This window comes from Insolitispirillum peregrinum (assembly GCF_900156605.1).
Lineage (GTDB): Bacteria > Pseudomonadota > Alphaproteobacteria > Rhodospirillales > Rhodospirillaceae > Insolitispirillum > Insolitispirillum peregrinum.
Genome location: NZ_FTOA01000003.1, coordinates 343,841 through 574,526, shown reverse-complemented (window position 1 = coordinate 574,526; position 230,686 = coordinate 343,841). Strand labels below are relative to the sequence as shown.

The window sequence follows — 230,686 nt, the reverse complement described above, 5'->3', positions numbered from 1 at the left end:
CATGACCGCCCGCATCATGGCGCTGTACCCGAACAATGTCGGCGCCGCCGCCGCCGCCCTGACCTCGGCCTGCTTTGGCTGCGGCGCGGTGTCGAGCTTTCTGGTCAGCCTGTTGAACGACGGCACCCCGACCGCGATGGTGGTGGTGGTCTGCCTGTGCTGTGCCATTGCCGTGCTCGGCCTGACCCCGGTCTTTCGCCGCACTAGCGAGCAGCTGTAACGCCCTTGGAGCATTGTGCGAAAAGTGGGAACCGGTTTTCGCAACAACAATGCGACAGAACAAAAGGTTAGAGCAGCGTGCCTGCGTCCTCTTCAACGCACGCTGCTCTAAAAAAAAGACGCTGGTGGTTTTGCAACCACCAGCGTTAGAGGAACTGACGATCAAGGGGAGACCGTCAGGAGGGGTTCGGAATGTGCGTCGCAGTCTGCGACAGACCGCGACGCAAAAGGAGACTCGAGAAAGACAAATACGCCTTAATAGGTGTAGAACATCTTCTGGATGGCCTTGGTGTCGCTGGTCTTGGTCAGGGCCAGCATCAGCAGGATGCGGGCTTTCTGCGGGTTCAGGGTGTCGCTGGCCACGAAGTCCAGTTCGTCATCGTTGGCTTCGCCGTTGCGGGCCAGAATGCCGTTGCCAACGCGCGAGCTGCGCACGATCACCACGCCGTCCTTGCGGGCATCAATCAGGCCCGGCTTCATGGCGTTCGACAGGCTGCCATCGCCCACACCAGCGTGGATGATGCCCTTGGCACCGGCCTTCACGAAGGCATCCAGCGCAATGCGGTTGTTGTTGGCATAGCCATAAACGATGTCAACCTGCGGCAGGCTGTCGAGCTTGCTGACGTCGAACTCGCTTTCGGTGGTGTGCTTGCGCACCGGCTGGCGGTAGAAGTGCGGCAGGCCACCCTGCATGTAGCCCAGCATGCCCAGTTCCGGGGTGCGGAAGGTGTCAGCGGTCGAGGTGTTGGTCTTGGTGACGTCACGGCCTGCGTTGATCTGGTCGTTCAGCGCAACCAGCACGCCCTTGCCGACCGCATCCTTGCTGCCCGCCAAGCTGACAGCGTTATAGAGGTTGATCGGGCCGTCGGCGCTGATGGCGGTCGCCGGACGCATGGCGCCGACGATCACCACCGGCTTGGCGCTGTGAACGGTCAGATCGAGGAAATAGGCGGTTTCTTCGATGGTATCGGTGCCGTGGGTGATGACGATGCCATCGACATCCGGCTTGGCCAGCAGTTCGTTAACCCGCTTCGACAGCTTCAGCCAATGGTCATTGGTCATGTTTTCGCTGGCGATCTGGAACACCTGCTCGCCCTTGACGTTGGCGACCTTCTTCAGTTCCGGCACCGCTTCGATCAGCTGCTCAACACCAATCTTGGCAGCGGTATAGCCGACGGTGGTGGTGCTGGTGGCACCGGTCCCGGCAATGGTGCCACCGGTGGCCAGGATCATCACGTTCGGAAGTTTTTCATCGGCAAAGCTGGGGGACGAGGCCAGCAGCCCAACAGAGCAGGCGGCAGCGAACAGCGGCGTGGTCAGCCAACGGGCGGAAATAAACGACATGCAACTTCCTCTCAGAACGAAGCGTTTGATGAAACCCGGCCCGACAGAGCGGGAGGGATGCATGTCTATCAGCAAAACGCATGCCAGATATTCATCTTACACATAACGCGAGGAAATCCGCCATTTTCTGCTTACTTTTTAGCCTCAGACCATAAAATGACATTCGGAAAACCGGATATTTGAGCGTCTTTTCATCCGGTTTTCCGAACAAAATCCGACGCTCCTTATATGAAAAGACCCCGGCTCCAACGGAAACCGGGGTCTTTTTATCGCAGTGCAGCAGTGCGGCTTGCGGGCACCCCGCTTATTGTGCCGCAGACGAGGGCCCCAGATACTTGAACCAGTCCGCCGTCGCATCGGCAATGCTGTCGGTGGTCCATACCGGGGCATCCCGCCAGGCATCAATGTGCTGCATCATGATCGCCACTCCTTGCTCAAAGGATACCTGCGGCGTCCAGCCCAGTTCGCTGACAATGCGGCGGGTATCGGCCATGGTGCAATCGGGTTCGCCCGGACGCTTGGGGATGTAAACCACCTCGGGCGGATTGAGCAGCTCGACCAGCCGGTTGACGCTGACCGGCGCGCCGGTGCCGACGTTATACACCCGCCCCGGTGTGCCCTTGTCGGCAGCGGTCAAAAAGGCCCGCACCACATCGGTGACAAAGGTAAAGTCGCGGGTCTGGGTACCGTCGCCGACCACCGTCAACGGCTTGCCTGCCAGCAATTGTGCCAGAAACACCCCGAACACCGCGCCATAGGTCCCCGAGGTGCGCGCCCGAGGGCCATAGACGTTGAACAGGCGCAGGCTGCACACCGGCATGCCGTACAATTGCGCCCAGTGCAGGACCAGTTGCTCGCCGAGGTATTTGGTCAGCGCATAGGGATAGCGGGTATCAATCGGCTGGGTTTCCGGCGTCGGCCAGCTTTCCGGAATGCCGTAGCAGGACGACGAGGCGGTATAGAGGAATTTCTTCACCTCTGCCGCACGGGCCGCTTCCAGCACCGCAAAGGTGCCATCGACGTTGGCGCGGAAATACTGCTCGGCGTTCTGGATCGACGGCACAATGTCGGCCATCGCCGCCATGTGGAACACCCGCTCGGCCCCGGCAATCAGCTCCATCATCGCCGGTTTGTCGGCAACATCGGCCCGGTGAAAGGTGACCGCCGGGTTGTCCTTGTGCTGCGCCAGATTGGACAGCTTGCCCACCGCCAGATTGTCAATCACCCGCACCTGACGGCCGCTGTGTACCAGCGCATCCACGATATGGCTGCCGATGAACCCGGCCCCACCTGTGACAACATCCACTCCGGACCGCATGGTCTGTGCTCCCGTTCTACCACGCGGGGCGCATGTGGCACCCCGCCAGACTGTTGTAATACTTCACAGGACACGACAGTTGGAAAACAAGAGCGGGCTACCGCCCGAACCCGTTTGGGTGCGATGCCCCCAAACCCCCATTCTTTCTTTCACTATCAAAGGAATGGGGTCCGGGGCCTCAAGGCCCCGGCGAGGTTTGGAGCAGCGCTCCATGATCCTGTTTTCTGTTTGTCGTGTCCTGTCATAACACTTAACCCGCCGCCGCCAGGATCGACCGGGTGATGCCGTCCGGGTCCAGCCCGGCCAGCTCCAGCAACTGCTCCTGCGAGCCATAGGCGGTCGGGAAGGCATCGGGCAGCGACAGGCGCAGCACCGGCCCCACCGGCATCAACGGCCCCGCCGTCGGCGCATGCAGCGTTTCCAGCACTGCCGAATGCAGGCCACCATGCGGGCAATGCTCTTCGACCGTCACCAGCAGGTCAGAGCCTGCCGCCAGATCGCGGATGGCCTGTTCGTCCAGCGGCTTCAGCGTTGCCAGATGCAGCACCGCCACATCCAGCCCCTGCCCGGTCAGCGCGGCAACGGTTTGCAGGCAGCGATGGGTCATCACCCCGGTGGAGATGATCCCCACCCGCCGCCGGGCGTCGGACGTCCCGGCAAAGGCTTTCTTCAGCGATGCCTTGCCGATGGCAAAGGTCTCGTCAGCGCCAAAGATCACCGGATCACCGCCCTTGCCCAGCCGGATGTACACCGGCCCCGGCACGCTGGCGGTGGCCTTGACCGCCGCAATCATCTCTTTGGCGTCCGACGGGGCCAGAATGGTGATGTTGGGCAAGGCCCGCAGGATACCGATGTCTTCCAGCGCCAGATGGGTCGAGCCGAGGGGAGCATAAACCACCCCGCCGCCGTTGGCGATCAGCCGCACCGGCAGGTTCTGCAGGCACAGGTCCACCGCAATCTGTTCAAAACAGCGGCGGGTCAGAAAGGTGGCAATGGTGTTGACGAACGGGACCAGCCCTTCCATCGCCATCCCCGCCGCCATGCCGACCAGATTCTGCTCGGCAATGCCTTCCATGAAAAAGCGCTCCGGCAGGGTCTCTTTCATCCCGGCCAGCGTTCCGGCCCCCAGATCAGAGCCGATGAACACCACCCGCTCGTCCTGTTGAGCCAGCAGATAGGCCGTATTCAGTGCTGCCTTGCGCATTATTCCGCCTCCAGAGCAGCATACAGGGCCTGGATTTCATCCGGGTTGAGCCGCGACTTGTGGTGCCATTCGGGGGAAAACTCCGCCCACGGAATGCCTTTGCCCTTCACCGTGTGACAGATCAGCGCCAGCGGCTTGCCGTTGCGCGGGGCGGTCAGGGCGGCGGTCATCGCCTCGACATCGTGGCCGTTGATTTGCACCGTTTCAAAGCCAAACGCCTGCCACTTGTCGGCCAGCGGCTCCAGTGGCTGCACGTCATCGGTCAGGCCATAGGATTGCAGCTTGTTGTAATCGACCACCGCCACCAGCCGTTCCAGCCGGTGCTTGCCGATCGCCATCGCCGCTTCCCACACCGAGCCTTCGTTGATCTCGCCGTCGCCCATCACCACGAACACCGAATGGCTTTGTCCGCGCAGGCGGGCGGCCAGCGCCATCCCCAGACCAATCGACAGGCCATGGCCCAGTGCGCCGGTCGAAGCCTCGACCCCCGGCAGCTTGCCACGTTCGGGGTGGCCGCCCAGCCGGGAGTCCCGGCGGCAAAAGGTCTCGATTTCCGCATCGGGGAAATAACCGTGGTCGGCCAACAGGGCGTACAGGGCCAGACAGCCATGGCCCTTGGACAGGATGATCCGGTCCCGCTCCGGCCAGTCGGGGTTTTTCGGGTCATGACGGGCAACGTGGTCATACAGGCTGCGCATGATTTCAATCAGCGACATCGACGGACCGATATGCCCACGCTCGCCACCGTCGAGGGCGCGGATCACCAGACGGCGCAAGGCCCGGCTGCGCTGGTCCAGCGGCTGGGCCAGACTGGCCTCGGCCCAGCGGTTGGCCATCGACGGAGTGGAAAGACGGGGCGGCGGCAGGGCGGTGCTCATCCGGCTGGCTCCCAGGCAGAGATCAAGGATTGCGCCGTCTCCAGTTGCTGAAGGCGGCGTGTTTCAAGGGCCTCGGGCGATTGACCCAAAGCTCCGGCAAACTGCCTGCGGGAAACATCCCGCGGCAAGAACTCGTTCAGGGCAATCAACGCCCAGCGCAGGGCAAACAGCGGCCCCAGATCGGCCAGCCGGGCGGGGAAGTCCTCGTCCCGCTGGCGGTAAAACTCCAGACAGCCATGCAGCCATGCCGACCGCTCGGCGGCGGACAGGGCATGGCCCGGATGCAGGGCGGTTTCCGCCACCAGCTTCACCGGATCATCCCAGCCAAAGTATTCAAAATCAAGGAACACCAGCCGCCCATCCGGGTGGCGCAAGGCATTGTGCAGCCCGAAATCAGCCGGAGACAGGGTTTGCAGCGCACGCGGCAAAGGCTGGTCTGTGGTCAGGCGTGGTTGCAGCCGACGGCAGGCATCCTGTACCGCCGGGTCCATCTGGTCATGCAAAAAGGCCTGCAACGCCGGATGCGCCACCGGACGCAATCGCTCCAGCCGCTGCTGCACCTGTGCCAGCACGCTGGCCGCATCGCTACAGGCCTCGGCCGCAGCCCCCAGCGCCTGCGCCTGTGGCTGGCCGTGCGACACCTGCCACAGCGTCTGCACAAAGGCCAGCATCGCCGCAACATCCCCGGAACGGCGGTCGGTCAAAGCCGGGACGCCCTCCATCCGTTCGAGCAGGCAACAGCGCTCGCCACTGCCCAGCAGGCGCGGCGTCGCCCCGGCCAGCGCCGGGACCGTCTGGCAGAACTCCAGCGCCGCCCGCTCGGCTTCAAACGAGTCCGTTTGGCGTTCGGGGCGATGAGGATAGACCTTCAGCAACACCTCGCCAGTGGGACCGGAAAACGGCAGCAAGCGGTTGTTGCGGCCACCACCCACCGGTGTGGACCAACTCAGGGGTTTACCGCAGACCTCGTGCAAACGGGCCAGCGGCAGAGTGCCAAACACGGTATCGGTCACCTGCTCCCAGCGGGCGCAGCGCACCGCCGCCCGCTGACTGACCGGGGCCGGACCGGGAGCGAAATGCACCGCCAACACCTCAGGCGGAAAGGCCGGGTCATCCAGCACCGTCGCCAGATCATCGACGAACACCGTGCAGCCCAGCGCCCGAATCAGGGCAATCTTGTCGGCCCGCGTGTCGGTAAAATGTACCTGTTCCCGCTCGACCAGCCCGCACAGATCAGGCTGGGCGGCCAGCCAGCGACGGGCGGCATCGCGCAGGTTGGGACCATCGGGGCTGATGTGGGTATGGCGGCTTTTGTGGCTGATGATCACCAGCGGAATTCCGGCCGCCTGCGCCGCCTGCACAAAGGCAGCGGCTCCGGCAAACAGTGGGGCCTCGTCGATCACCTCGCCGTAGACTCGCGTTTGCAGGTGTTGCCAATCAATGTCGCCCTGACCATGGGCCTGAATGTGCGCCCGCACCGCTGCCTTGCCCGCCGTCACCCCAGCCGGAAACAGCCCCATCCTGACCGCCTCGGTGCAGAACAAGGTCTCGTAATCAATCAGGGTGTTGTCCAGGTCAAGGCCGATCAGCGGCGGCGGGGTCATCCGCATTGCCGGGGGCTACATCAGCCGGGCATTGCCGGGGGCTCCGACCTGCTCGTAAAATCCGGGAGTCCAGCGCTGATCCTGTTGCAACCGTTCAAACATGGCGGTGGTCTCGGCGATCAGGCGATCCGGCGTGTCATAGGACAGAATGATCTTTTCGTACTCATGGGCCCCCGGTCGCGGGTGACTGAGCGGGAAGCCCTGGAACAGGGCATCAACCGGGCGACCGGCAGACAGATGGTGCATGTAGTTGAACACCATGAACCGCCCGTCCCTCAGGCACATGGTGACTTCCGACGGGCCACCGACGGTCATCAGGTTAAAGGTCGCCTGATCATAGAACGCCGCCCGCAACGACAGTTGCACCACCGCTTCGTTGCACAGCACCACGTTCGGCCCGGTCAGCGGCGCAGGCTCGTACAGGGCGTTGAAATCCGGCAGCAGGATGAAACAGATCGGCGCATCGGCAAAGTGATCGACCAGCGCCTGCCAGGCGGCCACGTTGGAATTGCGCTCGCTGTCCTTGCCCCAGTCGCGCAGCGTAACGGTCACCGGAATACGCGGGTAGCAGTGGGCCAGCATCCACTTGCGCGCCAGATAGATCATTTCGTTCGGCGGCTGCAACACATAGGGCTGCCGCCCGTCGCGTGCCCATTGCGAGGCTGGCAGCAGCATGTGGCTGGCCGCCCGGTCAAGCACATTCAATTCATGCGGCAGGGTGACGTCGTAATAGCCGGGATGGAGCTGGTAACTGTCGCCACAGGCGGCAAGAAACGCCTGCAACTGCTGGCGATTGTTGAAATGAAAGGTCGAGCCGAGGCTGGGCAGCAGGCGGGCGGCCTCGAAAAGCAGGTTGCACATGCGGTGGCGAAAGCTTTCGCTGGTGACATAGGCATGGCGGTCCGGGCTGGGGTCTTGCTGGTGCGCCATGATACACAGGTCGATAGCCTCCAGCCCCAACGCCTGTCGCCGGCCCTCGGCACCGCAGAGGAAGCCGAGAAAGTCAAAGGAAAACGGCATGTCGGCGGTATCATAGATCGCCAGCAGCCGCTTGCCGGGGGCATCGGCCAGTTGCCGTTCGACCTTGGCCTGTAACGCCTCGCGGTGGTGGGCTTGCCCCCAACGGTTGTTCTGGCCGATAAACAGCTTCAACGGCACCTGTCGGGCCGGGCTGTCTGGTGCCCGTTCAGCGGCATACCCATCATCGACCTCGATGACCTCAGGCGACACCTCCACCGGCCACGTCAGTGTGCGCTCTCCATCACGATAAACAATGGACACGCTGGTTTGCGTGGTCGGACAGGGGAACGGCGAAACAATCGCCGTCCAGCCCGGCGTCGGAGACATCGGGATGCCCGCCTTCCGTTTGTCTTCGACCAGCTGCGGGCGCAGCTCGTTCACCCGACAGGAGGCAATCCCGGCACCATCAATGACAATCCCCAGTGTTACCGGTTCGAGATCAGCAACCCCGGTAACATTTCCCGACAACACCAGCGTTTGCGTGTGCGGCACGTAGGCCAGCAATTCACAGCCGATCTGCAACCCGGTCGGCTCCGGCGGTTCACGATCTGCCAGATCATCGGTAGATAGGACGATCCGGTCCCACGGCGCACCCTGCAGCATGAAATCAATCACCAGGTCCTGCCCGGACGGCAGGGCCCGGGACGAAAGGGCAATCGTGAAACCAACCTTGCGGTCCGGGTCACCCGCCAGAGCCGCCGCAAAGCGGTGCGGCTGATGCGACAGGCTGCGATAAAGCACCTCCTGCCCCACAGGCAGCGACAGCCGGATCTCCAGCTGATCATGATCAGCCACCGCAATCCCGGACAACAAAATCACACCATCATTACTGGTGATGGTTTCAATTTCGACAAGCTGCCCGTTCTGACCACACGCCATTAGTTCATTATTCCTGTCAGTTGGAAAGAAGAGCCGGAGCCGCAAGATGATGCGCTGTGTCGCGAACCCGCGGATGATACCCCGGCTCCAACAGGCAATCAAAGGTCAAATCCGACCGCTTGATGTAACGGCACCGCCCGCATTCAATGCACACTGCCGTTGTGCCCTCGTCGCCCGCCAGCGCCTTGTGCAGCAGATCGGGATCGGCAATCAGCGCCTGCGCCATCCCGATCAGTGCCACCGGCTGGGCAGCGAGAATTTCCTCGCCCTGCAACAGGGTGCGCACCCCGCCTTGCGCCACCACCGGCCGCGACGTCAACCCGGCCAGATATCCGGCCCAGCGCCAGTAATCACCGCGTCGCATCGCCGGGTATTTCAGACGCGCCGTTTCATAAATCCCCGCCGACACCACGTAATAGGCTCCGCCGTCGCCACCACTGGCCTGCTCGATCACTCCCACCACCGCCTTCATGTCCGCAGGCAGCAAGCCACCGGCGATGAAATCACAGGCCGACAACCGCGCTCCCACCCGGCGGAAACAGCCGGGAGAGCGGGTTTCGGCCTTGTCGCGGATGGCGCACAGAAAGCGCAGGCGATTGTCCGGCGAGCCGCCATAATGATCCTGCCGACGGTTGAAAAAGGGCGACAGGAACTGGTGGATCAGATAGCCGTGAGCAATATGCAGTTCGACAAAATCAAAGCCCAGCGCCAACGCCCTGACGATGGCCTCGGCGAACTCGTCCTCGATGCGGGCGATCGCTGACAGGCTCAGTTCTTCGGCCAGAATGCCGATGTCCGGGCAGGTATAGGGTGACGGCCCGACCACCGGCTGACCGGAATGGGCGGTGTTGCCCTGCGCCCCGACATGGAACACCTGCAACGACACCAGCGCTCCGCAGGCTTTCACCGCGCTGGCCAACTGCCGCAGCCCGTCATCCAGCGCGGGCGGGCCGATTTTCAGCCCGTGTTCGGTCGAGCCGCCTTCCGGTGATACCGAGGTTGCGCCAATGGTCACCAGCCCGGCGCCGGAGCGGGCCATACTGGTGTAAAAATGGAGGATTTCATCATTCACCGCCCCGCTGGGGTCGGCCAGATTGACCGAGACCGGCGAGCAGACCAGCCGGTTGCGCAGCGGCCCGGCGACGGTTGCCAGCGGGCGGGTGATCCGGTGATAACTCATCCCTGCCCCCCGGTTCCCAGCACATTGACCGCCGACATCCAGGTTTGCAGTTGCAGGGTTTCCGGCTGTTCACCGGGGTCAAGGAAGGCCAGCAGGGCCTGCATGTCCTGATCCAGTTGCCCGATCAGCGGCGCAATCTCGTCCTCGGCAACGAACGGATGGGTCGGGTCGGCCAGCAAGGCGGTAAAGGCCGTGACATAGCGCTGTGACAGCGCCGCTTCCCGCGCCCGCAGCGCCTGCTGGAACCGGTCGAAACGCTCGCCCGCCCGCTGGCGATAGGACTGGTGCGCCGGGTTCAGCAGACGGCTTTCAAGGTTGATGGCGTCATACATCCGGTTGTTCAGCCGGGCATAGACCCCGCTGGCCCGTTTCAGCTCATCGAAACGCTCGGCCAGCACCGCCACAGCCGGATCGGCAGAGCGATAGGGCACCCAGCCGACGTGGGCATCATCCTCATCAGCCAGCCCGCGCTCAATCAACTGGTCGTGCATCCGGCTGCCCCAGAACACCAGCACCCGGTTGGTCAGGTTGAGGAAGTCCCAGCCGCGCCCGATCGCCCCCAGAAAGGCAATTTTCTCGTGCAGCATGGCCATGGTGGTGGTCGGGCCGAACATCATGTAGCCCAGGATGGTGGCAAACTGGCCATTCTGTTCCAGCCGCCTGACCGACGCCTGCGCGGTTTCACGGTCGGCAATCTTGTGAAAGAAGGCCAGTTCCTCGTTGCTGCCGGACTCAATGCCGATCACCAGAACATCAACCCCGGCGGACTTCAACAGGACAAGGTCGTCATCGCTCAGCTTTTGCACCGTTTCGGCGCGCAGGTGCATCTTGATCGACACCTGAACCTGTTGCTTGACCAGCATCCGGCAGAACAGCCGCAGATCGTCAATCCCGCGCCGCCCGGGGTCTTCAAAGCTGCTGTCCATCAGGTTGATGAAGAAATAGCCCGCCTGAGACAGCGCGTTGATGTGCTGGACAAAACCGCTGATCCCGGCTCCGTCCCATGGCCGCTCGCCTGCCGCCACCCGGTTGGCCTGGCTCTCGATGCAATAGGTACACGGCGCCAGACAGCCCCGTCCACGCTGGACCCGGATGCCACGTTTTTGTTCGGCTGCCGAGCGGGACAGTGACGGCGGACGCGGCAGGCTGTCCATGGTGAAATAGGCTCCACGCGGCGCGGATTCTGCGGACGAGTGACGATGAAGAACCAGCCCGCTCGGTTGCCCCAGCACTAGCGACAGCAGGCTGTGTTCGGCAAAACCAATCAGCACTGCGTCCACCGTCGCCACCTGATCGAGCAGCTTTTGCGCAATCACCGGCGCACGCGGCCCGCCTATCAGCTTTTCGTGCTGATGCTGGTCCGAGGTATGCACCACCAGCGTTGCGTGCGGGAAAGCGCTGCGCAGGACCTGACACAACTCCCCCAGCAGCGGCCACAGGGCAATCATCGGGTTCAGCACCACCCATTGCGGCGGCGTATCGCTCGCGTCGGGGCTGCGGGTGATTTGCCACTCCTGCCCGTCGCTGCCGTGAGCAATGGCGTGATCAACCCGGCAGCCCGCCGCCTGACAGGACGCCATCAACTGGCGCTGACCGACCGGCTGTTCAATCCGTTCAAAACGGTTGGCTTGCAGCACCGGGTAGACGAACAGCAGCGTCTGGGCCGCCAGATGGTCGCGCTCGGCCCCGCTCAGGCCATCGAGAAAGGCCGTGAAGTCCAGATAGGTGATGGTGGCTTGGGCAGACAGGCTCATGGTACAGCCTCCTGTGCCAGACATGACAGGATACGGGGGATGATGGCGGACAGGTCATGGCGCGGCATGCAGCCGTCCATGGACAGGTCTCCGCTCGGGGACCACGAACAGCGCGGCGCGTTGCAGGGCCGCTGCGGGCAGTGGTCCACAGGCGACAGCAGGTGGCACAGCGGGTCGTCCAGCGCCTCGTCGTACAGCGTTGGCCCGGCCAGAATCACGGTTGGACGGCGGTACAGCAAACCGAGGTGACAGCCCAGCCCGACACAGGACACCATCACCCGCGCCGACGCGCACCATGCCATGTACCCGGCCAGTCCATCATCCTGTTCAGGCTGACGGGTCACCCGCAGACCACGTTGCGTCAACGCCTGTTCCAGCGCATCCCACAGCGCGGGCGGTAGGGTCTTGAGCTGCCAGTCCGCCGGAACCCGCCAGTTCAGTGCCACGTCAAACCCGGGCAACGGAACCGCCGCCGGTGGCACGGCGGGCAGCAAGACTGTCTCTGTAAGGCCCAAGGCGGCCAGCAGAGCCTGTGGCAAGGATTGGGTGCGCTGTTTCAGGGTTTCCCCGGCGGGCAACAGCGCCTCCAGCGTCAGCACCCGCCCTGTGATCCCCGGTGGCAGAGGAGCAAGGCTGAGATACAAAACCTGGCGGGGCAGTCCGTCGGCAGCCTCCTCAACGGGGGCGACCGTGAACGCCTCCCCCCACGGGGCACACAGCGGCATCCGCTCCGGCGGCACAAAGCAACGCACCGGCGAGGCTGCCGAGGCCACTCCAGCCCGCACCAGCAGGTCGAGGGCGCGGATCACGTCGCCCAGCGGCAGGTCGGCTCCGATCAGGCAGGCGAGTGGCTGGTTCATCCACCCTCCTCAAGCCGGGCGGCTTCGCTCATCAGCAACGGTAGCCAGTCGGCATAGGGGGTCAACGCCACCGGGGCCAGATCACGCACCAGCCGCGCCGGATCAAGACGGACATTGCGCGGATAGGGAGAAAGGATGTTCGGATTGTCGCGGTCGATGCCCTCGCCAACCCAGCGGATTTCGGGCGGAGTATCCATGCCCGCCAGCAGCATGGCAACATAGTCCCCCAACCGGATCGGCGGCAGGGCGACGTTATAGGCATCGGCCAGCCCGGTCCGGCCCTGCTCGACAAACCGCCGCAGCAGCCCGCAAACCACCCGCCCCATGTCCCCCGCCCACACCTGTTGATAGCTGTGGTCGGGCGTACCGCGCAGATACAGCGGTCGTCCGGCCCGTGCCGCCTGCCACAGGGCGCGCGGGATCAGCGACGACTTGCCGGAAAAGTCATCCTCGCCCGCCACGTTGTGCAGGCGCAGGATCAGCGAGGGCAGCGTCTTGCTGTGACTGAGGATGTCTTCGCACTGGCGCTTGTTCTGACCATAGACGATTTCACCATCGCCATAGATCGCTTCCATCCCCTCGGCGTGGACACTGCGCTCCCATTGCTCTTCACGCAAGGAAACGCCACTGAGGGTGGCGTTGAGGTAGCTCATCACCGTCGAGGTGAACAGCAGCAGGTCACAGGCGCCAGCGAACACCGTTTCCATCATCCGCGCACCATCGGGATGGTACAGGATGTTGTCCACCACCATCCGCGGGCGATAGCGGTCGCGGATGTCGGCCAGCAGCGCCGCATCATTGCGGTCGCCGTGCAGGCAAATCAGGTTGGGGTGCTGCGGCGGATGGTCCTGATCGCGCAGCCCGCGCGTCAGCCGCACCACCCGTGCCCCGCTGGCCAACAGCTCGGAGAGGATGGTCCGCCCGAAAAAGCGGCTGCCACCCAGCAGCAGAATCGTTGTGCCGTCGAGGAAAAGAGAGGGGCTGCCCATCGCCTGCATTCCTTGGATTCCCCGTTACACCGCAAAGATCGGGATGAAAATCTGCCGTGGCCGCAGATCGCGCAGGCGGTTCATGATCGGGCGCACCCCGTCCAGCGCCAGAATCACCACCCCGGCCTCGGCCAGATCGACCGAACCGGGGGCAGCAATCGGCACCGCCGGGCGCGGATAGCTGAGGCCGTGGCGGTCGGCGCTATCGTCCAGAATAGCGGTCAGGCAGGACAGGTCCGAGGCCAGATGATAGGCCACCGACGGCACCATCTGCCCGGCACCATAGCCATACAGCGGGCCGTCAAAGTCGTTCAGCACATCCATGAAATCAGCCATCCGCCGCTGAAAGGCGCCGAAACGCTGCGCCACCTGTGCGGTGGTGAACGCCGGAACCAGCTGCGGGCGCGGCTGGGCGATCCCGGCAGGCAGGGGCGCGCCACCGGGCTTGCGGGCGACGATCAGCAGGCTGCCGCCCCAGTTGTGGCGGTCATAGGCATGGGTGACGTACTCGGCGCCGATGGCCTCGAAAAAGGCCAGGAAGCTCGACAGGCCAAAGTAATGGACGTGCTGGTGGAACACCTGATCAAAGCGCCCCTTGCGGACCATCGCGTCACTGTCGGGGACTTCGATCACCAGCAGGGCACCGGGAGCGGCACTGTCCAGCAGACGGGCAAACTGCTGCTGCGGAAAGGTGATGTGCTCCAGATTGTGGGTCGAGAAGATGACATCCGGGGCCGCTGGCAGGTCGGCAGCGAAATCGACGTTTTCGATAAAGTTGCCGATGATGCTCAGCCCGTCCGGCAGATCGGCAGGCAGCGGCGTATCCAGCCACACCGGATCAATCCCCACCGCCTGCTTCGCCCGGCTGGCCGCCACCCGCAGCATGGTCAGGTCGTTGCAGCCGATTTCCAGCAGGCAGCCGGCCTTGCGTCCGTCCAGCAGGCGGTCCAGCCAGTTCATCAGAAAGGCACTGGCCCCGCTGGTGGCATGGCAGTTGGCCGAGCGGTTGGCATAGCCCTGACCGTACAGCCGCGAGGGCGGCACGCGGGTCACCAGTTGCATGTGACCGCAGGCGGGGCAGAGGTCCACCGCCTGATCGAACAGGTCATCGTCGCGGGCCGGGGTGCCATGCGGGACGAAAATGCCGGTCAGCGGAAAGGCCGGCAAATCGAACGCCCGTTGCAGGCCGCTGGCGCCACAGGCGCCGCAAGGGTGGGAAGAGGCGACAGTCATCGTGCTAACTCCTGCAAGGCGGTTCGGTCGGTGGCAATCCAGTCATCCAGAGCATCCTCCCACCGACGCAGCGGCGGGCGGCGCAGCGACACCATCGCCGTGCGCAGCGGCTTGGGGGCCAGCGCCGGGAAGTCGGCGTCCTTGCCCGCGCCGATCTCCTGCGACAACCCCAACCGGTCACGCAGGCGGCAAATCAGTCCGTGGTAGCTGGTCTGCCCGGCATTGCACAGGTGATACAGCCCCGGCGTCCCCTGCCCGAGCGTCTCCAGCAAGGCTCCGGCGGCATCAAGGGCATAGGTCGGGCTGTCGATCTTGTCGGCGGCGACCGTCGGGCTTTTGCCCTGCAACAGCATCACCGCCATCTTGTCAACAAAGCCCAGCGCCTGATTGCGCCGACGGCCAAACAGGGTCGGAAAGCGCACCACATAGCCCCGAGGATGCAGGGCCAGCGTCATCTGCTCCCCGGCCAGCTTGGACGCAGCATAGGCCGAAGTCGCCCGTGGCGGGCTGGTTTCGTCATAGGGCTGGTCGGAACAGCCATCAAACACCGCATGGCTGCTGGTAAAGACAAACGCCGACCCGACATCGCGCGAGGCGGTCAGCAGCCAGTGGGTCTTGACCGCGTGCATCAGGAACGCCGTCTCCGGGTGTTGTTCGCACGGATTGATGCCCACCAGTGCGGTGCAGTCAACCACCACATTGGCGCGCGTGTCGCGCACGCAATCCTGAAGCTGGCGCTGGTTGGTCACATCGACCTGTTCCCGCCCGGGGGCGGTCAGACGAACCCCGGCCTGCGCGCACACATCATCCAGGGCTGTGCCAACACAGCCCGTTCCACCAAAAAGCAAAATATGCATTGCCGGTCCTTTGGCAAACGCCTACGAGGCAGCGATCAGACAAAATTCCTGTGCGGCGGTGTCTGGGCGATGCCCCACAGGAAATTATTGATATAATGCTGTCTGCAGTTGCTTTCACAATCGTGATTGACGTTCACCCGGCGGATTTTTTCCTGTACCTGCCAATAGCGTTCGCTTTCGACGATCTCGCGGAACGACTGCTCGACCACGTTGCCCATCAGGAACTCGTCGGCACGGTTATCGAACCAGTGCCCACAGGGGAACACCCGCCCGTCGCCACTGACCCCCAGAATGAACTGGGTGCCATAGCAGACATCATAGTCTTTCCAGCCGGCATTATTCAGCTTTTGCCATTTGATCGACACGGTGTAGCTGTCGGTCGAATAACTTTCGGCTTCGCGCAGGGTCGATTCCATCGAACGGTATTCGCTCTGCGGTGCATCCAGCCGCCCGTCATAGGTATCCGAACAGGCCTTGACCACCAGATAGTCAACGCCCAGCTCACGGCCCAGCCTGGCCAACGGGACAATGTCGTCCACGTTGTCGCGGGTGACCACCATTTGCAGGCCGATGGTGCACTGATGACCATGGCTCTGCTTGCGGGCCACCATTGCTTCGACGTTTTTCAGCACGCGGTGGAACTGGGGAACGTTGTGGATGCGCTGGAACGACTCTTCAGTCGCCGCCGAGATGTTGATCCGGCACCAGGTCAGCCCGGTCAGCAGCGAATCCAGACGGTCGTGGTCGATGCGGATGCCGTTGGTGGCCAGCGACAGGTCAAGGTCGATCTCGCGGCCATAGTCCAGCAGGTCATAGAGGTCGGGATGGAGGGTGTTTTCGCCCTCGCCGATCAGGGCAATCGAGCGGACACCAACCTCTTTCGCCTCGCGGAAGGTGCGCATTACAGCTTCGCGCGGCATGTTGGTTTTGCCCTTGCGGTCCGTCCCATAGCCCGAACGGCCCTGAATCACGCCATAACAATAGTTGCAGGCCATGTTGCAGCCGGACGAAATCCCCATATCCAGATGCAGCGGCGCAATGCGCTCGCCCTTCTGCCAGGCCGACACCCGGTCAAGGTGCCACATCAGCTTGTGGCCATCCATGTTGAACTTGTCGTGTACCCCGGTTGACACCGGCCCGTCCGGGCGGTCGGCAGTGAACGAAACCACGTTCGAGCCTGCGGGATTGAGGGCTTGCAAGGTCTGTTCAACCTGCGCCCGCACACCATCAAAGCGGCGACGCTGATCCACCGGTACATCCAGTACCAGCGTGATTGTCGTCCCACGGACCGACAGATGTTTCACCAGGTCACGCGCAAAGCTCTCTCCCGCCACCGGGGGGAGGTCAGTTAGCGCCCGCTCGATTTGCTCTTTTCTGAGCAGCATGTCCGACATAGGTTTCTCCAGTCGCTGCGGAAGGGGGGACACCCACGCCAATCATACCGTCAGAGTGTTATTAAAACGTATACAACTTAAAAGAGTAATAGTAGAAATGAATGTAAACAAACAACCTCAAGCAGTCAAAAGCGCAGACACAGTGACTGCAGGCGGCCCAAAAAGCCACACTGGTACAGGCGAGAGCATTGTGCGAAAAGTGGGAACCGGTTTTCGCAAAAACAATGCGGCACACCAAAAGGTTAGACCAGCATGCCTGCGTCAGATTTAACGCACGCCGGTCGAGTGAAAAACATATGTGCCATGTCGGTATTTTCGTGGTACCCGCCGAAGGTACCCGCTTGCCATCAGGGGCAAGGATGGTAGCGGAGGAGGGACTCGAACCCCCGACACGCGGATTATGATTCCGCTGCTCTAACCAGCTGAGCTACTCCGCCACACGGCGCTGAGAGCAGTGAGCGCAAAAGTGGTTCCGGTTTTGCGTGTTATCACTGCGACATGCCTAAAGCCCAGACCAGCGCGCTTGCGTCATATTTAACGCGCGCTGCTCTGGGTGTGGGGTGATACAAAAGTTTACGGTGGGGGTCAAGGGCTTTTTCGGCAAGGGGCGCAGGGTGATCGGCGGGGAGTCCTTGACAGCGGCGGGGAAAGGGCCGACCTTTTTAGGGTGCAGTGCAACATAAGGATTTCCTCCATGTCGCCGCTCCTTTCCGATGAGGCCCCGCCCCCGCCGCGCTGGCGGCGCTGGCTGGGCAAACTCTTCGGTCCTCGCCCGTCGGCACCCCCACCGCTCGCCGTGCTGCTGCCTCCGCCCGAGGCAGCCTTGCCACCGACTGCGCCTGTGCTGCTTCCTCTTCCACCGGTCGCGTTTGTGCCGCCCGCCGTCGAGGCTCCCGCGCCGTCTCCGCCCACTCGTCCGGCACGGCCTGCCCGGCCTCGCCCCCAAACCCGCCCCCAGCCGCGACCGCAGCCCCGTCCCCGCAACCCCGCACCGCTGCGGCAGCAGGAAGATCTGCCGCTGGCCCTCGCCCTGCAAGGCGGCGGTGCTCACGGGGCTTTTACCTGGGGGGTGCTTGATCGCCTGCTGGAAGACCCGGCCCTGCGCTTTGACTCACTGTCAGGCACCTCCGCCGGGGCAATGAATGCGGTGATCGTCGCCTATGGGCTGATTGACGGCGGGCGGCCACAGGCCCGCGCCCTGCTGGCGGCTTTCTGGCAAAAGATCGCGCAGGCCGGGGCCTTGACGCCCTTTCGGCGCAGCTGGATTGATCGGCTGGACGGCGGCTGGAGCCTCGACAATTCGCCGTGGCTGGCGCTGATGGATGTCGCCCGCCAGTTCGTGTCCCCCTATCAGACCAACCCGTTGGGGCTGAACCCGCTGCGGGAAACGCTCCTGTCACTGGTGGACTTTGATGCCCTGCGTCAGCAGGATCAGATCAAGCTCCACATTGCCGCCACCAATGTGCATACCGGCACCGCCAGCGTCTTTTCCACCCCGGAGATTGACGTTCAGCACGTGATGGCCTCGGCGTGCCTGCCGTTCCTGTTTCAGGCGGTGGAGATTGATGGCATCCCGCACTGGGACGGCGGCTATGTCAGCAACCCGCCGCTCTCGCCCCTGATCCGGCACAGCAATACCCGTGACCTGCTGCTGGTGCCGATCAACCCGCCCCGGCGTGACGGCACGCCGCGCACCGCCCGCGACATCTTTAACCGGCTGAACGAGATCACCTTTAACGCCAGCCTGCAGCATGAACTGCACAGCCTGCAACAGATCAACAGCCTGATTGACGGCGGTCTGCTGAAAGAAGGCCCCTATCGCCGGATGCGGCTGCACCGCATTGATGCCGATGCCGAGTTCCATCAGCTCTCGGCCTCGTCGAAGATCAACACCGAGTGGGAGTTTCTCTGTTACCTGCACGATCTGGGCTATCAGAGCGCCGAGGGCTGGCTGGCCGCCCACCGGGCCGATCTCGGTCGGCAGGACAGCTTGCAGGCCGCCCGTCTGGCATAACCAAATGCGAAAGGGCCGCTCTGGATATCCAGAGCGGCCCTTTGCAAAACCGGGGATCAACCCGCGACTTAACGCGAGTAGAATTCGACCACCAGGTTCGGTTCCATCTGAACCGGGTACGGCACGTCGGCCAGCTTCGGGATACGCACAAAGCGGCCCTTCAGCTCCTTGTGATCGACTTCGATGTAATCGGGCACATCGCGTTCGTTCAGCGACACGGCTTCCAGAACGATCGCCAGCTGCTTCGAACGCTCACGGACGGAGACTTCGTCGCCTTCCTTGACGATGTAGGAAGCAATGTTGACGCGCTTGCCGTTCACCAGCACGTGGCCGTGGTTGATGAACTGACGCGAGGCGAACACGGTCGGCACCAGCTTCATGCGGTACAGGACGGCGTCCAGACGACGCTCCAGCAGGCCGATCAGGTTCTCGGAGGTGTCACCCTTGCAACGAGACGCTTCATCGAAGTACTTGCGGAACTGCTTTTCCGAGATGTTGCCGTAGTAGCCCTTCAGCTTCTGCTTGGCGCGGAGCTGGGTGCCGAAATCGGACGGCTTCTTGCGGCGCTGACCATGCTGGCCCGGACCATATTCACGCTTGTTGATCGGGGACTTGGCACGGCCCCACAGGTTGACGCCCAAACGGCGGTCAATTTTGTACTTCGCTGCAATGCGCTTCGACATAGGAGTAACCCTTATCTGTCTGTTGTTTGTGTCCCGATAGTCCGGCCCCTTCTGCCGGGCAGAAAGGCGGCGGGGTCGAGGTCGCACTCTGGCACCCCTACCCACATTCTCGGAAATGAGAGGGCGCACTATAGCCGGGAAACGCGGGTTGTCAACCGCAACGAACAGGCCCATTGTTCGGGTTTCACTGATATTGCCAACGAGCCTGCCATGTCCGCTGCCTCCTTGCCGATCCTCGCCGCCCAGCCCGCCCTGCATCTGGCCGGATTGCCCCATGACGGCCCGCTGGAGGCGCTGTGCGACGAAACCTTGCCGCGCGTCACCACCTTTGCCGCCCTGCAAGGACTGTGGCGTCCGTCGCTGACCGCCAGCGACAGCGGCAAAGTGGTGGTGGTCCGTGATGAGAGCGGCGCCCTGTTCTGCGGCATTGCCGTCCGCGATGGTGTTACCGTCAATCCTCCCCTGTCGGCCCTGTCGCTGCCAGCGCAGGACGGGATCACCCAGCAGGGCAACGGCCCGTGGCAGGCGGCCAGCGCCACCCTCGCCCGTATGAGGATCGCCGCGTCGCACCCCTTGCAACCCGGCTGGCGGTGTACCTTTCACACCAATCCCCGCTCGACCCCACCGGAAGAGTGGCTGTATGAGCTGTGCATCCCGGTCGCCCTGTAATCCCCCGCTAAGGCTCCTCCCCCATGGATCTGCACTTCGGAACCCTTGGCCTGTACGTGCTGAGCGTCATCACCATGATCGCCATTCCCGGCCCGGTCGCCATCCTGACCACCGGTGCCGGGCTGGCTGGCGGTCCATGGCAGGCATTGCGAACCATTTTCGGCACCAACATCGCCTCACTGGTGCTGATTCTGGCCTCGGCACTGGTCATCAAGGGGCTTTTTGCCATCAACGAAACGGCCTTCAGCCTGCTGAAGCTGGCCGGAGCCTGCTATATCGGGATGACCGGCTGGGGTATCCTGCGCTCGGCACGGACCGAAAACGGGATGGTGTTTGCCCCGCGCGTCGGAGGCTTCACCAAGGGGTTCGTGATGGCGATTTCCAACCCCAAGGACATCATCTTTTTCGCGTCGTTCTTTCCGCAGTTTCTCGGCGTCACTCCGAATACCAACCACAGTCTGGCCATCCTGACCGGTGCATGGGTACTGCTGGATTTCGCCACCCTGATGCTGATCTATCTGGTGATCAGCAAGGCCCTCAAGCCGTCGGCCCATCAAACCATGCTGAGAATTTCCGGTATTCTGCTGCTGTTGATTGCTGCAGGCGGCATGACTTTTGCCGGTCTGGATTTGTCCCGCCTGCTGATACCATAAGCCTGCACCTGACAAAAAAGCGTCACGCACAGTATTAAGACGTGCTAATATCTTGCGCTTTTTCACCTGACAGGCAGGGACACACCGCGCATGACATCGCTGCCCATCGAGGCCGTGCAACGGCGGGTTCTGCTGTTTGCCCTGCTGTCCCTGTTGCTGACCGGTCTGCTGGTATCCGTGGCAGGGTTCTTGCCGCTGGCAAGCGCCCTGCAAGACAATGCCCGCCAGTCCCTGCACCACCTGCACACCCTGCACAGCGCCAGCATCCGCCACTATAAGGACTCGCTGCACGACCTCAGCCGTCAGGTCAGCAGCCGGTCGGCCATCCGGCAGGCCCTGCTGGACCATCAGCAAGGCCGCAGCAGCCTTGCCGAGTTGCGGGCCTTTACCACTCCGCGTCTGCAGGATGCCCTCAGTTCCAGTTCCAGCCTGCTCGCTCTGGTCCGCCTGACGGCACAAGGGGATATCGTCAGTGTTCTGGGCGATACCCCAACCATCTCCGCCGATCTGGCTCCGGCCCACATCCTGCCGATCGGGCAGGCGATGACTCAAACAACCCTGTTGATGCCATTGTACGGCAATGGACCGATGAATTTTCTGTCCATTTCCCGCATTCTGGCCCCAACCGGCGATGTCATCGGCTATGACCTGCTGGTTTTTGACAGCCGCCCGCTGGCAGCCCTGTTGCATCAGGATGATGCCAGCACACTGGGCCTGAGCATGTATCTGGCCATCCCGGCCCATGACGGCGGCCAGCGCTGGTTCCAGGTAGACCAGCACCTGTTGCAGCCGCTCGATTCCCTGCCCTTTCCCGCCCCATCCTCCAGCGTCTGGGTCGAAAGCAGCCTTGACCAGCAGACTCTGGCCAGTGGCCCGGTGGCGCCGCGTCTTGATGATCAGGGGTGGCAGATGGTGATTGCTGCCGACAATCACATTCTGTACGGCGACCTGACCCAATCCCTGACCCGGGTGGCCCTGGCGATGGTCGCCATTCTGCTGGTCGGCGGCGTGTTGCTGGTCCTTTTACTGCGCCCGCTGCACGGCCATCTGGTCATCCATACCCGTGATCTGGAAGACAAGGTCCAGTCACTGGAGGCACTGAAGCACGAGCTGGAACAGGAACGAGGTCGCCTGCACGCCTCGAATCAGGACCTCGAACAGTTTGCCTATGCCGCCTCGCACGATCTGCAACAGCCGTTGCGGATGATCGCCGGCTTTATTGACCTGCTGCGGCGGCGCTACCGCGCCCTCTTGCCAACCGACGGGCAGGAGTTCCTCGATTTTGCCGTCGATGGCGCCACCCGCATGCAGCACATGATTGCCGACCTGCTGGAATATTCCCGCGTGGGCCGACTGGAACAGGCCATGCGCCCGACAGCGTTACGCGACAGCGTGCAGGCGGCCTGCGATAACCTGTCCCTGCGCATTGCCGAAAGCCGGGCGGATATTACCGTTCAGGACCTGCCCACCGTGGTGGTTGAAAACAGCCAGATGGTACGGGTATTCCAGAACCTGATTGATAACGCCATCAAATACGGGCCGGTGGACAAGCCCGCCAAAATCACCATCAGCGGCCATCACGAACAGGATCACTGGGTGATCAGCGTCGCCGACAATGGCATCGGCATCGAACCGGCCATGCAGAAGAACGCCTTTCGCCTGTTCCAGCGCCTGCACACCAACAGCACCGCCGAAGGCACCGGGATGGGTCTGGCGATGTGCGCCAAAATCATTACCCACCACGGCGGCACGATCCGGCTGGACAGCACGCCCGACGTCGGGACGACGATTTCTTTTACCCTGCCGGACAACACCACCATGCCGCCAGAGCCAACGCCGTCCCTCAACGCCTGCAAAGGGCCTCAGTCTTCCTGAACCCGGCCATCGAGAATTTCGACGGTATAGCCGGCGGCCCGCAAGGCGGCGATCAGTTCGCGCAGGCGGCGGGCATCCATCGTTTCCACCGCGACCTCCAGACTGGTTTCCTTGGCAGGCAGGGTGCTGAACACCCGCTGGTGGGCCACATCAACAATGTTGCCGCCTGCCTTGGCAATCAGCGCCGTAATGCGCGCCAAAGCCCCCGGCTGATCGGGAATGCGGACCTGCAGGCGGGCCAGACGTCCCCCGCGCACCAGATCCCGCAGGATCACACTGGCCAGCAAGCGCTGGTCAATGTTGCCGCCCGACAGCACCAGTCCGACCGAACGACCGGCAAACCGCTGCGGATCACTCAGAACCGCCGCCAGAGCCGCCGCCCCGGCACCTTCGACCACCGTCTTTTCAATCGACAGCAGGGTGACGATCGCCCGCTCCAGATGGTCTTCGTCCACCAGCACGATGTCATCAACCCGCTGGCGGACCACCTCGCGCGTCAGCTTGCCCGCCTGCTTGACCGCGATGCCTTCGGCAATGGTCGCGCCGCCGACCATCAGCGCATCATCATCCCCACGCAGGGCGCAGGGCATCGACGGATACAGGGCCGTCTGGACTCCGATCACTTCGGTCTGCGGCGACAGGGCCTTGATGGCCGTTGCCATGCCGGAAATCAGCCCGCCACCGCCAATCGGCACCACCACCACATCCAGCGGCCACGGAGTGTCTTCCAGCATCTCCAGCGCCGCCGTCCCCTGCCCGGCGATCACCAGAGGATCGTCATAGGGATGGACAAAGGTCAGCCCCTGTTCTGCCCCCACCGCCAGCGCATGGGCAAAGGATTCCGCCAGACTGTCACCTTCCAGCAGGACGGTGGCCCCGAAATGCTCGGTGTGCTCGACCTTCACGAACGGCGTGCCGCGCGGCATCACGATGGTTGCCGGAATCCCCAGCCGCTGGGCATGATACGCCACCCCTTGCGCATGGTTCCCGGCGCTCATGGCGATCACCCCGGCCTTTTGCGCCTCGGGCGGCAGGCACAGCAGACGGTTGAGCGCCCCGCGTTCCTTGAACGAGGCGGTAAATTGCAGGTTCTCGAACTTCAGGGCGACCCGCGCACCGACCAGTTGTCCCAGCGTCACCGATTCGACCGTCGGTGAGCGGGAAATGGCCCCCTTGATCCGCTCGGCCGCAGCGGTGACGTCTTCCAGGGTCGGCAAGGGCGGGATGGTCGCAACACTCATGATTTCTTTCACCTTACGGTCATGCGGCGTCAGGACGCGGCGGCAGGCAGCGGGGACGTTGTGCAGGAGCAGACACAGCTCCTTTTGTACCATTCGACAGGCTTTATCCTCTGTGGCATTGTGGGTATTCGCGGGAGACAGTTTCCTTTGCACAATGCCCCATCACAGAGGGCAAAAGGGGACGAGCCTGCCACAGGGAGCACACCTGAACAAACGAAGATAACACCATGGGAAGCCTGGGGAGGGCAACGTCCATGTACTTCACGAGCTGGGACGCGGAACGGATCGCCGCCTGGAAATCCCGGATTGCGGGCAAGACCGCAACCAAAGAGGGATTACGCGCCGAAATCTTCCACTATTTTGCCCGCCAGGGCCACCACGACCCCGATAGGGTCTTACACTGCTGGTCCGACATCGCCACCACCCAGGATTCGCTCGGTCGCTGGATGGCGTGGCTGGAAACACCCGGAACAGCCTCCTGACCCTCCCGTTTCCGGATTCCCGCCCCCCGTCCATCCGCCGGGGGACGGGGATGCCGTATCCGGGGACAGGGAGGCCCGGATACAGCCCTACCCTCCCTCCCTGACGTGAAAAGCGTCAGCATCAGCCATCCATCATGCTGGCACGCGGTGTGGCAGGCATGAGGAGTCCTGCCGCTTTTCCCGGACTACACCCTCGACCACCTCAAGGGGAAAGGGCTCATGCGGCATGCCTCCGCAGCCTTTCCCCTCTTTTTTCCGCCAGAATCATGACAGACCGCCTCTTTCGTCCAATCGACATTGGCAGTACCATGCGGTCATGACCCAACCGACCTCGACACCCCTTGCCAATACGCCCGCTCGCCCGACCGTCCTGTGGTTGCAGGCGGGCAGTTGCGGCGGCTGTTCGATGGCCGCACTGGGGGCCGAAGACAAGGGGCTGGCGGCCATTCTCGACGATTTCGGCCTCGACCTGTTGTGGCATCCCGGCCTGTCCGAAAGCACCGGCGACACCTGCCTCGCCCTGCTCGATGCCATCCTTGCCAGACGCCAGCCGCTCGACATCCTGTGTATTGAAGGCGCCCTGATGATGGGCCACGACGGCAGCGGCGCCATCCACCGCTTTGCCGGTCTGGGCCTGCCGGTCATTGAGCTGGCGCGCCAGTTGAGCGCGGTCGCCCGCCATGTGGTCGCCATCGGCTCCTGCGCCGCCTTTGGCGGCATTCCCGCCGCCAACAGTGCCAGCACCGGGGCGACGGGCCTGCACTATCACGGCAGTCACCGGGGAGCTGGCCTGCTGCCGTCATCGTGGCATGACCCGTCCGGCCTGCCGGTGATCAATGTCGTCGGCTGCGCCCCGCATCCGGGCTGGATCAGCGAAACCCTGGCCTCGCTGGCGTTGGGTGATCTGGGTCGGCAGGATCTGGATGATTTTGGCCGCCCGCGCTTTTTTGCCGACCATCTGGCCCATCATGGCTGTGGTCGCAATGAATTCTACGAGTTCAAGGCCAGTGCGCAGGCCATCCATCAACGCGGCTGCCTGATGGAAAACCTCGGCTGCAAGGCAACGCAGGCGGTCGGGGATTGCTCCTTGCGCCAGTGGAACGGCGGCGGATCATGCACCAATGCCGGAACCCCCTGCATCGCCTGCACCATGCCCGGCTTTGAAGACCCCGTTGCCCCGTTTCAGGAAACCGCCAAAGTCGCCGGCATTCCGGTTGGCCTGCCGGTGGACATGCCCAAGGCGTGGTTTCTGGCGCTGGCGGCGCTGTCAAAGTCGGCCACCCCGGAACGGGTTCGCCAGAATGCCACCAGCCACCACATCACCATCCCTCCGGCCCGTCCCCCGGCCCGTCGGCATGAAGACTGAGGCGCAACAACCATGAGCACACGTCTGGTGATCGGCCCCTTCAACCGGGTTGAAGGGGATCTTGAGGTTCGCCTGACTCTTGACAACCAGCAGGTCAGCCGGGCCGAAGTGGTCTCCCCCCTCTATCGCGGCTTTGAACAGATCCTGCTGGGCCGGGCACCGCTCGATGCCCTGACCATTGCCCCGCGCGTCTGCGGCATCTGTTCGGTTTCACAGTCCATCGCCGCTGCCGCCGCCCTGCGACAGGCCGCCGACATTACCCCGCCTGCCAATGGCATCCACGCCCTGAACCTGTTACAGGCGGCGGAAAACCTTGCCGACCACCTGACCCACAGCTTTGTGTTTTTCCTCCCTGACTTCGCTCAGGACTTTTACCGCTCCCATCGCTGGCACGACTTTGCCGTTGCCGCCTACAAGGCCAATCAGGGGCGCCGCAGTGCCGCCATGATCCGCCTGCGCGCCCGTATTCTGCACCTGATCGGCCAACTGGCAGGCAAATGGCCGCACTCGCTGGCCATTCAGCCGGGCGGCACCACCAGCACCGCCGACACTGGCAGCAAGGTCCGCCTGCTGTCGATCCTCAGCGATGTTCGGCGCGGGCTGGAAGAGCAGGTCTTTTCTGCCCCGCTGGAACAGATTCAGGCCCTGTCCACCCCGGATGCCCTGGCGGCCTATCAAGCCGCCGATGCCCCCGAAAGCTGCGACTTCCGCTTTTTCCTGCACCTCTGCACCGCGCTGAACCTGTCAGGGTTGGGGGCCTGCACCGCTCCGCCCTTATCCTTCGGGGCCTACGCCGACCCGGATGGAACCCGCCTGTTTCCCGCCGGGCAAGGCTTTCCGCCGACCTCGATCGCCCTGTTCTCGCTGACCGAAGATCTGGGGTCGAGCTGGATGGATGGCCCCCCGCAGCCGCCATGGGAAAGCCACAACCGCCCCAATCCACACAAGGACAACGCCTATAGCTGGAGCAAAGCTCCCCGGCTGGCAGGCAAGCCCCATCAGACTGGCGCGTGGGCACGGCAGGTCATCGCCGGGCATCCGTTGCTGCGGGCGCAAGGATGGAGCCAAGGGTCCAGCGTCGCCAGCCGGGTGATGGCCCGCTTTCTGGAAATGGCCGCACTGATTCCGGCCATGGAACAATGGGCGCGTGCCATCCGCCCGCATCAGGCCTTTTACACCGATGCTCCCCTCCCCTCTGATGCGGTTGGCATCGGCCTGACCGAAGCCGCCCGTGGTGCCCTCGGGCACTGGCTGGCCATCCGGCAAAACCGCCTGACCCAATACCAGATCATCGCCCCCACCACCTGGAACTTTTCCCCCCGCGATCAGGCGGGCGTCCCCGGTCCGCTGGAACAGGCCCTGCACGGGCTGGCGCTGCCCGCAGACGTCACCCCCTCCCGCGCGCTGGCGGTCCAGCACATCGTGCGCAGCTTTGATCCCTGCATGGCTTGCACGGTCCATTAGAGCATCCTAAAGTTGACCGTCTACGGTCAATCACTCGGAAAATGCGGCACGAGCAGGGTGCGTTAAATCGGACGTCACAGGACATGACGATTCTGGCTGAAAGATGGGCTACCGCCCATACCCGTTTGGGTGCGATGCCCCCAAACCCCCATTTTTTTCTTTCAATATCAAATCAATGGGGTCCGGGGCCTCAAGGCCCCGGCGAGGTGTGGAGCAGCGCTCCATGACCTTGCTTTTTAGTTTGCCGCATTGTTTTTGCGAAAACCGGTTCCCACTTTTCGCACAATGCTCTAGAGTGCCCGTCCGCCAGATGGCCGGATGGTCGCTTTGCCCCGTACGGGGTCGAGAGGAAAGTCCGGGCTCCACGGAAACACGGTGCCGGATAACGTCCGGCGGGGGCGACCCTAGGGAAAGTGCCACAGAAAGCAAACCGCCAGGCCTGCGGGACTGGTAAGGGTGAAAGGGTGCGGTAAGAGCGCACCGCGACCTTGGCAACAAGGGCGGCACGGTAAACCCCACCGGGAGCAAAACCAAATAGGGACGGCACGCTTTCGCAAGAAAGCAGGCAGGTTTTCGGGCTGCCGTCCGGGTCGGTTGCTAGAGGCGTTCGGTAACGGGCGTCCCAGATGAATGACCATCCAGCGTCCATTTACGGATGGATGCGGACAGAACCCGGCTTACAGGCCATCTGGCGGCTTGTTCCTCCCAACCATTCGTTAGCATATGCACCCTTGCGGCTGTTACGCCACACGACATAGGCCATTTGGCCTATTTTTTATGTGTAAGAGCAGAGACAACAGCCCTTTTCATTAAATGACCAAGCTCAGAAACCACTTTAACTCACAAGATATCAAAAGAAAATAATGCACGTTTTATTCAAAAAACACCCATTAATTCTAAATTATACACACAATATATTATATATTTCCTAAAATAATCATAGAATATATATTATTCCGCAGTATAAAATGAAATATAGACAGAAAAAACAAATACCAATAAAAAACTTATTACTTTTTAAGCGTCCCCACCCCTCAGAACACTACCCACGCGATACTTTCCCCGAAAAAACACACCCACAGAAATCCATCTCCCCAGCACCGATCCCCCCACACCCCATAGAGCGCAGCTTGACATTTCCGGCATTCCCAAAGGGATATTCGCCATCACACAAGCAATTTCCCCCCTGACTATGACAGCCATCACATGCCGAGATAATTACCATAAATCAAAGGCTTATAATGTGCCCCTTTTTCATATACCCCCTGTTTCATCAACATATCCATCGCGCGATTCCCCTCTGCTTTTCCAAATGCGCAACACAGGAATCGCTCACCATTTCCCGATAGAATCGGCCCCGCCCCTCTGGGGGTTAGCACACGAAAAGAGACGAAAAAAGACAATCACTCTCTTGCCAGAAAAATGAACAAAAGAAGAACAAACTTAAGGTAAAATCTTGCGTCTTACCGTAAAATTCATCAAAATCAATTCAGTAATATCAAAAACCTCATCTATTGCAAAAACAGGAGCATTTTCTTGTCAATGCGGGACTTTCCCAAGTAATTCCGCAGAGGTGTCATTGACACCCATCTGTTCCCATGCGATACCATGTTTTCCCATCAAGGACCGTTGCGCGCGCCCGAAAGGCACTAGGGCGCGCAGAGACCAGACCAGGAGAAAAATCACCGGTTGGTTGCACCACGGGACAAGACGGGACCCCATCCGGGGACAGGTGCAGCGCGGCACCCTGCCATCAGGGTGCCAACGGAACGGAAGGCCGGAAAGCGATGCCGCTTTTCCTAGGCAACCATAACAACAAGGTCGACCGGAAAGGGCGCGTGTCCGTTCCGGCGTCGTTCCGCAAGCATCTGTCCTCCGATGATGGCTGTGGCTTTGTCGCGATCCCGTCGTTTCCCGACCCGGATCAACCCGACGATCCTCCCTATCTGGAAGGAATGGGCTATGGCCAGCTCCACGCCATGCAGGAGGCCGTCGCCGCCAGCTATGGCATCTATAGTGAAGAGTACCAGTCGTTTACCGAGCTGACGTTCGGCATGGCCAACGAACTCGCCTGTGATGCTGACGGGCGCGTCGTTCTCCCCCAGGCCCTGCTGGACCACGCTGACATCAGCGATAGCGCCGTGTTCTGGGGGCTGGGGAGCAAATTCCTGATCCTGTCCCCCCGGAATCACCAGAAAAAGCTTGCTGCTACCTTGCGCCGCACCGGCGGTCGCAAACCGAATGTGCTGGTCCGCCCCACCCTGTCCAAAACCGGAGACCAGCCATGACCCACCAGCCCTCCTACAGTCATATCCCGGTGATGCTGACGGAATCCGTCGCCGCCCTGATTCCGCCGTCAGCCCCCGATGGCGACGGGCTGGTGATCGTCGATGGTACCTTTGGTGGCGGCGGCTATACCCGCGCCCTGTTGCAGGCCATGCCGAAAGTGCAAATCATCGGCATTGACCGCGACCCGCAGGCCATTCCCCGCGCCGAAGCCGTGAAGGCCGACTTCCCCGACCGCTTCCGCTTTATTGCCGGACGCTTTGGCGACCTCGACCGTCTGCTGGCCGAACATGATGTCCCGTTCGTTGACGGCGTGGTGCTGGATGTCGGCGTTTCGTCGTTCCAGATCGATCAGGCCGACCGCGGGTTTTCGTTCATGCGCCAGGGGCCGCTGGACATGCGGATGGAACTGGCTGGACGCAGCGCCGCCGACGTGGTCAACGAAACCGAAGAAACCGAGCTGGCCAACATCATCTATCAGTATGGCGATGAACGGCAGTCACGGCGCATTGCCCGCGCCATCTGTGCCGACCGCCAGAGCGTTGGCCCCTTTACCACCACCGCTGATCTGGCCAACCTGATCCGCCGGGTGGTGCGCAAAAGCCCCAAAGACCTGATTGATCCGGCCACCCGCACCTTTCAGGCCCTGCGCATTTACGTCAACGACGAAATCGGTGAACTGCAACGCTGTCTCGAGGCGGCGGAACGGGTTCTGCGCCCGGGTGGCCGTCTGGTCGTTGTCAGCTTCCATTCCCTCGAAGACCGGGAAGTGAAGGCCTTCCTCAAGGATCGCGCCGACGACCGCAGCGGCGGTTCGCGCCTGCTGCCCGGAGAAGTGGCCGGTCCGGCCCCCACCTTTGCCCTGCTGACCCGCAAGGCCGTTGCCGCCAGCACCGACGAGGCCCGCCACAACCCGCGCGCCCGCTCGGCGAAACTGCGGGCTGCCGAGCGGCTTGAGACGCCTCCGCGTGATGGCAAGGAGGCATAATGGTTCGAGGCATGACCATTCTGTGGGCCGTTCTGGCCCTGCTCGCCGGAATCAGTCTGTTCCTGCTGAAGCATGACGTGCAGACCAAGGAAGACCAGCTGGCGCGCCTCAATCGCAAGATCAAGGCCGACCAGACGGCGATCCACGTCCTGCAGGCAGAATGGACGTTCCTCAACAATCCCGACCGCCTGCGCGATCTGGCCGCCCGTCATTTGCCTGACCTGCGCCCGATGACCTCTGATCAGGTGCTGCCGATGGATGCCATCCCGATGCGCGGCAGCGCGTCACCGGGCCGCACGGTGCTCAGTCAGAGCAGCCGGGCACCGGCGTCCTTGCCCGCCCCGGAATACGTCAGCGCAAGGCCGCAACGATGATTGGTTTCCGCTTTTCCAAGAAAGAGCGGTTCCTTTATCCCGGTCAGGAACTCCGCCCGCACACCCGCGGTCGCCGCAAGGCCCCCGATGTGATGGTCGACGAGCCGACCCGCCTCGCGCTGGAGGTCGGCCGTACCCGCATGATGGTCGCCGCCAGCCTGTTTGCCATGGTTTATCTGGCCATCGGCATTCGCCTGTTTGACCTGATGGTGCTGAAAAGCACCGACCGTCGCCCCCCGGTCAGCCAGTCGGCAACGGTGCCGCTGGATACCAAGCGGGCCGAGATCGTTGACCGTAACGGGCTGGTGCTGGCCACCAACCTGCCGACAGTCAACCTGTACGCTGATTCCACCAAAATCCTGAACGCCGAAGAGGCAACAACCAAGCTGTTGGCCCTGATGCCCGACCTGAACCGGGAAGAGGTGCTGAGCAAGCTGATGTCAGGACGGCGGTTCATTTACCTTGAACGCAATCTCAGTCCCCGCTTGCAGGCGGCGATCAATGCGCAGGGTATCCCCGGCATCTATTTCGAGGACAGCGAACGGCGGATCTATCCGCACGGCCACATGGTATCGCATGTGCTGGGGGCAACCGACCCGGACAACGGCGGCATCGCCGGGATTGAACGATCGTTTGATCAACGGCTGAAGGATGACCAGCAACCGTTGCGCCTGTCCCTTGACCTGCGGGTGCAGGCGGTGGTGCGCGATACCCTGCTGGCCGCCATCACCGACTTTCAGGCGGTCGGCGGCGTTGGTCTGGTGATGGATGCCAACAATGGCCAGGTGATAGCGCTGGTGTCGCTACCCGACTATGATCCGGCTGAATTCGGCAATTCCCCGGCGGACTCCCAGTTCAACCGCGCCACACTGGGCGTTTACGAAATGGGCTCGAGCTTCAAGCTGCTGAACACCGCCATGGCGCTGGATTCCGGCCAGATCCGGGTGGCCGACATGTTCGACACCTCGCGCCCGCTGAAGATTTCGCGCTTTACCATCAGCGATGACCACCCGATCCCCCGCCCGCAAAACGTGGCTGAAATTCTGGTGCATTCGTCGAACATTGGTTCGGCCCGCATGGCGATGGCGCTGGGCAGCGAACACCAGCGCGAGTTTCTCGGCCGGATGGGCATGCTGAGTCCCCCGCCGATCGAGTTGCCGGAAATCAGTCCGCCGCTGATCCCGGCGCAATGGCGTGAAATCGCCATGATGACCATTTCGTACGGCCACGGCATTGCTGTCACCTCGGTCAATCTGGCAACGGCGGTGTCGGCGCTGGTCAATGGCGGCAGGCTGTACAAACCGACCCTGCTGCTCGATACCCCGCAGGACCCCAAACAGGTGATCACCCCGCAAACCTCGATGCTGATGCGCTATCTGATGCGGCTGGTGGTCAGCGAAGGCACCGGGAAAAAGGCCGATGTCCCCGGCTATCTGATCGGTGGCAAGACCGGTTCGGCGGAAAAAGTGTCGCAGCATGGCGGCTATGACACCCATAACCTGCGCACCACCTTTGCCGCCGCCTTTCCGCTGGATGACCCGCGCTATGTGGTGCTGACCGTGCTCGACGAGCCCAAGGGCCTGAAGAGCACCTATGGCTTTGCCACCGCAGGCTGGAACGCCGCCCCGACCACCGGCAAGATCATCTCGCAGATCGCTCCGTTGCTGGGGGTGTTCCCCCGTCTGGATGCGATGCAGCCCTATGCCCCCTTGAATAATGTCGATCTGAAGAATATCACCCAATCCATTGCCTTTATCACTGGGGGAGCCCGTGCGCCTGCTCGCTGACCTGATTGCCCCGTTCGTCGCCTCCGGCGAGCTTCGTGTGCTGCACGGCTCGCCCGAGGCCACGACCATCACCGGGATGACCGCCGACAGCCGCGCCGTTCAGCGCGGCTTTCTGTTCATCGCCATCCCCGGCACCAAAAGCGATGGCCGCAGCTTTGTTCCTGCCGCCCTGAGCGCCGGAGCAACCGCCCTGCTGGTGCCCGACGATGATCAGCCGCTGGACTGCGCCTGCCCCGAAGACGTGGTTGTCCTTGCCACTCCGTCGGTCCGGCTGGCCCTGTCGCGGCTGGCGGCGGCTTTTTTCCCCGCCCAGCCTGCGACCATCACCGCCGTCACCGGCACCAATGGCAAGACCTCGACCGCCTGCTTTACCCGCGCCCTGTGGGAGCATCTGGGACACAGCGCGGGCAGCCTTGGCACGCTGGGGCTGGCCTCGCGCGCGCTCAGCATCGGCGGCAGCCACACCACGCCGGACCCGGTGCACCTGCACGGCATCCTCAGCGACGTTGCCGCGGCCGGTGTGACGCATCTGTGCATGGAAGCCTCCAGCCACGGTCTGGACCAGTTCCGACTGGATGGCGTGCGGCTGACCGCTGCCGCCTTTACCAACCTGACCCGCGACCATCTGGATTACCACCTGACACTGGACGCCTATCTGGCCGCCAAGACCCGCCTGTTTACCGAAGTCCTGCCAGTCGGCGGCAGCGCTGTCCTCAACGCCGACATCCCCGAGTTCGCCGCCCTGAAGGCCGCCACCGAAGCCGCCGGGCGGCGGGTGATCGGCTATGGCACGCAGGCAGAGGAAATCCGCCTGCTGGAGCGCACCCCGACCCCGCACGGGCAGCAGTTGCACCTGCGGGTGTTCGGCAGCGATTACCGCCTGACCCTGCCGCTGGCCGGAGCCTTTCAGGCTGCCAACGCGCTGGCCGCTCTGGGGCTGGTGATTGCCAGCGGCGCGCCGGTGGCCGCTGCGGTGGCGGCGCTGGAGCATCTGCCCGGCGTCCCCGGTCGGCTGGAACAGGTGGGCAGCCACAACGGCGCCAGCGTGTTTGTTGACTACGCCCACACCCCCGACGCGCTGGAGGTGGTGCTGACCGCCCTGCGCCCCCACGCCCGCAACCGGCTGGTGGTGGTGTTCGGCTGCGGCGGTGACCGCGACCGTGGCAAACGGCCGGTGATGGGAGAGATTGCCGCCCGTTTGGCAGACGAGGTGATCGTCACCGATGACAATCCGCGCAGTGAAGTCCCCTCGGCCATCCGCGCCGAGGTGATGGCCGGATGCCCCTTTGCCCGCGAAATCGGCGACCGCCATCAGGCGATTGCCACCGCCGTTGCCGATCTGCAGCCCGGCGACGTGCTGCTGATCGCCGGTAAGGGCCATGAAAGCGGCCAGACCGTCGCCGGAGTGGTGACGCCGTTCGATGACCGCATCGAAGCCCGCAAGGCGATCATCGCCCTGTCACCGCTATGGACGGCCAGCGAGATTGCCGCCGCTACCAACGGCCAGTGTGCGGGCGAGTTCGTCTGCCATGGCGTGTCGATTGACAGCCGGACGGTGGCCGCTGGCGACCTGTTCATTGCCATTGCCGGTCCAAGCCACGACGGCCATGACTGGGTGGCCGCTGCGCTGGCCGCCGGAGCCGCCGGGGCGGTGGTTCACCGTCCGATTGACGGGGTGGACCCGGCCCGGCTGGTGCTGGTGACCGACACTTTTACCGCCTTGCAGGACCTAGGCCGTGCTGGCCGCGACCGCTTTGGCGGGCGGGTGGTCGGGGTGACCGGCAGCGTCGGCAAGACCTCGACCAAGGAAATGCTGGCCCGCGTGCTGTCGGCCATCGCCCCCACCCATGCGGCGGTCGGCAGTTTCAACAATCACTGGGGCGTTCCGTTGACCCTCGCCCGCCTGCCGCGCCAGATGGCCTATGCGGTGATCGAGATGGGGATGAACCACCCCGACGAAATCCGCCCGCTGACCACCATCGCCCGCCCGCATGTGGCGGTGATCACCACCATTGCCTCGGCCCACATCGAGCATCTCGGCTCGCTGGAGGCCATCGCCGAGGCCAAGGCCGAGATTTTCGACGGGGTCTGCCAGCCCGGCGGGGTGGTGGTTCTGCCCACCGATGCCCCCTGTGCCGACCGGCTGGTCGAGCGTGCCGGTCAGCATCAATTGATCATCCGTCGCTTTGGCTGTGCGGACAATGCCGATATCCGCCTTGGCGATGCCACAATTTGTCATGACCATACCGCCGTTTTGGCCTTGATTGACGGTCGTGAGGTGCATTATTCCATTGGCGCAGCCGGGCGCCACTGGGCGATGAACAGTCTGGCGGTGCTGGCTGCCGTTCAGGCCGTGTGCGCCCCGGCGCTCTCTTTTTCGGACATTTTCCCCACCGTGGCCCAATCCCTTGCCGGGATGCAGCCGCCGAAAGGCCGTGGGCAACGCCATACCGTCCCGCTGGCGGCAGGCGGCGCTCCGCTGGTGGTGATCGACGAAGCCTATAACGCCAACCCGGACTCACTGGCCGCCGCGCTGGCCGCCTTGGGGGCCTCGGGGGGGGCATCGGGGGGGACCTCGCAAGGGACGACACAGGGACGGCGGATTGTGGTGGTCGGCGACATGCTGGAACTGGGCCCCGCTGGCCCGGCCCTGCATGCCGGGATGGCGCCCGCCGTTCTGGCCGCCGGGGCCGATCTGGTGTTTACCGCCGGGCCACTGTCTGAACAATTGTTCAACGCAGTGCCCGCCGCCGTACGCGGGCAGCATGCCGCCACCAGTGCCGATCTGGCACCGCTGGTGGCCGCCGCCGTCCGGCCCGGCGATGTGGTGATGGTCAAGGGCTCGGCTGGCAGCCGGATGGGGCTGGTGGTCGCCGCCCTGCTGGCTTTGGCAGCATAAGGCAGGCGTCATGCCTGTTCCGGTCCGGCGGTCCCCGTACCGCAGGGCCACCCGTTTCAACGCAGACAGCCGCCGTCAGGTCAACGGCGGCTAACAGGGATTTCCGGTTCGATGCTTTATTACCTGTCACAACTCTCCGGCGACGTCAGTGTGCTGAACGTGTTCCGCTATCTGACCTTTCGCAGTGGCGGGGCCGCTCTGACGGCGTTGCTGGTGGCGTTCATCTTTGGGCCGGGGATCATCCGCTGGCTGAAGAAAAAACAGCGTGAAGGCCAGCCGATCCGCGAAGATGGTCCGGAATCCCATCTGCTGACCAAAAAAGGCACCCCCACCATGGGCGGGATGATGATCCTGCTGGCAATCGGGACTGCCACCTTGCTGTGGGCCGACCTCGACAACCCCTACGTCTGGGCGGTGCTGCTGGTCACGCTGGGCTATGGCGGGCTGGGGATGATCGACGATCTGAAAAAGGTCACCAAGCGCAACACCAAGGGCGTTTCCGGCAAGGCCAAGCTGCTGGTGCAGTTCGGTATCGCCGGGCTGGCTACCTACTGGATCGTCATTGCCACCGACCCGTCGATTGACACCGGCCTGACCGTGCCGTTTTTCAAGAACATCATGTGGAACCTCGGCTGGTTCTACATCCCGTTCGGCGCGGTGGTGATGGTGGGGGCGTCGAACGCCGTCAACCTGACCGATGGCCTTGACGGGCTGGCCACCGTGCCGGTGATGATCGCCGCCGCCGTCTATGGCCTGATCTCCTATCTGGTCGGCAACGCCGTCTATTCCAGCTATCTGGGCATTCACTATGTGCCGGGCAGCGGCGAACTGTCGATCCTGTGCGCCGCCATCATCGGGGCCGGGCTTGGCTTCCTGTGGTTCAATGCTCCGCCGGCGATGGTGTTCATGGGTGATACCGGCTCGCTGGCGCTGGGCGGTGCCCTGGGGGCCATTTCGGTGATCACCAAGCATGAAATCGTGCTGGTGATCGTCGGCGGCCTGTTCGTGCTGGAAACCCTGTCGGTGATCATTCAGGTCACCAGCTTCAAGCTGACCGGCAAACGGGTGTTCCGCATGGCACCGATCCACCATCACTTCGAGAAAAAAGGCTGGCATGAGAGTACAGTGGTGATCCGGTTCTGGATCATTGCCACCATTCTGGCCATCATTGGCCTGTCAACGCTGAAACTTCGCTAGCGTCCGCCTGCGGCACCCCCGCAGACAGACGCCATACCTTTTGTTTTTGTTTGTCGTTGCGGGACAGGCGGTTTCCCCGTTTCCCGAACGAACTTCAAGGCGGGCCCCATCATGATTCCCACCCTCCGTTACGCCCTTCGCAAACTGGCCATTGTCGGCCTTGGAAAATCGGGCCTCAGCGCCGCGCGTGCGCTCAGCGCCGACGGAGCGAAAGTTCTGGTGTGGGATGACAACCCCGACGCCCGGCAAAAGGCCGCCGAGGCCGGATACACCGTGGTCGAGCCGAACGAAAACAGCTGGAGCGATGTTGACCGGGTGATCTGGAGCCCCGGCATCCCCCACACCCACCCCAAAGCGCACCCGCTGGCCCAACTGGCCGCCCGTCTGGGCAAGCCGATGGTGTGCGATGTGGATTTGCTGTGCGATGCCAACACGCAACCGTTCTATGTCGGCATCACCGGCACCAATGGCAAATCAACCACCACCGCCCTGATCACCCACATCCTGAAAAGCGCCGGTCAACAGGCCGAAGCCGCTGGCAACATCGGCATTCCGGCCCTGGACAGCCCGACGCTGGGGATGACCGGAACCTATGTGCTGGAACTGTCGTCGTACCAGCTGGAGCTGGTGCCGTCGCTGCGACTGGATGTGGCGGTGTGGACCAACATCACCCCCGATCATCTGGACCGTCACGGCGGCATGGACGGCTATGTCACCGCCAAGCGGCGCCTGTTCCAGAACCAGAAGTATCCCTCCCATGCGGTGATCGGGGTCGATGACGATTACAGCGCCCGCATCTGTGCCGAGCTGATCCGGCAGGGCGGGTCGCAGGTCATTCCGGTATCGGTCACCCGTGCGGTGGAGAATGGCGTCTATGTCAAGGACGGCATGCTGATTGATGCCACCGGCCGCCGCCCGCAGGAAATCTGCGACCTGCGCGAAATGAAGACCCTGCCCGGGGCGCACAACTGGCAGAACGCCGCGCTGGCCTATGCTGCCAGCCGCTGCCGGGGTGTTTCGCTACCGCGCATCCTCGACGCCCTGCGCAGCTTCCCCGGCCTGCCGCACCGCCAGCAACTGGTGGCGGTGATCGAGGATGTTGCCTTCATCAACGACAGCAAGGCCACCAACGCCGATGCGGCATCCAAGGCGCTGGGCTGCTACACCGATGTTCTGTGGATCGCAGGCGGCAAGGCCAAGGAAGGCGGCATTGCCTCGCTGGCCCCGCTGTTCCCGCGCATCAAGCATGCCTTCCTGATCGGGGAATCCGCCAATGACTTCGCAGCAGTCCTGAAGGCCGCCAATGTGCCCTGCACCATCAGCGGCACGCTGGAAAACGCCGTCGAACAGGCCGACGAAATGGCCGACCACGGTGACACCGTCCTGCTGTCGCCGGCCTGCGCCAGCTTTGACCAGTTCCGCAGCTTTGAACATCGCGGCGAGGTGTTCATGGACATCGTACACGAGCTGGAAGAAGACGACGACGGCGAAGACGGTTCCGCGGCCTGACCTCTGCCCGGACGGTACTTGCCCGCGCAGGAGGGACCATGAGCAACCTGACCTTTGCCCGCACCGACACCAGCATCCTTGGGCGCTGGTGGTGGACGGTTGACCGCTGGCTGCTGGCAACGGTCTTTTTGCTGGTGATCGTCGGCATGATCCTGCTGATGGCTGCCGGGCCTGCCGCTGCCGACCGCATCCATGCCGACCCGTTCATGTTTGTGCGCAAGCAGTTCTTCACCATGCCGTTTGCCCTCGCCCTGATGCTGGGGGTGTCGATGCTGTCGCCGCTGGCCGTCCGCAAGGTCGGCCTGATCGGCTTTGCCATCACCTTGCTTCTGCTGGTGGTGGCTCCGGCACTGGGGTCGGAAATCAAGGGCTCGACCCGCTGGCTGTACATCGGCGGCGTCTCCATCCAGCCGTCGGAATTTGCCAAACCCTGCTTTGCGGTGGTCAGTGGCTGGGTGTTTTCCGCCCGCCATACCTCGCCGGGGTTCCCTGGTTACCGCATCGCCGTGGTGCTGTGGTTGACGCTGGTCGGCCTGCTGATCATCCAGCCCGACCTGGGGCAGAGCATGCTGGTCACCGCCATGTGGGCCGCCCAGTTTTTTCTGGCCGGGCTGCACCTGTTCTGGGTCGCCCTGCTGGTTGCCATCACCCTGTGCGGGGCTGTCGGGGCCTATTTCATCCTGCCGCACGTGCAAAAGCGCGTGGACAGCTTTCTGAACCCGGAAGGGGCCGATACCTACCAGATCCAGAAAGCCATGCAGGCATTCCGCGATGGCGGCCTGTTCGGACGCGGCCCCGGCGAAGGCACGGTCAAGGCTGCCCTGCCCGACAGCCACACCGATTTCATCTTTGCCGTCGCGGGCGAGGAGTTCGGCATGCTGGTCTGCCTGCTGGTGGTCGGCCTGTTTGCCTTTCTGGTCATTCGCGGCATGTCGCGGGTGATGGAGGAAAACAACCTGTTCGTGATCATTGCGACCGGCGGCCTGCTGGTGCAGTTTGGTACGCAGGCGATGGTCAACATGGCGTCGAGCCTGCACCTGATGCCGACCAAGGGAATGACCCTGCCGTTCATCAGCTATGGTGGCTCGTCGATCATGGGGCTGGGCCTTGGCATGGGCTTTATTTTGGCACTGACGCGCAAACGATGGTCGTCAGCGATTGGGGAGACGTCATAAATGGCCACCAGCACCGCAGCCCCGAACACGGCGAAGCCGCTGATTGTGCTGACCGCCGGTGGCACTGGTGGCCACGTCTTCCCGGCGGAAAGCCTGGCTGCCGAGCTGCAAGCCCGTGGCTACCGGCTGGCGTTCATCACCGATGCGCGCGGCAAGGGCTATAGCGGCGTGCTGGGCAGTCTCGACACCCACCATGTGACCGCCGCCCAGATGCTCGGGCGCGGCCTGCTGGGCAAGATTGCCGGAGCACTGCGCCTGCTGCGCGGAACCATCGAGGCCCGTGCCATCCTGCGCCGCCTGTCACCGGCGGTGGTGGTCGGCTTTGGCGGCTATGCCTCGGTGCCTGCGGTGGCCGCTGCCGGGCAACTGGCAATTCCGACCCTGCTGCACGAACAGAACGCGGTGCTGGGTCGTGCCAACCGCCTGTTCTCGGCCAAAGCTACCCGCATCGCCACCAGCTTTGATCAGGTGCGCTTTCTGCCTGCCGCCACCACCGATGCTCCGCAGCAGGTGATCAAGACCGGCATGCCGGTACGCGCTGCCATCCGGGCGGCAGCCGAGACCCCGTATCCATCGCTCGACGCTGATGCCCCGCTCGAGATCCTGATTCTGGGTGGCAGTCAGGGGGCGCGTGTCCTCAGTGACGTGCTGCCCGCCGCCTTCAAGGCCCTGCCCGCCGCCCTGCAAGCCCGTCTGCGCATCAGCCAGCAGGCCCGCCCGGAAGACCTGGAGCGGGTGCGGGCCAGCTATGCCGACAGTGGCCTGAGCGTCGATGTACAATCGTTCTTTGATGACGTTCCGGCCCGGCTGGCCCGTGCGGCGCTGGTGATTGGCCGGGCGGGCTCGTCGACGGTGGCCGAATGCGCGGTGATTGGCCGTCCAGCGCTGTTCGTCCCGCTGCCGTCCGCCGCCGACGATCACCAGACCGCCAACGCCCAGGCGATGGAAGCCAGTGGCGGCGCGTGGATGATCCCGCAAAGCCGGTTCAGTGCGGAAACGGTTGCAGACCAGCTGGCCGGTTTGTTAAGCCAACCGGCAACGCTGGAGGCTGCTGCGGCCGCCGCCAAAGCCTTTGCCCTTCCCGATGCGGCATCCCGCCTTGCCGATGCCGTCGAGACCCTTTTGCGTCAGGAGACACGCCCGTGAGGACCATTCCGCTCGATATCGGCACCATCCACTTTGTGGGGATCGGCGGCATTGGCATGTCCGGCATCGCCGAGATTCTCCATTCGATGGGCTATGCGGTGCAGGGATCGGACGTGTCCGACAGCGCCAACGTCAACCGCCTGCGCGCGCAGGGGATCACCGTCCACATCGGCCACAGCGCCGACAATCTGGGCGATGCCAAGGTGGTGGTGGTGTCGTCGGCCATCCACAGCGGCAACCCGGAAGTCGATGAAGCCCGCGCCCGCCTGATCCCGGTGGTCCGCCGGGCCGAAATGCTGGCCGAGCTGGTGCGCCTGAAGTGGGCGGTGGCCGTTGGGGGCACCCATGGCAAGACCACCACCACCTCGCTGGTCGCCGCCCTGCTGACCGCCGCCGACATGGACCCGATGGTGATCAACGGCGGCATCATCAACGCCTATGGCACCAATGCCCGTCTGGGACAGGGTGACTGGATGGTGGTCGAGGCCGACGAGTCCGACGGCACCTTCATGAAGCTGCCGGCCACCGCCTGCATCGTCACCAACATCGACCCCGAGCACATGGAATTTTACGGCTCGTTCGACAAGGTGCGCGACGCCTTTCAGACCTTTGTGCAGAACATCCCGTTTTATGGCTTTGCCTGCCTGTGCATCGACCACCCGGAAGTGCAGAATCTGGTCGCCCGCGTCACCGACCGCCGGATCGTCACCTACGGATTCAACCCGCAAGCCGAAGTGCGGGCGGTCAATGTCGAGATCGGGGTTGATGGCGCCCGCTTCGACGTTGAAATTCAGGGCCGCTATGGCGAGGAAAGCCGGGTGATTGCCAACATCGTCCTGCCGATGTTTGGCGAACACAACGTCCAGAACGCGCTGGCCACCATTGCCGTTGCCACCCGCCTGAAGCTGTCCGACGAGGTGATCCGCACCGCGCTGGCGGGCTTCTCGGGGGTCAAGCGGCGCTTTACCAAAACCGGCGAAGTCGATGGCATCACCGTCATTGATGACTATGGTCATCACCCGGTGGAAATCGCCGCCGTGCTGCGAGCGGCCCGTCATGCCAGCAAGGGCCGGGTGGTGGCGGTGGTTCAGCCGCACCGCTACAGCCGTCTGCACGACCTGTTTGAAAGCTTCTGCACCTGCTTCAACGATGCCGACCATGTGGTGGTGGCCGATGTTTATGCTGCCGGTGAAGCGCCGATCGAGGGCATCAACCGCGATGCGCTGATTGATGGCCTGCGCCGCCACGGGCACCGTTCGGTGACTGCCCTGTCCTCGCCCGCCGAGCTGGCGGCGGTGGTCAATGGTCTGGCTGAACCGGGCGATCTGGTGGTCTGTCTGGGGGCGGGAAACATCACCGCCTGGGCCAATGGCCTGCCGGAACAACTGTCCGCCTTGCGCCTGCCGGTGGGAGCCTGAGCATGACCACCCCCGCCATCAGCCCGCTGCAGGACCGCCTGCCCGCCGTGCGCGGGCGGTTGAGCATCGGCTATGATCTGGCCAAGGTGACCTGGTTTCAGGTTGGCGGTCCGGCAGAAGTGCTGTTCAAGCCCGCCGACGCCGACGATCTGGCGCAGTTTCTGGCCGGATGCCCGACCGATGTGCCGGTGACGGTGATCGGTGTCGGGTCGAACCTGCTGGTGCGGGATGGTGGCATCGCCGGGGTGGTGGTGCGCATGGGGCGGGGCTTTACCGACATCATCGTCAATCCCGACCATACGGTCAGCGTCGGAGCGGCCGCTCTGGACCTGAACGTGGCACAGGTTGCCGCCGATGCCGCCCTCGGCGGTCTGGAATTCCTCAGCGGCATTCCCGGCACCATCGGCGGTGCCCTGCGGATGAATGCCGGAGCCTATGGCCGCGAACTGTGCGACGTGCTGGTGTCGGCCACCGTCGTTGACCGGCAGGGGCAGGTTCACCAGTTGACCCCGGACCAGATGGACCTCAGCTATCGCCACTGCGGTCTGCCCGATGACTGGATTTTCACCGGAGCCGTCCTGCGGGCGGCCCCCGGCGATGCCAGCGCCATCAACGCCCGCATGGCCGACATCAAGGCCGCCCGTGAAGACAGCCAGCCGGTCCGCGCCCGCACCGGCGGATCAACCTTTGCCAACCCCGACGGCTGCCGCGCCTGGGAAGTGATTGATGCCGCCGGATGCCGGGGGCTGACCATCGGTGGCGCGCAGGTTTCGGAAAAGCACTGCAATTTCCTGCTCAATACCGGCTCGGCCACTGCCGCCGATCTGGAAACCCTGGGGGAGGAAGTCCGTCGCCGGGTTCTGGCCCACAGCGGCATCACCCTGCGGTGGGAAATCCGCCGCATCGGCACCCCCCTGACCTCCCCGTCCTCCAGCAAAGAGCAAACTCCATGACCGCCGCCTCGTTCAGCACCGTCAGCGCCTCTGCCCCGCACAACGAGGCCGCCAAAGCTCTGGTCGCCGACGCCAAGGCTCACCGCCGCCGCCGCAAGGTTGCGGTCCTGCTGGGCGGGCTGTCTGCCGAGCGGGAAGTCTCGCTCAATTCCGGTGCCAACGCCGTGCAGGCGCTGGAACAGGCAGGCTATGCCGTCAAGGCCATCGACGTGTCGCGCGACATCCCGACGCTGGTCCGTGACCTGCAGAAAATCGGCCCCGATGCGGTGTTTAACGCCCTGCATGGCCGCTATGGCGAAGACGGCTGCATGCAGGGCATCCTGAACATTCTGGGCCTTCCCTACACCCACTCCGGCCTGTTGGCCTCGGGGCTGGCGATGGACAAGCCGTCAGCCCGCCGCCTGTTTGCCGAACACGGCCTGCGGGTGGCCGAGGGCAAGGTGGTGACGCGGGAAGAAATCATGGTCGCCGACCCGATGCGCCGCCCCTATGTGGTCAAGCCGCTGAACGAAGGGTCTTCCGTCGGCGTTGCCATCGTGCGCGAAAGCGACAACGCCCGCTATTTCGCCAACAGCGAATGGCCCTATGGCGATCAGGTGCTGGTGGAATCCTACATCCCGGGCCGTGAATTCACCGTGGCAGTGATGGACGGGCATGCGCTGGGGGTGACGGAAATCCACACCGACCGCACGTTCTATGATTACGACGCCAAGTATGCCGCCGGAGGCTCGGTCCATACCCTGCCAGCGCAGATTGACCCCGAGCTGTATACCGCCTGTCAGCGCGTCGCCATTCAGGCCCACCAGACGCTGGGATGCCGGGGCATCAGCCGGGCCGATCTGCGTTTTGACGGCAAGGACATCTATCTTCTGGAAGTGAACACCCAGCCGGGCATGACCCGCACCTCGCTGGTGCCGGAACAGGCCGACCTGGCGGGTATCCCGTTCCCTGACCTGTGCACCTGGCTGGTGGAGACGGCGGAATGCGATACCTAGGAGACCGTCTGACCGACATCATCCACCATGCCTTCAGTCCCGCCCTGCTGCGGGACAAGGCCCCGTTGATTCTGGCCGCCATCGCGGTCGGCTCCATCGGGTCGCTGGTGACGGCGGTCGCACGCTCTCCCGAGGCAATGGCCAAGGTTGACCCGCTGTGGCAAACCCTGCATCAGCGGGTCATCGACTACAGCGCGCAAGCCGGTCTGCTGTTGTTTGACATCACCGTCAGTGGCCGCCATTACACCCAGAGCGAAGACGTCCTTGAGGCGGTCAGGATCACCCAGGGCCAGCCGATGCTGGCGATGGACCCCGAAGCCATCCGCCAGCGGCTGGAAAGCCTGCCGTGGATCAAGCACGCCTCGGTCGAACGACTGTTTCCACACGAAATTCGCGTGACCCTGATCGAACGCACCCCGATTGCCCTGTGGCAATCTCCCAATGGAAGCTATCATCTGGTTGACCCTGACGGGGTGGTGATCGAAGGCGGCTATTCGCGCTTTTCCCACCTGCCGGTGGTGGTCGGCGATGGAGCCCCCGAGGCCGCCAGCGACCTGCTGGCGATGCTGAACACCCAGCCGGAACTGGCCCCGCGCATCAAGGCTGCGGTCCGCTTTGGGGCCCGCCGCTGGGACCTGTGGATTGACGGCTTTGATCCTGATGGCGTGCAGGTCCGTTTGCCGGAGTTGCAGGCCGAAGAGTCGCTCGCCCGCCTTGCACAGCTGGAGCGGGAGCAGCATATCCTGGGGCGGGATGTTTCGGTGATTGATCTGCGGCTGGAGGACCGGCTGATTGTGCGCAAGATCACTGACCCGACACCTGAAAACACCGATGAAGGCAGCCCCGGGAAAAACACTGTGCCCGGCAAGGACAAAAGCCAGGCCAGACCTATTGATCCAGCCAGGCCCAAAACAAATGACCCCAAGGCAAACGATCCGGGAAAGAGCACGGAAAAGGATGCCCGGCAACCACAACCATCCCCAGCCAAAAGCCCGGCAACAGGAAATCCCGACGCGAAAAACGGAATTCACTTGCGTGGCCCTGCTCAAGATGCATAACACCTGTTGCTTAATTTTTTCCAAAGCGCCACAACTCGTTCCCTGATACCTTTTCCTCATCCTTTCACCCGTTTGTCTACAAGGAGACTTTATCGGTGGCTCGGGGCAACCGCAAAAACGAACCCATCGCCGCGCTGGATGTCGGGACCACCAAGGTGGCCTGTTTCATCGCCAAGCTCGACGACGATGAGGTTCTGCGCGTGATGGGGGTCGGCCATAACCGCTCCCGTGGCGTGCGCGGGGGCCAGGTGGTCGATATGGCCGCCTTGCAGGCATCGATTGCCGAAGCGGTCGACAACGCCGAAAAGATGGCCGACATGCGGATCGAGGGTGTGATCGTCAACGTTTCCGGCCCGTCACTGCTGTCGCGCAACATGGAAGCCGAAGTGGCGATTCCCCACAATCACCCGGTCCGCATCCCCGATGTCCGCCGGGTGCTGGATCAAGGGCGCCAGTTGCACGGCCATGCCTCGCACGGCTCGCAGCGGGGGGCGTCGTCAGGCAGCAACCATAACCATGGCTCCGACACCGAAATCGTACATTGCCTCCCAACCAGCTATACCATTGATGGTGGCGATGGTATTGTTGATCCCCGGGGCATGTTCGGTGAACGGCTGGGGGTCCGCTTGCACATGGTTTCGGCCGCCCTGGGGCCATTGCGCAATCTGGCAACCGTGATTGAACGCTGCCACCTTGATATCTCGGATCGCGTTGCGACTCCGTATGCGTCGGCGCTGGCCTGTACCGTCGATGACGAAAAAGAGATGGGGGTGACCGTCATTGACATGGGGGGCGGCACCACATCGGTATCAAATTTCGTCGAAGGTCACCCGGTTTATGCCGATAGTATCGCTATTGGTGGCCAACATGTGACAAACGACATAGCCAAAGGGCTATCGACTCCGGTTATATCTGCCGAGCGTCTGAAAACAGTCTGGGGCAGTGTCCTGCCCAGCTCCAAGGACGCCAACGAATTGCTCCGCGTCCATCTGGTAGGAGAAGACGAAGAGGAAACGGGAGGCCACGAAGTTCCACGATCGGAACTGGTTCGCATCATCCGCCCGCGACTGGAAGAAACCTTCGAGCTGGTCCGCGCCCGTCTGACCGAGGCGCGCATGCTCCACACCACCGGCCGCCGCGTGGTGTTGACCGGGGGAGCCAGTCAGCTGCAGGGCGTGCGCGAAATGGCCGAACTGATCCTCGACAAACAGGTTCGTCTGGGGCGCCCCCGGCGAATCAAGGGGTTACCCGAGGCGGTCAGCGGACCCGCCTTTGCCACCTGCGCCGGGCTGTTGCGCTATGCCACGCAGGATCACGTTGTCACCGGGCTTACCCAGCGCGATGGGGAAGCCGAAGAGGATACAGAACGCCCGAATGGGGCATTTGCCCGGGTTGGCGTCTGGTTAAAGGAGCTTTTGGGATGAATAGCCCGTTCAACGAACAGCTCCATGGGAAAGAAGAAGTCTTGCAGCAAACGCAACAATACAATGATATGCTGACAGACCACTACGGCGAGGCCGCTTATAATGACGATCACAAGATCGCAGTGGCCGCGCAGGATACAGAAGACAGTTACATGCAGCAAACGCGGTCCAACGAATTCGATCAATCGGAGGCACACGAAATGATCAACCTGAATGTCCCGCAGCCTGACGAGCCGCAACTCAAGCCCTGCATCACCGTGATCGGGGTTGGCGGCGCAGGCGGCAATGCCGTCAACAACATGATTGCCGACAACCTGCAAGGCGTCGATTTCGTCGTCGCCAACACCGATGCGCAGGCCCTGTCCTTTGCCCGTACCGATCGCCGCATCCAGCTGGGGGCCACCACCACCCAGGGTCTGGGGGCCGGTGCCAAGCCCGACGTCGGGCGTGCGGCTGCCGAAGAATCGGTCGAATCGATTGCCGAACAGATCCAGGGCGCCAACATGGTGTTCATCACCGCCGGTATGGGCGGTGGCACCGGAACCGGCGCAGCCCCGATCATCGCCCGCACCGCGCGCGAAATGGGCATCCTGACCGTTGGCGTGGTGACCAAGCCGTTCCAGTTCGAAGGTGCCCACCGCATGCGGTTGGCCGAAGCCGGGATAGAGGAACTGTCGCAGTTCGTCGATACCCTGATCATCATCCCGAACCAGAACCTGTTCCGCGTCGCCAACGAAAAGACCACCTTTGCCGATGCCTTCCGCATGGCTGACAACGTTCTGAATGCTGGCGTGCGGTCGATCACCGACCTGATGATCATGCCCGGCCTGATCAACCTCGACTTTGCCGACGTGCGCACCGTGATGTCCGACATGGGTCGGGCGATGATGGGTACCGGCGAAGCCGATGGCGAACGTCGTGCGCTGGAAGCTGCCGAAGCCGCCATTGCCAACCCGCTGCTGGAAGATACCTGCATGAAGGGGGCCAAGGGCGTTCTGATCAACATCACCGGCGGCCCGGACATCACCCTGTTCGAAGTCGACGAAGCGGCCAACCGCATCCGCGACGAAGTGGAAGGCGAAGCCCACATCATTTTCGGGTCGTGCTTCGATCCCGACATGCAGGGCAAGATGCGCGTTTCCGTGGTTGCCACCGGCATCACCGCCGGGGCTGCCGTTGCGGCCCGCCCGACCACCTCCAGTGGCGTCATGGGCCACGATCCGATGCAGCAGATGGCCCGTCCGGTGCAGCAGCCGATCACCGCGCCCCGTCCGAATCAACCGCCGATCGCCGCCCCGCGCCCGGCTTATGCCCCCCAGGGGCCGGCAGTTCAGCAACGCCCTAATCCGGCTGCTGGCCATCAGCAGCCGGTCCACCAGCAGCCCATCAGCCAACCCGGCGTTCAGCAATCCCTGCCGCAGCAGGCCCCGGCCCAGCCGGTAGCCCCGGCTCCGCAGCAGGCCACCGGCCACCATTACGTGCCGCAGGTTCCGGCGCAGACCTATGCCCCGCAACAGGCAGCCTACCCGGCCCAGTCGCCGATGCAGGCCCCGACCCAGTCGGCCCCGATGCAGCCGCCCATGCAGCGCCCGCAGCAAGGCTATGACATGCCTGACCCGCGCAAGGCCTCGGATGCCTTCATCCCGGCGGCTCCGGTTGGTCGTACCGATGGCGGAATGGCGGCCGGTGTTGCCACCGCCGCAGCCCCGCTGCTGGACATGCCGAGCCGCCCGAATGCCTTTGCCCAGCAGACTCCGGCCCGTCCGGAACCGCGTCCGGCGATGGCTGCCGAACAGCGGACCCCGATCACCAATACGGCCCGTCCGGAACCCCGGCAGGCTGGTGGTTTCCTGAAAGGTCTTGCTGCCAAGCTGTCTCCGTCTCGTGAGCATCACGATGCCTATGACGAACAACCGGCCCCTGTCGCGCCGCCGATGCCCTCTGCCGACCCCGGCAGCCTGAGCGTCAATCCGGCAGACCGCCCGGTTGCCCAGTCCCGCCAGGACGAAGACGCGCTGGAAATCCCGGCGTTCCTCCGTCGCCAGGCAAACTGATCAGACCTGTCTGGTCTGTGGAAACGGGGTGCCTACCGTTTTCCACAGACTGGCAGGCTGCTCTGTGCGGCTGAGGTCTTGCTGCCCTCAGCGGCACAGTCAGGGAGAGATGGCCTTGTGACGGTACATCCGTATGGACAGTCACAAAGCCGCGATTCCGTGTTACGTACCCTGTTACCACCTTTGCGGGGTGTCATCCTTTGGGGTGACACCCTCTTTTTTTCCTGTTTTGCCTGCTTCCAGAAAAGCCGACACCTTATTGCAAACAGTGACGTTTCAGACCTGCCAACCCCGTAACAATCAGTAACAATCATTGATTTGGCCCCTGCCCCGTTCCTTGCTACCACTGTAGCTGTGGAAAGGCAGACAGCATCTGTCCTCCGCTTAGGCTGAAAAGCAGCCGTTCGCAAAGACTTTGGATAGGCAGAGGTCGGATCATGGTGTATCACAGCCCCGTTTCTTCCCTGACGGACAGTGCATCCAGCGCCGATGTCCTGCCCCTGTCCTTCGCGGCCTCCCCGGTCAGCCAGCCCAGCAAAGTGATGATGCGCAAGACCCTTAAAAACCCCATTTCCTGCTCCGGGATCGGCCTGCACTGCGGGCAAAAGGTTTCGATGACCCTGAACCCGGCCAGTGCGGGAACCGGCGTGGTGTTTCGGCGGACTGATCCTGCCGGACAGGGTGCGGTGATCCCCGCCGACTGGTCGCGGGCGCGCATTTCCCAGTTGTGCACCACCCTTGCCGACGAGGCGACCGGCGCAACGGTCGGGACGGTCGAACACCTGCTGGCCGCGCTGGCCGCGATGGGGATCGACGACATCCTGATCGACATCAACGGCCCGGAAGTCCCGGCGATGGACGGTTCTTCGGCTCCGTTCGTGTTCCTGATCGAATGTGCCGGTACCGTGACCCTTGACGCCCCGCGTCAGGCATGGAAAGTGCTGAAGCCGGTGGTGGTCGAGCACAACGGCAGCCGCGCCTCGCTGATCCCCGGCAAGGGTCTGGTGGTTGATTTTGAAATCGACTTTGCCGCCGAAGCCATTGGACGTCAGTCCTGCACCATCGTCGTCACCCCGGCCAGCTTCAAGGACAGTGTGATGCGTGCCCGGACCTTTGGTCTGGTCGATGACCTGCCGAAGATGCGGGCTCTGGGCCTGGGGCTGGGGGGATCGCTGGACAATGCGGTGGTGGTCAACGGCGCTGAAATCCTCAACGAAGGCGGCCTGCGCTACCCCGACGAATTCGTCCGTCACAAGGCTCTGGATGCCATCGGCGACCTGTCGCTGGCGGGCCTGCCGATCATCGGTCACTACAGCGGATACAAGTCGAGCCATGCCCTGAACGGGGCTCTGGTGCAGGCGCTGCTGAATGACCCCACGGCGGTTGCCCGCATCGACCTGACCGAAGATGATGCCACCGCCGGTCATCAGTTCGCCGAGCTGCTGCGGGTTTCCGCCTGAGCAGGCGAGCGTCCCCGCTTACGACGATATACTTCTTTCCAGCGACAAAACCGCTTCCCGACTGTCCCGGGAAGCGGTTTTTCGTTGCGAAACAAGGGCCGGATAGGGGACAGTGAAGAAGGAAGAATGAGGTAAGCCAATGGTTATAAGGTGTTCCGACTTCATACTTCTGTACTGTGGCCCATCAAGCCGGGCTCGGATACTGTTAGATAAACGCCGTTTGGCAGGGTATACCCCCCCTGCTGGCATCTTTGGTCCAGGACGCCAACAGATCGAAGGCATCCAAAGATCCAGAGCCCACAAGGTCCGGGCGGAAAGGCCGGTTGCCTGCTGAAGTCGGCATCCAGGGTTCGCTCAATGCTCTGGACCGGTGTGCGTTACATGTGACGCAGGCACACTGGTCTGACTCTTTGGTTTGTCGCAGTGGTTGTGCGCAAAACCGGAACCACTTTTGCGCTCACTGCTCCAGGAGGGGGTGTAAGCGATGACTGCGCAGCAGGCCACACTGCAAGCCGCCGACCGGCAGGCATTGTTTGTGGTTCAGTCGATTCATGACGTCGCCAAGTCCGTTGATCGCCGCCGCGATCAATATCGGCATAGTTCCGATGAGGACGAGCGCCGAATTCTGCGCAATCACATCATGGGGGATCTGGAACGGCTGTCCAATCTGGTGACATTGCTGGAATCCATTCCCGAACACGAGCTGCACCCTTCGACTTTCAGGTCGTTGCAGGACTGCCTCGGGCACCTGCGCGGGCGGGTTTCGGCCATTGGGGCCAACATGACCCTCGACAAAATCCGTGAATTGCGCTCCCAGGCCGAATTTTCCGCTGGCCGCCGGGAACATCCGGTGGGAAAGTCGTTCCTGCTGAAAGAAAGTTTTTTGCGCTATGTTAACCAGTTGCGCAGTCTGGTCAGCGGCCTGACGCCGGAAAATGCCGAAGACCTGATGACGTCGGCGATCAGTATCAACAACCTGATCGAAAATGACCTGCAACGGGCACCGCTGGATTCCTTTTTCAACGATCCTCCGCTGACCCCCATCGACCTCGGCCAACTGACCTTTCCTCCGCTCGCCGATGATTTGCCACACAACGCCCTCTTTTAGGGTGGGGTTGTGCGCCGTTTTGCCTTATACCAAATCCCCGATATGGTATCGGCAGGCAGAGGCACAGAATGCGCATCCTTTATGCCACTCACGGTCATAGCAGCTACATCCCCCCCCTTCCCTTGTCAGCCGAACAGGTAATCATCGGGCCGAATTACCCCGATGCCGACACCCCGGACGGGCGCCCGCTGTCGCGCCGGACCGGACAGGAATTTGACATGCGCCTGGTGCTGCGCACCTTGCCGGCCGATTTTGTCCCCGACCTGTTTGTGGCGCTGGTCGATGCATGGTTTGGCTCCGTGCCCCGCCATGTGGACAGCCTGCCCTGTCCGACGGTCTTGCTGATTGCCGATACCCACCACGGGGCAGCCCCGGTTACCGATCTGCTGCGTTATGCCCGTGAAGAGCGCTACCACCGTCTGTCGGTCACCCACGACCCCCATCATCTGCACTGGTTTGCCAAGGCCGGCCTGGAACCGGTTGCCTGCCACCTGAACCTGAATGTGCGTGACTTCGGGGTTCCCTTTGCCGAGCAGCGGCAGCCGCACATCGTCTTTGTCGGCCAGACCAGCTCCCAGCACAGCCGCCGGGGCCGGTTGTTGCAGCTGCTGATCGAGCAGGGATTACCGGTCAGCGCCGGAGCCGATGCCACCCACAACGCGGCCAAACGCTATGCCAAAGCCCAGCTGACCTTTAATTGCAGCCTGAACGGCGACCTGAACATGCGGGTGTTCGAAGCCCTGTCTGCCGGTGCCTGCCTGCTGACCGACCGGCTGGCACTGGCCAGCGGGCTGGATCAGCACTTTACCGATGGCCAGCACCTGATTACCTATGACGATGATCAGGATTTGCTCGACAAGGCACGCTATTACCTTGCCCGCCCGGATGACTGCCTTGCCATCGCCCGCGCCGGGCATGAACGCTATCAAAGCCTGTTTTCGGAATCCCGCCGTCGCCAGACATTTCTGGACTATGCGCTGGGAGACGCTCAACAGGCGCAGCAGTGCGCACAGGCTGCCCAGCAGCATGACCCGCGCAGCAATGAACGCTGCGACCCCGACACGCTGGAATTCCGCGCGGCGACCTATCAGACCATTCAGGAACTACAACGGCTCGAGTTGATCCGCGAGGTAACGTTCAGCGAACGCATCCCGCAACAGCAGCGCGCTGACTTTAGCGACCTTAACACGGTCCGGCTGTCGACCAACGCCAGTGATCCATCCCGCACCGCCCTGATTGCCACCGTTGCCGACCTGACCGAGATGGCCGCCAGCCGGACGCCCTGCCCTGCGCGGTTTCTGGTCCTTGCCAACGCCACCATGGACAGCCTGATCCCGCTCGGCATGGCGATGATGAGCCTTCGACTTCAGGATGCCAACCCGACCATCCAGCGTGATCCGTCCAGGCCCGGCTGGCGGGGTCGGGGCGGCTGGCTGTTTACCGCACCGGTTGCGGTTGATGCGGGGTAACACAGGCGGATGGCGCATCACGGTCCTCCCTGGCTGTGGACGCTGCCCGACGCCCTGCGTCCGGTAACGGCAGACACCCTGTGGCAACAGGTTGACCACCTGCTGACGGCCCTCCATCTGCAAAGCCGGATTGCGCCGTTTGTGGCCGAAAGCACTCTGGCCGGACCATACAGCAGCCTGCGGGGCACCATTGCCCTGCGCTGGCTGCCGCTGTTTGTCGCCACGGCCAGCACCATCGCCCTGCTGCTCTGTCTGTGGCGGCTGCTGGGGCTTCCGGCCATCGGCGGTGCGGCGCTGGTCTTCGCAGCCCTGGGGCTGGCCGTTGTCCTGTACCAGCACGTCCACCGTTCACTGCGCATTCACGCCACGCCGCAGGGCGTCACCCTGCACTGGCGAACCGCTTTTCTGTGCGGCAGGCAGCTTGACTGCCCGCTGGATGACTATCTGGGGATCGCCCGCTGGAGCGGCTCGGTCCAGCGGCACCTGCCGCTTTACAGCTGGACGCACCGCTGGTGGATGGTGGTGCTGGTCCATCGCCATGACCCGTCGCTCAGCGTTCCGCTGGCCGTCGCCCGCCAGTCCGCCGGGCTGCCGCATGTTCAGCATCAGGCCGCCGACCTGCTCGGGTTGCCGGTTTTGCTCGAACGCCCCGGCGGCCAGAGCTGGCAGCGGCAGCCCGCGCACACCGCCGAACTTGGTCTTCTGCAATCCCTCGGGCTGTCCCTGCCGCTGGCCCCGGTGCAACACCGCTTTCCCGCGATCCCCCTTCGCTCGGGATGGGGGGACATCCGGGATCGCTGGCTGATCCTGCTGTTCGCCTTGCCGGTCGGGGCCTTTTGGGGCGGCCCCCTCGGGCTGCTGGTGGCGGCTCTGCTGCCGATGACAGTCTGGGCACTGCATTGGCGTTACTGGCACAAACAGGATGGCTGGACCTGCGATGGTCAAACCCTCACCCTGACCATCGGCTCACTGCTGTGGCGGGACAAAACGGTTGCCATCCCGCTGGAACATATTCTGGCCATCCGTCCCGTCCCCGGCGTCATCCATCCGCCCACGGTCGAAATCGAAACCGCACGGCAAATCTGGTCCCTGCGCACCGGCACGGCCTCGCGCGGTGAGATCCAGAAAGCCATTGCCGACCTGATCACTCCGACAAAAGTCGTATGGCAACAACCGTCCCTTGCCTGATATCCCCCGGTACCGCATTGTGCGAAACGTGGGCTCCGGTTTTCGCAAGGACAATGCAGCAAAACCAGATCCTGAGGCTCGCAATAAACGGCCCGAAACAACAAAAGCCGGATAGCACAGAAACAGGGAGAGTACGTCGTGCCTCACGCTACGGAGGGTATCCGCACGGCCTTGTCGCTGTCCGATGATGCCGAGCAGATTGCAGCCGACCTGTACGCCAGCCTGTTTCAGGAAGACCTGCGGGTGGTCATCCTGTTCAGCCGGGCCGATATCGACCTGCCCCGGCTGGCCGATGCCCTGACCCGCCTGTTTGGCCCCTCGGTCCCGATCATCGGCTGCACCACCGCCGGGGAAATCACCACTGCGGGCTATCTGAGCGGCGCGGTGACCGGCGTCAGTCTGGGCGGGCCGAATTTTGTGGTGTCCGCGGTCCCGATCGGCGAACTGAAATCCTTTACCGTCAACCGTGGGCAGGATGTGGTCCGCCGGGCGGTTCAGGATATCGCCCGGCAAGACCCGGCCCTGAGCCGTCAGCGGATGTTTGCCTTCACCCTGATTGATGGCCTGTGTGGCTGCGAAGAAGCGGTGGTCAGCTCGTTGCATGCCGCGCTGGGGGAAATCCCGCTGTTTGGCGGCTCGGCGGGGGATAATTTGCGGTTCCAGCAAACGCACGTCTTGTATGAGGGAACCTTTCATCACGATCTGGGGCTGATGGTCCTGATCGCAACCCGGCTGCCATTCCGGGTGTTCAAGACCGAGCATTTCATTGCCGGAGAGCAGAAAATGGTAGTGACCGATGCCGATCCCATTTCGCGGGTGGTGCGGGAAATCAATGCCGAACCGGCGGCGCAGGAATATGCCCGCGCCATCGGCATGGACGGCATTCCGCTGACGCCGATGGTATTTGCCACCCACCCGGTGGTGGTGCGGGTCGGCGGGCAGAACTTTGTCCGCTCGATTCAAAAGGTCAACAGCGACGAAAGCCTGACCTTTTTCTGCGCCATTGACGAGGGCATCGTGCTGACCGTCGCCAAGGGAGTCGATCTGGCGGAGAACCTCGAGCAACTGTTCACCCGATTGCGCCGCGACATTGGTGCGCCCCGGCTGATTCTGGGCTTTGACTGCATTTTCCGCTCGCTGGAAATGAACGAAAACGGCCTGAAGCCACTGATCAGCAAAATGATGCAGGACAACCATGTAATCGGCTTTGCCACCTATGGCGAGCAGTACCACGCCATGCATGTCAACCAGACCTTTACCGGCGTCGCCATCGGCGATGCCTCCCACCTTGCCCGCCCTACCTGCGCTGAGGAGCCGGCATGATCTCCCCCGCCCCGTCCTCCCCTCCGCTGCCGGAAACCGCCGACCAGACCATCGCCCGGCTGGAGCGGGAAAATGCCAAGCTGCGCAAGATCAACAAGGTTCTGATGAACCGGGTCGAACGCAGCATGGATTTTCAGGGCAACGCCTTTTCCCTGTTCCAGACCGCCATCGTGCTGGAAAGCAAGGTCCGTGAGCGCACCGGAGAACTGCAACAGGCGCTGGCCGATCTGGAGGCCACCAACCACGCCCTGCATCTGGCCAAGGAAGAAGAAGAACAGGCCAAAAAGCTGCTCAGTGAAGCCATTGAAAGCATCAACGAAGGCTTTGTGCTGTGCGATGCCCACGACCGGCTGGCCCTGACCAACAGCAAATACCGCGAGCTGCTGCCCGGCATGGAACAATGGATGGTTCCCGGCACACCGTTCGTCGAACTGGTTCGGCGGGCGATGCGGGCCGGGATCATTGCCGACCCCGACAACGGGCCGGAAAGCTGGTTGCAGCGGCGGATGGCCAGCCACAGCCTGCCCGGCGAGCCGTTCGTTATCCAGTTCCGCAACGGCCAGTGGGTGCAGGTCAGCGAACGCCGCACCCGTGATGGCGGCATCGTCAGCCTGTACACCGACATCACCGAAATCAAGCTGAGCGAACGGCGGCGGCGGGAACGCGAGCTGGCGCAAAAGTCCATCCTGCTGCAAGCCACCCTCGACAACCTGTCGCAAGGGGTGGCGGTGTTTGATTCCACCAACCGGCTGGTGACCTGGAACCAGCCGTTCCTGCACATGCTGGGGGTGCCGGGCACTCTGGCCTGGGCTGGAACATCGCTGCGGCAATTCCTGATTCTGGCCGCCATGCAGGCCCAGTTCCGGGTGGACTCCCTTGGCACACTGCGGTTGCAGGATGATGACCACCGCCCGCTGGGGGCTCCGGCCTGTCTGGAATATACCACCGGCGATGGCCGCATTCTGGAAATCCGCCGCAACCACATGCCGGATGGTGGCTTCATCACCACCTACACCGACATCACCGAGCGCAAACAGTCCGAAGAAGCCCTGCGCGACAGCGAACGGCGGATGCGCCTTGTAACCGACGCCATTCCGGCGCTGATCGCCTACGTTGACAAGGAGTGCATCTATCGTTTCACCAACCGGGTGTACGAGGAATGGTTCCGTCGTCCGCTGGACGAAATCAACGGCCGCCCGATGCGCGACGTGCTGGGAGCCGAGCTGTACGACCTGCGGGCCAACTATGTCGAGCTGGCGCTGGCCGGGGAAGGCTCGGTGTTCGAGATGACCATGCCAATGGGACAGGCGGGCGTGCAGTATGCGCTGGCCACCTATGTCCCCCACATTGCCGCCGACGGCAGCGTGCCGGGCTTTTTCGCCCTGATCCAGGACATCACCGAGCGACGCAAGGCCGACGAGCAACTGCGCGAGGCCAAGGAAAGCCTTGAACGACGGGTCGAAGAACGCACCGCCGAACTGAGCACCGCCAACCTCGAACTGGCCGCCGCCAAGGGCGAGGCAGACCTCGCCAACGTCTCGAAAACCCGCTTCCTTGCCGCCGCCAGCCACGACCTGTTGCAACCGCTGAACGCAGCCCGGGTGTTCATTGCCGCCCTGTCCGAACGTCGTCTGGCCCCGCGCAATGCCAGTCTGGTGAAAAGCTCGCTGGCGGCGCTGGACTCGGTGGATGAACTGCTGACCGCCCTGCTCGATATCTCGAAGCTCGATGCGGGCGTGCTGACCGTCGAAGAAAAGGACTTCGGGCTGGCCAGCCTGATGGACTCGATGATCAATGAACATCTGATGCTGGCCCGCAGCCGAGGGCTTGATTTGCGCTCGGTTCCCTGCTCGTTGACCGTTCACAGTGACCCGCGCCTGCTGGCCCGCATCCTGCGCAATTTCATCAGCAACGCCCTGCGCTACACCCAGAGCGGGCGGATTGTCGTTGGCTGCCGCCGTCTGGGCAATACCGTCATGCTGGGCGTCTGGGACACCGGCCACGGCATCGCCGAAGACAAGCTTGACGAGATTTTCGAGGAATTTCGCCGCCTCAATACCCCGTCAGACCGGGCGGAAAAGGGCATGGGGCTGGGGCTGGCGATCGTCAAGCGCATCGCCCGCATGCTCGGCCATCCGCTGGTGGTGAAATCAACCCCCGGCAAGGGCAGCCTGTTCGGGATCGTCCTTCCCACCACCCACGCCACCCCCCTGCCGCCACCGCCGCCGGTGCCAGCCTGTGGGCAAAATGCTTCGTTGCAGGGCGCACGCATTCTGGTGGTCGAAAACGAAATCGCCATTCAGGACGCCATGCGCGCCCTGCTGGAAGGCTGGGGCTGTACGGTCCTCGCCGCCCTGTGCGAAGCCGATGCGGTGGCGGTCGTCCGCCTGCACGGAACCCCCGATGCCATTCTGGCCGACTATCATCTGGATGATGATGCCGTCGGGCTGGATGCCATTGTCGCCGTCCAGCAGGCGTGCGACCACCCTATCCCGGCGGTGGTGATCACCGCCAATCACTCGCCTGATTTGCTGGCAGAAATCCGCGAGGTCGGCTATCACTTGCTGAACAAGCCGCTTCGTCCGGCTCGCCTGCGCAGCCTGCTGGCGCACATGCTGGGACAAAGGGGCGGCACGGATTGAGCAAAAGGCGGAACGGTGCGTCTTCTTCATACCTCCGACTGGCATCTGGGTCAGGACTTCCACGGCTTCCCGCGTGAGGCAGAGCATGCCGCCTTTCTCGACTGGCTGGCCGACACACTGGTCAGTCAGCAGGTCGATGCCCTGATCGTCGCCGGTGACATCTACGACAGCCAGAACCCGCCGATCAGCGCCCAGCGCCAACTGTACCAGTTCATCGCCACCGTCCGGCAGCGGCTGCCCCGGCTGGATATCGTGCTGATCGGCGGCAACCATGACTCTGCCGGTCGTCTGGAAGCCCCCGGCCCGCTACTGGATGCCTTTGGGGTGCGAGTGGTCGGCAGCCTGCGCCGCACCGCCGACGGGCAACTGGATGCCGATGCGGTGGCGGTGCCGCTGCATAATGCCGATGGCACCGTCCGGGCGTGGTGCGCCGCTGTCCCGTTCCTGCGACAAGCCGATTTGCCGCCCTGCCCGCCGCCACAGGACGACAGCGACGACAGCCCCGATCCGCTGATCTGGGGCGTGCGACAGGTCTATGCCGACCTGTGCGCCGCCGTTGCCGCCCGCTGCACCGCCGATCAGGCGTTGATTGCCACCGGCCATTGCTACATGACCGGCAGCGAGCTGTCGGAGCTGTCCGAACGGCGCATTCTGGGCGGCAATCAGCACGCCCTGCCGGTCGATATTTTCCCGTCCTCGGTCAGCTATGCCGCCCTCGGCCATCTGCACAAGGCCCAGCGGGTCGGCGGCCGAGAGACGGTGCGCTATTCCGGCTCGCCGTTTCCGCTGTCGGTCAGCGAGCGGGCCTATCGTCATCAGGTGGTGCTGGTTGACCTGCACGGCCCGCAGAATGTCACCATCACCCCCCTGCCGGTTCCGCGTCCGGTTGACATCCTGCGCATCCCGGCCCAAGGCACCGCCCCGGTGGAACAGGTGATTGCCGCCATCCGTGCCCTGCCCCATGACAAGGAGCAAACCCCCGTCCTGCCGCGCGGCCTGTGGCCCTATCTGCATCTGGCGGTCAGCGCCAGCGGCCCGCAACCCGGCCTGCGCCGCGACGTCGAAGAGGCCCTCAGCGGCAAGGCGGTCCGGCTGGCGCGCATCGACAAGGTCGGCGAAGCCTCCGATACCGCCATCACTCCCGACAGCCTGCCCGATCTCGAACAGGTTCACCCGGAAGAGGTTTTTGCCCAGCGCTATCGCCAGAAATTTCAGAACGATCCTCCCACCGCCTATCTGGAGGCATTCCGCAGCATTCTGGAACAGGTTGAGCACGGCGGAGAGCCCGCATGAAAATCCTTGCCCTGCGCATTCGCAACCTGACCAGTCTGGCGGGGGAAATCAGCATCGACTTCGAGGCCGAGCCGCTGGCCCACGCCGGTCTGTTTGCCATCACCGGCCCGACCGGGGCCGGGAAAAGCACCCTGCTTGATGCCCTCTGTCTGGCGCTGTATGACGAGATGCCGCGCCTGCCGTCGGGGGCGGATGTCCGTTCGGCACTGCGCCATGGCACCGGCGAAGGCTTTGCCGAAGTCGAGTTCCGCGGGCGGGACGGCGGTCGCTATTGCGCCAGCTGGAAGGTTCGGCGGGCCAGAAACAAGCCGAACGGCGCGTTACAAGCACAAGAACTCTCGCTCACCGACCTGTCCAGCGGCACCGTCATTGCTGGCCGCAAGCGGGAAACCCTGCACGCCATTCAGGACAAGGTTGGACTTGATTATCAGCAGTTCCGCCGCTCGGTCCTGCTGGCACAAAACGACTTTGACGCCTTTTTGCGCGCCAAGCCGGACGAGCGCGCCAGCCTGCTGGAGCTGATGACCGGCACCCGCATCTATGGGGAAATTTCCAAAGCCACCTTTGAGCGCAACAAGGAAGAAGACATTCGCCTGACCACCCTGCGCGCCGAACTGGACCGCATCAACGCGCTGGATGATGACAGCCGGGCTGCGGTGGAGCAGGAGCTGGAGCAGCACAGCGGGCAGCTTCAGCAGTTGAGTGAAGCGGTCGAAGGGTTGCAGCGGGAAAGCCAGTGGTATCAGACCGCCCGCGATCTGGCCGAGCGGTTGCAGCAGGCCGAACAGGCACTGGTCACGGTCCAGCAACAGCAGCAGCTCGGCCAGCCGGAACGCGACCGCATCGCCGCCTGTCATCGCGCCTTGCCGCTGATCCCGCAGGTGCAGGAGGTCGAGCGCCGTCAGGCCGACAGCCGCCGCCTGCAGGATGACATCACCACCACCCGCACCGCCCACCAGCAGGCCGAACAGGCCCGCCAACAGGCGGAAACGGCATGGCAGCAGGCCCGCGAGCAGGCCAGCACCGCCACCGAATCCTTGCGGCTGGCCCAGCCGGTGCTGGAGCAGGCCAGTGTGCTGGACAGCCGCCTGAGTGATAGCCGCCACCGTCTGCAGCAGGCCATGCAGGCCGCCGCCGCCAGTGCCAGCGTGCTGATGCAACGCCACGAAGACCGGCAGGCGGTGCTGGCCCGGCGGGCTGAATGCGCCGATGATCTGGCCCGCCAGCGTGACTGGCTGGACCGGCACCACGGCCACCGTCTGCTGGCCGAACAGGCCGACCGCTGGCTGGACGAGCTGACCCGCTACAGCGCCGCCCATGACCAGCATCAGAAAGCGGAACAGGCCGAGGCCGAAGCCCTCAGCCGCTTGCACCAGCAGCAGCAGGAGCAAGCGGCCAGTGCAGACCGCCTGCAGGCTGCCGAAACCGCCGTGCGCGAGGAACAGCAGGCGGTCCAGCGGCTGGAACACCAGTTGGCCAGCCTCAACCGCCCGCAACTGGAACGGCAACGGGAGCATCTGGAGCAAACCACCCGCCTGCTGGATCAGCTCGCGGCACTGTTGGCGGCGACGGCGGCGCGGGCAGAGCAGGATGACAAATTGGCCCGGCGCGAACAGGCCCACACCGCCGAGGGTCACGCTGCCCGCCAGCAGGAACAGGACTGCACACAGACCCTTGGCAGGCTGGTCAGCCAGCTCCAGACCGCCGAACAGACCCTCCGCCGCGCCGAAGCCGCCGCCAGCGAGCAGGCCGACATCCTGCGCCAGCACCTGCACCCCGGCGAGCCGTGCCCGGTCTGCGGCGCCCGCGAGCACGCCACCGAGCAGATTCAGGCCGCCCTGCTGCCGGTGCTGGCCCCCCTGCGCGAACAGGTCGCCCACCAGCGCCAACAGCAGCAAGAGCTGATCCAGCAACAGGCCAGCGCCCGCGCCGCCCATGTCGCCGCCGATCAGCAATTGGCGGTGGTGCAGGCCGACCGGCGTGCCCTGCGCCACGAGCAGGAACAGGCCTCGGCCCAATGGCTTGAGCTGCGGCAACAGGCGGCCCCCCTGCTGCCCGCGCCGTTGCCCGCCGCGCTGTCACCGTCCTGTGATCTGTCCGCACCACAGCAGGCCAGCCAACAGGCACGGAGCGCGCTGGAGGCTGACTGGCAAAGCCTGCTGCGCTACGAAGCTGATCTACAGGCCAGCCGCCAGCGCCTGAGCACGCTTCAGGGGCATGAGCATGAGGTGCGACAGCAGCATGCCGGGATCGGACAGACGGTGATCAGCCTGCAGGCTGCGCTTGAGGCCAGCCGCCAGAACCGCCAGCAGACGGCAGAGGTCATGGCGGCCAGCCAGCAGAAACTGGCCGCCCCCTGCGCCGTCCTGCCCGGTTGGGACGATGATCTTGCCGCCCCGCAACGACTGGCCGAGCGCATCCGGCAGATCGCCGGGCAATGGCACAGTACCGTCACCGCGCGGGATACCGCCATCGAGACGCTGGCAGCACTGGATTTGTCCTGCGAACGGGCCGAGGGCGACCACAAGGCCGCACAGGCCAGCGACGCCCAGCAGCGCCAGCGGGTGGAGCAGGAACAGCAAGCCCTCCATGCCCTGCAGCAGGAACGCGCGCCGCTGTTCGAGGGCCGTCCGACCAGCGAGGTCCGGCAGGCTATGGAAGGTGCTCAGGCCAGCAGTCAGCAGCGGATGGAACAGGCACAACAAACCCTGTCTGACAGCCGGGATGCGCTGGCCGCCCTGTCTGCCCGCCTCAGCACACTGGAAACCGCCTGCCAGCAGGCCGCCGCCGATCTGACCCATGCCACCGAACAGTGCGACCGGTTGCTGAACGCCGCCGCCCTGACGCTGGCCGACATTGAGGCCGCCCACAGCGCCCGCGACAGCGGCTGGCTGGCTGCCGCCGAACAGCGGCAGCAAGACCTGCGCGATCAGGAAACCCGCACCCGCACGCTCCACGATGAACGACTGCGCGAACAGGCCGCCCATCTGGCAAGCGGCGCGCCGACGATCAGCGCCGAAGAGTTGCAGGTCTTGCTGCCCCAGCGGCAAAGCGAACGCGATCAGGCCCAAAACCAGCTTGGCCTGCTGCGCCAACGGCTGGCCGATGATGACCGCAACCGCGCCGCCAGCGCCGAAATCCGCCAGCGGATCGGTGAACAGCAACAGTGCGCCGACCTGTGGAAGGCCATGGCCGATCTGATCGGCTCGGCGGATGGCAAGAAGTTCCGCATGTTTGCCCAAGGGCTGACGCTCGACCGGCTGTTGCTGCTCGCCAACCACCATCTGGCCGACCTGACCCCGCGCTATCTGTTGCAGCGGGCCAGTGGCGACGGGCTGGATCTGGACGTGATCGACCGCGACATGGCCGACGACGTGCGCGCCGTCGCCAACCTGTCCGGCGGAGAGCGGTTTCTGGTGTCGCTGGCGCTGGCCTTGGGATTGGCCAGCATGACCGGCGCTCACAGCCTGACCGAAAGCCTGTTCATTGATGAAGGGTTCGGGGCGCTGGATGCCGAAAGTCTGGACATTGCCATCGCCGCCCTTGAAACCCTGCAAGCCTCGGGCCGCAAGGTCGGGATCATTTCGCACGTTCAGGCAATGATCGACCGCATCGGGGTGCAGGTGCGCATCAGCAAGCAGGGCGGAGGCCGCAGCATGGTCGAGGTGCAGAGGGCATAACCACCGCTCTCCTCACTTCTGTGCAGGGCGCGTATTTTGCTTGCCAAGCCGTTTTCCAGTCGCTATAAAGCGCCCCACGACAGCGGGAACGCTTCTCCCGAAAGCCTCCCACCAAAAGCTGTTGTGCCTGTGACGGAGTGTAGCTCAGCCTGGTAGAGCACCGTCTTCGGGAGGCGGGGGCCGGAGGTTCGAATCCTCTCACTCCGACCACTCAAAAACGCCCCGCGTTCTTCGGAACCGGGGCGTTTTTTGTTGTCGTTTTTCACGACAATTGGCAAGGTCAGTGCGGGCTACCGCCCGAGCCCGTTCGGGGGCCAATGCCCCCGATCCCCCATTTTTCTTTAAAAATCAAAGTAACGGGGTCCGGGGCCTCAAGGGCCCCGGCGAGGTGTGGAGCAGCGCTCCATGATCCCGGTTTCTGTTTGTCGTGTCCTGCATCCTTCTCGCAGTAATGCCCTCCACCTTACGATGCCCGCACCCGCGACACAAAGCTGCTCACTTCCTGTTGCAGGATGGCGGCATTTTGTGCCAGTTCCTGCGAAGCGGCCACCACCTGTTCCGAAGCGGCACCAGCCTCTCCGGCGGCCTGACTGACGCCTTGAATGTTGCTTGACACTTCGCCGGTCCCAGCCGCCGCCTGCTCGACGTTGCGGGCGATTTCCCGCGTGGCGGCGTTCTGCTGCTCCACCGCCGTGGCAATCGACGAGGCCACCTGATTGATGTCCTCGATGATACCGACGATTTCATCAATCGCCGCCACCGCGTGCTGGGTTTCCGACTGTACGCTGGCAATCTGGCGCGAAATTTCCTCGGTCGCCCGGCCCGTCTGGCTGGCGAGGTTTTTCACCTCATTGGCCACCACGGCAAAGCCCTTGCCCGCATCACCGGCCCGCGCCGCCTCGATGGTGGCATTCAGCGCCAGCAGGTTGGTTTGCTCGGCAATGTCGGTGATCATGTTGACCACTTCGCCAATCTGCGAGGCGCTGGTGGACAGCCCCTTCATCACCTCGTGGGTGGTGGCTGCCTTTTCCGCCGCCCGGCTGGTGATTTCACTGGAATGCTGCACCTGCCGACCAATTTCACTGATCGAGCTGGACAGTTCCTCGGCGGCCGAGGCCACCGTCTGGACGTTGGCACTGGCCTGTTCCGAGGCCACGCTCACCGCCTCGGACTGACGCTCGGTTTCTTCGGCAATCGCGGCCATCGTCTGGGCGGTGGCCTGCAGTTCGGTTGCCGCCGAGCTGACCGTTTCCACCACATGCCCGACACTGCTTTGGAACGAATCTGCCAACTGGTTCATCAGGCGGCGCTTTTCCTCGGCGGCACGCTCTTCGGCCAGATGCTGTTCGGCTTCCATCTGGCGCACCCGCTGGGCGTTTTCCTTGAACACCTCCACCGCCTGCGCCATCTCGCCAACTTCATCCTTGAAATCCAGCGCCGGAACATCGGTCTCCAGATCCCCGCCGGCCAGACTGCCCATCGCCCGCGCCATCCGGTGAATCGGGTCGGTGATGCCAAAGGCAATCACCCCGGCCATCGAGACCCCGAGCACCAGAGCGGCAATCCCCAGCATCAGGCTGTCGGACTGGTTACCCTCAATCAAGCGCGTTGCCGACACCCGTTCTTCCTGCATCCGGTCCTGGGCGACCTTCAGGGCTTCGACCGACACATCACTAAAAACCTTGGCCTGCTGCGGCATGTCGATCATCGACAGTTTGTGCAAGTCCTGTCCGCGCTGGGCAAAGGTCTTGAACGCGGTCATGTAACGATCCATCTGGCCGCTGACATCCTGCATTGCGGACAGGGATGCGCCGTTCAGCAGGGTCACCAGCGCCGCATGCCGCTCCTTGAAGACGCCATACAACCGCTCGACTTCAGCGGCCTGTTCGGCCTTCGGGGTATTGGCATAGCGATAGACGTTCAGGCGCAGGCTGAGCAGGGCCTCCTGCAGCGCCCCTGCCCGTGCCGCCACATCCATTGTGCCGTTGCTCAGGGACTGCCCCAACAGGGTGCCGATGGCGGTGGCGGCCTGCATCCCCGGCCCGACCATGTCCTGATCGAACAGCCGTTCCTTGTCTGCCCGCAGCTGTTCCAGGCTATCAAAGTTGCGCATGTAATCGGCCAGAATGCCTTGCAGGCGGCGATAGCGTTCCTTGCGGGACTCCGCACGGGTGCTTTGCAGCAGACTGTCCAGGTCACGGGTCAACTGGTCCCGCGTGGCCCGTACCGCCGTAGCGGTGGCCGGATCGCCACTATAAAGATAGCTGAGGGCAAGGCGCCGCATTTGCCCGACATTGGCATCCACCTGACCAATCAGAACCGCATTTCCGGCAACCCGGTTATAGTTCTCCAGCGACGCAACCGAAGCACTTCCCGAGCGATACGACAGAGCAACTTCTATCGCCAACAGCAGCAGCACCACCGTGAATCCCACGCCAATGCGGATGCCGATTTTAAAACGCGCCATAAACTGGATCATCGTCGTTGCCTTCCCATGGATAGGGATGCGCGGTCCATTATCCCGCAAGCCCGAACAGGGCCTCTCCCCACATCATCCCTGTATTATTTTACCGCCAGCCTGTCGCCAGTGCGGCCCTGCCCCGCTCCAGAGCAGAGGCCGCAAACAAAAGCGACAGAGCAAAAACCACATTCTCTGCGTGAAAATACAACTGATGGCCGAGCAAAGAAACACAAAACTAAGAACGACTAATTCCAAGGACTTAAGCCTCAGCCACACCCCTAATATTAGGATAAGACAAATGATTGAATATATGTGAATATTTAAACAGCAACGACATCTTGTTACACTTCTCATTTTACACAATTCATCCATAAAATATTTGTCAACTTACCAATCAGAATACAATAAATAGTTAAATAATTACGCATAAATTGGCACAAGAAGATATATTCCAAAAATACAATCAATAACTTTCAATTAATACACGAACAATAAGAGGAAATACTAACGTTATCGACAAACAAAAATAACCCCATCCTCACCGAAGATAGGGAAATGGCTGCGACAACCTCGCATCCATCAATAAAATCTTGTTGGGGAACTACTGCATCGGGTTTCAGGAATGCGCCTTGCACGCCGTCCTGTCGATATCCTTGACGGGCGGCAAAAGGCTCTCGCCCGCCGCCGTCCTGCCGCTTATTTTTTCTTTCGCATGCCCAGCATTGCAATCAACAGGTACAGCGGCATGACAGCGGTGCGCAGCCAGTTGGTCATGTCACTGTGGACATTGAACATTTCCAGCAGCAGCTCGATTCCCTCCAGCAAAGCCCCCAGAATCAGCAAGGGCAGTAAAAAGCGGATGAAAATATCGCGCAGGCCGGAAAGGACCGAACGGGCGGTAAAGCGGGACGCGGAAGCGGTCATGGCGGGACTCGGAACTGGGGATTACAGGAAACAAGGTACCCTCTGCCCGGAATCCCTCCTAATGAACTGGGCATTAAACCTGTGTAAAGTTTATGATGAAACCAGTCCCGGAAAGAATGTCGATCAAGGAGCAGACTGATGGTGATCGAGCGCGCCCGTTCGTGTTGCGTGATTGTTGATGTTCAGGAAAAGCTGTGCCCGGTGATGGATGACCCGCGCGAGGTGATCTATAACTCCAGCCGCCTGCTGCGCGGCGCGGCCCATCTGGAGGTGCCGGTGATCGTTACCGAGCAATATTCCAAAGGTATCGGCCCGACGATGGCCGATCTGCGCCCCTATTACGACACCACCGCCACCATCGAAAAAATCACCTTCTCCTGCACGGGCGAGCCGGTGTTCACTGATCGCCTGAAACAATTGGACCGCCCACAGGTGGTGGTGGCAGGAATCGAGGCCCATGTCTGCGTGCAGCAAACCTGCCTTGGCCTGCAGGCAGCGGGATATCAGGTGTTTGTGGTCGAAGACGCCTGTTCGTCGCGGCGACGCAAAGACAAGGACCTGGCACTGGCCCGCATGGCGCAGAACGGCATTGATGTGGTCAGCACGGAAATGGTGCTGTTCGAGTGGTTGGGTCGAGGCGATGATCCGCAGTTCCGCACTGTTCTCAACCAGTTGATCAAGTGATCCTCCCTTTTCTCTCTGGAGTCTTTCCCGATGAGCCTGCCCACTGTGGTTCTGGTCCCCGGCCTGTTGACCGATGACGACCTGTTTGCTGCCCAGATCAGCGGTCTGGCCGATTGCGCCACCATCATCATTGCCGACACCACGCAGGATGACAGCATCAGCGGCATGGCCCGCCGTCTGCTGGACTCGGTCGAGGGACCGTTTGCCCTCGCCGGTCTGTCGATGGGCGGCTATGTGGCGCAGGAGGTCATGCGGCAAGCCCCCCACCGCGTTACCCGGCTGGCCCTGCTCGATACCAATGCCCGCGCCGACCGCCCCGAACAGTCCGACCAGCGGCGGGCGCTGGTCGCGCAGGCACAGTCCGGCTCGATGGCACAGATTGCCGATCAGTTGCTGCCGGTACTGGTTCACCCTGACCGCCTGCACGATGACGCCCTGACACACCGGGTGCGCGCGATGGCCGAACGGGTCGGTCTGGCTGCCTTTGCCCGCCAGCAGCAAGCCATTCTCAGCCGGGTGGATGGCCGCGCCGATCTGGCCCGCATCACCGTGCCAACCCTGTGTCTGTGCGGGCGGCAGGATGCCCTGACCCCGCCAAAGGTCCATCAGGAAATGGTCGATGCCCTGCCCGCTGGCGTGCTGGTCGAGGTTGACGACTGCGGCCATCTGTCGACCATGGAACAGCCCCACGCGGTGACGGCATTATTTCGCTATTGGCTTCAGCGTTAAAGAAGGCTAGGAAAGGGGGCCTTTCGCGCAGAAAGAGTCGCCTTGTCGCTGACAAGCGGCTTTCTCTGGCAAACAGGCAGGTCGGCATCATAAGATGTTGACATTTTCCGGGGGCGTGCGTATTTTGCGCCCTCTTTCGTTTACTAAGGTTAGCCGAGGAACGACATCATGCGAGTTCGCAATTCGCTGAAGTCGGCCAAGACCCGCGACAAGGATTGCCGCGTCGTGCGTCGTAAGGGCCGCGTTTACGTGATTAACAAGAAGAACCCGCGCATGAAGGTCCGTCAGGGCTAACATTCGCCCCGCCGGTTTTGGCATTTTCGGATGACCCGTTCCGGTTGGTGTGAAGCGTGTTCAGAAAAAGCCGCCCCCGCAAGGAGGCGGCTTTTTCGTTATGCTGCGGGTAGCTCTGACGCCCCCCCTTGTTAATGCAACGCCTGATACTTCGCCTGCAATGCCTGTTGGCTTTCGCGGTGCGCCGGATCAGCCTTGATGCAATCGACCGGGCAGACACTGACGCACTGCGGCGTGTCATTGGCACCAACGCATTCGGTGCAGCGGTCGGGATCAATGCTGTACACCGGATCGCCCACCGCAATGGCCTCGTTCGGGCATTCGGTCGGGCAGGCCCCACAGGCGATACAGTCGTCTTCAATCCTCAAAGCCATTGCGGCCTCCTTTTTTTCCTGACCAGCCTGCATCGCCCTGACCGGCTGACACAGACGCTCCCGCGATTGAACGCCTGCATCCGGTGGGTCGCAATGCGATTTGTCAACCACCCATAACTCTTTCATTAAAAACGATAATTACTCATATCTACTGTCGCGTCTGGTGGTTTTTCAGTGGCCTTGGGCCGGTAAAACAGCTATACCTGATGTGCGCGACATCCCCCATGCCTGCGCGTCTTTCCCACCCATCCGCGCCATCCTGACGGGGGAAGTCCGCCCGCTGCCTGTGCCCGATCCTGCGGCAGAGGCAGAGGCGCCGCATCGTTTTCAAGGGGGAGACTCATGAGCTTTTCTTCCGTTTCCATCGCCATGACCGGCAGTGGCGGCGCTGGCGTGATGACCGCCGGGCAAATGCTGGTCGATGCCGCCGCCCGTGCCGGGTGGTACGGGCTGATGGGCCGCTCGCTCGGGCCGCAGATTCGCGGCGGAGAGTCGGCAGCACTGCTGCGCCTGTCACCACAGCCGGTGCAATCCCCCGATGACTTTTATGACCTGCTGGTGGCGGTCGATTGGGGCAACATCGAACGCTTTGCCTCGGAACTGCCGCTGCACGCCGAAACGGTGATCATCAGCGACCCGGTCCAGGGCCCGGTTCCGGCGCTGATGCTGGAACAGTCGCCGCGCGTCATTGAGGTCCCTCTGAAAGAGATCGCCCGTTCCACCCCCGGCGGTCGGGTGAACATGGTCGCCCTCGGGCTGGTGGCGGCGGCGATCGGCATTCCGGCGGCCACCATCGAACAGGTGCTGAGCACGGTTCTGGGGAAAAAGGGCCCCGAAGTCATTGCCCAGTCGCTGGCCAGCCTGCACGCGGGCATGCAGGCCGCCGAGCCTCTGGCAGGCCACCTGCGCCCGCTGGCTCCCCCCACTGCTGCCGGGCAGGACCGCTGGTCGATCACCGGCAACGAAGCCACCGGTCTGGGCGCTCTGCGCGGCGGCGTGCGGTTCTGCGCCGCCTATCCGATCACCCCGGCCACCGAAGTCCTCGAATGGCTGGCTCCCAACCTGACCCATGTCGGCGGGACGCTGGTGCAGGCCGAGGACGAGCTGGCCTCGATCAACATGTGCCTCGGCGGCTCGTTTGGCGGCGTGCCGTCGCTGACTGCCACCTCTGGCCCCGGCCTCGCCCTGATGACCGAAGGACTCGGGCTGGCGGTGGCCTCGGAAACGCCGGTGGTGGTGGTTGATGTGATGCGCGGCGGTCCGTCCACCGGCATTCCCACCAAATCCGAGCAGTCCGACCTCAACATCGCCGTCTATGGCCTGCACGGCGATGCCCCCCATATTGTCACCGCCCCGCTGTCGATTGCCGATTGCGTGTTCACCGCCCAGTGGTCGGTAATGCTGGCCGAGTCCCGCCAGTGCCCGGTGATCATGTTGTCCGATCAGGCCGCCGGGCAGTCGCGCGCCGTCCTTGACCGCCCCACCCTGCCCGACTTTCACGCCCACCGTTTGCGGGCCGAAGCGGCAGAGGGCGACTATCAGCGCTATGCCCTGACCGCCGATGGCGTCTCGCCGATGGCCATTCCCGGCACCGCAGGCACCACCTATACCGCCGATGGTCTGGAGCACAGTCCGAAAGGGACACCCTCGACGCAGGCCCGCCATCATCAGGAGCAGCTCGACAAGCGTCTGCGCAAGCTGACCGAGTTCGACTATGGCCCGGCGTGGGCCGAAATCAGCGGCCCGCCCGATGCCGACATGGCGGTGATCACCTTTGGCTCGATCACCGAACAGGTGCGCGAGGCGCTGGCCCGCGCCGCCGAAACCGGCCTGCACGCCCGCCTGATTGCCGTCCGCCTGCTGGCTCCGGCCCGCCCGGCCCGGATGGTGGCGGCCTTGCAGGGGATAGGCAAGCTGCTGGTGGTCGAACAGAACCACAGCGCCCAATTCCACAGCCTGCTGCGCGCCCAGTACGACCTGCCGCCGCTGGTCCACACCCTGCACCGCCCCGGCCCGCTGGCCCTGCGGCCACACGAAATCGTCACCGCCCTCGGCGCGCTGGCGCAGGCTGATGCCTGCGTAGCCGCCTGAGCCCGCCCGGAGAGACATCATGAACACCATCCCCTGCGATGTCACCGCCGAGCCGACCTATTCGGCCAATGACTATAAGTCCCAGATCAAGCCGGTCTGGTGCCCCGGCTGCGGTGACTATTCGGTTCTGTCGGCGCTGACCAAGGCCCTGAGCGAGTTGCAGCTCCCGCCGGAACAGGTGGCGCTGGTATCCGGCATCGGCTGTTCCTCGCGCCTGCCGGCCTATACCTCGCTCTATGGCTTCCACTCGATCCATGGCCGCGCCCTGCCGGTCGCCACCGGCCTGAAAGCCGCCCGCCCGGACCTGACCGTGCTGGTCGCCGGTGGCGATGGCGACGGCTTTTCGATTGGCGGCAACCACTTCCTGCACGCCTGCCGCCGCAACATCGACATGACCTATATCGTGATGGACAACGCGGTCTATGGCATGACCAAGGGGCAAGCCTCGCCGACCACCGCCCCCGACTGGACCGGCTCCAAGCTGACGCCTGAGGGCACCGGCATCGAAGCCATCCATCCGCTGGAAATCGCCCTGTCCGCCGGAGCCAACTTCATCGCCCGCACCTTTGCCGGACAGCCCAATCACGTTGCCCAAATGATCTGCGAAGGCATCTGCGCCCCCGGCTTTTCACTGATTCAGGTGCTCAGCCCCTGCGTGACCTTCCGCCCCGAGCAACGCGGCTACAAGGAGCAGGTCCATCAGGACTGGAGCACCCCGGTCACCGACCGCAAGGAGGCTTTCCTGCGTCTGCTGGACGATGACGGCTTTGCCACCGGCGTTCTGTACCGGGGCAACCACCGCCCGTTCCACCCGGCCCCTGATGACACCCTGAGCATCGCCGATCTGGAAAAGAGGTTCGCGCTATGATCACCACCGTCCCGGAATTTTTAGCCCACGCCATCACCCTGGAACGCGAATCCGCCGAACGCTTTGACGAGCTGGCCGACGCGCTGGAGGTTCACCACAATGGCGATGTGGTCGAGCTGTTCCGCAAGATGGCGCATTACTCGCGCCTGCATCTTGCCGAGGCTCGCGATGCCGCCAAGGGCCTGACCCTGCCGCACTATGCCCCATGGGAGTACCACTGGCCGGACGCCGAAAGCCCCGAGACGGTGGAAATCGACGAGGTGCATTACCGCATGACCCCGCACCATGCGCTGATCGCCGCCAAACAATCCGAAGAGCGCGGCCATGCCTTTTATGCCCTGATCGCCAGCACCTGCCCCAATGCCGAGGTGCAGGCGATGGCCGCCGAATTCGCCGCCGAGGAGCAGATGCACATCAGGCTGTTGCTCGACTGGTTGAAGAAATATCCGCCACCGGGCGAGCATTGGGCCGAAGACCTTGATCCACCGGTATCGGTGGATTAGCCCCGCATCCCCAGAAACAGGGCAACCACCCGCTGAACATGGCGCTCGGCCTCGGCGGGGGATGGAGCGGGGATCATCGCCATCGACACCTGTCGCTGATAGTCCCCGATCACCATTTGAATGAACACACTGGCCAGCCACGCCGGGTCCTCGGCCAGCAGATGCCCGGCCGCCTGCAAGACCCGCATGTGGTTGGTCAAAATCGCCTGCAAGGTGGCCGGACCGGAGCGATAGAACAAGCGAGCCTGTTCAGGAAAACGGGTGGCCTCGCCAATCGCCAGCCGGTGAACGGCAATCGCCCGGGGCGACAGGATACGCTCCAGCATCCGCAGGCCAAACACCGTCAGCACCTGTTGCGGGGTCTGCCCCGGATCGTCCAGTGCGGCCAATGGCCCCAGTGTGTCGCCGCAAATGGCCTCGATCGCCGCCACAAACAGCTCTTCCTTGCTGGTGAAATGGGCATAGAGGGTCTTTTTTGACGCCTTGGCCTGCTGGGCGATCATGTCCACCGTGGTCATTCCGAATCCATGCTCCAGAAAGACCTCGGCGGCGGCATCGCGCAGGCGGGCACGCTGGTCTTCCGGCTTGCGTCCGGGGCGGGGGGCGGAAGGGAAAGCCGTCATCAGATATCCTCAGGCGGAAAGATTGACAGCAGTGTAACAGCGATGACAGGATACAGAAACGAAACCGTTTAGTTTCCACATAGGCCATCTCCATGTCCGAAGTCTCCCGCATCGTCCACCGGCATGCCAAACCCGGCTGCGCCGCCACCTATGAAACCCTCGTGCGCGGGATGCTCGAGGCCTCCAGCCATTTTCCCGGCTATCTGTCAGCAGCGATCATTCCGCCGCACAGCGAAGACCAGCCGTTCCAGATTATCCAGCGTTTCGCCACCCAGGCCGACCTCGACCGCTGGCGCAGTTCGCCGGAAAGCGCCGACTGGCATCAACGGCTGGCGCCGGTGGTGGCCTCCGAGGCCGACTATCGCACCCTCAGCGGGCTGGAAGTGTGGTTTCCGGCAAAAATCACCAGCACCGGCCCGGCCCGCTGGCGGTTGGCGGTGGTCACGTGGATGGGAATTTTCCCCACCGTCGCCTTTTGCCTGTGGTACATCGCCCCCTTGCTGGCAGCACTGCCGTTCCTGCTGAAGGTCGCCATCCTGACCATCCTTGTGGTGCTGGCGATGACCTATGGCATCATGCCCCGCCTGTCGCGCTGGATGGGCTGGTGGCTGAAGCCGGTGAGGCGCAAGGTTTAGAGTAGTGAGCGTGGCTTATGTCACAGTACACGACAAACAAAAAACAGGATCATGGAGCGCTGCTCCACACCTCGCTGGGGCCAGTCGGCCCCAGACCCCATTCCTTTGATCATAAAAGAAAAAATGGGGGTTTGGGGGCATCGCACCCAAACGGGTTTGGGCGGTAGCCCATTCTTTTTCGGAAACTGTCGTGTACTGTGAGTTTATGTCCACAGTACACGACAAACAAAAACCCCCCGCTCTCTGACGAGGGCGGGGGGTTTCAGAACACGCAAAGCTTACAGCACGCGCTTGATCATCTTCTGCTTGATGTCAGCAATTGCCTTAGCGGGGTTCAGACCCTTGGGGCAAGTGTTGGTGCAGTTCATGATGGTGTGGCAGCGGTACAGCTTGAACGGGTCTTCAAGGTTGTCCAGACGCGTGCCGGTGGCTTCGTCGCGGGAGTCATTGATCCAGCGCGAGGCCTGCAGCAGGATGGCGGGGCCGAGGTAGCGGTCGCCATTCCACCAGTACGACGGGCACGAGGTCTGGCAGCAGAAGCACAGGATGCATTCCCACAGGCCGTCGAGCTTGGCGCGCTCTTCGGGGGACTGCAGGCGCTCACCCTTGCCCGGAGCCGGGGTATCAGCCTGCATCCACGGTTCGATGGAGGCATACTGGGCGTAGGGCACGGTCAGGTCGGGCACCAGGTCCTTCACCACCGGCATGTGCGGCAGCGGATAGACGGTGGCGTCGCCCTTGATGTCCTCGATCGGCTTCAGGCAGGCCAAAGTGTTCAGGCCGTCGATGTTCATCGAGCACGACCCGCAGATCCCTTCACGGCACGAGCGGCGCAGGGTCAGCGTGGAGTCGATTTCGTTTTTGATCTTCAGCAGGGCGTCCAGCACCATCGGACCGCAGTTATCGAGATCAATCTCGTAGCTGTCCAGGCGCGGGTTTTCGCCGCTGTCGGGATCATAGCGGTAAACCTTGAACACCTTGATGTTCTTTGCACCGGCCGGAGCGCGGAAGGTCTTGCCTTCCTTGACGCGGCTGTTCGGCGGCAGATTGAATTCAGCCATGGGCTTGTTCCTCTCGCTTCCGGCCTTAGTACACGCGAGCCTTCGGCTCGATGTACTCAACCTCGTCGGTCAGGGTCCAGGTGTGGACCGGACGATAGTCCAGGGTGACGTTGTACTTGTCGTCAACCCAGGCCAGGGTGTGCTTCATCCATTCCTGATCGTCACGGTTCGGGAAATCTTCGTGGGCGTGCGCGCCACGGGATTCCTTGCGGGCTTCGGCGGAAATGATGGTCGCCGAGGCGCAGGCCATCAGGTTTTCCAGCTCCAGCGCTTCCATCAGGTCGGTGTTGAACACCAGCGAACGGTCAGCGATGCGCATGTCCGGCATGTTGGCGGCAACGCCCTTCAGGGCCTCGACGCCTTCTTCCAGCGACTTGGAGGTGCGGTACACCGCAGCGTCGCGCTGCATGGTCTTCTGCATGTCCAGACGGATGTCGGCAACGGCGCGGCTGCCGTTGGCGTTGCGCACGCGGTCCAGACGCGACAGGGCCAGATCGGCATTGTCGGACGGCAGCGGCTTGTGCTGGGTGCCCGGCTTGATCAGCTCGGCAGCGCGGAGAGCGGCGGCGCGGCCAAACACCACCAGATCGAGCAGCGAGTTGGTGCCCAGACGGTTCGCACCGTGCACCGAGGTGCTGGCGCATTCACCGACGGCCATCAGACCACCACAGACGGCGTCCGGGTTGTCCTTGGTCGGACGCAGGACTTCGCCCATGTAGTTGGTCGGAATGCCGCCCATGTTGTAGTGGACGGTCGGCAGCACCGGGATCGGTTCCTTGGTGGCATCGACACCGGCGAAAATCTTCGCCGTTTCGGTGATGCCCGGCAGGCGGGCCCACAGGACGTCGGCACCCAGGTGTTCCATGTGCAGGTGGATGTGGTCGTTTTCCTTGCCGACCCCACGACCTTCGCGGATTTCCATGGTCATCGCACGCGACACGACGTCGCGCGAGGCCAGGTCCTTGGCGGTCGGAGCATAGCGTTCCATGAAACGCTCGCCCTTGGAGTTGGTCAGGTAGCCACCTTCCCCACGGGCACCTTCGGTGATCAGGCAGCCCGAACCGTAAATGCCGGTCGGGTGGAACTGCACGAATTCGTGGTCCTGCAGCGGCAGGCCGGCGCGGGCAGCCATACCGTTACCGTCGCCGGTGCAGGTGTGGGCCGAGGTGCAGGAGAAGAAGGCACGACCATAGCCGCCGGTGGCGAGCACGGTCTGGTGCGCCTGGAAGCGGTGGATCTTGCCGGTGGCCATTTCCAGCGCGATCACCCCACGGCATTCGCCGCTCTGCGGGTCCATGATCAGGTCGAGGGCAAAGAACTCGACGAAGAACTGGGCCTTGTGCTTCAGGCTCTGCTGGTACAGCGTGTGCAGGATGGCGTGGCCGGTACGGTCGGCAGCGGCGCAGGCGCGCTGGACCGGGGCTTCACCAAAGTTGCGCATGTGGCCGCCGAACGGGCGCTGATAGATCTTGCCTTCCGGGGTGCGCGAGAACGGCACGCCGAAATGTTCAAGTTCGTACACCGCCGGAATGGCTTCGCGGCACATGTATTCGATGGCATCCTGGTCGCCCAGCCAGTCCGACCCCTTGACGGTGTCGTACATGTGCCACTTCCAGTTGTCCTCGGCCATGTTGCCGAGGGCAGCGCCGATGCCGCCCTGCGCCGCCACGGTGTGCGAGCGGGTCGGGAACACCTTGGTCACGCAGGCGGTCTTCAGACCGGCGGCCACCATGCCAAAGGTGGCGCGCAGACCAGCACCGCCAGCACCGACGACAACGGCGTCGTACTGATGGTCAATGATTTCGTAAGCGGCCATAACCCTTAGCCTCCGATGGCAACAAACAGGACGCACACCACCGAATAAATACCAGCGGCAGTCGCCAGCAGCTTGGTGGCGATGATGGCGATCGGCTTCATCACGGCGCAGTGCACGTAGTCTTCGATCACCACCTGAATGCCCAGCTGGGCGTGATGGAACACGGCGACCAGCAGCAGGATCAGCAGGGTGGCATTGCCGGGCGAGGACAGCCAGGCATGCATATGCTCATAGCTGGACCCGACGTTGGCAATGATCGAGACGACAAACCAGAAGACCAGCGGTACCAGGGCAATGGCGGTAACGCGCTGTTGCCACCAGTGATGGACGCCTTCCTTGGCCGAACCGAGGCCGCGGACGCGGCCAAGCGGGGAGCGCAGGCTCATGTTCTTTCCCCCAATCAGATGGCGAGACCGAGGATCCAGGCCAGCACGGTCAGTGCCGCAGCAGCCCCCAGAACCACGATACCCGATTTCTTGATCTGTTCGATTTCAAAGCCCTGGCCGGCGTCCCAGAACAGGTGACGGATACCGTTGCACAGGTGGTAAAACAGGGCGGCGGACCAGCCGAAGATCAGCAGGTAGCCGAACCACGATCCGATGACGGATGCGGCGGTTTCGTACGCTTCTTTTCCGTGGGCGGCCGAAGCCAGCCAGTACATCAGCACGATGGTGCCGACAGCGAGCGCAACCCCGGTGATGCGATGAGAAATCGACATCGCCATGTGCAGCGTAAACTTGTAGATCTGCAGATGGGGGGACAGGGGCCTGGATTGAGATTTCATGGCGCGGGCCTCTCGACAGGATTCCACGGTCGGCCTCCCGGAGCCGAGTCATGGATTGATTCCATTTTGGCGGTGCGGCGATGGTGTATCCCGTCACACGGTTCCTGTCAATGATTCCTCCCCACTCGGCAAGGGAGATTACTCCCTACCCGGCGGTGTAGGGAGTGCAAATAATTCTCACTATCATTTATCAGCAAAATCAAGCTTCCGGCAAGCATTTTCAAAATGCCCCCCTTTCCTGCCGCCCTACCCGCCAGACAGGGCGTTTCCCCCCGTTCCGCCCGCCCGGACAGCCTCCCGAACAGTCCACACCGGCAATACCAGAGCACGCAGGGTTGCATCATCAACGGCCCGGTTCTGTCCCAATCGACAAAACGGGCCAGAGCGGGGCATGCCTCCCCCCTCTGGCCCGGATCACCCTGATTGTCTTCGACTCGGTCCGTAAAACGCCGTTCGAGTCGGATCAGCGCAACAACTTCAGCGCGCCGGTCAGCGACCGCACCCACTTGTCTGGCCCAACCAGCCCCACCCCGTCCAGCTCCTCGCTGGTCAGGTCACGCCCGGTCAGTTCCTGCTGATAGTCGGCAAAGGTATGGATGCGGCGGGCAAAGGCCGGAAACGGCACCACCGCTGCACCGTCCGGCATGTCTCCCTGACAGGCCTTGGCAATCACTGCCTGCAGGGTGGCGCTGTCGGCCTGCAGGATCGGCACCGGATATTCCGAACAGCCCAACACCATGCGGTCGGCAGAATCACGCAAAACCGTCCCGGCCAGCGCCGGAACATGGGCGGCCAGCCCGACCGACACCACCGCCGCCGTATTGACCACCGCCCCCAGCGGCAAATCCGGCCGCACCAGCACCGACACCCGCAGGCTTTCTTCTGTCTTGCTCATTTCTGCTCCCATCATCAGATCATTGGACCAGAGACAAGAGTACGCAGGACATCGCGGAAAAGGCTTTCAGACTTGCCGGGAAATGGCCCATTCTGCGGTAAACCAGACCCGAAAACAGCCGATGGCAGGAAAATGGAACCCTTGATCCTTGATGCGCAGGATTGCCGCCTGCTGCAACAGCTTCAGCAGGACAGCACCCTGACCAACCAGCAACTGGCCGAGCGGGTCGGCATGTCGGCCTCGCCGTGCTGGCGCCGGATACGGGCGCTGGAGGAACAAGGGGTGATTCAGGGCTATGGCGCCCGACTGGACCGGCGGCGGCTGGGCTGGGGGGTGCTGGCGTTCATCCGCATCAAGATCGACAGCCACAGCGACGACGAAGCCCGCGCCTTCGAGGACGCCATCCGCACCCTTGATCCAGTAATTGCCTGCTATTCAATTGCTGGCGATGCCGATTTCCTGTTGCAGGTGGTGGCCGAAAGCCTCGACACCTACACCGATTTCGCCATGACGGTGGTCCGCCGCCTGCCGCGCATCAAGGAAATGCAGACCACCTTTGTGCTGAAGGAAATCAAGCCCCTACAGGGGTTACCTCTACTAGGGAGCTGAATATAAAAGTACACAACAGAAAATCATGGAGCTCTGCTCCACACCTCGCTGGGGCCTTTAGGCCCCAGACCCCACTTATTTATTATTCAAAAAGAAAATAATACGTCAAAACTTTCGAACATGCATAAACATCACCCCTCTTTTTTTCAGAAAACAGGAAGCAGTTACTCTTTTTTCTCACCACGGACAGGAAAATTTATCAGTTCGGCGTTACTAATTCCCACCTCCCCATCTGGATTACTAACGAACGCATTCCCCTTGATACGGGGTAACACCACAAGATCAGCTTCGGTTGATGTCATGAAACCACGCGGAAGGCCACACAAGCTTTCCACATCAGAAGCCGGGAGATGGAAATCATCAAGAAGCTGCTCACGTGTCCGAACGTTCTCATCAATCAACAGACGAATTGATCGATTAAGCAGACGGGGGCTTTCTACTGTAAGCACATCATCCAATGGCTCAGACTTTCGCCAACCTCGCGCGCCATAATGTTTCCATAGGCGTTGTTCATATTCATCACTAACTATGCCAAGTGCATGGCAACGTTTTACCATAGCCCCAATAGACACTTTCCAACGCTCTTTTAGGGAAAGAAAGCTATTAAGGCTTGGAGACCAGACCTCTACACTAAAGCTCTCTGCTGGCAATAGAAAAGCCCCTGCAAATAAGAATGCCTGCCTCTCAACCTCTTTAAATGAAGCTTTATCGACCAGAGACTTTTCTTTCACATGCCGATGAAGTATCAAATGGCCAAGTTCATGTGCGGCATCAAGACGAGAGCGCACACAAGCATCCTTATCAGATGCAATCAATACATAAGGCCGTTGATCAATCTCAGACCAATGAGATAGACCATCCATAGTAGCGCTACCCACTTCTTCCTTCACAACGCAAACACCAGCATTTTCCATTACCAAAAGCATATCTGCGATTGGCCCCATGCCGAGTTTCCAACGCTTCCTACATTCTGTCGCAATAGACTCTATGTCCTCATCGCAAATCTCTCGATAGTCTGAAACGGTAGCTTGAGGCAAATCAACTTCAGGAAGATCAAGCCATTCTTGAATTTGAAGAGCGATGTCCTCCGCCCAATGCAGGCGGCTACATGTACGACGGCGCAGAGCTTGTGTAGTAATCGCCATAGATCGGAAAAACATCGGATTATCGCCGTGCTTTGGCTGAGGCTGGAGGAAAAAGCTCATGGGCAGATTTAACGCCCGCGCCAGAATGTCCAAGGCTTCCGGTTCTGGCGACTGATTGCCACCCTCCCAGCGCGAAATACTCGAGCTAGTCCGGTTAATAAGGTTGGCTAAGGCAATCTGAGACAAACCACGCGAATCCCTTGCCTCCACCAGTCGCCCCGGTTGGAACCCTGGTGTTCCGTTCCGCATTATTTCTCTCCACTACATATTAGATAGCCTAACGGCTTATTCCTGATTGGGCTTCATCTTGAGACGCGGCACAGCCACGTCTTTGAGTGTAACCGCCATTTCACCCGTCTTACGTGTGGCAGTATCTGCGTCATGATATCGAGCAAGAAGATCTGGCAAAGAGATCAAGGTCTTCCAAACTGATAGAGTTGAACTTGGAATACCAATTCCTACGAATGCCGGAACACTCTGATCTCCTCGACATGTATTAGCTGTAGTCACCAGCATCGTACACAACTGTTGATCAGGCGATGGCGGAACGCATTTGAAAAGATCGCCCTGAGTTTCGAATAGAGAAGCATTAATACTTGCCCAATTTTTGCGGAAACCTGATGCTCGCGGTGGGCCACAGTGCTTCTGGATATTGCTGCGAACAATATAAACATCACTCCCGCAGACAATGCTATAGCGCCCGCCTAAAGGTTGGGTATGAGGAGCTGTCACAGTCAACCCTGCTTCCTGAGCGGCACGGCGGAACCCAGCCTCACAGCGCGAATGCCGAAACTGTCCGAGCATATTAAGCCTCTCTGGTTCTTCTGCATGACGATTTGCCAGAGTCCATGCCTCCGCAAAACCCGCATCAATATATTCCGAGAGTACCCGAAAGAATCCCACCGGGTAGGCGTTCATGATACGAGTGATGAGGTTCACCATAAAATTTTCTCTCTACGATTTGCGTTTACCAGATATTGCCACTAAAATTTTGCGTTATCAAGCTCTCACCACTCTAATCTGCTCATCACAAAGTCACGATCTGGCCGTCACGTTCGGCCACCGGAATGTCGGTCAGCGCATCACCCCGGCATTCAAACGACAGCCCTTCGCCGGTTGCCGGACAAAAGTCCATGTAGTGGTGCTGACAGCGCAGCACCACTTGGTCGCCCTCATCGTTGAGGAACTCGTAGCCATCCCGGGCATTCAGCGGCAGGCCAAAGTGGGCGCAACGGTTGAGGTACACCCGCAGCGCCCCGTCATCCAGTCGCAGGACCAGCAGGTCAATCACCGGAACGTCGTCACCAGCGGCCACGGCGTGCGGCAGGGCGATTTTCACTGAGCGAGCCTGTCCGGCGGCCACCAAAGACGCCTCGCAAACCACGGTTCCCGACCGCAGATGCGGCAGCAAATAGAGACCATCGACCATCACGGCTTTCCTTTGCGCGGCATACCGGAACGCGGAGCACCAGAGCGCACCGGACCGGAGCGGGAGGGGCCAGAACGAGAAGGACCAGAACGCGCCGGAGCCCCCGAAGCTGAAGCCGGAGCCGGGCCGTCGCCATCCGGGCGGCGTCCCTGTCCGGCGTGGGTGGTCAGGAAGGTCTGATCCTTGTGCTTGCGCCCGGTACGCGCGCCCTCACCGCCAGATTTGCCGGTTCCCGCCGGTTGCCAGGCCGGGACCAGATGCTTTTTGCCGGGGCCGATCAGGTCACTGCGGCCCATCGCCTTCAGCGCCTCGCGCAGCAGCGGCCAGTTTTCCGCATCATGGTAGCGCAGGAAGGCCTTGTGCAGACGGCGCTGGCGCAGGCCCTTGGCGGTGGCGACCACTTCGGTCCCGGTGCGGCGGACCGGCTTCAGCGGATTGCGCTCGCCGTGATACATGGCGGTGGACAGCGACATCGGCGACGGCAGGAACGCCTGCACCTGATCGGCGCGAAAGCCGTTGCGCTTCAGCCACAGGGCGAGGTTCATCATGTCTTCGTCGCTGGTCCCCGGATGGGCGGCGATGAAGTAGGGGATCAGGTACTGTTCCTTGCCTGCCTCGCGCGAAAACCGCTCGAACATCTGCTTGAAGCGGTCATAGCTACCGATGCCCGGCTTCATCATCTTGGACAGCGGGCCTTCTTCGGTGTGCTCGGGGGCGATCTTCAGATAGCCGCCAACGTGATGAGTCACCAGTTCCTTGACATAGGTCGGGCTGCGCACCGCCAGATCATAGCGCAGACCCGAGGCCACCAGAATCTTCTTCACCCCCGGCAGCTCCCGCGCCTTGCGGTACAGCTCGACCAGCGAGTCATGGTTGGTGTTGAGGTTCTTGCAGATGTCAGGATAGACGCACGACAGGCGGCGACAGACCTTTTGCGTCTCGTCGTCCTTGCAGGCCAGCCGGTACATGTTGGCGGTCGGCCCGCCAAGGTCCGAGATCACCCCGGTAAAGCCCGGCACCTTGTCGCGAATGTCCTCGACTTCCTTCAGGATCGATTCATGCGAGCGGTTCTGGATCACCCGCCCTTCGTGCTCGGTGATCGAGCAGAACGAGCAGCCACCAAAGCAACCGCGCATGATGTTGACCGAAAAGCGGATCATTTCCCACGCCGGAATACGCGCCCCGCAATAGGACGGGTGCGGCGCCCGCGCATAGGGCAGCCCGTAAACCCAGTCCATTTCCGGGGTGGTCAACGGGATCGGCGGCGGGTTGACCCACACCTCTTTATCGCCATGGCGCTGGATCAGCGGGCGGGCGTTGCCGGGGTTGCTTTCCAGATGGATGATGCGCGAGGTGTGGCTGTAGAGGACCGGATCCTCCTTCACCTGCTCGTAGGACGGCAGACGCACCGCCGCCGGAGCCTCGCCCTCGCTGCGCGGAATGCTGACCGATTCGTCATCAATCGACGAAACATCGAGTTCCTGCCAGCCGTCGGGCAGCGCATCGCGCAGCACCACCGTCCCGCGCAGGTCGGTGATCTGGTTGACCGCCTCGCCCTTGCCGACGCGATGGACGAAATCAATCAGCGCCCGTTCGGCGTTGCCATAAAACAGGATATCAGCCTTGGCGTCCATCAGCACCGAGCGACGGACCTTTTCCGACCAGTAATCATAGTGAGCCACCCGGCGCAGTGACGCCTCGATGCCACCCAGAATGATCGGGGCATCCTTATAGGCTTCGCGGCAGCGCTGGGAATAGACGATCACCGCCCGGTCGGGGCGCTTGCCGCCTTCGTCGTTGGGCGTATAGCTGTCGTTGTGGCGCAGGCGGCGGTCCGAGGTATAGCGGTTGACCATCGAATCCATGTTGCCGCCGGTGATGCCGAAAAACAGGTTCGGCTTGCCCAGCGCCCGGAATGCCTCGGCACTGGTCCAGTCCGGCTGGGTCAGGATGCCGACGCGGAAGCCCTGTGCCTCCAGCACGCGGCCAATCACCGCCATGCCAAAGCTGGGATGGTCAACATAGGCGTCACCGGTAACGATGATGATGTCGCAGCTGTCCCAGCCCAGAGCGTCCATTTCCGCGCGCGTGGTCGGCAAAAAGGGAGCCGTCCCGAAACGGTGCGCCCAGTATTTGCGATAGGAAAAAATACTCTTCGCGGCTTCCATCAACAGCTCCGGCAAAGCGACCTCCCTGACCAGAGGGACGGCAGCAGATCAGATAAACATCCCTTGGGATAGCATCAGGTGCGGTCTGCGCTTTTTCTGTCCCGGTCTTTCCATCGGACATTCGGGCCATCAGACACACAAGACGGGGCCAATCAGACCGCACCAGTGCGGCACAGTCATAATCGTTTGGCGGGATTCGTCAACACCAACCCTTCAAGGGATATAGGGTGGGTTTGGCTGGACTCCATCCGGGTACAAAGCATGATTGCCTTTGTTTGCCAGGCGATTATAAAACATTGTCTATGGTTTGTTCACCTTTTGACTGGAACCGTGCGTGTCAGAGTCCCCTCCGCCCCTTGCCGTCGTTGTGCTGGCCCTGTCGCTGGGAGTGGGCCTGCTGATCGGGCTTGTGCGGACCGTGCGCGCCCTGCGCCTGCGCCCGTTACCGTCGTTGTCGTTGCCACGCTGGCGACGCCGCGCCCCTGCGGCCGCCGCCCGTGCGCCCCGTCCGACCACCACCAAGGCCACGCGCAAGGCCAGCCCGGAGAAGACCGGCAGTTCACCCGCCAAGCCGCGCGGGGGATTCTGGAGCGTTGCCAACCAGTTGACCTGGGTGCGGGCTGCCGCCTTCAGTTCCAAGCCGGTGATGAACAAATCGGAATATCAGGTGTTCCTGTTGATCGAACAGCTGGTGCAAAAGCGCTATCGCGGCTGTCGCCTGTTCGCCCAGACCAGTCTGGGGGAAATCCTCGGCAGCAGTGATCAGCAGGCGTTCAAGTCGATCAATTCCAAACGCATCGACATGCTGATCATGGGCACCGACGGCTATCCGGCGGTGGCGATCGAATATCAGGGCACCGGCCATTATCAAGGGGATGCCGAAATCCGCGATGCCATCAAGCGCGAAGCCCTCGAACGGGCCGGTATCCCGCTGGTCGAGATTTTTCCGCAGGACCGCACCGGCGCCATTGAGGACAAGGTGATCAAGGCGATGAAAAAGAAGCGGGGCAGAGCCGCGAATCATTGACGGGACACAGCACCGCTTCCCGCTTTTCACGCAATGCCCTATGGGAAATCATAGCCCAGAGCGCGGGCATAAGCGCGGGCAGCAATCTGAACATTCGGATCATTGAGGTTGTTCACCACCGCCCAGCAGTTGTTCCCATAGTGGACCGCGCTCTGATACCACTTATAGCCGCCGTTATAGACCAGCAAGCTGGTCGCAAGCCCGGCTGTTCCGAGGGTGGCCGGCGGGTTGGCCTGATACTGCGACAAGGTGTTCAAAGTCACCGGACCGCCGTTCGTCAGAGACAGCCTGAGATAGGCTGGTGCCGGGAACAGGCAGAACGGATTGCCGCTGGCTCCGGGAACCGGAAAGCCCGTGGTGGAGGTGTAGTAAATATCGTCGTAAAAACACTCCACGGTATAGGTACAGGCGGTGCCATGCGGCTGGGCGCGGACGTAATTGTACACCAGATCTTCGTACTCATACATCATCGGGTGATTGGTGCCCGCCGTCAGGGTGACCAGATTCTTGGCCTCATCCCCCGGCCCGCCAAGTTTGTTGCCGATCAAATGCCCCCGGTTATGGTGTTCCGGGCAGGTCCCCGACCCCCATCCCGGTGGGGTGATGCTGCTCGATGGCCCGGACCCACCGGTCATATTGCTGGGGGTCAGGGTGGCCGTGGCCCTGACAATCACCGCAGATGTAACCTGCTGGGTCAGGCCGCCATAATTGGTGGTGTGGTTCCCGGGCACATAGACAATAGGCGGTGACATGCGGCAATACTCCTGAGCGTCGGTAAGGCTCTGGCAGTCTATCGGAAGTGGTTTTTCAGAAAGAGTCCTCTTTCTGAAGTGTGGCTCATGAGAGTATTTTACAGCCGGGTTTCACAAGGGTTGTTCCCCCGCCATACCTCGCCACACCACCCGTCACGGCAACACCCGCACCCGCACTTCGGCCCGGCGGCCCTTGGCATCAATCGCCGCCAGTTGATAAAACCCCTCGCCTGCGGGCTGCCAGAACTGGCTCCCTCGCCCGACCGGTGGCGGCAAGGGGATGCCGTCGGCGGCCCACTGGATCGGAGCCTCGCCACCGCTGGCCTGCAACAGCACGCCGTCCGCCAAGCGTTCAATGGCCGCGCCATCGGGTGGAAAGATGATTTGCAGCGGCTGGCGCTTTTGCGGGCTGATCAGGGAATCCAGCTCCATCCGGGCCAGTGCGGCGGGCGGCTCGGCGGCATAGAGGGCGTTGTCCGGCTCGCTGATGGCGGGCTTTTGCCGCCGGTCCATCGGCAGGGCATCCAGCACCCGTAACGCCAGCGGAGCCGCCGTTGTCCGCCCCAGATGGCCCGGTCGCGGTGCGCCATCGGGACGGCCCACCCAGATCACCACCGTATAGTCGGGCGACATCGCCACCGTCCAGGCATCGCGGAAACCAAAGGAGGTCCCGGTCTTGAACGCCACGCTGCGCCGCCCGCCGGACAGCGAACGTTGAATTTGCCCATCCGGGGCCGGGCTGTCGGTCAGGATGGTCAGCACTGCCCGCGCCGCCGCCTGTCCAACCAGACGGCGGGCGGCAAGGGCTGGCTCGGTCACATCCGACCCCCACGCCAGCGGGCGCACCATCCCGTCATCGGCCAGATTGGCATAAATGGTTGCCATATCGACCAGCCGCACCCCGACTCCGCCCAGCGCCAGCGGCAGCCCGGCTTCGCCATCGCCGGGCAGAAACAACGGCAACCCGGCCTGCCGGGCAATGGTGGCAAAGCGCAACGGCCCCACCTTGTCCAGTGCCAGCACCGCCGGGACGTTCAGCGATTGCTGCAACGCCTCGCGCACCGTCAGCATGCCGCGAAAGTCCCGGTCAAAATTGCGCGGCTGCCAACTGCCAAAGCGGCGCGGACCGTCGTAGACCAGCGTTCCGGGGTGCAGCGACTGGTCATCAAAGGCCAGAGCATAAATCAGCGGCTTCAGGCTCGATCCCGGCGAGCGGACGGCTTGCGTCAAATCCAGCGGTCGACTCAGCCAGTCACGGCTGCCCAGATGGGCGATCACCTGCCGGTCAGCGGTGCGCACCACGACCGCCGCCACCTCCACCCCGTCTTCCCAGCCCTGGGTGGCCCGGTCGATGATTGTTTGCAGCGTGGCCTGCACTGGACGCTGAATAAAGCTTCTCAGCTCTTTTTGCTCTGGCGGCGACCGCCGTCGCAGGGCTTCGGCCAGATGAGCGGCGCTCAGCGGCATGGGGCGCTGGGTGGTCGGCAAGGGCTGGCTTCTGGCCAGCAGGGCGGCATCGAGACTGATCACCCCGCGCTCTACCGCCCGGTCCAGCACCCGGTCACGGGCGGCGCGGGCGCGCTGGGGGAAGCGGTCGGGCCGCAGGGCTTCCGGGCGCTGGGGCAAGGCGACCAGCAAGGCAGCCTCGGCGGCGGTCAGATGGTCAGGCTCCTTGCCGAACCAGCCCCAAGAAGCCGAGCGCACCCCTTCGAGCGTGCCGCCAAAGGGGGCCAGGGTCAGGTAAACCTGTAACACCCCCTCGCGGCCCAGACGGTGCTGCAATTGCAGCGCCCGCAGGCTTTCGGCCAGCTTGGCGGTCAGGGTGCGCGGCTTGGGATCGAGCAGGCGGGCGGCCTGCATGGTCAGGGTCGAGGCGCCAGAAACGACATGGCCCTGAGTCAACCGCTGACCAATCGCCCGCAAGATTGCCAGCGGATCAACGCCGGGGTGCAGGCCGAACCGCTGGTCCTCGACCGCCATCAGCATTGCCAGATACAGCGGGTCCACCTGCTGCGGGCTGGTCGGCAAACGCCAAAAGCCCTCGGTGGTCGGGAACGGGCGCAACAGGCGGCCTTCGACGTCGGTGACCACCTGCGACCGCTGCTCCCAGCGGCTGAGGTCTGGCGGCAGCAGCCGGTTGGCGACCCCGGCCACAAACCACAGCAGCAGGGCGGCGGCCAGCAATCCCGCCAGCCACCGCCCCGCCATCACCGCCAGTTGTGACAGCTTATTCGGCAATCACCACCTGTCCCATCGCACTGCGCGCCTGCACTTTCAGCACGGTCATGTGTTCGGCTGAAACGGCTGGCAAGGTAAAGCTGCCCGGCGTCACCGCCCGCACCACATAGGCAACACGGAACGACCATTGCTCCCGGACCTTTTCTTCCGGCACCATGTCCTTATACCCTTCCATGTTTTCCCGCAAATCGTACTCGGATCGTGGCAGCACCGTTACCGCCACCACCCGGTCATCACTGGCCTGCTGACTGATCAGACTGGAGGTCAGGTTCAGCCAGCCAAAGCCCGCCGTCCCGGCATCAACAATGCCTTCGACTTCAAGACCAGCGGGCAACAGGTCCTGCAGCCCATAGGAGCCGTCTTCCTGCGAGGTGGTAGAGCCGTTGATCACCACCACCGCCCGCTGATTGCGGTGCAGGGTGGTTGGGTCCAGCGGCTCGCCGGTCGGCGTAAAGAACGCCTTTTCCACATGCAGATCCATATCCTGTGCGGGCAGCGGCTCACTGGGGATGCCATCAACACTCAGGCTGTAGAAAATCGGACCATCGCCGCGATTTTCCACCGTCACCCCGGCCTGCAAGGCGGCTTCGTCCAGACGGCGGCTGGCCGGATCGCCCTTGCCAATCGCCGTTCCATCCACCTGCACATCCACCCGGCCACTGCTGCGCGCCAACTGGCTGGCGGCATACAGCATTGCCGCCTTTTCCTCGGTCGACAGATAGGCCAGCGTCCCCGTCTCCTGCTGGCCGATGTCCAGCAGGTCGGGAATGGCCGCCAGCCGGTTGCTTTGCGCCAGCGCACCAATCATGGTGTAAAGGATCGTCACCCGCGACGGCGGCACGCTGTTTTCGCCATTCGAGCCGCCATTGCTGTCATAGGACAGATAGCCGCGCAGGGTGTTGACGGCGGTGGAGTATTTCTCCTTCAGCGCCTCATAGGCCTTGCCGTCCTTTTTGCCCTGCCACGCGCCCAGCTCCTGCCGCAACTGGCTGATCTGAATCTGGAGCTGCGGAATCTGCCGGAAGTGGTTCAGGGCCAGATCGAACGAATTGTTCGCCCGTGCCTGATCCTTCAGCGCCTCGAAGGTCAGCCCCATGAACAGCAGCGCCCGGATGGAAGCAGGTTGCCGTTCGTCATGGACATAGACCGCTTCCTGCCGGTTCAGACGGCCAAAGCGGGCCAGAATGGCCATCGCGTAGGCGCGGGCGTCTTCGCTGCTGCGATCACTGGCATGGGATTGGGCAAGCAAGCCCTTCAGCAGCACATCCTGCACATTGGCCGGAACATCATAACCACGCTCGGCGGCTTGCAGCAGGAAGTCCGCGGCGTAAATGGTCATCCAGCGCTGAACGTCGTCACCGTTGCCGCCCCAGGTGGCAAAGTTCAGCGGGTCTTCGTAATAGTCCGCCGCCACCTGCATCGACAGCACCCGCTCGATCGCCTGATCAATCCGTTGCGGAATGCCGGTGTCCTGCTGGTCCAGCACCTGCCCGGCCAGGTCGTTAAAGGCCAGCAGCGGCATCGCCCGGCTGACCGTCTGTTCCAGACAGCCATAGGGGTAGCGGTCGAGCGACTTCAGCAGGGCGGGAACATCCAGTCCCAGCCAGCGCGAGGTGCTGAGGCTGGCGCTGATGGTCCCGGCCTGCAACGGCACCCCGGCGATGCCATGGATCACCTTGCGTTCGCCCGGTGCCAGTGCGCCGCGTTCCTGCTGGCTGAGCACCGCCTGCGGCGCGCGCACCTGAATCGGCCAGTCGCGGCTGATCGCAAAGCCACCCGGCCCCTGCACCGACAGGCGCACCGTGCCGATGCCCAGTGGCGAGGCTCCCGGCTGGGGATTTTGCGCTGCCCCACGAAGGGGAACGGTGTAGGTCATCCGCTGCCCGACGGCGAGAGACACGGTGCTCGTCGGCTGGCCACCGCTGATCGGGCCTTCGGCCTGTACCGTCACCTGATAGTCGCCCGCCTGTCCGGCAACATTGTGCAGCAGGACGGTGGCCGCCCCCTGATCACCGCTGCCGATAAAGCGCGGCAGGATCACGTCGGCCACCACCGGATCGCGGACGGTCATCCGCTGTTCGCTGCTGCCGACCTTGCCACGGTCATAGGCCACCGCCATCAGGCGCAGCTCACCCTGAAAGTCGGGGATTTCCAGCGGAATGTCCGCTGTTCCATCCGGTTTCAGCGCCACCAGCCCCGAGAACAGCGCCACCGAGCGGACCGGCACCGTTTCCAGTCCCTGCCCATGCCCGGCATCACCGCCCTGATCCGAACCGTCTGCCGCCTGTGGGCGGATGATCCGGCCATAGTCGTCGGTCATGTCAACGCCCAGACGGCGCTGGCGGAAATAGTGGGTCAGCGGATCGGGTGTCTTGAAATCGGTCAGTTGCAGAATGCCCTGATCAACGGCCGCCAATGTCACATAGGCGCTGTTCTGCCCGTCACTCAGGCCCTTGACCGCTACCGGGATGGTGACCGTCTGGCGGGGCGTCACCAGAGCCGGAGCGGTGATGTCCACCGTCAGCGTGCGCTGCGCGCGGTCCACCCCCAGCCAGACCACCCCCACAGCACGGACCGGCGCGTGATTGACCTCGCGCCCCAGCGGTCGATAGAACGACACCAGCGCATAGGCTCCGGCAGCCCATGACTCTTGCATGGTGATCGGCACATCCACCCCACCGGCCGGTACACTGACGGTGTGGGTTTCCTGCACCGCCTCGTTGGCGATCACAATAGTGGCTTCCCCGGCAGTGTCCGAGGCGATGTGCAGGCGGGCCTGCTCGCCCGCCCCATAACCGGTCTTGTCGCTGCTGACCGCCAACTGATCGGGGGTATCGCTGCTGTCTTCGCCGTACCAGCCGCTGGTAAAGTCACGGGTGGCACGCATCTCGCCATCGTCCTGCTGCACGTCCAGCCGGTAACGGCCCCACGGCAGGGTCTGCTTGACAGTCGCCAGCCCGTCATCGGTGCCACTGACCAGATGGCCCTGCGCCACCTCGCGTTCGCGCCGGATCTGTTTGTACGACCACGACGAGCCGCTCTTGTACCACTGCCAGTCGGTTTTCACTTCGATCAGGTGATAGGTCAGCTTTTGCTGCCCCAACGGCTTGCCCTGACCATCGACAGTCAGCACCGAAAACCCGGCCTCGGTGCCTTCACGGACCGAGAAGCCTTCAAACAACGGGCGAATACCGATGAACAGCGGGGCCGAGGCCAGCGGGACGTCAGCCCGCTTGGCGGTTGCCCGCCCGCCCGGTTCGGCAATTTCGACCTGCACCACCCCCCGCAAGGGACGGGTTGCCTTGGGGATGTCATTCAGCAGGCCGGTGGCCACCGTTTTGCCGTCCGCGTCGGTATTCTCCAGCGTCAGCGGCAGGCTGACCGCCTCCACCTGTTCGCCCTCGACGCCCCAGCGATAGCCGCGATGTTGCGGGAAAGGCCGGGGATCAACGGCCACATCCAGCGACGCCTCGCCGCCCAGCCCGGAGCCAACCGCGCCGTACAGGAAGCGGGCAAACACCGGCACCTGCACCTCGGCCCCCACGGCCACCGGCTCGGACGGCGGGGTCACGGTGACCTCCAGCCGTTGCGGTACAAAGGTATCGACTTCAAACGAGACCTTGCCCACCGCCTCACCCTTGGGGTCGCCGTAAATCTGCGCATCCCACACCCCGAGATTGGCCGACTTCGGCAAGGCCACCGTCAGCGTCACCGCGCCGTTGTCCGTCTGCTTCACCGGCCACGAGCGGTATTCCTCGCCGTTGGGACGGAACAGCTTGATGTACCAGGTGCCCTGCCCCGGCAGCAGGTTGGCACGGGCATCGCGCAACAGGGCGGTCAGGTAAACCGTTTCACCGGGGCGATAGATGCCGCGTTCGGTGTAGAGGAAGGCATCAATCGGGCCAGCCGCTTCGCGGCCTTGCACGCCCCGGTCCGACAGGTCGAACGATGACCGGCGCAGGTCGAGCAGGTTGAAATCCTCGCCCTGCCGGGCCAGCAGCATCACCGGCTCCATCCCGCCGTGCCCGCGCATCAGACCGGCGGCAAAGCTGGCCTTGCCGTCCTGATCGCTGGTGGCGGTTGCAAGAATTTCATTGTTGGCGGCCAGCAAGGTCAGTTCGACCCCGGCCTTTGGCTTGGCCGAGGCCAGACCCCGCATCATCACCACCAGACCGCTTTCGCCGCCCCGGTAAGTGGTCATCGCCAGATCAGAACTGATCACCCACTGGCCGGGCAGGCTATAGTCTTCCTCGCCCACCGGCTCGCCATTCAGGTCGATCGGCAGCACCTGCACCCAATAGGCCCCCGGCGCGCCCTTCAGCACCACATCGGGCAACGGCAGATTGGTCACTGTTCCCTGATTGCGCGGCGTGCGCAGCGGCAGGTCCTGCTGCCAGACCTTGCTGGCGGCCAGATCAAGGTCTTCTTCGACCCGATAGCGACTGATCGTTCCATCATCGAGGAACAGGGATTCCATCCGGGTCAAGGCCCGTTCACCGACGCGGTAAATGCTCATCCGCACCCGCTCGACATTGACCGAGGTGATCGGCAGGCTGCCGTTACCATCACGCGGCAGCCAGAAGCCTTTCCCCAGAATGACCTGCGGGGCGCGATCGCCCAGCGACAACGGGATCACCGTATCTTCGGCCAGCGCTTCCCCCGCCTTGTCCGGCAGGCCGGTGCGCAGGGTCATTGAATAGCTTTCGCCATAGCGCAGACCGCCAAAGCACAGCTTTTTGTCATCCACCCGCAGCGGCGTCACCGGGCCACCGCTGAAATTCAGGAACGTGGCATAGCTGTCGGCTTCGGGCTTCAGAGCGGCTGAAAAGACCAGACAGACTTCGGGATCGTTGCGACCGGTATCAACCTCATAGCGTTGATAGCGGAACACCTGCGGCACCAGCGGTACAGCAGCGGCAGAGGCGCTTTGTGTGGGGGGTGTTGTGGCCGGGGGCGGCGAAGCCGGTGCGGCAGGCGCCGATGTCACAGCAGTGGACGGCGGCGGCGGGGCTTGATCGCGGCTGGTCAGCCACCACCCGGCGATCCCCATCGCGGCAAACACGACTGTCGCCAGAAGTTTCTTCCTGCTGACCATCACCAACCCTCCCCGGAAAAATCCGCTGCGATCATACACGCAGGAGTGGGAGGGCAACAGGAGAATTCAGTAACATTTCCAGACAGTCAAGCAGACCGCCCCGGACAGTTTTGTTACCAGGTGCGCACCGGGCCAACGTCAATATGGACGAAGCCGTCACGGGGGTAATAGCCGACGCCGCCGACCTTCAGCTCCATCGCCGCACGGCGCAGACGCCCGAGTGAGACATCCGGCAGGGCAATGTCAGCGGCCATGCCACGGGTGTGATAGCTGTTGCTGGCCACGCCATCGGACATGGCGGCACGCATGGCATTGCTGGCCGGGGAACGATAGCCACAAATCAACTGGAACGGCTTTTTGCTGCCCAGCTTCTGGCTCAAGGCCCACATGGCATCGATCAGGCGGGGATCCATCCGCGTGCTTTCGTCATTGCGACGATCGCGCATCAAGCTATTCAGTTTTTGCATGGCGGCGGGGTTATAGCCACTGGCCTTGGCGTACACCACTTCCAGCATTTCGCCGGTATTGATGTTGTGCATGGCAACAACACGCTCTTTGGCCTTATAGACAGCGGCCATCGCATCACTGGGGACGGCTGCGCCGATCAGTCCGGTTGCCGTCGCAGCGGCACCAAGTCGCAGAATTCCGCGACGGCTCAGCAGGTCGTTTCCAGCATCATGCATGCGTCTGCCTCATAGCTCCTCAAAGATCGTCGAGGGAGAGAAAACACTTTTGACCCTGCGCCTGTCAACCCAAACAGACTGTGTCTGATGGGAAAAAATAACTACATACCGTCATAAAGGGACGGAACAAACCAAGACCCACCCATATCACCACCTTATGGGGTAGGGCAGAAACCTACCCATAATGAGGGCATAGCGTTCCCCGAGCGGGTGTTTCAGGCAGCCATAAAATAGCTGACAGTGGCAGCGTGATGGTGTTTATGGCAGGCGCCCTGCCCAGGCAGGCCGCGTTACCGCCGGTGCCGTGGCGACAGTGCCTTGTAAAACAGAGAGATACCCGATGGATCAGTCCTCCCGCTATGCCAACCTGTCGCTGCGTGAATCGGACCTGATCGCCGGAGGGCGGCATGTTTTGTGCGCCTATCACCTCAAGCCCAAGGCCGGGCATGGCTACCTCAGCGCCGCCGCCCACTTTGCCGCCGAAAGCTCGACCGGAACCAATGTCGAGGTCTGCACCACCGACGACTTCACCCGCGCCGTCGATGCACTGGTCTATCAGATCGACGAAGCCCGCGAGCTGGTGAAGATTGCCTTTCCGCTCGACCTGTTCGACCGCAACATCACCGATGGCAAGGCGATGGTGTCGTCGTTCCTGACGCTGGCGGTCGGCAACAATCAGGGCATGGGTGATATCGAATATGCCAAGCTGCAGGACTTTTACATTCCCCCGGCCTATCTCGCCCTGTTCGATGGCCCGGCGCTGAATATCGCCCACATGTGGACGGTGCTGGGGCGGCCCCGGCAGAACGGCGGCATGGTGGTCGGCACCATCGTCAAGCCCAAGCTGGGCCTCCGTCCGCAACCGTTCGCCGATGCCTGTTACCAGTTCTGGCTGGGCGGCGATTTCATCAAGAACGACGAGCCACAGGGCAACCAGACCTTTGCCCCGTTCCGCGAAACCCATTGCGCCGTTGCCGATGCCCTGCGCCGGGCGCAGGACAAGACCGGCGAACCGAAGCTGTTTTCCGCCAACATCACCGCCGATGATCCGTTCGAGATGCTGGCGCGCGGCGAATACGTTTTAAAGACCTTTGGCGAGAATGCCGACCATGTGGCCTTTCTGGTCGATGGCTTTGTCGCCGGACCGACGGCGGTCAGTCTGGTGCGCCGCCAGTTCCCCGGTACTTTTTTGCACTATCACCGTGCGGGCCATGGCGCGATCACCAGCCCGCAGTCGAAACGGGGCTACACCGCGTTCTGTCATCTGAAACTGTCCCGCCTGCAAGGGGCGTCGGGCATTCACACCGGCACCATGGGCTTTGGCAAGATGGAGGGCGAACGCACCGACCGCATGATCGCCTACATGCTGGAACAGCAGGCCGCCGATGGCCCCTATTTCCATCAGCCATGGGGCGGGATGCTGTCCACCACCCCGATCGTCTCGGGGGGGATGAACGCCCTGCGCCTGCCAGCCTTTTTCAGCAACCTCGGCCATGCCAACGTGATCCAGACCTCGGGCGGCGGGGTCTTCGGTCATCGCGATGGTGCCGCCGCCGGGGCCCGCTCCCTGCGGCAGGCGTGCGACGCGTGGATGGCCGGAATTGATCTGGTCAGCCATGCGATGGATCACCCGGAACTGGCCGGAGCTTTCCACAGCTTTGCCGACGATGCCGACCGCCTGTATCCCGGCTGGCGCGACCGGCTGGACCGGACTGCCGCCTGACCCATGACATGAAGCATAATATTCTGTGACAGCCCCTTCGCCCCCATTCCGCCTGCTGTCAAGTTGGGGTATGGTGCCTGTACTGCAACGCAAGAACCGCCCCGTGCGGGGCTCCTGCGGAGCAGCCTTGTACAGACCTCATTGAAATGACGGAAACAAAACCATGTCCGGTAAGGTGAACATCGCCATTCTTGGGGCCTCGGGCTACACCGGGGCTGAACTCGTGCGGATGCTGTGGACCCACCCACAGGCCCGCATTGTTGCGATGACCGCCGACCGACGCGCCGGGCAACCTATCGGCGCGGTGTTTCCGCAACTGGGCGGACTGGACCTGCCGGATCTGGTGACCATCAACGATGTGGACTGGAGCGGCGTTGATGTCTGCTTCTGCGCCCTGCCGCACGGCACCACGCAAGAAGTGATTGCCGGTCTGCCGACCCATGTCAAAGTCGTTGACCTGTCCGCCGATTTCCGTCTGGCCGACCCGGAAACCTATGCGCAGTGGTACGGCCACCCGCATCAGGCGGTCGAGCTGCAAAAGGAAGCGGTCTACGGCCTGACCGAAATCGCCCGCGCACAGGTCGCCGCCGCCCGCGTGGTCGCCAACCCCGGCTGCTATCCGACCGCCGCCCAATTGCCGCTGATCCCGCTGCTGGACCAGAAACTGGTGCAGGATCAGGACATCATCATTGATGCCAAATCCGGGGTGTCGGGTGCCGGTCGCGCCGCTAAGGAAGGCTCGCTGTTCTGCGAAGTCACCGAAGGCATCCACGCCTACAGCGTCGCCAGCCACCGCCATGCGCCGGAAATCGAACAGGGCCTCAGCCAGGCCGCCGGTCATCCGGTGATGGTCAACTTCACCCCGCACCTGATGCCGATGAGCCGGGGCATTCTGGCCTCGATCTACGTCAAGATGGCCGAGGGTGTCACTGCCGAAGACCTGCACACCGCCCTGAGCAGCCGTTATGCCGACGAGCCGTTCGTCCGCGTGCTGCCGTTCAAGACCGCTCCGCAGACCCGCCATGTGCGCGGTTCCAACTTTGTCCAGATCGGCGTGTTCCCCGACCGCGTGCCGGGCCGCGCCATCGTCCTGTCGGCGATTGACAATCTGATCAAGGGGGCCTCGGGTCAGGCCATCCAGAACATGAACGTCATGCTCGGCCTGCCGGAAACGATGGGCCTGCAAAACCTCGCCCTGTTCCCGTAAGTTCTTTTGGTTTCAGGAGGATCCTGCCATGCCGAACCCGATCATTCTCCCCTGGCGCGGTGTTGAACCAGCCATTGCAGACACCGCCTTTGTCGCGCCCGGGGCTGCGGTGATCGGTGACGTCGAAATCGGTGCAGGGTCCTCCATCTGGTTTGGCTGCGTGGTGCGCGGCGATGTGCATGAAATCCGCATCGGCGAACGCAGCAACATTCAGGATGGCACCGTCATCCATGTCAGCAAGGGCAAGTTCGGCACCTACATCGGCGACGACGTGCTGGTCGGGCATGGCTGCGTCATCCACGCCTGCACGCTGGAAAGCGGCTCGTTTGTCGGCATGGGGGCAACCGTTCTGGATGGTGCGGTGGTCGAAAGCGGCGGCATGCTGGCCGCTGGCGCCACCCTCACCCCCGGCAAACGCCTGCCGCGCGGCGAGCTGTGGGCCGGTGCCCCGGCCAAAAAGCTGCGTGACCTGAGCGAAGACGAAATGGCCGGCTTCATCCGCCAGTGCGCGGGCTATGCCGAGCTGGCCGAAGAATACAAGACACAGCTGATCATCGGCACCATGCGGTAATAGCTCTGCCGGCCTTTCCTTCTCACAGATTTCAAAGAGCCTGCCCGACCCCCTCAAGGTCAGGCAGGCTTTGTTTTTTTCACATCCCGGGAAACGCTGGCCCCTGTCGCCGAACGGCTCTATGGCCGTACGCCATTCCCTCCAGACACAAGCAATCAACAGTTGATGGAATAGACTTTATAACCATTCATCATCATCTTCCCAGTATGATAAACAGACGTTCGTACTAAAAATATCACCCTCTCCTCCTCCTGAAGCACCACCCGTGCTGCCTCCCGGAACAGGCTCCTTTTTCCCTGCCGACATTGAAAACCCCCCGTGGCAATCCCCATCAAAGGAGAGCGCCCCCTGATCGTACACATCCAGAGTGCGATCTCCCCGTGGCTCGCACTCCTCGCATGATCCTCCAGCATTCTGACTGACAAGAGGCCCCGATGACCCTCCGTCTGAAGCCCCGCCTGATCACAGCCTTCCTGCTCGTCAGCCTGCTCCCGCTGGCCATTCAATCGATCCTGATGCTCCGCGAATCTGGCAACAAAATGGAAGCGCAAGTTCTGGCGCAACTGGTTGCCGTCCGGGCCAACAAGGAAAAGCAGATTGAGCACTTCTTTCAGGAACGTCAGGGTGACATCGTAACCCTGAGCGAAGCGGTAGAGCGTCTGGATGTCCACGACACGGACTCCATCAGTCAGGATGATGAGGCATTCTTCAAAGACTATGTTAAAACAAAGAAGTATTATGATTTGTTCCTGATCAAACCGGACGGAACCATTTTCTATACGGTTGCCAAAGAAAAAGACCTCAACAGCAACATCATTTCCGGGGCCTATGCCCAAAGCAATTTTGGCGCCCTCATTCGCTCGATCCGCGACAGCAAGACCGTTGCCATGGGCGACTTTGCCACCTATGCGCCATCCAATGGCGATGCCGCGGCCTTTATCGCCGCCCCGATCCTGAACAACGGGCAAATCGAGCTGTACGTCGGCCTGCAACTGTCCATCGACAGCATCAATACCCTGATGCAACAGCGTGACGGCATGGGACAGAGCGGAGAAACCTATCTGGTCGGCCCGGACAAACTGATGCGGTCGGACAGCCTGCTCGATCCGAAAAACCACTCGGTGCTGGCCAGCTTCCGCAACCCCACCCTTGGCAGCATCGACACCGAAAGCAGCCGTCAGGCGTTGCAGGGAAACAAGGGAACCTTCACCCTGAAAGATTACACCGGCAACGAAGTCCTCTCGGCCTATGCCCCGGTTTCCATCATGGGACATCGCTGGGCGGTGATCGCTGAAATCGACACCGAGGAAGCCTTCAGTGCCATTACCACCCTGCGCACCCTGTCCCTGTTGTTAACGCTGGCCGCAGCGGCCATCACCGCCCTCATCGGCTTTTTGCTGGCCCGGTCGCTTGCAAACCCCATTCTTGCCATGACCAACACGATGGAAATCCTTGCCCATGGCAATCACCACATCACCGTGCCATCGCTGGATCGCCGCGATGAACTGGGGGAAATGGCACAGGCCGTACAGGTGTTCAAAACCAATGCCCAAGCCGTTGAACGACTGACCGCCGAACAGGAAGCGCTGAAAAGGCAGGCCGAAGAACAACGCCATGCGGCGATGATGCAACTGGCCGACGAATTTGAAAGCAGCGTACAAGGGGTGGTCAATCAGGTGGCGGCGGCCTCGACCGAAATGCAGGGAACCGCGCAAGCGATGTCTGCCGTGGCCGAGCAGACCAGCCGACAGGCCACCGCCGTGGCCGCGGCGGCGGGCGATGCCTCGGAAAACGTCCAGACCGTGGCCTCGGCCACCGAGGAACTGACGGCTTCGATCAGCGAAATCACCCGTCAGGCCGGTGAAGCCTCGACCGTCACCCGTCAGGCGGTCGGACAGGCTCAGCAGACCGATACGATCATGAAGGGTCTGGCCGTCAATACCCAGCGCATCGGTGAGGTGGTCGACCTGATTTCCGATATCGCCAATCAGACCAACCTGCTGGCCCTGAATGCCACCATCGAAGCCGCCCGGGCAGGTGACGCCGGCAAGGGCTTTGCGGTTGTCGCCAGTGCCGTGCAACAGCTTGCGACACAAACCGCCCGCGCCACCGACGAAATTCGCCAGAAAATCCACGACGTGCAGGACGCAACGGGTGAAGCCGTGCATGCCATTGAAAGAATCGTCGATACCATCCGCCACATCTCGGCCATTTCTGCGGCGATTGCCAACACGGTCGAGGAGCAAAGCCACGCCACCCACGACATCGCCCGCAGTGTTGAACAGGCGTCACAGGCGACGCAAACCGTCTCCAGCAACATCGACGGCGTAGAAGACGCCGCCGGAGAAACCGGCCACGCCGCCCATCAGGTGCTGGATGCCACCCGTGAACTGTCGCGGCAGGCCGAACACCTGCGCAGCGAAGTCAGCCATTTTATCGCCCGCGTTCGGACACGCTGACCGGCCGGAACAGGACAGCCCCAATCAGGGCTGTCCGAAAGCCCGGTCATGGCGCAGGCTGGGCACCTTGCCACGCGCCACATCAACCGCAGTCAGGTCAATATCGACCACCGACACTCCAACCTCGGTTCCGGCATCGGCAATCACTTCGCCCCACGGGGCAACGACCAGCGCATGACCATAGGTCTCGCGGTTGTTGAGATGGGTGCCGGTCTGGGCCGAGGAAATCATCCAGCAACCGGTCTCGATCGCCCGCGCCCGTTGCAGCACATGCCAATGGGCCGCGCCGGTCTGGCGGGTAAAGGCCGCCGGAGCGGTCAGGACATCCGCCCCCGCCTGAGCCAAAGTGCGGAACAGGTGCGGAAAGCGGATGTCATAGCACACCGCCAGCCCCATCCGGCACCACGGCAGATCAACCACTACCGCCTGTTCACCCGGCTGAAAAGTGGCTGATTCGCGATAGCTTTCACCGTTGCCCAGATCGACATCGAACATGTGGATCTTGTCGTAACGGGCGGCAATCCCGCCGTCACTGTCCAGCACATAGGTCCGGTTGGCCACCATGCCATTGGGCAACAACACCGCCAGCGTGCCACAATGCAGCCAGACCGACAGCTCTTCCGCCATCTGCCGGAACGCCGCCAAAGCCGGATGATCGGCTTCGGGGGCAGCCTTGGCGATGATGTTGGTCCGTCCCCATTCCATCATCGCCACGTTTTCCGGCATGAACAGCATCTGCGCGCCCTGATCACAGGCACGCCGGACCAACGTACGGGCGGTATCAATATTGGCCTGCATGTCATTCAGGGCGTTGACCTGCAGAACTCCGGCGCGGAATCCGCCGCGTGCCTGTTCAGTCATGATGATCAGCCCTGCAACAACGGGTCCAGGCCGCCAGCGGCATCAAGGGCGTACAGGTCATCACAGCCACCGATATGGCGGTCATCGATGAAAATCTGCGGCACGGTATGACGGCGGGCGCGCTTTTCCATCACATCCCGCAACTGCGGCTCGGCGGCAACGTTTATAATGTCATAGGTCACGCCCTTGCGGTCCAGCAAAGCGCGCGCCCGCTGGCAGTACGGGCAGGTGGGGGTCATGAACATTTCGATATGAGCCATATCGCTATCCTCTGTTTTGTTTTTGCTAACGATCTTTTTTTATAACGCTTCTTATCAGGAAGCCCTATCGGGAAATTAAAGTGTCATGCGTCAGAGACATGACCCTGAAATGCAGTCAGGCAGCCATCGTTGCATGGCTGCCTGACTGCATTTCACAATCACCCTCCGGGATACCCGGCAAGACTGCTTACTTCGGGGTTTCAGCCAACTGCTGCGCGGCGGGCAACGCCGGCTTCAGGCCATAGGCGGCGGCAGTCATCGCCTGCTCGCTCACATCACGCGGGCCAATGGCGGTCACCGGCAGAGCCTCGTTGCTGTAGATGATGTCCATCCCGCTGGGCGTATTGACGGTTTTGATAACGCGGTAGGCGACCAGCGGCGAACCTGCCTTGCCATCATCGGGCTGGTGATCACCGGCGCTCTCGGCCTGAGCGGCAGAGATACCGACAACGGCCAGAGAGGCAGACAACAGGGCAGCGGACAGGAAACGGCTGTACTTGGTCATGGTAGAAAGTCCTTGCATTTCATGAGGGTGCATTCCCCCTCCGCAATGGACAGGGCAATGAACCGATATTTCTTTCTTGGGGGGCAGTGCGGTGGCTTTACGAAGCCCACCATCGGCAGATGAAGTTCAGCGCCAGAGTTTAGTTCGGGTTGGCGGCCAGCTGCTGCGAAACATGCGGAGCAGCCTTCAGGCCATAATCGGCAGCATTCAGAGCCTGTTCGTTCGCATCACGCGGGCCGATGGCCGCCACCGGCAGAGTTTCCTTGCTGTAGGTGACTGCAACCCCGTTGGCGATATTGGTGGTACTGATCACCCGGTGCGCCACCAGCGGCGAGCCCATCTGACCATCATCGGGCTGGTGATCACCAGCGCTCCCGGCCTGAGCAGCAGAGGCACCGGCAACGGCCAGAGAGGCAGACAACAGGGCGGCGGACAGGAAACGGCTGTAGTTGGTCATGATAGAAAGTCCTTACATCTCAGAAGGGTGCATCACCCCTCCGCAGTGGACAGGGCCATGAACCGGTATTTTTTTTGGGGGGGGTGTTGGTGGCTTTACAAAGCCCACCATCGGTAACAGGTACTCTGCGTCAGGCTTAGTTCGGGTTTGCAGCCAACTGCGGTGCAACAGTCCGGGTCGCCTTCAGGCCATAATCCGCAGCATTCAAAGCCTGTTCGTTCGCATCACGCGGACCGATGGCCGCCACCGGCAGAGTTTCCTTGCTGTAGGTAACGGCAACGCCGTTGGCGATATTGGTGGTGCTGATCACCCGGTGCGCCACCAGCGGCGAGCCCATCTGGCCGTCATCGGGCTGATGATCACCAGCGCTCGCGGCCTGAGCGGCAGAGGCACCCACAACGGCCAGCGAGGCAGACAGCAGGGCGGCGGACAGAAGACGGCTATACTTGGTCATATCCTGAAATCCTTGATCAGGCTCCGGCAGATCAGAGAGCGAGAGCACTGGAGTTTGTTGAGCCGCGGATCGACGAGGGCGCTTGCTGTTGGCTGGTTGCGTCGGCTCGTCAGCGGCTGATGAAGCCAACTTACAAAACGATACGTTCCGTTTCAATATATTTTTTCTAAGCCATCTGTGCCATACTCTGATCCAGCCCGTTTTCGGTAATGTGCTGCGATGGCGTTCGGCCCCCAAAGGCGGTACGCTGACATCGCAGAGTTCGAAGCAGTGAGCGCAAGGTTTTCCGGTTTTGCGCTCACTGCAGCACGTCAAGGCATTAGACCTGTGTTCGTTGGATCTCACGCAGGCACAATGCTCTAAAGGAGGAGACCGTGATCCACGACACCCCCTGTCGCACTCAGGGACGCCCCCGTTGCGAGGAGACTACTAAAGCCATTCTTGCGGCGACTCGTAAACTGTTTGAGCGTTCAAATCTCCGTGACATGACCATCGAGGCCATCGCCAGGGAGGCCGGCGTCGGCAAGGCGACCATTTACCGTTGGTGGAAAACCAAGAACGAACTGGTCCTTGATGCCTGCTTCGAGGACTTGCAGCCCCGGCTGGATTACGGCACCACCGGTAGCCCGGCCTGCATCATTGCCGAGCAAGTCAAGCGCGTCGTCGAGGCCTATCGCGGCCCCAGCGGGCGGATGGTTGCCCAACTGCTGGCCGAAGCGCAGTATGACCCGGCGGTGTCAAGGTCGTTCACCGAGGCCTACCTGTCCCGGCGGTGCTGTACGCTGCACACTCTGCTCGCCCAGTGCGGCATCACCTGCGAAGCCGAACAGGATGCGGTGGCGGAACAAATTTACAGCCCGATCTTTTTCCGTCTGATCATGGGGAATGCCCCACTGGACGAAGCCTTTGCCAAAAGCGTCCAGACCTTTGTCATTCAACGCCTGAACGCCGTCCAACCGGCCAGGGCTCCCGGCTGTTGATCACGGGGCCTCGCCTCGGGGCCTGCTCTCGTCATGGTGCAACACCGCACGCGCCACCGTCAGGACGCTGACCGCCTGCGCCCCGGCATCCAGCAGGCAGCGCGTGCATTCCTCAACGGTTGCCCCGGTGGTCAACACGTCATCGACCAGCAGCACCCGCCGCCCGGCCAGCCTTTGCGGTTTCCGCACCGCAAAGGCCTGCCTGACGTTGGCGAGGCGCTGGGTTCGCGCTCCCTGATGGTGGTCAAACTCGCCCTGACTGCGAGTCCAGCGGGTGCGATAGAGCAGATCGGGCAGGTAAACCCCCGGCCCCAACCGGCGGGCCAGCAGGGCGGCCTGATTATAGCGGCGCAGGAACAGCCGCCGCCAATGCAGTGGAACAGGCACAATCAGGTCGCTGTCTTCCAGCAAATCCCGCCCACAGCGCGCCAGCCAGCGGGCCAGCACGGGAGCCAGGTCACTGCGGTCCCCATGCTTGAGGCGCAGGATCAGCGAGCGGCTGTCCTGATCATAGACAAAGACGCTGCGCGCCCGCTGATACAGCGGCGGATGGTCCAGACAGGTCGGGCAGCACCCCGCACGCTGGCCGGTCGGCAACAGCGTGCCACAGCGGTCACACAGCCCGTCGACCAGAAAGCGCACCCCCGCAAAGCAAGCGGGGCACAGACCTCCATCGCCGGACACCTCGACGCCACACATCGCGCAACGGGGGGGCAGCACCAGATCACACAGCAGCCGGGCAACGGCAGGCAGCACGGTTCGCGTCCCCTTTTCCAGCGCCCCCTGATTTACGGATGGTTTTTCCCGGGGCAAAGCTGAGATAGTCTGCAAGCCAGCCCCGTTGAGCGCAACAGGGCTTTCCAACCTGACCCTGCGGTGCCATATATCAGCCCATGTCTGACGTAATGAAGATTTTCGACCGCGCCACCGTGCGCCGTCACCGTGACCGCGCCGCACCCGGCCTGGATCACTACGGGTTCCTGTTTGCCGAAGTCGCCGAACGACTGGCAGAGCGGGTGGATGATGTTTTGCGCGATTTTCCGCTGGTCCTTGACCTCGGCAGCCACGGCGGCGACCTCGCCCGCCTGCTGCCCGGTCGCAAGGGCATCAGCACGGTGATCTCCTGCGACCTGTCCGAAGCGATGGTGGCGCAGGCCCCCGGCGCAGCGGTGGTCTGCGACGAAGAGTTCCTGCCGATTGCGCCGAACAGCGTCGATCTGGTGGTGTCGAACCTGTCGCTGCACTGGGTCAACGATTTGCCCGGGGCCCTGCTGCAAGCCCGCGCTGCCCTGAAGCCCGATGGCTTCTTTCTCGCCGCCCTGTTCGGAGGCGAGACGCTGAAGGAACTGCGCGACAGCCTCGCCGCCGCTGAAATCGAGCTGGAAGGCGGCCTCAGCCCGCGCGTCTCGCCGTTCGTTGACGTGCGCGATGCCGGAGCCCTGCTGTCCCGCGCCGGGTTCTCGATGCCGGTGGTTGACACCGAAACCATCACCGTCACCTACGAACATCCCTTAAAGCTGATGAACGATCTGCGCGGCATGGGGGAATCCAACGCCGTACATGAACGGCGCAAGGGCCTCAGCCGGCGCGAAACCCTGCTGACCGCGGTGGAAAACTACCTCGACACCCACGCCGACGACGAAGGCCGGGTGCCTGCCACCTTCCAGATTGTCTGGCTGGCCGGGTGGGCACCGCATGACAGCCAGCCGCAGCCCAAGGCTCCGGGCAGCGCCACCGTCAGTCTGGCCGACGTGCTGGGGACGCACCCGCCGTCCTGCAGTTCGTAAGCGGAGGCCGTCGGATGGACTTTTCCGCTCCCCTGCTGAAGGGCACCCTGATCAAGCGCTACAAACGCTTCCTCGCCGATGTGACGCTGGATGATGGCTCGGTGGTGACCGCCCACACCGCCAACTCCGGCTCGATGCTCGGCTGTTGCACGCCCGGCAGCGAGGTCTGGCTCAGCCCGGCCAACAACCCGGAGCGCAAGCTGAAGTTCACCTGGGAACTGGTGCGGGTTGGCGACGAGCTGGTCGGCATCAACACCAGCCACCCCAACGCGCTGGCCGCCGAAGCCATCCTCAGCGGGGCGATCCCCGAGCTGGCGGGCTATGCCACCCTGAAACGGGAAGTCAAATACGGCAAGAACAGCCGCATTGACGTGTTCCTGACCGCCCCCGACCGGCCCGACTGCTATGTCGAGGTCAAGAACACCACCCTGTTCCGCCCCGATGGCGATAACCAGCAGGTGGCGCTGTTCCCCGATGCGGTGACCGAACGCGGGACCAAGCATCTGGGCGAACTGAGCGAGATGGTGCGGGCTGGCAAGCGGGCGGTGATGCTGTACATGGTCCAGCGCAGCGCCGCCGGTCTCAGCCGCTTTGCGGTGGCCGAAGACATCGACCCCACCTATGCCGCCGCCCTGCGTGACGCGCTGGCGGTCGGTGTCGAGGCCCTGTGTTATACCTGTTCGGTCACGCCAGAGCGACTTGAGGTTGCCACTCCCCTCCCCATTCGCCTTTAATGTAGCCCTGATTTTCCAGATAACGAGTGTCCTGATGAGCCGTACCGCCCGCAACCGTGAACGCATCCCCCAGCATGGGCCGGACGGCTTTGCCGCCATGCGCAAGGCCGGGCAGGCCGCCGCCGAGCTGCTGGATTTCCTGATCCCGCATGTACAACCCGGTGTCACCACCAGCGAGATCGACGATCTGGCGGTGCAGTGGGCCAGGGAACGGGGGTTTACCCACGGCCCGTTCGGCTATCATGGCTATCCGCGCTCGCTGTGCATTTCGATCAACCATGTGGTCTGCCACGGCATCCCCGGCGACAAGAAATTCGTCGAAGGCGATATTGCCAACCTCGACGTTACCCCGATTGTCGATGGCTGGTATGGCGACAGCAGCCGGATGGTGTGCGTCGGCAAGCCCGGCGTCAAGGCCGCCAAACTGGTCGAAGTCACCTATGAGTGCCTGATGCGCGCCATCGACATCGTGCGCCCCGGCGTGCGACTGGGTGATATCGGCCACGTCATCCAGACCATTGCCGAAAGCCATCGCTATTCGGTGGTGGAAGATTTCTGCGGCCATGGCATCGGCACCATTTTCCACTGCGCCCCGACGGTGATGCACACCGGCGAAAAGGGCACCGGCGACGTGCTGGACGAAGGCATGATCTTTACCATCGAGCCGATGCTGAACGCCGGTCGCCCGGAAACCAAGATCCTGCCCGATGGCTGGACCGCCGTCACCCGTGACCGGTCGCTGTCAGCCCAGTTCGAGCACACCATTGGCGTGACCGCTGACGGCTGCGAGATTTTCACCCTGTCGCCCAAGGGCTGGCATTGCCCGCCCTATGCCGGGGTTTGATCGCACCGTGATCACCTCCCCCTTTTCCGATTGCTGACGAGACCCCCGATGAGCCTGACTGCCCGTAACGTCCAACGTATCCCCCTGCATGGCCCCGAGGGCTTTGCCGCCATGCGCAAGGCCGGGCAAGCCGGAGCAGAGCTGCTGGACTTCCTGACCCCCTACGTCAAACCCGGTGTCACCACCGGCGAAATCGACGATCTGGCGGTGCAGTGGGCGAAAGAGCGCGGCCTGACCCACGGGCCGTTCGGCTACAAGGGCTATCCGCGCTCGCTGTGCATTTCGATCAACCATGTGGTCTGCCACGGCATCCCCGGCCCGAAAAAGCTGGAAGACGGCGATATCGCCAACATCGACGTCACCCCGATTGTCGATGGCTGGTATGGCGATACCAGCCGGATGTTTCTGGTCGGCAAGCCCAGCGTCAAGGCCCAGAAGCTGGTCGAAGTGACCTATGAATGCCTGATGCGCGCCATCGACATCGTGCGCCCCGGCGTCCGGCTGGGCGATATTGGCCATGTGATCCAGACCTATGCTGAAGCCCAGCGGTTTTCGGTGGTGCGGGATTTCTGCGGCCATGGCGTCGGCACCATTTTCCACTGCCCACCCAGCGTGCTGCACTTTGGCGAGCCCAACACCGGCGACGTGCTGGATGAGGGGATGATCTTCACCATCGAGCCGATGATCAACGCCGGTCGCCCGGAAACCAAAATCCTGCAGGATGGCTGGACTGCCGTTACCCGCGACCGCTCGCTGTCGGCCCAGTTTGAACATGCCATCGGGGTGACCGCTGACGGCTGCGAAATCTTTACCCTGTCGCCCAAGGGCTGGCACTGCCCGCCCTACGACGGCGCCTGACAGCAGAAAACAGGGGGAGTGGATCATGGGGCAGGATGAACAGTGGCTGTTGGCACAACTGGATGCGCTGGCCCGTGACTTTGCCCCCACTCCGGCCGCGGAGACGGGACAGGCTCCGGCAGCAGCGCCCCGCCCTGACGAACCGGCCTCCGAAGACTCCCACTCCCCTGCCGCAAAAAAAGCCGCCGCCGACAAGCCGCACTATCACGGCCACCGCCAGCGTTTGCGGGAAAAGTTCCTCGCCGCCTCGCGCGCCGAGGCGCTCGATACCATCGCCGATTACGAGTTGCTGGAACTGCTGCTGTTTCTCGCCATCCCGCAAAAGGATGTCAAACCGCTGGCCAAGCAGTTGCTGGCCCATTTCGGCAGCCTCGGCGGCGTGCTCACCGCCCGCCCCGAAGCGCTGATGAGCTTTCCCGGCATCAAGGACGGGGTGGTGGTGGCCCTGAAAACCGTGCAGGTCGCCAGCCTGCTGATGGTGCGCGAAGAGGTGATGAACAAGCCGATCCTGTCATCGTGGAACCGGCTGCTGGATTACTGCCATGCCGCGATGGCCCATCGGGACATCGAACAGTTCCGCATCCTGTTCCTCGACAAAAAGAACTGCCTGATCGCCGATGAGCTGCAACAGCGCGGCACCGTTGACCACACCCCGGTCTATCCGCGCGAAGTGGTCAAGCGGGCGCTGGAACTGTCGGCCTGTGCGGTGATTCTGGTCCACAACCACCCGTCGGGCGACCCACAGCCCTCCCCGGCCGACATTGACATGACCCGCCGCATTGCCGAAGCCCTGCGCCACGTCGATATCAGCCTGCACGACCATCTGGTGATCGCCCGCACCGGCTATGCCTCGTTCAAGGCCGACGGGTTGTTGTAAGCCCGCTCAGCCGCCCTGATCTTCCGGCAGCACCACGATGATCTTGCCGGTATAGACCGGGTTTTTCTTGTCGTCGGCAATCACCACCACCGTCTGTCCCGGCGTGCGACCGTTGACGAACAGCATCCCCGGTTCTTCCACATGGACATCGGCGACTTCGGGGTGGGAACTCATCACCACCGCCCGCTTGAGGTCTTCGACCGGAATGCGGACGATCTGCATTTTACCGGCTTCGACTTCGATTTGCTGCACGTCATCAGGATTCGGCTTTGGCTTGCGTTTTTCCGCCTCTTCCTGCGGCAAAACGTACTCTTGCGCTGCTGCTGGCCGGTGCTGCATCGCGCTGACTGTCAGCACGCTTGCCGTAACAGCCATCAAAACCACGCTTTTCATCGCACTTCCCCGTCAATCGGACCGATAAGTGACGCTATAGCCTCTGCCGGTTGCTGACAAGGGTGACAGATTGCCCTATAAGGCCCCCAGTATTTCTTCCGACCCCCACTTAAAGACAGGACGGTATCGGCGATGATTCCGCGTTACTCACGCCCGGAAATGGCGGCCATCTGGGCGCCTGAAAACAAATTCCGCATTTGGTTTCTGATCGAGGCCCATGCCTGCGATGCGCAGGCGAAACTGGGTGTGATCCCCGCCGACGCCGCCAAGGCGGTGTGGGAGCGTGGTGACAAGCCGTACACTGCCGAGCGAATCGCCCGCATCGATGACATCGAAGCGGTGACCAAGCACGACGTGATCGCCTTTACCACCGAACTGGCCGAGCATGTCGGGGCCGAAGCCCGCTTTGTCCACCAGGGCATGACCTCGTCGGACGTTCTGGACACCTGCCTTGCCGTGCAGATGACCCAGGCCGCCGACCTGCTGCTGAAGGACATGGACGCCCTGCTGGCCGCGCTGAAGACCCGTGCGCTTGAGCACAAGTACACCGTCTGCATGGGCCGCAGCCACGGCATCCACGCCGAGCCGGTGACCATGGGCCTGAAGTTCGCCGGCTTCCACGCTGAAATGCAGCGAAACCGCGAACGCCTGCTGCGCGCCCGCGAGTCGATTGCCACCTGCGCCATCTCGGGCGCCGTCGGCACCTTTGCCAACATCGACCCGTTCGTCGAAGAATATGTTGCCGAGCAGCTCGGCCTGCAGCCCGAGCCGCTGTCGACGCAGGTCATTCCGCGCGACCGCCACGCCGAATATTTCGCCACTCTGGGCGTGATTGCCAGCTCGGTCGAACGTGCCGCCACCGAAATCCGCCACCTGCAGCGCACCGAAGTCCGCGAAGCCGAGGAGTTCTTCTCCAAGGGCCAGAAGGGCAGCTCGGCCATGCCGCACAAGCGCAACCCGGTGCTGACCGAAAACCTCACCGGTCTGGCCCGTCTGGTGCGCATGGCGGTGATCCCGGCGATGGAAAACGTCGCCCTGTGGCATGAACGCGACATCAGCCATTCGTCGGTTGAACGCATGATCGGCCCCGACGCCACCGTCACCCTCGATTTCGCCCTCGCCCGCCTGACCAACGTGATCGCCAATCTGGTGCTCTATCCCGAGGCCATCGAGCGGAACCTGAACCAGATGGGTGGTCTGGTGTTCAGCCAGCGCGTTCTGCTGGCCTTGACCCAGGCTGGCGTGTCGCGCGAAGACAGCTATCGTCTGGTCCAGCGCAACGCCATGAAGGTGTGGGGCGGCGAAGGCGACCTGCTGTCGATGCTGACCGGGGACGAAGAAGTCACCGCCCGCATTCCGCTCGACACCCTGAAAGAACTGTTCGACCTTGGCTATCACACCAAGAACGTCGATGCGATCTTCAAGCGAGTCTTTGGCGCCGACCACGCCGCCTAAGGCCTGCGGGGCGTTCCACCGTCCATGGTGTCGTCTGTGATGCCTGCGGCGCGGGAAACGTCCCAACACACTGATAGCGGGGGGATTTCTACAAACAGTCCCCCGGTTATCCCCAACTTTTCCCCATCTTGCGCGATGGGAACGCATTCGGGTATTGCGCACTCTGTGCCGGGATAGTATTTTCCGGCCCCCAACAGCGTTACCATTTCGCTTTTCAGCCACCCCGCCGTGGCAACGATGAAGCCACCCTCTGGTGGCGTGACAGGAGCAAGACAATGGCTATTTCGAAAACCGCCAAAGCCTCCCTTGGTGACAAGGGTATCTCGGGCAAGCGTATGTACAACGGCAAGGAAGTCCGTCCGGTGCTGTACGTTGGCCGTCAGGTCGGTCAGGGCAAGTACATGACCGGCATGGTCGATGGCGCTCTGGTGACCGACGCCAAGGGCCTGCCGATGCGTCTGTCGCGTATCGGTACCGCCGCCTAACACCCGACTGCTGACCACGGCGGTCCGGGACTGCCGGATCTGTGCTGTCCGCCCACGCGAGGCACAGGTCCGGCAGAACCGAGCCAGGAAAGCGATCCATCAGGCCGGATGCGTCATGCGTCCGGCCCGATGGCTTTTGCGGTCTGCGCAACAGGCATCCCTGCGGACAAGACCACGGTACACGACAGCTAAGGACGTGGAGCGCTGCTCCACACCTCGCTGGGGCCTTGAGGCTCTAGAGCATTGTGCGAAAAGTGGGAACCGGTTTTCGCAACAACAATGCGACAGAACAAAAAGTTGGAGCAGCGTGCCTGCGTCCGATTTAACGCACGCTGCTCCAGACCCCATTCCCTTGATCGTAAAAGAAAAATTGGGGCCCGGGGGAAGAGCCCCCAAATGAACGGTCGAGGCATCACCCCCAAATGAACGGTCGGGGCCTCAGGCCCAGAATGAGTCTGGGCGACAGCCCATTCTTTTCCACCAACTGTCGTGTCCTGTGCCCACTTTTGCGCCCACGGCTCGAGACATAAAAAAGGCCCCACCTCCGCGCAGGAGGCAGGGCCTGTTTTATGTCGCAGCGACAGAAACAGGCGAACTTATTCGCTGGCTTCGGTCATGATCTGCTCACGAGCCAGATCCATCATCTTGCTGATTTTGATCTGCAGGCGACCTTCGGTCATTTCAACGTCATGGTCGGCCAGATCCTTGAGGATCTTGCGGATCACGTCGTTGTCACCCGGTTCTTCCAGGTCGGCAGCGACCACCTGACGGGCATAGGCTTCGGCACCGCCGCCAGCCAGTCCCATGGTTTCCGCAGCCCACAGGCCCAGAAGTTTATTGCGACGAGCGCGCGCGCGGAACTCCAGTTCCTGATCATGCTTGAACTTGGCTTCAAAAGCCTGTTCACGGTCGTGGAAAGCATCGGCCATGGTGTGCGTCCCCAGAATACCTTATATCCCCTGAGTCAAGGTGCGGTTACCCCGCACCCAAAAGCGGCACCGTTATACCCGCTACCCGAAAGCAGGGGTATATATTTTTGCGTCAAAAGACCTCGCGCCGCAAAAAAATGTCGCCTATTCATGATAGATGTTGGCGGGACACGGGCAAAGATCAAGACCCTGCCGACAGGGAACTTCAGCGTTGGGAAAGGCTTGCCATGTGCTCGATCATCCTGCTCCGCCGTCCAACCCACCCGTGGCCGCTGCTGGTCGCGGCCAATCGTGACGAGATGCGCGACCGCCCATGGCGTCCCCCGGCCCGTCACTGGCCAGACCGGCCAGAGGTGATGGCCGGACAGGACACGCTGGCCGAAGGCAGCTGGCTGGGGGTCAATGATCATGGGGTGATGGCCGCCATCCTCAACCGCCATGGCACCCTTGGCCCCGCACCGGGCAAACGGTCGCGAGGTGAACTGGTACTGGAGGCGCTGGACCACGCCGATGCGGTCGAGGCCGCCGACGCCTTGCGCCATCTGGATGGCCGGGCCTATCGTCCATTCAACATGGTGATTGCCGATAACCGGGATGCGTGGTGGCTGAAGCACAGTGGCCGCCCGGATGGGCGAATCGAGGCTTTTCCGCTGCCTGAAGGGCTGTCGATGCTGACCGCCTTTGATGTCAACGACAGCACCCACGACCCGCGCATTGCCGCCGCCCTGCCCCGCTTTGCTTCGGCCCCGGTTCCAGACCCGGACAACGGCGACTGGCGCAGCTGGCAAATGCTGTTGGCCGACCGGACCAGCCCGACCGACGACGACCCGCGCCATGCGCTGTGCTTCATGACCGAAAAGGGTTTTGGCACCAGCTCCAGCTCGTTGATCGCCCTGCCTGCCATCGGAACTCCGGCAGAGGTCAAACCAAAGTGGCTGTTCGCTGCCGGAGCCCCGGATCAGGTGGACTATCAGCCGCTGTCATGGCGATAAAGGATCCGTTCAGTGGGCAGTCTTCAGACGCTCGGTTCCCAGAATTTCAACCAGGGCTTCGGGATGGCGTCGGCAATAGCGGGCCAGCTCGACCGGGTCGGTCACCCACAGGTCTTCGCCGTCACAAAAGACGTGGAACACCAGCGCTGGCGGCAAATCGAGAGTACTGACGGCCTGCTGGCGTTCCGGGCCATGCAGGCCACCCCCAGGCAGGACGGTATGGACAGCGACGTTACGGTTCATGGAAGCACTCCGTGTTCATGATTTTTGGAGGATTCTGGCCTGCGATCGTTGCGCAGCGACCAGTGATGACACTTTGACAATGAGCACACCGTGCGCCAAATGCAAGGGGTATTGCGCATATTGTGCGCCTTTTTTCTTGCGTCCCCCGGTAAAAGCGCGTTAGCTACAGCCACCACCGTTCCCGTCAGCACAGGAGATTCCGATGGGTGGGATCATGACCCACAAAGACTTTCGCCAGTGGCGCAAGTCCCTGAAACTGTCCCAGAAAGACGCCGCCGAAGCTCTGGGGCTGAAACGCCGGGTGGTGCAATATTATGAAAAGGGGGAACGGGACGGCGAGAAAATCGAAATCCCGAAAACCGTCCGTCTTGCCTGCTATGCGCTGGCGCAGGGAATCAGCGATTACTTCGGGACCGACCGCCCGCCGCAACTCGCTCCCCTGCCCACCAGCGACGCCGACAAACCCAAAGAGAAAAGTAAAGAGGTGAACGACTGAGCGGCTCCGCCCGCCTGCTGGGACGCCCCCGCTCACCAGAGTAAAATATAGTAATTTCAGATTATTATGGGGTCTCACTCCCGCTATTCCCGCTTGACTGACACCAGCAGTCAGGTGGCCCGGCACAGGTGCTGTGCCCGGTGCAGGGCTGATCAGCAGCAAAAGCGTACAGTTCAGGGCGCAGCCCCCATTGTTTGCGCCGTCCAGTCCTGCTATACCACGCCAGAATCAGGAACGCGGACGGTTGCGCACAGATGGTGCGGGCCGCGTTTCGTCTTTCCACCACGGTCAGGGCGGCGGTTGTCGTCAGACCGGCAGCGGGCATTGCTCCATGGCACGACGCAAGCAGATTTACGAAGGTAAGGCTAAGGTATTGTTTGAAGGCCCCGAAGCCGGGACCATCGTCCAGTACTTTAAAGATGATGCAACCGCCTTTAACGGTGGGAAAAAAGGCACCATCACTGGCAAGGGTGTGCTGAACAACCGCATCTCGGAATACCTGTTCCAGAAGCTGAACGAAATCGGCATCCCGACCCACTTCATCCGCCGCCTGAACATGCGCGAGCAGCTGGTGCGCGAAGTGGAAATCATTCCGCTGGAAGTCGTGGTTCGCAACACCGCCGCCGGTTCGCTGTCAAATCGCTTTGGTATCCCCGAAGGCACCCAGCTGCCGCGTTCGATCGTCGAGTACTACTACAAGAAAGACGAACTGAACGACCCGCTGGTGTCCGAAGAGCACATCACCGCCTTTGGCTGGGCGACCGTGCAGGAACTTGATGAACTGCTGGCGATGGCCCTGCGCATCAACGATTACCTGTCCGGCCTGTTCCTCGGCATCGGTATCCGTCTGGTGGACTTCAAGCTGGAATTCGGTCGCCTGACCCACGAAAACGGCGAAATCCAGATTGTTCTGGCTGACGAAATCAGCCCCGACAACTGCCGCCTGTGGGACCTGAAGACCAACGAAAAGATGGACAAGGACCGCTTCCGCCGCGATCTCGGCAGCGTCGAAGAGGCCTATCAGGAAGTGGCGCGCCGCCTGGGCATCCTGCCCGAAAGCGGCCCGGGTGACATGCCCGGCCCGGCGACCATGCAGTAAACCGACAGGGCGCCCCACCGTGGGCGCCCTTTGGTCCTGAGAAAACACGATTCAGTTATCCCGCCTGCCCGCAGGGCATCGTCTGCCCCTGCCAGTGCAGGTGTTTCCCCCTCACCGACACTCTTGCAAGAGGATTGGACCCGTGAAAGCCAAGGTTCACGTCACCCTCAAAAACGGCGTTCTCGACCCCCAGGGTAAGGCCATTCAGCACGCTCTCGGCTCGCTGGGCTACGAAGGCGTCAACGACGTCCGTCAGGGCAAGTTCATCGAACTCGATCTGGCCGAAACCGATCCGGCCAAGGCCAAGGCGGCGGTCGAAGCGATGTGCAAGCAGCTGCTCGCCAACACGGTGATCGAAAACTACAGCATCGAAATCATCGCCTGATTTTGGGCATTTTTCGCTGACCTGTCCTGTCCACCCCCCGCTAAAGAGTTGAGGCGTCCCCATGAAAGCCGCCGTCATCGTCTTTCCCGGCTCCAACTGCGACCGCGACGTCGCCGTCAGCCTGGAAAAGAGCATGGGCCAAAAGCCCCTGATGCTCTGGCATCGCACCACCGAGGTCCCCGCTGACCTCGACCTGATCGTCGTTCCCGGCGGTTTCTCCTATGGCGACTACCTGCGCTCGGGTGCCATGGCGGCACACTCGCCGGTGATGCAGGAAGTCAAGGAACGCGCCGCCAAAGGTGTGCGCGTGCTGGGCATCTGCAACGGCTTCCAGATCCTGACCGAAGCCGGGCTTCTGCCGGGGGCGCTGATGCGCAACCGCGACCTGAAGTTCATCTGCCGCGACGTACACCTGACCGTCGAACGCACCGACACCGATTTCACCCGTGGCTACGCCAAGGGTCAGGTGATCCGCGTTCCGGTCGCCCACCACGACGGCAACTATTTCGCTGACGACAGCCTGCTGGAACGCATCGAAGGCAATGGTCAGGTGGCGTTCCGCTATGCCTCGGCCAATGGCGAGGTCAGCGAAGCCAGCAACATCAACGGCAGCCGCAACAATATCGCCGGTGTGTTCAACGAGGCCGGGACCGTGCTGGGCATGATGCCGCACCCCGAACGCCTCGCCGATCCGCAGCTTGGCGGCATTGACGGCAAGCCCCTGTTTGACTCCTTGGTGGAGGCCCTGTGCAAATGAGCGCCATCACCCCTGAAATCGTTGCCCAGCACGGCCTGAGCGCCGACGAATACAAGCTGGTTCTGGAGATCATGGGCCGCGAGCCGAACCTGACCGAACTGGGGATTTTCTCGGTGATGTGGTCAGAGCACTGCTCGTACAAGTCCTCGAAGAAGTGGCTGAAGACCCTGCCGACCAAGGCTCCGTGGGTGATCTGCGGCCCCGGTGAAAACGCCGGTATCATTGATATCGGTGATGGTCTGGCCGCTGTCTTCAAGATGGAAAGCCACAACCACCCGTCGTTCATCGAGCCGTATCAGGGCGCAGCCACCGGTGTTGGCGGCATCCTGCGCGACGTGTTCACCATGGGTGCCCGTCCGGTCGCCAACCTGAACGCCCTGCGTTTCGGCAGCCCGGACCACCCGAAGACCCGCCATCTGGTGTCCGGTGTGGTCGCCGGGATTGGTGGCTATGGCAACTGCGTTGGCGTGCCGACCGTCGGCGGGGAAGTCAACTTCCACAGCTCGTACAACGGCAACATTCTGGTCAACGCCATGACCGTTGGCGTTGCCCGCGCCGACAACATTTTCTACTCGGCAGCCGCTGGTGTCGGCAACCCGGTGGTCTATGTCGGTTCCAAGACCGGTCGTGACGGCATCCACGGCGCCACCATGGCCTCGGCGGAGTTCAACGAGGACTCCGAGGAAAAGCGCCCGACGGTGCAGGTCGGCGACCCGTTCACCGAAAAGCTGCTGATCGAAGCCTGCATGGAGCTGATGGCCACCGATGCCATCGTCGCCATTCAGGACATGGGCGCTGCCGGTCTGACCTCCTCGTCGTTCGAAATGGCCTCCAAGGGTGGCATGGGCGTCGAGCTGGAACTGGACAAGGTTCCGATGCGCGAAGTCGGCATGACCCCCTACGAACTGATGCTGTCAGAATCGCAGGAACGCATGCTGATCGTTCTGGTCCCCGGCAAGGAAGAAATGGCCAAGGCCATTTTCGACAAGTGGGAACTGGACTTCGCCGTCATCGGCACCCTGACCGACAGTGGCCGGATGGTGCTGAAGTGGCATGGCGAAGTGGTTGGCGACCTGCCGATCGACCCGCTGGCCGCCGCCAGCCCGGAATACGACCGTCCGTGGGAACCGACCCCGGCCCTGCCGGTGCTGACCCCGGCCGATGTCGAGGAAAAGCCGTGGGGCGAAGCCCTCAGCACCCTGATTGCAAGCCCGGACATCGCGTCGCGCCGCTGGATCTATCAGCAGTACGACCACATGGTGATGGGCGACACCGCCCAGCGTCCGGGTGGTGATGCCGGTGTGGTCCGTCTGCATGGCTCGAACCGCGCTCTGGCGATGACCACCGACTGCACCCCGCGCTATGTCGCTGCCGACCCGGTCGAAGGTGGCAAGCAGGCAGTGGCCGAAGCCTATCGCAACATCTCGGCCGTTGGTGGTCTGCCGCTGGCGGTCACCGACAACATGAACTTCGGCAACCCGGAAAAGCCGCGGATCATGGGCCAGTTCGTCGGTGCCTGTCAGGGCATGGGCGAAGCCTGTATCGCCCTCGACTTCCCGGTGGTGTCCGGCAACGTGTCGCTGTACAACGAAACCGCCGGTCAGCCGATCCTGCCGACCCCGGCCATCGGGGCCGTCGGGACCATCGAAGACGTGGACACCATGGCCACCGTCGCCTTCAAGGGTCCGGGTGAAAGCATCGTCGTGCTGGGTGGCGTCGCCGGGGAACAGGGCTGGCTGGGCCAGTCGCTGTATCTGCGCGAGCTGTGTGGCCGTGAAGAAGGCGCCCCGCCGCCGGTCACTCTGGCCGTCGAGCGTGCCGCTGGCGATTTCGTCCGCGCCCAGATCCGTGCGAGCAAAATCACCGCCTGCCACGATATCGCTGACGGCGGCCTGCTGGTTGCCGTGACCGAAATGGCGATGGCCGGTGATTACGGTGCCATGCTGGCGATCGAAGGCCCGAATCTGCATGCCAGCCTGTTTGGTGAAAACCAGGGCCGTTATGTGGTGACCGTGCGCGAAAGCCTGCTGCCTGACCTGCTGGCTGCCGCCAGGGCTGCGGGCGTCGAGGCGCAGACCATCGGCACCACCGGCGGCTTCCACATCTTCCTGAACGGCGAACAGGGTCCGGCTCTGGCTGACCTGCGCGCCGGTTTTGAAGGCTGGCTGCCGAATTACATGGCTGCCGAAGCCTGATTTTTCAGGACGTGCCGACACCCCCCCGGACAGGATCGCCTCTGTCCGGGGGGTTTTGTTTTTTCACCAACCACGTACACGACAAACAGAAAACAGGATTATGGAGCGCTGCTACACACCTCGCTGGGGCCAGTCGGCCCCAGACCCCATTCCTTTGATCATAAAGGAAAAAATGGGGGTTCGGGGCCTCAGGCCCCGGATGGGGATGGGCGATAGCCCATTCTTTCTCAAAAACTGTCGTGTACTGTGGCGTCCGATTTAACGCACGCTGCCCTAGCACTCAATACTCTAGATATATTGAGTGATATGGATACGATTTAAAATAGTGTATGCCAAGGAAGCTATCCTTGGAATTACACGAAGCGGAATCATAAATGGTTATATTTCTTGGTCTTCTTTCAATTGGCCTCGCCATCGCCTGCCTCGGGATCGCCGTCTATGCTGTGTTTGCCAAAGGACGACGCCGCAAGTTTCTCCTCTTGGCCTTCGGCTTGCTCGTCGGCGCGTCTATCTCCGGCTATGCTGCTGGAACGATCGGTATCACGCAAAGGAGCACGCAGCTCGCTGAAATGAGCAACTCGGCCTGCCGCACTGACCTTGTATGCTGGGCAGGCACGGTGATTAATACAGCGGGATACTTGTGCACACCCTTTATTGAGAAGCAGGCACAGTATGGCATCAAGTGGACCGACAAAATGTCAGAGACACGCTTTGAAAGCTATGCATGGCTTGATGAAAAGCATGGGCATGTTCGCTATTATGGCGACAAGGCCATGATCATGAATGGAAAAAATGGCGATTGGGTGATTGCCAACTATTCCTGTGACTATTCTGTACTCAATAGTGCTGTCCTTGGGGTTGCACTGAGAGAAGGTCCGCTCCCTTAAACCAAACTCATCAGAGCGCAGTGATGAGGTCCGGGGCCTCAGGCCCCGGCGAGGTGTGGAGCAGCGCTCCACGATCCTGTTTACTGGATCTCCACCAGATACCCCCCATCGTCCCCTTGGGTAACGGCAATGGCCTTTCCGGTGAAGCGCTGCACGATATCGATGGCACTCAGGGTGTGCTGGCTGAGCTTGACGGTGGTAAAACGCCCCTTGCCCGCCAGAGCAAACGGCAGGATCAGTTGATCCGCCAGATAGGGACCGGCAAAAGCGGTGGAGCTCAGATAGCCGTTCATCCGCGCGGCGGCGGTCTTGCCGAGCTTTTCCGCCGATACCCCCATCTGCCCGAACGCGCTGACCATTTCCGTTCCGTGGGTATGGCGCGCCTCCAGCATCAAGGCCACCCCCGGCCCCTGATCCTCGGGCAACTGGCGTAGCGCAAAGGCGGTCTCCGGCCAGTCGGGAAGGTCTTTCTGCGCCTGCGACATCATCCGCCGTGCAATCTCGGGAACCAGACCACTGAACACCGCCTGCCCGGAGACCGCCAGCAGCTCGCCCCGGTCGAGGCAGTCCAGCGGGCGCAGCGGGGCCGGGGTGATGTCGATTTCGATCCGCCCGCCACCACGCGGATAAAAGCCATGACGGACAAGGCGGGCCGAAACCTGCGGTCCCATCCGGTTGACCAGCGGCAGAAACACCCGTTCGATGAAATCAAACGGCGGAGCCTGTATGGCGTGCGTCCCCCCTTCGAGAATCAGCCGCGACGGTGTGTCGGCCAGCACGAGGGGAAACAGGACCGTTTGCAGCACCAGCGCCGTGCTGCCCGCCGTCCCCACCGCAAAGCGGTACTCACCGCCCACCACCCGGCCGGGGTGGAAGGTGATCCCGGATGACCCGACGCTCAGCCCGTCGCACGTGCTGCCGGAGATGGCGCAGGCCGCCTCCAGCGCGGTCAGGTGCTGACGCATCAGGCCGGGCTTCGGGCGCTTGCCGCGAATGTTGCTGATCGAAAACGGGCTTCCGGTGATCAGCGACAACGCAGCCGCATTGCGGAGAATTTGCCCGCCACCTTCGCCTTCAGATCCATCAATGAGTATCATGGTCACTGTCCGTCCCCTTTGTCGTACCATATCATTTTGTGAAACTCTGCGACCATCATCCTGAAGCAGCGTGCGTTAAACCGGATGCAGGCACGCTGCTCTAATCTTTTGTTCGGTCGCATTGTTTTTGCGAAAACCGGTTCCCACTTTTCGCACAATGCTGGTTTTTTCATGCCGCATTGTTGTTGCGAAAACCGGTTCCCACTTTTCGCACAATGCTCTATCCCTTGACGCACACCACCTGCTTCAGGGTGTGGATGATCTCCACCAGATCGGCCTGAGCGGCCATCACCGCATCAATCGGCTTGTAGGCTCGGGGGGTTTCGTCAATGACGCTGGCGTCCTTGCGACAGCAAACCCCCTGGGTGTCGTGGATATGCTCGTCCAGCGTCACCAGCTTTTTGGCCTCGTTCCGCGACATCACCCGGCCTGCGCCGTGGCTGCAGCTTTCAAAGCTCTCCGGGTTGCCCAGCCCGCGGACGATGAAGCTCTTGGCACCCATCGAGCCGGGAATGATCCCCAGCGTGCCCTTGCTGGCGCGCACCGCGCCCTTGCGCGTCACCAGCACGCTTTCGCCAAAGTGGTTTTCGCGGCTGACATAGTTGTGGTGGCAGTTCACCGCCTCCATCTCAGCGTCGAACGGCTTGCTGATTTGCCCGCGCAGGGCGGCGATGATGTTGCTCATCATCACCCGGCGATTGAGGGCCGCAAAATCTTGCGCCCAGCCGACCGCCTCGACGTAATCATTGAAATGATCGGTGCCCTCGGGGAAATAGGCCAGGTCTTCGTCGGGCAGGTTGATGAACCACTTGCGCATGTCCTGCTTTGCCAGTTCGATAAAGAACGAGCCGATGGCGTGCCCCACCCCGCGCGAGCCGGAGTGCAGCATGATCCAGACGCGGGCGTCCTGATCCAGACACAGTTCGATGAAATGGTTGCCGGTCCCCAGCGTCCCCAGATGGGTCAGGTGGTTGGCCTTGTTCAGACGCGGGTACCTTTCACACAGCCGGTCAAAGCGGGCCGACAGCGTTGCCCACGCCTCGACAATCGCCGGCGGCGGTGCGCCCCATGCTCCGTCGTCGCGTTTGCCGCGCCCGACACTGCGCCCATGCGGGACGGCACGCTCGATGGCAGCGCGGATCGGCTCCAGCGAGTCCGGCAGGTCCTGCGCCATCAACGACGTGCGGGCGGCCATCATGCCACAGCCGATATCGACCCCCACCGCCGCCGGGATGACCGCTCCTTTGGTCGGGATCACCGAGCCAACCGTTGCCCCGATGCCAAGATGAACATCCGGCATGACCGCAACATGATGAAAGATAAACGGCATGCTGGCGGTGCGGAGCAGTTGGGTGCGGGCATTGTCATCCACCGGCACGCCACGGGTCCACAGTTTGACGGGAACGCCAGCATCGGCGGAAAGGGTATCGCAGGACACAGTGCTCATGGCGGCTCTCCTGTTGTGATCAGCAGGGGTGAATACCCCGGTGCCAAGGACATTGCAGGCCGGATGCCAAACGCTGCCGCCACCGAACAGAAAATAATAATACATTGATAAAATTAATTAATTTTCTAATCTGCACCAGTAAAAACCCATTCTTCACCCGAATGACCGAGAAATTTATATCGCTATTTATAAATTCATATAATCTTTCCCCATGAAGAAAATCACCGTCCTTGGCTTTCTCGGCCCCACCATTGATGCCCCCAGGCCCGGCCCGGCCCGCTGGTATGGCTGGCGGCCATCGGTGGGGATGTTCATGCATGACGATTTGCGGATCGACCGCCTTGTCATGCTTCATGGCAGTGCCCATCATGCTCTGGCCGAACAGACCTGTGATGATATCGCCTCGGTCTCGCCGGAAACGCGGATCGAGCGCCATGTGATCGACTTTGCCGACCCGTGGGATTTCGAGGAGGTCTATGGAACGCTGCTGGACTTTGCCCGCTCGCGGCCGCTCGACCCGGAAACCGAAGACGGCCTGATCCACATCACCACCGGCACGCACGTCGCACAGATTTGCCTGTTCCTGCTTACCGAGGCGCACTATCTGCCCGGCCGCCTGCTGCAAACCTATCCCAACCGGGGCAGCAGCGAGGCGGCAGGCCGGTGGAATGTCATTGATCTGGACTTGTCGCGCTATGACACCATCGCCACCCGCTTTGCCCGCGAACAAGCCGAAAGCAGCTCGTTCCTGAAGTCGGGGATTGCCACCCGCAACGCTGCCTTCAACACCATGATCGACGAAATCGAGCAGGTTGCCAGCCGCACCCGCGCGCCCATTGTGCTGATGGGACCAACCGGAGCCGGGAAAAGCCAGCTTGCCCGGCGGATTTTTGACCTGAAAAAGCTGAAACGACAGGTCAGCGGGGCTTTTGTCGAGGTCAATTGCGCCACGCTGCGCGGTGACAGCGCCATGTCGGCGCTGTTTGGTCACAAGAAAGGCGCCTTTACCGGCGCGGCAGCCGACCGCGCCGGGTTACTGCGGGCGGCGGACGGCGGGGTGCTGTTCCTTGACGAAATCGGCGAACTGGGCCTTGACGAGCAGGCGATGATCCTGCGCGCCATCGAAGACAAGCGGTTCCTGCCGGTCGGATCGGACCGCGAGGTCAACAGCGACTTTCAATTGCTGGCCGGGACCAACCGCGATCTGGCCGAGTGCGCCCGCCGGGGAACCTTCCGCGCCGACCTGTTTGCCCGGCTCACCCTGTGGACCTTCAGCCTGCCCGGTCTGGCCCGGCGCCGCGAAGACATCGCCCCCAATCTGGACTACGAGCTGGAGCGGTATGCCGCACGCGAAGGCGACCAGATCAGCTTTAACAAGGAAGCCCGCGAACACTACCTCGCCTTTGCGGAATCGCCCGCCGCCCTGTGGAGTGGCAATTTCCGCGATCTGGCCGCCAGCATCACCCGCATGGCGACCTTTTCACCACAGGGGCGCATTGATCTGGCGACGGTTGCCAATGAAATAGCCCGCCTGCAACGCCAGTGGAGTGGGTCAGCCGATGAGGGCGATGGTCTGGACAGCATTCTTGCGACCGACCAGCTCACCGCCCTTGATCCCTTTGACCGGGTGCAGTTGGCCTATGTGGTGCAGGTCTGCCAGCACAGCCGTTCGCTGTCCGAAGCAGGCCGCACGCTGTTTGCCGCCTCGCGCCAGCAGCGGGCCAGCACCAACGATGCCGACCGCTTGCGCAAATATCTCGCCCGCTTTGGGCTGGACTGGCAGGCCCTCACCCGCGCCTGACGGCAGGCTCTAAGCATACACATTGCCATCGTCTAAAGCAGTGATCACAAAACTAGCTCAGATTTTTGCGCTCAATTTTCTAAATACTTTATTTCGATTCCAGATGGAATAAGATAAAAACCGTACCACCCTAAAGTATCAATACCTCATTTCTTCAAATTATGAGAAATTTTATTATAATTCAAAACTATCCTATGCAATCTGGTAGGGCGACCCTTACCTCTCCCTGCCCTACCTTTCAATAAAACCAAAATATCATCTAATTTCTTCCCAATTAAACTTATCAACATCAAATCAGATGTTTCAGGGGAAAGACACAACTCATGAAGACCTTCTCCGGATATAATTTCATTGAACTCTACAAGATCTTTTCTTGCATTATCAAAATTTAAATCACCTAATACATTACGGACATCATGAAGAGACTTTATACCCAAGTCACAACAGATATCAAAAAGTTGCCCAGAATTCTCCGGGAAACTTGGTGTAAATTCCCCATAAAAATCACGCATCCGACTCACAAAACCATGAACATCAACAAATTCCTGCCCGAGATCACTACCATCCGCCTTTTTAATCTGATCATTCCTTTTGCGATCATGGGATTTCATGAGAGATGAAATAGAAATATCCCCTTGACGCACCAAAGCCCCAAGCTGATCTAAATGATATGCCTCATCTTTAGATAGACCTACAAATTCTGTTTTATAGCCAATGTCATGCTCTATTTCATTCCACACATGGGCCATCATTGTACATACTTGTATTTCACAACTTATGTCTCCAACATTATCATAAGTTCCAACAAGATCATCATCAATCAATGATACTTGAACATGAATAGCTCTATAATATTTTGAGTTATCATCATTTTTTTTATCTTTCACATCTATGGAAATATCTTTTTCATTCACAGGACCACGAAATACAGATTTCAACCCATCTACAATACGATTGCAATCTTCATATTGATAAGCCGATATTCTTACACCTGCCAAATCACTAATAGAATCAAATATTTCATCTATGTTAGAATAATTTCTATGTTCATCTGATGAAAAACGCCGAAGCTTTGCCTCAAATGACTTCTCCGTCTTTACCCGGAAGGTCACCTGAGCACGTATTGCATTCTGCTCACAAACATCTCCCCGACAAATTTCAGCGACTCGATCGGCAAGTTTCACATAGCGATCACGCTCCCTACGGTAGCGAGCAACTGCAGGATCAATAAGACTTGAATCAAAAGGCATAGCAATATCCTTGATGAGATAGATGGACTACAAACCCAAGAAGGCTCCGATACAATTTACTAGAAACAAAAAATTATCAACAATTCTGAATTGCACCCATCCAAAAACAATTCCGCATTGTCAAAAATCTCATTCTCGGACGTCATCCCCGGTGCCGCCCAAAGTTGCGCAACACCCATCCCAGCGGACGCAACAGCGGATAGAGGAACGCCCAACGCTCTGGCAACGGCAAGACCGCCTGATCCACCGGGTTCAGCAACGCCTGCCACAACACATGCGGGCCTTGCCGCCAGCCTCCGGCCAGATACAGCCGCCAGCGACGGGCGCGCAGTTCCCGCAGCAACCACGGCCAGCTTCCCCGTACCGGGCGGTCAAGCCAGCGGCGTCCGGCAAAGAACGCGGCGAGGAACCAGTCCAGCCTGCGCGGATCACTGTGCAGGCCCTGCCCGTCCTCGCCGTCTCCCAGCCACAGGTGCAGCAGGTCGAGGGTATGGCCGATCTGCCGTCCGGCTACCGGGGGACCGCCCAAAGACTGGCGCTGCTGTGGGTCGCGCAGCAACAGGGCAATATCGGCCAGCCAGCACAGGCGATCCCAGCCATGCCGCGCGCCGTGCTCCAGCAGATAGGGCAACAGGTCCGCCTGCCCCAGACAGGGAACACGCCCGCCAGCCAGAGCGATCTCTTCACGCCGATGCCACAGGTCGGCAAAGCTCGCCTCAGGCTGGCTCGGGTCATCACCAAGGCGTAAATGCACCTCGATCACCAACGCCCCACGCCGATAGCTGATGTCCTTGCAGTGGCTCTGCACCACCTGCGACGGTAACTCCGCATCGCCACTGTCCAGCCGCCGATACCCGGCAGAAATCAGCACCTGATGGGCCTCGGCATAGCGATCCGGCGGTACCAGCAGGTCAATGTCTCCGGCAGAACGCTGGAACGGATCACCGTACAGCTTTTGCGACAGCGGCAAGCCCTTGATCACCAAAGCCGGTATTCCGGCAGCGGTCAGCTCTCCCAGCAGCCGCAACAGCTCGCCGAGCTGTTTCAGGCCCCCCAGCGTGCCCTGTCGGACACGGGTTTGCAACACGCGCACAGCGGAGTCCGGGATGCTCCCTGCCGCGACCACAGCGGCCCCCCGCAGAACCAGCGGCTCGACCCGATGACGGGCTGCCCCGGCAACAAAGGCGTCCCAATCGCGGACCTGTTGCAGGATCTGCCCGGCGGCACGCAGCGCGTCGGGGCTGGTTGTCGGGGACACTGCCAGCCGCACACACTGGCACAGGGCCAGAAACTCCGGCTGCAGGACAGGCATTGTCATCCACACCGCCCCCGCTGCCGCAAAAGATCCAGATACAGCGCGGCAACCTCATTGGCCCGGCTTTGCCAACTGAACTGCTGCAAGACCGCCTCGCGCACGGCGGGGTCAACCCCCGACGCCACGCAGTCGGCAACACAGCGGGCCAAAGCCGCCCCCTCGCCGACCGGAAAGCGGAACGGCCAGCCGACCACATCGGCAATCGCCCGGTTTCCCTCGATATCGCTGATCGCCATCGGCACCCCGGCCAGCAGGGATTCCAGCAACACCGTCGGCAAGCCTTCGCGTTCAGAGGCCAACAGCATCACGTCACAGCCCTTCATCATCGCCGCCGTGCAGGCATCGTCCTGCCAGCCGTGGAAATGCACCCGTGCTGCAACACCCCACTGCATGGCGAGGGCTTCCAGGCGTTCGCGATCGACTCCCTGCCCGACGATGTGGAATTCGGCCTGCTCCATGCCGGGTTCGCTCAAGGCCCGGATGCCGTCATCCAGCCGCTTGACCGGGTCCAGACGTCCGACCGACAGCATCGCCGGTGCCCCCGACAACCGACGCTGCCCGGCCTGCTGCAAGCGCGCCATCAGGGCGTCGGCATCAAGGCAGTTGGGGATGATTTCCTCCCGCTGGCCACACAGGCCAATGTCCTGCATCACCTGCGACCAGCCGGAATGCAGCAAAATCACCGCATCCGCACCGCGCACGGTCCCGCGCTCGATCAACAGGTCCCAGCCGCGTTTCAGCCCCTGCTGCAGGCGGGTTCCCCCCTGATAGTAACAGTGCGGCGTAAACACCACCGGCTTGCCCAGCCAGCGGGCCAACCGCAACGCCAGCGCCGAAATGCCGGTGCGCGAGCCATGCACATGCACCACATCCGCCGTTCGGATCAGGGGCAGCAGGCGGCCAAAGCCCCCGGCATCGACCTGACCGGGATAGTCGTCCGGCACCTTGACCAGATTTTGCGCCAGAATGACCGGCTCGATATCCCCCCGCGCCAGCAGGGCACGCGACAGGCCCTCGATATGGCGGGCCACCCCGCTGGACTGCGGACGAAATTCGCAGTGAACGGTCAGGACACGGATCATGCGGCGACCTCCTGCCCGACCGTCTCGTCACTGGTCGCGCCGACCACTGGCGCGGTGTACTGCGCCATCACCCCGCCCAGCACAATCCAGAACAATCCCAGCCCCGACAGGCTGAACAGGTGGTCGGACGAAATGAAGGTGGTTACCATGCCGATGGACAAGGCCCCGCAGGCCAGAGCCAAATCGCCAGTAACCGTCGCGCTGTGCTGGCGAAAGGTCGCGATGCAGCGACGGGTGATCACCCCATACCACAGCAGGAACACCAGCGCTGCCGGAACCCCAAGCTGGTAGGTAATGGCAAAAATGGCCCCTTCCCCCCCACCGGCCAGCTCCAGCCCCAAATCAGCCGCCAAAGCGCCCGATGCTCCCAGACCGGGGCCGAACAGGATCACCTGCGGCAGATCGGTGATGTTTTTCTGCAGGGCCTCGACGTGGCCGATCGTCGAACCATCCTGTAGATTGACGGTATAGGACAACACGAACTGCAAGCCTTCGTAACTGCCCAGCAGCAGCCCGAACAGCACCGCAAAATTGCGGAACCCGGCTCCGCCCCGTCCGCTGAGAACCAGAAAAACCGGCAAGGCAATCACCAGCACCAGCATCGCCCCCCGGGTCCCGCTTTGCCACACCCCCACCATGCCCACCAGCAACACCAGCAGGGCCAGCCCAAAGGATTTGCGCTGCAAGGCGGCAAAGCCCAGCATCGCCCCCACCGCCACAAAGCTGCCCTGCGCCAGCGGAGCCGCCACCAGCCCGGCAGCCCGCCGGGCATATTCATAGCCGAAGAAGTTGAACGGTAGCACATAGTACCAGTCGAACCCGGTCACGATCCCCTTGATACCGTTCAGGTAATGTCCGTACTGCACGGTTTCGACCCAGAAATCGGTATGCCGGATATCCCACGCGCCAAACAGGGTCGAGACCATCGCCAGCCCGGCGGCGAAGACCGCATAGGCCTGTAGGCGTCCGGGCGTGCGCAGCGCCCCATAGCCTGCCGCCACCAGCATCACCGGCAGGGCCAGTTTGACCGCCGACCCGACCAGCAGCAGCATATCGACATCATCGGTTGCAATGACCCCATAGGCTGCGATGAATCCCACATACAGCACGGCCAGCGTGAACACTTTCCCCGCTCTCCAGGCATGAAAGATACCCCATAGCGCCAGCAGGACCATCAGGCCATCCCGGCTGTAGCGCAGCACGGCAATCCCCTCGCTGAGGGGATTGTGGGCATACAGCACGGCAGACAGCAGATCGGTCAGGGTCACCAGCAGGCTGTAAAGAAAGATCAGGATCAGGGACATGGCGATACGATCATGGCAAGCAGACGGCCAAGGCCGCCGGGGGAGGCAGAAAAAGAGTCAGTCAGCCAGGTCCGTTGCTGCTCTGCCCATTCGGCACGAAAGGCATCATCCTGACCGAGACGGTGGAACAATCGCACGACCTCCAGTGGCGTGTGAACCTTTAACGGCGGCTGGGCAACCCGGCGGGCCAGCTGGTTGCCATCAAAGGACCAGTCCAGCGTCACCACCCAGTGCCCCAGCGCGGCAGCCTCAAGGGCCATGGTCGAGCAATAGGCCAGCACCATTGCCGGGGCAGAGCCCCGCACCAGCCGGGCATGGGGTGGCACACTGACCGGCGCCGAACCATAGGAGCTGCGCCCCCTCTCGGCGGGATGCAGCAACACCTGTACAGGCAGACCGGTTGCCACCAGTTCAGAGACAAAGCCGGTCAAGGCAAAGGGAAGCTGGTTGCCAAAGATCACCGCCTGCTGCTGGGAAACCACCGCGATATCCTGCGGCGGCCCGGAGGGAGCCAGCCCTCCCTCTTCACCCCGTCCCAGGGCATCGACAATCACCCGCTCGGGCGGGACACCGGCCTTCAGGAAAGCCCGCCGGCACAGCTCGCTCCAGACGACCTGATAGTCGGCCCGGCAGGGGAAAAACTCATCGGTCGGAATGCCGTGTTGCAGGCAGACGGTTGGCCAGCCGCGCGACAGGCAGGCGGTGCTCATCATGTCGAAATCATTGTGCATAATCAGCACGCCGTGCAGCCCGTGCAACGTCCTGTCAATCGCTGCCTGCCACATCGACAACCGCAGGCGGGCGGCCCGCACACCGCACTTGCCGTCAGACACCCCGGCCCGCAGCCTGCCTCCCAGCGGGCGCATCAGCGGAATGTCCGCTGGAAACAGCGCATCCGGCAAACGCGGGTGCGCCAGAATGACCGGCTGCAACCCTGCCTGCCGAAGTGCCGGCAGGGCACGGGCCAGCGTCTGCCAGCCACTGGCACCGGCCAGCGTCGCCACCAGCACCGCCAGCGGCTTTTCCTGCCGGATCACCGCTCCGGCCTTCCCTTTTGCCAGCAAACGGGCATCCCGCAGGACGGCCCCCCAGCCGCGAAGGGTGGGAAACGGCTTGTGACTTTGAAAAAACAGCTCGTGGCGAACCTCGGCAGCCTCCGGGCCATGGTCGCGCAGCAGAGCCGCAACAAATGCCGCAAAGGACGACCTGTTCATGGCCAGCGTTGCTCCACCTGCCGCAGCCACAGCAGGAAACAGACCGGCCACCACAGGCGGGGGTCCGTTGGAGCACGGCGCAAGGCATCGGCCAGACGCGGCGCATTGATGAACTCATCGGCCCCCAGAGGCAGGTCGGTCAGTACATCAGACAGCGGCAATGCCCCAATGCGGAACTGCTCGGCATGACCGAGACCACGGTTTTTCGGCCCCTCGATGACTTCGGGCGGCAACAGTGACGCCATTGCCAGCCGCACCGGCTGTTTGCCTCCGCGCGGCCCGACCTTTTCGCTCATCGGCAGCCGCATCGCCAGCTCGGCAATGCGATGGTCGAGAAATGGCGAGCGGGATTCCATCCCCGCAGCCATCGCATTGCGGTCGGCATAGCGCAACACCTGCCCCAACAGCCCCCCCTGCACATCAGACAACCGCATCATCGACAGCGGTTGTCGCTGATGGTCGGCCAGACTGTGCAGGCGGGGCCGCAGATCGTTCCGGAAATCGTCCTGCAGCGCCATCACGTGCGGCCTGCGATCCATCAACAGATGCAGCATGCCGTGGGGCAGGCTCCACGCCAGACGGGCCAGTGCGCCAGCGGGGGTCAGCTCGTCATTGCCCCACAGGGCCTTTGCCCGCCGCCAGTCCCCGCCCCGCAGCGCATCCCGCAACAGGACCGGCAGATAGCGGCGGGTATAGCCTGCGAACAGTTCATCGCTGCCATCCCCGGCCAGCGCCACCGTTGCGCCAGCCTGCCGCATCGCCCGGTACAGCCGCAAGCCCGCCAGCGGACTGGGGGTTCCCACCGGCAACTCCTGCGCCCACAAAAAGCTCTCCAGATCGTCCATGGTTGGCGTTGGATCGACCCGGATTTCGTGAAAGGGCACATGCGGCGCCACCTTTTGCCAGGTGGTGCGGGCACGGGGAATTTCGTCAAAGGCTTCGCCCCCGGCCTGATAGCCATAGCCGAACAGGCCGAGAAACGTGCTGCCGCCGTTAAAGTCATGCTGGCCCAGCGCCCATGCCACCGAACCGGAATCAACCCCGCCGGACAATTGGGCAGCCACTGGAACATGGGCTCGCAAGCGCAAGGCGGTTGCCTGCATCAACAGGGCCGGAAGCTCGGCCGCCACCTGCCCGGCGGTCAGGTCCGGTTCAACATCAGGCCAATGGTGATACTGGCGATGCTCGACATGCCCGTCGGCCTGCTGAATCCAGAGCGCCCCTGCCGGGACCTGCACCACGCCATCAATCAGCGTTTTGTGGTGATGGTCGGTCAGCCCCAGCGACAGAAAATCAAAGGCCATCTCGCGGTTGATCACCACCGGCAGGTCCGCCGCCGCCACCACCGCCCGCACTTCACTGGCCAACACCAGACGGTCGTGGGCACAACAGGCATACAGCGGGCGAACCCCCAGACGGTCACGGCTGATGATCAAGCGATCCGAGGATGCTTCGTGCAGGACAAAGGCCCAGGTGCCATTGAAACGGCCCAGCGCCTGTTCTCCCCAGGCGTGCCAGGCCGCCAGCAGGACTTCGGTATCGCTGTCACTGTGGAACGGATAGCCCAACCCCTGCAATTCGGCCCGGAGTTCCGGATAATTGTACAGCGATCCGTTAAAGATGATCGTATCGCCCCACGGCGCAACCATCGGCTGGTCGCCCGTCCGTCCGGGAGCGAACAGCGCCAACCGGCGATGCCCCATCGACAAACGTCCGTTCCGGCGGGAAACCTGCCCCTCACCATCCGGTCCACGATGGGCAATACAGGCCATGGCGGTCTGGAAAGCATGGGGTGGCACATTCCCCCCGAGCTGCGATATTGCAACCAGACCGCACATGCACAGACCACCTGCTTCCGTTTGATTTGATCATACCAACTGATGAAAAATACCACCAAAGTTCTGCCTTGCAGAAACCATTGATATGATATCTTATAATACAATATCTATTCTAGGTAATTTTATTCTTGCTTTTCCCGTCAAGAATGCACAAGTATAACATGAAAACAAGAAATTAAATCCCACATGCGTTGAAATGCCTTTGGCTGGAGGGACCGTGCGCATCCTGGTTATCATCGGCACTCGCCCCGAAGCGATCAAATTATCCCCGGTCATTCACCGACTGAATGATCGTAGCGAGATAAACACCTGCATCTGCCTGACGGGACAGCATCGCGAGCTGCTTGTGCAGGGACTGGCCGATTTTCACATCACCCCCCACCACAATCTGGATGTCATGCATGACCGGCAATCGCTGAACAGCATCAGCAGCCGCATCCTTGCCGACCTGCCCCGTATCCTTGACCTGGAGCGACCGGACTGGATTCTGGTTCAGGGGGATACGACCTCTGCCATGGCCGCGGCAGTGACCGGCTTTCAGCACGGCATCAAGGTCGCCCACGTCGAGGCCGGCCTGCGAACCGGAGATCCCGAGCAGCCGTGGCCGGAAGAAATGAACCGGCGGATCATCGGACAGGTTGCCAACCTGCACTTTGCCCCCAGCCAGACCGCCCGCGACAACCTGCTGCGCGAGGGGATTCCGGCGGCCAACATTGTTGTCAGCGGCAACACCGTCATTGATGCCCTGCTGCTGGCCCGCAGCATGGAGCACAGCCAGGCTCTGGCCAACCTGCCGCCCCGTTCTTGCCAACAGCCCCTCATCGTCTGCACCCTGCACCGCCGCGAAAACCTGACCCGCAGTCGTTTGCTGCAGGTGGAACAGGCCCTGGTGGCGCTGGCCGAACGCGGCAACCAGATTGTCTTTCCGGTCCACCCCAACCCGGCCTTGACCGCCACCATCCGCCGTTTGCAGAACAGCCATCCCCATCTGCATATCCTGCGCCCGTTATCCTATGTGCCGTTCATCCAGTTGCTGGCACAGGCCACGCTGGTACTGACCGATTCCGGCGGCATTCAGGAAGAAGCCGCCTTCCTCGGCAAGCCGTTGCTGGTGATGCGCCGCTGCACCGAACGCCCGGAGGTGCTGAATGAGGGGGCGATGCTGGTTGGCACCGACAGCCACGCCATCCTCAAGGCAGCACAGACGATTCTCGATACTCCGGACCGCTTTGGCCGCCCGGCCGGTGCCTTCACCGACCTTGGTGCCGGACAGGCCTCGCACAAGATTGCCGAATACCTGTTGTCCCATCAGGCAGCGGCGGCATGACTCCGCCGCCTTCCCGCCGCCGCTGGTCTGCCAATGACGGGCTGTTTTTCCTGTTGAGCACCATCGTCCTGCTGGCACCACTGCCGCTGGGGGCAAACCGCCTGTGGTCGTGGAACCTGATGGCGGTCAGTGTCGCCGTCCTCAGTCTGTTGTGGGTGGGGCTGCGCTGGCAAGGCCGCTGCTCCCCTGGCCTGCCTGCCCACCTGTTCCGCCTGCCTGCCCTGCTGTATGTAATGGCGCTGGGCTGGGGTGGTGTGCAGTTGACCTCATGGTTCGGCAGTTCCCCGATCTGGAACGATGCCAGCACGGCACTGGCGCAACCACTCCCGGCCCCGCTGTCGGCAGATCCAGCCAAAACCATCGACGCCCTGCTGCGCCTGACAAGCTCCGCGCTGGTGTTTTTTCTGGCCGCCCAGTTGGGACGGCAGCCCCACCGCGCCGCACGCGGGATGAAAAGCCTCGCCATCGGGATCACCCTTTACGGCCTGTATGCCCTGGCCGTTTACTTCTCGGGGCAAGAGACAATCCTGTGGCTGGACAAGTGGACCTATCCCGGCGATGCCACCGGCACCTTTGTCGGGCGTGCCGCCTTTGGTGCCTTTGCCGGAATCGGAGTGGTTCTGTGTCAGGCGATGGCTCTGCGACAGGCCAGATCGCATCGTCCTGCCCTGCCCATGGCACGCTCCTTGTCTGTCCGGCGCAGTGCGCCATGGGTGTTGGCCGCTATAATCCTGTGGTGCGCGGTCCTTGTTTCCCATTCCCGGGGGGCCTTGCTGGTCACCGGCCTTGCATCCGTCACCCTGCTGCTGGCGGCAACGGTCGGGCAGATGATCCGCTGGCGGGTCACCCTGATCATGCTGGCAGCGCTGGTGGTGGGGGGGAGTGCATCCTTGCTGACCATCGGACAAGCCACCATCGCCCGCATGAGCGGAGAAGGCGACTGGCAGGGTGATCGCCCCAACCTGATGCGTCTGAGCTGGAATGCGGTGGCTGACCGCCCGTGGACCGGCCACGGGCTGGGGGCCTTTGAGCAGGCATTTTCCATCTATCGCGATGTCAGCCTGCCGCGCGATGTCATTTACGATTACGCCCATAACAGTTGGCTGGAAGTGATCGTTGATCTGGGCTGGCCTGCCGGTCTGTGTCTGTTGCTGGCCGTCTGCTGGCCAGTCGTGCGCTGTGCCATCGGCCTGCGACAGCGCCATCAGGGACAGCTGTACCCCGCAACCGCGCTGGCCATCGCCACCTTGCTGGGAAGTCAGGCCATCATTGACTTTACCATCCAGATTCCGGCCCTGACGATCCTCTGGGCCTATTGCCTCGGGATTGGCTATGGTCAGTCATGGCCCACCGCGCAGGTGACAGAAGCAGACTGACGATCATTCAGTGATGCAGCCCCCCTCTTCCGAGCTTTTTCTTGCCCGCCAGCCATAGACCTGTATCATTCTGACTGCTTGCAGACAGATCCGGTCTGTGGGGCCATATTTGGCAGAAATATTTTCTTGCTCATCGTATTAAAGGGAGTTGTTGCGTGTCGTCCGAGCTCGTCGATCCCGTCTCCCTTCCGTCGCGTACCCAGATCAGCCTCAAGTCCCTGTCTCTTGATGCCAAAGGCAATCTGGCCCGCCGTCGAATGGTCGGACCACTGGACTTTTCCTTTCAGCATCAGCAGCGCAGCTATTCTTGCCGGTTTTACGAACGCTCGGCCCGCAGTGGGCTGGTGATCCATCATCGCCTCGGCCTGTTGCCCAAAGACAAGAAAATCCGGGCCTTGATCCGCACTATCGTCCGGCAGGCCCGCAGCCAGCAGATCGGGCTGGTCATTCGCCGAACCGGCGAGATCGACCTCGAACAACGCTCCGCACCGCCCCCGCCGGTCAACGGCGTCGCACTGCTGGCCCACATCAGCCGGGATGTTCTGTTGTGCCTGCCATGGATGGTGCTGGTCGAAGACGGTCTTGCCAGCGTGCCTGTCGCGGAATAACCGTCACGACAGAACTGTGAGCGTGGTTTACAGGACAGTAAGGAGGCAAGGGCGTGAAGCGCTGCTCCACACCTCGCTGGGGCCAGTCGACCCCAGACTCCATTCCTTTGATTATAAAAGAAAAAATAGGGGTTCGGGGCCTCAGGCCCAGAGCAGGTCCGGGCGGCAGCCCGCCCTTGTTTTCAAACTGTCGTATACCGTGACCTGAGGCAGGCACGCTGGTCTAGGCTTTTGTTTTATCGCAGTGATTTTGCGCAAAAGTGGTTCCGCTTTTGCGCTCACGGCTTCAGCCCTGCGCCATCGGCACACCGATCCCAACCGTGCGCCGCTCCAGCAGGGCCTCGCGGCGGAAGCGGTACAGCTCGGCCGGGCGACCGCGACCGGTGGTTTCCTGACTGCCGGTTGGTTCGACCAGATCCATGTTGGTGATGGTGCGGCGGAAATTCTGCTTGTGCAGACAGGTTCCGAACAGGGCTTCGACCACCCGCTGCAACTGCAACAGGGTGAAGGTCGCCGGCAGCAGGTCAAACACCACCGGACGGTAAGCCAGCTTGCCGCGCAACCGCCCCAGCGCACTGGCCAGAATCCGGCGATTATCAACACTCAAGGGATGCCCCAGATGCGACGCCGCCACCATCCGCACCGGATCAGGGGCGGGAGGCAGCAGGTTGGCGGCGCGCGCCTGTTCCACCTCGTCGCGCAAAGCCTCGGGGACCAGACGGGCCTCGTACAGCAATTCATAACGGTCCAGCGAGCGCACCGGATCAAGCCCGGAGGCCGGATCGACCCCAAAGGCGGCCTCGACCCGTCCCTGCCGCCGTTGCCGGTGTTCCACATCCGGTGCCTGATCGACCCATGCCCGCAGGTGAGGACGGATCACCGTATCCATCACCGCCGGACGACCGTTGCGCCAGTCCTCCCACGGCAGAAAGCCGTACCAGTCGCGCCAGGTGGCATCTCCCGAGCCTTCCACCGGGGCTTCCTGCGTCAGCCCCAGATAGGCAACCGATACCACCCGTGGCCCGCCGAACAGTTCACGCGGGTCACGGTTCTGGCTGCCAAAGGTGTAAAGCTGTTCCAGAAAGCGCAGGCTGAGGCCGGTCTGTTCCTCCAGCCATTGCCGACAGCCATGGTCCAGCGTGCGATGGCGCAGCGGGTCAAAGGGGCCATAGGGCAAGGCTTCCGGGCTGTCACCGGCTAGAGCAGCGTGCGTTAAATCGGACGTAGGCACGCTGCTCCAACTTTTTGTTCTGTCGCATTGTTGTTGCGAAAACCGGTTTCCACTTTTCGCACAATGCTCTGGCATCACCGGCACCCCTTGCTGGGCCGGGGTGGCCAGATCATGCTGCATCCGCCGTGCCACCAGAATGCGCGGCACCTCCTCGGTGACGGCCACCACAACCGCCGTCAGGGACAGTATCGTGCTGGTCGGCGAAGGGGATGCAGACAGGGACAACGGCTATCTCCGGGAGAAAAGACAATGGGCTGCACCATACCATGAGGATGCAGCCCATCGTAAAGCAAATCCGGCCTCCGAAGCGTTACCGGAAGCTGACCGTGGCAACCGCCCACGCCACCTTTTCCTGCGACCAGACGCCGACGGCCCCCGGAGCCTCTCCGGCGCTGGCGATCACCGTTCCCTGCCCCGGCTGATCCAGCACCACCTGCCCGGCGGGGGTGGTCACATCAATTTTGCCTTCCAGCAGCAGCACATCCAGCGCCCCGGCCAGCGGGCCGCCCCACAATTGCGTGCCACGGATACCAATCGTCGCCACCGGGGTTTTGATCTCCGCGCCTGTGGTCCTGGCCGCCGACAGGGCAAAGACACCCTTCAGCAGGCTCATCACCGGCCCGCGCGGGCGGGCATCGGGGGCCACAATCAGGTCAGACACCAGCATCCCGGCATTTTCCCCCAGCGTCAGCTGGCTGCCATCGATCAGGGTGACCTGAAGCCGGGCATCGGCCCCGGTGTTCAGGGCGTCGTCCTGATAGACCTCGGCCCCAACAGCCAATGGACGCTCTTCAGCGTTATACAAGGCACTGGCGGTACCCTGAATCCGGTCCACCGTTCCCACAACCTGCCGGGCTTCGGCCTCGGCCCCCACCAGCACCATCATCGCCGTGATCGCACCAGCCAGTATTTTCCACCACATAGGCCCATCCTGTTTGCTCGGGTATCATTCTGCCCGATCATTTCACGGCAACAAAAAACCCGCCAGAAGACTCTGGCGGGTTTTTCGTCACGGTCACGCGAGCGCGACTGTCGTGTGGTCTTACAGGCCCATCTTGGCGCGCAGACGACCATCGAGTTCTTCGAGGAACTTGGTGGTGGTCATCCACGGCTGATCCGGGCCGATCAGGATCGCCAGGTCCTTGGTCATCTTGCCGTCTTCGACGGCTTCGATGCAGACGGCTTCCAGGGTTTCGGCGAACTTCACCACGTCCGGGGTATCGTCGAATTCACCACGGAACTTCAGGCCACGGGTCCAGGCAAAGATCGACGCAATCGGGTTGGTCGAGGTTTCCTTGCCCTGCTGGTGCAGGCGGTAGTGGCGGGTCACGGTGCCGTGGGCGGCTTCGGCTTCGACAGTCTTCCCGTCGGGGGTCATCAGCACCGAGGTCATCAGACCCAGTGAGCCAAAGCCCTGAGCAACGGTGTCAGACTGCACGTCGCCGTCGTAGTTCTTGCAGGCCCACACAAAGCCACCCGACCACTTCATGCAGCAGGCAACCATGTCGTCGATCAGACGGTGTTCGTAGACGATGCCACGAGCCTTGAATTCATCAGCGAATTCAGCGTCGAAGGTTTCCTGGAACACGTCCTTGAAACGACCGTCATAGGCCTTCAGGATGGTGTTCTTGGTCGACAGGTAGACCGGCCAGTTGCGCAGCAGGCCATAGTTGAAGCAGGCGCGCGCAAAACCACGGATCGATTCATCCAGGTTGTACATCCCCATCGCCACACCGGCAGACGGGAACTTGAACACTTCGTATTCGACCGGTTCACCGCCGTCATCCGGGGTGTACTTCATGGTCAGGGTGCCTTTGCCCGGCACCTTGAAGTCGGTGGCGCGGTACTGGTCACCAAAGGCATGGCGGCCGATCACGATCGGCTGGGTCCAGCCCGGCACATAGCGCGGCACGTTCTTGCAGATGATCGGCTCGCGGAACACGGTGCCGTCCAGAATGTTGCGGATGGTGCCGTTCGGCGACTTCCACATCTTCTTCAGGCTGAATTCTTCGACGCGCTGTTCATCGGGGGTAATGGTGGCGCACTTCACGCCGACGCCGAATTCCTTGATGGCGTTGGCGGCATCGATGGTGATCTGGTCATTGGTCTCGTCGCGCTTTTCGACGCTGAGATCATAGTACTTCAGATCAACATCCAGGTAGGGCAGGATCAGCTTGTCCTTGATGAAGCTCCAGATGATGCGGGTCATCTCGTCGCCATCAAGCTCCACCAGCGGCTTCGCAACTTTGATCTTGCTCATAATTTCACCCTATCTGAGTCTGACGAATACACCGTCCGGTGGGGTGCGCCCCATTGCGCCCATGCGGCCGCGGACGCAGGACCATAGTGCGCGCATGCTGCCAGTGCAAGAATGGAATGGGTGGTTTTTTCCCTGCCCAAACGGACGGGGCGCCCGCGGCACCAGCCTGCGAACGCCCCGAAAACAAAATATCCTTTATGTTGTAAAGGATTAGAACAGCGCAGACGCCGCCGGGGCCGCCTCGGCAACCACGGTGCGATTTGCGGCGGCCAGCACGTCCTCTACCCCGTCCACCACGGTAAACAGCTCCATGTTGCGTTGGCGGATGAAGCTGTGCGACAGCATCGATTCGGCAAACTGCACGAACGGCTTCCAGTACTCCTTGACGTTACACAGGATCACCGGCTTTTCGTGCAAAGACAGTTGCTTCCAGGTCAGGATCTCAAAGGTTTCATCCATCGTGCCAAATCCGCCCGGAAGGACGCAAAAAGCATCGGAGCGTTCAAACATCATCCGCTTGCGGGTGTGCATGTCCGGCACCACGATCAGCTCGGTCAGGCCCGGCAGGGCGGCTTCGACCTCGACCAGATGCTGCGGGATGATGCCGACAGCGCGGCCACCGGCTTCCAGACAGCCCGCACTGACCGCCCCCATCACACCGCTGCCCCCGGCACCGAACACCAGCTGCACATTCGCCGCCGCCATCAATCGTCCCAAGGCACGCCCGGCTTCCATGAACACCGGATCGTTCCCCTGCGAGGCACCACAAAATACACACAGGGATTGAATACTCGTCATCATAGCGTCTCCACGCGGCTCGCAGAGGCAGCACACCTGCCCCCTGTTACCGTCTGTTGTTGTTGATGAGCGGGGCAATCCCCGCCAAAGTTCCGCTGTCATATCCATATCTATGGGGAGCGGCTACCCCCCATTCCAGAGGATCAGAAATATTTAAGAAAACAAAAACAACAGCATGGCTTTTTTCCTGGAACTGTCACAACCGGAAAACCGCATTCAGCCTGCATTCATCATGATTGCATGATATATAAAAACGGTGTTCACGGTCTCGTGATCACCGTTTTTATCCCGGATATGGTTGTTATGGACGAGAACACGTCCATAGTGCAGGTGCGGTATAGGTAAGGTCGGGGAAGTCAGGCCCTGACCCTGTGGGGGAGCTTCCTCATTCAGCCTCGCCTGCTTCTGTTTCCCCATCTTCGCAAGAAGGATTCTATTGATGCGGACTTTGAAGATCGCCTTTGTTGCTGCGGCTGCCCTGCTGTCGGCAACCAGCCTGGCCCAGGCCAACGATGCGGCGGTGAAATACCGTCAGGCCAACATGGAAATCATCGGTGGCCACATGCACTCGATCGTTCCGATCCTGAAGGGTGAAGTCACCAACAAGGACGAGTTGCTGGTGCACGCCCAGGGCCTGGCCGCCGTTGCCGCGCTGACCCCGGCAGCATTCAAGGAAAAGGCCACCGGTGGCAAGTCCGAAGCCAAGGATGCCATCTGGAGCAAGTGGGCCGAGTTTGAAACCGATGCCAAGGCGATGAAGACCGAAGCCGACAAGCTGGCTCAGGTTGTTGCCTCGGGTGATACCGCCGCCATTGGCGCGCAGGTTGGCGCTCTGGGCAAGACCTGCAAGGGCTGCCACGACGACTTCAAGAAGGACTAATCCTGTAACGGACTGTCCTGCAGACAAGAAAGCCGCCGGAGACACTCTCTTCGGCGGCTTTCCTCATTGAAGCAAAAGCAGGCTTAACGCCCCTCGCGCTCGCCAAAGCTGAGGAAGGCATCAACGTCCAGAACGATCAGCAGTTCTTCCTGCAGACGCACCACCCCGGCCGAAATGCCGCGCCAGCGCGGGTCAAGGGTCGAGGGGTTCAGTTCAATGTTGCGCAACTGCAGGTTCAGCACGTTCCCCACGCTGTCGACCATCAGGCTATACAGTTCAGCCCCCTGTTCGACGGTCACGCACATGATGTTGCCCTTTTCGGTCTTTTTGCTCAGACCAAGGCGGGTACGCACGTCAATCACGGTCACGATGCGACCGCGCAGGTTGATCGATCCGGCAACTTCGGGTGGGGCCAGCGGAATCCGGGCGATTTTCTCGGGGATCAGGATGTCCTGCACGCGCTCAACCGGAATACCAAACAGTTGGCCTTCAACGTAAACGGTCACAAAGACCTGATCGGCCTGAGTGGCAACCGCACGATTGCTGACGGCGACCAGTTGACCTTGGCTTGCGGGAGTCATGTCAGCGCTATCCTCTCCAGTTTCACGTTCCCCGGCCATCCTCGCCAGGTGCTTCTCTTTAACAGTGGCTATAATGGGGCCACATTACCAGATATTCCAGCACTTTCCTGTGAGAGAAAGGATAAACGGCCCACCCTTTCCTCACGCAAACGTTTACAACTCTTCCCCTTGCTCCGGGAGCGGGTCAGGGATTGTCTCCGGGCAGACGGCAACCTCGACGCTGACCGCATGGTCGCCACCGCCGACCATCACCCCCTTGATCGGGCTGATGTCGTCAAAATCCCGTCCCCACGCAACCACGACGTGCTCGTGCAGGGCAATCTTGTTGTTGGTCGGGTCCAGATCAATCCAGCCGGTTTCAGGACTCCACAGGGACACCCAGGCATGGCTGGCATCATTGCCGATCAGGGCCGGAGCCTCGGCAGCGTCATTTTTGGCCTCGACGGTATTGCCGGTCAGCAGATAGCCCGAAACATAGCGGGCCGCCAATCCCAGCGAGCGCAAGGCGCCAATCTGGACATGGGCAAAGTCCTGACAAACCCCCCGCCGCTCGGCCATCACATGCGCCAGCGGGGTGGCGATGTCGGTGGCATCCGGGTCATAGGCAAAATCACGGAAAATCCGTCGCGTCAGATCAACGGCAGCCTCCAGAATCGGACGGCCTGCGGTAAAGCTCTGGCGGGCATAGCTTTCCAGCTCGGGCAAGAGAGGAACCATCGGGCTGGCATACAGGTAGCGGGTGGCCTCCAGCACCACCCCTTGCTCCACCCCCACCGGCAGGCTTTCCCCGTCGCGCGGGATCGGGTGCGCCAACAGGGCGGCCACCTGCTCCCACGGGAGCGTCTTGTCGGCTGCGGGAGGCTCCGGCGGGTCCACCGTGATCCGGCTTTCGCTCAGGACGGTCAGTTCTTCGTGGCTCTGATCGACCGAAAACAACGAAACCGGGTTGCCGAAGAAGTCCTTGCGCTGACGCTGACTGCTGGGGCGCGGGGTGATGGTCAGGCGGGCAAGGTGGCACACCTGCCGATCGGCCACCCGTGGCAACAGGTGGGCGGCGTGGTGCGACAGGGTCACCGGATAGCTGTAGGTGTAGCGCGTCAGATGACGCACGGTGTAGGTCACGCTCATGGTTCACCTGACACGCTTGCAAGCCCCGGCACAGCACCCCCGTCGGCCTCATCCTCATCATCGGCAGCGGTATTCTGCCGGGATGGCAGCGGGCGCAGCAAGGCGATGCGATGTGGTTGCCGCTGTTCGGCAGCATGGACAAAATAACGGCGGCTGAGGGCATCAACCAGCCGGTAGAGGTCATCACGCAAGGTGGCGGTCAGGGCGCTGAGGGTCACTCCGTCCTGACCGCGCAGCAGCACCCGGTCGAGGGAGACCGTCCGCACCGTTGCCTGCAGGGAAATCACCAGCCGGTGTTCGGCGGTGAACACCGGCGTGTTGCGGTGGGGAACCAGCGCCTCCATGTGCTCCATCAGGCGGGCAATCTGGAAGGCCAGCGAGCGCGGATTGGTTTCGTCGGCCAGCAACAGGTCCAGCGTCGGCAAAAAGCGGGGAGCGGCCAGATAGCGGCTGCGATAGGTCATCTGGCTGTCCGACACATCCAGCGCCAGTTCCAGCGCCGCCTGCAGCGGGCTGTCCACGTCCAGTTGGGTGGCATCGAGCAGGTCCAGACAGTGCAGACTGCGTTCAATGCGCCGTCCCATGTCCATGAACCGCCAGCCCGACCCGCGCGTCATGCTTTCCTGCGCCAGACCGGCCAGTGCCGACAGCGCCATGATCAGGCGGTCGAGGGCCGTTGCCGCGTCATCGGGATCAAGGCGGTGCGGCGGGCCAATCGAGGTCATGCGCCCCGGCAGGCTGATCAGGGTACGCCATGTATCATGGGACAGGTGATCCTTGACCACCGTCGCCACCCGCGACAGGTTCTGGATGGTCCCGGCCAGCGCATGCGGCATGGAGCTGTCCATGTTGACCCGCAGCAAGCGGCGCAAGGCCCGTTCATGGGTGGTGCTCAGGGCATTGGCATCCTGCGGATCGCCGGTACCGCTCAGATCCAGCGACAGCGGCAAATGCGCCATCCGCTGGAACAGGGCCAGCGCCACCGTCAGTTCGTGCGCGGCATCCGGCCCGGCCAGCACCCGGAACAGCACCGCCCGCAACAGACGGCAGGTATCTTCACAGCGTTCCAGATAGCGCCCCAGCCAGAACATGTTGTCGGCCATGCGGGACGGCAGATCGGATTTGCCCCGTTGCAACTGCGGCGAGACCGGCCGTTCAACCAGCGCATCGCCCCGCGCCAGCGGCAGGCGCGGTTCAATGCCTTGCAAGCCATCGACCACCGGCACCGCCGACGGCTGAAGGACGGCACTGTCCGCATCGGTCAAAATCCAGGTGTCCTTTGACCCGCCCCCGTGCTGCATCGACACCGACAGCTCGCGCGGGGCCGTCCCGGTGCGGGTCAGACCGCCGGGCATCACCGCATAGCTGTCGCCTTCGGCGCAGGCATAGGTACGGACCACCACCGGACAGGGCGTGATGCCTTCGGAACGCCAGAGGGGCGCGGTGGACAAGTCCACCGCCTCTTGCGCCACCCAGCCAATCGGGTTGGCGCGCAGGCGGGCAATCCACTGTTCTTTCTCTGCTGCCGACAACAAGGCTCCGCGCACCAGCGGCACCGAGGCCGAAAAGGCCGGGCGCAAGGCCAGCCGATCAAGATTCTGGACCACATATTCCAGCTCGCGCCGTTGCCCACACCACCAGGTGGCCACCGACGGCATCAGCAAATCCTGCCCCAGCATCGCCCGGCACAGGGTCGGCAGAAAGGCCATCAGCGCCGGGCTTTCGACCAGCCCGCTGCCCAGACCGTTACACAGGGCGACCGTCCGCCCATGGATCGCCTGCACCAGCCCCGGCACCCCGAGGGTCGAGTCCGAGCGCAATTCCAGCGGGTCGCAATAGGCCCCGTCGGTGCGGCGCAGAATGACATCAACCGGTTTCAGGCCATCGGTGGTCTTCAGGTTGACCCGGCCATCACGAACGGTCAGGTCTTCGCCTTCGACCAGCGTCAGGCCCAGGGTACGCGCCAGATAGGTATGCTCGAACCATGTTTCGTTGTAGGGGCCGGGGGTCAGCAGAACAATGTTTGGCTCGTCGCGGTTGAGCAGCGCCCGCCGGATCAGGGACTCGCGCAGCTTGCCAAACCACGGCGCCAGCCGGGCCACGTCGCACGAGCGGTAGAGGTCCGGCAGAACCCGCGAGATGATCGAGCGGTTTTCCAGCGCATAGCCCGCCCCGGAGGGGGCTTCGCTGCGGTCGCCGACCACCCACCACAGGCCATCGGGGGAACGGGCGATGTCGGCCCCGTACAGGTGCAGGCGCGGGCCATCATGAATGGCCCCGACCAGCGCCCGCAAAAAGGCCGGATTGGCATGGACCACCGCAGGCGGCAACAACCCCTGCCGCAACAGCCGTTGCGGCCCGTACAGGTCATCAAGGATCATGTTCAGCAGCAACGCCCGCTGACTCAGGGCCTGATCAATGTGCCGCCAGTCGTCGGCAGAAATCAGCATCGGCACCGGGTCCAGCCGCCACGGGCGTTCGGTGCCTTCGGGATCGCCGTAAACGTTATAGGTCACCCCGTTGGCCCGCAACAGGCGCTGCCCGCGGTCCCAGCGTCGGCGCATACCTGATGGGCCAATGGCGCGCAGCCCGGCACTCAGCCGTTGCCAGTGCGGGCGCGGCAGCCGGTCCGGTCCGGCCATTTCGTCGTAAATGTCCTCGGACGGCGCGTAATGCAGGGCCGGAGGATCCAACTGCTTTTTGCTCATCCCTTGCCTCGTTGCGCCACCCAGTGCGCGGCGGCACACCATGCCTGGCCAAAACTGATCGCCGGATCACCGGGGGACAAGGCCACTGGCAACAACGGCGTCAGCCCCCGCGCCTGCAAGCCTGCCACCACGGCGGACCTCAGCACGGTATTGAAAAAACATCCGCCTCCCAACGGCACCAGCGTCCCCGGCGCAGGGGCCTGCGCCATCACCCAGTCCACCAGTGCCGCCGCCAGTCCGCGATGGAACAGGGCAGCCCCTGCGGCCTGTTGCCCGACCGGCAGGGTCGAACAGGCCAGTGGGGCACCGGCAGCATCACAGCCCAGCGCCATCAGCCGATCCAGCAGAGGATCGCAGCTGAGCGAGCCATCGGCCAGCACCTGCCAAACAGGGTCAGCGAACAGACACACATCAGGGTGTGAGGCCGCCAGTTTTTCCAGCGCCATCGGAGCCTCGCCTTCAAAGGTGGCGATTGGCAGCACTCCCAACAAGCCGCAGGCCGCATCAAACAGCCGCCCGCAGGATGAGGTTGATGGACTATTGAAACCCTGCTCCATCATGCGGAGCAGCAAGGCGACTCCCTTGGGGCCTCCGCTGCCGCTGACGTCGGCAAAACGGGCAACCGCTTCGTCGGCTCGCCCCAGACGATGCAAGGCCGCCAGCGCCATCCGCCACGGCTGACGGGCAGCTACATCGCCGCCCGGCTGCGCCAGCGGAGCCAGACCGCCATGCCGCAGCCATGCGCCCGAGGACGGCGTGACCGCCAGCAGCTCGCCCCCCCAGGCGGCATTCTCCGGCCCCAGTCCGAAACCATCCAGCGCCAGCCCCAGACAGGCCGTTGCCTCCTGCCGTTGATGTTCCCCCAGCACTGCCCCCATGTGGGCAAGGTGATGCTGAATGGCGAGCGCCGGAATCCCCCGCTCTGCCGCGAAACGGGTTGCAAAGCGGGTGGAATGAAAATCAGGATGCAGATCGTGGGCAATACAGACCGGCTCGGCCCCGGTCAGGGCCAGCATTGCCTCAACGGTCTGTTCAAAGGCGGTGATTGCCGCCGGACTGTCCAGATTGCCCAGATCACGCGAAATCCACGCCTGATCCCCCCGGATGACCGTTATCGTCGCCTTGAGAAAAGCGCCGACAGCAAGCACATCGGGGAAGCTGCGCCCCAATGGCAGGCAGTGCGCAACCACCGCTGACGGATCAGGGGCCGCCGCAGACTCGGACAAGGGGGCAAACGCCCGCCGGGGAGAAAGGTATTTCATCATACAGAGATGAAAGACAGAAAACGTTTTCCCCGGCAAGCCCTCGCGGCCCTTTGCCACAAGACAAAACGATGACTCAGCCAGACGTAAACATACCCTTGTGCTGTTCGCGTAACAGGGCTTTCTGCACTTTTCCCATCGTATTACGCGGCAGGCTATCGACGAAAAACACCTTCTTCGGCACCTTGTAGTTGGCAAGGTGCTCCTTGAGGTGGGCCATGATGGCGTCTTCGCTGGCTTCGGCGGCGGTGGCCGGGTCCCGGCAGACAAAGGCCAGACCGACCTCGCCGAAATCGGGGTGCGGAATGCCGACCACCGCGCTTTCGGCCACGCCCGGCAGATCGTCGATCACCCCTTCGATTTCCTTCGGGTAAACATTATAGCCGCCGGAAATGATCAGATCCTTCGCCCGGCCAACAATATCCAGATAGCCATCGGCATCGATCAGCCCGACATCACCGGTCTTGAACCAGCCATCGACGGTGAATTCTTCGCGGGTCTTTTCCGGCATCCGCCAATAGCCCAACATTACGTTCGGCCCTTGCACCTGAATGTCGCCAACACTGCCCACCGGCAAGGCTGTCACTCCGTCTTCGCCCACCACCCGCACCGAGATGCCGGGAAACGGCATCCCCACCGACCCCGGACGGCGCTCGCCATCATAAGGATTGCCAGTGTTCATGCCGGTTTCGGTCATCCCGTAGCGTTCAAGGATGGCATGGCCGGTGCGGTCGGTGAACTGGCGGTGGGTTTCGGCCAGCAGTGGCGCCGACCCCGAGGTGAACAACCGCATGTGCGCGGCATGATCCCGACCGAAGGCCGGACTGCCCAGCAGGCGGGTGTAAAAGGTCGGAACCCCCATGAAGGTCGTCGCCTGCGGCAGCACTGCCAGAACCTCGGCCAGATCGAATTTTTCCAGCCAGATCATCCGGGCACCGGACAACAGCACGCAATGACAGGCCACAAACAGGCCATGGGCGTGGAAGATCGGCAAGGCATGCAACAGCACATCGGTCGAGGTAAAGCGCCAGCTTTCCACCAGCGCCACCCCGTTGGAGGCCAGATTGCGATGGGTCAGCATCGCCCCTTTCGGTTTGCCGGTGGTCCCCGATGTGTACAGCATGGCCGCCAGATCATCGGCATCGCAGGCCACCACCGGCGGCACCGGGCCCTCCCCCGCTGCGACCAGTACCGGCAACGACCCGTCTCCGGCGGTTCCCAGCGTCAGGGTATGCCCAACGCCATGGCGATCGGCCAGCGGCTTCAGCGTTGCTTCGTCCTGCGGGCGACAGAGGAAAATCGCCGGTTCGGCATTGCCCAGCAGATAGTCCACTTCGTCCGGACGATAGGCGGTGTTCATCGGCAGGAACACCAGCCCCGCCCGCAGGCAGGCCAGATAGACCATCAGCGCTTCGGGGCTTTTATCGACCTGCACCGCCACCCGGTCGCCCTTCACCGCCCCCAGCGCGGCAAAGCTGCGGGCATAGGCCCCGGCAAGCTGCTCTGCCTCACCATAAGCAAGGCTGCGTCCATCCGGGGTGGACAGCAGGGGCTGCGACAGGTCCGCCGGAAAGCGGCTGCGGATGAGGGCGTAAAGCGAATGCGTCATGGTCGTGATCATCCCTGTAGTTTTGACCTGTAATTTTGGCCCGTAGTTTTGGCCCGGGCGTGGCGTGGCGCAAGGCTCTGCATCTTCGGTGCCGCCCATTGTATACAATTTATAGCCTTTGTGAATAATTCTTTCCGGCTGATCGCGTCTTCCCACTGACCACACCTTAGGCCAAAGACCAAGGATTTTGCGCGCAAAGATCGTTCCCAGCCATTGCCATACCCGCAATAATCAATCATACCTGCCATTCGCAGGCGGCACTTTTTGCCGTCCCCATCCTTTCGACCCACGGTTTCCCTTGAAAGTTTGTGACAGGACAAGTATCGCTAAACGGCATCCTGACTGCCTTCTGCCACGGGCCGACAGCCTCGCAAGACCAGACTCCAGTTCCTCGGCAACATGATGGAAAGCAAGGAAACTTGCTTATAAACAGAATGGGTATCGGAAACGCAGTGCTGAAGGCGCATGCCGCCTTGACCTCCATCATGGATCTTGACCTGCTTCATGATCTGGTGGTGCCGTCCCTCCACTCGCCGCTGGTGCAACGTCGGCGCGCAGAACTGATCAGCTCTCGCGTATTTCTTGTTGCGGTGACATTTGCCATTCTGACGCCGCTGTGGATCGTCGTGGATGTGCTGTTCTTCCCCAACCCGTTGTGCTGGTATCTGGCGGCCTTGCGGGCTGCCGCTGCTGCGGCCTTTGGGGTGGTGGCATGGGGATTTCCGCGCACGACCGAGAAAATTTCTGTTGCCCTCAAGGCACTGGCTGCCCTGCTGGCGGTCCCGGTGCTGTTCTTTCTGGTCTCTGACCCGTTGATGATGGGCTACAAGTTCGACAGCCTGCAATTGGCGCTGGCAGCGGGCTATGCCTTTTTGCCCTTTGTGATGGTTGCCGGGCTGTCGGTGTTTCCGATTACCGCCATTGAAGGCGCTGCCTTCTCCGCTCCGCTGATCCTGTCGATGGTCGCCATTGTGGTCGGTGGCTTTGAATTGCTGCCGTTTTCGTCCTATCTGGGGGCGTTGTGGCTGCTGGGTCTGCTGGCAGTGGTGGCAACGCTGGCCGGGATGAGCCAGTTGCATTTCATGATGGCGCTGGTTCAGCAGGCCAGCCATGACGTGCTGACCAAGGTCTATACCCGCCGGGTCGGCGAAGAATTGCTGAACGTGCAGTTCCATCATGCCGACCGGCAGGACATTCCGATGGCTCTGGCCTTCATCGACCTCGACAGCTTTAAAAGCGTCAACGACATGTTCGGCCACGAAGAAGGCGACAAGACCCTGAAACGGGCCTGTGACGCTCTGCGCAAGGTTCTGCGCCGGGGGGACATCGTGGTGCGCTGGGGTGGCGAAGAATTCCTGATCATCATGCCGAACACCGATCCCGTCGGTGCCCGCATCGCCATCGAACGCCTGCGTGCCGAAGGTCTGGGCAACCGCCCGGATGGCCTGCCGCAGACAGCCTCCATCGGGATTGCCGAACGCCAGAGCGACAAGACCGCCTCCTGGTCCGATCTGGTCGAAAAGGCCGACCAGCGGATGTATCGTGCCAAAAAATCCGGCAAGGATCGGGTGGTGACCGTTGGCGAAGAGATGTTCCAGTAACGTCTGATGACTCCAAACATAAAAACGGCGACCCCGCATCAGGCCGCCGTTTTTTGGTGTCACAAACAAAAGGCAGGGGAGCGGATCAGAACATCCCGCCCATATCCCCCATGCCACCCATACCACCCGCCGGAGCCGCTGCCTTGGGCTGCGGGGTTTCGGCAATCATCACTTCGGTGGTGATCATCAGGCCCGCCACCGACGCCGCATCCAGCAGGGCGGTGCGCACCACCTTGGTCGGGTCAATGATGCCGGCTGCGAACAGATCGCCATAGGTGCCAGTCTGCGCATCGAAACCATAGGCGGTTTCGCTCTGCTCCAGCAGCTTGCCCGCGACCACCGTGCCGTCATGGCCCGCATTGCTGACAATCTGGCACAGCGGAGCCTTCAGCGCATGACGGACGATCGTCACCCCGACCGCCTGCGCGTCGTTGGCCACTGTCAGACCATCAAGCGCACGGGTGGCATACAGCAGGGCGGTACCGCCACCGGCCACGATCCCCTCTTCCACCGCCGCACGGGTGGCGCTGAGGGCATCGTCAACGCGGTCCTTCTTTTCCTTCACTTCCATTTCCGACATGCCGCCGACGCGGATCACCGCCACGCCGCCGGACAGCTTGGCCAGCCGTTCCTGGAAACGTTCGATTTCATAATCGGAATGGGCATTGGCAATATCGTTGCGAATCTGGTCACAACGGGCGGCAATGTCCTCTGCCGAGCCAGCACCACCAACGATGGTGGTCTTGTCCTTGTTGATCATGATCCGGTTGGCGCTGCCCAGCATGTCCAGAGTGGCGGCGTCCAGCTTGATCCCCATCTCTTCGCTGATCACCGTGCCGCCGGTCAGGATGGCAATATCCTGCAGCATGGCCTTGCGGCGATCGCCAAAGGCTGGAGCCTTGATCGCCGCCACCTTCAGCCCGCCGCGCAGCTTGTTGACCACCAGAGTCGCCAGCGCGTCACCCTGCACGTCCTCGGCAATGATCAGCAGCGGGCGACCGGACTTCAGGACGCTTTCCAGCAGCGGAATGATCGGTGCAATCGAGGTCAGCGCCTGATCGTAAATGAACAGATAGGGGTTTTCGAGGTCGATCAGCATCTTGTCCCGGTCGGTCCAGAAATGCGACGACAGATAGCCACGGTCAAAGGCCATCCCTTCGACCACCTCCAGCTCGGTGGTCAGGCCCTTGGCTTCCTCGACGGTGATCACCCCGGCATTGCCGACGGTTTCCATCGCGCGGGCGATCATGTCCCCGATTTCGCGCTCGCCATTGGCCGAGACGGTTGCCACCTGAGCAATCTCGGCATTCGACGCCACCGGACGCGAGCGCCCCTGAATGTCGGCCAGCACCGCCGCCACCGCAGCATCAATGCCGCGCTTCAGATCCATCGGATTGAGGCCCGCCGCCACCGCCTTGACGCCTTCGCGCACGATGGTCTGCGCCAGAACGGTCGAGGTGGTGGTGCCATCCCCCGCCAGATCGGCGGTCTTGGCCGCCACGTCCTTGATCATCTGCGCGCCCATGTTTTCGAACCTGCCCTCAAGTTCGATTTCCTTGGCAACCGAAACACCATCCTTGGTGATACGCGGCGCACCAAACGACTTGGCAATCAGCACATTGCGGCCCTTGGGCCCCAGCGTGACCTTTACCGCATCCGCCATCAGGTCAACGCCCTTCAGCATGCGGGCACGGGCTTCGGTAGAGAACTGGATGTCTTTTGCGGCCATTCGGACTGATCCTTGGTTTCTGACGGAAAACGTTACAGGCCTGCGGCGCAGGAGCCTTACATCTTCTATGGTTTTAGCACTCCCTGCCCCAGAGTGCCAACAGCAAACTGTGCAACACATACAGGCATGCCCATTTTGGCAGCACTCGCAGCACAGGACTGCCAACATATTGTTTTAAAAAAGATATTGAACTTTCATCGCAGAGTCACAAAATCAGACTCATGGACGACGCGGAGTTTTTTTTCGCCACAGGAGGCTGCCATGTCACTTGTCCGGCAACTGCAAAACCATCGCCTGACCACCGCCCGGATCTTTTACCACCTGCCCGATTTCCCTGCCGTTTTGCAGCAGTACATCTGGCAGGACTATGACCTGGCCCCTGACTTCCCCCACCTGAGGCGCTTTCTGGACTTCTGGCAACGCGAGCTGGAAGGGCCGCTGCATTCTGTCCATGTGATGTCGGCGTCACTGATCACCAGCAGCGAAATGAAGGTTGTGCATCGGGAGTTTGTGCTGCATTGAACATGCATAACAATTACAGATTGTTGCATTTCACACGCCCGTCACAGTCCCTGATTGTGACGGGCGTGACATTCCCATCACATCAAGTTGTTATTCCTCAATTTATCCTGAAAATGGGATTGCAAGATTCAGGTGGAATCATATAACCCTGAATCGAACTTTGTTCCATACACTACCTCAAGAGAGATCATGATGAAGAAGATCATTGCGGCCACAGCAGCGCTCGTCCTGTCGGCAACTGCGGCCCAGGCTGCTGACGAAGGTATCTATGCCCGCCTTGACAGCGGCTGGTCGTTCTCGCGCGACGCTGGCAAGGACATGGACGACGATGTCGGCAACAGCCCGATCATCGGCGCTGGCGTTGGCTATCGTTTCAACCAGTACCTGCGCACCGACCTGACCCTCGGGTACCGTGGTGGCTATGACATCAATGCCAACACCACCCAGGGCGGCACCACCTTCAACTTCAAGGGCGATGTCAGCGCCATCACCGGCATGGCCAACGTTTACGTTGATGTTGCCAAGATGGGTATGTTTACCCCCTATGTCGGCGCAGGCATCGGCTTCTCGCGCAACAAGGTCAGCGACACCGACATCACCACCACTGCTGGCGTCAACGGCTCGCTGGAAGGCGATACCACCACCTCCCTCGCCTGGCAGGTGGGTGCGGGTGTCGGCATCGACGTTGCACCGAAGTGGACCATCGACGTGGGCTACCGTTACCTCGACCTCGGCGAAGCCAAGAGCGGCAGCACCGCCACCATCGGCGGCGTGACCGTCGGTAACGCGACCGCCAAAGGCGACCTGCGCGCCCACGAACTTCAGGCTGGCGTCCGCTACGCCTTCTAAGGCATCCAGACGACAGAAAAAGAGAGGGGGAGCATTCGCTCCCCCTTTTTTTGTCTTTTTCAAATCAGCCACAAGCTCCCCTGAACCAGGGGGCGTAAAATCTGACGCCACAGTGCACGACAGTTTGGGAACAAGACCGTGGAGCGCTCTGCCATTCTTCACCAACTGTCGTGTACCGTGATCTGACGCAGACACGCTGGTCTAACTTTTTGTTCTGTCGCAGTGATTTTGCGAAAACCGGTTCCCGCTTTTGCGCTCACTGCCCTAAAACCCGGCACTGCGGAAAAGCACACTGCCAGACACTGGAAAGTCGCACCCGAGGGCTGGGGTAACGCTTGACAATCGATAGGGACCGAATTATATTGTCCCTAGATGGTCGCCGCAAAGATGCGGGTCCGTCGATTGCCCGAACCGCCAGTGACGCCCGTATGGGGTCAGCGTGGTTCATCCGGCAAGTATATGGTGGCTTGCGAAGAAGCGCCATAGGTTCCCGGATCGTTCCGAAGGCCCTGTCCCCGAAGGGAAGTGCTTTTCCAACGATAACAGATTGATACGGTCAGGTATTCTGCCCGCCGATCTCCGGCCTCCTAGGTCGCACTGGACCCCGTCCTGCCCGAATCGCAAGCCCGGCTCGCCCCTTGTTGCGCTCACCGCGCCACAAAAGGACCGACTGCCGGGTTTCTGTGTTTCTGCCGGGACAGCCCGGCAAGCCATCCGGTTGCAGCTTTTCATGGTCGCTTGGTGTCAGGGACACAAGAGGCCGTCACATCGCTCACAGGAGGATGTCATGAACGCTTTTGATCTCGCCCCGTTGTTCCGCTCTGGCGTTGGCTTTGACCGCCTGGCCCGCCTGGCCGAAACCGCCAGCCGTCTGGCCGAGCCGAACAACAGCTATCCCCCCTATAACATTGAACATCTGGGACCGACCGAAGACGGCGGCGATGCCTATAGCATCACCGTGGCCGTTGCCGGTTTTGCTCCCGAAGACATCACCGTCGAAGCCGAATCCGGCCTGTTGACCGTCAGCGGCCACAAGGCTCAGGACACCCGACAAGAGTCGGCTCGCCTGCTGCATCGGGGCATTGCCCTGCGGGATTTCGTGCGCCGCTTCCAGCTTGCCGACACGGTGACGGTGACCGGTGCCACCCTGCGCGATGGCCTGCTGACCGTTGCCCTGAAGCGCGAAGTCCCGGAACAGGCCAAACCGCGCCGGATCGACATCACCACCGGCCGCCCGGCTGCACCGATGGTGCCGCAGGTCGGCAGTGACCAGCCGGTTGCGACCGACCCGTCCCTGCCGCACGCGGCCTGACCCCTTCCCCCGTCCTGCGGGCGGCGTCTTCAGATCCAGAGCCGCCCGCAGCTTTTGTACTTGCCCGCTCGCATCGTTTTCCCAGGGGAGTCCACCATGACCTTTCACGCGCCCATCATCCCGTCAGCCGTCCCTGCCACACTGGTTGCTCCGGTGACCCCGGTCACTCGCGCTGCCGCAGGCGAGTCGATGGCCCTGCCGATGCCGGAAGATGGCCTGCGGGCGTATCTGCAAAAGATCAAGCGGATCCCGCTGCTGACGCTGGAAGAAGAACAGTTCCTGACCCGGCAGGTTGCCGCCACTCAGGATCAGGCCGCCGCCCATCGCCTGATCACCAGCCACCTGCGTCTGGTGGTCAAGATTGCCATGCACTACCGCCGCTACGGGCTGCCGCTGGCCGACCTGATTGCCGAGGGCAACGTCGGTCTGATCAAGGCGGTGAACAAGTTCGAGCCGGAAAAGGGCTTCCGTCTGGCCACCTATGCCATGTGGTGGATCAAGGCCTCGGTCAACGAATACATCCTGAACGCCTGGTCACTGGTCAAGATCGGTACCGTTTCGACGCAAAAGCGTATTTTCTATAACCTGCGCAAGCTGAAGGCCCAACTGGGAGCCTATGACGAATCGACCCTGTCCGACGAACACGCCCAGCAGATTGCCACCACGCTGGCGGTGCGCAAGGAAGACGTTCACGCGATGAATGGCCGCCTGATGGCCCGTGATGGCTCGCTGAACAGCCCGGTCGGCGAAGATGGCGATGCCGAACGCGTCGATCTGCTGGTTGATGATGCGCCGACGCAGGAAGACGCTCTGTCGGCCCGGCAGGAAAGCAACCGTTCGCAGCGGCTGGTCCGACTGGCGCTGGAAGCCCTGAACGAGCGCGAACGCTACATCATCACCCAGCGCCGCCTGATTGATGACCCGGTGACGCTGGAATCGCTGGGCGAGCACTACAGCCTGTCGCGGGAGCGCGTCCGCCAGATCGAAGCCCGCGCCATGCAAAAGCTGGAAGCCCGCCTGCGCTCGCTGGTGGAAGAAGAACAGCAACAGGCCGAACTGGTCAGCACCCAGTGGCAGCGCCGCCCGGCCAGGGCCGCCTGACATGATCGTGGCCTGTCCCCACTGTGCCGGACTGAACCGCACGCCGCCCGACCGTGACCCCCGTCAGGGGAAATGTGGCAAATGCGGTTCAGCCCTGTTTACCGGTGCGCCGGTTGCCTTGACCGCCGCCACAGCCGCCGCCCACTGGGAAAAATCAGACCTGCCGGTGCTGGTGGATTTCTGGGCGGCGTGGTGCGGCCCGTGCCGGGCGATGGCGCCGGTGCTCGATCAGGCAGCCAGCCGTCTGGAACCCCGCCTGCGCATCGCCAAGGTTGACACCGAGGCGGAACAGGCACTGGCCAGCCGGTTCAACATCCGCTCGATTCCGACGCTGGTGCTGATGCAGCGGGGTCAGGAAGTCGCCCGTGTCAGCGGGGCCATGCCGTTCCCCGCGCTGCTCGACTGGCTGCGGCAGCATGTGGACGGAATTTAGAGCGTCTCATCCGCTTCCCCCTTGACCATACCCGGAATGGCTCTGCATCGTGGTGCGACCACCCTGTGTGCAGGAGCCCCTCTCATGACCATCAGCAGACGCCAGTTGCTTGCCGGACTGGCTGCCGTTCCCCTTCTGCGCACGCTGCCCGTCCACGCCATGGCGGCATCAGCGCGGCAAACGCTGAAGGATGGCTACGCCCGTCGTCTCAAGGGGCTGTTGGCGGACGGGGCCTTGCCCTATATTGACCTCGAAAGCTCGTGCAACTCCCGGCAGGTTGACCCCGCCGCCGTTGCCGCCGCCATGGACCGGCTGAAGATCGGTATGATGGCCTTGTCGGCAGACCCCAACCCCCAGATGCTGGCTCAGCCCGAGCTGTATGACCCGCTGGCCGCCCGGCTGGTACAGGAATTCCCGCAGCATTTCATCCCGGTTGGCAACGGCGGGCAGGAACCGGCCACCACCGATCAGGCAACGCCGTTTCTGGCCGCCCAGCAGGCAGCGGCAGAGCGCCATGATATTTTGATGTTTGGCGAATACGAATTCCGCCATTACCCCTCTCCCCGGCAGGCCAGGCGCGGCGATGAAGACCGTGACAGCGCCATTGCGCTGGATGGCCCGCTGGGAGAGAGCCTGTTTGCCCTCAGCGAGAAAACCGGGCTGGCCTTTCAGATTCACTATGAAATCGAGGATGCCCTGTTGCACGCCCTGGAGCAGATGCTGGCCCGCTATCCGAAAGCAACGGTGATCTGGTGCCATCTGGCACAAATCCGCTATATCGAACGGGCCAGCCGCTATTCCCCCGCCTATGTCAACGACCTGCTCACCCGCTTTCCCAACCTGTATTTCGATACCGCCTTTGGGTCAGCCAAATCGGTCTATCCGGTCAGCGGACAACGGCAGGCGCGGGTCTGGAACGACGGTGGTAGCCTGAAAAGCGAGTGGCGCGATGTGATCGCCGCTCACCCCAGCCGCTTTGTTGCGGCGCTGGATCTGGGGCAGGATCGTCTGGACAAGATCGACACCTATGATGGTCACCTGCGCCACTTCCTCGCCGAGCTGCCCGACGGCGTTCGCCAGCAGGTGGCCTATGGCAATGCCTGGCGCCTGCTGTTTGGGGAAACGTTCGGCTAGAGCATTGTGCGAAAAGTGGGAACCGGTTTTCGCAACAACAATGCGACAGGACAAAAGGTTAGAGCAGCGTGCCTGCGTCAGATTTAACGCACGCTGCTCTAAGGTACGCCCCCCAATCAGGTGATTTCAGACGGGTGCGCATGCATTTTCATTGCATATGAAACAAATATCCATAGCATTTTCCTATGGCTTGCAGAGCAATGTTGTCTTGGTTTCGCCCGCAACGACCCGGCACAGTCAGACCCTCAAAGGGCTGAGGGGAAGAACTCCCTGACGCTGGATAAAAACGCTTTTGCAGCGTGGCATCAGGGTGTTGCAGATATCAAACCGGCATCGCGCCCTGCTGTTCATGCCCTGTTGATGAAAACAAAACATACCGGACCCTGACCAGAACAGGGTACCCCATAAAAAACACACCCGATCAGGAGGATAACACCCATGAAGAAACTCATTCTTGGCGCCCTGACTGCCGCCGCTGTCGGACTGGCCGGGCTGCCCGCCAAGGCCGAAACCTTTGTCACCGTCCTGACCGGCGGCTCGACTGGCGTTTATTATCCGCTGGGCGTGGCACTGTCGAAGGTCTATGCCGATTACGTGCCGGAGGTGCGCACCAGCGTCCAGTCAACCAAGGCCAGCGTCGAAAACCTGAACCTGTTGCAGCGGGGCCGTGGGGAAGTCGGCTTTGCGCTGGGGGATTCGGTGTCCGGGGCCTGGAATGCCGAAGAAGATGCAGGCTTTCCGCAAAAGCTCGACAAGCTGCGGGCCATTGCCGCCATTTATCCGAATTACATCCAGATCGTCGCCCGCGCCGACAGTGGCATCACCAGTCTGGCAGACCTGAAGGGCAAGCGGATTTCGGTCGGTGCCCCCAAGTCCGGGACCGAGCTGAACGCCCGCAAGATTTTTGCCGCCGCTGGCATGTCCTACAAGGATTTTGCCAAGACCGAATACCTGTCGTTCGGGGAAAGCGTCGAATTGATGAAGAACCGCCAGCTTGACGCCACCTTGCTGTCTGCGGGTCTGGGGGTGTCGGCCATCCGCGATCTGGCCTCGACCACCGCCATCACCATCGTTGAAGTTCCCAAGGAAACCGTTGCCGCCATCAACGACCCGGTGTTCATCCCGACCACCGTCCCCGCCGGGTCCTATGACGGCGTGACCAAGGATGTCCCGACCGTTGCCATCCGCAACATTCTGGTGACCCGGTCCGACCTGCCCGACGATCTGATCTATCAGATGACCAAGTCGATGTTCGACCACCGGGCCGACCTGTTGTCTGCCCATTCTGCTGCACAGGGGATCACCCTGCAGGAGGCAACCTCTGGCCTGCCGCTGCCATTGCATCCGGGGGCGGAAAAGTTCTATCGCGAAGCCGGTATCCTGAAATAACGCCATGCACGAGGCCGGGTTTTCCCGGCCTCCATTGCCTCAGGAGCCTCTGACGCATGTCCACTCCCTCTTCTGCCGCCGCCCCCGAGCCGTTCAACGATGGCGAGGGCGGGCATATCACCCTCGGTGAGCGGGTTTCGCTGGTCGGCAAACTGATCTTTTGTCTGGCCATTACCTTTTCCGCCTGGCAAATCGCCATGGCGGCCTATTCCCCCTTGCCGTCGATCGTCATGCGCTCGATGCACGTCGGATTCGTCCTGCTGCTGACCTTCATCCTGACCGCCCGCACCTTTCGCAAGACCGGCCTGCGGGCTGCCTGGGACTGGTTCCTCGGCTTGCTGGGCTTTGCTCTGGCGTTTTACCACTGGATCTTTGAACCGGATCTGATCATGCGGTCGGGGATGCCGACCGAAACAGACATCATCGTCGGCTGCCTGATGGTCGCACTGGTGTTCGAAGCCGCCCGCCGGATGATGGGCTGGGCCTTGCCCTCCATTTGCGCCGTTTTTCTCGCCTATGCCCTGTTCGGGCAATACCTGCCGTCACCGCTCAATCACCGGGGCTATGACTTTGATCAGGTGGTGGACCAGTTGTTCCTCGGCACCGAAGGTATCTTTGGCATCCCGACCTATGTGTCTGCCTCGTATATCTTCCTGTTCATCGTCTTTGGTGCCTTTCTCGAACGGGCGGGCATCATCTCGCTGTTTACCGATGTTGCCATCGGCTCGGTCGGTGGCAGCCAGGGCGGCCCGGCCAAGGTGGCGGTGGTTTCGTCGGCAATGATGGGGACGGTCAACGGCTCGGGGGTCGCCAATGTGGTCACCACCGGCCAGTTCACCATTCCCCTGATGATCCGCATGGGGTTCAAGCCAGCCTTTGCCGGGGCGGTCGAAGCCACCGCCTCGATGGGCGGGCAGATCATGCCGCCGGTGATGGGCGCGGTGGCGTTCATCATGGCCGAGACCCTGAACGTCGCCTATACCGAGATCATTCAGGCCGCCCTGATCCCGGCCCTGCTGTATTTCGGCACAGCCTTCTGGATGGTGCATCTGGAAGCGGGCCGACTGGGGCTGAAAGGCGTCCCCAAAAGCGAACTGCCCAGCGTGCGCAATGCCTTGCGTAAAGGCTGGCCACTTGCCTTGCCGCTGCTGGTGCTGATTACCCTGCTGTTTTCCGGCTATACGCCGCTGTTCGCCGGAACGGCCGGGCTTGCCTTCACCGCCATCCTGATCGCCGGGCGGCGTCTTGGTCAGGGCATTGGCCCGCTGGTGCTGCGCATCGCCTTCTGGCTGGTGATTGGCGTCCTTGCCTCCCTCGGCCACCAGACCTTTGGCATCACCGCCATCTTCAGCCTGATCGCCGTGATGGTCGTCGCGCTGATGGTGATCAAGGGTGGACGGGAAACCCTGACCGCCATGGCCGAAGCGATGGCCGAAGGCGCCCGCAATGCCTTGCCGGTGGCCGTCGCCTGCGCGCTGGTCGGGGTGATCATCGGCACCATGACCCTGACCGGGGCCGCCACCAACTTCACCCGCGTGATCGTCGAAGTCGGTGCCGACAGCCTGTTCCTGTCACTGGTGATGACCATGGTCGCCTGTCTGGTGCTGGGGATGGGGATTCCGACCATTCCCAACTACATCATCACCTCGTCGCTGGTGGGCCCGGCGCTGGAAAACCTCGGCGTACCGCTGATCGTCAGCCACATGTTCGTGTTCTATTTCGGCATCATGGCCGACCTGACGCCTCCGGTTGCGCTGGCAGCCTTTGCGGCATCGCCGATTGCCCGCGCCTCGGGCTTGCGGATTGGCATGAACTGCTTGCGGATCGCGGTGGCGGGCTTTGTGGTGCCGTTCATGGCGGTCTATACCCCGGCCCTGATGTTGCAGGATGGCGGGCCATTGGCGCAGGACATCGGCTATCCGGCCGCTGTCGCCTATGTGGTGATCAAGGCCATCCTGTCGATTGGCCTGTGGGGAGCGGCGGCCATTGGCTATCTGACCCGGCCCCTGAGCTGGCTGGAACGGCTGTGGGCGACCGCTGCCGCCATGTCACTGGTTGCCGCCCTGCCCGCCACCGATGAAATCGGCTTTGCACTGGCCGCAACGTTCATTGGCTGGCAATGGTTCCGCCAGCGGAGCCGGGCGTGAGTGCTCTGACCCTGTGCATTGGCGTCCTGGGGGGAGCGTTACACGCTCTCCCCGGCAGCACGGCAACGTTGGCCTGGCAGCATTCGGTTGAAAAGGTCCAGTGGGAAGAACAGTGGCAAGCAACCCCGGCAGGCCTGCAGGCCGGAGACGCCCGCATCCGGGGAAGCGGCGCCGGAATGGAGCCTCCGCCCGAGGCGCGGTTTCATGACGGTTGGTATGTCTATCACCCCGACCTGCCCCCGCAGAAGGAGCTGATCATACCAGACAGCACCTTTACCGCCCCGGCCACCCTGTGCGTTGCGGACCAGTGCGCCCCGTTGGCCGCATGGGCCGGGCGTCCGGCGGGCGATACCCACCCGATCCGTCTGGGTGTTTGTTCCGGCGTTCGTTAAAACAAGAGATCAATCAGGGCAGTGTCCCGGCCAGCGGCAGGTTTTCAGGCTGCGGAACAGGTGAGGCAGTCCCACCGAGGGCAACCATCACCCCGACCACCACATTGCGTCCCTGCCAATGGGCCAGACGGGCTTCGCCTTCGATATCGACCAGCTCGCCGTTGCGCCGCTGGGCGCGGTAATGATAGCGGCGTCCGTTCAGTTCCCCGCTGGCATAGCGCCGCAAGCCTTCACCCAGGCGCTCACGATCCTCGGGGATTGCCAGATCCAAGACCTGCATTTCATCGACCAGCACCTGCGGGCAATAGCCGAAAATGTCCGCACAGGCATTGTTGACGTAGGTAAAGCGATCGCCTTCGATCATGTACAGCCCGACCACGCTCTGTTCGGTCAGGACATGGTGAACCGCTTCATCCTGCTCGCGCAGCAGCGACCGCCGTTCGATGACCAGAAACAACACGCTCAATCCCCAGGCCAGATTGGCAACGATCCCGCCGATCACGGTCATCCTGACCACCGGATGCTCAAAGAAGGCCGCAGGCGACTCCCAGGTCAACACCGCCCCGATCAACGTTCCGCCCATCACCAGCATTCCCGGCAACAGGCCAATCAGGCTCAGCAGGATCGCCTTGGTGTTGCCAATTCTTTTCCTGTTGACCAACAGGGTGTGCAGGGCACCGGTCAAGGCAAACAGCATCAACAGACGCACCACCACCACCCGGGCAGACAGGCTGGGGGTGATCCACGTCAGCCACGGAAAAGCCAGCCCGTAAGCGGTCGAAATGCTGGCGGTCCCCAACATCGGGAGTGGTTTGCCAATAAACAGCGCCACCCCCCACCAGACCGCGATCAGCGAGGAAACCGCCATCGCATTGGCCAGCAGGATGCTCAATACGTCGGGCAGAATCCCCCGCCCCATCAGCAAAAGGATCGATCCGGCCCACAGGGCATGGGCAATCGCCCACACCAGAACCGCCCGGTGACGCTCGAGCAAGCCCCACACCAGCAGCGTCATCCCTGCCAGACTCAAGGAAACAATCGTCATCAGCAGCATCGCTGTCGGCACACTGATGGTCAGCATCAACGCCTGTCTCCTTATCCGGCCCGAGCCCCTGTGCACGGGACGTTCACATGCAACGCCTTGCAAATTGCAGCAGCAAAATGCAAATCAACTGAGGCGCATTCGCAAAATGCAACGCACTTTGCAAAAACACCCCCTTCTTTACGGCTAACCCTTTTTGGGATACTCCCTGCACAAACTCTGGCAAGGCATTGAAATAACATATACTTTAGTCTAATCGCATCCTATGGAGGTATCCTGAATCGGAGTCGCGCAGCATTTCTTGCTGTTCTGAACAACCGAAGCGTTCAGTTATCCAGCATCTTCCATGCCAGCCCCCCATGCGCCCATCAAACGCACGCAAACCCTTCCCAATCCCTGGCGAGTGGGGTACAACCCCTCCCCAAACACCCAGCGCATCTGCGGGTCTTTCTTCTCTTCAATGCCGGAGGTTTCATGGCCGCCTACCAGTACATCTACACCATGCGCGATCTGACCAAGGTTTACCCTGGTGGCCGCAAGGTTGTGGAAGGGGTTCATCTGTCGTTCCTGCCGGGGGCGAAGATCGGTGTGCTCGGCTACAACGGCGCCGGTAAATCGACCCTGCTGCGCATCATGGCTGGCTGGGACAAGGAATTCAGCGGTGAAGCCCGTGCCGCCGAAGGCGTCAAGGTCGGCTATCTGCCGCAGGAACCCCAGCTCGATCCGAACAAGACCGTGCTCGAGAACGTCATGGAAGGCGCGGGCGAGGTCTTTGGCCTGCGCCAGCGTTTCGATGAAGTCTCTGCCCGCTTTGCCGAAGAGCTGAGCGACGACGAGATGAACGACCTGATCGCCGAACAGGGCGACCTGCAGGAAAAGATCGACGCCTGCGACGGCTGGGATGTCGAACGCAAGGTCGAAATCGCCATGGACGCCCTGCGCTGTCCCGATGGCGATGCCGACGTGACCAAGCTGTCCGGTGGGGAACGCCGCCGCGTGGCGCTGGCCCGCCTGCTGCTGTCGCGCCCGGACATGCTGCTGCTTGACGAACCGACCAACCACCTCGACGCCGAAAGCGTGTTCTGGCTGGAACGGTTCCTCGAAGAGTACGAAGGCACCGTGGTCGCCGTTACCCACGATCGTTACTTCCTCGACAACGTCACCAGCTGGATTCTGGAACTGGACCGTGGCCGCGCCATCCCCTACGAGGGCAACTACTCGGCATGGCTGGAGCAGAAGCAGAAGCGTCTGGAACAGGAATCGCGCGAAGAAGACGCCCGTCAGCGCATCATCACCCAGGAACTCGACTGGATCCGCGCCAACCCCAAGGGCCGTCAGGCCAAGCAGAAGGCCCGTATCACCGCCTTCGAGGATCTGGTTGCCAAGTCCAACGACAAGGCCCCCGGTACCGCCCAGATCGTCATCCCGACCCCCGAGCGCCTCGGCAACGTGGTGATCGAGGCCGAAAACCTGACCAAGTCCTTTGGCGATCGCCTGCTGTTTGAAAACCTGACCTTCCGTCTGCCGCCGGGCGGCATCGTCGGCGTGATCGGCCCGAACGGTGCCGGTAAAACCACCCTGTTCAAGCTGTTGACCGGCGCGGAAACCCCCGATGCCGGCTCGATCCGCGTCGGGGAGACCGTCAGCCTCGGCTACATCGACCAGAGCCGCGATGCGCTGGACGACAACAAGACCGTGTGGGACGAAATCTCGGACGGTCAGGACGAAATCGACCTCGGCAAGCGCAAGATCCAGTCGCGCGCCTATGTCGGCTCGTTCAACTTCAAGGGTGGCGACCAGCAGAAAAAGGTCGGCCAGTTGTCCGGTGGGGAACGCAACCGCGTCCATCTGGCCAAGATGCTGAAGTCCGGCGCCAACGTCCTGCTGCTTGACGAACCGACCAACGACCTTGACGTTGACACCCTGCGTGCGCTGGAAGACGCCCTGCTCGACTTCCCGGGCTGCGCCGTGGTCATCTCCCACGATCGCTGGTTCCTCGACCGTATTGCCACCCACATCATGGCCTATGAAGGCGATTCCCACGTCGAGTGGTTCGAAGGCAACTTCCAGGACTACGAAGCCGACAAGAAGCGCCGTCTGGGGGCCGATGCCGACCAGCCGCACCGCATCAAGTACAAGCCGGTTCATCGCTAATCCGCACGGAACAATGCGACAGAACAGAAGGTTAGAGCAGCGTGCCTGCGTCAGGTCACACGACATGACAGCAGGAAAGCAAGACCGTGGAGCGCTGCTCCACACCTCGCTGGGGCCTTAAGGCCCCAGACCCCATTCCTTTGATTATAAAAGAAAAAATGGGGGTTCGGGGCCTCAGGCCCCGAGCAGGTCCGGGCGGCAGCCCGCTTTTGTTTTCAAACTGTCGGGTATTGTGGCGTCAGGTTTAACGCTCACGGCTCTAGTACTATTGGCAAGCATATGGAACTCGGGAGGCCGTCCGCAAGGGCGGCCTTCTTTTTTTGCCAGAAAAAACACGTAAAAGTAGATTTAAACAATCATAGAATGCATTACAATCTGGCAATAATGTGGCGACACCGTGATTCGTCGCCATGATTCCGCCTTATTCCTGCCAAAAACCCACTCGAAAACTCCACTATATTAAGATTCATTCTTATCTGTACACCATATATGGACTCTGCTGGCGGCAAAATCACCATCAATAGATAATGCGGTGCATTCGCATCTGCATATTGAAAGTGACTCTCATTCCTGATATCGAGCCGTAATACCTTGTTACTCAGGGGATATTTCACTGTTTGTGAATAGACGGCTTTCGCGCCGTCGACTGGTGGGGATGACGTGGAGTGATTCAGGGCTTTCGCCTTCGGCGCATCGCGCCGAAACCCTTTTTTGTTGCCTTTTTTCTGCTGGCAACCCTGCTGATCAGCGGGCTGCCGCAGGGGTTTGGCAGTGCGCCCGCCCGCGCCGAAGAGGCCGCCAGCGATGATTTCAGCGGCGGCGATGACTTCGGCCTGACCGAAGCCGACCCGGAGCTGCCAGCCAAAATCAGGAAGTGGAACGCCGACTGCCTGTCCTGCCACAGCGAGGACGGGGTGAAAAACCCGCCGCGCGCCGGGATGGACCTGAAGCTGCTGGCAACCCTGACCCAGGACGCCCACCGCTTCGAGATGGGCGACCACGGCAAGATGGCCTGCAAGGATTGCCACACCGAGGCCTATGTGCCCTATCCGCACCTGCCCAAGGCCAAAGAAAAGATCAAGGGCTGCATCGAGTGCCACCAGCAACCGGCCAAAATCATCGAGCCGGAATTCAAGGCTTCGGTCCATTTCAAGGAACTGGGGGCCAGCTTCACCTGCCTGTCGTGCCACGAAGCCCACATCATGAAAAAGGCGTCGAAAATCGGCTCGGCACACATGGCCACCGAACAGGACAACACCCAGTGCCTGACCTGCCATGGTGATGACGCCACCTACGCCAAGTGGAAACCGAAGGACAAGCGACCGGACATGGCGGTTGCCCATGACTGGCTGCCGGAACAGGACCTGCACTTTGCGCAGGTGCGCTGCATGGACTGCCACACGCCGGTTCCCGAACTGACCCTGTCGCACACCGTGCTGCCAAAGGAAAAGGCCGTCCGCGACTGCGCCGCCTGTCACAGCGACGACGGTGAACTGGGCAAGCGTCTGTACAAGAAAATGCTGCGCGACAGCGATGACGGCTGGGGCGGGTTCCGCAACGCGCCATGGCTGGGCGAAATCTATGTGATGGGGGCCAACCGCAACCAGTGGCTGGAACTGTCGGCACTGGCGCTGGTCAGCCTGACGGCGGTGGCCATCCTGCTGCGCCTGCTGTGGCGTCGCCTGCGCCGGTCGCCCCCTGCATCCACCCCACCGGCATCCCACAGGGAGGACCGCTGATGAGCACGCCTGCGTCTTTACCGCATCTGGTGGTGGTCGGAAACGGCATGGCGGCGGTTCGCCTGCTGGAACTGCTGACCAGCCAGCCAACCCGGTCCTTCCGCATCAGCGTTTTTGGCGCCGAGCCGGTGGCGGGTTATAACCGCGTCCATCTGTCGTCGCTGCTGGCCGGAGACAAAAGCCCCGAGCAAATCCATACGCACCCGGCGTCATGGTATGCCGAGCGCGGCATCACCCTGCATCAAGGCGATGCGGTGGTGCATATCCTGCCCGACCACAGCTCCCCGGACGCCCATCAGCAGGGCGGCAGCCTGCGCACCGCCAGCGGTCATACGGACCGCTGGGACCGGCTGGTGCTGGCCACCGGAGCCGATGCCATCATGCCGCCGCTGCCGGGGATCGGGCTGGGCAATGTGGTCAGTTTCCGCTCGCTGCGCGATGTCGAAGCGATGCTGGCGGCGGCACAACAGCACCGGCACGCGGTGGTGATCGGCGGCGGAGTGCTGGGGCTGGAAGCCGCCTGGGGCCTGAAGCAGCGCGGGATGGATGTCACGGTGGTGCACATGGCCGCCACCCTGATGGAACGACTGGTCGATGCCACCGCCGGCACGATGATTGCCGATCATCTGGACCGCCACGGCATCCGCTGCCTGACGGACACTCAGGCCAGCGCCCTGCACGGTGACGGCAGGGTGCAAGGGGTTGCCCTGACCTCGGGCGAGACGCTGCCCGCCGATCTGGTGGTGGTGGCGGTCGGCATCCGGCCCCATACCGCGCTGGCGGCAGACTGTGGTCTGAACGTCGGGCGCGGCGTGCTGGTGGATGGCCATCTGCGCACCTCGCACCCCGGCATTTTTGCCTTGGGCGAATGCGTCGAATTCGACGGCCAGACCTTTGGGCTGGTCCGCCCGCTGTACGACATGGCGACCGTTCTGGCCGAGGTTCTGCACGACGGTACCCCCGCCCCGTTCACAGTTGCCGCGCAGTCCACCGTGCTGAAAATCCCCTCGCTGGCGGTGTTCTGTGGCGGGGAAGCCGCCCCGGACGAAGACCACCCCGAACGCCGCCCGCTGGTCCACCACCAGCCGGACGAGGGCATTTATAAAAAGGTGGTGCTGCACGCCGGTCGGGTGCTGTCGGCGGTGCTGATCGGCGAAACCGGCAACAGCAGCCAGCTCAGCCACTGGATCGCCAGCGGCAGCGATGTCGGCCACCTGTGCGAGCGGTCGGTTCTGCACGGAGCGGTCGAGGCCACCAGCGGCGAGATGATCATCTGCCAGTGCGCCGCCCTCACCCGTGACAGCCTGCAAGCGGCCATCCGCGATCAGGGGCTGACCACCGTCCCGCAACTGACCACCGCCACCCGCGCCGGGGCCACCTGCGGGCAGTGCGTGCCGCAGTTGGCCCGCCTGCTGGACGAAACCCTCGGACGCGACAGCAGCGCCGAGATTGCCGCCCTCGAACAGCGCACCCATGCCATGCGGCGGGGCTTCACCTGGTGGCACCGGGTGCATTCAACCCTGATGAGCCTGCTGCTGCTCACCGGACTGGCGCTGCACTTCCCGCACTCGCCGTTCAATCTGGTCGGCATCGAATGGTCGGCGGACCTGCATGAATGGTCCGGGCTGGCAGTCAGTGTCGGCTTTCTGGTGTTCATCGCCCTGACCCTGATCTACCAGCGCCGCTGGTCGTGGAGCCTCGACAGCGTGGCGATGTTCGCCTTTGTCCCGTTGATCGTCGCCAGCGGGTTGGTGTTCTGGTGGCCCGAGCTGATCCCGCACCAGTTTGCCGCCGTCCGCTCCACCGCCTGGGTCGCGCTGGCGCACATGGCCTTTGCGGTGCTGGTCACCTGCTACCTGCTCCATCACCTCAGCCACGCGCCGTTTGTGTGGTGGAAAAAACGCCGGGCCATGCGCCCGCTCTCCATCCGGTCAGGTCCTGAACAGAAATCCTTTAGTCCGAACTCCCTGACTCCAGCGGGGCGTCCTGCGTTTCGCATCCGTTCGGCTTTTTTTGACAGAGGTTGTGCAAATGAACATCACTGATCTTCTCAAATACAGCGCGAGCGGCCTCCTGCTGGCAGCGGCTCCGGTCGCATTCGCCTCGCCCGCGCTGGCCATCGACTGGTCCAGCGTGCCGGGCAAGGACATCGTGATGCTCTATCCCGGACAAACGTCGTGGGAATGGAACCTGACCACCGCCGACCATTCCGCCGCCGATAAATTCAAGGCGGGCAAGAACTGCATTGCCTGCCATGCTGGCGAAGAAAAGACCCAGGGCGACCTGATGGTGTCGGGCAAAAAAGCCGAACCAACCCCGATCCCCAGCTTCCCCGGCCATGTGGTGTCGAACGTCAAGATGGCCTATGACGCCAGCGCGTTCTATATCCGCTTCCAGTTCAAGGAACCGGCCTCGCCCGATACCAGGATGGACCCCAAGGCCCCGACCAAGGTGGCGATCATCTTTAACGATGAAGCGGTCAAGGAAGGCGTGCGCGCTGGCTGCTGGGCCAGTTGCCACGAAGACAACAGCTCGATGCCCACCGCCAACGGTGCCAACCGCACCAAATACCTGATGAAGACCCGCGCCAAGCTGACCCGCGCCGGTGGCGGCGATGCCCTGAAGCCCGATGCCGATCTGGCCGAACTGAAGGCTGCCGGTTACATGCAGGAATGGTGGCAGGCCCGCCTGACCCCGCCGAACAAGGCCGAAGCCATCGGTGGCGAGATTTTTGATACCCGCGCCGAACTGCCGGGACAATTGACCTCGACCGCCAGCTATGCCGATGGCACCTGGACGGTGGTGATGCAGCGTCCGCTGGCCGCTCCGGCGCCGTGGCGTCCGCTGGTCGAAGGCAAGCCCTATACCTTTGGCATTTCGGTCCACGTCGGCCATTCCGACAAGCGGTTCCATCACACCTCGTATGAATACACCTTCGCCCTCGGGCAAGGCACCGCTGATCTCATCGCCGCCAAGCAATAGGACCTGCCATGACAGCGCGCCACGTTTTAAAGGCCACAGCCCTGTTGCTGCTGGCCTATACCCTGACCTTTGCCGTTGGAGCGTGGTTCGGCCACGCCATCGCCGCCGAGCCGTTCCCCACCGGGCAATCGTCACGCTGGGTGCGCGAGGTGGCTCCGGCGTCTCCGCTGGATGCCGACAAGCCTGCCAAGCCCGCCGATGATGCCATCACCTGGGCCGCCAGGGGCGAGCAGACCTGTATCAAGTGTCACGATACCGTCACCGATCGCACCATTATGAAGACAGCCCACGGGGTGAAGGACGACCCGACCTCGCCGATGGCCAACCATGCCTGCGAAAGCTGCCACGGCCCCAGCGACGAGCACAACAACGCCCGTCCGCCAAAGGGCGAAAAACGGCCGCCGGTCGATGTGTCGTTCAAGGAACCGCTGGCCTCGCCGGTTGACAAGCGCAACGAGGTCTGCCGGTCGTGCCATCTGGGCGAAGAACATATCAACTGGCCCGGCTCCAAGCACCAGCAGGCCGATGTCGCCTGTACCGATTGCCACACCCTGCACACCACGCAGGACCCGGTGATGGACAAGATGACCCAGCCGGAAGTCTGTTTCAGTTGCCATGCCCAGCAGCGCGGCGAAGCGCAGGCGTTCAGCCATCACCCGATCAAGGAAGGCAAGGTCAGTTGTTCCGACTGCCACGCCGTCCACGGCTCGGGCGGGCCGTCGCTGCTGACCGAAATGACCACCAACGAAACCTGCTACACCTGTCATGCCGAACAGCGCGGTCCGTTCATCTGGGAACACGAGCCGGTGCGCGACGACTGCATGACCTGCCACACGCCGCATGGCTCGACCCAGAAACACCTGTTGACCATGCGCGATCCGTTCCTGTGCATGACCTGCCACCAGACCAGCCGCAACAGCCATGATGCCCTGTTGTCCGGGGGCAACCAGTTGCCCGGCGGCAGCGGTGTCGGCAGCTACAACATGCTGCTGTCCAGCGGGTGCAGCAACTGTCACTCCAAGGTGCACGGCTCCAGTGCGCCATCGGGCGGGATGTTGACGCATTAGAGCATTTTCAAGTTGACCGTCTCCGGTCAACGGCTCGGAAAATGCGGCATGAAAAATGGAGAGCGTTTTCGCTCAGTGTGAAAACGCTCTAGCCTCACCACCTTCGGCCTGATCCCGGCGCAACGGGGTCAGGCCAGGACGGAGATACCTCCATGATCACCTCTATCTCACTCCGCCGGGGATTGGCCCGCTGGAGCAAAGGCTGGGTGTTGCTGGCGTCAACCTGCCTGACACCCCTTGCCGCCGGTCCGGCGTCTGCCGATGATTTCGGACTGGATGAACCGGCTGCCGAGGGCAGCGCCGCCGACAGCAGCAAGGAAAAGCCGGAGTCCGACAAGCCGGTCACCGTCAACGAAGCCGGGATGGCCGTTGGCTATCAGCAGGGCAGTTCCGGGATGTATGGCCGCTTCTCCGGCTCGGACAAGGCCGGGATGGTGTCCAAAGGCTGGGTCCATCTGGAAGACCGGACGGTCAAAAAGGATGATGGCACCTTCTTTGTCACCTTTGACGCCCGCAACATCGACCTCGGCTCGCACGAGCTGCTGGAAGACGGCGAAGCCCGCCTGAAGATGGGTCAGCAAGGCACATGGACCGCCAGGCTGAACTATCAGGGCACGCCCTATATCGAAACCGACAACTACCACACCCTGTTCCGCAGCGATGGCTCGTTGCAGAACGGCCTTGCCGCCAAGTCGATCAACACCACCTCGACCAATGCCGCCGGGATTGCGCGGGCCTCGCAATATCTGGCCGTCGAACAGGTCGGCACCCGCCGCGACCGGGTTGACGGCTCGTTTTCCTACAAGGGCATCGCCAACTGGAATTTCACCACCAAGATTGACCATGAACACAAGCAGGGCACCAAAAGCAACTCGTTCATGTTCATCAACAACAACTACTTTGCCGCCTTCCTCGAACCGGTTCAGTACGATACCGACCGCATCAGCGCAACCGCCGCCTATACCCGCAAGCTGTTTCAGGCACAACTGAGCTACGTCTTTTCCAGCTTTACCAACACCCAGCAGCAATGGGTCGGTTCCAGTCCATTCATCGGCACCACCCGGGCCAACTACACTGGCTCGCAGTACTCATTACCGCCCAGCAACACTGAACATATGCTGAAGGGCGAAGCCGGTCTGAACGTTGGGACCTATGGCCGCCTGAACCTGAACACCCGTGTCAGTGCCCAGATACAGAACGAGTCCTATACCGCCCGCTATTACGAAGCCGGAACCTCGCGCGTTGACGGCACCCATTACGATGGCCTGATCCAGAACCATTTCGCCAATCTGGTCTACAGTGACCGGCTGGCCAATGACTGGACGGTCAAGGCTGCCTACACCGTTGATCACCGCGACAACAACTCGCCATCCTATACCCTGTCGCCGTCCTATCGCGGTGATACCGGCACCGCCACCTGGAACGGGTCGGGCGGGATCAAGACCGTAACCCCCTATTCTTTCCTGAACCAGTCCGCCGAGCTGGAAAGCGGCTATCGCCTGACCAAAGATACCCGCCTGTCCGGGACATTTACCCATACCGACAAGCAACGCGAATACTCGGTTACCAACCGCAACACCGAAGACCGGGGTGAACTGAAAGTACGCTCGGCGTTCGGCAAGGATGTCTCGGCAGATTTCAGCGTTGGTCGGGCGTTCCGCGATGCGCAGGATTACAACGGCAATCTGGCCTGGAATTACGTCGGCCGCACCACCACCGCCGAGCGGGAGTTGTCGCATTACAACTACACCGACCGCTTGCAGGATCAGGTCAAGGGCAGCGTCACCTGGGCCATCCAACCCGAACTGTCGCTGACCGGATCGGTCAGCTATACCGACAACAATTACCCTGATGTGGTCTATGGCGTGACCAAGGACCACTTTCTGGTCAGCAGCATTGATGTTGGCTATACCCCGGTCAGCGGGATCAATACCCACCTGTTCTACAGCTATCAGGAAGTCGGCAGTGCGCTGGAAATCAATTCCAGCTCGGCCAACACGGGTGTGGACTGGAAACTGCAAACTTCGGACGATATCCACACCGTTGGCACTGGCATCGAGTGGCAGTTCAACCCGAAGGTGAAGCTCAGTCTGGATGACTCGCTGTCCTTTGCCCGCACCACCTATGGCATCACCAGCCGCCAGCGCAACACCGCCTCTCCGACGGCGACCAACACCGGCACCGATCTGCCCGATACCCTGACCATCCAGAACTCGCTGCGCCTGAGCGGGGAGTACGAGGTCGAAGACGGCATCACCCTCGGTCTGACCGGGCAGTGGGAACACCTGATGTCGAAGGATTATCTGAATGTGCAGGAAGCCGCCTCGACCAGCAACACCACCAGCCAGACCGTTCTGATCAGCGGAACAGGCGACCCCAGCTATGACGTCGGCGTCCTGATGGCAACAGCCAAAATCAAGTGGTGATCCGGCGGTATCAGGCTGCAACGCCAGAGTATTGCCTGCGAAAAAGTCCCCCTCCCATCATCATCTGACATTGCAAGCCCTCTGGAGATAAATCCGGAGGGCTTTTTTTTCTCCACCAACAGACGCTTTTTATATGGTGGCATTCAGCCTTCAGTATTTGACTTTTTCATATACACGCTGATTATCAGAGGATCGGCATCGGTCTTCTCCCCCCTTCAACAAAAGCGGCCTCCGCGCAAATGAGCTTCCCTGCCCCCCCACGCTTCACAGGCTCAAATCCCTTATCCCTCCGACGCGCCGTCCTGCTCGCAACCTTGCTGCTGGCGATCCTGAGCTGTTTTGCCTTTTTTCTGGCGGCAACACAGATCGTCAGCCACTCGCTGCAGGATGAGGCGGTCGAAAACCTGCGTTCAACCACCTTGCAGGCCCGCGACCGGGTGGAACGGCAGCTCAGGACCCATTTTCGCGATGCGGCGGCGGCGGCCATCTTTCTTCAGCGCAGTGACCTGTCCCCCGACGTGATCGCCACCACCCTGACCCTGTTCAGAAACGCCTTTCAGGAACAACCGTGGATATCGGTCACCTCGCCGGATGGCATTATCCGCCATGCCAACCCGAAATTCCTCGAAGGTGCCTCGGTGGTGCAGCGGCCCTGGTTCAAGGGCGCCCAGTCGGTTCCCTATATGGGGGCCGCACAGGATGCCGAACAACGCAGCGTCTCGCCCATTGCCGGCCAGAACATGCCGCTGATCGATTTTGCCTTTCCCCTGCGCACCCCGGAGCAGACTCTTGCCGGGGTCTTTTCGGTTCATCTCGGCTGGGCGTGGGCCAATGATGCGCTGCGGCCCTTTGAAAACAACGGTCGCTACACCATTCTGATCGTCGACAGCGAGGGGCAAATCATTCAGGGGCCGCATGACCGGCTGGGCAGCCTGTTATCCCACAGCCTGCCTGCTCAGGATGGCACGCTCTGGGAAAGCCCGGGCGGCATCCTGTCCGCCATCGCCCACGCTCCCCCCGCCCAGCACCAACCCGGCCTACGATGGTCAGTGGTCCTCGAAGCCCAAAAAGCCGACATTTTCGCCCTGATCAGCCCGTTGCAAAAAGCCCTGTTCATGGTCTCGGGTGGTATCATCCTGTTGGCAATCATTGCCGCCATCCTGCTGGCCCGCTATCTGGCACGTCCGATCGAAATGCTGGAAAGCGCGATCCGCGATGGCCAGGACATTCCCCCCTGCAGCCAGTTCCGGGAAACGGCGTCGCTGTCACGCTCGTTTGCCGACCTGCTGTCCCGCCTGCACTCGGAACGCAATGCCATCGAGACGCTGGTGCAGCAACGGACCGCCGAGTTGCAGGACCTGTTGCGCACGGTTGATGCCCATTCGATCATCAGCATGACCGATGCCAGCGGCACCATCGCCTATTGCAATGACCAGTTCTGCCAGAGCAGTGGCTATGACCGGACCGAGCTGTTGGGGCAATCCCACCGTCTGCTCAAGTCCGGCCGCCATTCTCCCCAGTTCTATCAGGATTTGTGGGAGTCCCTGCTGCAGGGCAAAATCTGGCAGGGCGTTCTGTGCAACAAGAGCAAGACTGGCCAGTTGTACTGGTTGCAGACCACCATCTGTCCGACCCATTCCGATGATACCACCGGCATCCGCTACATCTCGATTCACACCGACATCACCCGCATGATGGAAGCGCAACGGCAGCTGGAAATCTTCCGCCGGATCATCGAGGCCACCGACGAAGGTGTCAGCATCCTCGATAGCAACGGGCGTTATCTGTACGGCAACCCGGCGCGGGAACGGATGACCGGCTTCACCAATGACGATCTCGGCAATAACACGATCAGTTGGGTGTGGACTGACGACACCGAGCCACTGCATCGGGAAATTTGTTCTGCGCTGGCGCGCGGGCAATCGTGGCGGGGTCTGTTGCCGGTACGCCGGAAAGACGGCAGTTCGTTCATCTCTGCCAGCAATCTGGGGGTGATCACCGAAGAACACAGCGGTGCCCAGTTCATCTTCAATGTGTTTCAGGACCATACACAGGAACTGGCCCGGACGCGCGCACTGGAAGAGGCCCATCACCACGCCGTCGAAGCCAGCAAGGCCAAGAGCACCTTCCTGTCCAACATGAGCCACGAACTACGCACCCCGCTGAACGCCATCCTTGGCTTTGCCCAGTTGATGCTCAGCAACCCCAAAGTCCCCGTCACCGACCTGCAGCGCAGGCAATTGAACTACATCCTGAAGGGTGGGGAGCATTTGTTGAGCCTGATCAACGAAGTCCTTGATCTGGCAAAGATCGAAGCAGGCAAAATGTCGCTGTCGGTCGAACCAACCGCCCTGGGAACCGTGGTGCAGGAAGCTCTGGTGCTGGCCTCCCGCTACATCGAAAATGCTGCGGTGACCGTTGACTGTCAGGATCCGGCCACCATGCCCTGCATCATGGCCGACCCCACCCGCGCCAAACAGGTGGTGGTGAACCTGTTGTCCAATGCCGCCAAGTATAACCGCCCCAACGGAATCATCCGCCTGTTCGGCGAATACCATGACAGCCACTATCGTCTGGTGATCGAAGACTGCGGCTTTGGCATTCCGGCCGAAAAGCAGGCGCAGTTGTTCCAGCCGTTCTCCCGGCTGGGCGCAGAACTGTCCGACATCGAAGGTACTGGCGTCGGCCTGGCCCTCAGCAAGACCTTGATGGAAATCATGCATGGCCAGATTGGTTTCAACAGCATTGCCGGTCAGGGCAGCCGGTTCTGGCTGGAATTCCAGTTGCCCACCCAGCCTGACACAACCAGCGCCCCCAGCCTGCTCCCCGGTGCAGATCTCAGCCAGCATGCCATTGATGCCGACGGGCTGACCCTGTACATCGAAGACAATCCGGCCAACATCGCCTTGATGGAACTGATGTTCAGTGAATTTACACGCCTGTCGCTTGCCGTAGCGCAGACAGGCGCAGCAGGCCTGGAGATGGCGGAAAGGCTGCGCCCGGCCCTGATCATTCTGGATATCAACCTGCCGGACATGTCGGGGCTGGAGGTGCTGACCCGCCTGAAACAGCGCCCCGACCTGTGCCGCATCCCGGTGATCGTCCTGACCGCCGATGCCACCCCGCAGACCCGCCAGCGGGCAGAGATGGCAGGCTGTTCTGCGTTCCTGTCCAAGCCGGTCAACCTGTCAGAGCTGACCGCACGGATTCAAAGTCTGGTGAAGCAGGCGGAAAAAAGCCCCGCCTGAAGCAACAGGCGGAGCTTGTCCCGGTCAAGGCTGACAGGGTTTATTCCGCCGCAGCGGCCGTAATGCTGCGCGGCAGGTTCAGGCGGTCCCAGATTTCGCCCATCGCGGCGCACAGGTGATCCATGTCCGCATCTTCGTGCAGCGGCGTCGGGGTGATGCGCAGACGTTCGGTGCCAACCGGGACGGTCGGGTAGTTGATCGGCTGCACATAAACACCGTGGCGGTTCAGCAGGTCGTCCGATGCCTGCTTGCACAGGGCGGCATTGCCGACGTGGACCGGCACGATGTGGCTGACCGACGGCAGGACCGGAATGTTCAGCGCCTGCAGGCGGGCTTTCAGCGTTGCCGCCCGTTCCTGATGACGGATGCGCAGCTCGTTGTGCTCACGCAGATAGCGCACGCTCTCCAGCGCCCCGGCGGCAATGGTCGGCGGCAACGAAGTGGTGAAGATGAACCCTGCACCATAGCTGCGAATGAAGTCGATCAGGTTATGCGAAGCGGCAACATAGCCACCGATCACCCCGATCGCCTTGCCCATCGTCGCCTGCAGGATGGTCACCCGTTCCCGCACGCCATCGCGTTCCGCCACCCCTGATCCGTATTCACCGTACATGCCGACGGCATGGACTTCGTCGAGGAAGGTCATCGCGTTGTGATGTTCGGCAACCTCGATGATCTTTTCCAGCGGGGCGATGTCGCCATCCATCGAATAGACGCTTTCAAACACCACCAGCTTGGGCGTATCGCGGTCGTACTGCGACAGGCGGCGGTGCAGGTCGTTGTAATCGTTGTGCTTCCAGATTTCCTTCGGGGCGCGCGAATGGCGCACACCTTCGATCATCGAGTTGTGGTTGAGTTCATCAGAGAACATCACCAGCCCGGGGATTTTGCTGCCCAGGGTCATCAGGGCGGTCATGTTGGCCACATACCCCGAGGTGAACAGCAGGGCCGCGTCCTTGTTGTGCCACGAGGCCAGTTCCTGCTCCAGCAGGACGTGGTAATGGTTGGTCCCCGAGATATTACGAGTGCCGCCAGCGCCCGCGCCACAGGAGTCCAGAGCGACCTTCATCGCCTCAAGCACCTGCGGGTGCATGCCCATGCCGAGGTAATCGTTGTTGCACCAGATGGCGACGTCCTGAACCGACCCGTCTGCGGTGTAGTTTTTCGCTTTCGGAAAGCTGCCAACCACCCGTTCCAGATCGGCAAACACACGGTAATTGCCACCTTTGTGCAGGTCTTCCAGGCGCGCGGCAAAGAAGTCCTCGTAATTCATCGCTAACATTCCTTCAACAGGCGGGGCAACCACACCACGTTGTCGCCCCCTTGCCCCAGGCGTTCCCCACAGCACGCCGACCGCAACACGCCCTCAACAGGATCATGTCCGGCATGATGGCTTATCCTAATAGTCAGGGTGCAGAGAAACAAGAACCTCTGCACCCCATCGCCCAATATAGGCAGACTTTTCCTGAGGCTTTCCCCGCATGAAAAGGCACGAAAGAAAAGGCGTCATTATCAATTGGCAATTTGCGCGGCAATCATCCCGTAGACCCGTTCCATCAAACCAAAGGCCTGCCCGGCATCTGCCAGCAGGGCAACGGTTTCCGGCGGCAACACCACATCCCCCAGACCATCATCGGCTGGCTGAACCTGCAAGCCCTGATACAGTTCCTCAAGGCGGGCCGGAATATTGTCGATCTGGTCCCCTTGACCATCGACCAGCGCCTTGTACATCAGCAGCAAGGACATGGCGGTGGCCGACAGGCTGGTCAGGCGCGAGATTTCCCGGCTGAGGCGCATCTTTTGCTTCGAGTCGAGATCAGTGCCCTGCCCGGCAACAATGCTGTCGCGGGTCCGTTCAATCACCGACAGGACCGATGAAAAGGCATGGTCAAAAAAAGCCGTATCCGCGGTACTCTGAGACATTACAGGCACACTCTCCGTTTGGCACCAATCGCGTTGGATCCGAATCAGACGGTTGGTGCCATGCTGTTGTTTCGCCGCATCGGTTTTGGCAAATCGCGGTGCCACTGTGGCATCACATTCCCCCGCAAACAATCCGGTAAAATCCCTATGCCCCCAGCTTTGTTCCCCCCTGTTATGCGCAGCGGCGTCCTGGCCGCCCTCCTGCTGGCCGGTTCCCTGACCGTCGCCCGCGCCGAAGATGCTCCCGTCCCTCCCGCATGGCAAAGTCCACACGCCCGGTCTCATCCGTTGGTCGGCAGGATTCTGGACACCGCCAGCAAGCGCTGGATTTCACCTGCCGAGCTGCAACACCGCCTTTATCTCAGCCGCTGGGTTCTGTTGGGGGAACAACACGACAATCCTGACCACCATGCGCTACAGGCCGCCTTGCTGGCCGGGCTGATCAGCGATGGCCGCCGTCCGGCGGTCGCCGTTGAAATGATCGGCCCGGCCCAGAGCGAAGCGCTGGCACAGGTCCTGTCCGATGCCAGCCAGTCGGCCACGCCGCAGGGCTACACCGACGCTCTCGGGCAGGCGGTCGGCTGGGAACAGCGCCAGTGGCCGCAGTGGAGCTGGTACCGGCCGATTTTCCACGCCGCCCTTGCCGCCCGTCTGGAAATTCTGCCCGCCAATCTGGAACGGGAGCAGTTGCGCGTCGCAGGTTCGGACACCTCCATCCCCCTGCCCGAACCGGTTCTGGCCGCCCAGACCGAAGCGGTGGTCAATGGTCATTGCGGGCTGATCGCGCCCGAACAGGCCCTGCCGATGGTGCGGATGCAGGTGGCACGCGATCAGGCCATGGCCGACGCCTTGCTGACCGCCGACCGGCACAGCGGCCATGGCGGGGTGCTGATTGCCGGAGCAGGCCACGTCCGCCGGGACAGCGCCGTTCCCCGCCTGCTGCCCGCAGGTCAGAGCGTCAGTGTGGCGATGGTCGAGGTGCAGGATGACCAGACCTCGGTCGAGTCCCTTGACACTGGCGACTACGACTATCTGCTGTTCACCCCGCGCGCCGACCGCGAAGACCCCTGTCAGGCGTTGCAGCAAAAACTGCAGGGCAAAAGCGCCCGTTGAGCTGACCACAAAAAAGCCCATGGACCACCATCACGGGGTCCATGGGCTTTTTTCATGCAGAGGTGACACCCGAGGTTACAGGCATCGTCCCGTCAGCGTTACTTCAGCGTTTCCAGATAGGCGATCAACGCCTTGCGGTCGGCTTCGGAGCTGAGGCCGGCAAAGGCCATCTTGGTCTTCGGCGCCAGCGCCTTGGGGTTGGTCACCCACGCTTCCAGATGTTCCGGCGTCCAGGTTCCGCCCACCGCCTTCAGATCGTCGGAGTAAGCGAAGTCTGCATGACCCGCCACCGGCGCACCCACGATGCCGAACAGATTCGGGCCGACCTTGTTCGGCGCACCCTGTTCCAGCGTGTGGCAGGCGGCGCACTTTTTGGCCACCGTCGCACCCGCCGTCACCGGATCAACCGGAGCCGCGGCAACGGTTTCAGTCTTTGCCGGGGCGGCATCGGCGGCATACATCGACGCCACCGGCTCGTTGTTCTGCGGGAAATAGCGCAACGAGATCACATGCGCCATCAGCGGCAGCCAGACCGCCAGAAAGGCGGCGCAGAAAATTTTGAAAACCTTCATCTTACCCTCAGAGAACTTTTCCTATCATGGCAGAGCCAGCACAAACCGTAGGGGCATATCCTCAGGACGTGTCAACTGAGCCCTTGGTGCCCCCTTTCTCTCTTGACCGGGGAACATCAGGGCCCAACATAACCAGGACAAAAGGCACTTATGCCTGTAACAGGGGAGGACTGCACCATGAGCGAAGCGGTTGGGCTCCGCGCTCCACGGATATATAACCTATTCCCCCCGTTAACCGGAAGCATTCCAGATTGGTCTCGCCATATTCTGCGGGTGCGAGACATGGGCTTTAACTGGATCTATATCAACCCTTTTCATTATCCGGGTTTTTCCGGCAGCCTGTACGCGGTGAAAGATTACTATCGGCTCAACCCCATGCTGCGTGGGCCAGCTTATGCCAGTGATGATGACCTGCTGCGTGGTTTCATTGAAAGCGCAGGATCACACGGCCTGTCGGTGATCATGGACCTGGTGATCAACCATACCTCGCGCGACAGCACATTGGTACACGAACATCCTGACTGGTTCCAGAGGGATCCTGACGGAAATCTGGTCAGCCCCTGCGCCAGCCACCCCGATGACCCGGACAAACGGACCGTCTGGGGCGATCTGGCAGCGCTGGATTACCACCCTCGCCCCCAGCGGGCGGCACTGGTGGGATATTTTTGTTCCGTCGTTCGCCACTATGCCCGGCTGGGCATGCGCGCCTTTCGCTGTGATGCGGCACACCGCATTCCGGCGGATGTCTGGCTGGCGATCATGGCCGCCGCCCATCAGGAGAACCCCGACATCCTGTTCTTTGCCGAAACCCTTGGCTGCACCCCGGACGAGGTCGAAGCCCTGCGTCCGGCGCGCTTTGATTACCTGTTCAATTCATCGAAATGGTGGGATGGCGAAGCGCCCTGGCTGTTGGATCATTACGAACAGTTCCGTGATCTGGCACCATCGGTTTCCTTCCCCGAAAGCCATGATACGGCACGACTCGCCGCCGAAACCGAAGCGTCCGGCGTCAGCTCGGTCAAGCTGATCGCCGAAGTCCAGCGCTATCGCTATCTGTTTTCCGCCATGTTCTCCAGCGCGGTGATGATGCCGATGGGCTATGAGTTCGGCTTCACCCGCCCGATGAACGTCGTCACCAGCAGGCCGGAACAGTGGGAAAACGCCCGTTTCGACATTTCTCCCTATGTCGCCGAGGTCAACCGCCTGAAAGCCAGCCTGAGCGTCCTCAACCGCGAAGGCCCCCAGCAGAGGCTCGCCAGCCCCAGCGGAGCCTATGCCCTGCTGCGGCGGAACAACCACGGGGCGGAATGGGTGCTGACGGTGATCAATCCCCCGCACAACGGCACCGCCTGTCTGGCGCTGGACCGCGACCCGATCGGTCGCCGGGCGGCCTGCGGCATTGATGTCACCCCGGCGTTTCCAGCCGGAGGCAGCACCGCTGATCTGGCGGTACTGGTTCTGCGTGGGGGGGAAATCCGGGTGTTTACCGGCACAACGGAGCCAGAGGAGCCTCTGGCCGACCTATGAGTCCTTGGGCTTTTTGGTGGTTTTGGGAGTGGTGGTTGAAACCTTTTTGGTCTTCTGCCGCTCTTCCTGCCGCTTTTTGATGTCCTGCCGACGCTCGCGGCTGGCTTTCAGCTTGGCCAGATCGCGCTGGATTTCTTCGCGTGTGGTAGCAGCATTCGGCCCGGTCAGTGCCGCCTGAATCGGCAGGCCATCGGGTGTTACCGCCTGCCCTTGCTGGTTTTCCGTTGCCCCCTTGGGCGGGGCCGGACCGACCACCTGGAACGGCATGTTGACGGTCGCCGCCTTGCCATCGGGATCATGGACCGTTACGAACAGCCGATAGTCCCCCGGCAGGGTCGGAGCATCAAACAGGGCAATGGTGCCGGGGAAGGTTTCAACCTGAATCGCCATTTCCGGCGGAACCGCTTCGGCATCCCCGCCTTTTTGCAGGTCGGTGGCTTCATTCATCAGGCGGAAGTCCAGCTTGATCGGGTCACCGTCGGGATCGAGAATCGACAGGCCGACAGTGATCGGATCACCGGGGCTGTAGACCTCGGCAGCGATGCCTGCGCCATTGATTTCCGGGGCACGATTGTTCGGCTGCTTGCCGTTCCACAGCTCGGTCAGGGTATCGACGGCCCCCAGCGGCGAGCCATCGGGCAACAACAGGCCATGCCAGGTGGATGTCTGTTCCTGCTTGGCCCCCCACATGAAGGCAATGCTGCCCAGAACGTTGGGCTGGGACTCGAGGAACGGCAGGGCCTTGTGGAAGAAAATGGCCTTCTGGGTGCTCGACGGCTCGACCGGAGCCCCCCACGCCGTCCGCCCGGCCTGCCACTGGCCCAGCGCGCCGACTTCGGTGGCGATGATCGGCTTGACGATCCCGGCCTTTTGCACCCGCTCGGGCAGGGTGAACACCGCCCCGGCATAGACGTTGATCCCCAGCAGGTCCACCGCAGCACAGCACCCCGCCAGCTTTTGCAGGCGACTGTCCTCGGTATCGGCCACCACCATCATTGTCGGATGGTTGGGGTCGATCTTTTTCACCATTTCGGCAACACGATTGACCTGTTTCCATACCGGCAGCGGGTCGGCCACGTCGGTTTCAACTTCGTTACCCACCCCCCAGGCCAGCAGCGCCGGGTGATCCTTGTAGCGGGTGACGAACTCGCTGATCCGCCGGTCCTGCGCCTCGACAGCCGTCTGGTTCTGGTAAGAAAAGCCGAGGCGGGGATGTTCCATCCACAGCCCCATGATCACCTTCAGGCCGTATTTCTGCGCCTCGTCCAGCACCCACACGTCCGGCTCGCCATAGGTGCGAACGACCGTCGTGCCGGTGTTGCGCAGCTTTTCCAGCGATGCCGCACCGTTGCCGACCGCCACCCCGCGCATGGGAATGATGCGGCCCTGATCAACCAGCGCCCATTGCCCGTTCACCTTCTGCACCACCACCTGCCCCGCCTGAGCAGGCACGGGGGCCAGCGCCGCCAGAGATGTACCAATGGTCAGGGCCAGGGCCGACAGGATTTGTGTGAGCCGTCGGCTCTGGATACGAAAGGGCATGGGGGCGGTGTCTCGTCGCTGTGGAAACTGCGAAAGCGGCTTATTCACGATACCCATAAACTGTAGCACGCTTCCCCGGAAACGAAAGTCCACCAAAAGGCCCGTTTCCACACTTGAAGAGGGGAGAGAATGGCACTATTAAAAGGGTACTGATTTGGTACGCTTTTCCTGGAGACGCTCTTATAAGCCATCCAGAGCGTTTCCACGACACGCCTGTCCCGCTCTTTGCTCCCAAGGGGGTACGCCGATGTTCCGCATCAACAAGCTCACCGATTACGCCGTCGCGCTGCTGGTCGACATGGCCCGCACCGGCTGCGTCCGTTCGGCGCAGCAGATTGCGTCCGATACCGGCGTCCCCCTGCCGACCGTTGCCAAGATCATGAAGCTGCTGGCCAAGGACGGGCTGGTGCAGTCGATCCGTGGGGCGGCTGGTGGCTATGGGCTGGGACGCGCCCCGCGCGAGATCACCGTTGCCCACATGATTCAGGCCATCGAAGGCCCGATCGCCCTGACCTCGTGCGTCGAGACCTCGCCCGATGAAGAGTGCGGCATCGAGGCCCTGTGCCCGATGCATGGTCACTGGAACCGGGTCAACAACGCCGTCCACCGCGCCCTGTCCGAAGTCACCCTGGCCGACATGGCACAGGACAGGCCGCTTTTTGTCGTACCGGCATCCGCCTGAAGGTTTGTCGTACCGGCATCCGCCTGAAGGTTTGTCGTACCGGCATCCGCCTGAGGGTTTACTGAATTTTCTGTCTGGAACACAAGATCGTGCGGTCAGCAAGACCGTCGCCGCTAGCGAAAGAAGGACCTCCGTCATGGTGGCCACCGAAAGCACCATCCAAACCGTCAAGGATATCGAGCGTTATAAATACGGTTTCGAGACGGACATCGAATCCGACCGCGCGCCCAAGGGCCTGAGCGAAGACATCGTACGCTTCATCTCGGCCAAAAAGGAAGAGCCGGAATGGATGCTCGAATGGCGCCTGAAAGCCTATCGCCACTGGCTGACGATGGAAGAACCGCAGTGGGCCAGTCTGCACTATCCGCCGATCGACTATCAGGACAGCTATTATTATGCCGCCCCCAAGCGGCGGGAAGATGGCCCGAAGAGCCTCGACGAAGTGGACCCCGAGCTTCTCGCCACCTATGAAAAGCTGGGCATCCCGCTGAAGGAACAGGAAGCGCTGGCAGGTGTGGCCGTCGATGCGGTGTTCGACAGCGTGTCGGTTGCCACCACCTATAAAAAGAAGCTCAACGATCTGGGCGTGATCTTCTGCTCGATCTCCGAGGCGATCCGCGAACACCCCGAGCTGGTGCAGAAGTACCTTGGCTCGGTGGTGCCGCAGGCGGACAACTTCTTTTCCTGCCTGAACTCGGCGGTGTTCACCGATGGCAGCTTTGTCTACATCCCCAAGGGCCTGCGCTGCCCGATGGAGCTGTCGACCTATTTCCGCATCAACGAAAAGAACACCGGGCAGTTTGAACGCACCCTGATCATCGCCGACGAGGGCGCCTATGTGTCCTATCTGGAAGGCTGCACCGCCCCGCAGCGCGATGAAAACCAGTTGCACGCCGCCGTCGTCGAACTGGTGACGCTGGACGATGCCGAAATCAAGTACTCGACGGTGCAGAACTGGTATCCCGGCGACGAAAACGGCAAGGGGGGCATCTATAACTTTGTCACCAAACGCGCCGCCTGCCGTGGCCGCAATTCCAAGGTGATGTGGACCCAGGTCGAAACCGGCTCGGCAATCACCTGGAAATACCCCTCCTGCATCCTGCAGGGCGACGGCTCGGTCGGGGAATTCTATTCGGTCGCCATCACCAACAACCGCCAGCAGGCCGATACCGGCACCAAGATGATCCATCTGGGCAAGAACACCCGCTCGAAGATCATCTCCAAGGGCATTTCCGCCGGTCGCTCGGAACAGACCTATCGCGGACAGGTGCGCATCGCCGCCAAGGCCAGCGGCGCCCGCAATTTCACCCAGTGCGACAGCCTGTTGATCGGCGATCAGTGCGGTGCCCACACCGTGCCCTATATCGAAAGCCGCAACCCGTCGGCCCGCACCGAACACGAAGCAACCGCCAGCCGGATTTCCGACGATCAACTGTTCTACTGCATGCAGCGCGGCCTGTCGGCCGAAGAAGCGGTGGGCCTGATCGTCAACGGGTTCTGCAAGGAAGTCCTGCAAACCCTGCCGATGGAATTCGCCGTTGAGGCGCAGAAACTGGTCAACATTTCCCTCGAAGGCAGCGTTGGTTAACGCAACGGAACAGTCGGGAACAAAAGGTACTCAAACGATGGCTCTGATCGAGATTCAAAACCTGCATGCCTCCGTTGATGGCAAAGAAATCCTGAAGGGTGTTGATCTGGTAATCGAACCCGGCACCGTCCACGCCCTGATGGGGCCGAACGGCACCGGAAAATCCACCCTGTCGAACATCATCTCCGGCCGTCCGGGCTATCAGGTGACCGAAGGCCGCATCCTGCTCAACGGCGAGGACATCGCCGACATGGAACCCGACCAGCGGGCCAATGCCGGGATTTTCCTTGCCTTCCAGTACCCGGTGGAAATCCCCGGCGTTGCCAGCTCGACCTTCCTCAAGGCCGCCATCAATGCCAAGCGCCGCTTTCAGGGGCTGGGCGAAATCGACGCGATGGAATTCCTGAAGCTGGTCAAAGGCAAGGCCAAGGAACTGGGCATCCGCGACGACATGTTGAAGCGGCCGGTCAACGTCGGCTTCTCGGGCGGGGAAAAGAAGCGCGCCGACATTCTCCAGATGGCCCTGCTGCAGCCGCAGTTTGCCATCCTCGACGAAACCGACTCCGGGCTGGACATTGACGCCCTGCGTGTGGTGTCCGAAGGCGTCAACAGCCTGCGCACCGCCGACCGCTCGTTCCTGGTGATCACCCACTATCAGCGCCTGCTGAGCTACATCGTGCCGGACGTGGTGCATGTGTTCGCCGGTGGCAAGATCGTCCGCTCCGGTGGCCCGGAGCTGGCCGAAGAGCTGGAAGCCAAGGGCTATGCCGATTACGTCAGCGCCGCCTGATCGCCGGATAAGGAAGGAAGAACCGCCGATGTCCGTCGTTCTGTCTGAAATTCCCGTGGTGACGGCCGCCACCGGCCTGTCGCCGGTGCTGCCCGGTGGTCATCTGCCGTGGCTGACCGGTCTGCGTCAGGCGGCACTGGCTGCCTTTCAGCAGCAGGGCCTGCCCCATCGCCGCACCGAAGCCTTCAAGTACAGCTTTGCCGCCCTTGGGGTGGTGGGCAAACTCGACTTCGTGCCCGCCCTGATCGCCGGTGATGCCACGCTGGAAGCCCTGCCCGCCGCGCTGCCCGCCTTTGACGGCCACAAGGTGGTGCTGCTCAACGGCTCCTATGCCCCGCACCTGTCTGACCGCGCCGCCCTGCCTGCCGGGGTTGAGGTGCAGCCGCTGGCCAGCCTGCTCGCCCGTCAGCCCGAACGGCTGGAAGGCCTGCTGGGCAGTCTGGTGCAGTATGACGAACAGCCGTTTGCCGCGCTGGCCAGTGGTCTGGTTGATGATGGCGTGGTGGTCCTGCTGGAGGCCGGAACGGTCATTGACCGCCCCTTGCACATCGTTTCGATCACCCTGACCCCGGGCGACGCGCCGGTGATGGCCCAGCCCCGCCTGCTGATCAAGGCCGGAGCGGGCAGCACCGCCACCATTCTGGAAAGCCATGTCGCGCTGGGCGAAACCGAAACCCTGTCGCTGCCGGTGGCCGAAATTCTGGTCGAGCCCAACGCCCGCCTGACTCACGTCAAGGTTCGCAACGACACCGCCAGGGCCCTGCATGTTGCCAGCCGCACGGTCAAGGTGCTGGCCGGTGGGATTTATCAGGCGTTTGCCCTGTCGCTCGGTGGTGCGGTTGCCCGTGATGACATCGCCGTCGAACTGGCGGGCGAACAGGCCGAAGCCCATCTGAACGGGGCCTATGCCGCCCGTGACTACCAGCACATGGACACCACCATCCACATGGATCACGCCGTCCCCAATGGCCGCTCGTCGCAGGTCTACAAGGGCGTTCTGGCCGACCATGGCCGCGGAGTCTTTCAGGGCAAGGTCACCGTCCGCAAGGGGGCGCAGCACACCGACGGTCAGCAGTTGCACAAAGCCCTGCTGCTGTCGGAAAGCGCCGAGGTTGACGTCAAGCCCGAGCTGAAGATTTACGCCGATGACGTGACCTGTTCGCACGGGGCCGCCTGTGGCGAGCTGGATGACGAGGCACTGTTCTATCTGCGCGCCCGCGGTCTGGACGAAGCCACCGCCCGCGACCTGCTGATCGAGGGGTTCCTTGATGACGTGGTCGAACAGGTGGAAAACGACGCCATTCGCACCGTGCTGGCCGGACTGGTGCGAGCATGGCTGGATGCACGGCAAGAGGTGGCATGATGGGTATCGCAGTGTCTGACAGCCTTCGTTCCGATCTCGCAACGACAGTCTTTGATGTCGAAGCGGTGCGCCGCGATTTTCCGATCCTGACCTCGCAGGTTCACGGCAAGCGGCTGGCCTATCTTGACTCTGGTGCGTCGGCGCAAAAGCCGCTGGCGGTGCTGGATGCCATGCGCAACGCCTATGAACACGAATATGCCAACGTCCATCGTGGGGCTTATTGGCTGTCGGAAACGGCAACCCAGAACTACGAAGCCGCCCGCAGCAAGGTGCGTGCCTTCATCAATGCCGCCGATGACTGCGAGGTGATCTTTACCCGTGGCGCGACCGAAGCCATCAATCTGGTGGCGCAAACCTACGCCCGCAGTTTGCTGAAGCCCGGTGACGAGATCATCATTTCGGCTCTGGAACATCATTCCAACATCGTCCCGTGGCAGATGGTCCGCGATGACAAGGGGCTGGTGCTGAAGGTGGTGCCGATCACCGACGACGGCCGCTTTGACATGGAGGCCTTCGAGGCGCTGTTGACCGATCGCACCAGACTGGTCGCCATCGCCCATGTCTCCAACGTGCTGGGCACCGTGCTGCCGGTGGCGGAAATCGCCGCCAAGGCCCATGCTGCCGGGGCCATTGTGCTGGTCGATGGCTGTCAGGGGATTGTCCATCGTCCGGTCGATGTGCAGGCTCTGGGCTGCGACTTTTACGCCTTTTCCGGGCACAAGCTGTATGGCCCGACCGGCATCGGCATCCTGTGGGGCCGCGAAGCTCTGCTTGACCGCATGCCGCCGTGGATGGGCGGGGGCGACATGATCTCGTCGGTGACCTTCGAAGCCTCGGAATGGGCCGCCCTGCCCGCCAAGTTCGAAGCCGGAACCCCGGCCATCGTGCAGGCCATCGGTCTGGGGGCCGCCGTTGATTATGTGCGGTCGATCAACCATGCCGCCGCGCTGGAGCACGAGGAAGCGTTGCTGGCCTATGCCATCGACGGCATGCAGGCCATCGACGGACTGACCCTGCACGGCACCGCACCGGGGAAAAGCGGCATCATCGCCTTTTCGATGAGCTATGCCCATCCCCACGACATTGCCACCGTCCTCGACCGGGCGGGCGTCGCCATTCGCGCCGGGCACCATTGCTGCCAGCCGCTGATGGACCGCTGTGGCGTCCCGGCGATGGCCCGGGCCAGCTTTGGCGTTTACACCAACAAGGATGACATCGACCAGTTGTTGAAGGCGCTGCACACCGTGCAGACGCTGTTCGCCTGATCGCTGTCGCATGATCTTTGCGTAAAAAGGAACCCTTGTATCATGACCATGCGCCCCCCGATGTATGTCTATGATGCTCCGCCGCCGCCCTCGTCTGAAGACGCCATTGGCCGGGCCGGTGAGCCGCTGTGGCCCGGGGCCGAAATCGCCACCCACGAGGCTCTGGTCGAGGCCCTGCAGACGGTCTATGACCCGGAAATTCCGGTCAACATCTATGATCTGGGTCTGATCTATGACCTGACGATCAGCGACAACGGTACCGTTGCCGCGCTGATGACCCTGACCGCCCCCGCCTGCCCGGTCGCAGGTGAGCTGCCACAGCAGGTCGCCAACACCTTGTCGCTGGTCAAGGGCACCGGCGAAGTCACCGTCACCCTGACCTGGGATCCGCCGTGGACCCCGGAACGGATGACCGAAGTCGCCCGCGTGGCGCTGGACATGTTCTAGTTGTGAACCCACAGTACACGACAGCAGGAAAGCAATAATGGGCTACCGTCCATACCTGTTTGGGTGCGATGCCCCCAAACCCCCGTTTTTTCTTTGAATTTCAATAAATGGGGTCCGGGGCCTCAAGGCCCCGGCGAGGTGTGGAGCAGCGCTCCGCGTCCCTGTCATCTCGCTGTCGTGTAGTGTAACGCTGAAGGATAGGTCATCATGGCCACCACCCCCGCCATTCCGCCCAAGCCCCTGACCCTGACCGACGCAGCCGCCGAGCGGGTCAAAAGCCTGATCGCCCGTTCGGACACGCCGGTTCTCGGTCTGCGCGTCGGGGTCAAGACCCGTGGTTGCTCTGGCATGAGCTACACGGTCGAGTACGTCACTGAAGAACGCCCGTTTGAAGACGTGGTGGAAGACAAGGGCGTCCGCCTGTACATTGACCCGATGGCACTGATGTTCATCATCGGCGCGGAGATGGACTATCAGGACGACAAGATGCAGTCAGGGTTTGTGTTCAACAACCCCAACGCCACCGCGCACTGTGGCTGCGGCGAGAGCTTCAGCGTTGACAAGTCGGTGGCCCAGCCCTGACAGCCTTACTCCTCACAGGGCGAGCGTTCAATGCAATCGCCCTGTGACGGTTCCTCGCAATCCGGGCCGGGGCAACCGAGGTTGCTTTGCAGCTTCAGCAGCACCGCGTGGCATTGCGCCAGCTCGGCCTCCGGGATGTCGCGGAAAATACCGCCCTTGATGTCGGCGGAAATGCGGTTGATTTCTTCCAGCAGCGGCAGGGCCGTCTGCGTCAGGTGAATCATCTTGCCCCGGCGATCATGCGGCGACGGCAGGCGGGCAATCAGGTCCAGCTTTTCCAGCCCGTCCAGCAGGCGCACCAGCGTCGGGCCTTCGATACCGATTTCACTGGCCAGCTCGCACTGCATCAGGGGGCGCTCAACCGCCGCCAGATGGTACAGTGTCACCCACTTGGCCTGCGTCAGCCCCATCGCCGACAAACGGGTATCCATTTTGGTCCGCCAGCCACGGGCAATCCGGGTCAGAGCCAGGCCAATCTGGTCTGTGATGGTAATGGCGTCGGGGCAGTCTGGTCTGTCAGGCAAAGACACGGGGGATGTCCTGTTTGTCAAAACTCTGCGCTTTGGGCATACAAGCCCCAGAGGCACAGTGGGCGGGAAAGACATGAAAAGGCGACTTCAGCCCTAAAGATACTCTTTTCCCACCGCAGGCAACAGGGGAAAGGCACCATATCAGCCTTTCCTAAAACCCCAAATTCCCCATGGCCTTATGCTCTTTTCAAGCCAACCGGGCCTTGGCCGCTTTCAGACGTGATGCTCCGCTGACCACCAGAATGCCAGCCAGCACCAATCCGGCCCCGGCAAGGAAGGACGGTTCAATGCTCTCGCCCAGAAACCAGCCCCCGGCCAGAACCCCGCACAGCGGCGTCAGGAACGAGAACACCCCCAGCCGCGAGGCCAGATAGTGTCGCAGCATCCAGAACCACATCAGAAAACTGACGAACGACACGATCACCGCCTGAAAGAACAGGGTTCCCATGCTGACAGGAGTCCAGTGGATGGCCCCCTGCCCCAGCAGCAGAGCCGTCGGCACCAGCAGCACGCAGGCCACCACCAGCTGATACAGCAGCGTCTGAGCCGCAGGCAGCGATGATAGACGGGTGGTGCGAATAACAGCCGTCGTCATCCCCCACGACAGGCCAGCCAGCACCGACAGGAAATCCCCCCACATCATCGCGGCACTATCAGCACTGTTCCCGGTCGACGGGCGGAGCAGAAACGCACAGATGATCCCTCCAAAGGCCAGCAACACCCCACCCCACTGCAACGGCATCAACCGTTCGGCAGGCAGTTTCCAGTGCAACCCCAAGGCGGCAAAAATCGGCCCGGTGTACAGGAACACCACCACATGCCCGGCCGAGGTAAAGCGCAGTGCTTCGCCCAGCAGGACAAACTCCACCCCGAACAACAGGCCAATCGCCAGTGCCCCACCCCATGGCATCTGCGGCGCCAGCAACCGCTCCCCGCGCAGCTTGAGCAAGCCAGCCACCAGCAAGGCGGCAATCCCCGAGCGCAGGCCGATCATCATCATCGGCGAAATGTCTGCCGCCGCCATTTTCAGGGTGATCTGCTGCATGCCCCAGGTCACCGCCAGCAGCAGCATCAAACCAATGGCCAGACCATCAAGGGGTTTGCGGGTATCCATGGAACGCTCCACCGGCAGAAAGATCACAGGCCAGACTCTTACTCCTTGTCTGATATCCGGCATATAGCGAATATATGACAACAGATAGCGTCAAACTGTCAGAGGCCGCCATGCCCGCCCATTCGCACCATCCGCCGTTTGACCACCAGCTCCCCAGCCCGATCTATTTCCGCAGCGCCCACATGCCCGCCGGAGCAACCTACCCCCACCACGCCCATCCGTGGGGGGAGTTTGTCTATTCCTTTAGCGGGGTGATGGAGGTCAAGGTGGGCAGCCGCCACTATCTGGCACCACAGCAATATGCCATCTGGCTGCCACCCGGATTGGCCCATCAGGGGCTGAACCGCCATCAGGCGTGTCATTGCTCGCTGTATGTCGTCGCTGAACACTGCGATGAACTGCCACGGGGTGTCTGCGCGCTGACCGTTTCCCCCTTGCTGCGCGCCTTGCTGGAACACCTGCACCAGTCGCCACCAGCCCTGCCGTTTACCGCTGAAGACCAGCGACTGTTACAGGTGGTGGTCGATCAAATCCGACAGGCAGAGTGCGCAGGCAGCTTTCTGCCGACCTCGGAAGACCCGCTGCTGGGGCATATTCTACAGACTCTCGATGACCACCCCGGCGATACCCGCTCGCTGGCGGAATGGGCGCACCAGCTCGGCACCTCGGAACGGACCCTGATGCGCTATTGCCTGCGGGACTTGGGGATGTCGTTTGCCGACTGGCGGCAACGGCGGCGGGTGATCGCCGCCATGCGGGCACTGGAGCAAGGCGAGACGGTGGAAAAGATCGCCCGCGATCTGAACTATCGCAGCGCCTCGGCCTTTATCGCCATGTTCCGCCGCCAGATGGGGATTACCCCCGATGAGTACCGCAAGGGGGCGGGATGAGAGCCTGCCCCCTTGCGGTACTCATCAGAACAAAGAAAAAACCCCGTCCAGCCTGCACTGAACGGGGTCTTTTTTATTCTGATTATTCCGGCCGAACGGCGGCGATCACCTGCCCCTGATGCGGGCAATCAACCGACACCAGATCCAGAATAGCCTCGCAGTGGCTTTCCGGCAGCGGCAGCGTCTCGGGGTCTTCGCCGGGGAAGGCGCTGGCCCGCATGCGGGTACGGGTCCGGCCCGGATCGTACAGGTTGGCGCGGATGTTGGTCTTCCCCAGTTCCAGCGCCCAGGTCTGCACCATCATTTCCAGCCCGGCCTTGGAAACGGCATAAGCCCCCCAATAGGCGCGCGGCTCGTGGCCAACCGAGGAGGTGACAAACACCGCCCGCCCGGCATCGGACTGTTCCAGCAGCGGCCCCATGTAGCGGATCAACTGCCAGTTGGCGGTGAGGTTGGTGTCCAGAACATCCTGCCAGTGCTTTGGCTTGATGTGGCCCATCGGCCCCATGGTCCCCAGCGTTCCGGCATTGCCGACCAGAATGTCGATCTTGCCAAAACGCTGGTACAGGGCCGCTGCAATCTGGTCGATTTTCTCTTCCTTGCGCAGGTCTTCGGGGACCAGCACCAGAGTCCCGCGCCCATCGGCGCGGACCTCATCGTCCAGTTCCTCCAGCGCACCCTGCGTGCGGGCCAGCGCGATCACCGTCGCGCCTTCCTGACAGAACCGCTTGGCCAGCGCGCGACCAATGCCGCGCGAGGCCCCGGTAATCAGGGCAATCCGCCCTTCCAGACGACCAGTCATGCTTAATCCTCGTTATCAGACCTTGGAGCGTTCGTTCAGACGCGAGACGACGCGGGTCTGATGCGGGTTGGTGGCATCGGCCAGTTCATCGACGTAATCGCCGGTGAAGCAGGCATCGCAGAAGCCCGGATCATCGTTGTCACGGCCAGCGCGACCCGCCGCACGATACAGGCCATCGACCGAGATGAAGGCCAGGCTGTCAACGCCCAGCACCTTGGCCATGCCATCGACGTCATAGCGGGCAGCGAGCAGTTTATCTCGCTCGGGCGTGTCAATCCCGAAGTAGCACGGCCAGGCAGTCGGTGGCGAGGAAATGCGCAGATGGACTTCGGCAGCCCCGGCCTGACGCACCATGTCGACGATCTTGATCGAGGTGGTGCCGCGCACGATGCTGTCATCGACCAGCACCACCCGCTTGCCTTCCAGATACATCTTGTTGGCGTTGTGCTTGCGGCGCACGCCGATGTCACGGGTCTTCTGGGTCGGCTGAATGAAGGTCCGGCCCACATAGTGGTTACGGATGATCCCCAGCTCGAACGGGATTTGCGACGCTTGGGCGTAGCCCAGAGCCGCCGGAATGCCGGAGTCCGGCACCGGAACCACCACGTCCGCCGGGACCGACGCTTCACGCGCCAGTTCGGCACCGATCTGCTTGCGCACTTCGTAGACCGAATTGCCTTCACAGAACGAGTCCGGGCGGGCGAAATAGATGTATTCAAAGACGCAGAAACGGCGCTTTTGCGGAGCAAACGGACGCAGCGACCGCACGCCACGACGGTCGATCACCACCATTTCGCCCGGTTCAACGTCACGCACATATTCCGCCGAGATGATGTCCAGCGCACAGGTTTCCGACGCCAGGATGGTCGCATCGCCATGGCGGCCCAGCACCAGCGGACGATAACCCATCGGATCACGCACACCGATCACCGCATCACCGGTCATGCAGACCAGCGAGAAGGCGCCCTTGACCTGCGACAGCGCATCGATCAGGCGCTCTTCCATCGAGGCCTTTTCCGAGCGCGCCACCAGCTGGATGATCACTTCGGTATCGCTGGTCGACTGGAAGATGCAGCCCTTTTCCACCAGCTTGTGACGCAGGGTCAGCGCGTTGGTCAGGTTGCCGTTGTGGGCCAGCGCCATCCCGCCAAACGCCAGATCGGCATACAGCGGCTGGACGTTGCGCAGCACCATGTCGCCAGAGGTGGAATAGCGCACATGGCCGATGGCCTGACGGCCTTCCAGGCGGGCGGTATCCTTTTCGCGCTTGAACACGCGGTGGACGTGCCCCAGACCACGGTGGGAATGGAACTGGCTGCCGTCGCTGGCGACGATCCCGGCCGCTTCCTGACCACGGTGCTGCAGGGCATGCAGACCCAGCGCGGTGTGGGCTGCCGCGTCGGCGTCGTTGAAGATACCAAAGACCCCGCACTCTTCGCGCGGTTTATCATCATCACCCTGTTCGGGCAGGCCAAAGGGATGAGTAGGGAAGTTAACCATTACGGGGCCTCGGGTTGGCTGCTGTGCAGATCGGACTGGATCGACTGGAACGGGTCAGGGCGCGGTTTGCGCGCACGATGCTCTAACGCTATTGTTGGTTCTGAATCAAGCTGTCCAAACTCTGCCGTGCGTTGGCGTCATAGCTGGAGCCGTTTTTCTGGGAAGAAGATGCACCATTAGTGGTCGCCGAGGCCGGACGCGCCGCAGAAGATGTGGGCGAGGGTGCCGAAGCGGTGGGGGATGCCGGAGTAACAGGCGATGCAGCGGCCCCTTGCCCCTGCACCGTCAGGGCAGGCACACTGTTGGCCGGAGGAGTCGAGGTGATCGTTGCACTTCCCCCGACAGTGGCCGGGGCGGGCTGGGTCGTATCGGGCCGCGACAGGTTTTCCACCCGTGGCTGGGTCAGGCGGTCATAGGTCTGCTTCAGTTCGACCGCCTGCCGGGCACGCTCCTGCGCTTCGACGGTCGCCATCCGGGCCCGTTCTTCTTCGCTCAGCAACGACGGCGGGACCATGCTGCGCAGCAGGTTTGCCCCACTTTCCAGCAACGGGCCACTTTTGGCATAGCGCATCCAGTCCGGACGTGCTGCCGGATCAGGGATCACCCACGACAGCACCACATAGGCAATCGACAGCACCACCGCCCCGCGCACCAGACCGAACAGAAAGCCCAGCGACCGGTCCACCGAATTCAGCGCACTGCCTTGTACCTGCTTGGAAATGGTCCGCGTCACCATCGACAGGATCAACAGGACGACCAGAAACACCGCTACCGCTGCCGCCACGTCGGCAACCATCGGGATCGGGATCAGTTCATGGGCTTTGGGGCGGGCATAGGGAAAACCGTACAGGGCCGACAGGGCGGCCCCGACCCATGCCGTGATCGACAGGACTTCGTGGACGAAACCACGGAAAAAGGCCAGCACTGCCGACAACAGCAGCACAGCCAACGCCACCATATCGAACACGTTGATCGAAAGGGAATCCATCTTGTTATCCGTCATCCCGCTGACGTCCGGCGGCCTCGGCCCTGTCTTTGGAGCCTTTGGTTCCAGAGTCTGCTTTTTCGCCGGCCTTCTGGGCCAGAGCATCAACCGGGAACAGGGCAACCAGATCCTGCAGGTGCCCGACTTCCCGTACGCGAAGGGCTTCTGTCGTCTTGCTCTGGTCCCCTTTGCCAGCGGCTCCGGCTTTTCCTCGCGGCTTGCGCCGGGGGGGAGCCAAAGCCTCGGCAAACCCCAGCTTGGCTGCTTCTTTCAGTCGCACATCGGCCTGTGACACCGGGCGCACCTCGCCCGACAGCCCGATTTCACCGAAAACAGCAACGTCTGCTGGCACCGGGGTTCCGGTGGCCGACGACATCAGCGCTGCAGCAACCGCCAGGTCCGCCGCAGGCTCGGCAATCCGAAGACCGCCTGCGACGTTCAAATATACGTCATTGCCCGCCAGCGCAAGACCACAACGTGCTTCCAGAACGGCCAAAACCATTGCCAGTCGTCCAGAATCCCAGCCGACCACCGCTCGCCGGGGGCTTCCGGCACCAGATGTAGCCACAAGCGCCTGAATTTCCACCAGAACCGGTCGAGTCCCCTCCATACCGGCAAACACGCAGGACCCCGATACGTTCCCGCGCCGTTCAGCCAGAAACAGAGCTGACGGGTTGGCGACTTCGACCAGCCCGCCATCGGTCATCTCAAACACCCCGATCTCGTCGGTGGCCCCGAAACGGTTTTTCACCGCGCGCAGGATACGGAACTGGTGACCGCGTTCGCCCTCGAAGTATAGCACGGTATCGACCATGTGCTCCATCACCCGTGGACCGGCAATCGAGCCTTCCTTGGTGACGTGGCCGACCAGAAACAGCGCAAAGCCTCTGGTCTTGGCCAGACGGATCAACTCGTGCGAGCAAGCGCGCACCTGTGACAGGCTGCCCGGAGCAGAATCAAGGCTGTCGAGATACATCGTCTGAATGGAGTCGATGATCACCACCTTGGGACCATTCGGATCATCCAGCGTCGCGGCGATATCCCGCAGGTTGGTCGCCGAGGCCAGCCCGACATTGGCATCGGTCAACCCCAGTCGGGCCGCGCGCAGGCGGACCTGCGCCACCGCTTCTTCACCCGAAATATAGGCCACCGAGACACCGGTGCCCGCCAGTGCCGCCGCCGCCTGGGTCAGCAGGGTCGATTTGCCGATCCCCGGATCCCCCCCAACCAGCAGCGCCGACCCCGGCACCAGTCCGCCCCCGGTCACCCGGTCAAGCTCGCTGATCCCTGTCGGCATGCGCGGCGGAGCCGCTGACTGACCGGCCAGTCCGACCAGTTCGATTTTCCGCCCCCCGCGCGGGCCACCGCCCAGGGCCTTGGGTGTTTCAGTCCGGCTTTCTTCGGTCAGCGTATTCCATTCGCCGCAGCCCTCGCACCGCCCGGCCCATTTGGCGTAAACCGCCCCACAGGATTGACAGATATACTGCGTGGTCGATTTTGCCACGGACGGGACTCCTCCAAGAAACAGGCGGTGTCAGCCCCGCGATTACGGGCGGACCACGATGTAATCGACAACCTTTTGCACGGTATTGCCGTCTCTCGCCCGTGCCAGTGCCTCTTTACGTTCAGCGTCCGAACGCGCCCGCCCAAGGACATAAACCGTTCCGGTACTGTCCGCCGCCACCCGGAAATTGACGTCGGCCACATCCATGCTGCCGACCAGCCGGGCTTCGGCCTTGGTATCGAGGATCAACACATCGGACCAGTCCAGCAGCTTTGCGCGGCGGGGATCATCCGGGGCCATGTACACCGCATGCCAATACAGCTTCTTGATCCCGGTGATTCCCTTGATCTTGCTGTAAAAATGGTCATAGACCGCCTTGTCGTCAAAGATGCCGGTGATCAGCAACCGCTGTTCATAGATCTCGCTGGATGCCTTGACCGTCCCCACATCGGCCATCGCCGCGTTGACCTTCAGGATGATCTCATTGTCCCGCCCGATATCGGTGGTCGAACGGGCCTCGATCGCCCGGTCGATCAGAACCTTGGGAACGGCCAGCAGGTCACTGAACTGCGCTGCCGCCGGGGTCCCCCACAGACAGCCCATCATCGCCCCTGCCAGCATCAACGGCCGATATAGTTTCAGACCCATCTGCGTTTCTCCCGGCAGGGGGTTGACGATCAGCGCCCTGCGTTATCGGTGATCGGACCATGGGCGCGACCATGGACGAACTGGTCAACATAGGGGTTACCCGAGTTGAACACGTCTGCGGCCGGACCTTCCCAGATGATCCGCCCTTCCCACAGCATGGCCACCCGGTCGGCAATCTTGCGGGCCGAGGCCATATCATGGGTAATCGACAAGGTCGTCGCCCCCAGATCCTTGGCGCAATCAATGATCAGTTCGTTGATCACATCAGCCATGATCGGGTCCAGACCGGTTGTCGGCTCGTCGAAAAAGATGATTTCCGGTTTTTCGGCAATGGCGCGCGCCAGACCGACACGCTTTTGCATGCCGCCGGACAGCTCGGACGGGAACAGGTCGGCCACATCGGCCTTCAGGCCCACCGAGCGCAGCTTTTCAACCGCCAGCTCTTTCGCCTGTGCGCGGCTCATCCTGCCCAGTTGCAGCAGGCCGAAGGCAACATTCTGCCACACCGGCAGCGAGTCGAACAGCGCCGCCCCCTGAAACAGCATGCCGAACTTGTGCATCACCCGTTCCCGCTCGCGGGTGGACAGGGTGGTCAGTTCCTCGCCATCCACCTGAATGGCCCCCCGGTCGGGCTGCATCAGGCCGAGAATGCATTTCAGCAGGACCGATTTCCCGGTTCCCGAGCCGCCGATGATCACCAGCGACTCCCCCTTGCTGACCGTCAGACTGACGCCATCAAGGACCTTCTTTTTCCCAAAGGCCTTGTGAACGTTATCGATGCGGATTTTTGGCTGCGGGCTGGTCATTGTGCGAAGAACAGCTCCGTGATCAGATAGTTGAAGGTCAAAATCAGGATCGAGGCCGACACCACCGCATTGCGGGTTGCCGAGCCGACGCCCTGCGCGCCACCCTTGGAGTGATAGCCGTTATAGCAGCCCATCAGGGCAATGATGAAGCCGAACACCCCGGCCTTGACCAGACCGGAAATCACGTCCAGCGGCTGCAGGTATTCCCAGGTGCGCTGAATGTAGTTGGCCGGGTTGAACCCCAGCTTGTACACCCCGACCAGATAGCCGCCAAACACCCCGACGATATCAGCCACCAGCACCAGCGCGGGCAACATCAGCACCGCCGCCAGCAGGCGCGGCGCGATCAGGTATTTGAACGGGTTGGTTGACAGGGTCACCAGCGCGTCGATCTGTTCGGTCACCCGCATGGTGCCGATTTCAGCGGCCATCGCCGCCCCGACACGCCCGGCCACCATCAGCCCGGCCAGCACCGGCCCCAGCTCGCGGGTCAACGAGATCACCACCACCGTTGCCACCGCGCCTTCGGCAGAGAAACGGGCGAAGCCGGTATGGCTTTGCAGGGCCAGCACCATGCCGGAAAAGATCGCGGTCAGCCCGACCACCGGCAGGGAGTAATAGCCGATTTCGATCATCTGGCGGCTGAGGGTGCGGCCATAATAGGGCGGCAGCACCATATTGTACAAAGCGACTGCCGAGAACGTCACCAATCGACCGGTGTGGCGCAAAAATGCCAGAAACACCCGACCGATCAGGGCCAGAAACTGCGTCATGAACCGGCGCCTCCCACATAGCGGCGAGCATAACGACGGCTGAGGGAGGTCAGCAGTTCGTAAGGAATCGTTCCGGCTTCGGTGGCCAGCTCATCAAGGGTATGCGCCTGTTCTGTGCTGTCCGCCGTTTCCCGCCCGATCAGGGTAATCAGCGCCCCGCTGTACACGGCTTGCGACGGAGCCTCGCTCACGTCGAACGTGATCAGGTCCATCGACACCCGGCCAGCCACCGGAACACGGACTCCCCCCAGCAACCCCCAACCCGAATTGCCCAGCGAGCGTAGCAGGCCATCGGCATAGCCCGCGGCCACCGTCGCCAGCACAGTCCCTGCAGGCGCCCGGTAGGTGGCACCATAGCCAACGCTCTGGGGGGTGTCAACGCGACGAACCTGCAACACCCTGAGCTGCAAGGTCAGAACCTGCGCCAAAGGATTGGGCAGATGCGGCAACGGATTGCCGCCATACAGGGCCAGTCCGGGACGGGCAAGGTCAAAATGATAGTCACGGCCCAGCATGACACCCGCCGAATTGGCCAGAGAGGCCCGCGCCGTCGGATACAGCGACCGTAATTCGGTAAAGGCCCGCAACTGCTCTTCGGTCAACGGATGATTGGGCACGTCGGCACAGGCAAGATGACTGATCACCAGCGACGGCGCCAGATTGGTCGCCATCGCCCGCGCTTCGAATTCCGGCAACCCAAGCCGGTTCATCCCGGTTTCAAGGTGCAGGCCATAGGGTGCCGCCCCCGGGGCATGGGACCGCCACAGGGCCACCTGATCAGCACAGTTCAGAATAGGCCGCAGATTGGACTTCAGGAACGGAGCCAGTCCCTCGCTGCTGCCAATCGGGCCGGACAGGACATAAATCACCGCTCCGGGCACCACCTTGCGCAGCTGGACACCTTCCTCGGGCACCGCCACAAAGAACGTCCGGCAGCCAGCCGCCGCCAGCACCCGCCCGACAGCCTCCACCCCCAGTCCATAAGCATTGGCCTTGACCACTCCGGCGGCCTCTTTGGCCCCCATCAGCGCGGCCATATGACGCCAGTTGTCGGCCACCGCCCCCAGATCAACGGTCAACAGTCCACCAGCGTGGGCAGAGGACGAAGAAAAAGGCCGGTCCAAGGGCGTGCTCTCATTCATAATCGTCGTCGTCCCCATGATCATGGTTCATCAGGTTACCGAATTTGGTGAAGTTACCGTCAAAATACAACTTAACCCCCCCAATTGGGCCATGTCGCTGCTTGGCAACGATCACTTCACCGACATTATGAGCCTTTTCACAGCGTTTTTGCCAATCGGCATAGCGCTCCATGAACTTGTCTTCGCCTTCATCCGGGCGACGGCTGGGCTCGGCACGTTCCAGATAGTACTGCTCGCGGTATACAAACATCACCACGTCGGCGTCCTGCTCGATCGAGCCGGATTCACGCAAGTCGGACAATTGCGGGCGTTTGTCTTCACGCTGTTCCACCGCACGCGACAACTGCGACAGCGCCATCACCGGCACGTTCAGTTCCTTGGCGATGGCTTTCAGACCACGGGTAATGGCCGAGACTTCCTGCACGCGTGACTCCCCAAAACCCGGACCACCGCTCAGCAACTGAAGATAGTCAACCACGATCAGCCCCAGACCCTGCTGGCGGGCCAGACGGCGGCAACGGGTGCGGACGGCGGAAATACTGAGTGCCGGAGTATCGTCAATGAACAGCGGCAGGACCGAGAGTTCCTGCGCCACCGTGACCATGCGGGTGAAGTCATCGTTTGACAGTTCACCGGTACGGATTTTATGCGAACTGATTTCCGCTTCCTGCGCCAACAGGCGGGTGGCCAGCTGTTCCGCCGACATTTCGAGCGAAAAGAAGGCCACTTTGGCGCCGTCAAGCACCTGCCGATTGCCCGACTCGTCGATGTGCTCGCGGTACAGCTTGGCGGCGTTAAAGGCGATACAGGTCGCCAGTGCCGTTTTTCCCATCGACGGGCGTCCGGCCAGAATCAGCAAGTCGGAAGGGTGCAGGCCACCGAGTTTCTTGTCCAGATCCATCAGATCGGTCGGTACCCCGGCCAACTGGCCTTCGCGCTTGTGGGCGGCTTCGGCCATTTTGACCGCCGTATGGAGCGCCATACGGAAATCCTGAAAGCCGCCTTCCTGCTTGCCGGTGGTCGCCAGATCGTACAGCCGTTGTTCGGCGGACTCGATCTGGTCCATCGCGGTATGGTCAAACTCAACCTCAAAGGCATCGTTGACCATCCCGGTCCCCAGGTCGATCAACTGACGCCGCATGGCAAAGTCGTGAATCTGGCGGCCATAGTCCTCGGCGTTGACCACCGTCACCACCGCGTTGGCCAATTCGGCCAGATAGGCAACGCCCCCGGCCTCTTTCATCAACGGGTCGTTTTCCAGATAGGCTTTCAGCGTTACCGGCGTTGCCAGATGGCCCTGTTCGATCAGCTTGCCGCAGGATTCAAAGATGCGGCCATGCAGGGCATTGGCAAAATGCTCGGCCATCAGGAATTCCGACACCCGTTCATAGGCGCGGTTCGACTGAAAGATTGCCCCCAACAGAGCCTGTTCGGCTTCGATGTTGTGCGGAGGTTCACGCCATGAGGCTCCCGCATCGCCAACCGCCGCATCGCCCACATAGGCCGGAACCGGATAGGAGGATGTTTCGTCCATCATCAGCGTACTCAAAAACCCAAAACCAGAAACAACCCCGCAGGGCGGCCCATCATACCCGACTAAACAAAAAGGGCCACCCCGAACAGGGTGGCCCTCTCTGGATCGTGTCAGATAATGACACCAAAGCCTTAGGCGGGTTCGCCTTCGTCTTCGATATCATCAGCATCGACGTCTTCGTCTTCGTCTTCCAGCTCTTCGTCTTCCACCACTTCGGCGGCGACGAAGCCGGCTTCGGCTTCTTCAACCGAACGGGCAACGACGACGGCGATGGTGACGGCGACTTCCGGGTGCAGACGGATACGCACAGCGGTGGTACCAAGCGACTTGATCACCTGGTCCAGTTCGATCTGGCGACGTTCGGTCTTGATACCGTCGGCCTTCAGACCTTCCTGGATGTCGCGGGCAGCGACCGAACCGTACAGCTGTCCGCTTTCGCCAGCGGCGCGAACCAGAATCAGACGAACGTCCTTCATCTGTTCGGCAACGGCTTCGGCTTCCTGACGACGCTTCAGGTTCATCGCTTCCAGCTCGACACGCTGGGCTTCGAACAGGGCCATGTTGGCCTTGGTCGCGCGCAGGGCCTTCTGCTGGGGCAGCAGGTAGTTGCGAGCAAAACCCGGCTTCACACGGACGACATCGCCCATCTGGCCCAGTTTTTCAACGCGTTCGAGGAGGATGATCTCAACAGCAGCCATTCTCTTCTCTCCCTTACTTCACGACGTAGGGCAGAAGAGCGAGGAAGCGGGCGCGCTTGATGGCGCGGGCCAGTTCACGCTGCTTCTTGGCGGAAACCGCGGTGATGCGGCTGGGGACAATCTTGCCACGCTCGGAAATGTAGCGCTGCAGCAGCTTGATGTCCTTGTAGTCAATCTTCGGCGCGCCTTCACCCGAGAACGGGCAGGTTTTGCGGCGGCGGAAGAACGGGCGACGCGGAGCGGCCATCGTCTGTATCTCCTTTAATCGCGGTCGGAACGCTCACGGCGATTACCGCCGCGGGGACCACGCGGGCCACGTTCGGCCCGTTCGTTCTTTTGCAGAAGGACGGCCGACTGGCCTTCTTCCAGCTCTTCAACACGCACGGTCAGGGTGCGCAGGACGTCTTCGTTGAAACGCATCACGCGTTCCATTTCGATGACGGCAGCGGCCGGAGCGTCGATGTTGAACAGAACGTAATGACCCTTCCGGTTCTTGTTCATCCGGTAGGCCAGGTTGCGCAGGCCCCAGAATTCCTTCTTGGAGACAGTGCCGCCCAGGCTGGCAATGATGCCAGCCATTTCATCGGCCAGGGCTTCCACCTGAGTGGAAGAAATGTCCTGACGAGCGATGAACACGCTTTCATACAGAGGCATTAGGGTAGACCCCTTCTGGATTCTCTCAGCCCACACCCCGCGAGCGAGGTATATGCAGGCATAGCCGGACCATCCGGCAAGGGTTGTGAAGCCGCGCACTATACGGACTTTCCCGCCTGACGCAAACAGATTCGCAGCATTTCCTGCATTCTTTCGCACGATCACCGAACCGCCGATACCCACAGGGCACCGGCAGGACTTGACAGGCCGGGCGGGCTTTCGCACCCTCGCCGCCGTCGCAGTCAACCAGACAGCACTGACGAAACCCGTTTAAAGGATTATGCGTGATGGCGCGTGCGTTCGTATTCCCCGGTCAAGGCTCGCAGGCAGTCGGGATGGGCAAGGAACTGGCCGAGGCCTTTCCGGTCGCCCGACAGGTCTTTGAAGAAGTCGATTCGGCCCTGGAACAGAACCTGTCGGCCCTGATGTTCGACGGTCCGGGCGATGAGCTGACGCTGACCGAAAACGCCCAGCCAGCCCTGATGGCCGTCTCGATGGCGGTGATTCGGGTTCTGCAGGACAAGGGCCTCGATCTGGCCGCCACCTGCTCTTATGTGGCTGGCCATTCGCTGGGGGAATATTCGGCCCTGTGCGCCGCTGGCGCCCTCAGCATTGCCGACACCGCCCGCCTGCTGAAGACGCGCGGCAAGGCGATGCAGCAGGCCGTTCCGGTCGGCGAAGGGGCGATGGCAGCCCTGCTCGGACTGGATCTGGAGCAGGCTCAGGCCGTTGCCGCAGAAGCCGCTGAAGGCGACGTCTGCGAAGCGGCCAACGACAATGCTCCGGGACAGGTGGTGGTGTCCGGCTCCAGGGCCGCGGTCGAACGCGCCGTAAAGATCGCCGCAGAAAAGGGTGCCAAGCGCGCCATGCTGCTGCCGGTGTCCGCTCCCTTCCATTGCGCCCTGATGAAGCCCGCCGCCGAGGTGATGGCTGCTGCTCTGGCGGAGGTCAGCTTCCAGGCTCCGGTGGTGCCGGTGGTGGCCAACGTCATCGCCCGCGCCGAAAGCAACCCCGCCGTCCTGCGTGACCTGCTGGTGCAGCAGGTGACCGGCTCGGTCCGCTGGCGGGAAAGCGTGCTGTGGCTGAAGGATCAGGGCGTGACCTCGCTGGTCGAATGCGGCGCGGGCAAAGTCCTGTCGGGCCTTGCCAAGCGCATCGACAAGGAGGTCAGTGGTCAGGCCCTGAACACCCCGGCCGACATCGACGTCTTCCTGGCCAGCCTCGCCTGAGACCAGCCCCTGTTTTCAGGATCACCGCCGTTGCAGACGGTGATCCTGACACGACCCCCATAACTGAAAGGACATCTGACGATGTTCGATTTGACTGGTAAGACCGCCCTGATCACCGGTGCCACCGGCGGCATCGGTGGTGCCATTGCCACCGCCCTGCACGCCCGTGGCGCCACCGTCGCCCTCTCTGGCACCCGGGTGGAAAAGCTGGAAGAGCTGGCCGCCAGCCTTGGCGAGCGCGCTTTCGTCACCCCCGCCAACCTGTCGGATGCCGACAGCGTCGCCGCCCTGATTCCGGCGGCGGAACAGGCAATGGGACAGGTGGACATTCTGGTCAACAACGCCGGCCTGACCCGTGACACGCTGGCGATGCGGATGAAGGACGAAGACTGGGATGCCGTCCTGCGCGTCAACCTGACCTCGTCGTTCCAGCTCGCCCGCGCCTGCCTGAAGGGCATGATGAAGCGCCGCCATGGCCGCATCATCTCCATCACCTCGATCGTTGGCGTGACCGGCAACCCCGGCCAGTGCAACTATGCCGCCTCGAAGGCGGGCCTGATCGGCATGTCCAAGTCGCTGGCCGCCGAAGTCGCCTCACGCGGGATCACCGTCAACTGCGTTGCACCGGGCTTCATTGCCACCGCGATGACCGAAGTCCTGCCCGATGCCCAGAAAGAAAAGCTGAACGCCGGAATCCCGATGGGCCGCATGGGCTCGAGCGACGATATCGCCTCGGCTGTCGTCTATCTTTCCAGCGATGAAGCAGGCTATGTCACCGGTCAGACCCTGCACGTCAACGGCGGCATGGCGATGATCTAAGCGGAAAACCGCGAGCCTTATGCCCTGATTTAAAACGATAAAATGACAGTTTTGTGTAAAAAGTGCGCAAAACTTCACAGCTTGCGACAGACCCCTGTGGTCAAAGCAATTCAATCGTGGTAGATACGGGCGCCAATTTTGCTTGACCTGGGACGCAGTAAGGTTCAAATCGGGCCGACAAACAACGACCTGACACAATACCTGTCACGGGCTATCAGGCTAGCCCCCTATTAACTTTGGAACTGAGGATATCAACATGAGCGACGTCGCCGATCGCGTTAAGAAGATCGTGATTGAGCACCTGGGCGTGGAAGAAGCCAAGGTTGCCGAAAACTCCTCCTTCATCGACGACCTGGGCGCCGACAGCCTGGACACCGTCGAGCTGGTGATGGCTTTCGAAGAAGAATTCGGCGTCGAAATCCCCGACGATGCGGCGGAAAAGATCCTGACCGTTCAGGACGCCATCAGCTTCATCGAAGCGGCGAACGCCGGCTGAGTCTGAGGCAGGTGCCGCTTCCCGTGCCTGTGCCCCGGTTCATCCGGGCATCGATAACGGTGAGAGTGGCACCTTTCTCGTGCCATGGACATGTCCGCTGGCATTCACCCTACATCGATTGACAGACCGTTCGCGTGTCCTGCTCTTGCGCTTTTCCTGATAAAAGCGAACGGGTGAGACGCGCCGTTCGTTCATCGGAAACATTGGCATCGCCATGGCACATCGCCTACAGTGACACCATGGTTCCGGCGAACTGGCTGCCCGGGCCGGGCGAAGGCCGACAAGCGGCTCTGTCCTTTTACTCTGACTCGATAACAGTTTCGGGAAGCATAACATGAGGCGTGTGGTCGTCACTGGCGTTGGGGCTCTGACCCCGCTTGGAATGGGCGTCCAGGGTACCTGGAAGCAGCTCCTTGATGGCGTTTCGGGCATCCGCGCCATTGACCGCTTTGAAACCGAAGACCTGCCGGCACGCATCGCCGGGCAGATTCCGGTGGAAGAGGGTCATCCCTACCGTTTCGACGTTGATTCCTTGGTCCCGGCCAAGGATCGCCGCCGCATGGACGATTTCATCGTCTATGGTCTGGCCGCCGCGATCGAGGCCATCGAGGACTCCGGCTGGAAGCCGACCGACGAAGACGATCTTGAGCGTACCGGTGTGATCATCGGCTCGGGGATCGGCGGTCTGCCCAACATTGCCCAGGCCGAACGCACCATGACCGCTGGTGGCCCGCGCAAGATCAGCCCGTTTTTCATTCCCAGCTCGCTGATCAACCTGGTCTCGGGCCATGTGTCGATCCGCTATGGCTTCAAGGGTCCGAACCACGCCGTGGTGACTGCCTGCTCCACCGGGGCCCATGCCATCGGTGACGCCAGCCGGATCATCAAGTACGGCGACGCCGACGTGATGGTTGCCGGTGGCGCCGAAGCCGCCGTCTGCCGTCTGGGGCTGGCCGGTTTTGCCGCCGCCCGCGCGCTGTCCACTGGCTATAACGACGAACCGACCCGTGGGTCGCGTCCGTGGGACAAGGGCCGTGACGGCTTTGTGATGGGCGAAGGCGCCGGTGTGGTGGTGCTGGAAGAATACGAGCACGCCAAGGCTCGTGGTGCCAAGATTTATGCCGAAGTGCTCGGCTATGGCATGTCCGGTGATGCCTATCACATCACCGCTCCGGCCGAAGACGGCAACGGTGGCTTCCGTGCCATGCGTAACGCCCTGAAGGACGCCAAACTGCCGGTTGAAGCGATTGACTACGTCAATGCTCACGGAACCTCGACCCCGCTGGGCGATGAAATCGAACTCAGTGCGGTCAAGCGCCTGTTCGGCGATCATGCCTACAAGCTGTCGATGTCTTCGACCAAGTCGTCGATCGGTCATCTGCTGGGTGCCGCAGGCGCTGTCGAAGCGATCTTCTCGGTTCTGGCGCTGGGGAACGGTATCGTTCCGCCGACCCTGAATCTGGAAAATCCGTCCGACAACTGCGACATTGATCTGGTCCCGCTGAAAGCCAAGGAACGGCAGGTGTCTTACGCCCTGTCGAACTCGTTCGGCTTTGGCGGCACCAATGCCTCGCTGGTGTTCGGTAAGGTGTAAGTCTGGTTCGCACCAGATCAGACAACAAGGCCTCCTGTTCCGTCGCTTGTGCGGGCAGGAGGTTTTTGTTTATGGAGAAGAAAGACCATGCTGCTCAAACGCCTGCTGACGGGCCTCATCTCATTGCTGTTGACGATAAGCCTGGGCCTGGGAGCGGCATGGATCTGGGGCAAAGAGCGCTATCAGGCCCCGGTCAGCGCCACACAGGTCAGAGTTGAGATCCCGCGTGGCGCTGGCCTGAACCGGATCAGCCAGATCCTGTCTCAACGGGGCGTTTTGCCCAGCCAGATTGATGGTTATGTCTTTCTGATGATGGTCACCGCCGCCAGGCAGGGAGCATCCCTGCAGGCCGGGGAATATGACATTCCCGCAGGCAGCAGCATGGCGGAGATCACCGACATTTTACGTACCGGCAGGAACCGGGTGCACTATCCGCTGACGGTGCCCGAGGGCCTGACGTCACCGGAAGTCCTGCGTCTGATCTCGTCCATGCCGGAACTGGATGGCGCCTTGTCCCTCAAGCCAGCCACAGGAACCCTCCTGCCGGAAACCTATGCCTTCCTGCGCGGTGACCAGCGGGACGACGCCGTGCGCCGGATGCAGGCCGCGATGGACAAGGCAGTCAGTGACCTGTGGGCACAAAGAGCCCCTGACTTGCCGCTCAAAAACAAAGAGCAGGCCATCATTCTGGCGTCAGTCGTTGAAAAGGAAACCGGACTGCCTGCCGAACGGCCCCGTGTGGCAGCAGTCTTCATCAACCGTCTGCGTCTTGGCATGCCGTTGCAGTCTGACCCGACGGTCATTTATGGCCTGGCTCCGGAAACCGGGACACTGGGCCGGCCCCTGTTGCGCTCTGACCTCGAGACGGATCATCCGTGGAACACCTATACCCGTTCCGGTCTGCCAACGTCACCGATTGCCAACCCCGGCCTTGCCAGTCTGGCCGCCGTTCTTCACCCGGCCAGCACAAAAGACCTGTATTTTGTTGCTGACGGAACCGGCGGCCACGCCTTTGCCAGCACTCTGGCAGAGCACAACAAAAATGTCGCCGCATGGAAAAAGCTGCAGCGATAACGGCATCACCCCCGCGTGACCACCCCCAGCACACCGGCAACAGCAACCCCGGCAGTAGCAATCGCCTCGGCCTGCTCCGGCGACAGGGCCACGCCCAGCACCGACAGCAGGCCAATCAGGCCGACCCACGTGGACCGCTCCTTCAGGCGGGCGATCAGGTAATCTTTCAACAGAGCCTTGTTCATGTGTTTCACCCTTCCTTGATCATGGTGGCAATACGCTTCGCGCGGTCGCCCACCTGCACCGCCCACTTGCTGGCCAAAGCCTGCGTCGCCGCCTCATCCCACTGCCCGGCCTGCAAGGCGGCCAGCATGCGGGCAAAGCCCTTCAGGCGCGGCACCCCGAGGTTAAAGGCCATGTTGGCGAGCGCCCGTTGCCGGACTTCGGACAGCCCCCGCCACCACGGTAAAGCCTTGTCCAACTCCGCCATCACGCGGGCAATGTCGTTACCCAGCAGATAGGCGGATTCATCCACCGACAGGCCGACATCATCCAGATTGCGGCCGACACCGATAGTCAACTTGCCCGCCGTGCAGCGGTAGGGCTTGAGCCGCTCGTCTTCATCGCGCACAAGTTCTTTTTTCAACAGGTCCAGATTCATCACGCTTCCTCTTTCAAATCGGGCGTCAGCCGCGACAACCGCCGCCACCGCCATGCCAGAAACACCAACCCGGCCAGCAGGCTGACCAGCGTCAGCCAGCCGTTGATCGCATCAAGCCCCGGCGCCCATGCCGGAGCCGAAACCGCCGTCGCGACGGCTGTCCCGTCCAAAACCTTTGCGCTCACGATTGCTCCCTTCACTCTTCGCGCTTTGCGCGGGGGCGGTATGCCCCCCCTTCATCGGCCAGCGCAGCCAGATAGTCGGCCTGCCAACGCGATACTTTCGCCTCAAGGGCGGACTGTGCCCCGGCCTCGCCCAAGGCATCAACGGCATGGGCCAACCAGCCATCAGGATCAGTCACCACATGGGCCAGTACCGCCCGCTGGTCGTCGGTCATCGTCACCATGTTGCCCCTCCGATTTCGATCAGGCGGCCTTGAAAACAGCTCTGGTAATTGTTGCCGCCAATCACCGACACCGCAGCGGTGCCGTTAAAAACAACTATCTGCACAAAGGCGGTATCACCCACATCCATATCGGCTTCGACAGACAGGGCGGTGCTGTATCGCCCGTCAGAGGTCAGCCCGGCATAGGGGTTGAATTCGATCTGATAGCTGCGATTGCTGGTCAAGATACGCAGCAGCGCCAGTGTATGAGCACTGGTGATGCCCCCCAGACGCACTGCTGCTGACAGCCAGTACCGCCCCGTGGCCGGGGCGGTGAAGATGCCGGTCGAAGCATTGTAATAGCCGCCCGGATTGTGGTTTGCTGTCTCTGGCACCACGTTGTAGGACGTGCCAGCCCCGGTCGTATTGCTGATCGTGGTGTTGACCCGTGCCGAAAACGCCGGGGTACCACTGACCACCGGCTGCTCGATGGTGATATCGGCAACCTCGATATCCCCCAGCGAGGTGCTGGCCCCCAGCGAGACAAATGGCCCCGACACCACCGACGGTGTGAAATAGAACTCGAACCGCTTGAAATCGCTGGCGAGGGTAAACGAGCTGGTATTGAAGATTGACCCGCCGGAGCCATAGCCAGCTACCAGCACATCCCCGCCCGAAGCATAGGTGGTGCGGGCCAGCAGGCTCATTTTGTACTGCCGTCCGGCGGTCAACAGTTTGTCGGCTCCGGTGCCCTGCCAGTACAGCCGGGCCGGATCAGACGACGACCACCCCGCAGGCAGCACCCAGCGTGTTCCCCGCACGCGCAAGGCAAAGTTGGCATCAACCGCCGTGTTGGCCGCGCGGGTGTCGGTGGCGGGCATGACCAACCGCCCGTTGGTTACCTGCTGCCGGGAAGTCGTCCTGAAGTTGGCCCACTGTTCGCCAAAGCACCGGCCACTCTCCCCCAGGACAAGGGTCAAGGAAGAGACGCCATTGATGGCGGGCCTGATGCTATCGACAACAGCCCCGGAATTGTCTGTCCACAGACCCGCCCCCCAGTTCGCACCGCCCTGCCAACGGTCATCAATAACCACTGAAAAGGCCCGGTCGCGGTTGACACGGTACTGGGCGACCGATGCGTTATTGCCGCCCTCGATGCGGTTGTCCCGGACAACAATTGTATATGGCCCCTGGGCGATGTTCGCCCCAAACCACGCCGGGGCGTCGATATCGGTCAGGTCGATGGTGACGGCGTGGAAATCGCATTCAAGATAGTTGTCGATAATCGACACATGGCGACTGTTGGACTTGATGTAAATCGCGCTGGGGTCCGCATTCCCGAGGATTTCGTTCCCCATGATGATGGTCTGGGAACCGAAATTCCCGGCACTTCGCTCATAAATCCCGTATCGACGCGAACCACGGATCGAATTGTTTTCGATCAGACCATTATCACACCCGGACAACAAAATGCCTGTGCCGATACCACTGAAATGGCAATTGGTGATGGCAAACTTGAACAGCTTGGCGGCATCAATACCGATCCCGCTGCCCGCCCCGTGCGAACGGAATTCGACGTGATGGCACCACCAACGCTGCTTGTACGCACCCCCCCCGCCCGCGTCGGTGGTCAGAGCGGTACGGTCGCCAATTTTTACCCCATACTCCGACTGAATGCGCAGCCATGCCAGTTCGCCCAGCTCGGTAAACGTCGCACCGGCTGAATAGGTCAGCGCATAAAAATCCCCCGCACAAACCAGAGACGTGAGGCTCATCCCGGCCCCCAGCACCCGCGAGACAACCACCTGCGAAGCGGATGTCGCGGCGGCAATCGGCAGGACAACCGGCGCCGACAGCATGTAAATGCCTGCCGGAATGAAAATCGCTCCCCCGCAGGTGGCGGTACAGGCGCTCTGGATCGCCGCATGCTGATCTGTGCCATAGGTCGCTTCGGCATTTCTTACGCTGGTTCCGGCAGCCGACGCCAGCGAGACCATCATCTCCGAGCTACAGCCGGTAATGGTACTGTACAGCGGCGCTCCATTGGCACCGGCACCATTAACCACCACCAGCTTGCCCACATCATCAGCACTGAACACCGTATCGCTGGCCGTCAAAACCGGACTACCAGCGGTCATCGTTGCCGTTGACAGTTGCACGCCGTCCGGGATGGCGCCCCACCACCCGACAGAGACACCGACAATCCCTCCGGCAGCGGTCGAGGCAACTTCGGCGGCGGCCTCTGCCGTCACCGCCGAGGCCGCCGCTGCGGCCGCCGCAACGGCTACGGCATCACTGGCACCCAGTAACGTTTCCATAACCGCTTCCGGCGTATCGCCAGAACCGACCGGGACTTTCACCGCCCGCGCCAGACCTTCCCGTAGTTGCTGGTCGACCATCGTCAGACGATCAAGCTCCGCCTCGATCACTTCCGCGTAAAAAGCCCCCCCGGTGCTCAGGGCGACTTCCTGCAGAAAATCCACTTGCCGGGCCAGCGTCACCGTTTCACCCACCGCCGGAGCAGTAGAAAGCGTCACAAAACCACCGTTGGGACTGCCATAGCCAGTCACGGTATAGGTCCCCTCAACCGGGGTCCTCTCCGTTCCATCAGCAGCGGTAATGGTGATGAGCAGCGCACCCACCGGCACCTTGAACGCAAAGTCGAACGACTTCGTTGCCCCGTTCCCCTGATAGGAAACGGTGCTGCTTGTAGTCAGTACTGTCATGGGAATGCCTCAGTCAAAAGCCGAATGCAGCCTCACTTGCGATGAAACCGTCCAAGGCGTATCAGGCGAAAAAAGGTTGAACGTAGATGGTCAAATCAAGAACAATCTAAATCAAAGACACCCAGCGGTTGGCAACGCTACGCGCACCGGACAGCAAACTTTCCGATCCCTTCCAGGTCCCATTTGCTTTATTGTTTCTTGCGGAGTTCTCATAAAGTGATGCCTGATTGCCGAAGTCATTCGCCTTTTGCAAATAACTGTTCTGATTGCGCAACCACTCATCACGCACATTCAAGGCATCCGCTTCCCCCATCATTGAGAGAGCCGCACTGCCATCCAACGCAGACCCCATTCCGCTATCCACCCCCGAAGCCCCCATCTGAGCGCGCATACTCCCTATCTTCTGGCTGTTGGTAATACGCTGCCGCTGCTCTTCGGCCTTACCAGCCGTCACTGCATCGGCAGCGTTCTGCCGGGCGATGTTGGCGTTGTTGGTCGCCATGTCGGCCTGATAACGGGCCTGCGCCGCCTGCTGATTCCCTTGTCGAATGCTGTCCGCAGCCGACAGAACGGTCCCCATTGTCAGCAAGCTTGCTTCCATCAATCCCATCACACCCTCCGTTCAAAAGGCAGAAACGGCACACCGTTGATCTCCATCGGCGGCCCATACTGAAACCCCATCCAGCCGATCCAGCGCACCGCCCCGGCATAACGGGCATCGACGACCCCGCGCAGGATGGGAAATCGCTGGTGCATGGCCGGTATCTCGGCCTTGGCGTAGCGCAGCAGGGCACTGCGGTAGCGTTCGATTGACCGGGTGGACAGCAGCCACGGCCCGCCCACGTCCGGCTCACCGGCCACCGCCCCCAGCCCCCACACAGCCAGCACTCGTTCGCCCCGGCGAGTGTCGATCACTCCGGCCTTCACCCACAGCGACGCCGCCGCACTGGCGCGAATGCCTGGCAGCGGATCGGGATAGCCCAGCGCCGCCACTTCGGCCCGGTCACCGGCACGCAGACGACGGGCCAGATCGCGCAGGTGATAATCCTGCGCGGCAACAATCCTGATTGGCCGCATGGCCTTATCCTCCGATGGTGATGTCCGGGGCGATTGCCAGCACCGTCAGCGGCACCGGCCCGGCGGGTTTCAGCACGATCCGGCCTGTCTTGTTCCACGTCGGGGAAATCATCAACGACACGTCGCCGGTGAACAGGTCCGGCGGGGCGTCATAGACCGATGGCGTCACCTTGGTCAGCGTCAGGTGGGTATCGTCGGGACCGGCGTAAAACTCACGCGACTGCTCAAGGCGGATGGTCGCACCGGTCAGGCTCTTTTTTCGGCCCTGCACGCTGCCCAGTCCTTGCACCGCCCCCAGGTCGATATCCAGCGTTTCAATCACGCTGTCGGCGTCATAGCGCAGCCCGACCACCACCTGCGAAAACCCGCGCGGCAGGCTGATGGCTCCGCCGCTGACCACGGCATCATCCAGTACCGTGCCATCGGCCATGATGCCGACCGTCTCCCCTTCCAGATGGTCCAGCCCACTGATGCTGCTGATCGCGCTGCCGCTGTAGGTCAGGTGGCTATCGAGGAACGCCGCGTCACTGATCGTGTCCAGCCGCCGGCGGGCCAGTCGCTCGATGAACCGCCGCTCCACACCATCCACCGTCCGCCGGACCACTGCATACAGATCGTGGCGGCCCTCACCTTCGATCACCGCCACTCGCTCGAAAGAACCGTTGGGGGTGGTGTGCAGGGCCCACGCCTGTAATTCCTGTTCGTTGAAATAGGTCAGGCTCAACAGCGCCCCGTCGCTGCGCACCAGCCAGAACGTCGAATCCGGCACCTGCGCATAGGCCCACGAAACAACGCTGTGACCATCCAGCAGGTGGCGGGCCATCACGCTGAGGTCTGCCCCCTTGAAGCCGTCGACGCTGTATTCATAGCCCAGATCGCGCACCGCGCTGCCCATTTCCTGAATGAACAGCGCCCGGTTCCCCGACACCAGCGGCTGCAAATCACCACCGCCCCAATAGGATTGTGGCTTGACGGTAATGCTGGTCGGAGTCAGGGCAGAGCCAGTCCCGCCACCGGTACAAACGTTCTCGCTGCCTGCGGTCAGAATGATCAGGTCATTGACCGACACCAGCCCGCGCACGGCGTTGATTTCACCCGATCCGATGGCAAAGGTGATGGCGTCATCGTCCTTGGTCGGGGTGGCAACGGAAAAGTTCTCGAAAAAGCCGGTGCGCGACATCCACACCCCGTTCGGAGTGTTGGTGGTGGCAGCAAAGCACAGTCGTTGCTGGTGAATGGTGACCAGCGCCGGGTAATCGCCTTCGTCGGCAAACGGGTTGCGGGCATCGGGTGGGCCGTCGGAAATATCCGGGGTCTTGTTGTCGTCGGTGAACTCGCCCTCGGCGGCCAGCCCGACATAGCCGTACATACCGTTCTGTTCCTTATAGACCCGGTAATAGGCCACCGTATCGCCACTGGCCGGGCCGGTGAGGATCATCTTGGTTCCCACCGGCCAGTCGTCAGCGGTCGGGCCGAGGATGGATACCGGATCGGACGGCAGGCTTTCTTCGCCGGTTTCTTCGGAAATGGCGGTGATCTTGTAGGTGATCGTTTCGGTATAGGTATGCGTCGAGCCAGACAGCGCCGCCGACCATGCGGTGGTCGAGCCGCTCAACTGATAGGCCCAGACCGACCATTGTTCATAAAATGCAACTTCAGTCGATGGCAGAACGCCCAGCACGGTCCCGGTGGCAGTGATGCGGTCAGAAGACACGGCGGTGACAAAGATTTCACCGCTATCCATGTATTTCACAATCCGCCCGACATCGTCGGTTTGCCATCCCGCAAAAGGCGTCAGATTACTGGTCAGGGTGGTCATGGTGATCACGCCCCCCTTTGCGCTGGGCCGCATGAAGCTCACGCCATTCGGTTGCCGTACCTTGGTCAGCCGCCAACTGGTGCCTCCAGCCGTCGGCAACTCGAACTTCGGCACAAAATCCAGCTCGTCAAAGCTCCACTCGTCCCAGGCGGTGCGCGACAGCTTTTGCGGCGGATGGCTCGGGTGGGCCAGATACATTACGTCACCGGACTGCACCCGCCCCATAACTGCGGCCTCAGCGGCGGCGTAAGGGGTCGCCACCACCAGCACATCATCGCTGTCATCGGTGATCAGCGCTCCCTGATACCAGATGCGCATGGTGTAATCGCCGAACTCAAGGATTGCCACCTGATCGGCGCTGGTGTTGAAGCGGAACGGCACCAGCGTCGGCACCACATCCTCATCGGCCACCGTCCCCAGAAAGCGAAAGCCCGCCCGGTTGGACACTCCACCGGTGCGATGGACCAGAAAATTGCGGCACCGCCGCAGGCCGATGGCGTACTTGCTGAGGTCAACCCGGCCATACATCGCGGGCGACAGCTCGCCCCCGGCAAAGCTGGGAATGAACATCCGTTGGGTCATGGAGGATTTTCCTTAAATCCGAGGCGGTCCGCTCCGCCGAGGCAAGCGCGACTGCGCGTCGCGCCCAGTGGCGCGTGAGCCCAGCAGGCGGAGCCTGCGCCCGGCGCCTGAGGGCATGCTAATAAAGGCTTTGGTATCCCAAACGCGCTTCCATCCAGCTCGCTTGGCTGAGGTCGTCGGCACTGCCTTCGTTGGCATCCAGCGTGCGGGCCTTGGCGATGGCGTTCTGGTACATGGTGGTTGCCACCTGCATCAGCCCCCGGTCCTGCGTCAGCGGGATCGCCAGTTCGGTGGCCAGCTTCCACGTCATCGCCTCGATGAACAGCGGGTCGCACAGAGTCAGGTCGGTGACGCGGGTGGTATAAACCAGCGTGGCGGTGGCCTGATCGGTATAGATCACCCGCTCGCCGCTGCTGTTCAGCGCCACCTCATAGGGGATGGCAACGGTGGTGCTGCCGGGGTTGTGGATGCGCCGGGCCAGCAGGCAATCAGACGGCCAGCCATAGATCCAGGCCCACGGAATGGCCGCATCGCCATCGGTGCCGCCACTGGACAACATCGCCAGCGCCCGGCGGCGGGTGGCAAAGTTCCACGGGTGATCGCGCAGGGTGGCATCCCGCGACAGCTCGTAAAAGGCGCTGCACAGGATGGCCTCTTTCGAACCTTCGGACAGCGAGGCAATCGGCTGCCCCCCCAGACGTGTCAGGGCCATCGAGCAGACAGAAACCGGAGAGACAGCCATACCCTCAGCCCTCCGTCTTGCGGGCAGCGGCGGCAGGCTTGGGCGCGGCGGGCTTGCCCCCCGGACCGCTGATATCATCATCCAGCAGCAACAGGGCCTTACCCGGCGGGCCGTTGAACTCGACCACATCGCCGATGTCGCGCAAGGCACCGTCGAGGAAGCAGGGCTGAATCACTTTGTAACGCGGCATTCAAACCTCCAAAAGCAAAAGCCCCCGCCGGATGGCAGGGGCCGCAACACACATCAGGACCAGATTCAGATGCCGTCGGAATAGGCCTTCCACTTCGGCGGGTTGAGGGTCAGGAAGGCGTTGATCTTGCCAGCGGTAAAGGCCGCAGTGCCGGTGGTCTGCAACAGGCCGAAATAACGTTCATAGGTGCCCTGCGGCAGGGCCACCACCGCCACCATCGTCCCGGCGGTCAGCGCCGACAGGGCGATGGCCCCGGTGGTGTAATGGACGGTGGCCGACCCATCGGTGGCGATGCTGGCGGTGCTGTCGCTGGCAAGGGTGAAGGTGGCAGTGGCCGACCCGCCGGAGGTGGCGGTGGTGCTGACCTGAATCACCAGATACAGCGGCTCGCCGTGGCCGATATCCAGCCCGGCGGTTTTCAGGTCGATCACGTCGCCAATGGTGTAGGTGCCCGCCGCGCCGGTATTCAGCGCGATGGCGGAACAGAACTGGGTTCGGGTGTCGATGATCATCGTGATGTGTCCTTCGTGCAGGAGGCGGTTACGAAACAGCCGCTTCGGTGTTCAACAGCACGTCGCAGCGACGCACCGGAATGTCGTCAAAGGTCATCACCCGCTTGCCCGCCACGGTTTCCCAGCTCAGGTTGTTGACGATCTTTTCGGTGATCCCCAGCCGCAGCTTTTCGCGGATGGTGCGGTTGACGTACCAGCAGGCGCGGCCCTTGCCCAACGCCGGGATACGTTCCGAGGCCATCACCATCGAGGTGATCAGGTTTTTGGTATTCGCCAGCGTGCCCAGATCGCTGACGTCGATGTTGGCGATGCGCACCACATAGCGCCAGTCGCGCACGGTCAGCCCGGCATCCCAACGATAATGCGTGCGATAGGCCTGCATGCGGCCACCGCTGCCATCGACATCCTCGACGGTGACTTCGCCCAGATCCCTGCTCTGCAACCCGGCCTTGCTGCCCTTGGGCGTGATGCCATGGACCGAGTCCGGCCCCCACACCACCAGCCAGATCGAGGCATTGTCGCTGCCAGACCCGCCATGCGAGACGATGTTGTCGGCGTTCTCGGCGCTCAGGCTGTTGTAACGCGGGGCCAGCCCGGTGAAGGCCGCCGGGGTGGTGGTTTCATTGCCATAGAACAGCGCCGTCGCCATCGCCTGGCTCATGCCCTCGATGTGGGCGCGGTCTTCCGACAGGCGAAAGGCGGCGGTGTTGCCGTTCAGATCAGCCAGCGCCTTGTCGATTTCGGCATAGGCTTCCAGCATGCCGCAATTGTCGGTGATCTGCACCCGTTCCGACTTGGCGGGCTGCACGCCGCCGTACAGCTTGCGCCAGGTCGGCACCGGCAGGCCGGTGCGGATGGTGGACCGGTGACCGGTCGGCAGGTTTCCTTCAATCCACGTCATGTCATCAAGGATTTCGTTCGACTGCGACAGAACTTCCACCACACTGGCAATGCTGCCGTCGGGGTCGGTGGCCTTCACCAGATCGGCAAGGGTCGGGTTGGTATTGGCGAGAGTAGCCATGGGATTTGGTCCTTATGTTTGAGGGTTTGGTCGGCGACCCGGTATCAGTCCTTGAACATGGTCGGATACAGCGCCCGCAGCGGGTCAGGGGCAACACCATGGCTCGGCCCCTTGCGCCCGTCTTCGGCAATGGCCTTGCCCATGCGGTAAAAGGCGCGGATCACCGCCGGGTGATTGCCAAGGCCGGTATCATTCAGCACGCTGATCAGCTCCGGCGAGCCATAGGTATCCAGCGCCTGCCGGGCCAGCCCAAGGGCCTGCTCCTGCCCTGAACCGCCAATTTCCGGGTCATTCCCGACCTGTTGCGCCCAGCCAGCAACGGTCTGTTGCATCTGCTGCTGCTGGGCCTGCAAAGTCTGCAAATGCAGATCGAGCAGCTTTTGCGCGCTTTCGGTCGGCAGCTTGTGTTCGCCCAGAACCGCCTTGAAGGCGTCCATGGTCGCCGGATCGGCGGTAGCCCCTTCGGGCAAGGCCAGGGCCGAGTAGTCAGGAGCAGTTTCAGCAGACAGTGCCCCGAGCAGGGTGGGCGCCTCAGGAGCCGCAATCTCAACCGCCGCAGGCACAGGCGCAGGCGCAGCAGCAGGAGCCGCCGCCGGGGCTTCCGGGGCGGTGGTGGTGGCAATGGGGTCCATGGTCGGGATTACTCCGTTGTGTCTTGGTTCTGGAATACCAGCCCGGCCAGATACTCCGGCGCGGTCTGGCTGATGCGGGCAATCAGGGCCAGACCGGCGTTGCGGTGGCCCTCGCGGAAGGCCATCGTCAGCGGGTCGGCCTGAAAGGTGGTCGCCAGCGGTGCCGCCTGCGCAATCAGCGCGGCCAGCAGACGGCGGCCCTCGGGCAGCGCCAGCACCGCCCGCAGGTCGGCGGCGTCACGCTCGGCGGCTTCGCTGGCCTTGTCCTTGCGGCGCTGTTCCTGCTCGGGGGCGTCAATGGCAAAGGGAAGTTCCTGCATCACAACACCCCCCCGGTCAGCGCCAGCAGGTCGGTCAGGGCGTTCTGCCCGCTGGTGTCAGTCTGCGACAGGGTTTGCGCCCCCTGCGCCACCTGCTGCATCATCGCCATCTGCTGTTGCGCCTGCGCTTGCTGGGCCTGCGCCTGCGCCCGTTGCTCGCGCATCTGGCCCACCTCGGTATCAGAGCGGATCAGTCGGGGCGGCGCACCGATAGCTTCGGCCACTTCGTCCACTGCCTGATCACGATCCAGTTTGTCGAGCACCGACGGGTCCATCTGCGCCAACTGGCCGACAAAGCCCACCATCCGCTCGATACCGTTGATCGCCACCGCCCGCTGAGCCTGCGCCAGCATCGAAATGTACTCGACGCGGATATCCTGCCCGCCCAACACCTCGGGAATCTCCGGCAGGATGCCCGCCCGCTGGGCAATGGCAAAGGTGCGGTCAATCAGCGGGTCCAGCAGCTCGTGATGCAGTCGCTCCAGTACCGGACCCAGCATCACCAGCTTTTCTTCCCGCCGGGCGTCAACCTCGGTGGCGGTGATGCCCGAGCGGTCCAGGTCGGTGATCATCCGCCACAGATCGGCATGGAACGCTGACCGCACACGCTGGCGGACAATTTCCATGTCCTGCTGCAATTCCATCACCCGCGGCTGCACCTGATACAGCGGCGTTGCCATCGCCGCCGTGGTGCCACCGCTGGTCGGGTCGAAATAGGTGATGCCGTTGGGCAGGGCATTGACCACCGCATTGCGCTGGGTGCTGGTCGGCACGTTCAGTGGCGGGTTGACCATCTTTTGAATGGCCTTGGCCTTTTCGCGTTCCTGCATCTGCAACTGTTCAACATCGCCCAGCGCGTCCATCGCCGGTGAGGTGCCGTAGATGTCCGCCCCGGCGATGTTCCAGCGCGGACAGAGGGCGGGAAACTCCTGAAAGCCCGACAGCCGCAACAGCCGGTCAGGCCGGCCACCGACTTCCAGCCACAGCGAACGAAACCGGGCATGACGGGCTAGCTTGCTGTCCGGACGGTGGTCGGGGTTCGGCTCGATGGCCTGCACCACGTCCACCCAGCCGTCACGCTGGCCGCGCTCCCACTGCTGGCGCACCGCGTCAGAGACAACCGACCAGTCATAATCGCCAGGCGCGGTTTCAACGAACTCCTGCACCACCTGTTCGACGGTCATCGCGTGGTCACGGTACAGGGCATGCACCCGCCCGTGCTTGTCGGGGGCAACGCAGTACTGCCCGGCAGTCAGGGTTTCGCAGGAGATAACGGTATCGTAATCCTCATAGACCAGCATCGCCGCCGTTCCGAACGCGGCCAGTTCCTCATAGACCGAGAACAGGGCGTTGTAGGTGTTCGAGCGGTTGAAGATTTCCCGCATCAGCCGCTCGACGTCCGCCAGCCAGCGACTGGCGTCACCGTCTTCGATCAGGCCGGGCCGCTGGGTGGACAGGCGGAACCACGGGCGGGCCGGAGAGGTGACCCCGCCCATTAACCCCGAGGCCAGATCACGCAACGCCAGCGTGGCAGTGTTGTCGATCACCTTGCGGTTCCGGCGGCTGCCCTTGTTGCGGTCGCTGGTCAGGAACCGCCCCCGGCGCGGCAGAACCACGTCCGACACCTGCCGCCAGTGATCGACCCAGCTTTCGCGCTCGGACTTCAGGGCGGCGTGGCGCTGTTGCACCTGCTGGCGAATGCGGGTGGCCTCGGCGGGGGAGACGCTGATGGTTTTGGTCGCCGGTGGGCGCGGCGGCACCGGACGCGGCGGGGCGGCACCGGAGGGGGGCTGCGCCTTTTGGAGAAGCGTTTCCATCTTACTGGCCCAGCAGGGTCTTGCCGCCGGTGGTGGTGGCCCCGCTAGCCCCGCTGCCACTGGTCAGAACGGTGGTGTTGGTGCCCGCCGCGCTATAGCGTTTGCGCGACGCCGCATAGGCGTCCTGCACGGCGCTATCAGCCATGCTTGCCGCCTTGGTCGGAGTGATCGTTGCCACCGTCGGGGTGGCGCTGCTGCCGCCAAACAATCCCATCTTACTGTCCTCCAAAGGGGTCATAGTCCGCCCCGACCGCAAAGGCCGGAGCCGACGCCCGCACGTTGTCTTTCAGGGTGGAAATCAGCGCCAGCGCCACCGCATCGCCCCGGTCAGGCGAGCGGCCCAGCCGGGCAATAATGTCGTCCTTGCTTTCAATCTGGATGCCGCCGGTTCCCAGCGTCCATTTCGGGGCGCACAGATCAGCCCGCAGGCGCGGGTCTTTCGGCAGGGCCAGCGGTTGCGGGCTTAAGGGGTCAAGCGCCTCACGCAGCCGCCACCACACTTCGGCGCGGCGGTTGACAAAGCGCAACCCGCCCTCGCGGCTGGTGCCATGGGACTTTGACGCCCCGTTGATGCCCAGCGTCTGCACCCCGTTCGACAGCAGGAAGTCGAACGGACTGGCTCCCCAGCCGACCACGTCGATGTGGACCGGGGCAGCATCGCGCCGCACCGCCAGCACCTGCGCCGCCACACTGGGACCATCGGGCGAGGCGCTGCCCGGATGGGTCACCAGTTCGTCAAACCATGCCCCGTGACGGCGGACGATCACTGTCTCATCGCGCCCACCACGCGCCACGTCCACCCCCATGCTGTCCATCGGACCTTTGCCGGACACATCACGCGGCTGCCAACGGTCCTGTGCCGCGATCACCCACGCCGACGGAATCACCTGATAGGCGTCATCCTCCAGCCCGGCGGTAAAGTCGCCGTGCAGCATCTGCGAGCGCAACGGCTCGGGCAAAGATTGCAGCGTTGCCATGTAGCCGGTTCCCATCAGATAGGGGTTGTCGGTGATGCGCGACGGAATGAAGGTGCGCGACTGCGGCTTGATCAGTTCGCCGTTGTGGCTGAACGGCTCGGGGCTGGTCAGTTCCACGTCGCGCCCGTCCAGGCTGGCGAACCAGCGCACCTCTCCGGCCTGCGCCGGGTTGGGGTGTGTGCGGTCCAGCCACGGGGCAAAAAAGGCGATGATCCATTGCCCGTCGGCATTGGTCGGCGGGTTGAAGGTCATCAACGTCTGGCAGTGCTGGCCGGGGATGGTGGTGCGCACCCAGCCCATGAGAAAGCGAACCTGCTGTTCCAGAAAGTTGGTTGCCTCGTCGATCACCAACAGGTCTTTCGGGCGACCCTGATAGCGGGTTTCATCGCCCGCATTGGGGGCTGATCCGAACTCGATCCGCTTGCCATCACCCAGACGCCAGATTTTTTCCGAACCGTTATAGCCGTCACGGCCCTGCCGCAGCTCGGCAAGGCGTTCAATGATCCCGTGCAACTGGGTCGCCTCGCGACGAAAAATGGCGCTGACGGTGTGTTTCGTCAGCGCCATCCCCAGGGCCAGATCGGTTTTCCCGCCGCCAGCAGACCCGCCGTAGCCGATCACATCGGCCCGGCTGTCATAGGCCACCGCCTGCGGCCCCGGCAGCGGCATCCACACCTTGCCCACCGTCAGCAGGCTGTCCAGCTCGGCCAGCTCATCGGGGGTCAGGTGGGCGAGCAGGTGCTTCACACTGTCGCTCTTCATCTTGGTGTCTCGTTTTCACCCCATCGGGACAACAAAAAGCCCGCCATGATGAAGCTCTCATCACACGCGGACGTTGGCGGAAAACCAACCTGATGATCAGAACCCCTGTTTCGCCCCCGATCGTTCGGCTGCCAGCGCCAGCAAGGACTGGATCCGCGCCTCGCGTTCGGTGTCACTCAACTCAACCGGCCCACCATGGGGCCCCGAGACTTCCGTGCTGACCCGATCGCGGTATTTGTCAGGACGGCGGGCTTTCAGCAAAAACACCAGCAGGCTATCGGAATATTTCCGCACCTCGCCGACTTCCTTGCCGCCGTAAAACACCGGCTCGACCAATCCCGACACCGCCCGCCGCAGGGCTTCGTCTTCCAGCGCATCGGCCCCGGCTTCTTCCGCCTCTTTCCAGTCTGCCGCAAACCCGGGGTCTTCCTCCCGCCAGTAATACATGGTTCCCCGCGCCACACCGGCCTGCCGGGCCGCCCCACTGACGCTCAGCCCGTCGGACAGCGCCGCCAGAAATGCCTTTCGCTGTGCCGCCGCACGCCCCCTGCGCTGGATGGTCTGTTCGTTCCCCATCCGCATCTTCCTCCACAAAGCAAAGCCGCCCGCCGTGAGACACGGGCGGGCGGCTTTGTGAAATCGACCCAGACAGAATTACCTCAGTCTGTATAATGCGACATTACGCGAACAAAAAAAGAACGTCAACCCTGTTTTTGATATTTTTCACCGGCCAGTCCTTCCAAAAGCTGCCACGCCCCTTTCAAGGCCGCCTGCAGCGCCACCGGGTCCCCACTGCCCCGCGCCAGCACATAGCCGCCCTGCACCGCTGCCACCAGCATGGCCGCCACCGCCACCGCGTCAACGTCAGGGCGCAGCTCGCCCGTTTGGCGGGCATCCTCCAGCGCATCGCGCAACGCTGCCTGCACCGCCACAAAGTACCGTCCCACCGGATCGCCGATGGCCGCATCGTGGATCGCCTGCTCATTGACCAGCCGCCCGACCCGGCAGCCCTTCAGGGCATCGCGGGGCACCGACAGCCAGTCCCTGATGCGCTGCAACGGCGGGCGTTCCGATGCCCGCAAGATCTCATCGGCCCGCGCAATCAGGCTATCGGTGATCCCCTCCAGCGCGGCATGGGCCAGGTCTTTCTTGGTCTTGAAGTGATGGTACAGACTGCCCTGCCCGACGCCGGAATCCTCCAGCACCATCCGGGGGCTCATTGCGTCATAGCCCAGCTCCCACAGCAAGCGCTGGGCACTGGCGAGCAAACGATCCCGCGCCGAAGACTGCGCAGACACAGCGGGAGGGGCATAGATTGGATCAGGCACGGAAGCGGGCGTCCTTTTGATCATGGCAAGCCCCCAGTATATCAGCCAATCCACCAAAGAGGACAAACAAAGCAGGAGAGGCATCACTGCCTCCCCCACCCTCCCCGATCTCACGGCCGCAGAGCCAAAGCCTCCAGCGCCGGATGGCGGCTGCGCCAGTCGATGCGGTCGGCGTGGCGCAGATCGAGGTAATCGAGCGCCGCCCCCAAAGCAATGCGCGGCAGGGCCGCCCCGGCAGCAATCTCATCCTGACGCTGGTCCAGATCGGCCAGTCCGCGCCAGATGGCAGCCTGCCAACGCTCCTGCCAGCTTTCTGATTGCTGTTCCGGCGGACGACGGCCTTCGATGGTCAGCAGCAAGGCGGCCTCGGAAATGCCATCGCACAGGGCTTCGTCGCGCAAGGCCCGCCAGCGCCCCGGCCCACGGGCTGGCAACAGCTCCTGCGACCGGCCAACCTGCTGCGCCAGTTGTTCCAGCGTATGGCAGATCACCGCACTGTCAAAGATGGTCTGCGGTTCGGGCGAGCCGCCGTCCGGCCAGGCCCCGATCAGCAAGGCAGGCACCTTTGACAGCGGATTGGCCGACAGCAGCCGCTCGGTGCTGTCATAGGGGGCCTCTTCGATGTACTCCAGCGGGATATCAAGGTAACGGGCGCTTTTCATCACCTTGTTGGCAAACGGCGAGGCAAACGACAGCAACAGCGACAGGGACGGAAGGCTCACGACTGTTCTCCTTGGATAAAGGCCACCAGTGCGGCGGCAACCAGCAACGATGCTCCCGCAATCGGGAACAGCGGCAGGTAACTGTGGAAATGGGCATACAGCGCCGCATGCGCCCAACCGCCTGCGGCCTGAACGATGGCAAAAATGGTGGTCGCCAGCCCCCAGCGGGCGGCCAGTCGCTCAATCCCCAGTTCGGCCAGACGGGCCGAGACCAGCGCCACGATGCCGGGAGAGAACGCACCGACCATGGTGATTGACACACTGAGGGCAAGCGGCGACTGCGACAGCCACGGCAAGCTCACCATCAGGCTTTTGGTCGCCATCACCGCCACCAGCGTCGGCCGCACCCCCCAGCACTGGGCGACGCGCGACAGGATCAGCGGGCCGCTGATTGCCCCGATGCCGAACAGCATCCAGTGATGCCCGGCCAGCACCACCCCCCGCCCCAGTTCCTGCGCGACAAAGTTTCCCCACAGGGCGGTATGGGGAATATAGGCAAACCCGGAAATGGCGTAGGCAATCGTAACAGCCACAACAGAGGCAGAGCGTTTGCCCCCACCGGGCACTCCACTGGCGGCAGCCTGCGGCGGCCCAACGGGAAACCACAGGCTGGCAATCACCGCCAGCACGGCCAACCCGGCCAGCGCCAGCGAGGCCGACGACACGGTTCCGGTCAGCGGCACCAAAGCCCCCGAGACCAATGTCCCGGCCCCGATGCCGGTATAAGTCAGGCCAGCCACCCGTGCCCGCCCGCTGGCCGAGGCACTGCGCAAAACCAGCGACGGTCCCAGCACCATGATCACCGCCCCAAAGACACCGCACAGGGCACGCAACACAATATGCATCGCCAGCGACAGCGGCAGGGACTCCAGCGCCAACGCCAGCAGAATGACCAGCAGCGACAGCCGGACCAGAGGCCGCCCACCCCACCGCCGCCCCAACGGGGCCGCCACCAGTGCGCCAACGGTGTAGCCCGCCATCATCCAGGCCGCCCCTTGCGTCACCGCCACCGATGTCCCGGTGCCTTCGGCCACCAGCATCGGCATCAGCGGCGTGAAGGAAAAGCGCCCCAGACCGATGGCGGTAAAGGTCGCCAGCAGGCCCAATACCCCCAACAGCCAGGCTGAAGGAGCATTCTCGACAGGGGCAGACTCAGCGGGTGCAGCCGCCACTGGGGGAGAAGACATGCCGGTTCCTTTGCACGGATTACCATACCTACTGGTAGGTATGGTGTCGGTTTCCGCCCTGCCCGTCAACCCTGACGTAACGACAGCCCTGAAAAATGGGAGGCCCTCGCCCACGCCGACATTTGTTTCGGCGGTAACTTCCTGCCACTATCATTGCTGATCCGGCCCATGGATCCACCAGAGCATCTGCACGATGCCCTCCCCACACAAGGCATGCCATGACTGTGCTTTCGTCCCCTGTTACCAGCCACGATCAGGTGGTCACCGTCCACGGCCACCGGCTGCTGGGCCGTCACCTGACCCCGCAGACTGTCCGCCCCGACAGCCCGACGGTGGTCTTTCTGCACGAGGCCCTTGGCTCGATCGGACAATGGAAAAGCTTTCCGCAAACCCTGTGCGCCACCCTTGGCCTGCGGGGTTATGTCTTTGATCGCATCGGCTATGGCGGCTCCGACCCTCTACCCGCCGACCGTACCCCCGATTACCTGCGCGAACAGGGTGAAGACTGGCTCCCCGCCTGCCTGAATGCCGCCGGGATCACCACGCCGCCGATTCTGTTCGGGCACTCCGACGGCGGGTCGATTGCGCTGTACTTTGCCGCCCGCCATCCGACCGCCGCTGCTGTCTCGCTGGCCGCCCATGTGATCCTCGAACAGATCACCGTTGCCGGAATTCGCGCCTTTGGCACGCTGTGGCAGGCAGGCAGCGACGGCGGCAACCTGCCCGCCAAACTGGCCCGCTATCACGGCGACAAAACCGAGGCAGTCTATCGCGGCTGGCACGACACCTGGCTGAAGCCGGAATTTGCCAGCTTTGACATGCGCCCCTGCCTGCCGCGCATCACCTGCCCGACACTGGTCATCCAGGGCGAAGACGACCAGTACGGCACCCTCCAGCAGGTCGAAGACATTGTGGCCGGCATTACCCAAGGCACCCCCACCTGCCCGCCCGTGGCAGCCCTGCTGCCCGGCTGCGGCCATATCCCGCATCTGGAGCAACCCGACCAAACCATTGCCGTAACGCACGATTTCCTGCGCCGTTGCCAATTGGCGGCCTGACCCACAGGGCCTCTTGCGCCCGGCGCAGAGGCCCCATTTTTTTGGTTCCGACAGGCTCAGTTCATCACAAGTTCAGATGCGGCGGATTAAATTCTCGTCAGGATAGCCTGACACCCAACGCATCCGTGCCATGCCCCTGATTGGCAGAAGACCGGTCAGGCCGCATCGAGCCGTGCGGTTTTACAGAGCAGTATGATGTCCAGATTGCATATTTCCCTATGGGGCAGCCTGATTGCCCTTAGCATCCTGTGGCTGGTCTTTGAGCCGAACGCCTATACCTTCGCCCCGTTTTTCTCCCTGCGCGGCAACATGGTGCAATATTTCGGCATCCTCGCCATGGGGTGCATGAGCGTCATCATGATCCTCGCCCTGCGGCCCCGCTGGCTGGAAGGCTGGATTGGCGGCCTCGACAAGATGTATCGCCTGCACAAATGGCTGGGAATCTCGGCGCTGGTGCTGTCGGTCACCCACTGGCTGTGGGCCAAGGGTCCGAAGTGGGCGGTTGGTTTGGGCCTGCTGGAACGCCCCCAGCGCGGCCCGCGCCCGCAACTGGAAAGCGGCACGGTTGAAGCGGCTCTGTCCTCGCTGCGCGGCTTTGCCGAAGATGTCGGGGAGTGGGCCTTCTACGGTGCCGCCGCCCTGATGGTACTGGCGCTGATCAAATGGTTCCCCTACCGCCTGTTCTTCAAGACTCACCGTCTGCTCGCCGTCACCTATCTGGTGCTGGCATTCCATGCCGCCGTCCTGCTGAAGTTTTCCTATTGGGCCACGCCGCTGGGCGCGGTGATGGGCGTGTTGCTGACCAGTGGGGTCGTTGCGGCGGTGATCGTCCTGCTGCGCCGGGTTGCCCGTGACCGCAAAGTCAACGGCACCATCCGCGACCTGCGCTATCACCCGACCATGCGCACGCTGGAAATCGACGTCGAGGTTCCGGCCAATTGGCCCGGCCATCAGGCGGGACAGTTCGCCTTTGCCATGTCCGATCCGTCGGAAGGCCCGCACCCCTACACCATTGCCTCGGCGTGGGATGCCAGCACGCCGCGCCTGACCTTCATGGTCAAGGAACTGGGCGACCACACCCGCCGCCTGCAACAAAAACTGACCATCGGCCAGCCGGTCACAGTCGAAGGCCCCTATGGCCGCTTCACCTTCGAAGATCGCAGCCCACGGCAAATCTGGGTCTCGGGCGGCATCGGCCTGACCCCGTTCCTCGCCCGCCTCGAGCAACTGGCCAAAAGCCCGGACAGCGGCAAGCAGATCGATTTCTTCCACTGCGCCGCCGAAGCCGATGACGGGGTGATTGCCCGCCTGAAAGCCGCTGCCAGCGCCGCCGGTGTCCGGTTGCACCTGCTGGTCACGCCGCAGGATGGCCTGCTGGATGGCGACAAAATCCGCACCACGGTCGGTGAATGGCAGCAGGCCAGCCTGTGGTTCTGCGGCCCGGCGGGCTTCGGCCTCAGCCTGCGCCGCGACTTTGCCAGCAAGGGCCTGAACGTTGGTCGTAAGTTCCATCAGGAACTGTTCTCGATGCGGTAAGCCTGACCACCGCACACCGTAAAAAACCCCGCAGACAGGAACCATGTCTGCGGGGTTTTCTTTATTGTTCTCAGGCCCCGGCCACCGTCATCGCCGCCACCCGCACCGACGGTGCATCGGTGCCGTGCTGAATGTCCAGATCGCTGGCGGCTTCCAGACTGAGGAACATGTCCTTCAGATTGCTGGCGATGGTCATTTCATTGACCGGCACCGTCAGCTCACCGTCCTCGATCCAGAAGCCCGACGCCCCGCGCGAATAGTCGCCGGTCACGCCGTTGACGCCCTGCCCGAACACTTCGGTGACATAAAAGCCCTGCTCGATCTCGCCGATCATGTCGACCACCGAACGCTCGCCAGCTTCCAGCCAGACGTTCCCCGGCGAGGGTGACGGCTGCGACGAGGTTCCACGGGCGGCGTGGCCGGTCGGGGTCATCCCCAACTGGCGGGCCGAGCGCAAATCAAGCAACCAGGTGGTCAGCACGCCTTGATCAATCAGCTTGCGGCGCACCGTTGCCAGCCCCTCGGCATCCACCGGCTTGGAGCGGGCCCCGCGCGCCCGGTGCGGGTCTTCGATGATCGAGATGTTCGGGGCAAAAATCTGCTGCCCGAGGGAGTCCTTCAGGAACGTGGTGCCCCGCGCCACCGACGGGCCGCTGATTGCCCCCAGCAGATGACCAACCACACCACGGGCAACGCGGTTGTCAAAGATCACCGGCACCTTGCAGGTCTTGGCCCGCTGGGCCCCCACCCGCCGCACGGCCCGTCCGCCAGCACTGCGCCCGACATCTTCGGGGGTGCGCAGATCACCGACATACACCGCCGAGGTATAATCGTAATCGCGTTCCATCCCCTGTTCGGCATCCCCGGCCAGCACCGCCACCGACAGCGATGAACCAGACGACGGATAGCAGCAGGAAAAACCGTTCGAAGCGACCAGCGACACCGTGTAGTGGCCCCAACCGGCTTCGGCGCCTTCGGAATTGGTCACGCCTTTGACCGACATCGCCGCCTGTTCGGCCAGCGTGGCGGCGGCAATCAGCTGTTCGGCGGTTTGCTCGGTCGGATCGAACTGGTCAATTTCGGGGTACGGACCACGGAAAATCTGTTCAGGATCAGCCAGACCGGCATAGGGGTCCTCGGGGACCAGACGGGCCATGGCAACGGCCCGCTCGACCAGCTCGGCCAGCGCCGCCTTGCTGCGGTCCGCTGAGGAAACAATGGCGGTGCGGGTGCCGATCAGCACCCGCAAACCGATATCCCCACCTTCCGAGCTCTCCAGCGTCTCGAGTTTGCCCAACCGGCACCCTACCGAAATCGAGCGCCCTTCCAGCAACAGGGCATCGGCGGCATCGGCTCCGGCCTTGCGGGCGGCGGTAATCAGGTCGTCAAGCAACGACAGGGTATCGGACATAGACGCAACTCCCCCACGCCAGACAGGCGGTCGATATGGTGTTCCCTTTCGGGTATAGAGCGTTGTGTGAAAAGTGGGAACCGGTTTTCGCAAAAACAACGCGACAGAACAAAAGGCCAGAGCGTTGTGTGAAAAGTGGGAACCGGTTTTCGCAAAAACAACGCGGCAATACAAAAGCCCAGAGCATCATACGAAACGTGGGTAGCGGTTTTCGCTCAAGCCCCCTGCGACGCGAGCCGCTTCACATTCTGAACCATCGCCCAGAGTCGCAAAAACACCCGTTCGCGACTCGGAGCGACTCGGCATGATTCCTGAAAATCTGTTTTTTATTGCTGTGACTCTTTTGTCACAGACCCGCTATCCCGTGTGCCTTTGGCCTTGCTTTTCCACAAAATACTGTGATGCAGACATGCTTTGGGACCCTAAAATGCGACTCGGTGGATTCATGCCGAGTCGCAACGACTCTTGACGTGCGACTCGGTTCGAGGGAAAACGATTCCCTTGCCCCATGAACAACAGTTAGAACGCCATGCCCCGCAAAGCTTCGACCACCGCGCCTGCCAAGGCCCCGCGCAAAACCTCTCGCAAGGTGGCTTCCGCCGCCAAGCAGGCTGCGCCGATCAAGACCGATGTAATCCATGCGGGGAATTGCATCGAGATCATGAATTCCCTGCCGGAAAAGAGCGTTGATCTGATTTTTGCGGATCCGCCGTACAACCTGCAGCTTGGCGGTGAACTGCACCGCCCGGACAATTCGCGCGTCGATGGCGTTGATGATGCCTGGGACAAGTTCGAAAGCATCGCCGCCTACGACAAATTCACCCGCGAGTGGCTGGCTGCCGCCCGCCGGGTGCTGAAAGACGACGGTGGCCTGTGGGTCATCGGGTCGTACCACAACATTTTCCGCGTCGGGGCTGCCCTTCAGGACATGGGCTTTTGGGTGCTCAACGACGTGGTGTGGCACAAGACCAATCCGATGCCGAATTTCCGTGGCACGCGCTTTACCAACGCCCACGAAACGCTGGTGTGGTGCGCCAAGTCGCCCGACGCCAAGTACATGTTCAATTACGACGCCATGAAGCAGCTGAATGACGGCACGCAGATGCGCTCTGACTGGGCCCTGCCGCTGTGTACTGGCGCCGAACGCCTGAAAAGCGATGATGGCGGCAAGCTGCATCCGACCCAGAAGCCGGAAAGCCTGCTGTACCGGGTGCTGATGGCCTCGACCCAGCCGGGTGACGTGGTGCTGGACCCGTTCTTTGGCACCGGCACCACCGGTGCGGCTGCCAAGCGTCTGGGCCGTCATTACATCGGCATCGAACAGGACCCCGGCTATATCGCTGCCGCCCGTCGCCGCATTGCTGCCGTCGAGGAAATCGAAGACAAGCAGTTGCTGCTGACCCCGTCCAAGCGCACCGAACCGCGCGTGCCGTTCGGGGCAGTGGTCGAACGCGGCATGCTGCAACCCGGTGCGCTGCTGACCGACGCCTCGGGCCGCTTTACCGCCCGCGTCCATGCCGATGGCACCATCATCAGCAGCGAACATCGTGGCTCGATCCATCAGGTGGGCGCTGCCGTTCAGGGGGCACCGGCCTGCAACGGCTGGACCTTCTGGCATGTGCAGAATGGCAGCGATCGGGTGTCGATTGATGTCCTGCGTCAGCAGATTCGCGCCGAAATGACCCAGTCGATCCAATAAATTTGCGGGTCTTCGGGAAATTTTCCCCAACTCTGCACCCTGCCACTGCCGTGTTTCCGGCATGGCAGGGTGTTGTTGTTATTGGAATCACCATCCTTTTGACCTATACCGGATGAAGGATGGGATCTATATTTAGCTTATTCATCAAGTGTTAACAGCCTATCGCTGATAAAGAGCTTGAGGGACGTTACTGCTGCAACGGTCCCCTCGTCTCTTGGCCCGCACCGGGTGCCTCTGGTGCGGGCTTTTCTTTCGGCCACACTGATAGTTTATACCTATCAAAAATTCACTACATATCAATTAGACCTATCACAAGAAAAACATTACAGTCTGTTCATCGACCGGTTCCCAAAAGAACCGATCCCCACAGAAAGACAGACCGAGGACACCATGAACTCTGCTGAACGTGAAATGATTGAACAACTGTTCGGCAAACTGGAACAGGCCGAACGCACCTCTGTCAGCTCTGGCCAGATGCCCGAACGCGAAGCCCTGGCCCTGATCCGCGACAAGGTCACCGCCCTGCCGAACGCCCCGTATTACATGGCTCAGGCCATCGTGATGCAGGAACAGGCCCTGCAGGCCCTGACCGCCCGCGTTGAACAGCTCGAACAGGAACTGGCCAGCCGCCCGGCCGCCAGCGGTGGCTTCCTCAGCAGCCTGTTCGGTGGTGGTTCCAGCGCCCCGCGTCGCCCGCAGCCGCAGCCGCAGCAAGCCTATCAGCAGGGCTACGGGCAGCCCGGCTATGGACAGCCCGGATATGGACAGCAGGGTCGCCCGTTCAACCCGGCCCCGCAGGGCGGCGGCTTTCTGGCTGGTGCGATGCAGACCGCCGTCGGCGTTGCCGGTGGCGTGATGCTGGGCAACGCCCTGTCCTCGATGTTCGCCGGTGATGCGGCGGCCAGCGTGACCGAAGCCGCCACCGCTGTCACCGACAGCGTTGCCCCGGTGGCCGAAGAAGGCGCAGGCTTCCTTGACGGCATGGCTGACTTTGGCGGCGGCGACGAAGAGAGCTTCTTCTAGAGCAGTGAGCGCAAAAGTGGTTCTTGTTTTGCACAAAACCGGAACCGCTTTTGCGCTTACTGCTCTAAGCTTTTGTTCTGTCGCATTGTTTATGCGAAAACCGGTTCCCAATTTTCGCACAATGCTCTAGGGCACACGGTACCGACCTGATACGGTGATGTTTGTCTCAGGCAACAAAAAAGCCGTCTGTCTGCTGGAGACAAACGGCTTTTTGTGGCGGAGCGGGAGGGATTCGAACCCTCGGTACCTGTTACCAAGTACGACAGTTTAGCAAACTGCTGGTTTCAGCCACTCACCCACCGCTCCGTAGCAGTACGTTCGCCCTGTCGGGCTTGGCTGAGGAGCCGGTTTTTAGAGGAAATCGAGGGGGGCGTCAATAGGTTATCTGCGTTTTTTTGTGATTTTTTATCGGGCTCCCCCTTTCTCGCTCTTGCGGCTCCTGACGTGGCCCTGTACCAGCATCAGACGCTCCCCGTGATCCTGCCGTGATGGAGGCTTTTGTGTCGTCTGCTTCTCCGACCGCCTCTCCGGCGTGGTATCTGTCGTTGATGCCGCTGCTGTTCGTGCTGCTGTGGTCCACCGGCTTTATCGGCGCCAAGTTCGGGCTGCCCTATGCCGAGCCACTGACCTTTCTGGAGGTGCGTTATCTGCTGCTGGTGGTCCTGCTGGTGCCGTTTGCCATCCTCAGCCGGGCGCGCTGGCCGAACTGGCGGCTGGCCGGGCATATCGCGGTGTCCGGGGTGCTGGTCCATGCGATCTATCTGGGGGGTGTTTTTCTCGCCATTGCGCACGGCCTGTCGGCGGGGTTGACCTCGCTGGTGGTCGGCTTGCAGCCACTGTTGACGGCGGTGGCGGTCGGGCCGTTTCTGGGCGAGCGGGTCAGCGGTCGCCAGTGGATCGGCTTTTTGCTCGGCCTGTGCGGGGTAGTGCTGGTGGTGCTGGAAAAGCTGCTGGCCGCCAACCATGTCGGCCTGAGCTGGAGCGGCTTTGCCCTGGCGGCGGCGTCCTTGCTGGCGATGACCGTTGGCACCTTGTACCAGAAGAAATTCTGTAGCGGGATGGAGCTGCGCACCGGTACGGCGATTCAGTATCTTGCTGCTGCGGCGGTGAACGGGGTGGCGGCGCTGTCCCTCGAAACGATGGAGATCCACTGGAGCCACGAGTTCATCTTTGCCGTCCTGTGGCTGGTGTTCGTGCTGTCGATCGGGGCGATCAGCCTGTTGATGGTGATGATCCGCCGGGGGGCGGTGGCTCAGGTGGCGAGCTTTCTGTACATGGTGCCCCCCGTCACCGCCCTGATCGCCTGGGGTCTGTTCGACGAGCGTCTGGGCCTGATGGCTCTGGGGGGCATGGCGGTGGCGATGGCCGGGGTGGCGCTGGTGGTCCGGCGTTAACGCAGGCGCGGCGTCAAAAAGGCAATCGCCCGCTCGACGCCAACCTCATCAATGCCGTGCCCCAAACGGGGGCGGCGGAGGACGTCGTGGGGAACCGCTGCTGCGGTCAGGGCGTCTTCGACCAGAGCCAGCGCCCGTACCGGCAGGATGTCGTCCTGCTCGCCGTGAACCAGCAGGACCGGCGGGCGGGCGGTGATCTCGGCGGCCAG

At 62.2% G+C, this 230,686-nt stretch carries 202 protein-coding genes, 3 tRNA genes and 1 other RNA gene (2 of these 206 cut by a window edge); 103 read left to right on the top strand and 103 right to left on the bottom strand.

What is annotated here, in order from left to right; genetic code table 11:
* On the top strand, positions 1 to 220 hold the 3' end of the coding sequence (locus tag BW995_RS10295; RefSeq protein ID WP_076400206.1) for a Bcr/CflA family multidrug efflux MFS transporter. Its footprint begins 995 nt before the window's first position; the window shows 220 of its 1,215 coding nt (coding positions 996-1,215); its start codon lies beyond the left edge, outside the window; the stop codon is at positions 218 to 220.
* A 254-nt stretch (positions 221 to 474) separates the two neighbouring features.
* Here BW995_RS10295 and BW995_RS10290 read toward each other — a convergent pair whose 3' ends face one another.
* From BW995_RS10290 to BW995_RS10225, 14 genes are all read right to left on the bottom strand, one after another.
* On the bottom strand, positions 475 to 1,563 hold the full coding sequence (locus BW995_RS10290) for a type II asparaginase (protein ID WP_084194742.1): 1,089 nt from the start codon (positions 1,561 to 1,563) through the stop codon (positions 475 to 477).
* A 304-nt stretch (positions 1,564 to 1,867) separates the two neighbouring features.
* Positions 1,868 to 2,881 (bottom strand): SDR family oxidoreductase, encoded by a 1,014-nt coding sequence (locus BW995_RS10285; RefSeq protein WP_076400205.1) that lies wholly within the window; start codon positions 2,879 to 2,881, stop codon positions 1,868 to 1,870.
* A 250-nt stretch (positions 2,882 to 3,131) separates the two neighbouring features.
* Positions 3,132 to 4,085: a transketolase family protein gene (locus BW995_RS10280; protein WP_076400204.1), complete on the bottom strand. Its 954-nt coding sequence runs from the start codon at positions 4,083 to 4,085 to the stop codon at positions 3,132 to 3,134.
* The gene (locus tag BW995_RS10275) at positions 4,085 to 4,963 is read right to left on the bottom strand and encodes a transketolase (protein ID WP_245821387.1); all 879 of its coding nucleotides are present in this window, start codon (positions 4,961 to 4,963) and stop codon (positions 4,085 to 4,087) included. Before BW995_RS10275 ends, BW995_RS10280 begins: the two co-directional genes overlap by 1 nt.
* Positions 4,960 to 6,567: an aminoglycoside phosphotransferase family protein gene (locus BW995_RS10270; protein ID WP_076400202.1), complete on the bottom strand. Its 1,608-nt coding sequence runs from the start codon at positions 6,565 to 6,567 to the stop codon at positions 4,960 to 4,962. Before BW995_RS10270 ends, BW995_RS10275 begins: the two co-directional genes overlap by 4 nt.
* 15 nt (positions 6,568 to 6,582) lie before the next feature.
* Positions 6,583 to 8,466: a hypothetical protein gene (locus tag BW995_RS10265; RefSeq protein ID WP_076400200.1), complete on the bottom strand. Its 1,884-nt coding sequence runs from the start codon at positions 8,464 to 8,466 to the stop codon at positions 6,583 to 6,585.
* Positions 8,467 to 8,482: 16 nt separating this feature from the next.
* Complete coding sequence (locus BW995_RS10260) at positions 8,483 to 9,646, bottom strand: oxidoreductase (RefSeq protein ID WP_076400199.1); 1,164 nt, start codon at positions 9,644 to 9,646, stop codon at positions 8,483 to 8,485.
* On the bottom strand, positions 9,643 to 11,400 hold the full coding sequence (locus BW995_RS10255; protein WP_076400197.1) for a radical SAM protein: 1,758 nt from the start codon (positions 11,398 to 11,400) through the stop codon (positions 9,643 to 9,645). Before BW995_RS10255 ends, BW995_RS10260 begins: the two co-directional genes overlap by 4 nt.
* Complete coding sequence (locus BW995_RS10250; protein ID WP_076400195.1) at positions 11,397 to 12,260, bottom strand: hypothetical protein; 864 nt, start codon at positions 12,258 to 12,260, stop codon at positions 11,397 to 11,399. Before BW995_RS10250 ends, BW995_RS10255 begins: the two co-directional genes overlap by 4 nt.
* Positions 12,257 to 13,249 carry a Rossmann-fold NAD(P)-binding domain-containing protein gene (locus tag BW995_RS10245; protein ID WP_076400194.1) on the bottom strand — a complete coding sequence of 331 codons (993 nt, stop codon included), beginning with the start codon at positions 13,247 to 13,249 and terminating at the stop codon, positions 12,257 to 12,259. The genes BW995_RS10250 and BW995_RS10245 overlap by 4 nt, the downstream gene beginning before the upstream one ends.
* Positions 13,250 to 13,273: 24 nt before the next feature.
* A complete protein-coding gene (locus BW995_RS10240; RefSeq protein ID WP_076400192.1) occupies positions 13,274 to 14,482 on the bottom strand; it encodes a class I SAM-dependent methyltransferase in 1,209 nt (402 codons plus the stop codon).
* The gene (locus tag BW995_RS10235) at positions 14,479 to 15,339 is read right to left on the bottom strand and encodes an SDR family oxidoreductase (protein WP_076400190.1); all 861 of its coding nucleotides are present in this window, start codon (positions 15,337 to 15,339) and stop codon (positions 14,479 to 14,481) included. The genes BW995_RS10240 and BW995_RS10235 overlap by 4 nt, the downstream gene beginning before the upstream one ends.
* A gap of 35 nt (positions 15,340 to 15,374) precedes the next feature.
* On the bottom strand, positions 15,375 to 16,733 hold the full coding sequence (locus tag BW995_RS10230) for a radical SAM protein (RefSeq protein WP_084194741.1): 1,359 nt from the start codon (positions 16,731 to 16,733) through the stop codon (positions 15,375 to 15,377).
* Between the two features lie 360 nt (positions 16,734 to 17,093).
* Positions 17,094 to 17,170 (bottom strand) — tRNA-Met (locus BW995_RS10225).
* A gap of 257 nt (positions 17,171 to 17,427) precedes the next feature.
* On the opposite strand from BW995_RS10225, the gene BW995_RS10220 reads away from it, so the two are divergent.
* Positions 17,428 to 18,747: a patatin-like phospholipase family protein gene (locus tag BW995_RS10220; RefSeq protein ID WP_139332852.1), complete on the top strand. Its 1,320-nt coding sequence runs from the start codon at positions 17,428 to 17,430 to the stop codon at positions 18,745 to 18,747.
* Positions 18,748 to 18,815: 68 nt separating this feature from the next.
* On the opposite strand, the gene rpsD is transcribed toward BW995_RS10220, so the two are convergent.
* Positions 18,816 to 19,430, bottom strand: a complete 615-nt coding sequence (gene rpsD / locus BW995_RS10215) for a 30S ribosomal protein S4 (protein WP_076400189.1) — start codon at positions 19,428 to 19,430, stop codon at positions 18,816 to 18,818.
* A 210-nt stretch (positions 19,431 to 19,640) separates the two neighbouring features.
* Here rpsD and BW995_RS10210 point away from each other — a divergent pair, with 210 nt between their 5' ends.
* From BW995_RS10210 to BW995_RS10200, 3 genes are all read left to right on the top strand, one after another.
* Positions 19,641 to 20,099, top strand: coding sequence for a hypothetical protein (locus tag BW995_RS10210; protein ID WP_076400187.1), 459 nt, complete (start codon positions 19,641 to 19,643; stop codon positions 20,097 to 20,099).
* Between the two features lie 23 nt (positions 20,100 to 20,122).
* A complete protein-coding gene (locus BW995_RS10205) occupies positions 20,123 to 20,752 on the top strand; it encodes a LysE family translocator (protein ID WP_084194740.1) in 630 nt (209 codons plus the stop codon).
* Between the two features lie 90 nt (positions 20,753 to 20,842).
* The gene (locus tag BW995_RS10200; protein ID WP_076400185.1) at positions 20,843 to 22,627 is read left to right on the top strand and encodes a sensor histidine kinase; all 1,785 of its coding nucleotides are present in this window, start codon (positions 20,843 to 20,845) and stop codon (positions 22,625 to 22,627) included.
* Here the strand turns inward: BW995_RS10200 and BW995_RS10195 are convergent.
* Positions 22,615 to 23,868 (bottom strand): threonine ammonia-lyase, encoded by a 1,254-nt coding sequence (locus tag BW995_RS10195; protein ID WP_076400452.1) that lies wholly within the window; start codon positions 23,866 to 23,868, stop codon positions 22,615 to 22,617. The genes BW995_RS10200 and BW995_RS10195 overlap by 13 nt on opposite strands.
* 254 nt (positions 23,869 to 24,122) lie before the next feature.
* Between BW995_RS10195 and BW995_RS10190 the strand changes: the two genes are divergently transcribed.
* The 28 genes from BW995_RS10190 (at position 24,123) to BW995_RS10055 (ending at position 62,816) form a co-directional block, all read left to right on the top strand.
* Entirely contained in the window at positions 24,123 to 24,350 is a 228-nt protein-coding gene (locus BW995_RS10190; protein ID WP_139332851.1) for a hypothetical protein, read from the top strand.
* 316 nt (positions 24,351 to 24,666) lie between these two features.
* Positions 24,667 to 25,716 (top strand): NADH-quinone oxidoreductase subunit B family protein, encoded by a 1,050-nt coding sequence (locus tag BW995_RS10185; protein ID WP_076400181.1) that lies wholly within the window; start codon positions 24,667 to 24,669, stop codon positions 25,714 to 25,716.
* A gap of 12 nt (positions 25,717 to 25,728) precedes the next feature.
* Positions 25,729 to 27,180, top strand: coding sequence for a nickel-dependent hydrogenase large subunit (locus BW995_RS10180; RefSeq protein WP_076400179.1), 1,452 nt, complete (start codon positions 25,729 to 25,731; stop codon positions 27,178 to 27,180).
* A gap of 306 nt (positions 27,181 to 27,486) precedes the next feature.
* Positions 27,487 to 27,876: RNase P RNA component class A (rnpB, locus tag BW995_RS10175), an RNA gene on the top strand.
* Between the two features lie 1,091 nt (positions 27,877 to 28,967).
* The gene (locus BW995_RS10170) at positions 28,968 to 29,468 is read left to right on the top strand and encodes a division/cell wall cluster transcriptional repressor MraZ (protein ID WP_076400177.1); all 501 of its coding nucleotides are present in this window, start codon (positions 28,968 to 28,970) and stop codon (positions 29,466 to 29,468) included.
* Positions 29,465 to 30,454: a 16S rRNA (cytosine(1402)-N(4))-methyltransferase RsmH gene (rsmH, locus tag BW995_RS10165; protein ID WP_076400176.1), complete on the top strand. Its 990-nt coding sequence runs from the start codon at positions 29,465 to 29,467 to the stop codon at positions 30,452 to 30,454. Before BW995_RS10170 ends, rsmH begins: the two co-directional genes overlap by 4 nt.
* On the top strand, positions 30,454 to 30,828 hold the full coding sequence (ftsL, locus tag BW995_RS10160; RefSeq protein WP_076400175.1) for a cell division protein FtsL: 375 nt from the start codon (positions 30,454 to 30,456) through the stop codon (positions 30,826 to 30,828). The genes rsmH and ftsL overlap by 1 nt, the downstream gene beginning before the upstream one ends.
* Positions 30,825 to 32,615, top strand: a complete 1,791-nt coding sequence (locus tag BW995_RS10155; protein ID WP_076400173.1) for a peptidoglycan D,D-transpeptidase FtsI family protein — start codon at positions 30,825 to 30,827, stop codon at positions 32,613 to 32,615. The genes ftsL and BW995_RS10155 overlap by 4 nt, the downstream gene beginning before the upstream one ends.
* Entirely contained in the window at positions 32,599 to 35,514 is a 2,916-nt protein-coding gene (locus BW995_RS21285) for a UDP-N-acetylmuramoyl-L-alanyl-D-glutamate--2,6-diaminopimelate ligase (RefSeq protein ID WP_084194738.1), read from the top strand. Before BW995_RS10155 ends, BW995_RS21285 begins: the two co-directional genes overlap by 17 nt.
* Positions 35,515 to 35,625: 111 nt before the next feature.
* The gene (gene mraY, locus BW995_RS10145; protein ID WP_076400171.1) at positions 35,626 to 36,711 is read left to right on the top strand and encodes a phospho-N-acetylmuramoyl-pentapeptide-transferase; all 1,086 of its coding nucleotides are present in this window, start codon (positions 35,626 to 35,628) and stop codon (positions 36,709 to 36,711) included.
* Positions 36,712 to 36,822: 111 nt separating this feature from the next.
* Entirely contained in the window at positions 36,823 to 38,220 is a 1,398-nt protein-coding gene (murD, locus tag BW995_RS10140) for a UDP-N-acetylmuramoyl-L-alanine--D-glutamate ligase (protein ID WP_076400169.1), read from the top strand.
* Positions 38,221 to 38,258: 38 nt separating this feature from the next.
* Entirely contained in the window at positions 38,259 to 39,395 is a 1,137-nt protein-coding gene (locus tag BW995_RS10135; protein ID WP_076400167.1) for an FtsW/RodA/SpoVE family cell cycle protein, read from the top strand.
* Positions 39,396 to 40,541 carry an undecaprenyldiphospho-muramoylpentapeptide beta-N-acetylglucosaminyltransferase gene (gene murG, locus BW995_RS10130; protein WP_076400166.1) on the top strand — a complete coding sequence of 382 codons (1,146 nt, stop codon included), beginning with the start codon at positions 39,396 to 39,398 and terminating at the stop codon, positions 40,539 to 40,541.
* A complete protein-coding gene (gene murC / locus BW995_RS10125; protein WP_076400164.1) occupies positions 40,538 to 41,959 on the top strand; it encodes a UDP-N-acetylmuramate--L-alanine ligase in 1,422 nt (473 codons plus the stop codon). Before murG ends, murC begins: the two co-directional genes overlap by 4 nt.
* Before the next feature lie 2 nt (positions 41,960 to 41,961).
* On the top strand, positions 41,962 to 42,912 hold the full coding sequence (gene murB, locus BW995_RS10120) for a UDP-N-acetylmuramate dehydrogenase (RefSeq protein WP_076400162.1): 951 nt from the start codon (positions 41,962 to 41,964) through the stop codon (positions 42,910 to 42,912).
* Complete coding sequence (locus BW995_RS10115; RefSeq protein WP_084194737.1) at positions 42,909 to 43,907, top strand: D-alanine--D-alanine ligase; 999 nt, start codon at positions 42,909 to 42,911, stop codon at positions 43,905 to 43,907. Before murB ends, BW995_RS10115 begins: the two co-directional genes overlap by 4 nt.
* Positions 43,895 to 44,965 (top strand): cell division protein FtsQ/DivIB, encoded by a 1,071-nt coding sequence (locus BW995_RS10110; RefSeq protein WP_076400160.1) that lies wholly within the window; start codon positions 43,895 to 43,897, stop codon positions 44,963 to 44,965. The genes BW995_RS10115 and BW995_RS10110 overlap by 13 nt, the downstream gene beginning before the upstream one ends.
* Positions 44,966 to 45,060: 95 nt before the next feature.
* On the top strand, positions 45,061 to 46,389 hold the full coding sequence (ftsA, locus tag BW995_RS10105; protein WP_076400158.1) for a cell division protein FtsA: 1,329 nt from the start codon (positions 45,061 to 45,063) through the stop codon (positions 46,387 to 46,389).
* Between the two features lie 200 nt (positions 46,390 to 46,589).
* A complete protein-coding gene (gene ftsZ / locus BW995_RS10100) occupies positions 46,590 to 48,443 on the top strand; it encodes a cell division protein FtsZ (RefSeq protein WP_076400449.1) in 1,854 nt (617 codons plus the stop codon).
* A gap of 437 nt (positions 48,444 to 48,880) precedes the next feature.
* Positions 48,881 to 49,903, top strand: coding sequence for a UDP-3-O-acyl-N-acetylglucosamine deacetylase (gene lpxC, locus BW995_RS10095; protein WP_076400156.1), 1,023 nt, complete (start codon positions 48,881 to 48,883; stop codon positions 49,901 to 49,903).
* 484 nt (positions 49,904 to 50,387) lie between these two features.
* Positions 50,388 to 51,011: a hypothetical protein gene (locus BW995_RS10090; protein ID WP_076400154.1), complete on the top strand. Its 624-nt coding sequence runs from the start codon at positions 50,388 to 50,390 to the stop codon at positions 51,009 to 51,011.
* A 68-nt stretch (positions 51,012 to 51,079) separates the two neighbouring features.
* Entirely contained in the window at positions 51,080 to 52,480 is a 1,401-nt protein-coding gene (locus BW995_RS10085) for a glycosyltransferase (protein WP_076400152.1), read from the top strand.
* Between the two features lie 9 nt (positions 52,481 to 52,489).
* Entirely contained in the window at positions 52,490 to 53,668 is a 1,179-nt protein-coding gene (locus BW995_RS10080; RefSeq protein WP_076400150.1) for a hypothetical protein, read from the top strand.
* A 138-nt stretch (positions 53,669 to 53,806) separates the two neighbouring features.
* Positions 53,807 to 54,991 (top strand): nitric oxide-sensing protein NosP, encoded by a 1,185-nt coding sequence (nosP, locus tag BW995_RS10075; RefSeq protein ID WP_076400148.1) that lies wholly within the window; start codon positions 53,807 to 53,809, stop codon positions 54,989 to 54,991.
* Entirely contained in the window at positions 54,988 to 57,633 is a 2,646-nt protein-coding gene (locus BW995_RS10070) for a hybrid sensor histidine kinase/response regulator (RefSeq protein WP_076400146.1), read from the top strand. The genes nosP and BW995_RS10070 overlap by 4 nt, the downstream gene beginning before the upstream one ends.
* 15 nt (positions 57,634 to 57,648) lie before the next feature.
* A complete protein-coding gene (locus BW995_RS10065) occupies positions 57,649 to 58,926 on the top strand; it encodes an exonuclease SbcCD subunit D (protein ID WP_076400144.1) in 1,278 nt (425 codons plus the stop codon).
* Positions 58,923 to 62,606, top strand: coding sequence for an AAA family ATPase (locus BW995_RS10060; protein WP_076400142.1), 3,684 nt, complete (start codon positions 58,923 to 58,925; stop codon positions 62,604 to 62,606). Before BW995_RS10065 ends, BW995_RS10060 begins: the two co-directional genes overlap by 4 nt.
* A gap of 133 nt (positions 62,607 to 62,739) precedes the next feature.
* Positions 62,740 to 62,816, top strand: a tRNA-Pro gene (locus tag BW995_RS10055).
* 253 nt (positions 62,817 to 63,069) lie between these two features.
* Here BW995_RS10055 and BW995_RS10050 read toward each other — a convergent pair.
* Positions 63,070 to 65,073, bottom strand: coding sequence for a HAMP domain-containing methyl-accepting chemotaxis protein (locus tag BW995_RS10050; protein ID WP_175617036.1), 2,004 nt, complete (start codon positions 65,071 to 65,073; stop codon positions 63,070 to 63,072).
* A gap of 690 nt (positions 65,074 to 65,763) precedes the next feature.
* Positions 65,764 to 65,991, bottom strand: coding sequence for a hypothetical protein (locus BW995_RS10045; RefSeq protein ID WP_076400138.1), 228 nt, complete (start codon positions 65,989 to 65,991; stop codon positions 65,764 to 65,766).
* Positions 65,992 to 66,129: 138 nt separating this feature from the next.
* Here BW995_RS10045 and BW995_RS10040 point away from each other — a divergent pair, with 138 nt between their 5' ends.
* From BW995_RS10040 to ykgO, 3 genes are all read left to right on the top strand, one after another.
* Positions 66,130 to 66,675: a hydrolase gene (locus tag BW995_RS10040; protein ID WP_076400136.1), complete on the top strand. Its 546-nt coding sequence runs from the start codon at positions 66,130 to 66,132 to the stop codon at positions 66,673 to 66,675.
* A 30-nt stretch (positions 66,676 to 66,705) separates the two neighbouring features.
* Positions 66,706 to 67,404, top strand: a complete 699-nt coding sequence (locus tag BW995_RS10035; protein WP_076400134.1) for an alpha/beta fold hydrolase — start codon at positions 66,706 to 66,708, stop codon at positions 67,402 to 67,404.
* A 168-nt stretch (positions 67,405 to 67,572) separates the two neighbouring features.
* Positions 67,573 to 67,698, top strand: a complete 126-nt coding sequence (gene ykgO, locus BW995_RS10030) for a type B 50S ribosomal protein L36 (RefSeq protein WP_076400132.1) — start codon at positions 67,573 to 67,575, stop codon at positions 67,696 to 67,698.
* A 131-nt stretch (positions 67,699 to 67,829) separates the two neighbouring features.
* On the opposite strand, the gene BW995_RS10025 is transcribed toward ykgO, so the two are convergent.
* Entirely contained in the window at positions 67,830 to 68,072 is a 243-nt protein-coding gene (locus tag BW995_RS10025; RefSeq protein WP_076400130.1) for a YfhL family 4Fe-4S dicluster ferredoxin, read from the bottom strand.
* A 342-nt stretch (positions 68,073 to 68,414) separates the two neighbouring features.
* Here BW995_RS10025 and BW995_RS10020 point away from each other — a divergent pair, with 342 nt between their 5' ends.
* Genes BW995_RS10020 through BW995_RS10010 form a run of 3 tightly spaced genes read left to right on the top strand, consistent with a single transcriptional unit; the run spans position 68,415 to position 71,534 of the window.
* On the top strand, positions 68,415 to 70,163 hold the full coding sequence (locus tag BW995_RS10020) for a 2-oxoacid:acceptor oxidoreductase subunit alpha (protein ID WP_076400128.1): 1,749 nt from the start codon (positions 68,415 to 68,417) through the stop codon (positions 70,161 to 70,163).
* Between the two features lie 19 nt (positions 70,164 to 70,182).
* Complete coding sequence (locus BW995_RS10015; RefSeq protein ID WP_076400126.1) at positions 70,183 to 71,031, top strand: 2-oxoacid:ferredoxin oxidoreductase subunit beta; 849 nt, start codon at positions 70,183 to 70,185, stop codon at positions 71,029 to 71,031.
* A complete protein-coding gene (locus tag BW995_RS10010) occupies positions 71,028 to 71,534 on the top strand; it encodes a ferritin-like domain-containing protein (protein WP_076400124.1) in 507 nt (168 codons plus the stop codon). The genes BW995_RS10015 and BW995_RS10010 overlap by 4 nt, the downstream gene beginning before the upstream one ends.
* On the opposite strand, the gene BW995_RS10005 is transcribed toward BW995_RS10010, so the two are convergent.
* On the bottom strand, positions 71,531 to 72,157 hold the full coding sequence (locus BW995_RS10005) for a TetR/AcrR family transcriptional regulator (RefSeq protein WP_076400122.1): 627 nt from the start codon (positions 72,155 to 72,157) through the stop codon (positions 71,531 to 71,533). The two genes, BW995_RS10010 and BW995_RS10005, sit on opposite strands and share 4 nt — an antisense overlap.
* A gap of 92 nt (positions 72,158 to 72,249) precedes the next feature.
* On the opposite strand from BW995_RS10005, the gene BW995_RS10000 reads away from it, so the two are divergent.
* Positions 72,250 to 72,792 (top strand): antibiotic biosynthesis monooxygenase, encoded by a 543-nt coding sequence (locus tag BW995_RS10000; RefSeq protein WP_076400120.1) that lies wholly within the window; start codon positions 72,250 to 72,252, stop codon positions 72,790 to 72,792.
* A gap of 278 nt (positions 72,793 to 73,070) precedes the next feature.
* Here BW995_RS10000 and BW995_RS09995 read toward each other — a convergent pair whose 3' ends face one another.
* The 5 genes from BW995_RS09995 to BW995_RS09975 all read right to left on the bottom strand — a co-directional run bounded on the left by BW995_RS09995 (position 73,071) and on the right by BW995_RS09975 (position 77,348).
* Positions 73,071 to 73,853, bottom strand: coding sequence for a succinate dehydrogenase iron-sulfur subunit (locus BW995_RS09995; protein ID WP_076400119.1), 783 nt, complete (start codon positions 73,851 to 73,853; stop codon positions 73,071 to 73,073).
* Positions 73,854 to 73,878: 25 nt separating this feature from the next.
* On the bottom strand, positions 73,879 to 75,669 hold the full coding sequence (gene sdhA / locus BW995_RS09990; protein WP_076400118.1) for a succinate dehydrogenase flavoprotein subunit: 1,791 nt from the start codon (positions 75,667 to 75,669) through the stop codon (positions 73,879 to 73,881).
* A 5-nt stretch (positions 75,670 to 75,674) separates the two neighbouring features.
* Positions 75,675 to 76,055: a succinate dehydrogenase, hydrophobic membrane anchor protein gene (gene sdhD / locus BW995_RS09985; protein ID WP_076400116.1), complete on the bottom strand. Its 381-nt coding sequence runs from the start codon at positions 76,053 to 76,055 to the stop codon at positions 75,675 to 75,677.
* Between the two features lie 14 nt (positions 76,056 to 76,069).
* Positions 76,070 to 76,453 carry a succinate dehydrogenase, cytochrome b556 subunit gene (gene sdhC, locus BW995_RS09980; RefSeq protein ID WP_076400114.1) on the bottom strand — a complete coding sequence of 128 codons (384 nt, stop codon included), beginning with the start codon at positions 76,451 to 76,453 and terminating at the stop codon, positions 76,070 to 76,072.
* 463 nt (positions 76,454 to 76,916) lie between these two features.
* Positions 76,917 to 77,348, bottom strand: a complete 432-nt coding sequence (locus tag BW995_RS09975; RefSeq protein WP_076400112.1) for a DUF2000 domain-containing protein — start codon at positions 77,346 to 77,348, stop codon at positions 76,917 to 76,919.
* A gap of 132 nt (positions 77,349 to 77,480) precedes the next feature.
* Between BW995_RS09975 and BW995_RS09970 the strand changes: the two genes are divergently transcribed.
* Positions 77,481 to 77,957, top strand: a complete 477-nt coding sequence (locus tag BW995_RS09970) for an Lrp/AsnC family transcriptional regulator (protein WP_076400110.1) — start codon at positions 77,481 to 77,483, stop codon at positions 77,955 to 77,957.
* Positions 77,958 to 78,121: 164 nt separating this feature from the next.
* Here the strand turns inward: BW995_RS09970 and BW995_RS09965 are convergent, their stop codons facing one another.
* The 4 genes from BW995_RS09965 to BW995_RS09955 all read right to left on the bottom strand — a co-directional run bounded on the left by BW995_RS09965 (position 78,122) and on the right by BW995_RS09955 (position 82,699).
* Complete coding sequence (locus BW995_RS09965) at positions 78,122 to 79,351, bottom strand: helix-turn-helix domain-containing protein (protein ID WP_076400108.1); 1,230 nt, start codon at positions 79,349 to 79,351, stop codon at positions 78,122 to 78,124.
* Positions 79,352 to 79,387: 36 nt separating this feature from the next.
* Positions 79,388 to 80,044, bottom strand: coding sequence for a hypothetical protein (locus BW995_RS20470; RefSeq protein WP_139332850.1), 657 nt, complete (start codon positions 80,042 to 80,044; stop codon positions 79,388 to 79,390).
* 85 nt (positions 80,045 to 80,129) lie between these two features.
* Complete coding sequence (locus BW995_RS09960; protein ID WP_084194735.1) at positions 80,130 to 80,531, bottom strand: Rieske (2Fe-2S) protein; 402 nt, start codon at positions 80,529 to 80,531, stop codon at positions 80,130 to 80,132.
* A complete protein-coding gene (locus tag BW995_RS09955; RefSeq protein WP_076400106.1) occupies positions 80,531 to 82,699 on the bottom strand; it encodes a YgiQ family radical SAM protein in 2,169 nt (722 codons plus the stop codon). Before BW995_RS09955 ends, BW995_RS09960 begins: the two co-directional genes overlap by 1 nt.
* 334 nt (positions 82,700 to 83,033) lie before the next feature.
* On the opposite strand from BW995_RS09955, the gene BW995_RS20275 reads away from it, so the two are divergent.
* Complete coding sequence (locus tag BW995_RS20275; RefSeq protein WP_084194734.1) at positions 83,034 to 83,726, top strand: DUF2726 domain-containing protein; 693 nt, start codon at positions 83,034 to 83,036, stop codon at positions 83,724 to 83,726.
* 38 nt (positions 83,727 to 83,764) lie between these two features.
* Here the strand turns inward: BW995_RS20275 and BW995_RS09945 are convergent, their stop codons facing one another.
* From BW995_RS09945 to BW995_RS09930, 4 genes are all read right to left on the bottom strand, one after another.
* Positions 83,765 to 84,478, bottom strand: coding sequence for a DNA/RNA non-specific endonuclease (locus BW995_RS09945; RefSeq protein ID WP_076400104.1), 714 nt, complete (start codon positions 84,476 to 84,478; stop codon positions 83,765 to 83,767).
* 153 nt (positions 84,479 to 84,631) lie between these two features.
* Positions 84,632 to 86,716, bottom strand: a complete 2,085-nt coding sequence (gene pbpC / locus BW995_RS09940) for a penicillin-binding protein 1C (protein WP_245821386.1) — start codon at positions 86,714 to 86,716, stop codon at positions 84,632 to 84,634.
* Positions 86,706 to 91,811 (bottom strand): alpha-2-macroglobulin family protein, encoded by a 5,106-nt coding sequence (locus BW995_RS09935; RefSeq protein WP_084194733.1) that lies wholly within the window; start codon positions 91,809 to 91,811, stop codon positions 86,706 to 86,708. Before BW995_RS09935 ends, pbpC begins: the two co-directional genes overlap by 11 nt.
* Positions 91,812 to 91,924: 113 nt before the next feature.
* Complete coding sequence (locus BW995_RS09930; protein ID WP_076400100.1) at positions 91,925 to 92,494, bottom strand: DUF882 domain-containing protein; 570 nt, start codon at positions 92,492 to 92,494, stop codon at positions 91,925 to 91,927.
* 340 nt (positions 92,495 to 92,834) lie between these two features.
* On the opposite strand from BW995_RS09930, the gene BW995_RS09925 reads away from it, so the two are divergent.
* The 4 genes from BW995_RS09925 (at position 92,835) to BW995_RS09905 (ending at position 98,454) form a co-directional block, all read left to right on the top strand.
* Positions 92,835 to 94,217, top strand: coding sequence for a ribulose-bisphosphate carboxylase (locus tag BW995_RS09925; protein WP_076400097.1), 1,383 nt, complete (start codon positions 92,835 to 92,837; stop codon positions 94,215 to 94,217).
* A 163-nt stretch (positions 94,218 to 94,380) separates the two neighbouring features.
* The gene (argC, locus tag BW995_RS09920; protein WP_076400095.1) at positions 94,381 to 95,424 is read left to right on the top strand and encodes an N-acetyl-gamma-glutamyl-phosphate reductase; all 1,044 of its coding nucleotides are present in this window, start codon (positions 94,381 to 94,383) and stop codon (positions 95,422 to 95,424) included.
* Positions 95,425 to 95,452: 28 nt separating this feature from the next.
* A complete protein-coding gene (locus BW995_RS09915; protein ID WP_076400093.1) occupies positions 95,453 to 95,995 on the top strand; it encodes a gamma carbonic anhydrase family protein in 543 nt (180 codons plus the stop codon).
* Between the two features lie 434 nt (positions 95,996 to 96,429).
* Entirely contained in the window at positions 96,430 to 98,454 is a 2,025-nt protein-coding gene (locus BW995_RS09905) for a methyl-accepting chemotaxis protein (RefSeq protein ID WP_084194732.1), read from the top strand.
* A 24-nt stretch (positions 98,455 to 98,478) separates the two neighbouring features.
* Here BW995_RS09905 and BW995_RS09900 read toward each other — a convergent pair whose 3' ends face one another.
* The 5 genes from BW995_RS09900 to BW995_RS09880 all read right to left on the bottom strand — a co-directional run bounded on the left by BW995_RS09900 (position 98,479) and on the right by BW995_RS09880 (position 100,991).
* Entirely contained in the window at positions 98,479 to 99,315 is an 837-nt protein-coding gene (locus tag BW995_RS09900; RefSeq protein ID WP_076400091.1) for a carbon-nitrogen hydrolase family protein, read from the bottom strand.
* A 5-nt stretch (positions 99,316 to 99,320) separates the two neighbouring features.
* Positions 99,321 to 99,575 (bottom strand): glutaredoxin 3, encoded by a 255-nt coding sequence (gene grxC / locus BW995_RS09895; protein ID WP_076400089.1) that lies wholly within the window; start codon positions 99,573 to 99,575, stop codon positions 99,321 to 99,323.
* 187 nt (positions 99,576 to 99,762) lie between these two features.
* Positions 99,763 to 100,080, bottom strand: coding sequence for a hypothetical protein (locus BW995_RS09890; RefSeq protein WP_076400087.1), 318 nt, complete (start codon positions 100,078 to 100,080; stop codon positions 99,763 to 99,765).
* A 139-nt stretch (positions 100,081 to 100,219) separates the two neighbouring features.
* Complete coding sequence (locus BW995_RS09885) at positions 100,220 to 100,537, bottom strand: hypothetical protein (protein WP_076400085.1); 318 nt, start codon at positions 100,535 to 100,537, stop codon at positions 100,220 to 100,222.
* Between the two features lie 136 nt (positions 100,538 to 100,673).
* Positions 100,674 to 100,991, bottom strand: a complete 318-nt coding sequence (locus tag BW995_RS09880; RefSeq protein ID WP_076400083.1) for a hypothetical protein — start codon at positions 100,989 to 100,991, stop codon at positions 100,674 to 100,676.
* 374 nt (positions 100,992 to 101,365) lie between these two features.
* Here BW995_RS09880 and BW995_RS09875 point away from each other — a divergent pair, with 374 nt between their 5' ends.
* Positions 101,366 to 101,971, top strand: coding sequence for a TetR/AcrR family transcriptional regulator (locus tag BW995_RS09875; RefSeq protein ID WP_076400081.1), 606 nt, complete (start codon positions 101,366 to 101,368; stop codon positions 101,969 to 101,971).
* Here the strand turns inward: BW995_RS09875 and BW995_RS09870 are convergent, their stop codons facing one another.
* On the bottom strand, positions 101,972 to 102,727 hold the full coding sequence (locus BW995_RS09870; protein WP_322099121.1) for a ComF family protein: 756 nt from the start codon (positions 102,725 to 102,727) through the stop codon (positions 101,972 to 101,974). It abuts the gene before it with no gap.
* A gap of 137 nt (positions 102,728 to 102,864) precedes the next feature.
* Here BW995_RS09870 and BW995_RS09865 point away from each other — a divergent pair, with 137 nt between their 5' ends.
* The 5 genes from BW995_RS09865 to radC are packed head-to-tail and all read left to right on the top strand — an operon-like array spanning position 102,865 to position 107,071.
* Entirely contained in the window at positions 102,865 to 103,758 is an 894-nt protein-coding gene (locus BW995_RS09865) for a methyltransferase domain-containing protein (protein ID WP_076400080.1), read from the top strand.
* 14 nt (positions 103,759 to 103,772) lie between these two features.
* Entirely contained in the window at positions 103,773 to 104,492 is a 720-nt protein-coding gene (gene sfsA / locus BW995_RS09860; RefSeq protein WP_076400079.1) for a DNA/RNA nuclease SfsA, read from the top strand.
* Positions 104,493 to 104,526: 34 nt separating this feature from the next.
* Entirely contained in the window at positions 104,527 to 105,336 is an 810-nt protein-coding gene (gene map, locus BW995_RS09855) for a type I methionyl aminopeptidase (RefSeq protein ID WP_076400078.1), read from the top strand.
* Between the two features lie 48 nt (positions 105,337 to 105,384).
* The gene (gene map, locus BW995_RS09850; protein WP_076400076.1) at positions 105,385 to 106,194 is read left to right on the top strand and encodes a type I methionyl aminopeptidase; all 810 of its coding nucleotides are present in this window, start codon (positions 105,385 to 105,387) and stop codon (positions 106,192 to 106,194) included.
* A 25-nt stretch (positions 106,195 to 106,219) separates the two neighbouring features.
* Positions 106,220 to 107,071: a RadC family protein gene (radC, locus tag BW995_RS09845; protein WP_139332849.1), complete on the top strand. Its 852-nt coding sequence runs from the start codon at positions 106,220 to 106,222 to the stop codon at positions 107,069 to 107,071.
* 6 nt (positions 107,072 to 107,077) lie between these two features.
* Here the strand turns inward: radC and BW995_RS09840 are convergent, their stop codons facing one another.
* Positions 107,078 to 107,464 (bottom strand): pilus assembly protein N-terminal domain-containing protein, encoded by a 387-nt coding sequence (locus tag BW995_RS09840; RefSeq protein WP_076400074.1) that lies wholly within the window; start codon positions 107,462 to 107,464, stop codon positions 107,078 to 107,080.
* Positions 107,465 to 107,596: 132 nt separating this feature from the next.
* Between BW995_RS09840 and purB the strand changes: the two genes are divergently transcribed.
* The gene (purB, locus tag BW995_RS09835; protein ID WP_076400072.1) at positions 107,597 to 108,919 is read left to right on the top strand and encodes an adenylosuccinate lyase; all 1,323 of its coding nucleotides are present in this window, start codon (positions 107,597 to 107,599) and stop codon (positions 108,917 to 108,919) included.
* 275 nt (positions 108,920 to 109,194) lie between these two features.
* Positions 109,195 to 109,404 (top strand): hypothetical protein, encoded by a 210-nt coding sequence (locus tag BW995_RS09830; RefSeq protein ID WP_076400071.1) that lies wholly within the window; start codon positions 109,195 to 109,197, stop codon positions 109,402 to 109,404.
* A 596-nt stretch (positions 109,405 to 110,000) separates the two neighbouring features.
* Here the strand turns inward: BW995_RS09830 and BW995_RS09825 are convergent.
* Positions 110,001 to 110,333 (bottom strand): DUF1476 domain-containing protein, encoded by a 333-nt coding sequence (locus BW995_RS09825; protein WP_076400069.1) that lies wholly within the window; start codon positions 110,331 to 110,333, stop codon positions 110,001 to 110,003.
* 227 nt (positions 110,334 to 110,560) lie between these two features.
* Between BW995_RS09825 and BW995_RS09820 the strand changes: the two genes are divergently transcribed.
* The gene (locus BW995_RS09820) at positions 110,561 to 111,325 is read left to right on the top strand and encodes an NRDE family protein (RefSeq protein WP_076400067.1); all 765 of its coding nucleotides are present in this window, start codon (positions 110,561 to 110,563) and stop codon (positions 111,323 to 111,325) included.
* Between the two features lie 9 nt (positions 111,326 to 111,334).
* Here BW995_RS09820 and BW995_RS09815 read toward each other — a convergent pair whose 3' ends face one another.
* Complete coding sequence (locus BW995_RS09815) at positions 111,335 to 111,568, bottom strand: hypothetical protein (RefSeq protein ID WP_076400065.1); 234 nt, start codon at positions 111,566 to 111,568, stop codon at positions 111,335 to 111,337.
* A 202-nt stretch (positions 111,569 to 111,770) separates the two neighbouring features.
* Between BW995_RS09815 and BW995_RS09810 the strand changes: the two genes are divergently transcribed.
* The 6 genes from BW995_RS09810 (at position 111,771) to BW995_RS09785 (ending at position 117,387) form a co-directional block, all read left to right on the top strand.
* Positions 111,771 to 112,064, top strand: a complete 294-nt coding sequence (locus tag BW995_RS09810; protein ID WP_245821385.1) for a helix-turn-helix domain-containing protein — start codon at positions 111,771 to 111,773, stop codon at positions 112,062 to 112,064.
* 331 nt (positions 112,065 to 112,395) lie between these two features.
* Positions 112,396 to 113,163, top strand: a complete 768-nt coding sequence (gene purC, locus BW995_RS09805; RefSeq protein ID WP_076400063.1) for a phosphoribosylaminoimidazolesuccinocarboxamide synthase — start codon at positions 112,396 to 112,398, stop codon at positions 113,161 to 113,163.
* Positions 113,164 to 113,305: 142 nt separating this feature from the next.
* On the top strand, positions 113,306 to 113,548 hold the full coding sequence (purS, locus tag BW995_RS09800) for a phosphoribosylformylglycinamidine synthase subunit PurS (RefSeq protein WP_076400062.1): 243 nt from the start codon (positions 113,306 to 113,308) through the stop codon (positions 113,546 to 113,548).
* Positions 113,549 to 113,609: 61 nt separating this feature from the next.
* Positions 113,610 to 114,305, top strand: coding sequence for a phosphoribosylformylglycinamidine synthase subunit PurQ (gene purQ, locus BW995_RS09795; protein ID WP_076400060.1), 696 nt, complete (start codon positions 113,610 to 113,612; stop codon positions 114,303 to 114,305).
* Positions 114,302 to 116,500 (top strand): phosphoribosylformylglycinamidine synthase subunit PurL, encoded by a 2,199-nt coding sequence (purL, locus tag BW995_RS09790; RefSeq protein WP_076400058.1) that lies wholly within the window; start codon positions 114,302 to 114,304, stop codon positions 116,498 to 116,500. The genes purQ and purL overlap by 4 nt, the downstream gene beginning before the upstream one ends.
* A 374-nt stretch (positions 116,501 to 116,874) precedes the next feature.
* Positions 116,875 to 117,387 (top strand): hypothetical protein, encoded by a 513-nt coding sequence (locus tag BW995_RS09785; protein WP_076400056.1) that lies wholly within the window; start codon positions 116,875 to 116,877, stop codon positions 117,385 to 117,387.
* An 80-nt stretch (positions 117,388 to 117,467) separates the two neighbouring features.
* Here BW995_RS09785 and rtcA read toward each other — a convergent pair whose 3' ends face one another.
* Positions 117,468 to 118,484, bottom strand: coding sequence for an RNA 3'-terminal phosphate cyclase (rtcA, locus tag BW995_RS09780; RefSeq protein WP_076400442.1), 1,017 nt, complete (start codon positions 118,482 to 118,484; stop codon positions 117,468 to 117,470).
* Positions 118,485 to 118,704: 220 nt separating this feature from the next.
* Positions 118,705 to 119,931 carry an RtcB family protein gene (locus BW995_RS09775; RefSeq protein WP_076400054.1) on the bottom strand — a complete coding sequence of 409 codons (1,227 nt, stop codon included), beginning with the start codon at positions 119,929 to 119,931 and terminating at the stop codon, positions 118,705 to 118,707.
* A gap of 211 nt (positions 119,932 to 120,142) precedes the next feature.
* On the opposite strand from BW995_RS09775, the gene rtcR reads away from it, so the two are divergent.
* Entirely contained in the window at positions 120,143 to 121,732 is a 1,590-nt protein-coding gene (gene rtcR, locus BW995_RS09770) for an RNA repair transcriptional activator RtcR (protein WP_076400052.1), read from the top strand.
* 146 nt (positions 121,733 to 121,878) lie between these two features.
* Here the strand turns inward: rtcR and BW995_RS09765 are convergent, their stop codons facing one another.
* From BW995_RS09765 to asnB, 6 genes are all read right to left on the bottom strand, one after another.
* Complete coding sequence (locus BW995_RS09765) at positions 121,879 to 122,982, bottom strand: GTP pyrophosphokinase (RefSeq protein WP_076400050.1); 1,104 nt, start codon at positions 122,980 to 122,982, stop codon at positions 121,879 to 121,881.
* A 142-nt stretch (positions 122,983 to 123,124) separates the two neighbouring features.
* Positions 123,125 to 124,300 carry a nucleotidyltransferase domain-containing protein gene (locus BW995_RS09760; protein ID WP_084194731.1) on the bottom strand — a complete coding sequence of 392 codons (1,176 nt, stop codon included), beginning with the start codon at positions 124,298 to 124,300 and terminating at the stop codon, positions 123,125 to 123,127.
* Complete coding sequence (locus BW995_RS09755; protein ID WP_084194730.1) at positions 124,297 to 125,379, bottom strand: glycosyltransferase family 4 protein; 1,083 nt, start codon at positions 125,377 to 125,379, stop codon at positions 124,297 to 124,299. The genes BW995_RS09760 and BW995_RS09755 overlap by 4 nt, the downstream gene beginning before the upstream one ends.
* Complete coding sequence (locus BW995_RS09750) at positions 125,376 to 126,683, bottom strand: hypothetical protein (RefSeq protein WP_076400046.1); 1,308 nt, start codon at positions 126,681 to 126,683, stop codon at positions 125,376 to 125,378. The genes BW995_RS09755 and BW995_RS09750 overlap by 4 nt, the downstream gene beginning before the upstream one ends.
* Positions 126,674 to 127,897 (bottom strand): hypothetical protein, encoded by a 1,224-nt coding sequence (locus BW995_RS09745; RefSeq protein ID WP_139332848.1) that lies wholly within the window; start codon positions 127,895 to 127,897, stop codon positions 126,674 to 126,676. The genes BW995_RS09750 and BW995_RS09745 overlap by 10 nt, the downstream gene beginning before the upstream one ends.
* Positions 127,894 to 129,735 (bottom strand): asparagine synthase (glutamine-hydrolyzing), encoded by a 1,842-nt coding sequence (asnB, locus tag BW995_RS09740; protein WP_076400042.1) that lies wholly within the window; start codon positions 129,733 to 129,735, stop codon positions 127,894 to 127,896. The genes BW995_RS09745 and asnB overlap by 4 nt, the downstream gene beginning before the upstream one ends.
* Positions 129,736 to 129,952: 217 nt before the next feature.
* On the opposite strand from asnB, the gene wecB reads away from it, so the two are divergent.
* The 3 genes from wecB to BW995_RS09725 all read left to right on the top strand — a co-directional run bounded on the left by wecB (position 129,953) and on the right by BW995_RS09725 (position 133,046).
* Positions 129,953 to 131,062: a non-hydrolyzing UDP-N-acetylglucosamine 2-epimerase gene (gene wecB / locus BW995_RS09735; protein ID WP_175617033.1), complete on the top strand. Its 1,110-nt coding sequence runs from the start codon at positions 129,953 to 129,955 to the stop codon at positions 131,060 to 131,062.
* A complete protein-coding gene (locus BW995_RS09730; RefSeq protein WP_076400038.1) occupies positions 131,059 to 132,438 on the top strand; it encodes an O-antigen ligase family protein in 1,380 nt (459 codons plus the stop codon). Before wecB ends, BW995_RS09730 begins: the two co-directional genes overlap by 4 nt.
* 155 nt (positions 132,439 to 132,593) lie before the next feature.
* Complete coding sequence (locus BW995_RS09725; RefSeq protein WP_076400036.1) at positions 132,594 to 133,046, top strand: hypothetical protein; 453 nt, start codon at positions 132,594 to 132,596, stop codon at positions 133,044 to 133,046.
* Between the two features lie 286 nt (positions 133,047 to 133,332).
* On the opposite strand, the gene BW995_RS09720 is transcribed toward BW995_RS09725, so the two are convergent.
* The 4 genes from BW995_RS09720 to BW995_RS09705 form a co-directional block, all read right to left on the bottom strand.
* Entirely contained in the window at positions 133,333 to 134,502 is a 1,170-nt protein-coding gene (locus tag BW995_RS09720; RefSeq protein WP_245821384.1) for an NUDIX hydrolase, read from the bottom strand.
* Positions 134,503 to 134,587: 85 nt separating this feature from the next.
* Positions 134,588 to 135,199, bottom strand: coding sequence for a FecR family protein (locus BW995_RS09715; protein WP_076400034.1), 612 nt, complete (start codon positions 135,197 to 135,199; stop codon positions 134,588 to 134,590).
* A 120-nt stretch (positions 135,200 to 135,319) separates the two neighbouring features.
* Entirely contained in the window at positions 135,320 to 136,537 is a 1,218-nt protein-coding gene (locus BW995_RS09710) for an NADP-dependent isocitrate dehydrogenase (protein ID WP_076400032.1), read from the bottom strand.
* A 210-nt stretch (positions 136,538 to 136,747) separates the two neighbouring features.
* Complete coding sequence (locus BW995_RS09705; RefSeq protein ID WP_245821382.1) at positions 136,748 to 137,338, bottom strand: LOG family protein; 591 nt, start codon at positions 137,336 to 137,338, stop codon at positions 136,748 to 136,750.
* 436 nt (positions 137,339 to 137,774) lie between these two features.
* Between BW995_RS09705 and BW995_RS09700 the strand changes: the two genes are divergently transcribed.
* Complete coding sequence (locus BW995_RS09700; RefSeq protein ID WP_076400031.1) at positions 137,775 to 138,215, top strand: c-type cytochrome; 441 nt, start codon at positions 137,775 to 137,777, stop codon at positions 138,213 to 138,215.
* 83 nt (positions 138,216 to 138,298) lie between these two features.
* Here BW995_RS09700 and BW995_RS09695 read toward each other — a convergent pair whose 3' ends face one another.
* From BW995_RS09695 to BW995_RS09675, 5 genes are all read right to left on the bottom strand, one after another.
* Positions 138,299 to 138,796: a chemotaxis protein CheW gene (locus BW995_RS09695; RefSeq protein WP_076400438.1), complete on the bottom strand. Its 498-nt coding sequence runs from the start codon at positions 138,794 to 138,796 to the stop codon at positions 138,299 to 138,301.
* 153 nt (positions 138,797 to 138,949) lie between these two features.
* Positions 138,950 to 139,924, bottom strand: a complete 975-nt coding sequence (locus BW995_RS09690; protein ID WP_076400030.1) for a transglutaminase family protein — start codon at positions 139,922 to 139,924, stop codon at positions 138,950 to 138,952.
* Complete coding sequence (locus BW995_RS09685) at positions 139,921 to 142,632, bottom strand: circularly permuted type 2 ATP-grasp protein (RefSeq protein WP_076400029.1); 2,712 nt, start codon at positions 142,630 to 142,632, stop codon at positions 139,921 to 139,923. Before BW995_RS09685 ends, BW995_RS09690 begins: the two co-directional genes overlap by 4 nt.
* Entirely contained in the window at positions 142,629 to 143,858 is a 1,230-nt protein-coding gene (locus BW995_RS09680) for a Kae1-like domain-containing protein (protein ID WP_076400437.1), read from the bottom strand. Before BW995_RS09680 ends, BW995_RS09685 begins: the two co-directional genes overlap by 4 nt.
* Before the next feature lie 112 nt (positions 143,859 to 143,970).
* Positions 143,971 to 145,503, bottom strand: a complete 1,533-nt coding sequence (locus BW995_RS09675; protein ID WP_076400436.1) for a malonate--CoA ligase — start codon at positions 145,501 to 145,503, stop codon at positions 143,971 to 143,973.
* Positions 145,504 to 145,976: 473 nt separating this feature from the next.
* Here BW995_RS09675 and BW995_RS09670 point away from each other — a divergent pair, with 473 nt between their 5' ends.
* Complete coding sequence (locus BW995_RS09670) at positions 145,977 to 147,104, top strand: GGDEF domain-containing protein (protein WP_322099120.1); 1,128 nt, start codon at positions 145,977 to 145,979, stop codon at positions 147,102 to 147,104.
* 85 nt (positions 147,105 to 147,189) lie between these two features.
* Here the strand turns inward: BW995_RS09670 and groL are convergent, their stop codons facing one another.
* Complete coding sequence (groL, locus tag BW995_RS09665; RefSeq protein WP_076400027.1) at positions 147,190 to 148,833, bottom strand: chaperonin GroEL; 1,644 nt, start codon at positions 148,831 to 148,833, stop codon at positions 147,190 to 147,192.
* 261 nt (positions 148,834 to 149,094) lie between these two features.
* Between groL and BW995_RS09660 the strand changes: the two genes are divergently transcribed.
* The 9 genes from BW995_RS09660 to BW995_RS09620 all read left to right on the top strand — a co-directional run bounded on the left by BW995_RS09660 (position 149,095) and on the right by BW995_RS09620 (position 158,112).
* Positions 149,095 to 149,355, top strand: a complete 261-nt coding sequence (locus tag BW995_RS09660; protein ID WP_076400024.1) for an usg protein — start codon at positions 149,095 to 149,097, stop codon at positions 149,353 to 149,355.
* A gap of 189 nt (positions 149,356 to 149,544) precedes the next feature.
* On the top strand, positions 149,545 to 150,204 hold the full coding sequence (locus BW995_RS09655) for an outer membrane protein (RefSeq protein WP_084194728.1): 660 nt from the start codon (positions 149,545 to 149,547) through the stop codon (positions 150,202 to 150,204).
* A gap of 787 nt (positions 150,205 to 150,991) precedes the next feature.
* On the top strand, positions 150,992 to 151,516 hold the full coding sequence (locus BW995_RS09650; RefSeq protein ID WP_076400020.1) for an Hsp20 family protein: 525 nt from the start codon (positions 150,992 to 150,994) through the stop codon (positions 151,514 to 151,516).
* Positions 151,517 to 151,612: 96 nt separating this feature from the next.
* A complete protein-coding gene (gene rpoH, locus BW995_RS09645) occupies positions 151,613 to 152,617 on the top strand; it encodes an RNA polymerase sigma factor RpoH (protein ID WP_322099119.1) in 1,005 nt (334 codons plus the stop codon).
* A 1-nt stretch (position 152,618) separates the two neighbouring features.
* Positions 152,619 to 153,050, top strand: a complete 432-nt coding sequence (trxC, locus tag BW995_RS09640; RefSeq protein ID WP_076400018.1) for a thioredoxin TrxC — start codon at positions 152,619 to 152,621, stop codon at positions 153,048 to 153,050.
* 84 nt (positions 153,051 to 153,134) lie between these two features.
* On the top strand, positions 153,135 to 154,184 hold the full coding sequence (locus BW995_RS09635; protein WP_076400016.1) for an amidohydrolase family protein: 1,050 nt from the start codon (positions 153,135 to 153,137) through the stop codon (positions 154,182 to 154,184).
* Positions 154,185 to 154,622: 438 nt separating this feature from the next.
* Positions 154,623 to 155,573, top strand: a complete 951-nt coding sequence (locus tag BW995_RS09630) for a TAXI family TRAP transporter solute-binding subunit (RefSeq protein WP_076400015.1) — start codon at positions 154,623 to 154,625, stop codon at positions 155,571 to 155,573.
* Between the two features lie 56 nt (positions 155,574 to 155,629).
* On the top strand, positions 155,630 to 157,720 hold the full coding sequence (locus BW995_RS09625; RefSeq protein WP_076400013.1) for a TRAP transporter permease: 2,091 nt from the start codon (positions 155,630 to 155,632) through the stop codon (positions 157,718 to 157,720).
* Complete coding sequence (locus BW995_RS09620; protein WP_245821380.1) at positions 157,717 to 158,112, top strand: DUF1850 domain-containing protein; 396 nt, start codon at positions 157,717 to 157,719, stop codon at positions 158,110 to 158,112. The genes BW995_RS09625 and BW995_RS09620 overlap by 4 nt, the downstream gene beginning before the upstream one ends.
* A gap of 13 nt (positions 158,113 to 158,125) precedes the next feature.
* Here BW995_RS09620 and BW995_RS09615 read toward each other — a convergent pair whose 3' ends face one another.
* Entirely contained in the window at positions 158,126 to 159,193 is a 1,068-nt protein-coding gene (locus tag BW995_RS09615) for a PAS domain S-box protein (protein WP_076400012.1), read from the bottom strand.
* Between the two features lie 435 nt (positions 159,194 to 159,628).
* On the opposite strand from BW995_RS09615, the gene ettA reads away from it, so the two are divergent.
* The 7 genes from ettA to BW995_RS09580 all read left to right on the top strand — a co-directional run bounded on the left by ettA (position 159,629) and on the right by BW995_RS09580 (position 172,770).
* Positions 159,629 to 161,308, top strand: a complete 1,680-nt coding sequence (gene ettA, locus BW995_RS09610; RefSeq protein WP_076400010.1) for an energy-dependent translational throttle protein EttA — start codon at positions 159,629 to 159,631, stop codon at positions 161,306 to 161,308.
* 665 nt (positions 161,309 to 161,973) lie between these two features.
* Entirely contained in the window at positions 161,974 to 163,047 is a 1,074-nt protein-coding gene (locus BW995_RS09605; protein ID WP_076400009.1) for a cytochrome c3 family protein, read from the top strand.
* Positions 163,047 to 165,092 carry an FAD-dependent oxidoreductase gene (locus BW995_RS09600; RefSeq protein ID WP_076400007.1) on the top strand — a complete coding sequence of 682 codons (2,046 nt, stop codon included), beginning with the start codon at positions 163,047 to 163,049 and terminating at the stop codon, positions 165,090 to 165,092. Before BW995_RS09605 ends, BW995_RS09600 begins: the two co-directional genes overlap by 1 nt.
* The gene (locus BW995_RS09595; protein WP_076400006.1) at positions 165,079 to 166,029 is read left to right on the top strand and encodes an ethylbenzene dehydrogenase-related protein; all 951 of its coding nucleotides are present in this window, start codon (positions 165,079 to 165,081) and stop codon (positions 166,027 to 166,029) included. The genes BW995_RS09600 and BW995_RS09595 overlap by 14 nt, the downstream gene beginning before the upstream one ends.
* Before the next feature lie 8 nt (positions 166,030 to 166,037).
* Positions 166,038 to 167,096, top strand: coding sequence for a DmsE family decaheme c-type cytochrome (locus tag BW995_RS09590; RefSeq protein WP_076400004.1), 1,059 nt, complete (start codon positions 166,038 to 166,040; stop codon positions 167,094 to 167,096).
* 152 nt (positions 167,097 to 167,248) lie between these two features.
* Positions 167,249 to 169,522, top strand: coding sequence for an MtrB/PioB family decaheme-associated outer membrane protein (locus BW995_RS09585; protein ID WP_076400003.1), 2,274 nt, complete (start codon positions 167,249 to 167,251; stop codon positions 169,520 to 169,522).
* A 314-nt stretch (positions 169,523 to 169,836) separates the two neighbouring features.
* Entirely contained in the window at positions 169,837 to 172,770 is a 2,934-nt protein-coding gene (locus BW995_RS09580) for a PAS domain S-box protein (RefSeq protein WP_076400001.1), read from the top strand.
* A gap of 40 nt (positions 172,771 to 172,810) precedes the next feature.
* Here the strand turns inward: BW995_RS09580 and hemA are convergent, their stop codons facing one another.
* Complete coding sequence (gene hemA, locus BW995_RS09575) at positions 172,811 to 174,043, bottom strand: 5-aminolevulinate synthase (RefSeq protein ID WP_076399999.1); 1,233 nt, start codon at positions 174,041 to 174,043, stop codon at positions 172,811 to 172,813.
* A gap of 239 nt (positions 174,044 to 174,282) precedes the next feature.
* Entirely contained in the window at positions 174,283 to 174,693 is a 411-nt protein-coding gene (locus tag BW995_RS09570) for a hypothetical protein (RefSeq protein ID WP_076399997.1), read from the bottom strand.
* Positions 174,694 to 174,867: 174 nt separating this feature from the next.
* Between BW995_RS09570 and BW995_RS09565 the strand changes: the two genes are divergently transcribed.
* On the top strand, positions 174,868 to 175,806 hold the full coding sequence (locus tag BW995_RS09565) for a ChaN family lipoprotein (protein WP_175617032.1): 939 nt from the start codon (positions 174,868 to 174,870) through the stop codon (positions 175,804 to 175,806).
* Between the two features lie 98 nt (positions 175,807 to 175,904).
* Here BW995_RS09565 and BW995_RS09560 read toward each other — a convergent pair whose 3' ends face one another.
* The gene (locus BW995_RS09560; RefSeq protein ID WP_076399995.1) at positions 175,905 to 176,378 is read right to left on the bottom strand and encodes a c-type cytochrome; all 474 of its coding nucleotides are present in this window, start codon (positions 176,376 to 176,378) and stop codon (positions 175,905 to 175,907) included.
* 150 nt (positions 176,379 to 176,528) lie between these two features.
* On the opposite strand from BW995_RS09560, the gene BW995_RS09555 reads away from it, so the two are divergent.
* The gene (locus BW995_RS09555) at positions 176,529 to 177,905 is read left to right on the top strand and encodes an alpha-amylase family glycosyl hydrolase (protein ID WP_322099118.1); all 1,377 of its coding nucleotides are present in this window, start codon (positions 176,529 to 176,531) and stop codon (positions 177,903 to 177,905) included.
* Here the strand turns inward: BW995_RS09555 and BW995_RS09550 are convergent.
* On the bottom strand, positions 177,900 to 179,447 hold the full coding sequence (locus BW995_RS09550; protein WP_076399991.1) for a glycoside hydrolase family 2 TIM barrel-domain containing protein: 1,548 nt from the start codon (positions 179,445 to 179,447) through the stop codon (positions 177,900 to 177,902). The genes BW995_RS09555 and BW995_RS09550 overlap by 6 nt on opposite strands.
* A gap of 247 nt (positions 179,448 to 179,694) precedes the next feature.
* Between BW995_RS09550 and BW995_RS09545 the strand changes: the two genes are divergently transcribed.
* The 7 genes from BW995_RS09545 (at position 179,695) to BW995_RS09515 (ending at position 186,164) form a co-directional block, all read left to right on the top strand.
* On the top strand, positions 179,695 to 180,129 hold the full coding sequence (locus tag BW995_RS09545; protein ID WP_076399989.1) for an SUF system Fe-S cluster assembly regulator: 435 nt from the start codon (positions 179,695 to 179,697) through the stop codon (positions 180,127 to 180,129).
* Between the two features lie 136 nt (positions 180,130 to 180,265).
* Complete coding sequence (gene sufB / locus BW995_RS09540; RefSeq protein ID WP_076399987.1) at positions 180,266 to 181,717, top strand: Fe-S cluster assembly protein SufB; 1,452 nt, start codon at positions 180,266 to 180,268, stop codon at positions 181,715 to 181,717.
* A gap of 37 nt (positions 181,718 to 181,754) precedes the next feature.
* The gene (gene sufC / locus BW995_RS09535; RefSeq protein WP_076399985.1) at positions 181,755 to 182,507 is read left to right on the top strand and encodes a Fe-S cluster assembly ATPase SufC; all 753 of its coding nucleotides are present in this window, start codon (positions 181,755 to 181,757) and stop codon (positions 182,505 to 182,507) included.
* A gap of 28 nt (positions 182,508 to 182,535) precedes the next feature.
* Positions 182,536 to 183,870, top strand: a complete 1,335-nt coding sequence (gene sufD / locus BW995_RS09530; protein WP_076399983.1) for a Fe-S cluster assembly protein SufD — start codon at positions 182,536 to 182,538, stop codon at positions 183,868 to 183,870.
* Entirely contained in the window at positions 183,867 to 185,135 is a 1,269-nt protein-coding gene (locus BW995_RS09525; RefSeq protein ID WP_456152097.1) for a cysteine desulfurase, read from the top strand. Before sufD ends, BW995_RS09525 begins: the two co-directional genes overlap by 4 nt.
* A 42-nt stretch (positions 185,136 to 185,177) precedes the next feature.
* On the top strand, positions 185,178 to 185,582 hold the full coding sequence (locus tag BW995_RS09520; RefSeq protein ID WP_322099117.1) for a DUF59 domain-containing protein: 405 nt from the start codon (positions 185,178 to 185,180) through the stop codon (positions 185,580 to 185,582).
* Positions 185,583 to 185,789: 207 nt separating this feature from the next.
* Positions 185,790 to 186,164 carry a HesB/IscA family protein gene (locus BW995_RS09515; protein WP_076399980.1) on the top strand — a complete coding sequence of 125 codons (375 nt, stop codon included), beginning with the start codon at positions 185,790 to 185,792 and terminating at the stop codon, positions 186,162 to 186,164.
* Between the two features lie 5 nt (positions 186,165 to 186,169).
* Here BW995_RS09515 and BW995_RS09510 read toward each other — a convergent pair whose 3' ends face one another.
* Both BW995_RS09510 and BW995_RS09505 read right to left on the bottom strand, forming a co-directional pair.
* Complete coding sequence (locus BW995_RS09510; RefSeq protein ID WP_076399979.1) at positions 186,170 to 186,694, bottom strand: MarR family transcriptional regulator; 525 nt, start codon at positions 186,692 to 186,694, stop codon at positions 186,170 to 186,172.
* Positions 186,695 to 186,881: 187 nt separating this feature from the next.
* Positions 186,882 to 187,808: a DMT family transporter gene (locus BW995_RS09505; RefSeq protein WP_076400431.1), complete on the bottom strand. Its 927-nt coding sequence runs from the start codon at positions 187,806 to 187,808 to the stop codon at positions 186,882 to 186,884.
* Positions 187,809 to 187,882: 74 nt separating this feature from the next.
* Here BW995_RS09505 and BW995_RS09500 point away from each other — a divergent pair, with 74 nt between their 5' ends.
* Positions 187,883 to 188,698, top strand: coding sequence for an AraC family transcriptional regulator (locus BW995_RS09500; protein WP_245821377.1), 816 nt, complete (start codon positions 187,883 to 187,885; stop codon positions 188,696 to 188,698).
* Positions 188,699 to 188,780: 82 nt separating this feature from the next.
* Here the strand turns inward: BW995_RS09500 and BW995_RS09495 are convergent, their stop codons facing one another.
* The 12 genes from BW995_RS09495 to rpsF all read right to left on the bottom strand — a co-directional run bounded on the left by BW995_RS09495 (position 188,781) and on the right by rpsF (position 199,744).
* Positions 188,781 to 189,500, bottom strand: a complete 720-nt coding sequence (locus tag BW995_RS09495) for an SDR family NAD(P)-dependent oxidoreductase (protein ID WP_076399975.1) — start codon at positions 189,498 to 189,500, stop codon at positions 188,781 to 188,783.
* A gap of 15 nt (positions 189,501 to 189,515) precedes the next feature.
* Positions 189,516 to 191,000, bottom strand: coding sequence for an amidophosphoribosyltransferase (purF, locus tag BW995_RS09490; protein ID WP_076399973.1), 1,485 nt, complete (start codon positions 190,998 to 191,000; stop codon positions 189,516 to 189,518).
* Between the two features lie 88 nt (positions 191,001 to 191,088).
* Complete coding sequence (locus BW995_RS09485; RefSeq protein WP_076399971.1) at positions 191,089 to 191,988, bottom strand: CvpA family protein; 900 nt, start codon at positions 191,986 to 191,988, stop codon at positions 191,089 to 191,091.
* Between the two features lie 4 nt (positions 191,989 to 191,992).
* Complete coding sequence (radA, locus tag BW995_RS09480; protein WP_084194721.1) at positions 191,993 to 193,489, bottom strand: DNA repair protein RadA; 1,497 nt, start codon at positions 193,487 to 193,489, stop codon at positions 191,993 to 191,995.
* A gap of 42 nt (positions 193,490 to 193,531) precedes the next feature.
* Complete coding sequence (locus tag BW995_RS09475; protein WP_245821375.1) at positions 193,532 to 194,137, bottom strand: BON domain-containing protein; 606 nt, start codon at positions 194,135 to 194,137, stop codon at positions 193,532 to 193,534.
* A 29-nt stretch (positions 194,138 to 194,166) separates the two neighbouring features.
* Positions 194,167 to 194,943 (bottom strand): ABC transporter ATP-binding protein, encoded by a 777-nt coding sequence (locus BW995_RS09470; protein ID WP_076399970.1) that lies wholly within the window; start codon positions 194,941 to 194,943, stop codon positions 194,167 to 194,169.
* Complete coding sequence (locus tag BW995_RS09465) at positions 194,940 to 195,716, bottom strand: MlaE family ABC transporter permease (RefSeq protein ID WP_076399968.1); 777 nt, start codon at positions 195,714 to 195,716, stop codon at positions 194,940 to 194,942. Before BW995_RS09465 ends, BW995_RS09470 begins: the two co-directional genes overlap by 4 nt.
* The gene (alr, locus tag BW995_RS09460) at positions 195,713 to 196,840 is read right to left on the bottom strand and encodes an alanine racemase (RefSeq protein WP_245821373.1); all 1,128 of its coding nucleotides are present in this window, start codon (positions 196,838 to 196,840) and stop codon (positions 195,713 to 195,715) included. Before alr ends, BW995_RS09465 begins: the two co-directional genes overlap by 4 nt.
* Positions 196,841 to 196,850: 10 nt before the next feature.
* Positions 196,851 to 198,395: a replicative DNA helicase gene (locus BW995_RS09455; RefSeq protein ID WP_076399964.1), complete on the bottom strand. Its 1,545-nt coding sequence runs from the start codon at positions 198,393 to 198,395 to the stop codon at positions 196,851 to 196,853.
* Between the two features lie 128 nt (positions 198,396 to 198,523).
* A complete protein-coding gene (gene rplI / locus BW995_RS09450; protein WP_076399962.1) occupies positions 198,524 to 199,090 on the bottom strand; it encodes a 50S ribosomal protein L9 in 567 nt (188 codons plus the stop codon).
* Positions 199,091 to 199,103: 13 nt separating this feature from the next.
* Positions 199,104 to 199,337, bottom strand: coding sequence for a 30S ribosomal protein S18 (rpsR, locus tag BW995_RS09445; protein ID WP_139332846.1), 234 nt, complete (start codon positions 199,335 to 199,337; stop codon positions 199,104 to 199,106).
* 14 nt (positions 199,338 to 199,351) lie between these two features.
* Positions 199,352 to 199,744, bottom strand: a complete 393-nt coding sequence (gene rpsF, locus BW995_RS09440; RefSeq protein ID WP_076399958.1) for a 30S ribosomal protein S6 — start codon at positions 199,742 to 199,744, stop codon at positions 199,352 to 199,354.
* 287 nt (positions 199,745 to 200,031) lie between these two features.
* Between rpsF and fabD the strand changes: the two genes are divergently transcribed.
* The 5 genes from fabD to mltG all read left to right on the top strand — a co-directional run bounded on the left by fabD (position 200,032) and on the right by mltG (position 204,956).
* Positions 200,032 to 200,973, top strand: coding sequence for an ACP S-malonyltransferase (gene fabD, locus BW995_RS09435; protein ID WP_076399957.1), 942 nt, complete (start codon positions 200,032 to 200,034; stop codon positions 200,971 to 200,973).
* An 81-nt stretch (positions 200,974 to 201,054) separates the two neighbouring features.
* Entirely contained in the window at positions 201,055 to 201,792 is a 738-nt protein-coding gene (fabG, locus tag BW995_RS09430; protein ID WP_076399955.1) for a 3-oxoacyl-[acyl-carrier-protein] reductase, read from the top strand.
* 256 nt (positions 201,793 to 202,048) lie between these two features.
* The gene (locus BW995_RS09425) at positions 202,049 to 202,288 is read left to right on the top strand and encodes an acyl carrier protein (protein WP_076399953.1); all 240 of its coding nucleotides are present in this window, start codon (positions 202,049 to 202,051) and stop codon (positions 202,286 to 202,288) included.
* A gap of 334 nt (positions 202,289 to 202,622) precedes the next feature.
* Positions 202,623 to 203,882, top strand: a complete 1,260-nt coding sequence (gene fabF / locus BW995_RS09420) for a beta-ketoacyl-ACP synthase II (protein ID WP_076399952.1) — start codon at positions 202,623 to 202,625, stop codon at positions 203,880 to 203,882.
* Positions 203,883 to 203,969: 87 nt separating this feature from the next.
* Complete coding sequence (gene mltG, locus BW995_RS09415) at positions 203,970 to 204,956, top strand: endolytic transglycosylase MltG (RefSeq protein WP_076399950.1); 987 nt, start codon at positions 203,970 to 203,972, stop codon at positions 204,954 to 204,956.
* 5 nt (positions 204,957 to 204,961) lie between these two features.
* Here mltG and BW995_RS09410 read toward each other — a convergent pair whose 3' ends face one another.
* The 21 genes from BW995_RS09410 to BW995_RS09310 form a co-directional block, all read right to left on the bottom strand.
* Complete coding sequence (locus BW995_RS09410) at positions 204,962 to 205,141, bottom strand: hypothetical protein (RefSeq protein ID WP_076399948.1); 180 nt, start codon at positions 205,139 to 205,141, stop codon at positions 204,962 to 204,964.
* Positions 205,142 to 205,146: 5 nt separating this feature from the next.
* Entirely contained in the window at positions 205,147 to 205,557 is a 411-nt protein-coding gene (locus BW995_RS09405) for a glycoside hydrolase family protein (protein ID WP_076399947.1), read from the bottom strand.
* Positions 205,557 to 205,742, bottom strand: coding sequence for a hypothetical protein (locus tag BW995_RS09400; protein WP_076399945.1), 186 nt, complete (start codon positions 205,740 to 205,742; stop codon positions 205,557 to 205,559). Before BW995_RS09400 ends, BW995_RS09405 begins: the two co-directional genes overlap by 1 nt.
* Positions 205,743 to 205,753: 11 nt before the next feature.
* Complete coding sequence (locus BW995_RS09395; protein WP_245821372.1) at positions 205,754 to 205,963, bottom strand: hypothetical protein; 210 nt, start codon at positions 205,961 to 205,963, stop codon at positions 205,754 to 205,756.
* A complete protein-coding gene (locus BW995_RS09390; RefSeq protein ID WP_076399944.1) occupies positions 205,957 to 208,668 on the bottom strand; it encodes a right-handed parallel beta-helix repeat-containing protein in 2,712 nt (903 codons plus the stop codon). Before BW995_RS09390 ends, BW995_RS09395 begins: the two co-directional genes overlap by 7 nt.
* 106 nt (positions 208,669 to 208,774) lie before the next feature.
* Positions 208,775 to 209,278, bottom strand: a complete 504-nt coding sequence (locus BW995_RS09385; RefSeq protein WP_076399942.1) for a hypothetical protein — start codon at positions 209,276 to 209,278, stop codon at positions 208,775 to 208,777.
* Complete coding sequence (locus BW995_RS09380; protein WP_076399940.1) at positions 209,278 to 209,745, bottom strand: hypothetical protein; 468 nt, start codon at positions 209,743 to 209,745, stop codon at positions 209,278 to 209,280. The genes BW995_RS09385 and BW995_RS09380 overlap by 1 nt, the downstream gene beginning before the upstream one ends.
* A gap of 4 nt (positions 209,746 to 209,749) precedes the next feature.
* Positions 209,750 to 212,146, bottom strand: a complete 2,397-nt coding sequence (locus BW995_RS09375; RefSeq protein ID WP_076399938.1) for a hypothetical protein — start codon at positions 212,144 to 212,146, stop codon at positions 209,750 to 209,752.
* Positions 212,147 to 212,264: 118 nt separating this feature from the next.
* Entirely contained in the window at positions 212,265 to 212,888 is a 624-nt protein-coding gene (locus BW995_RS09370; RefSeq protein ID WP_076399936.1) for a hypothetical protein, read from the bottom strand.
* Between the two features lie 4 nt (positions 212,889 to 212,892).
* A complete protein-coding gene (locus tag BW995_RS09365; protein WP_076399934.1) occupies positions 212,893 to 213,078 on the bottom strand; it encodes a hypothetical protein in 186 nt (61 codons plus the stop codon).
* Between the two features lie 65 nt (positions 213,079 to 213,143).
* Positions 213,144 to 213,590: a Bbp16 family capsid cement protein gene (locus tag BW995_RS21225; RefSeq protein WP_076399931.1), complete on the bottom strand. Its 447-nt coding sequence runs from the start codon at positions 213,588 to 213,590 to the stop codon at positions 213,144 to 213,146.
* 28 nt (positions 213,591 to 213,618) lie between these two features.
* Positions 213,619 to 214,611 (bottom strand): major capsid protein, encoded by a 993-nt coding sequence (locus tag BW995_RS09355; RefSeq protein WP_076399929.1) that lies wholly within the window; start codon positions 214,609 to 214,611, stop codon positions 213,619 to 213,621.
* Positions 214,612 to 214,655: 44 nt separating this feature from the next.
* On the bottom strand, positions 214,656 to 215,243 hold the full coding sequence (locus BW995_RS09350; RefSeq protein ID WP_076399926.1) for a hypothetical protein: 588 nt from the start codon (positions 215,241 to 215,243) through the stop codon (positions 214,656 to 214,658).
* An 8-nt stretch (positions 215,244 to 215,251) separates the two neighbouring features.
* Entirely contained in the window at positions 215,252 to 215,563 is a 312-nt protein-coding gene (locus tag BW995_RS09345; protein ID WP_076399923.1) for a Bbp19 family protein, read from the bottom strand.
* Positions 215,563 to 217,380 (bottom strand): portal protein, encoded by a 1,818-nt coding sequence (locus BW995_RS09340; RefSeq protein WP_084194719.1) that lies wholly within the window; start codon positions 217,378 to 217,380, stop codon positions 215,563 to 215,565. The genes BW995_RS09345 and BW995_RS09340 overlap by 1 nt, the downstream gene beginning before the upstream one ends.
* Before the next feature lies 1 nt (position 217,381).
* On the bottom strand, positions 217,382 to 217,594 hold the full coding sequence (locus BW995_RS09335; protein ID WP_076399921.1) for a hypothetical protein: 213 nt from the start codon (positions 217,592 to 217,594) through the stop codon (positions 217,382 to 217,384).
* Between the two features lies 1 nt (position 217,595).
* Positions 217,596 to 219,119: a terminase gene (locus BW995_RS09330; RefSeq protein ID WP_076399919.1), complete on the bottom strand. Its 1,524-nt coding sequence runs from the start codon at positions 219,117 to 219,119 to the stop codon at positions 217,596 to 217,598.
* A gap of 96 nt (positions 219,120 to 219,215) precedes the next feature.
* Entirely contained in the window at positions 219,216 to 219,695 is a 480-nt protein-coding gene (locus tag BW995_RS09325; protein ID WP_076399917.1) for a terminase small subunit-like protein, read from the bottom strand.
* Positions 219,696 to 219,820: 125 nt separating this feature from the next.
* Complete coding sequence (locus tag BW995_RS09320; RefSeq protein ID WP_175617031.1) at positions 219,821 to 220,447, bottom strand: TetR/AcrR family transcriptional regulator; 627 nt, start codon at positions 220,445 to 220,447, stop codon at positions 219,821 to 219,823.
* A gap of 110 nt (positions 220,448 to 220,557) precedes the next feature.
* The gene (locus BW995_RS09315; protein ID WP_084194717.1) at positions 220,558 to 221,169 is read right to left on the bottom strand and encodes a glutathione S-transferase N-terminal domain-containing protein; all 612 of its coding nucleotides are present in this window, start codon (positions 221,167 to 221,169) and stop codon (positions 220,558 to 220,560) included.
* Positions 221,166 to 222,356 carry a YbfB/YjiJ family MFS transporter gene (locus BW995_RS09310; protein ID WP_084194716.1) on the bottom strand — a complete coding sequence of 397 codons (1,191 nt, stop codon included), beginning with the start codon at positions 222,354 to 222,356 and terminating at the stop codon, positions 221,166 to 221,168. The genes BW995_RS09315 and BW995_RS09310 overlap by 4 nt, the downstream gene beginning before the upstream one ends.
* Before the next feature lie 218 nt (positions 222,357 to 222,574).
* Between BW995_RS09310 and BW995_RS09305 the strand changes: the two genes are divergently transcribed.
* Positions 222,575 to 223,414 carry an alpha/beta fold hydrolase gene (locus tag BW995_RS09305; RefSeq protein WP_076399911.1) on the top strand — a complete coding sequence of 280 codons (840 nt, stop codon included), beginning with the start codon at positions 222,575 to 222,577 and terminating at the stop codon, positions 223,412 to 223,414.
* A gap of 192 nt (positions 223,415 to 223,606) precedes the next feature.
* Positions 223,607 to 224,950: a ferredoxin reductase family protein gene (locus tag BW995_RS09300; RefSeq protein WP_245821370.1), complete on the top strand. Its 1,344-nt coding sequence runs from the start codon at positions 223,607 to 223,609 to the stop codon at positions 224,948 to 224,950.
* 70 nt (positions 224,951 to 225,020) lie between these two features.
* Here BW995_RS09300 and BW995_RS09295 read toward each other — a convergent pair whose 3' ends face one another.
* Positions 225,021 to 226,361 (bottom strand): TldD/PmbA family protein, encoded by a 1,341-nt coding sequence (locus BW995_RS09295; RefSeq protein ID WP_076399909.1) that lies wholly within the window; start codon positions 226,359 to 226,361, stop codon positions 225,021 to 225,023.
* A gap of 661 nt (positions 226,362 to 227,022) precedes the next feature.
* Here BW995_RS09295 and BW995_RS09290 point away from each other — a divergent pair.
* Complete coding sequence (locus tag BW995_RS09290) at positions 227,023 to 228,060, top strand: site-specific DNA-methyltransferase (RefSeq protein WP_076400426.1); 1,038 nt, start codon at positions 227,023 to 227,025, stop codon at positions 228,058 to 228,060.
* A gap of 390 nt (positions 228,061 to 228,450) precedes the next feature.
* Positions 228,451 to 229,083 (top strand): DUF2076 domain-containing protein, encoded by a 633-nt coding sequence (locus tag BW995_RS09285; RefSeq protein ID WP_076399908.1) that lies wholly within the window; start codon positions 228,451 to 228,453, stop codon positions 229,081 to 229,083.
* 214 nt (positions 229,084 to 229,297) lie between these two features.
* Here the strand turns inward: BW995_RS09285 and BW995_RS09280 are convergent.
* A tRNA-Ser gene (locus BW995_RS09280) sits at positions 229,298 to 229,389 on the bottom strand.
* Positions 229,390 to 229,631: 242 nt separating this feature from the next.
* Between BW995_RS09280 and BW995_RS09275 the strand changes: the two genes are divergently transcribed.
* Positions 229,632 to 230,477: a DMT family transporter gene (locus BW995_RS09275; protein ID WP_084194764.1), complete on the top strand. Its 846-nt coding sequence runs from the start codon at positions 229,632 to 229,634 to the stop codon at positions 230,475 to 230,477.
* Here BW995_RS09275 and BW995_RS09270 read toward each other — a convergent pair.
* Positions 230,474 to 230,686, bottom strand: the 3' end of a protein-coding gene (locus BW995_RS09270; protein ID WP_076399906.1) for an alpha/beta hydrolase. 489 nt of this gene lie beyond the right edge of the window; 213 of the gene's 702 nt are visible here — the last part of the coding sequence; the start codon falls outside the window, past its right edge; the stop codon is at positions 230,474 to 230,476. The two genes, BW995_RS09275 and BW995_RS09270, sit on opposite strands and share 4 nt — an antisense overlap.

Bases quoted from the DNA above. Each gene is read 5' to 3' on its own strand.
- BW995_RS10040 (WP_076400136.1), top strand. From the start codon at position 66,130: ATGGTGATCGAGCGCGCCCGTTCGTGTTGCGTGATTGTTGATGTTCAG.
- BW995_RS09370 (WP_076399936.1), bottom strand. From the start codon at position 212,888: ATGGCTGTCTCTCCGGTTTCTGTCTGCTCGATGGCCCTGACACGTCTG.
- BW995_RS09935 (WP_084194733.1), bottom strand. From the start codon at position 91,811: ATGGTCAGCAGGAAGAAACTTCTGGCGACAGTCGTGTTTGCCGCGATG.
- murB (WP_076400162.1), top strand. From the start codon at position 41,962: ATGACCACCCCCGCCATCAGCCCGCTGCAGGACCGCCTGCCCGCCGTG.
- BW995_RS09455 (WP_076399964.1), bottom strand. From the start codon at position 198,395: ATGATGGACGAAACATCCTCCTATCCGGTTCCGGCCTATGTGGGCGAT.
- BW995_RS10015 (WP_076400126.1), top strand. From the start codon at position 70,183: ATGAACACCATCCCCTGCGATGTCACCGCCGAGCCGACCTATTCGGCC.
- BW995_RS09815 (WP_076400065.1), bottom strand. From the start codon at position 111,568: ATGAACCGTAACGTCGCTGTCCATACCGTCCTGCCTGGGGGTGGCCTG.
- BW995_RS10020 (WP_076400128.1), top strand. From the start codon at position 68,415: ATGAGCTTTTCTTCCGTTTCCATCGCCATGACCGGCAGTGGCGGCGCT.
- mltG (WP_076399950.1), top strand. From the start codon at position 203,970: ATGCTGCTCAAACGCCTGCTGACGGGCCTCATCTCATTGCTGTTGACG.
- BW995_RS09830 (WP_076400071.1), top strand. From the start codon at position 109,195: ATGGCTATTTCGAAAACCGCCAAAGCCTCCCTTGGTGACAAGGGTATC.
- BW995_RS10290 (WP_084194742.1), bottom strand. From the start codon at position 1,563: ATGTCGTTTATTTCCGCCCGTTGGCTGACCACGCCGCTGTTCGCTGCC.
- BW995_RS09630 (WP_076400015.1), top strand. From the start codon at position 154,623: ATGAAGAAACTCATTCTTGGCGCCCTGACTGCCGCCGCTGTCGGACTG.
- BW995_RS09695 (WP_076400438.1), bottom strand. From the start codon at position 138,796: ATGACTCCCGCAAGCCAAGGTCAACTGGTCGCCGTCAGCAATCGTGCG.
- BW995_RS09905 (WP_084194732.1), top strand. From the start codon at position 96,430: ATGACCCTCCGTCTGAAGCCCCGCCTGATCACAGCCTTCCTGCTCGTC.
- mraY (WP_076400171.1), top strand. From the start codon at position 35,626: ATGCTTTATTACCTGTCACAACTCTCCGGCGACGTCAGTGTGCTGAAC.
- BW995_RS09650 (WP_076400020.1), top strand. From the start codon at position 150,992: ATGAACGCTTTTGATCTCGCCCCGTTGTTCCGCTCTGGCGTTGGCTTT.
- BW995_RS21225 (WP_076399931.1), bottom strand. From the start codon at position 213,590: ATGATCATCGACACCCGAACCCAGTTCTGTTCCGCCATCGCGCTGAAT.
- rpsF (WP_076399958.1), bottom strand. From the start codon at position 199,744: ATGCCTCTGTATGAAAGCGTGTTCATCGCTCGTCAGGACATTTCTTCC.
- BW995_RS10050 (WP_175617036.1), bottom strand. From the start codon at position 65,073: ATGGCGCGTTTTAAAATCGGCATCCGCATTGGCGTGGGATTCACGGTG.
- BW995_RS10010 (WP_076400124.1), top strand. From the start codon at position 71,028: ATGATCACCACCGTCCCGGAATTTTTAGCCCACGCCATCACCCTGGAA.
- BW995_RS10250 (WP_076400195.1), bottom strand. From the start codon at position 12,260: ATGAACCAGCCACTCGCCTGCCTGATCGGAGCCGACCTGCCGCTGGGC.
- BW995_RS09405 (WP_076399947.1), bottom strand. From the start codon at position 205,557: ATGAATCTGGACCTGTTGAAAAAAGAACTTGTGCGCGATGAAGACGAG.
- BW995_RS09765 (WP_076400050.1), bottom strand. From the start codon at position 122,982: ATGCCTTTTGATTCAAGTCTTATTGATCCTGCAGTTGCTCGCTACCGT.
- BW995_RS10135 (WP_076400167.1), top strand. From the start codon at position 38,259: ATGAGCAACCTGACCTTTGCCCGCACCGACACCAGCATCCTTGGGCGC.
- BW995_RS09295 (WP_076399909.1), bottom strand. From the start codon at position 226,361: ATGTCCGATACCCTGTCGTTGCTTGACGACCTGATTACCGCCGCCCGC.
- BW995_RS10240 (WP_076400192.1), bottom strand. From the start codon at position 14,482: ATGACTGTCGCCTCTTCCCACCCTTGCGGCGCCTGTGGCGCCAGCGGC.
- BW995_RS10275 (WP_245821387.1), bottom strand. From the start codon at position 4,963: ATGAGCACCGCCCTGCCGCCGCCCCGTCTTTCCACTCCGTCGATGGCC.
- radC (WP_139332849.1), top strand. From the start codon at position 106,220: ATGGGGCAGGATGAACAGTGGCTGTTGGCACAACTGGATGCGCTGGCC.
- BW995_RS09595 (WP_076400006.1), top strand. From the start codon at position 165,079: ATGAACATCACTGATCTTCTCAAATACAGCGCGAGCGGCCTCCTGCTG.
- BW995_RS09285 (WP_076399908.1), top strand. From the start codon at position 228,451: ATGAACTCTGCTGAACGTGAAATGATTGAACAACTGTTCGGCAAACTG.
- lpxC (WP_076400156.1), top strand. From the start codon at position 48,881: ATGGTGTATCACAGCCCCGTTTCTTCCCTGACGGACAGTGCATCCAGC.
- BW995_RS09930 (WP_076400100.1), bottom strand. From the start codon at position 92,494: ATGCATGATGCTGGAAACGACCTGCTGAGCCGTCGCGGAATTCTGCGA.
- BW995_RS10060 (WP_076400142.1), top strand. From the start codon at position 58,923: ATGAAAATCCTTGCCCTGCGCATTCGCAACCTGACCAGTCTGGCGGGG.
- BW995_RS10220 (WP_139332852.1), top strand. From the start codon at position 17,428: ATGTCGCCGCTCCTTTCCGATGAGGCCCCGCCCCCGCCGCGCTGGCGG.
- BW995_RS09470 (WP_076399970.1), bottom strand. From the start codon at position 194,943: ATGACCAGCCCGCAGCCAAAAATCCGCATCGATAACGTTCACAAGGCC.
- BW995_RS09755 (WP_084194730.1), bottom strand. From the start codon at position 125,379: ATGATCCGTGTCCTGACCGTTCACTGCGAATTTCGTCCGCAGTCCAGC.
- BW995_RS10200 (WP_076400185.1), top strand. From the start codon at position 20,843: ATGACATCGCTGCCCATCGAGGCCGTGCAACGGCGGGTTCTGCTGTTT.
- BW995_RS09390 (WP_076399944.1), bottom strand. From the start codon at position 208,668: ATGACAGTACTGACTACAAGCAGCACCGTTTCCTATCAGGGGAACGGG.
- BW995_RS09970 (WP_076400110.1), top strand. From the start codon at position 77,481: ATGGAACCCTTGATCCTTGATGCGCAGGATTGCCGCCTGCTGCAACAG.
- BW995_RS09500 (WP_245821377.1), top strand. From the start codon at position 187,883: ATGACAACAGATAGCGTCAAACTGTCAGAGGCCGCCATGCCCGCCCAT.
- BW995_RS09325 (WP_076399917.1), bottom strand. From the start codon at position 219,695: ATGGGGAACGAACAGACCATCCAGCGCAGGGGGCGTGCGGCGGCACAG.
- BW995_RS09915 (WP_076400093.1), top strand. From the start codon at position 95,453: ATGCCGAACCCGATCATTCTCCCCTGGCGCGGTGTTGAACCAGCCATT.
- BW995_RS09545 (WP_076399989.1), top strand. From the start codon at position 179,695: ATGTTCCGCATCAACAAGCTCACCGATTACGCCGTCGCGCTGCTGGTC.
- BW995_RS09340 (WP_084194719.1), bottom strand. From the start codon at position 217,380: ATGGAAACGCTTCTCCAAAAGGCGCAGCCCCCCTCCGGTGCCGCCCCG.
- purC (WP_076400063.1), top strand. From the start codon at position 112,396: ATGGCACGACGCAAGCAGATTTACGAAGGTAAGGCTAAGGTATTGTTT.
- BW995_RS10235 (WP_076400190.1), bottom strand. From the start codon at position 15,339: ATGCATATTTTGCTTTTTGGTGGAACGGGCTGTGTTGGCACAGCCCTG.
- BW995_RS10110 (WP_076400160.1), top strand. From the start codon at position 43,895: ATGCGATACCTAGGAGACCGTCTGACCGACATCATCCACCATGCCTTC.
- BW995_RS09385 (WP_076399942.1), bottom strand. From the start codon at position 209,278: ATGGGATTGATGGAAGCAAGCTTGCTGACAATGGGGACCGTTCTGTCG.
- BW995_RS09350 (WP_076399926.1), bottom strand. From the start codon at position 215,243: ATGGACCCCATTGCCACCACCACCGCCCCGGAAGCCCCGGCGGCGGCT.
- groL (WP_076400027.1), bottom strand. From the start codon at position 148,833: ATGGCCGCAAAAGACATCCAGTTCTCTACCGAAGCCCGTGCCCGCATG.
- purQ (WP_076400060.1), top strand. From the start codon at position 113,610: ATGAAAGCCGCCGTCATCGTCTTTCCCGGCTCCAACTGCGACCGCGAC.
- BW995_RS09410 (WP_076399948.1), bottom strand. From the start codon at position 205,141: ATGAACAAGGCTCTGTTGAAAGATTACCTGATCGCCCGCCTGAAGGAG.
- BW995_RS09945 (WP_076400104.1), bottom strand. From the start codon at position 84,478: ATGTCACCGCCTATTGTCTATGTGCCCGGGAACCACACCACCAATTAT.
- BW995_RS10210 (WP_076400187.1), top strand. From the start codon at position 19,641: ATGTCCGCTGCCTCCTTGCCGATCCTCGCCGCCCAGCCCGCCCTGCAT.
- BW995_RS09305 (WP_076399911.1), top strand. From the start codon at position 222,575: ATGACTGTGCTTTCGTCCCCTGTTACCAGCCACGATCAGGTGGTCACC.
- sfsA (WP_076400079.1), top strand. From the start codon at position 103,773: ATGGACTTTTCCGCTCCCCTGCTGAAGGGCACCCTGATCAAGCGCTAC.
- BW995_RS09425 (WP_076399953.1), top strand. From the start codon at position 202,049: ATGAGCGACGTCGCCGATCGCGTTAAGAAGATCGTGATTGAGCACCTG.
- BW995_RS09485 (WP_076399971.1), bottom strand. From the start codon at position 191,988: ATGGATTCCCTTTCGATCAACGTGTTCGATATGGTGGCGTTGGCTGTG.
- purB (WP_076400072.1), top strand. From the start codon at position 107,597: ATGATTCCGCGTTACTCACGCCCGGAAATGGCGGCCATCTGGGCGCCT.
- asnB (WP_076400042.1), bottom strand. From the start codon at position 129,735: ATGTGCGGTCTGGTTGCAATATCGCAGCTCGGGGGGAATGTGCCACCC.
- BW995_RS10185 (WP_076400181.1), top strand. From the start codon at position 24,667: ATGACCCAACCGACCTCGACACCCCTTGCCAATACGCCCGCTCGCCCG.
- BW995_RS09465 (WP_076399968.1), bottom strand. From the start codon at position 195,716: ATGACGCAGTTTCTGGCCCTGATCGGTCGGGTGTTTCTGGCATTTTTG.
- BW995_RS10205 (WP_084194740.1), top strand. From the start codon at position 20,123: ATGGATCTGCACTTCGGAACCCTTGGCCTGTACGTGCTGAGCGTCATC.
- rtcR (WP_076400052.1), top strand. From the start codon at position 120,143: ATGAAGAAAATCACCGTCCTTGGCTTTCTCGGCCCCACCATTGATGCC.
- BW995_RS10230 (WP_084194741.1), bottom strand. From the start codon at position 16,733: ATGTCGGACATGCTGCTCAGAAAAGAGCAAATCGAGCGGGCGCTAACT.
- ykgO (WP_076400132.1), top strand. From the start codon at position 67,573: ATGCGAGTTCGCAATTCGCTGAAGTCGGCCAAGACCCGCGACAAGGAT.
- ftsL (WP_076400175.1), top strand. From the start codon at position 30,454: ATGGTTCGAGGCATGACCATTCTGTGGGCCGTTCTGGCCCTGCTCGCC.
- BW995_RS09750 (WP_076400046.1), bottom strand. From the start codon at position 126,683: ATGTCCCTGATCCTGATCTTTCTTTACAGCCTGCTGGTGACCCTGACC.
- BW995_RS09550 (WP_076399991.1), bottom strand. From the start codon at position 179,447: ATGCCCTTTCGTATCCAGAGCCGACGGCTCACACAAATCCTGTCGGCC.
- BW995_RS09900 (WP_076400091.1), bottom strand. From the start codon at position 99,315: ATGACTGAACAGGCACGCGGCGGATTCCGCGCCGGAGTTCTGCAGGTC.
- BW995_RS10035 (WP_076400134.1), top strand. From the start codon at position 66,706: ATGAGCCTGCCCACTGTGGTTCTGGTCCCCGGCCTGTTGACCGATGAC.
- BW995_RS09685 (WP_076400029.1), bottom strand. From the start codon at position 142,632: ATGAGCAAAAAGCAGTTGGATCCTCCGGCCCTGCATTACGCGCCGTCC.
- BW995_RS09925 (WP_076400097.1), top strand. From the start codon at position 92,835: ATGGATCAGTCCTCCCGCTATGCCAACCTGTCGCTGCGTGAATCGGAC.
- BW995_RS10045 (WP_076400138.1), bottom strand. From the start codon at position 65,991: ATGACCGCTTCCGCGTCCCGCTTTACCGCCCGTTCGGTCCTTTCCGGC.
- map (WP_076400078.1), top strand. From the start codon at position 104,527: ATGAGCCGTACCGCCCGCAACCGTGAACGCATCCCCCAGCATGGGCCG.
- BW995_RS09310 (WP_084194716.1), bottom strand. From the start codon at position 222,356: ATGTCTTCTCCCCCAGTGGCGGCTGCACCCGCTGAGTCTGCCCCTGTC.
- BW995_RS09745 (WP_139332848.1), bottom strand. From the start codon at position 127,897: ATGAACAGGTCGTCCTTTGCGGCATTTGTTGCGGCTCTGCTGCGCGAC.
- BW995_RS09675 (WP_076400436.1), bottom strand. From the start codon at position 145,503: ATGACGCATTCGCTTTACGCCCTCATCCGCAGCCGCTTTCCGGCGGAC.
- BW995_RS09760 (WP_084194731.1), bottom strand. From the start codon at position 124,300: ATGACAATGCCTGTCCTGCAGCCGGAGTTTCTGGCCCTGTGCCAGTGT.
- BW995_RS09775 (WP_076400054.1), bottom strand. From the start codon at position 119,931: ATGAGCACTGTGTCCTGCGATACCCTTTCCGCCGATGCTGGCGTTCCC.
- rplI (WP_076399962.1), bottom strand. From the start codon at position 199,090: ATGGCTGCTGTTGAGATCATCCTCCTCGAACGCGTTGAAAAACTGGGC.
- BW995_RS09520 (WP_322099117.1), top strand. From the start codon at position 185,178: ATGACCATGCGCCCCCCGATGTATGTCTATGATGCTCCGCCGCCGCCC.
- BW995_RS20470 (WP_139332850.1), bottom strand. From the start codon at position 80,044: ATGGTGAACCTCATCACTCGTATCATGAACGCCTACCCGGTGGGATTC.
- BW995_RS09560 (WP_076399995.1), bottom strand. From the start codon at position 176,378: ATGAAGGTTTTCAAAATTTTCTGCGCCGCCTTTCTGGCGGTCTGGCTG.
- BW995_RS10190 (WP_139332851.1), top strand. From the start codon at position 24,123: ATGTACTTCACGAGCTGGGACGCGGAACGGATCGCCGCCTGGAAATCC.
- ettA (WP_076400010.1), top strand. From the start codon at position 159,629: ATGGCCGCCTACCAGTACATCTACACCATGCGCGATCTGACCAAGGTT.
- grxC (WP_076400089.1), bottom strand. From the start codon at position 99,575: ATGGCTCATATCGAAATGTTCATGACCCCCACCTGCCCGTACTGCCAG.
- BW995_RS09335 (WP_076399921.1), bottom strand. From the start codon at position 217,594: ATGGGATTGTTTGGCGGCAGCAGCGCCACCCCGACGGTGGCAACGATC.
- fabF (WP_076399952.1), top strand. From the start codon at position 202,623: ATGAGGCGTGTGGTCGTCACTGGCGTTGGGGCTCTGACCCCGCTTGGA.
- BW995_RS09515 (WP_076399980.1), top strand. From the start codon at position 185,790: ATGGCCACCACCCCCGCCATTCCGCCCAAGCCCCTGACCCTGACCGAC.
- BW995_RS10260 (WP_076400199.1), bottom strand. From the start codon at position 9,646: ATGAGTTATCACCGGATCACCCGCCCGCTGGCAACCGTCGCCGGGCCG.
- BW995_RS09395 (WP_245821372.1), bottom strand. From the start codon at position 205,963: ATGGTGACGATGACCGACGACCAGCGGGCGGTACTGGCCCATGTGGTG.
- BW995_RS09690 (WP_076400030.1), bottom strand. From the start codon at position 139,924: ATGAGCGTGACCTACACCGTGCGTCATCTGACGCGCTACACCTACAGC.
- BW995_RS09330 (WP_076399919.1), bottom strand. From the start codon at position 219,119: ATGAAGAGCGACAGTGTGAAGCACCTGCTCGCCCACCTGACCCCCGAT.
- BW995_RS09960 (WP_084194735.1), bottom strand. From the start codon at position 80,531: ATGGTCGATGGTCTCTATTTGCTGCCGCATCTGCGGTCGGGAACCGTG.
- BW995_RS10170 (WP_076400177.1), top strand. From the start codon at position 28,968: ATGCCGCTTTTCCTAGGCAACCATAACAACAAGGTCGACCGGAAAGGG.
- BW995_RS10180 (WP_076400179.1), top strand. From the start codon at position 25,729: ATGAGCACACGTCTGGTGATCGGCCCCTTCAACCGGGTTGAAGGGGAT.
- BW995_RS09730 (WP_076400038.1), top strand. From the start codon at position 131,059: ATGACTCCGCCGCCTTCCCGCCGCCGCTGGTCTGCCAATGACGGGCTG.
- BW995_RS09705 (WP_245821382.1), bottom strand. From the start codon at position 137,338: ATGATGACGAGTATTCAATCCCTGTGTGTATTTTGTGGTGCCTCGCAG.
- BW995_RS09975 (WP_076400112.1), bottom strand. From the start codon at position 77,348: ATGAGCAAGACAGAAGAAAGCCTGCGGGTGTCGGTGCTGGTGCGGCCG.
- sdhA (WP_076400118.1), bottom strand. From the start codon at position 75,669: ATGGCCGCTTACGAAATCATTGACCATCAGTACGACGCCGTTGTCGTC.
- sufB (WP_076399987.1), top strand. From the start codon at position 180,266: ATGGTGGCCACCGAAAGCACCATCCAAACCGTCAAGGATATCGAGCGT.
- BW995_RS09565 (WP_175617032.1), top strand. From the start codon at position 174,868: ATGCGCAGCGGCGTCCTGGCCGCCCTCCTGCTGGCCGGTTCCCTGACC.
- BW995_RS09965 (WP_076400108.1), bottom strand. From the start codon at position 79,351: ATGCGGAACGGAACACCAGGGTTCCAACCGGGGCGACTGGTGGAGGCA.
- BW995_RS09300 (WP_245821370.1), top strand. From the start codon at position 223,607: ATGATGTCCAGATTGCATATTTCCCTATGGGGCAGCCTGATTGCCCTT.
- purF (WP_076399973.1), bottom strand. From the start codon at position 191,000: ATGGTTAACTTCCCTACTCATCCCTTTGGCCTGCCCGAACAGGGTGAT.
- BW995_RS09585 (WP_076400003.1), top strand. From the start codon at position 167,249: ATGATCACCTCTATCTCACTCCGCCGGGGATTGGCCCGCTGGAGCAAA.
- BW995_RS09890 (WP_076400087.1), bottom strand. From the start codon at position 100,080: ATGACCAAGTACAGCCGTTTCCTGTCCGCTGCCCTGTTGTCTGCCTCT.
- BW995_RS10000 (WP_076400120.1), top strand. From the start codon at position 72,250: ATGTCCGAAGTCTCCCGCATCGTCCACCGGCATGCCAAACCCGGCTGC.
- BW995_RS09825 (WP_076400069.1), bottom strand. From the start codon at position 110,333: ATGGCCGATGCTTTCCACGACCGTGAACAGGCTTTTGAAGCCAAGTTC.
- BW995_RS09495 (WP_076399975.1), bottom strand. From the start codon at position 189,500: ATGACTGGTCGTCTGGAAGGGCGGATTGCCCTGATTACCGGGGCCTCG.
- BW995_RS10025 (WP_076400130.1), bottom strand. From the start codon at position 68,072: ATGGCTTTGAGGATTGAAGACGACTGTATCGCCTGTGGGGCCTGCCCG.
- BW995_RS09785 (WP_076400056.1), top strand. From the start codon at position 116,875: ATGGTTATATTTCTTGGTCTTCTTTCAATTGGCCTCGCCATCGCCTGC.
- BW995_RS10115 (WP_084194737.1), top strand. From the start codon at position 42,909: ATGACCGCCGCCTCGTTCAGCACCGTCAGCGCCTCTGCCCCGCACAAC.
- BW995_RS09275 (WP_084194764.1), top strand. From the start codon at position 229,632: ATGCCGCTGCTGTTCGTGCTGCTGTGGTCCACCGGCTTTATCGGCGCC.
- trxC (WP_076400018.1), top strand. From the start codon at position 152,619: ATGATCGTGGCCTGTCCCCACTGTGCCGGACTGAACCGCACGCCGCCC.
- BW995_RS09375 (WP_076399938.1), bottom strand. From the start codon at position 212,146: ATGACCCAACGGATGTTCATTCCCAGCTTTGCCGGGGGCGAGCTGTCG.
- sufD (WP_076399983.1), top strand. From the start codon at position 182,536: ATGTCCGTCGTTCTGTCTGAAATTCCCGTGGTGACGGCCGCCACCGGC.
- BW995_RS09345 (WP_076399923.1), bottom strand. From the start codon at position 215,563: ATGCAGGAACTTCCCTTTGCCATTGACGCCCCCGAGCAGGAACAGCGC.
- BW995_RS09590 (WP_076400004.1), top strand. From the start codon at position 166,038: ATGACAGCGCGCCACGTTTTAAAGGCCACAGCCCTGTTGCTGCTGGCC.
- BW995_RS09840 (WP_076400074.1), bottom strand. From the start codon at position 107,464: ATGAAAAGCGTGGTTTTGATGGCTGTTACGGCAAGCGTGCTGACAGTC.
- BW995_RS10085 (WP_076400152.1), top strand. From the start codon at position 51,080: ATGCGCATCCTTTATGCCACTCACGGTCATAGCAGCTACATCCCCCCC.
- BW995_RS09715 (WP_076400034.1), bottom strand. From the start codon at position 135,199: ATGTGGTGGAAAATACTGGCTGGTGCGATCACGGCGATGATGGTGCTG.
- BW995_RS10070 (WP_076400146.1), top strand. From the start codon at position 54,988: ATGATCTCCCCCGCCCCGTCCTCCCCTCCGCTGCCGGAAACCGCCGAC.
- BW995_RS10155 (WP_076400173.1), top strand. From the start codon at position 30,825: ATGATTGGTTTCCGCTTTTCCAAGAAAGAGCGGTTCCTTTATCCCGGT.
- fabG (WP_076399955.1), top strand. From the start codon at position 201,055: ATGTTCGATTTGACTGGTAAGACCGCCCTGATCACCGGTGCCACCGGC.
- BW995_RS10285 (WP_076400205.1), bottom strand. From the start codon at position 2,881: ATGCGGTCCGGAGTGGATGTTGTCACAGGTGGGGCCGGGTTCATCGGC.
- BW995_RS09555 (WP_322099118.1), top strand. From the start codon at position 176,529: ATGCCTGTAACAGGGGAGGACTGCACCATGAGCGAAGCGGTTGGGCTC.
- BW995_RS09355 (WP_076399929.1), bottom strand. From the start codon at position 214,611: ATGGCTACTCTCGCCAATACCAACCCGACCCTTGCCGATCTGGTGAAG.
- BW995_RS09880 (WP_076400083.1), bottom strand. From the start codon at position 100,991: ATGACCAAGTATAGCCGTCTTCTGTCCGCCGCCCTGCTGTCTGCCTCG.
- murG (WP_076400166.1), top strand. From the start codon at position 39,396: ATGGCCACCAGCACCGCAGCCCCGAACACGGCGAAGCCGCTGATTGTG.
- ftsZ (WP_076400449.1), top strand. From the start codon at position 46,590: ATGATCAACCTGAATGTCCCGCAGCCTGACGAGCCGCAACTCAAGCCC.
- sdhD (WP_076400116.1), bottom strand. From the start codon at position 76,055: ATGAGCCTGCGCTCCCCGCTTGGCCGCGTCCGCGGCCTCGGTTCGGCC.
- BW995_RS09570 (WP_076399997.1), bottom strand. From the start codon at position 174,693: ATGTCTCAGAGTACCGCGGATACGGCTTTTTTTGACCATGCCTTTTCA.
- BW995_RS10280 (WP_076400204.1), bottom strand. From the start codon at position 4,085: ATGCGCAAGGCAGCACTGAATACGGCCTATCTGCTGGCTCAACAGGAC.
- BW995_RS09885 (WP_076400085.1), bottom strand. From the start codon at position 100,537: ATGACCAACTACAGCCGTTTCCTGTCCGCCGCCCTGTTGTCTGCCTCT.
- BW995_RS09635 (WP_076400016.1), top strand. From the start codon at position 153,135: ATGACCATCAGCAGACGCCAGTTGCTTGCCGGACTGGCTGCCGTTCCC.
- purL (WP_076400058.1), top strand. From the start codon at position 114,302: ATGAGCGCCATCACCCCTGAAATCGTTGCCCAGCACGGCCTGAGCGCC.
- hemA (WP_076399999.1), bottom strand. From the start codon at position 174,043: ATGAATTACGAGGACTTCTTTGCCGCGCGCCTGGAAGACCTGCACAAA.
- BW995_RS10270 (WP_076400202.1), bottom strand. From the start codon at position 6,567: ATGACCCCGCCGCCGCTGATCGGCCTTGACCTGGACAACACCCTGATT.
- BW995_RS09290 (WP_076400426.1), top strand. From the start codon at position 227,023: ATGAATTCCCTGCCGGAAAAGAGCGTTGATCTGATTTTTGCGGATCCG.
- BW995_RS09995 (WP_076400119.1), bottom strand. From the start codon at position 73,853: ATGGCTGAATTCAATCTGCCGCCGAACAGCCGCGTCAAGGAAGGCAAG.
- rtcA (WP_076400442.1), bottom strand. From the start codon at position 118,484: ATGATACTCATTGATGGATCTGAAGGCGAAGGTGGCGGGCAAATTCTC.
- rpsR (WP_139332846.1), bottom strand. From the start codon at position 199,337: ATGGCCGCTCCGCGTCGCCCGTTCTTCCGCCGCCGCAAAACCTGCCCG.
- BW995_RS09955 (WP_076400106.1), bottom strand. From the start codon at position 82,699: ATGGAAGCCGCGAAGAGTATTTTTTCCTATCGCAAATACTGGGCGCAC.
- BW995_RS09365 (WP_076399934.1), bottom strand. From the start codon at position 213,078: ATGCCGCGTTACAAAGTGATTCAGCCCTGCTTCCTCGACGGTGCCTTG.
- BW995_RS09615 (WP_076400012.1), bottom strand. From the start codon at position 159,193: ATGCTGACCATCAGTGTGCCGACAGCGATGCTGCTGATGACGATTGTT.
- map (WP_076400076.1), top strand. From the start codon at position 105,385: ATGAGCCTGACTGCCCGTAACGTCCAACGTATCCCCCTGCATGGCCCC.
- BW995_RS09710 (WP_076400032.1), bottom strand. From the start codon at position 136,537: ATGAGCAAGATCAAAGTTGCGAAGCCGCTGGTGGAGCTTGATGGCGAC.
- BW995_RS09380 (WP_076399940.1), bottom strand. From the start codon at position 209,745: ATGCGGCCAATCAGGATTGTTGCCGCGCAGGATTATCACCTGCGCGAT.
- BW995_RS10090 (WP_076400154.1), top strand. From the start codon at position 50,388: ATGACTGCGCAGCAGGCCACACTGCAAGCCGCCGACCGGCAGGCATTG.
- BW995_RS10265 (WP_076400200.1), bottom strand. From the start codon at position 8,466: ATGGCGTGTGGTCAGAACGGGCAGCTTGTCGAAATTGAAACCATCACC.
- argC (WP_076400095.1), top strand. From the start codon at position 94,381: ATGTCCGGTAAGGTGAACATCGCCATTCTTGGGGCCTCGGGCTACACC.
- rsmH (WP_076400176.1), top strand. From the start codon at position 29,465: ATGACCCACCAGCCCTCCTACAGTCATATCCCGGTGATGCTGACGGAA.
- BW995_RS10080 (WP_076400150.1), top strand. From the start codon at position 52,490: ATGGCGCATCACGGTCCTCCCTGGCTGTGGACGCTGCCCGACGCCCTG.
- BW995_RS10005 (WP_076400122.1), bottom strand. From the start codon at position 72,157: ATGACGGCTTTCCCTTCCGCCCCCCGCCCCGGACGCAAGCCGGAAGAC.
- rpsD (WP_076400189.1), bottom strand. From the start codon at position 19,430: ATGTCGAAGCGCATTGCAGCGAAGTACAAAATTGACCGCCGTTTGGGC.
- BW995_RS09820 (WP_076400067.1), top strand. From the start codon at position 110,561: ATGTGCTCGATCATCCTGCTCCGCCGTCCAACCCACCCGTGGCCGCTG.
- BW995_RS09660 (WP_076400024.1), top strand. From the start codon at position 149,095: ATGTCACTTGTCCGGCAACTGCAAAACCATCGCCTGACCACCGCCCGG.
- BW995_RS09525 (WP_456152097.1), top strand. From the start codon at position 183,867: ATGATGGGTATCGCAGTGTCTGACAGCCTTCGTTCCGATCTCGCAACG.
- sdhC (WP_076400114.1), bottom strand. From the start codon at position 76,453: ATGAAATCTCAATCCAGGCCCCTGTCCCCCCATCTGCAGATCTACAAG.
- rpoH (WP_322099119.1), top strand. From the start codon at position 151,613: ATGACCTTTCACGCGCCCATCATCCCGTCAGCCGTCCCTGCCACACTG.
- BW995_RS09700 (WP_076400031.1), top strand. From the start codon at position 137,775: ATGCGGACTTTGAAGATCGCCTTTGTTGCTGCGGCTGCCCTGCTGTCG.
- BW995_RS10245 (WP_076400194.1), bottom strand. From the start codon at position 13,249: ATGGGCAGCCCCTCTCTTTTCCTCGACGGCACAACGATTCTGCTGCTG.
- fabD (WP_076399957.1), top strand. From the start codon at position 200,032: ATGGCGCGTGCGTTCGTATTCCCCGGTCAAGGCTCGCAGGCAGTCGGG.
- BW995_RS09625 (WP_076400013.1), top strand. From the start codon at position 155,630: ATGTCCACTCCCTCTTCTGCCGCCGCCCCCGAGCCGTTCAACGATGGC.
- BW995_RS09810 (WP_245821385.1), top strand. From the start codon at position 111,771: ATGGGTGGGATCATGACCCACAAAGACTTTCGCCAGTGGCGCAAGTCC.
- BW995_RS10255 (WP_076400197.1), bottom strand. From the start codon at position 11,400: ATGAGCCTGTCTGCCCAAGCCACCATCACCTATCTGGACTTCACGGCC.
- murD (WP_076400169.1), top strand. From the start codon at position 36,823: ATGATTCCCACCCTCCGTTACGCCCTTCGCAAACTGGCCATTGTCGGC.
- sufC (WP_076399985.1), top strand. From the start codon at position 181,755: ATGGCTCTGATCGAGATTCAAAACCTGCATGCCTCCGTTGATGGCAAA.
- BW995_RS09655 (WP_084194728.1), top strand. From the start codon at position 149,545: ATGATGAAGAAGATCATTGCGGCCACAGCAGCGCTCGTCCTGTCGGCA.
- BW995_RS09475 (WP_245821375.1), bottom strand. From the start codon at position 194,137: ATGGGTCTGAAACTATATCGGCCGTTGATGCTGGCAGGGGCGATGATG.
- BW995_RS09505 (WP_076400431.1), bottom strand. From the start codon at position 187,808: ATGGATACCCGCAAACCCCTTGATGGTCTGGCCATTGGTTTGATGCTG.
- BW995_RS09600 (WP_076400007.1), top strand. From the start codon at position 163,047: ATGAGCACGCCTGCGTCTTTACCGCATCTGGTGGTGGTCGGAAACGGC.
- BW995_RS10195 (WP_076400452.1), bottom strand. From the start codon at position 23,868: ATGAGTGTTGCGACCATCCCGCCCTTGCCGACCCTGGAAGACGTCACC.
- BW995_RS09865 (WP_076400080.1), top strand. From the start codon at position 102,865: ATGTCTGACGTAATGAAGATTTTCGACCGCGCCACCGTGCGCCGTCAC.